Here is a 230,686-nt window from a genome sequence, read left to right on the forward strand (position 1 = left end):
TCACAAAAGAGTCTAGGGTGCGGGTGCTCCCGGCGCCTCCTGGCCGGGTAACAAAGGCGGCCACGGTATCGCCACTATGCTTACGACTATGTCAACCAGCCTCCACCACCGTGCCGTCGAGCATCTGGGCTCCCGGATCGTCGGCGGAGCCCTTCCCACCGGACACGTCATGCTGGCGGAACAGCTCGAGTCCGAACTCCGGGTATCCCGTTCCGTGGTCCGCGAAGCCGTCCGCGTCCTTCAATCATTGGGACTGGTGGAGACCATCAAGCGGGTCGGCATCAGGGTGCTTCCGGCACACCGCTGGAACCCTTACGATCCCCTCGTCATCAGGTGGCGGCTCGCCGGCGAAGGCCGCGGCGCCCAGCTGCGATCGCTCGCCGAACTGCGCTCCGCCGTCGAACCCGCAGCCGCCGAGCTGGCCGCGCTCAACGCGCCGCAGGAACTCAGGGAAGAACTCGTACGGATCTCCCTGGCGATGCGCGATGCCGGGCGCGCCGGCGAAATGCCGCTCTTCCTGGAGCTGGACATCCGCTTCCACGCGCTGCTGCTCTCGGGGTCGGGCAACGAAATGTTCGCGAACCTGATCGGCCAGGTGGCCGAGACGCTCACCGGCCGCACCGTCCACGGACTCATGCCGGACCACCCCAAGGAAGCGGCGTTGCAGTGGCACATCGATGTTGCCCGGGCGATCGCGGACGGCGACGGCGAAAAGGCCCGCGAAGCGTCCTCGAACATCATGCGCGAGGCGATCGCGGACCTCTCGCCGAGCTGGGAAGACCAGCCGCGGGTTTTTGTCCCGGTGGAGCGGAAGCAGTCCTAGCGGAGCATTAGGCCTGCCCCGCCGGTGTGAAGTTCAGGAGTACTTTGCCGGATTGGGCGGAGTTCTTTGCGACGTCGAAGGCTTCGAGGGCGTGGTCCAGGGGGTATTCGTGGGTCACGACCGCATCGGCCTGTAGTGAGCCGTCGGCCAGCGCCGCGATGACGTCGTCGATTTCGTCGTTGAAGCGGAAGGAGCCCAGCAGTTCCAGTTCCCGGGTGATGGCCAGGGAGATGAGCACCGGTTGGGGTCCGCTGGGCAGCAGCCCGACCATGACGACCTTGCCGCCGCGCACCGCGCCCTTGATGGCCGAGGCCAGGCCGAAGTGGCTGCCGGAGGATTCGATGACGACGTCGGCTTCGACGGCGGCGATCGCCTCGGCGTCGTCTCCCTTGAGGACCTCGTCCGCACCGACCGCGCGGGCGATCTGCAGTGGTTTGTCGTGCATGTCCACGGCGGTGATTTTCGCCGCGCCGGCGCGTTTGAGGACGGCGACGACGAGGGCACCGATCGGGCCGCTGCCGATGACCATCGCCGTCTTGCCGGCAACCTCCCCGGCCCGGGCCACGGCGTGCCAGGCCACGCTGGCCGGTTCCACCAGCGCCGCAGTACGCAGCGGCAGCCCGGCCGGCAGTTCCCGCAGCATACGCGCCGGAAGGGTGGCGTAGCGGCTGAAGGCACCGTCGGTGTGCGGGTGGCGGGCGGCGCTGCCCAGATACGTGCACCCCGGGGACAGGTTGGGCCGGTCTTCCGGATACCTCGCCGCGCCGGGCCCGGGGGTCGCGGGATGCACGGCCACCGGGATCCCGGCCGCCGGTCCGCTGCCGTCCGCGGCCGCCCGCACCACGGTGCCGACGATTTCGTGGCCGAGGACCATCGGATCCTTCAGGATCGATTCACCCGCAGCCCCATGCATCCAGTAATGCAGGTCCGAACCGCAGATCCCGCCGTAGGCGATCTCGACAACGGCCTCATCCGCCGCCGGTGCCTTCAACGGCACCTCCTCGATCCGGAGGTCACCGGCAGCGTGCGCGACAACAGCCGGACCGGAAACAGGCAACCCATCCAGGGCCGATTCACTGCCGGAGAGTTCAGTCTGCGAGAGTTCAGCCTGTGTCTGTTCGACGGATGTCATCAGACCACCACCGTCATTCCGCCGTCAACGAAGATCGTCTGGCCGTTGACGAAATTGGAGGCATCCGAGGCCAGCCACACCACCGGGCCCGCAAGGTCCTCCACCGTGCCCCAGCGGTGCGCCGGGGTCCGGCCCAGGATCCAGGAATTGAACCCCGGATCGTCCACCAGCTTCTGGGTCATCTCCGTGTGGATGTAACCCGGGGCGATGCCGTTGATCTGCAACCCGGACCCGGCCCACTCCGCCGTCATCGCACGCGTCAGGTTCCGCAGCCCGCCCTTGGCCGCAACATACGGGGCGATCGTAGGCCTAGCCAGCTCCGTCTGCACCGAGCAGATGTTGATGATCTTGCCCCGTCCGCGGGGAACCATGTGCCGGGCGGCTTCCCGGCCCACCAGGAAAGCGCTGGTCAGGTCCGTGGTCAGGACGCGTTCCCAGTCCTTGACGTCCAGTTCCAGCATCGGCACCCGGTGCTGGATACCGGCGTTGTTCACCAGGATCTCCAAGGGCCCGACGTTCTCCTCCACCCAGGCCACACCGCGCGCCGCCTCGACATCGCTGGTGACATCGAACGCGCAGCTATGGACCCGGCCCGGGGCGAAATCCGCCGCCAGTACGGCCTCGGCCGCCTTCAACCGCTCAGCGTTAATGCCGTTAAGCACCACCGTCGCACCGACCTCCGCCAGCCCGCGCGCCAGCGCATTACCAATGCCCCGGCTGGAACCCGTCACCAAAGCCACCCGCCCGGTGAGATCGAAAAGTCCACTCATCACTGTCCTTCTTTTGCCTTGTTGCCCATGTGGGAGTTGGTGCCTGCGGGGGAATCACTGAGGTTCGAGATCACCTGCCGCACGACGGCAAGGTCCTGCTCGCCGAGGCCCTGCTCGATCAGTTCGCGGTAGAGCCCGACGCCGGCCGTCGCCATCGGGACGGCTGCACCTGCCGATTTGGCGCTGGCGAGCACGAAGTTGAGGTCCTTGTGCATGAACTTGGCCGGGCCCGTCGGGGCGTAATCCTTGGCAGCCAGCCGCGGCCCGACGATATCCAGGACCCGGCTTCCCGCCAGCCCGCCGGCGAGCACTTCAAACAGCGCTGCCGTATCCATGCCGGAACGTTCGGCGAGCTCAGCTGCTTCGGCGAGGGCCGCCGTCGTGGTTCCGACAATCAGCTGGTTGCAGGCCTTGGCGAGCGAACCGGAACCCAGTCCGCCCATACGCCGGACCGTGGTGCCCATGGCGGAGAAGAGCGGGAGGAGGCGTTCGAAGTCTGCTTCCTCGGCGCCGGCCATGATCGCCAGGGTACCGTCGCGGGCACCCGTGGTACCCCCGCTGACCGGCGCGTCCACCAGCACGGCATTGCCGCCACTCGCTTCGCGCACCTGCCGGCCAAAGTCCCGCACCGCCGTCGGAGACACACTGCTCATCACGACGACGGCGGTCCCGGGCGCCGGGGGCGACGCCCGCCAGGCCTCGAGCAAGGGAGCCGCAGCGGCCTCGATGTGCGGCAGGTCCGGAAGCATGAAGACGAGGACGGGAAGGTCGTGCAAATCGAGCACTGAGCCCGCGCGGAGCCCGCCGAGGGCCTCGAAGTCGTCGACGGCGGCCGTCGAGCGGTTCCAGGCCGTCACCTCCCAGCCGGCGGACAGGAGATTCGCAGCCATGGGAAAACCCATGAGCCCCAGGCCGATGAAGCCCGCTTTACCCGCAGCCATATAGCGTTTACCTCACTTCTTTGTGCGTCTTCCTCCACGAAATCTGTTCAGTATCCTAGCCTCAATTCAGTATGATGAACAGCATGACGACTGATGAACTCACCATCGCGATCGCCGTCCCGCTCGAAGCTGAGTATGTGGAACAGATCCGCGCCATCGATCCGGCCATCACCGTGCTCTACGAACCGGAGCTCCTGCCACCGGAACGCTTCCCGGCAGACCACTCCGGAGACCCCGCCTTCAAACGGACCCCGGAACAGGAAGAGCGCTACTGGGACATGCTCAACAAGGCCCAGGTCCTCTACGGCTTCCCCAACGAGAACCCGGCAGGCCTTGCCCGCATCGCGAAGAGCAACCCGCGGCTGCAGTGGATCCACGCCATGGCCGCCGGCGCCGGCGGAGCCGTCAAGGCCTCCGGACTGGACAGCGCCACCCTGGAAAAGTTCAAAGTGACCACCTCCGCCGGCGTCCACGCCCTGCCGCTGGCGGAGTTTGCCGCGCTCGGCATCCTCAACGGTTTCAAACGCAGCGCCGAGCTCGCCCAGGACCAGGCCGCAAAGGTCTGGCCCGAGCTGCGGACGCCCACGAAGCTCGTCAACGGTTCCTCCCTCGTCATCACCGGCCTCGGCGAGATCGGCCTTGAGACGGCACGCATCGCGCGTGCGCTCGGCATGCGGGTCAGCGGCACCAAGCGCACCGTTGAAGCGATCGACGGCATCGAGGAAGTCGCCACCAATGACGGCCTCGCCGGGCTGCTCGGCACGGCGGACGCCGTCGTCAATACGCTGCCGGGCACGCCGTACACCGAAAAGCTCTTCAACCGCGAGGTGTTCGCGGCCATGAAGCCGGGAACGGTGTTCGTCAACGTCGGCCGCGGAACCGTAGTGGATGAGGATGCCCTCCTGGAGGCCCTGGACAACGGCCAGGTCTCCTACGCGTGCCTGGACGTCTTCGCCGTGGAACCCCTCCCCCAGGACAGCCCGCTCTGGAACCACCCGAAGGTGATGGTCTCCCCGCACACCTCGGCCCTGAGTGCCGCCGAGAACCGGCTCATCGCCGAACGCTTCTGCAGCAACCTGCGGATCTTCCTCGATGGCGGCGAGATGCCGCACCTCGTGGACACGGTGCACTTCTACTAAACCGGTCTGGCGTACTAACCGGCTTGACGCAAAGCGGCCCCGGCGGATGATTCCACCGGGGCCGCTTTGCTGCCGGCTCCCACACAACTTCCCACACAGCGAAGCGGCGGCTCCCACGCAGGGAGCCGCCGCTTCGGCGTCGTGGATCCGCTTTAGCGGGCATCCTCCAGGGCGAGCAGGTCGCGGCCCGCCGTCTCGGGAGTGAAGAAGGTGGCGATGAAGGAAATCAGCGCCAGCACCAGCGAATAGACGGCGAGGACCAGCCAGGAGAAACCCGTCGCGGCCAGCAGGGAGGCGCCGATCAGGGGAACGAGCCCGCCGGCGATCACCGCGGAGATCTCACGGCTCAAGGCAACACCGGTGAAGCGGTACCGTGCGCCGAAGAGTTCAGGCAGCAGCGGGCACTGCGGGCCGAGCATGGACTGCACGCCGAGGGCGATGCCCACCACCATGACCACCCACACCAGGGTCGGGTTGCCAAGGGTCACCAGGTAGAAGGCCGGAAGCGCGATCACTGCCTGGAACAGAGCGCCGTAGCGGTAGACGGGCACACGGCCGTAGCGGTCGGAGAGGGCGCCGAAGGTGACCACCATGACGGCGGCGAAACCGGAAGCGATCAGCAGGCCGACCGGCCCGATGAACTTGTCACCGGGGAAGATGCCCTCTTTGGCGGACAGAAAGGCGATCAGCAGGGCGGAGTAGATCGAGGAGTTGCCGTTTTCGCCCATGCGTAGGCCAATGCCCACCAGCACGTTCTTCTTCGAGTGCTTCCACAGTTCCCCGACGGGGTTCTTCACCACATTCTTGTGCGCTTCGAGCTCCTGGAAGACGGGAGTCTCCTTGAGCTTCAAGCGGATGAAGACAGCCACCAGGATCAGGACGAAGCTGGCGAGGAACGGCACACGCCACAACCAGCCTTCCAGTACGGATTTGTCCGCCAGGGCGATCAGGGCGAAAGTTCCGGCGCCAAGCAAGGTCCCCAGCTGGATGCCGACGAACGGCAGGGCTGCGAAGAAACCGCGACGGCGGCGCGGGGCCACCTCGGAGATCAGCGTGGTTGCGCCGGCCTGCTCCGCTCCGGCACCGAGGCCCTGGACGATACGGAGGGTGACCAGGAGGATCGCGCCCAGCATGCCGGCCTGTTCGAAGGTCGGCAGGAGGCCGATGGCGAAGCTGGCCAGGCCCATCATGCCGATGGTCAGCAGGAGAACCATCTTCCGGCCAAAGCGGTCACCGATGTAGCCGAAGATGATGCCGCCGAACGGCCGGGCCGCGAAGCCGACGCCGTAGGTGGCGAAGGATGCGATCAGGGCGCCCGTATCACCCAATGGCTTGAAGAACAGGGGCCCGAAAATCAGGGCCGAGGCCAGTCCGTAGATGTAGAAGTCGTAGTACTCCAGGGCGGAGCCAACGGAACTGGCAAGCGTGGCTTTCCGAAGCTGGCCGGGATCGACGACTGCGTCTTCCGGACCCGCAAGTACTGCCTTAGTACGAGTTGTCACAAGCACTCCCTCAGGAACATCCAGGCCCCCGTTGGCCTGGGCATAGCATCAGCCACCATGGCGTGAATCACTATACCGAACAGCGTACAGCATGCTGAACGATGTTCAAGAGTGTAATCAGATTTATTTAGCGGCTAGCCCATGGGGTTGCCCAGCGAATGGGCCAGCTCCTTGAGCTCTTTGACCATTTGGGCGCCTTGCTCGTCCGAATAGGTGGCCTTGAGGGAAGTCACGGACAGGCCCAGGCTCGGTCCGTGCGCGCCATGCGTCGGCACGGGAACCGCGAGGCAGACCACTCCGATAGTCGATTCCTCGTCCTCGAACGCGAAGCCCTGGCGGCGGATCTCGGCGATTTGGGCCTTGAGTTCCGCCGCGGAGCGCAGGGACTTGGGGGTCATCACGGGAAGCTCACGGGCGTCCGGGAACATCTCTTCGATGTCATGGTCATGCAGCTGGGCGAGAAGGGCCTTGCCTACGGCGCACAGTGAAAGCGGCATCTTGTCGCCGATATTGGAGGTGAGCCGGACTGCAGGGTGCCCCTCATACCGGGCGAGGTAAATCACGTGGTCGCCATCGCGCATGGCGACGCGGACGGTTTCCTTCGACAGGGTGGGCGCCTGCTCGCAGTACTTGTAGAACTCCTGGACCTCGTCAAGCCGGCTCAGGTACGCGGCGCCCAGCTCGACGAGCTTGCGTCCGAGCGAAAAATCGGCGCCCTCGCGGGTAATCAGGCGCGCCTCTTCGAGCGCCAACAACAGATTGGAAGTGGACGACTTCGGGATGCCGAGCTCGCGCGAAAGATCGCTGAGCGTCAGCCGGCCCGACGGCGCCGCAGCCAAAGCGTCCAGCACAGCCGCCGCCCTGGTCACCGCCGGTGCCGGCGAAGAGCCGCCCGGGCTGTCGGCGGAACGTGACGTGCGGGAATCGGCCATGACTCTCCTCGGCGGGTAACTGGGCCGGACTGAACCAGCCCCAGCGGCCCGTTCAGTCCAGTGAACACTTCCCATCATAGTGTCAGGCCGTCGGCTCGAGCCCGCAGCTTTGGTATACAAAAAATCTTCCCAAGCCGGGGAATTCACTGTATATTCATCTTGAGCTCTCCACCGCGGCATCCCCCAATAGTCGCGGTGGAGAGCTCTTCCACTATCCGGGCCGTCGCCTCGTGCCACGGTTTCCCGGGTATGAAAAAACCCGCCCTTCCTGCCGGATCGGCGGAAGAACGGGCTTTCCTGGTGGGTCCTACCGGGATCGAACCGATGACATCCACGGTGTAAACGTGGCGCTCTACCAGCTGAGCTAAAGACCCAAAAACGTGTTCCGGGCAGGCTTGCCGCCCGAACCAACGAACATAGACTCTACCCGATCAGGCCCTGTGAAAGCGAATCGCCGGGCCATTCTTCACCTCAGGTCCGGCAGTTCCGCGGCCAGCCACGCCAACGCGGCGCTGACACCGGTGTCGACCTTGAGGCCGGCGAGATGATCGCCACGGGTCTCTCCCCTGTTGAGGATCACTACCGGCTTGCCTGCCTTTGCAGCGTGGCGCACGAAACGCAGGCCGCTCATCACAGTCAGCGAGGAACCTGCGACAAGAAGGGCGCCGGCGTCGTCGACCATGGCATATGCCCGCACCACCCTTTCCTTCGGGACGTTCTCCCCGAAGTACACGAAGTCCGGCTTGAGCATGCCGCCACACACAGGGCACACAGCCACGACGAAGCTGCGGATCAGTTCCGGATCCTCGACCACCGCGTCGGCGTCCGGCGCCGTTTCGACCAGACCCGTGGATTCGGCCTCCTCGAGGAAACCGGGGTTGAGCTCCTCAAGGATCGCCGCCAGCAAGGTACGGCTGAAACCGTGGCCGCCATCCAGGCAGACCACCCGGTCGTAGCGGCCGTGGAGATCCACCACGTCCCGGCTTCCCGCGTCCTCGTGGAGGCGGTCCACGTTCTGCGTGATCAGGCCGGACAACAGGCCGCGCTCTTCCATCCTGGCGACCGCGAAGTGTCCGGCGTTCGGATCAGCATGCCGCAGGCGCGACCAGCCGATGTGGTTCCGGGCCCAATAACGCCGGCGGTTATCCGCACTCCCGGTGAATTCCTGGTACGTCATCGGCTTCCGCGGAGCTGCTCCCGGTCCACGGTAGTCAGGAATACCGGAATCCGTGCTGAGTCCCGCACCCGTGAGCACGGCCAGGCGATGACCGGCCAGCATCGTCAGGGCCTTGGTCATGGCCGGCAGGTCTTCGGCCGGCAAGGGCGCAACTCCGGCCGGGGCCAGGCTGGCCAGTCCGGTGGTGCCCATTCCGGGACGGCGTGCGTCCATGCGCCGCGCTTGTCCGGGCCTCAGGCCTCGCCGAGTGCGGCGAGGGCCTCCCGGTACTCCGCGAGGTTCCGCGCCTGCCCCCGCGGGTTCACGACGACATAGCGGATGATCCCCGCGGCGTCGATGATGAAGGTGCCGCGCAAGGCCATGCCCGTTCCGGCGTCGAACACGCCGTACTGCCGGGCAACCTCGCCGTGCGGCCAGAAGTCGGCAAGGAGGTCGAAGCTGTAGCCTTCCTTGTCCGCGTAGGCACGCTGCGCGAACTTGCTGTCCACCGAAATGCCCAGGACCGTGGCGTTGCCGCCCTCGAACAGGGCCAGGTTGTCGCGGATCTCGCACAGCTCGCCGGTGCAGATCCCGGAGAATGCGAACGGGAAGAAGACGACGACGACGTTGCGTCCCCTGAGCGCCGAAAGGCGGACGGGTTCACCGTACTGATTGACCAGCTCGAAATCGGGTGCTTCCTCACCTACCGCCGGAACGCTGCTGACAAGTTCCGCGTGCGCGGCGTGGGAGACCGTCATTTGTTCTTCTTTCGTGCGACAAGGCGGGTGGCGCTCCAGACCTTGGACACGCCGGCGGAGGTGGTGCAGTGAAGGCCCGCAGTCGCGGCGGCGTCCTGGATGTCGGAAGGGGAAACGTGGTCCGGGTGGCCGGACTTCGGGGTCAGGACCCACACGACGCCGCCTTCGCCCAGGGTGGTCTGCGAGTCAACCAGGGCGTCCACGAGGTCGCCGTCGCCGTCACGCCACCAGAAAATGACGGCGTCCACCACTTCATGGTCATCCTCATCGAGGAGTTCGGAGCCGGTCAGCTCCTCAATATCGTCACGCAAGTCGAAGTCGACGTCGTCGTCATAACCGAACTCTTGAATCAGATCCCCATCCTTGAAACCCAATCTTTCCGCCACATTTACCGATGTGGCGGCGTCGGCCTCGCTCACGTTTTCCTCCTCTGAAGTGATTTCGATTACTACCAGCCAACACCCTTTGGATGCCCGCTTCAAGCCATTATCGCCCGATGAACCCGATTCGCCGTCACCGCCACCACGGCAAAAGCGGGGTGAAAGCTCGGTCACATCACGCTAAAAGGCCATACGCGGCTACGCATCCCAGCAGTGACAAAGCTACAGTGGCCAGTGAGCACATCGGCTGCAGGGCAACCGCCCCGTGATTGCGCAGCCGTGGCTTTGAGAACCTGCCCGGCATACCTGACCGGGCTGTTGTAACCGAGATGTCGCACACGACGCGTTCATTCCGGGCAGTTACCCTGCCGGACTTGAGGCGCCGCTGCTTGCGCCAAAAGAGAGGTTGGACGTGGCTGCAGGAGAAGAGACCTCACACATCCTCAGCGGGTTGACTGCCCAGCTGCCTGATCGTGATCCGGAAGAGACCGCGGAATGGATTGAGTCCCTGGACACCTTGATCAAGGAGCAGGGCACCGAACGTGCGCAGTACATCATGCGCAGCCTGTTGCAGCGCGCCGGCGCACAGTCCGTCGGCGTCCCCATGGTCACCACGACGGACTACGTGAACACGATCCCGGCGGACCAGGAAGCCCAGTTCCCGGGCAACGAAGAATTCGAACGCCGCTACCGGGCGTACATGCGCTGGAACGCAGCAGTGATGGTGCACCGCGCACAGCGCTCCGACATCGGCGTGGGCGGACACATTTCCACCTATGCGGGTGCCGCAACCCTGTACGAAGTCGGCTTCAACCACTTCTTCCGCGGCAAGGACCACCCGTCCGGCGGCGACCAGGTGTTCTTCCAGGGCCACGCTTCCCCGGGCATGTACGCCCGCGCCTTCATGGAAGGCCGCCTGAGCGAAGAAGACCTCGACGGCTTCCGCCAGGAGAAGTCCAAGGAAGGCCACGCGCTGTCTTCCTACCCGCACCCGCGCCTGATGCCGGCCTTCTGGGAATTCCCCACGGTCTCCATGGGCATCGGCCCCATGAACGCCATCTACCAGGCCCAGGCCAACCGCTACCTCACCGGCCGCGGCATCAAGGACACCTCGGACCAGCAGGTCTGGGCGTTCCTCGGCGACGGCGAAATGGACGAGCCCGAATCGCGCGGCCTGCTCCAGCTCGCAGCGAACGAGAACCTGGACAACCTGAACTTCGTCATCAACTGCAACCTGCAGCGCCTGGACGGTCCCGTCCGCGGCAACGGCAAGATCATGCAGGAGCTTGAGGCATTCTTCCGCGGCGCCGGCTGGAATGTCATCAAGGTCGTTTGGGGACGCGAGTGGGACGAGCTGCTGGCCAAGGACTCCGACGGCTCGCTCGTGAACATCATGAACGAGACCCTCGACGGTGACTACCAGACCTACAAGGCCGAGTCCGGCGGATTCGTGCGCGAGCACTTCTTCGGCAAGACTCCGGCCACGAAGGACATGGTGGCCGACTACTCCGACGAGCAGATCTGGCAGCTCAAGCGCGGCGGCCACGACTACCGCAAGGTCTACGCCGCATACAAGGCCGCCACCGAGTTCAAGGGCAAGCCGACCGTCATCCTGGCCAAGACCGTCAAGGGCTACGGCCTGGGTCCGCACTTCGAGGGCCGCAACGCGACCCACCAGATGAAGAAGCTGACGCTCGAAGACCTGAAGGCCTTCCGCGACTACCTGCGCATCCCTATCACGGACGAGCAGCTTGAAGCAGATCCGTACCGCCCGCCGTACTACCACCCGGGCATGGATGCTCCGGAGATCAAGTACCTCATGGAACGCCGCGCCGAGCTGGGCGGCTTCCTTCCGGAGCGCCGCACGAAGCACAGCGAAGTGACCCTGCCGGACGCCAAGTCCTACGAAGTCGCCAAGCGCGGTTCCGGCAAGCAGCAGGCCGCCACCACCATGGCGTTCGTCCGCCTGCTCAAGGACCTCATGCGGGACAAGAACTTCGGCGCCCGCTTCGTCCCGGTGGTCCCGGACGAGTCCCGCACCTTCGGCATGGATGCGTTCTTCCCGACGGCGAAGATCTACAACCCCAAGGGCCAGAACTACCTGTCTGTGGACCGCGACCTCGTACTGGCGTACAAGGAGTCCCCGGCCGGCCAGCTGATCCACCCCGGCATCAACGAAGCCGGTGCCGTTGCTGCGTTCACCGCTGCGGGTACTTCCTATGCCACCCACGGCGAACCCCTGGTTCCGATCTACGTGTTCTACTCGATGTTCGGCTTCCAGCGCACCGGCGACTCCTTCTGGGCCGCCGCCGACCAGATGACCCGTGGTTTCATCATCGGCGCCACCGCAGGCCGCACCACCCTCACCGGTGAAGGCCTGCAGCACGCCGACGGCCACTCGCCGATCCTGGCCGGCACCAACCCGGCCGTAGTCACCTACGATCCGGCGTACGGCTACGAAATCGGCCACATCATCCGTGACGGCCTGGAGCGCATGTACGGCCCGGACTCGGCCGACCGCAACCTCATGTACTACCTGACCGTGTACAACGAGCCGATCGTCCAGCCTGCCGAGCCCGAGAACCTCGACGTCAACGGCCTGCTCAAGGGCATCTACCGCCTCGCTCCTGCTGCCAACGGCAACGGCGACCGTCCGAAGGCACAGATCCTCGCCTCCGGTGTTTCGGTGCCGTGGGCACTGGAAGCCCAGCGCATCCTGGACGAGGAATGGAACGTGGCAGCCGACGTCTGGTCCGTCACGTCCTGGAACGAACTCCGCCGCGACGGCCTGGCTGCCGAGGAGCACGCCTTCCTCAACCCGGGCGAAGCCGCCAAGGTTCCGTTCGTCGCGCAGCAGCTCGCGGGTGCGGAAGGCCCCGTGGTTGCCGTGTCCGACTACATGAAGGCTGTTCCGGACCAGATCCGCCAGTTCATCCCGAACGACTTCGCGGCACTGGGCACCGACGGCTTCGGTTTCTCCGACACCCGCGCTGCGGCACGTCGCTTCTTCAAGAACGACACCCACTCGATCGTCACCAAGACGCTCCAGTTGCTCGCGCAGCAGGGCAAGGTCGATGCTTCGGCTCCCGGCCTGGCCATCGAGAAGTACCGTCTGCTCGACGTCAATGCAGGAACCACCGGCGGCGCCGGCGGCGACAGCTAAGCCACTAAGTCACGCAGCACCCAGGCGGCGGCCCCCGGAAGGAGGGGGCCGCCGTCGGGCGTTTAAGCGCCGTTTGGCGCGGACGGCACCCACGCGGCCCCCTGTAGCGGGCGGCACAGGCTTGTAGCCTTCGCACAAATGGAGCTTGTGCGGCGTGCATCGTATGCTCAAAGAATGGCAGAGCCCGTCCACACCACCACGAAGCGCAAAGGATCATCGCGCGCGGTGTCCCCCGAGAAAGCCGAAACCCTCAAGCGCTTGCGGGCAAATGTCGGCCAGCTGTCCACCACCACCATGCGGCAACTGGAAAAATCCCTCCCCTGGTACACCCGTTTGAGCGCCGATGAACGCTCTGCCCTGGGCCTGGTGGCGCAGAACGGCATCGCCGCATTCGTTACTTGGTACGAGCGGCCCAGTTCCCCGTCCTGGATCCTCACCGATGTCTTCGGAAACGCCCCCACCGAGCTCACCCGCTCCATCAGCCTGCAGAAGGCCCTGCAGTTGATCCGTATCGTGGTGGAGGTCGTGGAAAACCAGGTGCCCGTCATCGCACCCGAACCGGACCAGCCCTCCCTCCGCGAGGCAGTGCTCCGTTACTCGCGCGAGGTCGCCTTCGCCGCGGCGGACGTCTACGCCCGCGCCGCCGAATCCCGCGGGTCCTGGGACACGCGGCTCGAGGCCCTGATTGTCGACGCCATCCTGCGCGGCGAAAACACGGACGCCCTTCGCTCCCGCATCGCCGCGCTCGGCTGGAAGGCCCAGGAGCGCTTCACCGTGATGGTGGGCAACTCCCCCTCCGAACCGAGCGCCAGCTATGTCAGCGAACTGCGCCGCACGGCCGGCCGCTTTGCCGAGGACGCACTGGTGGGCATCCAAGGCGACCGGCTGATCCTGATCCTCGGCGGCGTGCAGGACCGGGACTCCGCCTGCGCCAAGCTCAGCGAGCTTTTCGCCCCCGGCCCCGTGGTCTACGGGCCGGAAGCCGGTTCCCTGCTCGAGGCGAGCAGCTCGGCCCAGGCGGCTTTCGCGGGCCTCACGGCGGCGAAGGCCTGGCCCTCGGCGCCGCGCCCGGTGTCAGCTGACGATCTCCTTCCGGAGCGGGTGGTATCGGGCGACGACGCCGCGCGCCGCTCCCTCGTCAAGAGCATCTACCGGCCCCTGATCGCCGCGTCCAACGGACTGGTCGAAACGCTGGGAACCTACCTCGAGCTGGGCCATTCCCTTGAAGCGACGGCGCGGGAACTGTTCGTCCATGCCAACACGGTGCGGTACCGGCTCAAGCGCGTCTGCGATGTGACCGGCTGGGATCCGCTCCTCCCCCGGGAGGCATTCGTGCTCCAGACCGCGCTGGTGGTGGGCCGTCTGTCGGCCCCGCCGAAGGCGTCGCAGGAGCGTCATGGTTCCCGGAACGGCAACTGAACCGTTGTAGACTTCCTACAAACCGTCCCAGTGAGCTTGGTGTACGAAAACACCGTTGGATCACGCGGCAATTTGGAAAGCTGGTTACGTGCTTGCAATCGTCTGCCCTGGACAGGGCTCGCAAACCCCTGGATTCCTGGCCCCGTGGCTGGAGCTGCCCGCCGTCGAGGGCCATCTTGCCGCGCTGAGCGAGATTGCCGGAATCGACCTCAAGGCCCACGGCACCACCTCCGACGAGGAGACCATCAAGGACACTGCCGTGGCGCAGCCCCTGATCGTCGCCGCCGGCCTGGTCGCCGCGAAGTCCCTGTTCGACGTCGAACTCAGCACCTTGCCGGTGGTCCTGGCCGGCCACTCGGTCGGTGAAATCACGGCCTCCGCCCTGGCAGGTGTCCTCAGCGAAGAGGACGCCATGACCTTCGTGCGCGAACGTGCCAACAACATGGCTGCCGCTGCCGCCGTCACCCCCACCGGCATGAGCGCCGTCGTGGGCGGCGATCCTGCTGAAGTGCTGGCCGCCATTGAGGCCTCCGGTGCCGCACCCGCCAACGTGAACGGCGCAGGCCAGACCGTGGCAGCCGGCACCTTCGAACAGCTCCAGGCCCTCGCCGACAACCCGCCGGCCAAGGCGCGGGTCATCCCGCTCAAGGTGGCCGGCGCGTTCCACACGGCGCACATGGCGCCCGCGGTCAGCGCGCTTGAGGCGCTGCGCCCCTCCCTGAAGCCGCAGGCTCCGTCCGTTCCGTTGCTGTCCAACTACGACGGCGGCGAAGTCACCGACGGCGATGCCGCCGTCGCGAGCCTGATCGCCCAGGTATCCCGCCCGGTCCGCTGGGACCTCTGCATGGAGAACCTGGTGCAGCGCGGCGTCACCGGCCTGATCGAACTGGCACCTGCCGGTACCCTGGCAGGCCTCGCCAAGCGCGGCATGCCCGGCGTGAAGACCGTTGCCGTCAAGACCCCGGAGGACCTCTCCGCAGCACTGGCACTCTTCGCCGAGCTCGAGGCCAACGCATGAGCACCCCGGCACTGAAGCAGGCCCCGGTCAACGAGTTCTCCCGGATCCTCGGCATCGGCGCATACCGCCCCGAGGTCATCGTCACCAATGACGATGTCTGCCAGTGGATCGATTCTTCCGACGAGTGGATCCGCCAGCGCACGGGCATCGTCACCCGGCACCGGGCACCAGCCGACGTCAGCGTCATCGACATGGCCGAAGGCGCTGCCCGCCAGGCCCTCGAACAGGCCGGCATCGACGCTTCGCAGCTGGGCGCCGTCATTGTTTCCACCGTCACCCACCCGTATGCCACGCCGTCGGCTGCCGCGGCGCTCACGGACCGGCTCGGCGCGACGCCGGCCGCGGCCTTCGACATCTCCGCCGCCTGCGCCGGTTACTGCTATGGCGTGGCCCAGGGCGATGCGCTGGTCCGTTCCGGTGCGGCTCAGTACGTGCTGGTGGTCGGTGCCGAGAAGCTCTCCGATGTCATCGACAACCACGAGCGCACCATTTCCTTCCTGCTGGGCGACGGTGCCGGCGCCGTCGTCGTCGGGCCTTCCGAGACCCCGGGCATCGGCCAGTCCGTGTGGGGTTCCGACGGCAGCAAGTGGAACGCGATCGGCATGACACACTCCCTGGACGAGGTCCGCAAGCTGGGCGAGTCCGCCCGGCACTCCGATGAGACGGACGACCTCGCGCTGATCTCGGCCACACAGGACATCTGGCCCACCCTGCGCCAGGACGGCCAGACCGTCTTCCGCTGGGCCGTCTGGGAGATGGCCAAGGTTGCGCAGCAGGCGTTGGACGCAGCCGGCATTGAAGCCTCGGACCTCGCGGCATTCGTCCCGCACCAGGCGAACATGCGGATCATCGACGAGATGGTCAAGAAGCTCAAGCTCCCCGAGAGCGTGGTTGTCGCCCGCGACATCGCCGACTCGGGCAACACCTCCGCAGCGTCGATTCCGCTGGCGACCCACCGCCTCCTGCAGGAAAACCCGCAGCTCAGCGGTGGGCTCTCCCTGCAGATCGGGTTCGGTGCCGGCCTCGTCTTCGGCGCCCAGGTGGTGGTCCTGCCGTAACCTATTCTGCGGCAGGCATGCTACGCACATGACCTTGACAACCAAGCCGTATCCGCGGTTTGCCCCGTTTCCGGCATAGCCGGCACAACAAGAAAAGGAGCCAACAATGGCTAGCAACGAAGAAATCCTGGCCGGCCTGGCTGAAATCGTCAACGAAGAGACCGGCCTGGCTGCTGACGCCGTCGAGCTGGACAAGTCCTTCACCGAGGACCTGGACATCGACTCCATCTCCATGATGACCATCGTCGTCAACGCCGAAGAGAAGTTCGGCGTCCGCATCCCCGACGAAGAGGTCAAGAACCTGAAGACCGTCGGCGACGCCGTCAACTTCATCGCAAACGCCCAGGCCTAGTCCTGGCTCCAGCTGTGCCGGGCCTGGGTGTCTGCAATCCCGGCCCGGCACAGCCGCATTACCGCCTAAGTTTTCCCGCCTGCCCTGCGAGGAACCGCAGTCCCGCAGGCTGATATCCGACAGAGAGTGATCGCATGGCACGCAAAGTAGTCATTACCGGTCTGGGGGCCACCACTCCCATCGGTGGCGACGTTCCCACGATGTGGAAGAACGCGCTTAAAGGGGTCTCCGGGGCCCGCACGCTCGAGGACGAGTGGGTGGCCAAGTACGACCTCCCCGTCCACTTTGCTGCCCGGTGCTCCACACCGGCTTCCGATGTGCTCACCCGCGTCGAGGCCAAGCGCATGGACCCCTCCACCCAGTTCGGCGTCATCGCCGCCCGTGAGGCCTGGGCCGATGCCGGCATCACCGATATCGACCACGACCGCCTCGCCGTTGCCTTCGCCACCGGCATCGGCGGCGTGTGGACCCTGCTCGACGCCTGGGACACCCTGAAGGAAAAGGGCCCCCGCCGCGTCCTGCCCATGACCGTCCCGATGCTCATGCCGAACGGCGTTGCAGCAGCCGTCAGCCTGGACCTCGGCGCCCGCGCCGGCGCCCACACCCCGGTGTCCGCGTGCGCGTCCGGCACAGAGGCAATGCACCTCGGCCTGGACCTCATCCGTTCCGGCAAGGCGGACGTCGTCATGTGTGGTGGTGCTGAGGCAGCAATCCACCCGATGCCCCTCGCTGCGTTCTCCTCGATGCAGGCGCTGTCCCGCCGCAATGACGATCCCGAGCACGCCTCGCGCCCCTACGACCTGGACCGTGACGGCTTCGTCATGGGCGAAGGTGCAGGCGCACTGGTGCTTGAGGCCGAGGAACACGCCCTCGCCCGTGGCGCGCGCATCTACGGCGAACTGGCCGGCACCTCGGTCACGGCCGACGCCTACCACATCACGGCTCCGGATCCCGAGGGCCTCGGCGCCACCCGCGCGCTGAAGGCCGCCATGTTCGACGGCCGCATCCAGGCCGCAGACGTGGTGCACGTGAACGCCCATGCCACGTCCACCCCGGTGGGCGACAAGCCCGAATACACGGCGCTCCGTGCCGCCCTCGGTGCGCAGGTGGACAATGTGGCCGTGTCCGCAACGAAGTCCCAGATGGGCCACCTCCTGGGTGCCTCCGGCGCGGTCGAAGCAGTGCTGACGGTCCTTGCCGTGTACGAACGCCAGGCGCCGCTGACCATCAACCTCGAGAACCAGGATCCGGAGATCCCGCTCGACGTCGTCACCTCCGCGCGCAGCCTGCCCGCCGGTGACATCGTGGCGCTCAGCAACTCCTTCGGCTTCGGCGGCCACAACGCCGTCATCGCCATCCGCAGCGTCTGACCGTCCCGGACTCCGGCATAGCGCCGGGTCTCCGGACAACGGAAGAGGGCCCCACCAATGGTGGGGCCCTCTTCCGTTGCTATGGAGTGTGTTTCCGTGCCTGCCGGTCAGCCGACCTGGTGGAGCCAGCGCACGGGTGCGCCTTCGGCTGCGTGGCGGAACGGTTCAAGTTCCTCGTCCCACGCTTCGCCGAGGGCGAGCGACAGCTCGTGGTACACCGCCGCGGGATCTCCCGCACCGGATTCGTAGGCGTAACGGATGCGGTCCTCACTGACCATGATGTTGCCGTGGACATCGGTTACGGCGTGGAAGATCCCGAGTTCAGGGGTATGGGACCAGCGGCCGCCGTCGACTCCCTGGCTGGGTTCTTCAGTGACCTCGTAGCGAAGGTGGGCCCAGCCGCGAAGGGTGGACGCCAGCTGGGCACCGGTACCGGGAGCTCCGACCCACGACAATTCGGCCCGGAACATTCCGGGCGCGGCAGGCTGAGGGGTCCAATCGAGGTCGGTGCGCTTATCCACGACCGAGCCGACGGCCCACTCAACGTGCGGGCACAGTGCCGTCGGGGCCGAGTGCACAAACAAGACACCACGGGTCATTGCAACAAACATTCCATCCTCCATAGCTGTAGGTACGTCTTCCCCAACGACCTCTGCTGGATGGTTTGCCGTGCCGGCGACCGGGTATTTGCTGACTCCCGCCGGACTGTATCTGGCTATGAAACTGTAAGTGGCAATCGGAACGACCGCCGCCCGGGTCTCCAAGCTTCAAGCAGTGCTTGAAAGTTCCGGGACATTGCTTTCATTTTGCCGTACGGGCCGCGTTTGCGCCAGCGCGGCTTTCAGCGGTTCTTCCCGGACATTGCGGGGAGACCTACCGTTCAGGCCCGTGGATGGGCCTGGCGATAGCTTGCTCGGAGCCTGTCCACCGATACGTGGGTGTAGATCTGCGTGGTGGCCAGGCTGCTGTGGCCCAGGATTTCCTGGACCGCGCGTAGGTCGGCGCCGCCGTCGAGCAGGTGGGTTGCAGCGGAATGGCGCAGGGCGTGCGGCCCGGTGGCCGAGGTGTCCCCCAGCCCCTCCATCAACGCCTTCACCACGCTCCGGACCTGCCGCTGGTCAATTCGCTTTCCGCGGGCCCCCAGGAAGAGTGCCGGTCCGCTGTCGGCCGTAGCAAGACGCGGCCGCCCGCGCCGGAGCCAGTCGTCGACGGCGAGCGCCGCCGGAAGCCCGTACGGCACCGTCCTTTCCTTGTTGCCTTTGCCGAGGACACGCAGGGTGCGCCGGTCGGCGTCGAGATCGTCAATATCAAGTCCGGCGAGTTCGCCGACACGGATCCCGGTGGCATAAAGCAGTTCCACGAGGGCACGGTCCCGCAGCGGGAGCGGTGCGCCTTCCTCGGCTGCCTCTGCCAGTCCGTTGAAGATCCGGTCCAGCTGGTGACGCTGGAGCACACCAGGAAGCGATTGTTCACGCTTGGGGGCCTGCAGCCGGACCGCGGGGTCGGCGGCTATCAGCTCCTCGCGCAAAGCCCAGGACGTGAAGCTGCGCACCGCAGCGGCGTGGCGTGCCAGGGTGGCGCGGGAGCGTCCCGATTCGCTCTGTGTGCCGAGCCAGCGCCGGAACGTCCCCAGTTCAAGCTGCGCGGGTGTTTCCACGCCATGACCGGCTGCGAAGGCGAAAAGGCTTTGCAGGTCTCCGAGGTAGGCACGGACAGTGTGGGCGGAGCGGGCCCGTTCGCCGTCGAGGTATCGGCGAAAGCCGTCCAGGGCCTCGGCAAGCGCCCGCGGCAGTTGCTCATTCTTTCCACTTTCCACCCTCCAACTCTGCCAGCATTCAGCTGTGCCGGGCGGCAGCGCCACGTGGTGCGCTAGCCTTCCTTCCGGGTCCGTTTCCACCCGCCACGCTCGGAGACGGCCAGGCCCAGCAAACCCAGCCGTCCGAGCCCGGCGCGGACGGCGTCAGGCGCGAGCCCGGCCACCGCACAGAGTTTCTCGACGGAGGTCGTCGACCGCAACGGGAGGGCGTCCAGCAGGACAAGGTCTTCGAGCGTCAACCCGTCATGCTCCGCAGGCAGCGCCTGCCGCTCCCCTATCAGCTCTTCGCCACTGCCTCCGGCAAGTTCAGCGATCTCTCCGACGTCGGTGACACATACGGCTCCCCCTTCACGCAGGAGCCGATGGCACCCGGCAGAGTTGGCGCTATGGATCGATCCGGGCACCGCAGCCACGATCCGGCCGATGGACTCCGCGTGGTGCGCCGTGTTCAACGCCCCCGAGCGCCAGCGGGCCTCCACCACCACGGTGACGGCCGACAGCGCGGCGATCAGGCGGTTCCTTTGGAGGAAGCGATAACGGGTGGGTGCCGAGCCCGGCGGGACTTCGGCTATGACCGCGCCTTGGTTGGCGACAGCCCGCAGGAGTTCTTCGTTGCCGGAAGGGTAGTAACGGTCCACTCCCCCCGCCATGACGGCGATGGTCGGCAGTTCACTGCTGCCCCCGGCCAGGGCGCCGCGGTGCGCGTGGGCATCGATTCCATAGGCGCCGCCGGATACCACCGTGTAGCCACGCTGGCCGAGTCCGTAGGCGAATTCCCCGGCGATCGCTCCACCGTAGCCTGTGCTGTCCCGGGAGCCCACCAAGGCTACGGTACGCCGCGCATGCGGAAACGCGATTTCGTGCCCGCGCCACCAGAGGCACAATGGCTCGTGGAGACCGAGATCGGAGAGCTGTTCCGGCCACAAGGGGTCTCCGGGAATGGTGAGCCGTCCGCCGAGGCGCTGCATGGTGGCCAGGTCCCGTTCCGGCGCAAGGTCGGGCACCCGGGGAATCCATCGCTTTAGTGACGCGGCCAGGCCCGGCCAGGTCCCCACACCGGCCTCCTGCAAGAACACAGTCATTTCCTGCTCGAGCCCCGGTCCGGCTTTGAGTTCCCCTGTTCCGATCCTGAGGGCATCCACCGCGCCGACAGCCTGGACCAGGGCAAGCCCCGCGGCATCCTGGGGTTCCATCAGCCGGGACAGCGCCGCCCGTGCGAGGCGTTCCGGCGCTGCGACCGGCCCTGGACCGGTGGTTGCGGCGGCAGGTGGGTTCTGTGTCATGGAGAGTCCTTTCATGCGGCTGCCACCGCCTGTCGCAGGCCCAGAGCCTGGCCGATGTCATCGATGTCCGGGCGGTCCCGGTGGCCAAGGTCGGCGAGGGTCCATGCCAGCCTCAGTACGCGGTCGTAGCCTCTGGCGGTGAGCATCCCGCGTTCGAGCGAGCTGTCCAGGATCCGTGTGGTCGCAGGAGGAAGCTTGAGCGCACCGCGTAGCAGCCGGCCCGGGACTTGGGAATTGGTCTCCAGTCCGAAGCCCTCCAGGCGTTCCTTCTGGCGGAGCCGGGCCGCCGCAACGCGCCGGGCCACCGTTTCGGTGTCTTCTTCCCCGCCGCCGGCCTGGCCGAAATCAGCCAAGGAGACCCGTTCCACCTGGAGTTGGATGTCCACCCGGTCCAGGAGCGGACCGGACATCCTGCCGAAGTAGCGCCGCCGCATGACGGCCGTGCACGTGCAGTCCACACCCTTGCCGCTGGCTTTGCCGCACGGGCAGGGATTGGCCGCGAGGACGAGTTGGAACCGTGCAGGGTAGGCGGCGGTGCCGGCAGAACGGTGGATGACCAGTTCCCCGCTTTCCAGAGGTTGCCGCAGCGCGTCCAGGACGCGGCGTTCGTACTCCGGGGCTTCGTCCAGGAAAAGCACGCCCCGGTGGGCCCGTGACGCGGCTCCAGGACGCGGCAGCCCGGAACCGCCGCCGATGATCGCCGCGGCCGTGGCGCTGTGATGCGGGTTCTCGAACGGCGGCCTGCGCAGCAGGGAGACCTTTTCGATGTGCACCGCGGACAAGGAGTGGATGGCCGTGACTTCCATCGACTCCTTGTCGCCGAGGTCCGGCAGGAGCCCAGGCAGCCTCTCGGGCAGCATCGTTTTCCCCGCCCCGGGAGGCCCGCACAGCAGGACATGGTGCGCACCGGCTGCGGCGACCTCCAGCGCGCGGCGGGCATCGCCCTGCCCGGACACATCGCATAGGTCCGGCACGGCAGGCGCCGGCGCCCCGGCGTCGTCCGGGTCTTCTTCGTCCGCCGGTTCAAAGTCCAGTGCGAGGTCCTGCGGGTCGGCACCGAAATCAAAGGCAAGCCGGGCAAGGGTCTTATATCCACGCACCCTCGCCCCCGGAACGAGCATGGCCTCGGCAGCGTTCGCCTGCGCCACCACGACGTCCCGGTGCCCCGCCTGCACCGCCGCCATCACGGCAGGCAGGATCCCGCGCACGGGGCGCAGCCGCCCGTCCAGGCCCAGCTCCGCGATGAAGACAGTGTCCCCCGTGGAGCGGATGTCGCCTGCCGCGCCGAGGACAGCCATGCAAATGGCCAGGTCGAAGCCGGAGCCCCGCTTGGGCAGGGACGCCGGGATGAGGTTGGCCGTGATCTTGCGCCGGCTCAGCGGGATTCCCGAGTTCTGCGCGGCCGAGCGGATCCGTTCCCGGGCCTCATTCAGGGCGGCGTCCGGCAGGCCCAGGATCAGGAAGTTCGGGAGTGTTTGGCCGATGTCCGCTTCCACCTCGACGATGTAGCCGTTCAGGCCCACCAATGCCACGCAGTAGCTCCGTGCCACACCCATCTCAGCCCACGCCCTTCAGGTGCTCCACGCTGGGAGCCCCGATGCCGTCGTGGATGACCGCGACGACATCCACGCGCCTGCTGGCTGCCCGCAATTCGTGGGCAGTGCACCACGACGACGCCAAACGGTGCAGCCGGGCCAGCTTGGCCGCGCCCACCGCTTCGAAGGGATGCCCGTAATCCAGGCTCCTGCGGGTCTTCACCTCGGCAATCACCAGGGTGTCGCCGTCGAGCGCCACAATGTCGATTTCACCCGTGGGGCACCGCCAGTTGCGGTCGATGACCTGCATGCCCAGGGCTTCCAGGAACCCGGCGGCGAGCGTTTCGCCGTGCCGGCCGAGTACGTCCTTCTCTTTCATGTCCACCTCCACTTCCAGCCTGCGGACGCAGGCACGGAAGGGACAGCAGAAAGAACGGCTATGTGGGTAAGTCAGCCAAAAGGCGGCTGTGGAGGAAAAGAGGCCCTACGGGCACGCCGCTAGTTGCCGAGGTCGCCCAGTTCACCGTCCTTCGGCACGGAAAGTTCATTGCGCGGAAGTTCCTCGACGTTGACGTCCTTGAAAGTGATGACGCGGACGTTCTTCACGAAACGGGCGGAACGGTAGACATCCCAGACCCACGCATCCTGGAGGGTGAGGTCGAAATAAACTTCGCCATCGGCACTGCGGGCCTGCAGGTCCACATGGTTGGCCAGGTAGAAACGCCGCTCGGTCTCGACAACGTAGCTGAACAGCCCGACGACGTCGCGGTACTCGCGGTAGAGCTGCAGCTCCATGTCGGTTTCATAGTTCTCAAGGTCTTCGGCACTCATAGTTCAATCTTGCACCATCGCGGGAGCACCGACAGCCAGCCAGGGCCCGGTCAACGCCGGAACAAGGCATCGAAGTGGGAAGGGACGGCTAAATCAGGTTCCAGCTGCTGCGGTGGTGGCTGCTCGGGCCGGCTGCGCGCAGGGCCTCCCGGTGGGCGGCCGTGCCGTAGCCCTTGTTCTCGTTCCAGCCGAACGCCGGGAATTCACTGTGCAGTTCGAGCATCATCCGGTCCCGCGCCACCTTCGCGAGCACGCTCGCCGCCGCAACGCTCAGGCAGGACATGTCCGCCTTGACGCGCGTATGGACCGGCGCGTCACAGGCGGGGAGCTCCGGTTCGCCGGTAACGGGCGCTTCCCCGGCAGCCAACAGGCCCGCATCATCGAAGAGGGACACCTGTGCGGGCAGCGTCAGCCAGTCATGGCTGCCGTCCAGCAGGACGATGTCGGGGCGCGTTCCGCCGGCCAGGATGTCGCCCCAGGCACGGTTCCCGGCGAGGCGGAGCGCTGCGATGATGCCAAGCGCGTCGATTTCGGCGGCGCTGGCATGGCCGACGGCGGAGGCAACTGCCCAGCCGCGCACCAGCGGTTCAAGGCGCTCCCGGTCCTCGGGCTTGAGGAGCTTGGAGTCCCTGACGCCGTCGAGCAGCGACTGCTCCTGGAGGTCGACGACGGCGATGCCCACCGAGACCGGACCCGCGAAGGCACCGCGGCCCACTTCGTCCACGCCTGCCAGGTACCGCACGCCGGGGCCGAGGAAAGTCCTCTCGACGTCGAGGGTCGGGGCGGAGGGTGCAGATGAGGCGGGCTTTTTGAGCGGCTTTTTGGCTGTGCCCTTGGCTGCCTTCCTGGTGGCAGCCTTCGCGCCGGCGCCGGCCGGCGCGCTCATTGTCCTGCGGGCGCGGTGCTGGAGGTGCTGTCTTCGGGCGAGGGCGCCGGAACGTTCCGGAAGACATCGGAGTGGTTGTTGAGGATCTGCCAACGGCCGACGGGCCAGGCGATGACGGTCGCGTTTCCTTCGACGTCGGCAATGTTGATGAAGCCGCCGTTGACTTCGCGGTGTTCACGGGAGTCCGCCGAGTTGTTGCGGTTGTCGCCCATAACCCAGATTTTGCCAGCCGGAACCACCACATCAAAGGGCCGTGCGACGGGCTGCTCCGCGGGGTTGATGTAGTCCTCGTCCAGGACGGTGCCATTGATGCTGACCCGCGCCTGGGAGTCGCAGCAGACCACATGGTCGCCGGGCAGGCCGATGACGCGCTTGACCAGGTGCTGTTCGGTTTCGTCAGGCAGCAGACCCACGAAGGCAAGCGTGTTCTGCAGCCATTTGAAAGGGCCGGGCTCTTCCTTTTGCGTGGGCGGAAGCCAGCCCTGGGTGTCCTTGAAGACCACGATGTCCCCGCGCTGCAATGCGAAGGGTTCGGGGACGAGGAGGTTCACGAAGATGCGGTCGTCTTTCTCCAAGGTGGCCACCATGGATTCGGACGGGATGAAGAATGCCTTGAACAGGAACGTCTTGATGAGGAAGGACAGGACGACGGCGATGCCCACCACCGTGCCGATCTCCTTGAGCCAGAGCAGGAACTGATTGCCCTTGGTGCCGTCTTCTTCCGGCGTCGTGGCTTCCTGTTCGGGATTCTCCGGCATCTACAGTCCGTTCTTCGAGGTCGTTGCGGCCGCAGCGGGCCTTGGCAGTTCTGCAAATCTATCAAGCGGCCAGATGATCCTGACGGGACGTCCGATCACGCGTTCCACAGGGACCAGGCCGCCGCCGGGCGCGCCCAGCAGGCTACGGGAATCCGCGGAGCGTGAACGGTGGTCGCCCATGAGCCACAGGCGTCCTTCCGGGACCACGACGTCGAAGCGTTGTTCGCTGGGTGCGTCGCCGGGATAGACGTAGGATTCCTCAATTGCCTGACCGTTGACTGTGAGCCTGCCGTCGGCGCCGCAGCAGCGGACGTGGTCCCCTGGGACGCCGATGACCCGCTTCACATAGCTGGTATCGCTCCCGGTGAGGCCCAGCCAATGGCCCGCGGCAGCTGCGGCGTCGGCGACGGGGCCTTTTCCGCTGTTCAACGGAGCAAAAGTGCCCCGGCCGTCGAAGACCACGAGGTCTCCCCGGCGGATCGGCTCGGCGCCGAAATCGGTGCGGGAGACGAGGATGCGGTCCCCGACGCCCAGGAGCGGCTCCATTGACTCCGAGGGGATGAAGTAGACATCGATCCACAGGGAACGGATAAGGCCGCTGATGGCAACGGCCATGGCGACCGCGAGCAAAACAAAACGCCAGCCCTGTTTCCGGGGCTGGCGTTTTGTGTGGTCCATGAATCGTATCCCTGCGTTGCGGATTTCTCCGGCGCAGCCGGGACGGATCGTGGACCCGCTGCGTAAAGTCGGAAGACTTACTTGGCGGCGGTGAAGTCGCGCTTTTCCTTGATCTTCGCAGCCTTACCGCGCAGTTCGCGCATGTAGTAGAGCTTGGCGCGGCGGACGTCACCCTTGGTGACGACCTCGATCTTTTCGATGATCGGGGAGTGCACCGGGAAGGTACGCTCAACGCCGACACCGAAGGAAACCTTGCGGACCGTGAAGGTTTCGCGCACGCCGTCACCCTGGCGGCCCAGGACGAAGCCCTGGAAGACCTGGACGCGGGAGTTCTTGCCTTCGATGATGTTCACGTGAACCTTGAGGGTGTCACCGGCGCGGAACTCGGGAACATCGTTGCGCAGCGAAGCTGCATCTACGCTATCGAGGATATGCATTGATCCACTCCTGGTGGACGCCACAGGTCATCCACTTTGGGTCACGGCGGCCAAGCCCGGAGCTGCCCGGAAATTGCCGCCGAAGTTCAAAAGAGCGGCTCCACCACTGATCGGCGGTGCCGCGTGTCCGGCTGTTGGTTGCGCTCCCCCTGTGGCAGGTGCGGACCCAGCAGACACAAGGACTAATTTTGCCACAACACCGCGCACCCGGCCAATTCCGCCGGCTGAAGCGAGGTGTCAGTTCCCCTCGCGGCGGCGCAGGCGGCCGTCGACGACGTCGTACCCGAGTTCCGCGAAGGCGGTGCGGTCCGCGCGGTCCAGGCTGCCGGCGTCGAACGCGTCCAGGAGGTCCGGGCGGCGCTCGGCGGTGCGGCGGAATTGCTCGTGGCGCCGCCAGCGGGCGATCTTCCCGTGGTTCCCGCTAAGCAGGACCTCGGGCACCTCGCGTTCCCGCCAGGAGGACGGCTTGGTGTACACCGGATACTCGAGGAGCCCGTCGGAGTGCGACTCTTCGACGAGGGATTCGGGGTTCCCGACGACGCCAGGCAGCAGCCGCCCGATGGCCTCCACCATGGCGAGCACAGCCACTTCGCCGCCGTTGAGGACGTAGTCACCCAGACTCATCGGCCGCACAGTGAAGTGCTCGGAGGCCCACTCAATGACGCGTTCATCGATGCCTTCGTAGCGTCCGCAGGCGAAGACGAGCTGTTCTTCCTCGGCGAGCTCGTAGGCGGTGGCCTGCGTGAACCGCTCCCCTGCGGGCGACGGAACCACCAGCACAGGGCGCCGCTCCCCTGCGGCTCCGGCCGCCACGGATTCCAGCGCCTGGGCCCAGGGCTCGGGCTTCATGACCATGCCGGCGCCACCGCCGTATGGAGTGTCGTCCACCGTGCGGTGCTTGTCCGTGGTGAAGTTCCGGAGATCGTGGACGTTGAGTTCCAGGATGCCGTCCTGGCGCGCCTTGCCGATGAGCGAGAGCTCCAGCGGGGCAAGATAGTCCGGGAAGATGCTGACGACGTCGATCCTCACGCGCCGGCTCCGTTACCTTCAGGCCCGTCCGCTTCGCCTTCGTCCGCGCTGTTGAGCTCGAAGAGGCCCGGCGGCGGGGTGAGCAGGACGTATCCGTCCTCCGGGTTGACCTCGGGGACGATCTCTTCGACGAACGGCACCAGGATTTCCTTGCCGTCCGCGCCTTCGATGACGAGCAGGTCCTGGGCGGGCATGGTGTTCAGGGCGGTGACCTTGCCGACCACCTGGCCGCCCACACGCGCCTCAAGGCCCACCAGTTCGTGCTCGTACCAGCCCTCTTCGCCGTCGTCGTCGAGCTCTTCGGTTTCGACGAACAGCTTGGCGCCGCGGATTTCCTCGGCCCGGTTGCGGTCGGCCACCTGTTCGAAGCCGAGCAGCAGGATGTCCTTGTTCCAGCGGGCGCTGCTGACGGTCAGCGGGCCGAACTTGGCGGGCTCCACATGGAATTCGGCTCCGGGTACGAAGCGGGCCTCCGGCGCGTCGGTGAGCACCTGGACTGTCACCTCGCCACGGATTCCGTGGGGTTTGCCGATCCTGGCCACCTGAAGCTGCATGGTTTCCTCTGTTTTCCTACGCTGTGCCGGCGCCGCCGTGACGGCGGACTGCCCGGAAATCCGATATGGGGGCGAAAAAAGAATCCGGCCCCTCCACCATTATCTGGTGGCGGGACCGGATCCAAAGTCCAGCTATTGCTGAGCGCGTTACCGGCGGCGGTCGGTGTCGACGACGTCGACGCGGACCTGCTCGCCACCTGCCAGGGCTGCAATGACCGTGCGCAGTGCGCGTGCGGTGCGTCCCTGGCGGCCGATCACCCGTCCGAGGTCGTCCTGGTGGACACGGACCTCGAGGGATTCTCCGCGGCGGTTGTTCCGGGCACTGACTTTGACATCCTCAGGGCTGTCGACGATGCCGCGGACCAGGTGTTCGAGCGCTTCTGCCAGCAATTTACTCGGCCTCGGTGGCTTCTGCCTCGGGAGCCTCGGCTTCCTCAGCGGCCTCTTCCTTCTTGGCCTTCTTGGTGATGGCTTCGGGGATGATCACGGAACCCTTTTCCGGAGCAACGAAGGCTTCCTTCGGAGCCTTGGTCTTCAGGGTGCCTTCCTGGCCCGGGAGGCCCTTGAACTTCTGCCAGTCACCGGTGATCTTGAGGATCGCGGCAACCTGCTCGGTCGGCTGGGCGCCGACGGACAGCCAGTACTGGGCACGCTCGGAAACAACCTCGATGTACGAGGGCTCCTCGGTGGGGTGGTACTTGCCGATCTCTTCGATGGCACGGCCATCGCGCTTGGCGCGGGAGTCCATGACGACGATGCGGTAGTACGGTGCGCGCATCTTACCGAAGCGCTTGAGACGAATCTTAACGGCCACTTTTGTGGTCACTCCTGTTTCTGAAACGGGGGTGAACCCGACGTTCTGCACCCGTGGGGCGGGCCATACTTGAGGGTTCCAAGGACAGGATGCACGCACGGAGAGAGGGGCCGCACGGATCGAGTACCTGTCCATTGTGCCAGATGGCGGACGGGATTTCGAACCGGACGGTCCGGGGTGTCGCGTGGCAGGTTTTGTCAGGCGGACCAGACGTACAAACCGGCCCGCTCGGCCTTTTCGACGTCGGCAGCCAGGGCTGCGAGCTGCTGGACATAGCCACGGGCTTCGTCCGCGCCGAAAGGCATGTCATCCTGCGCGGCCCACCGCTCCGCGACATCGTCCAGCACGTTGCCGTCGCCTTCGCTTTCGTAGCTGAGCAGTTCCGAAAGCGCCCGGACCATGGCGGCCGGAACCCCGAGCAGCGCGTCGGTGGTGACGTCCACCATGGCCAGTTCATAGTCTGCGCCGGCAGCGTGGACGGCCGTTCCGGCCAGGTCACCCAGCTGCTCGACTTCGAAGTCGCTGATGCCGGGGATGCGCACGGCGAAACCGGCCACATCGGCACCGCTTTCCAAGGCGGCTGCCCGCTTGAGCGCTTCATCGTGGGTGGCAACAAAAATTTCGGCAAAACCCATGGAAACCACTCTCATTCATCCGTTCCAACGCAGGCGGGCGGAGTCCGGTCCATCCCGGAAGTGCTGCCGCCCCGAATCAGCTTAACGGACGGCGTCAGCTTAACGGACGGCCACCCGGAGGCGGTTGCGCCACGGGTCTTCGAAGCGCAGCTCCAGGCCCGTGTGGTGCGATTCGATTCCGGCGACCTTGAGCCGGTCAGCCAGCGCACCGACGTCCTCCCCGGAAGGCACTTCGATGACCACTTCACCGAGCCCAAGGGTGTCCTTGCGCGGGCCGGCGCCGCGGCTGTTCCACACGTTCATTGCCATGTGGTGGTGGTAGCCGCCGGCGGAAACGAACAAAGCCTGCCCATGCCAGCCGGCCGTGCGCTCGAAGCCGAGGGTGTCCACGTAGAAGTCCTGCGCGGTCTGCACGTCGCCGACCTGCAGGTGGACGTGCCCGACGCCGGCCGCGGCCTGCCGCTGCCCGGTGACCGCTTCTTCACTCAGGTTCTCTTCGAGGTAGCGCTGCGGCGCCAGGGGAAGGCTGTCCATGACGACGGTGCTGCCGTTCCACGACCAGCCCTCGCGGGGCTTGTCGTAGTAGAGCTCGATGCCGTTGCCTTCGGGGTCGGTGAAGTAGAACGCCTCGCTGACGAGGTGGTCGGCACTGCCGGCGAAGGCGCGCGGCTCGTACTGGGCGGCGGAGGCAATGGTGGCGGCGAGCGCCGCCCGGTCCTCGAACAGCAAGGCGGTATGGAAGAGCCCGGCTTCGCCACGGCCCGGGACCTGCAGGCCGGCGGCCGGGGCGAGGTGCACGAGCGGCTTGCCGAGGCGGCCGTAATACAGGCCGCCGTCCTGCTCCGCCACGACATCGAGGCCGAGGGCCTTTCCGTAGTAGTCGCCCATCACCTTCATGTCACCGACTTTGAGCATCACGGTGCCCATGGTGAGTTCGGCAGGAAGCAGGTCCTGGCTGGAGGGTGCGGTCATTGAAACTCCTGGAAGTGTTCGGCGCCGCCTCTCGGCGCTTCTACCCTTCTTAAATTACTTGAAGCTTCAATTTATTCCAAGGGTCATCTGATGATGGCGCCGCCCAGCACGATGTGGCGCAGCGCCGCAGCCGTTTCAGGACGCTGCCGCGGATCCTCCGCACACACTACGACGTCGGCGGGCGCGCCTTCGCTGATGCCTTCGGCTCCCAGCCACTCACGGGCAGACCAGCAAGCGGCGTCGAGGGCCGCCGGCGCAGGCAATCCCGCCTGGCACAGTTCGAGGATTTCGTCCGCGATGCGCCCGTGCTTGATGACGCTTCCGGCGTCGGTACCTGCGTAGATGCGCACCCCGGCCTCGAAGGCTTCGCCGATCCGTTCGTGGCGGCGTTCCCACAGCCGCAGCATGTGCGCTGCATAGCGGGGGAACTTGGCTTCGGCCTGGCGGGCGATGTCGGGGAACGTGGCAATGTTCACGAGGGTGGGAACAATGGGCACGCCCTGTTCCACGAGCCGCGGAATGTGCCTGGGCAGCAGTCCGGTGGCATGTTCGATGCAGTCGATGCCGGCGTCCAGCATGTCGTCGATCGTGTCCTCGGCGAAGCAGTGGGCCGTGACCCGGGCGCCCTCGTCATGCGCGGCGGCAACGGCGTCCTTCACCACAGCCGCCGGGAAAGACGGTCCCAGGTCGCCGGCACTCCGGTCGATCCAGTCCCCCACCAGCTTGACCCAGCCGTCGCCCGCGCGGGCCTGCTTCCGCACTTCCTCCACCAGCCGCTCCGGCTCGATCTCCTCCGCCAGGCCCCTGAGGTAGCGGCGGCTGCGGGCGATGTGCCTGCCGGAGCGGATGATGCGAGGCAGCTCCGGACTGGCCCCAAGCCAGCGGGTATCGGCCGGGACGCCGGCGTCCCGGACCAGGAGGGTGCCGGCGTCGCGGTCCGCTTCGGCCTGCGCCCGGGCGACGGCTTCCTCCACGGCGCCGCCAGGACCCAGCCCGATATGGCAGTGGGCGTCAACGAAGCCGGGGAGGACCCAGCCATCCAAAACGGCGCCGGGCTGACGCCCAGGCCGCGTGAAGGTGAGGCGGCCGTCCACCGCCCACAGTCCCTCGCGCTCCTCCGCGGGCCCGCACAGCACGGTGCCGCTGAATTCGATGATGCCGTTTCCTTCAATGGTCATGGTCACAGTTCCTTTGCCATGCAGATCCGTGGGCCAAGCAGATCCAAGCCGATGCCTTGTTCGTGGCGGCGCAGCGCCGCCAGTTCCGGGCCCGGTTCGGCCAGCGGCACGAAGCCGCAGCGCGCGTAGAACGGCGCGTTGAAGGGGACGTCCCGGTAGGTGGAAAGAGTCATTCGGCCGTAGCCGCGCTCCCGGGCCCACCCGAGGGCGGCCTCCACCAAAGCCCGGCCCAGGCCCTGCCGGACATGGGCCGGATGGACCGAAAGCTGTTCGAGGTGGACCTGCCCGTCGACCTCCTCCAGACGGGCGAATGCGTGCGGCGGGTTCCCGGCAACGAGGACGCACAGCGACGCGGTGCTGTGCGGCACGCCGGTGACGGCAGGCAGCGAGGGTACGGGGCCGCCGTCGGGCCCTGCGAGCGCGGCTGCCAGAAGCGTGTCCGAGGCGTCCTCGATGGCGGGCAGGCAGGCGAAGTCGGACGGTCCGGCGGCTCTGATCTGGTGCACGCCGAAACAGTAACATCCGCGCTTTCCGGCGGCCCGTCCGTCCGGCTGTGGTAGCTTCGTCTACGACCACACGGGGGCCCATGCATGGGCTGAGATCAGGCTGACGCAGCCTGCGACCGTCGAACCTGTCCGGGTAATGCCGGCGAAGGAAGTGAGTAACCCTTTGAGTACCTCAAATGCCCAGCGAAGCTCTGCCCAAAACGCCTCCGCGGAGGTAACGCAGTCGCTGAAATCCCATTCCCTGGCCTACGTGGAGGACCCCGAAAGCGGCATCCGCGTACCGGTCACGGAGATCGCCCTGGAGCCCTCGCCCAACGGCGAAGCCAACGCCTCGTTGCGGGTCTACCGCACCGCCGGGCCGGGAAGCGATCCGGTGGTCGGCCTGGAACCGTTCCGGGCGGCCTGGATCGAGGAACGCGGCGACACCGAAACGTACAGCGGCCGCGAGCGGAACCTGCTCGACGACGGCAAGTCGGCCGTGCGCCGCGGCGCCGCCTCCGCTGAGTGGAAGGGCGCGCAGCCGGTGCCCCGCCGCGCCGTCGAAGGCCGCACGGTGACCCAGATGCACTACGCCAAGCAGGGCATCGTCACCCCCGAGATGCGCTTCGTGGCGCTGCGCGAAAACTGCGACGTGGAACTTGTCCGCAGCGAAGTGGCCGCCGGCCGGGCCATCATCCCGAACAACATCAACCACCCGGAATCCGAACCGATGATCATCGGCAAGGCCTTCCTGGTGAAGATCAACGCCAACATCGGCAACTCCGCGGTGACCAGCTCGATCGCCGAGGAAGTGGACAAACTGCAGTGGGCCACCCAGTGGGGCGCTGACACCGTCATGGACCTCTCCACCGGTGACGACATCCACACCACCCGCGAGTGGATCATCCGCAACTCCCCCGTTCCGATCGGCACCGTGCCCATCTACCAGGCTTTGGAAAAGGTCAACGGCGAAGCCAACAAACTGACGTGGGAGATCTTCCGCGACACCGTGATCGAACAGTGCGAGCAGGGCGTGGACTACATGACCATCCACGCCGGCGTGCTCCTGCGCTACGTGCCGCTCACTGCCAAGCGCGTTACGGGCATCGTCTCGCGCGGCGGTTCCATCATGGCCGGCTGGTGCCTGGCCCATCACGAGGAAAACTTCCTCTACACGCACTTCGACGAGCTGTGCGAAATCTTCGCCAAGTACGATGTCGCGTTCTCCCTGGGTGACGGCCTGCGCCCCGGCTCGATCGCCGACGCGAACGACGCCGCCCAGTTCGCCGAACTGGACACCCTGGCCGAGCTGACCCAGCGGGCCTGGGAGTACGACGTGCAGGTGATGGTCGAAGGCCCCGGGCACGTGCCGTTCCACCTGGTGCGGGAGAACGTGGAGCGCCAGCAGGAACTCTGCAAGGGCGCACCGTTCTACACCCTGGGCCCGCTGGTCACGGACGTTGCCCCCGGCTACGACCACATCACCTCGGCCATCGGCGCCACGGAAATCGCCCGCTACGGCACGGCCATGCTCTGCTACGTCACGCCCAAGGAACACCTGGGCCTGCCGAACAAGGACGACGTGAAGACCGGCGTGATCACCTACAAGATCGCCGCCCACGCCGCGGACCTCGCCAAGGGCCATCCGGGAGCGAACGAACGCGACGACGCCCTGTCCAAGGCGCGCTTCGAATTCCGCTGGCGTGACCAGTTCGCGCTCTCGCTCGACCCGGTCACGGCGGAGTCCTTCCACGACGAGACCCTGCCCGCCGAGCCGGCCAAGACCGCGCACTTCTGCTCGATGTGCGGGCCGAAGTTCTGCTCCATGCGCATCAGCCAGGACATCCGCAACGAATACGGTTCCGCGAATTCACAGGCAGCGATCGCCGAAGCCTACGCGGGCATGCGGGAGAAGAGCGAGGAGTTCCTGGCGGCCGGCGGCAAGGTGTACCTGCCGGAACTGAAGCTGCCGGAGACGGCCGCCAACTGACGCGTCCCTGCCTGCGTGCCGCTGCCTGGGCGCAGCCGTCCGGTCAGCCGGGCAGCGGCAGGCGGGCGGTCAGCCGGGCAGCGGCAGGCGGGCGGTCAGCCGGGCAGCGGCAGGCGGGCGGTCAGCCGGGCAGCGGCAGGCGGGCGGTTTCGGCGATGAAGGAACGGATGATCCGGTCGCCTTCGGCCGAGTCCTGGGGCCGGTGCCCTCCCGCCGCGGTGCGGTGGAGGGCCCCGGTCTCCTGCAGGTAGCCGGCGATTTCTTCATAGAGGGGTTCCCAGCCTCCGGTGAGGACCAGCGTGGGGACCCCTGGGACGATGTGCAGCGGCGCGTCCCACGGCGGCGGCTGCATGCGGAGGCGCCGAGCCACCCGGAGCGGGTCCTCGCCCGACGGCGGTTCAACGGTTGCCGAGGCCGTGCGCCGTTGGAACTCGCGGAGGTAGTCTGTGTCACCCATGCTGTGCCTGGCCGCGAACAGCGGTTCCATGAGGCTCCGGTAGGCGGCGGTAGCCGGCAGCTCCGCCGTCAGGGAGAGGCAGGCCGGTTCCACCAGGACAAGAGAGCGCACCAGCTCCGGATGCGCGACGGCCGCCAGCATGGCCGGGATCGCACCCAGGGAATGCGCCACGAGGTGGCCGCCGGGCGCTGCATCTCCATGGGCGGCCGTGCCACCGAGTGCCGCCAGGATGATCCCGACATCGGCACTGACATCCTGTTCCACGGGATCCGCCACCGGGTCGAAGCCGTGGCGTCGCAGGAACAAGGCGTCATAGGCGAGGGCCATGCCATGCTGCCTCGGCCAGGCGGCGGCTCCGAACGAACCGCCGCCATGGACGAAGACGACGCGTTGCTTTTCCATGGCTCCAGAGTAGGCGTGCCCCCTGACAGGGAACGCCGCTCCTTGCGTCTGCCTATTTACCCAGGAACTTGTCGAAGCCCTTGGGCAGGTTCAGCTGGGAGGGATCGAAATCCGCTGCGCCCTGGCCGAAGGCCGAACCGGCGGGTGCCGAAGCCGCCGCATTGCGCTTCGCCTCAGCCTCGCGCAGCTGCTGGGCTGCCTTGGCCGGGTTGCCGGAACGTGCCTTCTTCTTGGGCGCGTTCTTGGCGTTCTTCCGGGCGCCGCCGCCCATGCCGGGCATCCCGGGCATGCCCGGCATACCGCCGCCCTGGGCAAGCTTCTTCATCATCTTCTGGGCCTGGGCGAAGCGCTCCAGCAGGCCGTTGACTTCGGACACGTGCACGCCGGAACCGCGGGCGATACGGGCACGGCGTGAACCGTTGATGATCTTCGGCGCCACGCGCTCGTGCGGGGTCATGGAACGCACAATGGCTTCGACGCGGTCGATCTCGCGCTCATCGAACTGCTCAAGCTGCTGGCGGATGTTCTGGGCACCCGGCATCATCATGAGCATCTTCTTCATGGAGCCCATCTTGCGGATCTGCTGCATCTGGGCGAGGAAGTCGTCCAGGGTGAAGTCTTCCTGGTCGGCGAACTTCTTCGCCATCCGGGCGGCTTCGTCCTTATCCCAGTTCTTCTCGGCCTGCTCGATGAGGGACAGGACGTCGCCCATGTCCAGGATGCGCGAGGCCATGCGGTCCGGGTGGAACAGTTCGAAGTCGTCCAGGTTTTCGCCCGTGGACGCGAACATGACGGGCTTGCCGGTCACGGAAGAGACGGACAGTGCGGCACCGCCGCGGGCGTCGCCGTCGAGCTTGGACAGCACGATGCCGGTGAAGTTGACGCCTTCGTCGAAGGCGAGCGCGGTGTTGACTGCGTCCTGGCCGATCATCGAGTCAATGACGAAGAGCACTTCGTTGGGGATGATCGCCTGGCGGATGCGGCGTGCCTGGTCCATCATTTCGGCGTCGACGCCGAGGCGGCCGGCGGTGTCCACGATCACGACGTCGTGCAGCTTTTGGCGCGCTTCGTCGACGCCGGCCTTCGCGACGACGACGGGATCGCCGGTGGGGGTCTCAAGGTCGGAGGTGGTGCCCGGGTGGGGCGCGAACACCGGAACGCCGGCGCGGCCGCCCACCACCTGGAGCTGGGTCACCGCGTTGGGGCGCTGGAGGTCGCAGGCCACCAGCATGGGGCTGTGGCCCTGGGACTTCATCCACTTGGCCAGCTTGCCCGCGAGGGTGGTCTTACCTGCACCCTGGAGACCGGCGAGCATGATGATGGTGGGCCCGGTCTTGGCCAGGCGGATGCGGCGGGTTTCGCCGCCGAGGATCTCCACGAGCTCCTCGTTGACGATCTTCACGATCTGCTGGCTCGGGTTCAGTGCGGCCGAAACCTCGGCGCCGAGGGCACGTTCGCGGATACGGGCGGCGAATTCACGCACCACGGGTACGGCAACGTCCGCGTCCAACAGGGCGCGGCGGATCTCCCGGACTGTGGCATCGACGTCGGCCTCGGAGAGGCGGCCCTTGCCACGGAGATTCTTGAAGGTTGCTGTCAACCGGTCAGAGAGTGAATTGAACACGAGACGTGCACTTCTTTCAATGGTCTACGGATGGCGGCCGAAGCGGCGCGCCTGCATCATTGCCGATCATCGCCCCGCACAGGCTGCTTCACGCTGCTGCGGGACTCGACTATCTAGGGTACCAAGTTGGACCTTCAAGATGGCATGCTGGCACAGTGACCAGCAAAAACACTGCGCCTGCCGGCGAAAACACCGTGAAAACACTGCTCATCCTCGGCGCCTCCGGAGACCTGACCGGACGGCTGCTGTTGCCGGGGCTCGCCCGGCTGCTCGCGTCCGGCCGCGCCAAGGGCCTGAAGCTCGTTGGAGCCGGATCCACCGACTGGACCGCCACGCAATGGTCCGAGCGCGTGCACGGAGCTTTCGCCGAGGCCGCCAAAGGCGCGGACGCAGAGGGCAAGGCCGCGCTGGCCGCCATGGAAAAGGACACCGCGTACCACGGCCTGGACGTCACGGCCGACGGAGCGCTGGCTGAACTGCTTGCCGGCCTCGAGGCTCCTGTTGCCGTGTACTTCGCCCTGCCTCCCCACGTCAGCCAGAAAGCCTGCGAGGCACTGGACCGTGAGCAGCTTCCCGCCGGAACCCGGCTGGTGCTGGAAAAGCCTTTCGCTTCCGGAACCGACTCGGCACGGGACCTGAACAAGACCCTCCTCGGCTTGGTTCCCGAGGACCACATCCACCGCGTGGACCACTTCCTGGGCAAAGCCACCGTACTGAACATCCTCGGCCTGCGCTTCGCCAACCGCTTCCTGGAACCGGTATGGAACCGGGAACATATCGAGAAAGTGGAGATCATCTTCGACGAGGACCTCGCCCTGGAAGGCCGCGCCGGCTACTACGACGGCGCGGGAGCCCTACGGGACATGATCCAAAGCCACCTTCTGCACATCATGGCCCTGCTCGCCATCGATGCGCCGGCCACCATCGGCGAACGGGACCTGCGTGATGCGATTTCCACGGTCCTGCGCGCCAGCAGCATCCCGGCCCCGTTCAAGACGTCCACCCGGCGCGCCCGCTACAGCGCAGGAAGCATCGGCGGCCGGGAAATCCCGGACTACACGGCCGAAGAAGGCGTGGACCCGGAGCGCAACACGGAGACGCTGGCAGAGGTCCAGGTGGCCATCAACACGTGGCGCTGGAAGGGCGTGCCGTTCATCCTGCGCTCGGGCAAGGCCCTCGGCGTGAAGCGAAAAGAAGCGCTTGTCACCTTCCGTCCCGTTCCCCACCTGCCGGAAGGCTTCCGCGGCGTGGATTCCCCCAACCAGCTGCGGATCGGCTTCGGGCCCGACACGCTGCAGTTCGACGTCGACGTCAACGGACCGGGTGACATCTTCACCCTTGACCGCGCCACGCTGCAGGCCGAACTGAACGCCTCGGAACTCCTGCCCTACGGCGAAGTGCTGGAAGGTGTCATCAGCGGCGATCCGCTGCTGTCCGTCCGTGGCGACACCGCCGAGGAATGCTGGCGGATCGTGGAGCCGGTCCTTGCCGCCTGGGCGAAAGGTTCCGTTCCGCTCGGGAAGTACGACGCCGGCAGCACCGGCCCGGACGACTGGCCCACCGCCGTCGGGCACTAAGTCAGCCTTTAAACGGTAAACGGGCCGGGTACCTTTCCAGGTACCCGGCCCGTTCCCTTGCCTCCGGGGGGATAAAGCAAGATCAGATGGCGGCTGCGCTGTTCACTTAGATAGCGGCAGCGCCGCGCTCCCCGGTGCGGACGCGGACGGCCTCGTGGACATCCACCGTCCAGACTTTTCCGTCGCCGGCACGGCCGGTGTTGGAGGAGGCGATCAGCACATCCAGGATGTCGTCCGCCTGCTCGTCGGTGGCCAGGACTTCGATGCGGATCTTCGGGAGGAGGTCCACGTTGTATTCGGCGCCCCGGTACACCTCTGTATATCCGCGCTGGCGGCCGTATCCGCTGGCCGCGCTGACCGTCAGCCCCTGGACCCCGTAGGCCTCCAGGCCTTCGCGGACCGCCTCAAGCTTCTCCGGACGGACAATCGCGGTGATGAGTTTCATGCCTGGACACTCTCCTTGCTTTCAGTGGCTTCGGTGGCTTCTGCGGCATCAGCCGGAACTGCGGACTTCTTGCCGGTGATCAGCTCGTGGAGCGGCTGGAAGCTGCCACCGTGTCCCCCGACTCCGAACTCGTAGGCGGTCTCAGCGTGCAGGCTGAGGTCGGCACCGGCGATCTCCTGGCGCTCGGAGATACGGAAGCCCATGAACTTGTGGATGGGGTACGCGATGACGAAGGTCATGACGCCGGTGAACACCATCGCCATCAGCGCGGCCAGGACCTGTGCGACAAGCTGTTCCGGGCCGCCGCCGTAGAAGAGGCCGGCCGTGCCCTGGGTGGGGGTGGCGAGGAAGCCGATGGCCACGGTACCGATGAGGCCGGACACCAGGTGGACACCCACGACATCCAGGGAATCGTCGTAGCCGAGCTTGAACTTCAGGCCGACGGCGAGCGCGGAGGCCACGCCGGCTGCGACACCGAGCGCGATGGCGCCCAGCGGTGAGACGTTGGCGCAGGCCGGGGTGATGGCCACGAGGCCTGCAACCACGCCGGAGGCAGCACCGAGGGAGGTGGGGTGGCCGTCACGGATGCGTTCCACTACGAGCCAGCCGAGCATGGCCGCGGCCGGTGCCACCAGGGTGTTGATCCAGATAAGGCCTGCCTGCTCCACCGTGGCGGCGGCACCGGCGTTGAATCCGAACCAGCCGAACCAGAGGATGGCTGCGCCGAGCATGATGAGCGGAACGTTGTGCGGACGGTGGTTCGGATCCTTGCCGAAGCCCTTGCGGTTGCCGATGATCAGCACCAAGATCAGGCCGGCCACACCGGCGTTAATGTGAACTACGGTGCCGCCGGCGAAGTCGATGACCGGTGCGAAGGTCTGGCCGAACCAGCCGTCAGCGGAGAACAGGCCGCCGCCCCACACCATGAACGCCAGGGGTGCGTATACCAGGGTGACCCAGATGGGGGTGAAGAGGGTCCAGGCGGAGAACTTGGCGCGGTCGGCAATGGCGCCGGAGATCAGGGCTACCGTGATGATGGCGAAGGTCAGGGCGTATCCGGTCTTCAGCAGGTCCGGCGCTTCAGTGAAGTTGTGCAGGCCGAAGTGGCTGAAGGGGTTTGCGAAGAGCTGGAAGAAGTTGTCGTCGTTCGCGGTGGCCATCGAGGCGCCCCACAGGACCCAGACAATCGTTACCGTGCCGATGGCGATGAAGCTCATCATCATCATGTTCAGGGCGGCCTTGGCACGGGTCATGCCGCCGTAGAAGAATGCCAGGCCCGGGGTCATGAACAGCACGAGCGCTGCTGCGACCAGGAGCCAAACGAGACCGGCGGTGAATTCCATGGTCTGCGTCCTCTCTGCTTATGCGGACGATGCCGCCTGTACCAACGCCTTTCGCGTTCTACAGAAAAGTTTTGACCCGCAGTGTTTCGCCCGCTCGGAATTTAGATTGCGCGGCTGTTACAAGAACTTCCCCAAGGTAAATGGTGCATATCCCGGGCGTTACAGGGATGTTTCGTGGATCACAACCAGGCCCGGAATGCCCGGCGTGCGCACTTTGTTACCTTGGAGTCACCGCCCTGAACCCCCTGCCAACGTGAGGTCAGCCACCGCATGCGCGAAACCACCCGGGAACCGTCGGGCCAGCCGCTCCCATCCGCCGCTGTACCGGCCAAGCGTCCGGCCCTCCCCCGCGACATCAAGGTGATGCTGCTCGCGGCGTTCCTGATCGCTTTGGGCTTCGGCCTGGTGGCTCCCGTGCTGCCCCAGTTCGCCACCACCTTCGACGTCGGTGCCACCGCTGCTGCCGTGATCGTGAGCATCTTCGCGTTCATGCGCCTCGTGTTCGCCCCCGCGGGCGGGGCACTGATCGGCCGCTTGGGTGAGCGCACCGTCTACGTATCCGGCCTGCTGATTGTTGCTGTCTCGACGGCGGCCTGCGCCTTCGCCCAGGACTACTGGCAACTGCTCATCTTCCGCGGGCTCGGCGGCGCCGGCTCGGTGATGTTCACCGTTGCCGCGATGGGCCTGCTGATTCGGCTTGCTCCGCCGGAAGCCCGCGGCCGGGTGTCCGGCGCATACTCCTCGGCCTTCCTGCTGGGCAGCGTGCTGGGGCCGGTGGTCGGCGGCCTGTTGGCCGGCTTCGGCCTGCGGGTGCCCTTCCTTGCCTACGCTGCCGCGTTGGTTCTTGCGGCGCTGCTGGTTCGCTTCCAGCTCGGTTCCGGGCCGGCTTCCGCATCCGCCCAGGCCGCCGCGGCTCCGGCCATGACCTTGCGCGAAGCCTTCGGCGATCCCGCGTACCGGGCGTCCCTGTTCTCCGGGTTCAGCAACGGCTGGGCGGTCTTCGGGGTGCGGATGGCCACGGTGCCGCTGTTCGCCGTCGCGGTCCTCGCCGCCGGCACGGCCTCCGCAGGCTGGGCGCTGGCGGTCTTCGCCGCCGGCAACGCCGTGGCGTTGAGTTTCTCCGGCCGGCTGGCGGACCGCCTGGGCCGCAAGCCGCTCATCACCGCCGGGCTCGCCGTCACGGGAATCGCGACGGCGGCGATCGGCCTCACGGACAACCTCACCGCGTTCCTGGTGGTCTCCGCTGTGGCCGGTTTCGGTTCCGGCGTGCTGAGCCCGGCTCAGCAGGCCGCCGTCGGCGACATCCTCGGACAGGGCCGCTCCGGCGGCAAGGTGCTGGCCACCTTCCAGATGGCCGCGGACGCCGGTGCGATTGTGGGCCCGGTGCTGGCCGGCGTCGTCGCTGACGCGTTCGGATACGGCTGGGCGTTCGCCGCCACCGGCGGCCTGCTGCTGCTCTCCGCTGCGTGGTGGCTCACGGCTCCGGAGACCCTGCCGGGGCGCCGCCCGGAATAAGGGCGCGGCGTGATCGTCTAGGCTGGCGGAAGGACCAATCCACCCACTCTTGGAGGTACTTCACCGTGGCCAGCCCTGACCACATGCCGGGCAGCGGGCAATCCGCCGGCAGCCGCCGACCACGACGCAGGAAGGCAGGCAAAGCCAAGGTCGTCTCCCTGGTGGCCGCAGGCGCCTTGGCGGCCGGAGCGGCAATCACCGTCCCGCTTGCCCTGAATGCCGGGCAGCCCGAACCCCGCAGCACGCCAACGTCCTCTGCGTCCGCCGCGCCGGCCCCCTCGCCGAAGCCGGTCAAAAAGGCAGGGGTTGCGTATTACAAACAAGCCGGCCCCCAGGCCACGGCCACCACAGCGGTTCCCCCAATGACCGTCAACGTTTCCGCCGCCGAACTCGGCACCTCGCTCGACCCGGGTGCCGTCGGCCTCTCCCTGGAAGCCACGGACCTCGCAGACCCCGCCATGAGCTCTGCCAACGCCGATCTGGTGGCCACGCTGAAAGGCCTGGGCAAGCCGCTGCTGCGCTTCGGCGGCAACGCCGTGGACCGCCGCTTCTTCTGGACCTCCACCGGCGAAGCGATGCCCGGTGATCGCCGCGGAGACAAGGCCCACCCCGTACGTACCGCCACGCCGAAGGACCTGGAGCGGGTAAAGACCCTGCTGGATGCCATCGACGGAACCATCAACATCACCGTCGACCTCGGCCACTACGATCCCGCCCGGGCAGCGGACATGAGCAAGCACGCTGCAAGGATCTTCGGCAAGCGGCTCGTCGGCATCACCATCGGCAATGAACCCAACGGGTACCCGGACAACGGCCTCCGCCCCGGAAGCTGGGGCATTCCCGACTACCTCAACGAGCTCAAGAGCTACGCCGAAGCCATCAATTCCGCGGCGCCCGGCGTGCCCATCATCGGACCGGGCACCTATTCCGAGGCTTGGTGGAAGGCCTTCGCGAAAACGGAACTGCCCCAGCAGCGCATTGTCTCCTTCCATTACTACCCACTGTCCAGTTGCTCCGGCAGCGAACCGGGGGACGAACCGACCCTCGCAAACCTGATGAGCGACTACATGCACCCGCGGGTGCGCGACTACGACCGCAGGGCGATGGCGCCCGCCGCCGCAGCAGGCCTGCAGACCTGGCTGACCGAAACCGGCCCGTCAGCCTGCCCTGGCTCCAACCCGACCACCAAGAACCACGCCTCGGCCTTGTGGTACAGCGAATTCGCGCTCAACGGCCTGCAGCAGGGCATCAAGCGGCTCGGCTTCCACAGCTCCCTGATCACCTGCGTCGGCGGTCCGCCGCTGTCGCCCATCTGCTCCGGCGGCAAGTACCTGCAGCCGGACGGTGCCATCCGGGAAAATCCGAGCTATTTCGGCCTCGCCATGGTGTCTGACCTCGGCACCGGGAAGTTCCTCAAGCTTGAACAGTCCGGCGGCGGGCTCAGTTACGCCTACGCGGTGAAGCATCGTGACGGAAGCACCAACGTGTACATCGCCAACAAGAACGACCCGCAGAAGGATGCCCAGGCAAGCGTCACCTTGAGCCTGCCCGGCAAGCCCAAGACCGGAACCATGACCCAGATGGCCGGCCCCGGATATACCGCGGAGGGCTCCACCACGATCGACGGCAGGAAGGCCCTTCCCGTCGCGAACAACAAGCGGCCCATGGTGATGAACTTCGTGGAAGGCTCCAGCGTGCAGAAGTTCCCGCTGACCTCCGGCACCGTAACCGTTCTGCATTTCACGTACTGACCTTCCACCCGGCACAGGCACGTAAAAGCCCGGCGGCCGCAGGATGATCCTGCGGCCGCCGGGCTTTTACGTTGCGGCCGGGAAGCTGACTAGTTCAGCAGTGCGTCCACGAAAGCTTCCGGCTCGAACGGGGCAAGGTCGTCCGGGCCTTCGCCCAGGCCCACCAGTTTGACCGGAACGCCGAGCGCCTTCTGGATGGCGACGACGATGCCGCCCTTGGCCGTGCCGTCCAGCTTGGTCAGGACGATGCCGGTGATGTTCACGACCTCCGAGAACACCTTGGCCTGGTTGAGCCCGTTCTGGCCCGTGGTGGCGTCCAGGACCAGCAGGACCTCGTCCACCTCGGCGAGCTTTTCGATGACCCGCTTGACCTTGCCGAGCTCGTCCATCAGGCCCACCTTGTTCTGCAGGCGGCCCGCCGTGTCCACCATGACCACGTCGACTTCCTGTTCGATGCCGGCCTTCACCGACTCGAAGGCGACGGAGGCGGGGTCGGCACCGTCGATGTCGGACTTCACCGTGGGCACGCCGACGCGCTGGCCCCAGGTGGCGAGTTGCTCGGCCGCAGCGGCACGGAAGGTGTCTGCCGCACCCAAGATAACGTCCTTGTCTTCGGCAACCAGCACACGGGCCAGCTTGCCCACGGTGGTGGTCTTGCCGACGCCGTTGACACCCACCACCATCATGACGGCGGGGTGGCCGTTCTTGCGGGAGACGTTGAGGCTGCGGTCCATGGCAGGGTCCACGAGCTTGATGAGTTCTTCACGCAGCAGCGCCTTGACGGCTTCCGGGGTGCGGGTGCCCTGGACTTTGACCCGCTCGCGGAGGGCGTCCACGAGTTCCAGGGTCGGTTCGGTGCCGAGGTCCGCCAGCAGCAGGGTTTCTTCGACTTCGTCCCAGACGTTCTCGTCGATCTTGTCGCTGGACAGCAGTGCCAGCAGGCCCTTGCCCAGGATGTTGTTGGACTTGACCAAGCGGGCACGCAGCCGCTGCAGGCGGCCTTCCACCGGCGCCGGCGTTTCCACCTGGACGGTTTCGAGCCCGGCGGGCTCTTCCTCAAGGTCAGCTTCGGGTGCTTCGGCGGAACCGTCGACGCCGGCCGGTGCCGTGCGTTCGCCGGCGGCGGGGCCGCCCGCCTGTGCCCGGTCATCCACCAGCGTTCCGCCGGCGGCCGGGGTTGCCGGGTCGTTGGCGTCACGGGTTCCGGGGTACTTGGCGGCGGATTTCCGCGCCTTCAGGAGCACCGGAACCAGCCCGCCGATGACCACCAGGGCAGCGGCTATGGACAGAATAATTGGGAGGAGATCGTTCACTCCCCTAGCTTCTCACAGCCTTGCCTGCACGCCGGCGTCGGCTGCACGTCGGCTACACTCCGGCGTCGAGGCGCTGGCTGATGACGGTGGAGACGCCGTCGCCGCGCATGGTCACGCCGTACAGCGCGTCTGCCACTTCCATGGTGCGCTTCTGGTGCGTGATGACGATCAGCTGGCTGGATTCCCGGAGCTCTTCGAAGATCGTGATGAGGCGCCCCAGGTTGGTGTCATCCAACGCGGCTTCCACCTCGTCCATCACGTAGAACGGCGACGGCCTGGCCTTGAAGATGGCCACGAGCAGCGCCACCGCGGTCAACGAACGTTCTCCACCGGAAAGCAGGGAGAGGCGCTTGATCTTCTTGCCTGCAGGCCGTGCTTCCACCTCGATGCCCGTGGTGAGCATGTCGTCCGGGTCGGTGAGCACCAGGCGTCCTTCGCCGCCGGGAAACAGGCGCGCGAAGACGTGGTCGAACTGCTTGGAAGTGTCCGCGAAGGCTTCGGAGAACACCTGCTGGACCCGCTTGTCCACCTCCTTGATGATGTCCAGGAGGTCCTTGCGGCTGGATTTGAGGTCTTCGAGCTGGGTGCTGAGGAACTGGTGGCGTTCCTCCAGCGCGGCGAATTCCTCCAGGGCAAGCGGGTTGACCTTGCCCAGTGCGGCGAGGTCGCGTTCGGCCTTGCGGAGCCGCTTTTCCTGCTCCTCCCGGACGAAGGGCTTTCCCGCCGGAACGGGGTTGCCGTCCTCGTCCACCTCGGCCCTCAGCTCAGCCCATTTGTCCTTGCTGTCCGCAGGCAGCGGGACAGGCTGGTGGGGCCCGAAGTCGGCCACGAGCTGCTCCGGGGAGAGCCCGAGTTCCTCGATCGATCGTGCTTCCAGGGCCTCGATGCGCAGCCGCTGCTGCGCACGGGCGAGTTCGTCGCGGTGGACGGAGTCCGTCAGCCCGGCCAGCTCGCGGGCCAGTGCGTCGTTGCTGCTGCGCAGTTCGGCCAGTTCCTTGTCGCGCTGTTCCTTGACGGCTTCGGCGTGGTCCCGCGCGTGTGCGGCCAGCTCCACCGAGACGTCCACGAAACGGACGGTCTGTTCCACGGCGCGTGCCACGGCTGCGGCGCGGGCAGCCTGGGCTTTGCGGCGTTCGGCGCGGCGGGCTGCTTCCTCGCGGGCGCGCCGTTCGGTAGCGGCGGCACGCTCGAGGGATGCCGCACGGTTGCTGGTGGCGTTGAGCTGTTCCTCGGCGCTGCGCAGGCCGAGCCGCACTTCCATTTCGCGGGCGCGCGCCTGGCTGGCCGCCGCGGCCAGGGCGTCCCGCTGTTCGGTGGACGGTTCGTCTTCCTCGGGTGCTTCCTGGGCGGCTGCCAGGCGCTCGGCCGCGGCTTCCAGGGCTTCCTCGGCGACCGCGATGTTGAGCTCGGCCTTCGACAGCGACTCCGCAAGGCGTTCGCTTTCGGCCACGGCACTGCGCAGCTGCGAGTTCAGGTGCCCCAGCCGTTCGGCGACGGCGGCAAGCCGCGCGTCCGAGTCGTGCAGCTTCTCCAGCGCGGTATCCGCGCGCTCCTGCGCCTCGGCACGGCGGGCCTCAGCGGCGGCCAGCGAGAAGCGGCCGCGCTCGAGTTCCGCGGTGAGCCCGGCCAGGCGGTGTTCGGCGTCGTCGACGGCGGCCTGCACCTCAAGGAGGGACGGCGCATCGGCTGAACCGCCCGTGGCGGTCAGGGCGGTGAAGACGTCGCCGGCGCGGGTCACGGCGGTCAGCTCCGGGTGCCGGGAGATCAGCTCCGCGGCGGCGTCCAGATCCCCGACGACGGCGGTGCGCGCCAGCAGGGCGCGCGCGGCGGAGAGGTGGCTCCCCTTCCCTGTGCCCGGGGTGGCGCGGAGCAGCTCCGCCGCCCAGCGGGCGTCCGCCGGCAAGTCAGCCGGCGGCACTGCTTCCGGGGACTCTGCTGCGTCCATGGCGCCGGCCAGCAGCAGCGAGACCCGGCCGCCGTCGTCGTCCTTCAACAAACGGACCGCGGCTTTGGCGGCGTCCACGTCCGCCACCACCACGGCTTCGGAATGGGCGCCGAGCGCCGCGGCCACAGCAGTTTCGTAGCCGGGCTCGACCGACAGCATGCCGGAGAGCGCCCCGAGCACCCCCGGAACACCTGAGTCGAGGATCCGGCCGGATCCGTCCTTGCGGTTCAGGCCGAGCTGCAGGGCATCGCGGCGCGCCACGAGGGCGTCCCGTTCCCGGAGCTGCTCCCGTTCGGCGTTCTTCAGCGCCTCGATCTCGGCCTCGATGGCGTCCAAGGCGGCGGTGGCTTCTTCGTACTCGGCGTCGAGGCTTTCCTCGCCGTCTTCAACACCGGCCACCTGGGATTCGAGGGCGGTGAATTCCTGCTGGGCCAGGCGCCGGCGTTCTTCGCCCGCGGCCATGGATTCGCGCAGGCGTCCGCGTTCGGCGTCGGCAGCCTCCGCCTTCGAGCGCGCCGCCGCCAGCTGGCCCACAAGGCGGGCGATGCCTTCGCGGCGGTCCGCCGCGGCCCGCAGCACGGCAGTGAGGCGCCGGTCCTCCGCAGCAGCCAGCTCTTCGGCTTCCTGCCGCGCCAGCCCGGCCTGTTCCAAAGCTTCCTTGCGGGCCACAATATCCTGCTCCAAGGCGGCTTGTTCCTGGCGGACCCGGGCGGCCTGGCGCTCCAGCTGTTCCGGATCCCGCCCGGAATCCGGGGCGGCGTCGGACGCTCCGAGGAGCCGCCGGCGTTCGGCGGCAAGGGCTCCGAGCGCCCGGAGCCGCTCACGGGCGGCCGACAGCTGGTACCAGGAATCCCGGGCGGCGTTCAACCGCGGAGTGGCCTCGGCGGCGAGCCGTTCCACCTCGGCCTGGCGCTGCCGGCCCGCAGCCAGTTCCTGCTCCACCACTTCGCGGCGTTCCTTGAGCGCGGCTTCGGTGGCCACGTCCTCTTCCAAGGCCTCGTTCAGGCGGACCAGTTCATCAGCCAGGAGCCGGGACTTGGCGTCACGCACTTCGAACTGCACGGTCTGGGCGCGGCGGGCCACTTCTGCCTGTTTGCCGAGCGGGGTGAGCTGCCGGCGGATTTCGGCGGTGAGGTCTCCCAGGCGCTGCAGGTTGGCCTGCATGGCTTCGAGCTTCCGCACCGTCTTTTCCTTGCGGCGGCGGTGCTTGAGGATTCCGGCGGCTTCTTCGATGAAGCCGCGGCGGTCCTCCGGAGTGGCGTGCAGGACCCGGTCCAGCTGGCCTTGGCCGACAATGACGTGCATTTCGCGGCCGAGCCCGGAATCAGAGAGAAGTTCCTGGATGTCCAGCAGGCGGCAGGGCGAACCGTTGATGGCGTATTCGGAGCCGCCGGCCCGGAAGAGGGTGCGCGAGATGGTGACTTCGCTGTATTCGATCGGCAGGGCGCCGTCGGCATTGTCGATGGTGAGCGAGACATGGGCGCGGCCGAGCGGCGGCCGCCCGGCGGTTCCGGCGAAGATGACGTCTTCCATCTTGCCGCCACGCAGGGTCTTGGCGCCCTGTTCGCCCATCACCCAGGCGAGGGCGTCAACAACATTGGACTTGCCGGAGCCGTTGGGTCCCACCACCGCAGTGACGCCGGGTTCGAAGTCGAACGTCGTGGCCGACGCGAACGACTTGAATCCCCGGACAGTCAGACTTTTCAAATGCAAGGTGGTTCGGAACTCCTCCAGTGGCAGCGTGTGCTTCCAAATCTACTGCCCGACGGCGACAATCACCGGATTTGGGCCCCTTCCGGGCCGCCCGGGAGCCGCCTCAGCCGGGCAGGCGGGTACCCGCGTCCGGCCCGGCAAGCAGTTGCTGGGCCTTGTGTTCGAGGCCGTCGTCAACCGTTTCGAAAATGATGGAGGCGAGCCAGACCACGATCGTGGCAAAGACCCAGCCTACGGGCCAGCTGAGGGCTAGGCCTCCGGCCAATGAGGTGGTGAGCCATAGTGCACCCACGCTCAAGGCGACTCCGGCGCCCGCCGCCAACGCCAACCGGGCTGCCTTCGGGCGGCTTGTGTACCGGCGGGGGGCCGCTTCGCCGTCGAGGTTCCTGAAAACCGCGGCGGCAAGGGCCCGCAGCAGGAGGTTTGCTGCCGTGAAGGCCAGGGCCACCCAGAGGAAACCGTCGCCCACCCTGACCCCGGGCAGGATGGCCATGGCCCACAAGGTGATGGCATTGAACACGAACGCGATCACCGTGCGGATCGCCCAGGCTTTCATGCCCACCAGTTTCCCACCGGAGCGCGGCCCCGAAAACAGCTTCTTACCAGCGGCCGTTGCGCGGGCGGGGCTGGCACACCGGGCAGGTGTGTGAGGAGCGGTTCATGAACTGTTCGCGCTTGATCACGCCGGCCAGGCCCGCCTCGGCGCAACGCCGGCACGGCTGGCCGGTGCGGCCGTAGGCGTCCAGGGAGCGGGCGAAGTAGCCGGAATCACCGTTCACGTTCACGTAGAGGGAATCGAAGCTGGTGCCACCGGCGGCCAAGGCATCGTTCATGACATCGCGGGCCGCCTCCACCACACGCAGTGCGTCGGCCCGGCGCAGGGTGTCCGTGGCTCGGGCGTAGTGCAGCCGGGCGCGCCAGAGAGCTTCGTCGGCGTAGATGTTGCCGATGCCGGAAATGATGCCCTGGTCCAGCAGCGCCCGCTTCAGCCCGGTCTTGCAGGACTTGAGCTTGCGGTAGAAATCCTCGAAGGAGAAGTGCGGGTCCAGCGGGTCCCTCGCAATATGCGCGGCTTCGCCTGCAATCTCTGGAAGGGGCGATTCCCCCAGTCCTCCGGGGCCGCCGTCGTCCGTGGGTACCAGGGAGGTGACGAACAAACCGCCGAAGATCCGCTGGTCCACGAAGCGCAGTTGCTCCGGCATGCCGTCCGAGGGGCTCAGCCGCAGGCGGACCTTCAGGTGCTTTTCGTCGGGAACATGGGGGTCCTGCATGAGCAGCTGCCCGCTCATGCCAAGGTGCGCCATGAGCGCGACGCCGGCTCCGGTTTCGCGCGGGTGCGTGCCCGCCATGGCGAGCGGCATCCAGAGGAACTTTCCGCGGCGGACGACGTCCAGCACGGTGGCTTCTTCGAGGTTGCCGATGAAGTCTTCCGTGCCGAGGGTGTGGCGGCGGATGGAACGCGGGTCCAGGACATCCACCGAGGTGATGGTGCGGCCGCACACCCAGCGGGCCAGGCCGCGGCGGACCACCTCGACTTCGGGCAGCTCAGGCATCGATCAGTTCAGGCATGGATCAGTTCAGGCATGGGTGGGCCGGGTCCGGATCAACCGACGGCGGGGGCGTCGTCGGTGGCGGCCGTGTCCGCAGCGCTCAGGGTCCGCCAGGCATCGGCGGCCGATTCCTGCTCGGCTTCCTTCTTGGAGTGGCCGGTGCCCCGTCCGTAGGTGATGCCGTTGATCTGAAGTTCAGCGGTGAAGACGCGTGCGTGGTCCGGGCCGGTGCCTTCGACAGCGTAGAAGACGGTGCCCAGCTGCCGGCTCGCGGCGAGTTCCTGGATGCTGGTCTTCCAGTCGGTTCCGGCGCCGAGCGCCGCGGCATCGGCGAGGAGCGGGCCCACCAGGCGCATGACGAGCTGGCGGGCGGTCTCGATGTCGTTGGACAGGTACGTGGCTCCGATGAGCGCTTCCATGGTGTCCGCGAGGATCGAGGATTTGTTCTTCCCGTTGGTCAGTTTTTCGCCCTGGCCCAGGTAGATGTAGTCGCCGATGCCCAGTTCGCGGCCGATCACCGCGAGGGCACGGGTGCTCACGACGGCGGAGCGCCGCTTGGCGAGTTCACCTTCGGGAAGGTCCGGGTTTTCCCGGAAGAGGAAGTCGGTGACGGAGTATCCCAGGATAGAGTCGCCGAGGAACTCAAGGCGCTCGTTGGTGGGGATTCCGCCGTTCTCGTACGCGTACGAGCGATGTGTCAGAGCAAGACGAAGCGTCTCGGCGTCAATGGTGACGCCGAGACGCTTCAGAAGCTCTTCAGTTGAAGACATCCTTAATCAGCCTGTGGGGCGGACTTAGGCGTCAGCGACCTTGCGGCCCTTGTACTCAAGGAACAGCGCGGTGCCAGCAGAGTCGGTAACGACCTTTGCCTGGTGCGGCAGGCTGTAGACAACCTGGCCGTTCTCGATGGTCTTTACCAGGTTGGGGGCAGAAGCCTTCCACTGGGCACGGCGGGCGCGGGTGTTTGCGCGAGACATTTTCCGCTTGGGAACAGCCACGGCTATCTCATTTCTCTCTTAGACGAACACTTACTAATCAGTTTGCCGGTCAGTCTTAGCCAGTTCAGCTAGGGCAGCCCAGCGAGGATCCAGGACCTCGTGGTGGTGCCCCGGCTCGTCTTCCAGGCGTATTCCGCATTCGGAACAAAGGCCCTGGCAGTCTTCCCGGCACACCGGCTGGAACGGCAGCATGGTCACCACTGCGTCCCGCAACACCGGCTCAAGATCGATCAGATCGTGCTCGACTCGACGTTGCTCTTCATCGTCTTCCCCGTCCGAAAGCTCAGCGCCTTCGTACAGGAAAAGTTCTTGCACATTGACCTCAAGGTCATACGCAAGGGGATCCAGGCATCGACCGCATTCGCCCTTTACTTCGACGAGCACGGTTCCGGATACCAGAATTCCTTCGTGTACGGCCTCAAGCCTCAGGTCCAGCTCCATGTCGGAGCCTTCCTGAACGCCAATGAGCGCCACACCAAGGTCACTTGGTGCGGGTACATGTTCCTTGAGTGTCCGCATGGTTCCCGGGCTGCGCCCGAGGTCCTTGACAAGCAGCATCAGGGGCGAACCTGCATCTCGCTTAATGAGAACTCCTGTAGAACATATGACCGACGTACCATCTTAGCCTGAACGTCCGAATGGACTCAAACCGGGGCCGCCGCATCCGCAGCGGCCGTTGGCACCGATCCAGCTTACCCGTTCCTGCGCTGATCCGCGCCCGACTCGCCAGCGAGGATCCGCTTCAACACGGACTTGGGCACGAACTCGGAAATATCGCCGCCCAGTTGCGCCACTTCCTTGATGAGGGTGGACGAGAGGTGGATGTAGTGTGCCTCCGCGGGCAGGAAGACGGTCTCGACGCCGGTGAGCTGCCGGTTCATGGTGGCCATGGGCAGTTCGTAGTCGAAGTCCGAGGACGAGCGCAGGCCCTTGACGATCGCCGAGGCCCCGCGCTGCCGGCAGTATTCGGCGAGCAGCCCCTCGCCCATCGGTTCGACGATGATGCCGCGCAGGGAGGCCAGGGTTTCCCGCGCCATATCCATCCGCTCTTCGAGGGTGAAGCGGTACTTCTTGGCGTAGTTGGTGGAGACGGCCACGATCACCTCGTCGAAGAGGCCGGCTGCACGTGCAATGACCTCGAGGTGTCCGTTGTGGATGGGATCAAAGGAACCGGGGCACACAGCGCGTCTCATGCCTCGAAGCTATCGCATCCCCCGGCGGGATACCATGGCACACACCGGCCGCTTGCCGCCGGATTTCAGCCGTCCCCCACCCAGGAAAGCAGGCAGCAGTGACGAGCCCGGCCGCCAAGAGCCAGCACCTTCCGGCAGGAGACGCCGCGCCCTGGCAGCGGGCGGCGACCGGCGCCAACCTGTTGTCCCCGGATGGCACCCTGGGCGTGACCATCTTCGAGGAAATGACCACCCTCGCCGTGTCAACGGGCGCCATCAACCTCGGCCAGGGCTTCCCCGACGAGGATGGACCCGCTGAGATGAAGGCCGCGGCCCAGGCAGCCATCACGGCCGGCGCCAACCAGTACGCACCCGGCAAAGGCATCCCCGAGCTACGGGAAGCCGTCAGTGCCCACCAACAGCGCTTCTACCGGCTGGCCCCGGACCCGCACAGCGAAGTGGTGATCACCACCGGCGCCACCGAGGCCATTGCCGCATCCCTGCTGGCCTTCATCCAGCCCGGCGACGAAGTCCTCACCTTCGAACCGTTCTACGACTCCTACGGCGCGATCATCGGCCTGGCCGGCGGCGTCCATGTCACCGCTCCCCTGCTGGCCCCGGATTTCATGCCGGACATGGACCGGCTGGAAGCGGCTTTCAGTTCCCGGACCAGAGTGGTGATGCTGAACAATCCGCACAACCCCACCGGCGCGGTCTTCCCCCGCGAAGTCCTGAGCCGGATAGTGGAGCTCGCGGACAAGCACGACGCGCTGATCGTCAGCGACGAAGTGTATGAGCACCTCACCTTCGGCGTGCGGCACATCCCGATAGCCACCTTGCCCGGCGCCGCCGAACGCACCATCACCATTTCCTCGGCCGGCAAGACCTTCTCCTTCACAGGGTGGAAGATCGGCTGGCTCAGCGGGCCGGAGCGGCTGGTCGCAGCGATCCGCACCGTCAAGCAGTTTCTGAGCTACAGTTCGGGAACGCCGTTCCAGGGTGCGGTGGCCCTGGGCCTCGGCCTGCCGGACAGCTTCTACGAAGAAACCGCCGCCACGCTCCAGCACAAGCGGGACATCCTCGCCGCCGGCCTCCGGGAAGCCGGCCTCGGCGTCTACCTGCCGCAGGGAACCTACTTCATCAACGTGGACACGGCGCCCCTGGGAATCAGCGACGCCGTCGAACTCGCCCGGAAGCTGCCGCACCTTGTGGGGGTGGCCGCCATCCCGGTTCCCGTGTTCTGCCATGCCGAAGGCGCCGAACGCACCCGCAGCCTGCTGCGTTTCGCCTTCTGCAAGCAGCAGGGAGTGCTGGAAGAAGCCGCCTCCCGCCTGGCCGGCCTGCGGGACAAGCTCTAGTGGCGGACGTCGACGGGCACGAGGGCCGGCGTTTCCTCCGTTCCGGCGGACAGCACGCAAGCATCGAGCAGGACGGGCTAGTGGACGGCGCCTATGTGCTGAGCATCGGCGGCGCCGAGCAATCGCATGTCAACCTCGCCCACCCGCAGGAAGTCTTTTACGAATACCTGCGCCGGATCGCCAACGTGGTGGACCTGCTGCCTCCGGCTGGCGCGCCGATCTCGGCGCTGCACCTCGGCGCCGGGGCCCTCACCCTGGCCCGCTACCTCCAGGCCACCCGCCCCGGTTCGCTGCAGTACGCCGTCGAACTTGAACGCGAACTCCTGGACTTCGTCCTGCAGAAGCTGCCCATGCCGGAGGGGACCCGGCTGGAGACCCGGATCGGCGATGCCCGCGGCGAACTGGCGGCGCTGCCGCCGGAGCTGCTGTTCGACGTCGTGATCCTGGACATCTTCTCCGGCCCGGAGGCCCCGGAACACATCGCTTGCCGGGAGTTCTACGAAGAAGCCGCGGCACGGCTGGGCCCGGGCGGGCTGCTCATCATCAACGTCGGCGACGAAGCGGCGCTGACGCTGGTGCGCAGCCAGGTCGCGGCGATGCGCGGGGCGGTCGCCTCCGGCGCCCTGGCCGAGCTGGTGGCCTTCGCCGAGACCGGAATGTTCGCGGGCCGTTACCCCGGGAACATCATCCTGGTGGGCAGCAAAGAGCCGTGGCCCGAGGCATGGACGCAGGAACTGCTGGCCCGGGGCCCGCACCCGGCGGGCCTGCTGCGCGGCGTGGAGCTGGACCGGATTTCGGACTAGCCCGGTTCGCCGAAGCGGCCGGCTCAGGCCAGACCCAGACTCAGGCCGGTTCGGCGAACCAGAGCATCGTTTCGCCGTACTTCTTTCCGGCGAAACGTTCCAGGGTTTCCGGCCAGTCGGGCTCGGGTGAGCGGGACGAGCGTTCGACGACGACCACCGCGCCGTCGTCTAGGTGGCCTGCGAGCTTGGCCAGGACGGCCTGCAGCGCCGGTTCGTCCAGCGGATACGGCGGGTCCAGGAACACGAGGTCCCACAGGGTGCCTTCCGTGGCGCGTTCGAGGAACGACTCCACCTTGGAACGATGGACCGTCACTGTCTTGCGGCCCAGGGCTTGGTTCACTGTGTCCGCGTTGCGCTGGCATATGGCCGAGGCGCGGGCGTCGAACTCCACCAGCTCGGCTGCGGCGGCGCCCCTGCTCGCGGCCTCGACGCCGAGCGCTCCCGAGCCCGCGTAGAGGTCCAGGGCCCGGGCGTCATCGATCACGCCCAACGCTTCAAGCCGGGAAAACAACGCCTCCTTCACCCGGTCCGTGGTGGGGCGGGTGGCGCTTCCGGGGACGCTTTGCAGTGGGTTCCCGCCGGCGGCGCCTGCGATGATGCGGCTCACCGGGCCACGCTCCTGCCTGCCACGTGCGTGCTGCGGCTATCCACGTTCAAGGAAGGCCTCCTTCTCGGGGTTGAGGTAGTCGTCGATCGCCGCGGCGAGGGGTTCGTAACGGTGCAGGCCCGGATCCTCGGCCACCAGCCGCTGGGCATCGCCGCGGGCCCGCTCAATGACGTCCTCGTGTTCCAGGACCCTGAGCAGCCTGAGCGTGGAGCGGCCGCCGGACTGCGAAGCGCCCAGGATGTCGCCTTCGCGGCGCAGCTTGAGGTCCTCCTGGGAGAGCAGGAAGCCGTCCGTGGTGGAGGCAACGGCCTCGAGCCGCCGCCGGCTGGGATGTCCGGGCTCCAGCGTCGTGACCAGCAGGCAGGTTCCGGGCAGGCCGCCACGGCCCACGCGGCCGCGCAGCTGGTGCAGCTGGGAGATGCCGAAGCGGTCGGCGTCGAGGATCACCATGAGGGTGGCGTTGTGCACGTCCACACCCACCTCGATCACGGTGGTGGAGACGAGGACCTTGGTCTCGTTTGCCACAAAGGAGGCCATGGTTTCCGACTTCAGCACCGGGTCCTGCCGGCCGTGCAGCGGTTCGATCCGCACGCCGCGGAGGGCGTCCTCCTGGCGCAGCGCTTCGACGACGGCGGTCACGGACGCCAGTTCGCGCGCCGCGCCCTCTTCCGCGAGCGGATCGGGCTCGTCTTCGCCGCGTTCGGCCTCACCGGGGGTGAAGTCGCCGTCGTCGTCCGTGCCGATCTTGGGGCAGACCACGTACACCTGGTGGCCGGCGTCGATCTCCTCCCGCGCGCGGGCCCAGATGCGGGTGGCCCAGGCGGGATTCTCGGCCAGGCCCACAAGGTGCGTGCTGATCGGAGCGCGGCCGGCAGGAAGCTCGTCCAGCACGGAGGTTTCGAGGTCTCCGAACACGGTCATGGCCACGGTGCGCGGGATGGGGGTGGCGGTCATGACCAGCAGGTGCGGAGGGCGGCTGGCCTTGGCACGGAGGGCGTCGCGCTGTTCCACGCCGAAGCGGTGCTGTTCGTCCACCACGATCAGGCCGAGGTCCAGGAAGCTGGTCTTGTCGCTGAGCAGGGCGTGGGTGCCGATCACGATGCCGGCGTTGCCGGAGGCGGCATCCAGCATGGCCTGCTTGCGTGCGGCCGTGGGCATGGACCCGGTCAGGAGCACCACCTGCACGGAGCCACCGGCGTTGTCCTGGCCCAGCATTCCCGCCCCGCCGAACATGCCGTCCCTGGCCAGCGGCCCGAGCGTGCGGCGGATCGATTCGTAGTGCTGTGCGGCGAGCACTTCGGTGGGGGCCAGCAGCGCGGCCTGCCCGCCGGCGTCGACCACCTGCAGCATGGCGCGCAGGGCCACGATCGTCTTGCCGGAGCCCACCTCGCCCTGCAGCAGCCGGTTCATCGGAGAGTTCTGTGCCAGCTCCTGGGAGAGCGTCTTCCCGACGGCGGACTGGCCGGCCGTGAGAGTGAACGGCAGCTGCCGGTCAAAGGCGGACAGCAAGCCATCCGGGACCGGGCGGCGCGCGGTCGCTTCCTCCGCGGCGAGCTGTGCGCGGCGGCGGGCGAGGGCGGTCTGCAGGACCAGGGCCTCCTGGTAACGGAAGCGTTCCCTCGCGTGCTTCCAGTCGATCGCCGTTTCCGGGGAGTGGATGAGCTGGTAGCACCTGCCGATGTCAGCGAACCCTTCCCGGTCGCTGACCGCCACTGGAAGCGGATCTTCGATCCGGTCGAGATCAATGGTGTCCAGCAGGGTGGTGATGACTTTGTGGATCGACCAGCTGGTGAGTTTCGCCGTTGCCGGATAGACCGGAATGGGCATGGCCGCGAGCTTTTCCGGATCGGCGGTTTTCGCTCCGGACCCGATTTCCGGGTTTTCGTCGAGCAGCATGAAGTCCGGGTTGGTCATGGTGAGCCCACCGCCGTAGCGGCTGACTTTCCCGGAGAACATGGCACGGCGGCCCGGCTGCAATTCGCTCCGCGCGCGGAAGCCGTTAAAGAAGCTGATCTTCAACGTCCCAGGAACGCCTGTGCGCTGGAGGGCGGAGTCGTTCCCGCCGGTGTCGTCGGTGATGACGACGTCCGTCAGGGAACCTCGGCGGGCACGCATCTGCCGCGTGGTGTTGGAGATGACCCGCGCCACCAACGTGGCTTCCTCGTCAAGCGGCAGCTGCGCGATGGGCGTGAGCTCGCCGCGGGTGAGGTAGCGGCGGGGGAAGTAGTTCAGCAGCTCGCCGACGGTTTCCAGGCCCAGGTGCTTGGTGACGACCGAGGCCGAGCGCTTGCCGATCCTGCGGTCCAGCGGCAGGGCCAGCTCCGGGTTGACCAGCTCAGGAGTCATGCGCCTGCAGGCTTTCGGGGCTGGGATGGTGCGGAATACCCTGCCCTCCCGGGCCGGCGGGGTCGCGCGGCAGGGCCAGCTGGCTGACCGAAATGTCGCTCGGTTCGCCGAGGGCGCGGATGGCTTCCACGGCCGGGCCGGCATCCGGAACGTGGACGTGGACCCGCCAGCGGTAGCTGGCCTCGGCGGCGGCGTCATCGTCGTCGTCATCGCCGGAGTGCTCCCCCGGCGCAACGCTCCCTACCTGGCTCATGATGACGGAATCGCCGAGTTCATCCAGTTTCTGCCGCAGGGTGGCCGCAGCCAACGGGGACAGTTCGATGGTGCACATGACTTCCACGCCATCGTCGTCGGGCAGGCCGGTGTGGATATGCGGGTCCTGGACGTCGTAGCCGTGCAGGCCGTCCAGGAGGGCGTCCTGCAGTTCCTCGCCGAGCACGGCCGAGCGGAGGCAGTCCAGGACCAGGAGCATGCCCACGCCGCCGGCATCCACCACATGGGCCTCGTGCAGGGGCGCCAGCTGCTCTTCCGTGCGGATCACGGCCTGCATGGCGGCGTCCACGGCCGCGTCGAGTGCCAGGCCAAGGGCGTGGTTGCTGTCATCGCCGTTCTGGGCGGCGTCGGCCTCGCCGGCGGCCTGGGCGGCGGCTTCGAGGACGGAGAGCATGGTTCCGGGCACCGGTTCGCTGAGCGCCGACCATGCGCGGATCTGGGCACGGTGGAGGGCCGCGGCCAGCAGCGGGGCGCTGAGCCTGGAATGACCGGACAGGGGTTCGGCCATGGCGCACAGGAACACGGCGAACAAAGTTCCGGAATTGCCCCGGGCCTGCTCCATGGCGGCACGGCCGGCCGACGCCAGCACTGCCCCGACATCATTGCCCGGTTCCGCTGCGGCGTCGTTCCCGGCGTCGTTGAGGCTTGCCGCCGCGGCACGCACGGTGAGGTACAGGTTGGTGCCGGTGTCGCCGTCGGCTACCGGGAAGATATTGATGGCGTTGAGGCGGTCGCTGTGGTTGCCGAGGGTGGTCTCTGCCTTGCCCAGCCAGCGCTTCATCGCGTGTACATTGGCGGCGATTTTAGTCTGCAAAGTGATCCCATCCCACGGTATCGGCGGACTCTCCGGCTATCCGGACGCCGCATTCTCCCCCATCGACGGCCCGCACTGAGCCTATCGCAGTGAACGCCTCCGGGAGCTGAACCCCGGGTGGAAATGCTGCCAGCAGCCCGTGGTCCTCTCCCCCGCCAAGCACCCACTGCATGGGATCCGCACCCAGCAAGGCCGCTGCCGGCTCGAGTGCCTGCGCCTGCATCTTCAAGGCCACGGGATCCAGGTCCAGCAGGACTCCGCTCGCCTGGGCGAGGCGTCCGCCGTCGCGCATCAAGCCGTCCGAGACGTCCATCATGGCGGTGGCGCCGGCTGCCGCGGCGAGCGGACCAGCCGCGAGTGGAGGCGTGGGACGGCACTGGCTGTCCAGCAGCTCCCGTTGCTCCGGCGTCAGGGCTTCCAGCGGCACGGAGCTTTCGAGCAGGGCCAGGCCCGCGGCCGCGCGCCCCAAGGTGCCGGCGAGCGCGAGGATGTCTCCTGCCCGGGCCCCTGAACGCAGCACCGGCGCCAGGCCGTTGAGCGTCCCGACGACGGCGACCGTCACCGCGATCTCCCGCCCCCGGCCGAGGTCCCCGCCTGCCACCGAACAGCCGGCAGCGCCAAGGCCGGCGATCCCGGCAGTCAGGCCGTCGGCGAAGTCTTCGACCCAGGACACCGGCGTCTGCGGAGGCATGGTGAGGCTGACGACGAGCGAGGAGGCGGTTCCGCCCATCGCGTTGATGTCGCTGAGGTTCTGGGCGACGGACTTCCAGCCGACGTCATAGCCGGTGGTGCGGTAGCCGTTGTTCCACTGCAGCCGGAAATCCTGGTCCTGGGTCTGGGTGTCGATCGACATGACCACCCGGCCGTCCGGAACCGCGACGACCGCGGCGTCGTCACCGGGCCCCAGCAGCACATCCGCGCCCGATGCCAGGCGCGGGAAGATCCGGGCGAGGAGCCCGCCCTCCGAAAGATCGGCAACAGTCAGTTCATTTTCCGGCACGCTTCTACGCTAGTCGCTCCGGCCGACATTCAGGGATCGGCCGTCATCCGGAAAGCGGCAAGGACCCTAGACTTGCAAGGTGCAAGGAAAGAACAGGAGGGCGCTGCGGTATCTGACCGCGTCGGCGTCCGGGCTCTTCCTCCTGTGGTTCGCGGCTTCCTTGTGGTTCTTCTGCCTGATGCCGACGCCGGCGCCCCCGGCGGTGGACGCCGTCGTGGTCCTGGGCGGGGCCAGCGACGAACGCCTCCCGGTGGCGCAGGAACTTGCAGCGGCACAACTTGCCGGACACTCCGCGGCGGGACCGGGCAAGCCACCGGTTCTGGTCCTCTCCTGGACCGATACCCCCGGAAACTCGGCCACCGATTCGCTCTGCAACGCGACGCCATTTCCGCAGCAGTCCCTGATCTGTTTCCGCCCGAAGGGGATGGACACGCGCAGCGAGGCGGCCGCCGTCGGGAAACTCGCGGAAGCGAACGGCTGGCGCTCGGTGGCGGTCGTTACGTCCTCCTACCATGTACCGCGCGCCGGCAAGCTCATGCGGCAGTGCACCGCCGCCGAAGTGTCCATGGTGGCGTCCGAGCCATCGATGGATTCCCTGCGTTGGCTCCGGCGCTTCGTGATCGAAGGTGCCGGCCTGATCGACGTGAGCCTCCGGCCGGAGTGCGTTTAGGAGTCCCCGTACACTCGTGTGCGGGGCAGCCGGAGACCGCAAGCGGGAGGCATCCGGCTAGAATCGTCGGGGACGTTTACGGATGGGGTAAGGAAAGGAGCTGCCATGGCAGCCTCGGGCGAGCAGCCTGCCGCACCCGGTCCGACCCCTCCGGGCGCCCCGCTTCACGCGCCGCGCCACCTGACCCGCAAGCCGTTCCGCGCAGGCATTCCGGACCCGATGTTCGTCCGGACAGTACCCGGTGTCTCTGCTCCACCAGCGGCGCCGCCGCGCATTCAGCGGCGGGAAAGAGCGCCGGTAACCAAACGGGACCGGAAGGCCACCGAACCCCGGCACAAGCGGATGATTGCCTTGGCCTTGGTCCTGGCCGCCGTAATTACTGTGCCGCTGCTGATAGCGGCACTGATTCTGTTTTCCTAAGTTTTACCTGGCTGCAGGCCACTCACTTCGGCGGAGCGAAACCAGTCGAGTAAAATTCGAAACGTTGTCCTTATTCCAAGATTCCTGTCGGGGGAAATAATGCCTGTTGTCATGCCCATCTTCGGGACACGGCCGGAAGCCATCAAAATGGCTCCGATTGTGACCGCCCTTGAGGAATCTCCTCTCCTTGACTGCGTCGTGGCCGTGACCGGCCAGCACCGGGAAATGCTGGACCAGGTCAACGACCTGTTCGGCATTTCGCCTGACCATGATTTGAACATCCTCCAGCAAGGCCAGAGCCTATCCGACATCATGACGCGGACGGTTGACGGCCTTAACCGCATCTTCCAGGACTCCAAGCCGGATGCCGTGATCGTCCAGGGCGACACCACCACCTCCACGGCAGCCGCCATTGCTGCCTTCTACCACGGCATCCCGGTGGTCCATGCCGAGGCCGGCCTGCGCAGCGGTGACCTGTTCTCCCCGTTCCCGGAGGAAGCAAACCGCAAGATCACCTCGCAAATCACCAGCCTCCACCTGGCGCCTACAAGTACCAGCAAGGCGAACCTGCTTGCCGAAGGAATTTCGGAAGCGGACATTGTGGTCACCGGCAATACCGTCATCGACGCCCTGCTGACGACTGTCGGCAAGGAAATCCCCTTCAGCGATCCCGCCCTCGAGGAACTGGCCAGCTCAGGCAGGAAAGTCCTTTTGGTCACAACGCACCGGCGCGAGAACCAAGGAGGCGCCATGCAGGACATCGGCCGCGCGCTGGCCCGTATTGCGGACGCCGAGCCGGAGCTGACCATCGTGCTCCCGGCCCACAAGAACCCGGTGGTCCGCGAAGCGGTGCTTCCTTCCATCGAAGGCAAGGCCAACGTCATCGTCACAGAACCGCTTGCCTACGGCGAGTTCACCCGGATGCTCTCCCTGGCGCACATTGTGTTGACCGACTCGGGCGGTGTCCAGGAGGAAGCTCCCAGCCTCGGCAAGCCGGTTCTCGTCATGCGCGAGAACACCGAGCGGCCCGAAGCCGTGGTAGCCGGCACGGTGCGCCTCATCGGGACGGATGAGGACCGCATCGTGAGTGAGGTCGCCGAGCTCCTGCACAGCCAGGCCGCGTTCGACGCCATGGCGAACGCCGTCAACCCGTACGGCGACGGAAAAGCCGCTGAACGCACCGTGGCCGCCGTCGCGCAACTGCTCGGCGTCGGGCAGCGCACTGCAGAGTTCGGACTCTGACCCAGCCGGTGCAAGCCGCAACAGAACGAAAATGCCCTGGTTCCCGATCCATTGGATCGGGAACCAGGGCATTTCCTATGCAGCGTCAGGTGCCAAAGGCGGCGACCCTAGCTCCGTACGCCGGCCGTCGAGAAACCGATCTGGATCTTCGAACCAGTGGGCAGCGTACCGATCGCCTGGCCCAGGACAATCTCGATCATGGTGACCGCGATTGACGTGGTGGACTTGGTGACCTTGTGCAGCGTGACCTGGCCAAGGCCGGGCACCTGCAGCACCGTGTTCGGCGCAACGCTTGCGTTGATCGCCGGGAGCCCGGCAATCCGCAGGTTGACGAACGACGAGGCGTCGGTCCGGGTGACCGGACCACCCGCAACAGCACGGCTGACCTTGGTTTCGGCCTTGATGGCGTCCGCCTGGATCAGTCCGTTCAGCACGTTCACGCCGGCGAGCGAGTTCGTGACGGTACCCTCTGCAGCGGGAACCAAAGCTCCGACCGTCTTCGTCGAGGAGGCCCCGACCGTCACAAGCCCCTGGAGGTTGACGCCGGCCGAGGTGTTGGATGCCGTTCCGCCGTCGCACTTGAGCGGAGCAAGTGCAGTTGCACCCGATCCGACCAGGCCGGACAGAAGCGACGCCTTGGTGGTGAAACCGGATCCCGTGAGGTAGCCGGCCCGCGGCGGGGTCAGCTTGACGGTGCTGACACCCAGGCGGACGTCGGTCCCGACCTTCAGTCCGGCGAGGCCGTCCTTCAGGATCTGGACCCGCAGTGCGGTCGTGGACACCACGTAGGTGCCGTTGACCAGCCTCTTCTCCTGACCGTTCAACGTGACCTTGCCGAGCGAGCCCAAAAGGGGCACGTTCAAGTCGATGACCGTGTTGGCCGGCGGATTCACATCAACCGGCAGTCCGAGGACCTTGAGGCTGGTGATGGTGGTGCGGTTCGTGCCGGAGAATTCCCCCGAGGTGCTCTTTTCAGCAAAACTCTCCGACGTGATGGCGCCGGCCGTAATAAGTCCGCCCAGCAGGTTGGCGCTTGCAACGGTGGAGCGTCCCTCAATGCGCTTCCCCGTCGTGGAAAGCAGCGTCTTGACGCTCGTCGTTGCCGCGCCCACGGTACCAACTGCAGGGATGTCCAAACCTGCGAGGTTATTGCTGGACGAACGCCCCGTCAGGGACGTGCAGCCAACCGATGAATTCGCCGTGGGCCCCGACGTCAACGTCCTATCTGAATTAAATGCGTAAGAACCATACGCGACACCCGAGAAACCTGTCGTGACCTCGGCAGGCGTAACACTCGGGACTGCAGCTGAAGCCGAGGCAAGAGGCCCGGCAACCACAAGCGTCAGGGCGCTGACCAGCGCGCCCAGAGTTCGTTTCATGTATTTCTCCCCATAGATAGCGCGAGACCAAACTCTCGCGGTGCCACCAATTATGCCCTGTCGCAACTCAACACATGCACGGTGGAGAGGGGGAATTTGCAGGTTTCTTCTCCCGCTTCACACGAAACACCGGCCCCAGGGCATTACTGCCCCGGAACCGGTGTTATCGGTGGCGGGCGGCTAGCGCGGGAATTCGCTGTTAATTCCGCGCACCACCTTGTGAACGCCTTCATACGCTTCAAGCCGGACCGCCTTCAAGGCGTCATCGGCAATAGGCATCCGGGCGAGCCTGATTTTATCCATGAGATGCTCGTCCGTGGCACTGGACAGCAACGGGGTCCGGCCCAAGCGCTTGTAAATGTTCCTCGACTTTGAGGTGGACGACAACACCACGGAGGAAACCCCATAGCTTGTCGCAACCACAGTTCCGTGGAACTTATTCGAGATGAGCAGGCTCAGGCCGCCAATGGCGGAACTGATGTCGTCAATGTCTTCGCTTTCGAAAATCTGCTGCCCTTCCAAGGGAAATGCCTTGGCTACTTCCAGGTCCGCTGCCCGGGTCCGTCCCGTGCCCATGACGATATTCAGGATGTCAAAACCCTCCTGCTGCAGCGTCCGGCATGCTTCAAGCAGGATCGTTGGATCTGAATCGGCACGGTGCGTCCGCAGCGAGATCCCCACGGTCGGCTTCTCGAACACCCTCGCCGGCGGATACATGCTTCCGAAGGCGAGGTCTGCGTGCTGCTCCACGACGACCTTTGGCTGCAGCTTGCGGCGGATCCATTCCGCACTCTCGGCGTCCCGGGCCGAAACGTACCGTACGTTCGGATGCTGGAAGAAGGCACGGAGGCGTTCCATGACGTCCGGAGCCTCATGCTTGATCCAGGTGGGAACGCCCACGCCGGAGATGTAAACGGGTTTGGCGAGCCAGGCCCGGTTCCAGTACAGGGGCGAAATCTTGTTGGGGATCACCAGGTCTCCGCCGCCAATGACGATGGCATCGACTTCGGACGCCACTTCGGTTGCAGGCCGCAGGAAGTAGGGGGCTTCGAGCTTCTCGTGCAGCAGCCGGGTTTCGTGGAACTGGCCAAGTGACTGTTCCCATATGCGGTGGAACAGCTCGTCGCCATAGTTTCCCCAGCCGAAAAACCCTACCAGGCCGATCTTTGCCATTTAACTTTCCTTTGCCTCTCCATCGCGCGACCCGGAATCGCTGTCCGCGATGACCGTCCGCAAAATTTCACGAAGATAGACCTCGCCAAATTCCTTGTTCATATGATAAAAATCGCCCCGCGCGTAGAAGGAACCTTCCGCGGCGTCTTCGGGCCGTCCCAGGCAATATTCGGAAGGCGTCCACATCCCGCCCCGTGTCAATGACTGCGGCTGCCTGATGGGCTTGATCCTCCGGCCGGGAAGCCTCCGCAACTGGCTGTCGAATGCAGCCACGGCCCGCCGTTCGTCGCCGGCTTCCCGGAGTTTCCTGTAAGAGCTGAACGCGTCCCCTTCACGCACAGCCGCCCATTCAGCCGGCAAAGGGGCCGGCACCAGGTAAATCGGCTTTGCGGTCATTTCCCGCAAGCGGCGAAGCAGCCGCACGGCCTGCGAGGAATCGATGCACTCGTTGTCGTTGCCGTCGGAAAATTCGGGCACCAGGTAATGCCCGCCCAGGTCGGCGTTCAGGGAATCCGGTTGGAATTGTCCCCAACGTTCAACGAGCCGGATCAGGGAGAATCCGAAACCCACAACGACAATAGCGTCCCAGTCGTCGAGGGACAGGATGGATCCTGCGCCCGACTTCCCGTCTATTTTGACGAAGGGAAAGACCTCGGCATCGCTTTCCGAAATGACCTTAAGGGGCACCGTGCCGTAGGTCCGGGAAATGTAGTTCGCCACTTCGGTATCCGGCAGCGACGACGCAACGGCGCCCGAGACGGCCGCCATCGGTCCGAGATGGGAATTCCCAATGAAGCAGATCCTCATTCGGAGAACACCTCCAAGAGGGCGTCATCGCAAAAGACTTCCTCGGCGCTCTGCTTCGCGTCCTGCACTGCCGCCCGCCGCTTGCCCGGAGGATGCTGGGAGAAGAAGTACGCCATCACCCGCTCCACGGCCTCTGGCTTGACGTCCCTGCCGCTGGGGCCGAACGCGTCGTTGCCGAGAAAATTCGACGTGACGATCTCGTAGGAAGGGAAATAGTCGACGTCGGAGTAGCGGCGTTCGATCTCCCCGGCGGCAGCCCGCAGAACCGCTTTCGAATGCGTCGTTGCGGTCAGCACATGGTTGCCTGTGGCAGTTGCAGCCAAAGGAACGGGCGAGACCGTCAGGATGAACTTCATGGTGGGCCGTACTCTCTTCACCAAGGTCCTGAACGCCAGGAAGTCGCTGACGATCTCCTGGTAACTGAAATTCCTGAACTGGTACTTTTCGGGGTCGTAGTCCCCCGCAATGGTTCCCGGGGCAGTCGGAAACACGGTTCCGTCCACGGTCGACTCCCAGGCCTCGGTGAGGCCCATGGTGAACACAAAGACATCGGTGCTTTCAAAGAGCTTGCGTACGGAACGCAGGTGCGCCTTCCGATGCGCTGCCACCTGTCCGGCCGTTGCGTATCCGCCGGGCGAAACGGCCGGCCTCAACGCGTCGTAGTACCTGCCTTCGCGTTCCCAGACGGTTTCAGCCGGCTCGTGGCCTTCCAGGGCTTCCCGGGCGAGCTGCAGAAGTTGCCGGACGTAATAGATGTTGCCGAACCGTGCGGAGTAGATGCCGTAGTGGGCGGCTTTGGCAGCGGCGACGTCGGCACCCGGAGGAGCTGGTTCGACGTCGAGGACGGAATAGCCGTTCGCCCGCAGGTGCACGGCGATGTGCTGCGCGAAGCAGCTTCCCGCCGTCGCGACGTTGTGGCGGGGCGCAAGCTCGAACTTCTTGGTGTAGAGCCCGGGGAGGCTCCCCATCTCCTGGCCGGTGACAGCGCTCTTCCAGTAGGTCCGGGCAGGGTTGCCCTGGTAGGGAGACCGCCTCTCCCACAACGGTTCGCCGCTTTCTTCGCTTTTCACCGCTGCCTCCTTGGTGTTTTCAGGTTCCGCAAGCATCCGCATCAGGGAAGGTCCCAGGCCGGAATCTGTGTTGCCCGGCGCCCGAGCCACAGCTTCACATAGTTGCCGGCGTCCCGTCCTTGGGAGGCAGCAGCCTCAAGATCCGTGACAATGGCTTGTTCGCCGGACGCGGATTTCCCGACCGTCCACGCAACCTTGTTCCGTGCGACGGCGAATGCGATTGCCGGATAGTCCGGGCAGGCCGGATCCGCTCCGCTGATGGCCAAGGGCGTGATCAACGCCCCGGCACGGGCGAGCAGCCATTGCACAATAGCCGGTGGAATCCGCCGTGGCTCCACCTTCCGGGTGAGGGCCGCTACCGCCAAGGTACCGCCTGCCTGGCCGATCCCGACGGCGGTCGGGTGCAGCCGGCAGGCCGCAGCCGCAATCCTGGAAGCGGAAATGTTCTTCTCCAAGGCAATGTAACCGTCGACTTCGGCCGGGACCAGGCAACCCAATGGAATCGGAAAGGGGCCTTCCCGCCAAAGTACCGGCTTGTCCGCGAGCGTCTCATTGAGGTGCGGTTCGAAGTCACCCGGCTCGCGGCCGCCGTGCAGGTCCGGCGGATACGTCCCGGTAGCGATGCTGTAGACATTCCACCGGGCGATCTGCCCGTTCACCGAACGGTTGATGTCCTTGCCGGTGAGCGTCGCCATACCGACGATCCTGCTGGATTCCCTTATGTAAGGAATCACCGGGAAGTGCCGCGCGACGCTGTGATAGACGGGATCGAGCAGACGCAGCGCGGGGTGGTTGATGCCGTCGCCGTATCCCTCATCGGTGCACGGCGCCCAGTCCAGGCCAAGTTCGTTCTGCAAATAGAACAGGATCGAAAGGGTCGCATGCAACGCCTTCCTGTCCGTGGCGTCCCGGACATCGGAATCGTAGAGGTACGCGGCGGCGGTCGGAGTGTCATTGCGGTAATTCAGGTTGGTCCGGGTTACGGCAGTCCAGTCGGAGCCCACCCAGTAGCCGGCTGAGGAGAAGTCCGGTGCCGCCCGGTAGCCGGCGAAACCGTTCGGACCGGCCTTCCGCAACCTGGGATCGGTGACGCCATCCGGAGGGAAATGCTCACGAAGGTCTTCGAGGACGTCTTCGTATCCGGGCGGCGGTGTCGTGACCCTCAACTCACCGGGGATGCCTTCGGGATACCGGCGGATCGTGCACGTATATGTGATGTCCTGGATCCGGCTGTTGACGTCCGGGCGGTCCGTGCCTTTCACCAACGCGTTGCCGATGTAGCGGTCGACGCCGGCCATCCCGGCCAGCGCGCCCAGTTCCGTTCCGTCCATCAGCAGTGTTGTCGTGATTGTGCCGGCGCTTGTCTCTACACTTTGCACGCGGCCATTGGTGACGTTGACCGACGTCACATCGGTATTGCGGAGTACCTCAACGCCCGCTTCCTCCAGCATCAAGGACAGAACCCGTTCGACGATGACCACATTGGGCGTAATCGAAACATCGTTATAGTGCCCTGCATTTACCGGGCGCTTCAGTTCGTCCCGGTAAACGGCCATGATGCGGGCGACGATTTCGCCCCAGACTCCATGGCCGTTGATGGCTTCGTCGTAGCGGAACGTGATGTCGAAGGCGGATACCCCAGCGGATGTCGACTGCCCGCCGACCATGTGGCCTGCTTCGACCAGTGCCACCGAAAACCCGGCCCGGGCGATCGTCAACGCGGCGGCGCAGGCCGAGATGCCCGCCCCGACGACCAGTGCGTCGCAGCGGCGTTCCCGCGTCTCCGGAATGCTCTTCCAAGCTCTCAGCTGCTCAGGAGTCCTCGGGTCGCCCGCTACGGGCTGCATGGGTTCCAGACACCATGCAAGCCTTTCCGGAAACCTAGCCACTCAAACCAACCCCCATACTCTTAGCCAACAGCCCTTTCACTTTGTCCAACTCCGCCGCCGCAGCGCGGCGGAATCCGTCGATGCGCGCACGTTCCGATTCGGAAAGTCCGGCACGGGACAGGATTTCATGCCGAAGCCCGGCCGGGTCCAGCGGCTCCTGCTGACGACCCAGCGCCATCATCAAAGCCCGGGCCTTCGAGGTGTCCTTCAAGCTCCAGCACGGTTTCCCGTTCGCAAAACCAGCCACCAGGCCATGGAACTTCGAAGAAATGACGATGTCGCAGGCGGCCACCGCGGCCGCCATCGCCGGCACGGAGTCAAACGTCTCGGTCACGGATGCCGGAATGCCCGCGGCGGCCAGTTGCTCCACTTCCTGCCGGCGCTGCGTTCCTGTGGCCAGGACCAGGTGCCGGAGCCGTATGGCACCGTTCTGTTCCAGGTCAAGCAGCATGCTGCGCACCTCCAGGTCCCGTGCGGTGACGCCCTTGTTGAGCACGAGCCCCACCACCGGCGCGCCGTCCGAAGGCTCCGGAGTCCCGGCGTCGTGCAGGGACGCAAAGCCGAGGTCCGGTACGACGTCCACCTCAAAGCCCGGGCGCACATGTTTTTCGATCCAGTCCCTGCTCCCGGCATCCCGGACGGAGAAGGACAACACAGAGGACTCCGCGAGGAACGAGCGCAGCCGTCCGGCCACATCCGGCCTATTGCGGCCGGACTCGGTGGCTACTCCGATGCCGGATACCAGCAGCGGCTTCGATTTCCAGGCCCGGTTCCAATAGAGCTGCGAAATGCTCTCTGTCCGGATCAGGTCTCCCCCGCCGATCACCAGGGCGTCGAAACCGGCCAGTACGGAATCGATCGGCCTTGAGAAGTAGGGCTTTGCCAACAGGTCGTGAACAGGCTTCGCCCGGTCCTCTCCCAGAAGCGCTTTCCATTGGGCAGCGAAGAGCTCATCGCCAAAGTTTCCCCAGCCGAAAAACCCGACCAGGCCGACGGACAATCCGGTCATGCGCCGGACGGCTCTGGCGCAACCGCCTCGTCAGCAATGAGGTGTTCACAGCCCGGCAACTGCGCAGCCTCTTCCAAGGAAAGGACCCGGCGTGCCGAAGCAAACATTCCTTCCGGACTGGACGGCGGGACCTGGACAGCATGGGAGATCCTGGCCGTGACGTTGGTGAACCGCTTCCAGCCTTCGGCCTTCGGGCAATTCTCCAAGACCACCACACGCAGTGAGAAGGGCACGTGTGCTTCTCCCGCGGTCGTGTACCGGAGGTGGAGGATGTCACTCGATTCAGTGAGGTCTTCAATGAGGACCTGGTCCCCCACCCGCACCACGTACTGGATCTTGCCGCGGTTTCGGACGTTCTTGTAGCGGTTGGTGACGGTCAAGGCGATTTCGACGGGGCCGTTGCCCTGGACCCGGATCGAACCGTGTTGTTCCATTCCCTGGCCCCGCCAGGGCGTCGCGGTCTGCAGCGAGGTCTGGACAGCACGCGGCGAATCGAATCGGACGTTGAGCCGCCGTTCGGGTACTACCCGCAGCTTGGTCACCCGGGTCTGCATGGCCGTAAAGGCCGCCTTCACGACCGGGGCCTTGGCGGCACCGTCCTTGCCTGCGTTGAACACCGGCCGTTCACGCGGGATCCGGTAGACGTCCGGGTTTTCCGGCTCGGAGGCAATAAGCCGCGCGGTTCCTTGGAGAGCGGCAACAGCTTCCTGCTCCAGCCCGCGCACGAAGGCCGCGGTACTTTCCCGGATCCGGCCCTCCAGTTTCAGGACGGAGGACAGCACACCGGTGACGTCTGCGGCCGGATCGTCAATGTCTACGCAGAACTCTTCGGCGCCCACCTCTTCAAAGTGCCGGCGTACCTTCGGATCGTAAGAAAGTCCCATCACCGGCTTGCCGAGCCGGTGCGCGATAAGGGCCGCATGCAGGCGCATGGAGACGAGGAAGTCCACGGCAGACAGCGCCCCGACATACTCGCGGAGGCCGAAATCGCCTCCGAGGACAAGTGACGGAACGGACTTCGGCAATCCTTCGCAGAACTCCAGGATGCTGCTCTCGTCGTGGGATGCGCCAAGCTGCATCGGCATCCCGACTACCGCGATCTTGTGGGTCAAGGCAGCCTGTTCGAAGGCTTCAAGCAAGCGGGCCTGCCACGCGTCAGCGTCAGAGGCCTTCCAGTGCCGCAGGTTCAGGCCGACCAGGGTGTAGCCCTGTTCCTTGAGGGCGGCCAGCGCCTCAGGGACTTCCGCGGAGGCAGCGGGACCTTCAAGGTCGACGGCGTAGACAGTGTCCGGACTGACGGAAACCAGATCGTCGCGTACACCCAGGGAAGTCAGCAACTGCTTTGATTCGGCGTCACGGACGTTGATTGCCGATGCCTTGCCGGCCAGGTCCTTGACGAGCAGGCGTGCATCGGGATCCTCAAGCGGACCAACGCCGAGTCCCACCGTGTAGAAAGGCACGCCAAGGAGCTTGCCGACCGAGGGCAGGATGCCGAATCCGGCGATGGACATCGGAGCGCCCAGGTAAAAACTGGCGATGCCGCCGGCGCGCTGGATGGTGTGGTCGTGCCACAGTCCGCCGCCGCCCACGATGATGGCCGAAGCGGTCCTGGCGACTTCAGATGCGGCATGGTGGTCCGTTCGCTTGAACGCCTGCAGGCCGTGGTTCTTCTCGACCTGCAGGGCGTTTTCGGCTCCGACGAAGACCTGCACCGAGGGATCCGCTTCAACCAGCCGCTCACTGATGGAGCGAAGGATCATTTCATCACCCAGGTTGTTCGCGCCGTAGAACCCGGAAAGGATCACCTTGCGGGCACGGGGAAGCGAGCGCTCGAGGGTTTCCCGGATTTCCCGGGCGCGGGCCTCCCCCAGCCAGGGATTGTCCACCGTGTTGGAATTGCGGATGGCTGCAAAGAGATCCATCCAGCGGTGCTCGTACAGGTGCGAAGTGATGAGCCGCTTGAATCCGGCAACCCGCATCTCGCCGTAGCGGACCGGATCGGCCAGGAGCGCGCTCAGCTTCTTTTCGAGGTCGAATTCATCGTCGTAACCAAGGATTTCGTCCCCGTAGCTGAAGAAGCGCTGCATCTCCTCGAAGTTCTGGGTGGCGACGACGCCGCCGGCGCCGATCGATTCGAACACGCCGCACTTGATATTGATGTAACCGGCACGCGTGAGCGGGAAGTTGACGTGGATGCGACCCATCTTGAGTGCTTGGAGGGCCCGGTCGCCGGCGACGACGTCACTTCCTTCAAGTTCCCAACCCCGGCCGTAGGTTCGGACGTCGAGGGACTTGGCCAGGTGCACCATGGTCTGGTTGCGGTCCGGGCGGTTGTTGGCGTGCCCGAGGCAGATGACATCGGCGGCGAACTCCGGTGCGGCAGTCACTTCCTGCGTGACGAAACCGCGGTCGATCCCGAACGGGAAGTAGACGGTGTTGTTAACCCCGTGTTCCCGGTACATGCCCAGCGAAAGTTCGGCGTTGGTGGTGTGGTAATCGAAGACGTGCGCGTGCCCGACGATGGTGGGGAAAACGTCCGGATCGCTCAGGGTGATGCCCAGGAGCACGATGCCGCGCGCCTTGAGGGCCGCGGCATCCTCATCCGTAAAGGTAAGCCCGCCGGCGCAGCACACGATGATCTGCGGCTGGAAATTCTCGACGAAGGGCAGGATCTTTTCGTAGTCGACAAAGATCGGGCCGTTGCCACCGGTGGCCCGCTGCGGATTGTTGGTCAGCTTGTGCTTGGCAGTGTCGAGGTCCAGGACATGGTGGCCAAGGTTCCGGAGGCTGCGCGACATCGAGGAAACGATGTCGGTGGTTCCATTGATGGACCGGCCAAGGAAGAGGACTTTCCAATGGAAGCCCTGGTCGAAAACCTTCGTATCCAGTTCCTTGCGAAGCTGTCTGATCTGTTCTTCTACGCTGTGGTCGGTCTCAAAGGAAGTCATCAAAATAGCCTTAGGTCGGGTGCGGAGTGATCGGTTTACGCAGATTGTTCAGGTATGGAGTCTAGGAGGACAGTCCGGCACTTTCGTGTTCGGAGGACGTGCCCGTCGGCGGAGACGGAGGCTCGAGCAACCGTTCACGCAATGACCGGGCGAACGCCGTACTGACGCTGGCCGGTGCCAGTCCTTCGGCAAAACCACGGGCCGCCGCGGAGGCGGCGGGCGTGAGGAGCCGTTGGGCGAGGGCCAAGGATCCTGCTATCTCTCCCGGTGACTCGCCGGGAAGGAACTCGGCGAAGGAAGGATCGAGGACCTCGGGCAGGGATCCCTGGCGGCTGGAGATTACCGGAAGGCCGAAGGTGGTTCCCAAAAGAGCGGCCCCGCTGTTCAACGAGCGCAGGTACGGCACAACGGCAAAATCGGCGGCCCTCATGTAGTACTGGACCAGTCCGGGCGGAATCTTCCGGTCGTCCAGGAGCACCTGGGGGTGCCGCCGGCAATCGTCGACAAGCTCGGCCACGTACGCGGACCCGTCCGGCTCACCGGCAATGATCAGCTTGTGGCGGGGGCCGGCGTCGGCGATGAACTCATTGAATCCCGCAAGGAATTCGCGCAGGCCCTTGTACGGTTTCAGCGCGCCGAGGGTGACATAGACGACGTCGTCGGAATGCAGGCCGAGCGTGGTGCGGGCTTCGTGCCGGCCGATGTAATCCTCGTAGGCTCCGAGGTAGCTGGGGTGCGGCGCCACCAGCACGCGTCCGGGGTCAAGGGCGACGACGCTGCTGACTGCCTCGATCGTCCGGTGCGACATGGTGTGAATGACGTCGCTGGATTCTGCGATGGCGTTCTGGAGTTCGATTTCCTCATCAATGAACAGGGCATCATGCGGAAGCACGTTGTGAACGGTCCACACCAGCTTTCCGCCGTTGTCCTTGAACGTCCCGAGCTGCTCCTTGAATCCTGCCAGCCGGGTGCGGGCCTCCCGCTTGTCGGCGGCGCCCGCCAGCACCGTCGAATGCCAATGCAGATGGACCGCGACGGCGGCCGCCGAGTCCTTGAGCGCAATGAGCTTGTCGAAATCGAGTGTCCTGGTAATGGGCGAAGGCGCGAAGCCTTCCTCCCAGAAGGAGGTGTAGAGCAAACCCTGGTAGGGATTCATCCGCGCGACGGGTGTGTACCCGAACAGGATGGGTTCCGGACCTCCAAGCGAGGCTGCGTAGCGCAGCGCAGCGATTCCTTCGTTGAGTGGAGATCCTTCCTCAGGCTTGAATCCTGAAAAATGGAGCTTCATTTCATACCCGCTTCCTGGAGTTCTGCTGCCCTCCGGACGTTGGCAAAGACGTCGGCATACACAGCACCGTTCATGGCCCACTGCCTGTTGCTGACAAGCCAGTTCCATCCGGCAACGCCAAGGCGTTCCCGCTCCCCGGGGTCGTCCGCCAGCTCCTCGATCCTGTCACAGAGCCCGGAGACATCTCCCGGCTCGAAGACCAGGCCGCGCAAAGGCGGTTCCAGGATTTCGCGCAGCGCGGGGAGATCGCTTCCGATCACGGGCTTCTTCATGGCCATTGCCTCGTAAGGCTTGAGGGGCGTGACATAGGTCGATGCCCTTTCCCTGATCCGGGGAACGACGAAGGCATCGATCATGGCGTAGTAGTTCGACACGAGGGAATGATCGACCGAGCCGGTGAAAACCACCATGTCGTCGACCCCGCGCCGGCGTGCATACTCTTCCAGATAGTCGCGGCGGGCGCCCGAGCCCACCAGCACGCAGGTGAAATCCCGGCCCCGCGCCTTCAATTCGTGTGCGGCATCGATAAGGGTTTCCTGGGATTCCCGCGGATGGTCCATGTTTGAGACGTAACCGAAGGTGAAGCCGCCGATTCCATGTGCCTCCCGAAGATCGCGGGGGTCCGCAGCCGGGTCGAATTTCGCCAGGTCAACGCCGTTGGGGACCACGGAGATCTTTTCCTCCGGAATTCCCCGCCCGATCAGCTCGGCTTTCATCGCTTCGCCGATCGTCAGGACGTGGTCGGCGGCCTGCATGCACATAAGCTCCACCGCCATGCGCCGGGCAAAAATCTCGCTCTTTTCCTCCATGGCCGTTTCGCCCGTCCAGGTGCCTTCGAAGAAGGACCTGACTTCGTAAACGAGGGGAAGACCGGTTTTCTCCTTCAGGGCCAGGCCAACCAGGGCCGTTTCATAGCCCCGGCGTCCCGAACTCGCATGGATCACGGCGGGGCGGATCTCGATGGCTTTGCGGAATGCCAGCCAGGCGAAATCTTCCAGCAATTGGTCGAGGGCGGCAGGCTTGTAGTCGGCTCCGAAGTCGAGGCGGTGGTGTTCGATGCCGTCCACCGTCTCCACGGACGGAAAGTCCGTGACTCCGTCGTTGCGGGGAAACCCGGGTTCGGTCACCACAACCGGCGTCAGGCCGGCGTCGGCTTCTGCCAGGAAGTTGTTATGGCTCCGCGAGGTAAAGCCGTTCGAATGGTAAGGCCGGCTTTCCTTGACCAAGTGCAGGATCACCCCGGGTGCAGCCGGCTCAATCGTGACCCTTGGCCCGGGGATGCGGGGCACCCATCCGGAAATTTCCCGCAGGCGTCCCTCGACCTGACGGATCGCTTTGGGGTTCTTGGTCTTCTGCAGCCTGTCGATCTTGTAGGTGTATGCCAGGACCTCCGAAATGTTGCCGCGGCTGACGGCAAGGCGCCGGCACAGCTCCAGGAATTTCCGGTCCTGCCCGCGCATCGGCTCCAGCGCCTGTGCCCAAACGGTCGCCCGAAGGTAGCCCGCATCCGTCGCTTTCAAGCCGAGCGGTTTGTCGCCAAGGAATTCCGAGCGGACCGGTTCCGCCCGGAAGTCCGCGAACGTGCCCTTCCGGATGGCTTCGGCGTCTGCTCTCCGGCCTTTGACTGCGATCCACAGCCGTACCCTCAGGTAGGCGGTGAGTCCCAGTTTGCCTTCCAGGCGGCGCTTCCTGGCGCCGGCAATCCGTTGGCGGTGCGCTTCGGCCCGGGCGGAGCGGATTTCCTCAGGAGTCCTGGCAACAGCTTCAACCCGCTTCGCCAGGTCCTCATAATCCTTTGAGACACGCGCGAGCTCGGCCTGGACCGCGGTAAGTTCGGCCAGGGCGGCGGCCAGGAGTTCCTTGTCGGAGTAATCCTGCCAGCGCCTAACCGGGCCGGCTGCTGAATGAGGGGCCGGGGTCATTTGGAAAGCACTCCGCGAAGATCGATGACCTCTTTGCCCGCGAGCGCAACACCCAGTTCCAGGAACTCGTTGTGGTCCACCAGGAAGACGACGATGTCGGACGCCGGGAGCGCGTCGTCGACGTCGGCAAGGCGGAGGTTCGGAAAGTCCGCAAGCGCGGCAGGAAGCTTCTCGATGTGCGGTTCGACGGCCAGGAGGCTGGCTTGCGGCAGCCGCTCGGCGAGGGAGCGCGCGATATCGACCGACGGAGACTCGCGCAAGTCGTCGATGTTGGCTTTGAATGCAAGGCCCAGGACCGAAATCACGGGGCTCAAGGCGCCGGAGTCCTTCACAGCCTGGATGACCTTGTCCACCACCCATGCGGGCTTGGAGTCGTTGACCTCCCGGGCAGCCCGGATCAGCTTTGCGTTGGCGGGGTCCGCATCCACAATGAACCACGGATCCACTGCAATGCAGTGGCCGCCGACGCCGGGGCCCGGCTGGAGGATGTTGACGCGCGGGTGGTGGTTGGCGAGCTTGATGAGCTCCCACACGTCAATTCCGAGATTGTCGCTGATCATCGAGAGCTCATTCGCGAAGGCGATGTTGACATCCCGGTAGGAGTTTTCGACAAGCTTCGCCATCTCAGCCGTGACATCGTCGGTCAGGTGGATCTCGCCTTGGCAGAACACCGAATACAAAGCCTTCGCCCGCTCCGCAGCTTCGAGCGTCATCCCGCCGACGATCCGGTCGTTGGTGACGAGCTCGATCATGACCCGGCCGGGCAGGACGCGTTCAGGGCAATGCGCCACGTGGATCGTGGCCCTGCCATTGCTGCCGTCCAGGGAGAGGTCCGCGCGGCGCGCCAGGATGAAATCCGCGAGGCGGCGGGTGGCACCGGGCGGTGAGGTCGACTCAAGGATGATGAGTTCGCCGCCGCGCAATTGGGGCGCAATGCCTTCGGCGGCTGCTTCAATGTAGCTGAGGTCTGCGGAGCGGTCTTCCTTGAAGGGAGTGGGCACGGCCACGATATAGGCATCGGCTTCCGGTGTCCGGTCTGAGGCCTTGAGGCGTCCTTGGCTGACAGCACCGCTCACGTGGATGCTCAGGTCCGGCTCAACGAACGGGACTTCGCCCCGGTTCACGGCCGAGATGGTGCGTTCGTTGACGTCGACGCCGATCACATCGACGCCGTTGCTGGCGAGGATTGCCGCCGTGGGCAGGCCGATGTATCCGAGGCCGATGACCGCGACTGTACGGATGTTCTCCATGTTCAAAATCCCCTAGACCGTGATGTGTTCAATCGGATTACCGAAAAGCGTGATAGTGCCTGATGCCATGAGCTCCTCCTCGGAGGCTGTCCAGGTATGGCCGTCCCCGGAACGGATCTGGCAGAAGTTGAAGCGGTCCGCCGAGTAGATGCCTCCGCCGGCCGCGGCAACATCCTGCAGGAAGGCGGTGTCTTCCCCCCGGCCAAGGTCCCGGAAGGGGGTCGTCTCGAAGACCGCCCTGGCCGCGGTGATGGTCGGGCCCGCAACCAGGTGGCTGAAGGTATGCTCCGCATGCGGTGCCCGCACCAAGGTGGCGTTCCGCTCCACGAAGTGCATGTAGTGGGCTTGCTTCCCTGCCACAGCCGCCCCGGAATAGTCCAGTGCGAGTACCAGGTCAAGCATGTAGTGGGGTGCGTAGTAGTCGTCGTCGTCCATTTTGCTGAGAACCTCTCCCCCGGACGCGGCGACGCACCGGTTCAGGCACTCGCCAAGGCTCACTCCGGACGGCGCCTCGAGATAACGGATGTTCTCCACGCCATGGTCCTTCGCGAGGCCTTTCAGGCGCCCGGCGTCCATATGGAAGCCGTGGGCCAGAAGCACCAGTTCCATGTCGACGCCGGACTGGCTGCCCACGGCGCTCAGGATGTGTTCCAGCCGGGCCGGGCGCATGGTGCTCACCAGGGCGCTGACCGACGGGGTCGCCACGGGAGCCGATTTCGACGGCAAGGCGCCGGCAACCACTTGTTCCGCCCGGTGGGAGTATGTATGTTCCCGCCAGATCCGCCGCTGCGCGCGGTGCACCACGCGGTCGCGCATCTCCGGGCTTCTGACCAGCATGCGCAGCTGGGCGGCCGCTTGGTCACGGGTTTCGGCCGAGAACACTTCGTCCGGGGGGAAGAAGCGGTGTACTGCCTGCGAGGGAGTGCTGACCACAGGTGTGCCAGAGGCCGTGATTTCAAAGATCCTGCGCGCGCACATGCTTGGTGAATCGACCACGGAGTTCACGTTGAGGAAGACTTTGTACGCCTTGTAGGCCGTGAGCATCTGCTCATAGCTGAGGCTCCCCACGACGTTCTCCGCAAACTCCCCGGGGAACTGGTAGTTCGGATCTCCGCCAAGCTGTCGGGAGAATATTTCAAGGGCCGCATCGCGGTCCTTCCGGGACGCATCGAGGGCTGCACCAAGCAACAGGTCCATCTGTTCCCGCCGCTCCGGGTACTTGTGCGCGAAGTACATGCCCGCAAAGGCCACACCGCGTTCCTGGTGCCCATGGCGTGGCCGGATGGGAGCATGGATGCGCGGCTGGGCCGCGAACGGCAGGACGCCGATCCGCTCATGCCCCAGCCGGCGGCGGTACTCGTCGACCTTGTTGCTGTCGCTGGTGAAGACGACGTCGAAAAGCCGTGCAGCAGGTAAGAAGTCCTCGAAGTGGGGCGGATCTTCCTTGTTCCAGAAGACTGTGGGGATGCCATTGGCCCGGCAGTGCTCGAGCAGCTCCACAAAGTCCTGTTTCACTCCGCTTGCGCCCGCCAGCTGGTACTTCCACTCACCGCCGTTGCCGTTCCAAGCGGACTCCACAAACAGGAAATCAAGGGGAGCCTGCGCAAGTTCGGCACGCCAGCCGCGGCGTGAGAGCCGCACGGTGGTCCACTCGTAGCCGAAGGCAAGGTCGGAGAACTCGTCGAGGATAACCGCGACACGCAGGTCAGCGCGCCGGGGCGGGACAGCCGGAAACCCGGGCGTGTTGAAGGCGAGGCGGCGCTTCCGCCCGCGGCCCGTCCACGCGCCCTCGGCGCCCTGAATGTTGCGGATCGAATAGCGGACCGCCTGGGCCTGTCGGCGCGACTGCCATTGGCGGACCTGCCGCAGGCCTCCTTTGCGGAGGTGCCACAGCATCTTCCGAAACTCTGCGGACCGGCTCATGCTTCGCCGAGCTTTCGTCTGCCGCTGATTCTGGGCTTGACCTGTGCCGCCACAAGTTTCCTTCTCGACGCATCCCTCAGCTGGAATGCGGGCTTCTCGTGTCCGTTGGCCAGACGACTGATAAACCGCTTATACGCCGTGGTGGTGGTCTTGGGGTCGCCGTCCATGATCAGGTCACCGTGGTCCAGCCACAACACCCGCGAGCACATATCCTCGATGGTGCTCAGGCTGTGGCTGACCAGGAAGACGCTGCCGGCGTTGTTGCGCAGTTCAGCCATCCTTTGGCGGCTGCGGTCCACGAACTGCGCGTCGCCGGTGTTCAGGGCCTCGTCCACCAGCAGGATTTCCGGGTCAACCGCCGCCGCAATGGCGAAGCGCAGTCGCGAACCCATGCCCGAGGAATAGGACTTCATGGGCAGATGGATGGAGGAGGCCAGGCCGGACAGTTCCACGATGCTGTCGAACTTCTCGTCGATCGTTTTCCGGTCCATGCCCATGGCCAGGCAGCCAAGGACGATGTTCTGGTCGCCCGAAAGGTCCGGGACCAGGGCCGCATTGACGCCGAGCAAGATCGGGGTGCTCGAGGCGTACACAGCGCCCGTGGTGGCCTTCTCCTGGCCGCAGATCAACTTCATCAGCGTGCTCTTGCCCGAGCCGTTACGACCGATGATGCCCACGGATTCGCCGCGCTCCACCACCAGGGAGAGCTCGTTCAGGGCGTTCACCCGAACCTTGGCTTGTTTTCCGCTGATCTTCCGAAGGGCACGGCCGATGCGGCTTTCGGGCACATCTCCCTCGCTGGCCGTCGTCGGAACACGGTAGGACATGGAGACCGAATCGAGGACAACACAAGGGCTGCCTTCGACGAAAACTGTTTCCTCAGCTGCGACCATAGCTCTCTTCCCCCTGCCAGAAGAAGAACATTCCAACGCACAGGGCGCTGAGCGCAAAAACGATGAGCATGGCCCAGGATTCCCATTCCGGAAGCCGGTTGTACAACAGGCAGTCCCTCACAATATTGATGACGTTGAAAAGCGGATTCATCTTCATGATCCGCAGGATCTCCGGATGGTCGATGAACCTTTCGTAGGAGTAGAACACCGCCGAGCCATACATCCACGCACGCATGAGGAATGGCAACAGATGCGCGAAATCGTTCACCTTGGAAATAAGGCGGGCCAGGATCAGGCCCACACCGAGGTTGAAGATGAACTGCAGGAGAATTGCCGGCAGGATCAATAACCACAGGGGGCTGATCGTTTCGGCCGGCGGCAAGAGCACCACGATCAGCAGCATCGCCAGGACCAGCGGAACCGCGGCAATCAATTCACGGATGTTCGCGCCGATCGGAAGGGCCGCGCGGGGGAAGTTGAACGCCTGCACCACGGACTTGTTGTTGCTGATGGACCGGGCCCCGGAGGTGATGGATCCGGCGCTGAACTGGAAAAGAAAGATGCCGATCACCAAATAGCCGACGTAATTTTCGATGCCCCGGCTGGTATTCAGCAGCATCCCGAAGATGATGTAGAAGGTGAGCCCGTTGAACACCGGGTTCAGGAGCAGCCACGCACTGCCCAAGCGGTCGCGCCTGGTTCCGCTCTGCACCCGGGCCCGGGCATCGTAGAAGATGAACTGCCGGAAATCCCATAGCTGTACGAGGTAGTCAAGGAATCCCGGCCGTGCACCCACCCTGGTGAGGGCCCGCATGTCGACAGACAACGGCTGGACGGCAGCGGGCGCGGCCAGTTTCTGCTTGTTCGGACTCAATCCACCTTCTCCATCAATGTCGCATAGGCCAAGGTCATGGCTTCGGCATTCGCCCGCCACGTCCTTGTCTCCAGTACGGCCGTGCGCCCGGCACCGCCCAGCTTCTTCCGAAGCTGTGCAGAGCCCAGCAGCCGGCCGATCGCGGAGGCCAAATCCTGCGGATTCCCGGCCTCCGCCAGCAGCCCGGTGACCCCGTCCTGGACGATTTCAGCAAGCGCGGGAAGCCTGCTGGCGACCACCGGACGGGCGCACGCCATGGCTTCCACCGGTTTCAATGGTGTCACGTCCCGCGTCACGGACAGATCTTTTCGTGAAACAACGAAGACATCCAAAGCCCGGTGATAGAGGTGTGCCTGCTCCCGCGGCACCCTTCCGGTGAACACCACGCGCTGCCCCAGCCCGGCGGAACGCACCTGTTCGCGCAGTGCCGGCAGCGCCACGCCGTCGCCCACTATCAGCAGCTTCAAGCGCGGGTGGCGCGGCGCGAGCAGCCCGAAAGCGGACACCAGGTCATCGATTCCTTCGTAGGCCACCAGGCTGCTGACGGTACCGATGTACTGCGCGTCCGGATCCAGGCCGAGTTCCGCCCGCGCGGCTTCCGCCGGAGCCGGGGCCGCAAGGAATTCGCCGCCCACGGAATTGGGCGTGACCAGCACTTTTTCTTCCGGGACGCCGGCGGAAACAATGTTGGCTTTCATCGCCGCGCCGAGGGTCGCCACGAGGTCCGCGCTCCGCATGGCCTCAGCTTCGCGGGCCTGGAACAGGGTATAGCGCTGGCTGCTCCTTGCCTGGGGTCCACGCGTGGCCGCCCAGGTGTCGGCCAGCTGTCCGCGGACCTCATAGACCCACGGAATGCCGAGCGCCCCGGCCACTGCTCGCGTCACGAGGGCGTTCACGTAGTGCGTTGTGGTGTGCAGCACCGCGGGCCTGAACTCCAGCGCAATGTCCAGCAGGGCTTCGGCCTGCTGCTGCAGCCGGTCGGTGATCGTGGGTGCAAGCCGCGGTGGCAGGATCCTCTGGTACCGGATCCCGTCCACGACATCCTGGTGCCGCGCAGCGAGTTTCCCTACCTGCACGGGGTAGCCGATACGGGTCACCGCCATGGTTTCCCAGCCGGCCTCCTGCTGGGCCAGGAGGATTGAATGCGAACGCTGTGCATAACCGCTTGCGGTGTGCGGGAGCGAATTCGTCAGAAGGTGGAGCACGCGCCGCGGAAGCGGTTCATAGGTGACGGCCGGGAGCACCGGAGCCCACCCTTCCAGCAGCTCCAGCTCGGCGGCGAGGCGCCTGCCTTGCCGGCGTTCAGCTCCGCCGTCGGCGTCGTCGAGGATCCCGACGGCGGCAGCCGGCTCGCCGTCGTACCAGTATTTGCGTGCCTGCGCGGCACGGAAGCGGCGGGCACCCGCGGCCCGCCGCAGCAAGGATTCCGCGAGGTCCGGGCGGTTGGCAACGAGCGCGACATCGGCCATCGCCCGGGCCTGTTCCGCTCCGAAAGCGCCACGGGACAGAGCCGTTTCCAGCCGGCGGACAACCTCCCGGTCTTCGCCGCCCATGAGCCCCGCAAGAAGTACCGCCGACGCTGCGGATTCCGGGCCGGCGGCTTTCGTGACGGCTTTGGCCAGCGGCCGCACAAGCCGTGACGGCAGGCGCCGGGAAACCTGGAGGGCCAGCAGCGCAGGATCGTCGCTGAGGTGTTCGCGCACGGTGCTTGCGGCCATCCGGAAGTTATCCAGGATCTCCTTCATCGCCGCTTCTCCCCCGCATCGGCCAGCACGGAGCGGATCAGTTCCATGTAGCGCGCGGCAAGGTACGGGTAATCGGCGTGCTCCTTGACCCATTGCCGACCGTCCCCGTTGCGGATCAGCCGGCCCCGGTCTGCGGCCAGTTCCTTCCACAGCGCTGCCAGGGCCTCCGGCGAGCTTTCGACGATATCCCCCGCGCCTGCGTCCTCGATGATGCGGGCGGCCTCTCCACGGACTACGGCGGTGATGTGGCGCCCGATGGCCAGGACTTCATAGGTCTTGGAAGGCACCGTGGTCTCGAAGGATTTCCAGTCGTCCCTCAGGGACACCAGGCAGGTGTCGGCCGATGCGTAGCGTTCCATGACCTCTTTGCCGTGCATCGGATCGTGGAAAGTCACGGGCGCACCGAGCCGACGGGCGAGGTGCTCAAGCCCGCGCCGCTCCACCCCGCTGCCCACCATGTGGAGGTGCATTGAATCCCCCACCAAGGCGCTGGCGCGGATCGCAACATCGAGCTTCTGGCTCTTGCCGTGGTTGCCGAGGTACAGGACTTCGAAGGTGTCACGCTCCAGCGCGGGCGGTTCCAGCACCGGGATCTTTTCCAGGCGCACCCCGTTGCTGACCGTGGCCACCTTGGCCATGCCGCGCGCCCGGAGAGTCGCGGCAAAACCTTCGGTGACGGTGACCACCAGGTCGGCGCGCCGCTGCACGAACTCCACCACGTGTTCGGCCAGGCTCTTGACCCGGCCCTGGACCAAGCGGGCGTCGCGGGCAAGGTCCGGCCACGCGTCACGCATTTCGACGATAAGGGGGACGCGGCGCAGTCGTGCCAGCAGGTAACCGGCCCCAAGGGTGGGCAGGCTCGGCGCAGTGACGATGACGACGTCGGGCCTGCGGGTGAACAGCCCCAAGGGCACCGAAAGCATGGCAGAGAAACACTGGTCAATGAAGCGGGCCAGGTGGGAGCTGCCGTGGCGCAGGTACGGCACCCGCCGGATGCGTTCCGACGACGGGCCCTCCTGGGAGCGCATTGCCCGGCCGGCGAGCTCCCGGGGAAGCTCCCTGCGGCCATGCGGCGTGTGGGCTACCGGCGTCACCACGTCGATCTGCCAACCGGATGCGGAGAATTCCTTGGCCAGCGCAGTCCAGCGGCGCTGGGGTGGGCTGCTCTCCGGCCAATAGGAATGGGTAAGAAGGGTCAGGCGCGGTGCGGTGTCCGCGGGGGTGGGCGCGGAAGGAGGTGCGATCTGCATGGGCTACTTGTGGCTCCGGACCGGGGTGCGTTGGGTCTTGGCCCCCATGTACCGGAAGTACAGCACTCCTGCCCCCACCAAAGCAAGCACCGTGAGGATCTGAACGTAAAGCGGACTACCCGTGGCGGCCGTGACCACCGAATCGACAGTGCGCGCCACCGGCTCCGGGAAGGGCAAGGGCGCAGCAGTCCGGGTGCCCTCAGGCGTCTTCGTGCCCGCGGCCGTAGTCGCGGTCGGGCTTGGCGTCGCCGTCGGAACCGTTTCTTCAAGGGGCGGCGCCAGGACTTCGGCGGCCGGCGAAGGCCCGGTCACGGGGACCGGCACCGACGGCACGGATGGCGCAGCCGGAACAGACGATCCGACCGGGGCCGGAGCCGGCGCGGGCTGTATTGGCGCAGGCTGCTGGACGGTCCCCGAGCCGCCACCGGCGGGAGGCTGCAAGACGAGCGGGGGCTCCTCAACCACCGGAATGTCCGGGATGAACGGCGGACGATCCACCGGGGATTCCTCGGGCGCCGGTTCTTCCGGCGCCGACGGCTCAGTGGCCGGCTGCTCCGGTGACGGTTGTTCGGAAGGAGGCGGCGTGGGAATTTCTTCGGCGGCGGCCGCGCCAACGGGCGCGCCCAGCAGGAGCGCGAGCACCACTGCTCCGGCTAATCTACGCACGGTACCGCCAAACTTCATCACTGTTGCCCCCACGGCGATCGCGGCGATGGTCGCCAGCCTCCCGGCAAGGGAAGGACGAACCGAGCCAGATACCCAAAGAAAAATTGAAAGTCCAGTCAATGGACCCGTGACCAGCATAATTCATCCGGTCGACGCAGCCCGCATTCTTACTTTTTTCCCGGGCTAGTTCGCGATGCCCTGCGCCGCAAGGTATTCGCCGACTTTGTCCTCTTTGAGGGCTTTCTTGAGGGCGTCAATTGCTGCCTGGTCAGGTACAACGATCGACTGCCCGTCCTCGGACCATCCCGTTCCGCTGTTCGGCAGGGTGAAACTTTCCACGTCACCGGCCCGGACGTTACGCAACTCCACCGCGAGCTTGCCGACTGCCATGGCGTCAAGAGTCTGGTCAACGGACACATACGGCGATACCTGGTCCACCACCGAGCTGATCTTGGCCGGATTGGTGAGGGTTTCAGTTGTCAGGAATTTACCCATAAGGGCCTTGAGGAAAAGCTGCTGGTTCTTGACGCGCTGGTAGTCTCCGTCGGCAAAGGCATAGCGTTCCCTCACGAACGCCAAAGCGTGATCGCCGTCAAGTGTCTGCTTTCCCTTGGCGAAATCGAAATGCTTGGTGCTGAAGGCAAGGGGAACATTCACTTCGACTCCGCCCAAGGCATCCGTCATGGACTTGAAGCCTTCGAAATCGATCACAGCGACGTGGTCGATCCTCGCATCGAGGATGCCCTCCACCGTCTGGACAACCAACGGAATGCCGCCGAACGCCATGGCCGCATTGATCTTGGCGCTGCCATGCCCCGGGATCTCCACCCAGGTATCCCGCATGATCGAGGTGATGAAGATGTTCTTCCGGTCGGCGGGAATATGCAGGAGCATCATGGAGTCGGAGCGCTGGTCTGAAGGAGCGCCCTTCTCCGCGGTATTCACAGGCGCCGAACGGGAGTCGCTGCCGAGGACCAGGATGTTCATTGCATCCCCGCCGTTCGGCAGCTCCGGCTTGGTAGGCCGGGTGGATTCCTCGGGGAAGGCGTTTTCAATCTTCTGGGTCTTGGTATTGAAGCTGTTGGCGAGGTTGTACACATAGAACCCGCTGACTACACCGGCGATCAGCACCACCGCCAGGAAGCCCAGCAGGACGTTGCGTGCGGTGCGCTTCTTCCTTTGCGGGGCAGTTTCCTCTGGCGCGCTTTCAGGCAGCAAATCGTCGTTGTGCATCCTCAATCCTTCATCCCCATGGCAAAACTATTCACGCCATCATCCCATGCCGCCGCGCCGGGACCTCCCAGTTTCCGCTCAGGTTCGCCGCCCCGTCACGGGGCACGTAGGCTGGAATGGTGATTTTCCGGCCCGCTCCCCGAACCCGAACCGCGACGGCGGCACTCGCCGTTTCCGCTACCCTGCTGGTGCTGACCGCCTGCACTCCCGCGGTAGACGTGAAAGCAGCGGCCGACGCCGCCAACCCCGCCTGCGCGCCGATGATGGTCGCGCTTCCGGACGCGATCGGGGACGCCAAGCTTCGCAAGACGAACAGCCAGGCCACCGCGGCGTGGGGCGAGCCGTCCCAGGTGATCCTGCGCTGCGGCGTGAACGTCCCGCCGCCCACCACGGACCGCTGCGTCAGCGTCAACGACATCGACTGGGTCATCAAGGAAGGGAATCCGGTGTGGACCCTGACCACCTATGGCCGGGAACCCGCCACCGAGATCCTCATGGACCCCAACGTCATCAGCTCCGCCACCGTCCTCGCCGACCTCGCGCAGGCGGCAGGCAAGATCAAGGCCGTGCGCCACTGCGTGGGCCAGGAAGAACTGCAGAACCTCCCGAAGAGCAAATAGCCGGTGGGGCTTAGCGCAGGCCTGTCTTGCGGTGCAGGGCCAGGTGGATCAGTTCGTCGATCAACTCCGCGTACGGCAGGCCGGAGGCCGCCCACATCTGCGGATACATGCTCTTGGGCGTGAATCCGGGCATGGTGTTGATCTCGTTGATGATGAGTTCGCCGTCCGGGGTGTAGAAGAAGTCCACCCGGCTCAGGCCCTCGGCGCCGACGGCGTCAAAGGCTGCCGCCGCGAGCTCCCGCACGCGGGCAATCGCTTCGTCGGGCATGTCCGCGGGGCAGCTCAGCGCCGCGGCGCCGTCCTCGACATATTTGGCAGCGAAGTCGTAGAACTCATGTCCGCCGGACGTGACGGCGATCTCCCCTGGCATGGAAGTGCGCGGGGCGTCACTCCCGCGGCCTTCGAGCACCGCGCACTCGATTTCGCGGCCCGTGATGCCTGCCTCGATCACCAGTTTGAGGTCGTGCCGGCGGGCTTCTTCGATCGCGGCATCCAGGCCCTCAAGGGAATCAACCTTGGAGATGCCCATGGACGATCCCGCCCGCGCGGGCTTCACGAACACCGGGTAGCCAAGCAGGTCCACCTTCTTGCGGACAGCTTCGGGATCGTTGCACCATTCCCGGTCGGTGACGGCAACATAAGGCCCCACCTTGAGCCCGGCGGCTTCGAAGACGACCTTCATGAAGTGCTTGTCCATGCCGACGGCGGACGCCAGCACCCCGGCGCCGACGTAGCGGGTATCGGAAAGCTCCAGCAAGCCCTGGATGGTGCCGTCCTCGCCCCACGGCCCGTGCAGCAACGGGAATACCACGTCCACGGAACCGAGTTCCTGCGGAACCGCGTTGGGTTCGGTGACGACGAGCTGATGGGTGCCGCCGACTTCCGAAAGGGTTACGGTCTTGCCTGAGGGGGCCACCTCCGGCAGCTCGGCCGAGCTGAGCGACCACTGGCTGAGGTCCGCGGCCGGGAGGACCCACTGGCCGCTTTTCGCGATGCCGATTGGGATCACGTCGTACTTGCTCTTGTCGATCGCGCCCATCACGCCGGCCGCCGTCACGCAGCTGACGGCGTGCTCGCTGGAGCGGCCGCCGAACAGCACGGCGACGCGGGGCCGCCGGCCGCCGTCGGGAGTTCCGGTGGTCTGGATCTTTTCGGTCACAGTCAGTAATCGCCTTCGGACTTCAGGGAGCGGGCAAGGAGCCGGGGCCCGAGTTCATCAACGGAAAGCTTGCCTTCCAGGACGGCCACCACGGCCGCGGTGATCGGCATGTCGACGCCAAGGCTGGCGGCCAGCTCGTTGACAGCGTACCCGGATTTGATGCCCTCCGCCGTCTGGGTCATCTTCTCCGTCACCTCGTCCAGGGACAGGCCCTGGCCAAGCAGCCGGCCCGCAGTGTGGTTGCGGGACAACGGGGAGGAGCAGGTGGCCACAAGGTCGCCGAGCCCGGCGAGCCCGGCCATGGTATGCGCTTCGCCGCCCAGGGCCAGGGCCAGCCGGGACGTCTCCGCGAGCCCGCGGGTGATGACCGATGCCTTGGTGTTGTCGCCCATCTGCTTGCCTTCACAGATACCGACGGCGAGGGCAATGATGTTCTTGACGATGCCGCCGATTTCGACGCCGACCACATCGGTGCTCGTGTACGGGCGGAAGTATGGTGCGGTGCAGCAGTGGGCGATCGCGGCGGCGGTGTTCTCGTCGGAACAGGCCACCACGGATGCCGTGGGTTCCTCGCGGGCGATTTCCATCGCCAGGTTGGGGCCGGACACCACGGCAACCCGGTTCTCCGGGATGTCCAGTTCCTCGGCTATCACCTGGCTCATGCGCGAATCAGTGCGGAGCTCCAGGCCCTTCATGAGCGAAACAACGACGGCGCCCGGCGCCACCAGATCCTTCCAGTCCTTGAGCTGGGGGCGCAGGGACTGGGCGGGAACCGCGAGGATCACCAGGGCGGCGCCGTCGAGCACTTCTTCGACATCGGTGGACGCGGAGATCGACGCCGGCAGTAGCGTGTCCTTCAGGTACTGCTCGTTGAGGTGCTCACCGTTGATCTGGGCCACCACTTCGGAGCGGCGTCCCCAGATCCGGATACTGCGCTCCTTGCCCGCCGCGGTGGCGGCGTCGGCCAGGACCTTGGCGAAGGTGGTGCCCCAGGAACCGGCGCCGAGGACGGCGACGACGTCCGGTTCGAACGCGGCTGCTGCGCTCATTTGCCCTCCCCCTTGGCCGCAGCCTTGCCCGGTTTGTCCGTGCCCGGCTTATCGGTGCCGGGTTTATCCGTGCCGCGGGCCTGGAAGCGGCCCTGCTTGGACTGGTTGTGTGCCGCGGGGTCCCAGCGCTCGGCGGGCGGTTCTTCACCGCGGAGCTCGGCGAGGAGCTTGGTGATGGCGTCCATGATGAGGTCCGTGGCCTCGTTGAGCGTGCTGCGGTCCAGCGGCCGGTCCGCGAACCTGCTCAGGTCCAGTGGCTCGCCGACCAGGATGCGCGAGGTCTTCCGGGGGAAGATGTGGAACCGCTTCGCATAGCGCGGGAAGACTTCATGGGCACCCCAATGGGCCATCGGCACCACGGGGGCTCCGGTCTGGATGGCAAGGCGGGCAGCGCCGGTGTGGCCCTTCATCGGCCACAGCGCCGGATCCCGGGTGAGGGTACCTTCCGGGTAGATGATGATGGCGCCTCCGGCGTCCACCACCTCCTGGGCCGCCTGCAGCGAACGGTTAGCACCCGCCGTCGAGCGTTCCACCGGAATCTGGCGGGTGGCGCGCAGCAGGGAACCGATCACGGGCACCTTGAACAGCCCCGCCTTCGCGAGGAAATGCGGCGGACGCTTCTGGTTGTAGAGCATGTGCCCGATCACGATGGGGTCGATCTCAGTGCAGTGGTTCGGCGCGGCGATGAAGCCGCCCCGGGGAAGCTTTTCGGTGCCTTCCCATTTCTTGGCCATCAGGATGTTCATCAACGGCCGTGCGATCCCCGCGAGGAGCACGAATGTGGCGCGGCTCTTGGCCGGTTCCTTCAAAGGGGTCCCCCGCTTACTTGGAGTCGGTGATGTCGAAATCTGCGCCGAGGCCTGCGAGCTTCTCGGTGAAACGCTCGTAGCCGCGGTTGATGATGTCAATGCCGGTGACGCGGGAGGTTCCGGTGGCGGCGAGGGCCGCGATGAGATGGCTGAAGCCGCCGCGGAGGTCCGGGATGTCGATGTCCGTCCCCTTCAGCGGCGTGGGGCCGGAGATGACGGCCGAGTGCAGGAAGTTGCGCTGGCCGAAGCGGCACGGCACGCTGCCCAGGCATTCACGGTGCACCTGGATGGTGGCACCCATGCGGCTTAGGGCCTCGGTGAAACCGAAGCGGTTTTCGTAGACGGTCTCGTGGACGATGGAGACGCCCTCGGCCTGGGTGAGTGCCACAACCAGGGGCTGCTGCCAGTCGGTCATGAAGCCGGGGTGCACGTCGGTTTCCAGGACCAGCGGGCTGAGCTTGCCGCCCGGGTGGTAGAAGCGGATGCCGTCTTCGCGGATGTCCATGCCGCCGCCCACCTTGCGGTAGGTGTTCAGGAAGGTCATCATGTCCCGCTGCGATGCGCCCTCGACGAAGATGTCGCCGCGGGTCACGAGGGCCGCGGAAGCCCAGGATGCGGCCTCGTTCCGGTCCGGCAGCGCGCGGTGGTCGTAGCCACGGAGATCCTTGACGCCTTCGATCCGGATGGTGCGGTCCGTCTGGACGCTGATGATGGCGCCCATCTTCTGGAGCACGGCGATGAGGTCGATGACCTCCGGTTCGGTGGCGGCACCACTGAGCTCGGTGATGCCTTCGGCCCGGGTGGCGCTGAGCAGGACCTGCTCGGTGGCGCCGACGGAGGGGTACGGCAGGGAGATCTTGGCTCCGTGCAGGCCTTTCGGCGCGGAAATGTGGATGCCGCCGGGCCGCTTCTCAACGACGGCGCCGAACTGGCGCAGTACGTTCAGGTGGAAATCGATGGGGCGGTCGCCGATCTTGCAGCCACCAAGGTCGGGGATGAAGGCCTCGCCGATCGCGTGGATCAGCGGGCCGCAGAACAGGATCGGGATCCGGGAGTCGCCGGCATGGGCATCGATCGCAGTGCTTGACGCGGTCTTCGCGTCCTTGGGATCCAGGGTGAGATCGCCCGTTGCAGGGTCCTTCTCCACGGTGACGCCGTGCAGTTTCAGCAGGCTGGTGACAACCTCGACGTCCTTGATTTCCGGAACGTTCCGGAGCACCGACGGTTCGCTCCCGAGCAAGGACGCGACCATGGCCTTGGGTACAAGGTTCTTCGCGCCGCGAACGGTGACGCGGCCGGTCAGGGGTACGCCGCCGCGGATTGTCAGGACACTGCTCATCTATACCGGTTTCCTCACGAGTTGATGCCCCCATACTGCCGAAGGCCCAAGCTAAGCATAGAAGCTGGCGTTACTGATTCGAAATGCTGGGACGCGGTGCCGGCGCCGCGCCCGTTTCCGACCGGAGCACCCTTATTGAGGCGGGCGCCTGGGCACGCAACGGCCGCCCCGGAAAAAGCCACACGCACGGAAAAAGCGCCCGCTCCCCAACCGAGGCGCCCGCAGGAACGGGTACCGGAGTGGGGAACGGGCGCGGAACCGAAGCTAGCTCTTCGCCGGCAGCGTCTTCGGCTTGAAGGACGGGCGCGTGGCCTCGTAGGCCGTGATGTCCGCCTCGTGCTGCAGGGTCAGGCCGATGTCGTCCAGGCCTTCGAGCAGGCGCCAGCGGGTGTAGTCGTCAATGTCGAACGGTGCCACGACGTTGCCGCATTCCACAGTCTTGGAGACCAGGTCCACCTTGACCTCGGTGCCGGGGTTGTTTTCCAGCACCTTCCAGATGAGCTCGATATCGTCCTGTGCCACCTGTGCGGCCAGGAGTCCCTGCTTGCCCGAGTTGCCGCGGAAGATGTCGGCGAAACGGGAGGAGAGGACGGCCTTGAAGCCATAGTCCTTCAGGGCCCAGACCGCGTGCTCGCGGGAGGAACCGGTGCCGAAATCGGGTCCGGCGACCAGCACGGAGCCGGCCTTGAACGGCTCCTGGTTCAGGATGAAGGACTCGTCCTTGCGCCAGCCGGCGAAGAGCGCGTCTTCGAAGCCGGTGCGGGTGATGCGCTTGAGGTAGACGGCGGGGATGATCTGGTCCGTGTCCACGTTGCTCTGGCGCAGGGGGACACCGATGCCGGTGTGGGTGGTGAACTTTTCCAAGGGGGTCCTCCTAGGCGGCGTCGCCGGCGGCGACGGGGACGGATTCCAGGTCGGAAGGCGAGCTGAGCGTGCCGCGGACGGCGGTCGCCGCCGCCACGACGGGCGAGACCAGGTGGGTGCGGCCACCCTTGCCCTGGCGGCCTTCGAAGTTGCGGTTCGAGGTGGACGCGCAGCGCTCCCCCGGCGCCAGCTGGTCCGGGTTCATGCCGAGGCACATCGAGCAGCCCGCAAAGCGCCACTCAGCGCCGAATTCCTTGAACACCTTGTCCAGGCCTTCGGCTTCGGCTTCGAGTCGGACGCGGGCCGAACCGGGCACCACCAGCATGCGGACGTTGGGGTCCTTGGCGCGACCACGGATCACGTCGGCAGCGGCACGCAGGTCCTCGATGCGCGAGTTGGTGCAGGAGCCCAGGAAGACAGTGTCCACGCGGATGTCCTTCATCGGCGTTCCGGCTTCCAGGCCCATGTACTGCAGTGCACGCTCGGCAGCGAGCTTGGCGTTCTCGTCGCCGAAGTCCTCGGGCGAGGGCACGGCGTCGTTGAGGGAGACGCCCTGGCCGGGGTTGGTTCCCCAGGTGACGAACGGTTCCAGCGTGTCGGCGTCGAGGTCCACTTCGACGTCGAAGCTGGCGTCGGCGTCGGTGTGCAGGGTGTTCCAGCACTCGACGGCGGCATCCCAGTCGGCGCCTTCCGGAGCGTGCGGCCGGCCCTTCATGTACGCGTAGGTGGTCTCGTCCGGAGCCACCATGCCGGCGCGGGCACCGGCTTCGATGGACATATTGCAGATGGTCATGCGGGCTTCCATGGAGAGAGCCCGGATGGCGGAGCCGCGGTATTCCAGGACGTAGCCCTGCCCGCCGCCGGTACCGATCTTCGCGATCACGGCCAAGATGATGTCCTTGGCGCTGACGCCGGGGCGCAGGGTGCCTTCGACGTTGATGGCCATGGTCTTGAAGGGCTTGAGGGACAGCGTCTGGGTGGCCATGACGTGCTCAACCTCTGAGGTGCCGATGCCCATTGCCAGCGCACCGAACGCACCGTGGGTGGAGGTGTGGGAGTCGCCGCACACAATGGTCATGCCCGGCTGGGTGAGGCCGAGCTGCGGACCGACGACGTGGACGATGCCCTGTTCCTTGTCGCCCAGCGAGTGCAGGCGGACGCCGAATTCCTTGCAGTTGGCGCGCAGGGTGTCGATCTGGGTGCGGCTGGTGAGGTCCGCGATCGGCTTGTCGATCTCCAGCGTGGGGGTGTTGTGGTCCTCGGTGGCAATGGTGAGGTCCGGGCGGCGCAGCTGGCGGCCGGCCAGGCGCAGGCCCTCGAAGGCCTGCGGGGATGTCACTTCATGGACGAGGTGCAGATCGATGAACAGAAGGTCCGGCTGGGCGTTGGCTCCTTCGCCGTCGCCCTTGCGCACCACGTGCGCATCCCAAACTTTCTCGGCCAGTGTTTTCCCCACGGCCTGCTCCCTTCAACTGCGGTTGTCTTGTGTGATTCCACTGAACATGAGCGCCGCGTCAGCGCGCCAGCGAAACAACTTGCATCTCAGATATTGAGACGGCAATATCATTACATGGACAATTCTAGTGGAGTCGGTGTCATTGATAAAGCGGCCCAGGTGCTGGACGCGCTTGAGGCCGGGCCCACCACGCTCGCGCAGCTGGTGGCCGCCACGGGCCTTGCCCGGCCCACCGTGCACCGCCTTGCGCTGGCGCTTGTCCATCACCGCCTGGTCAGCCGCGACATCCAAGGCCGTTTCGTCCTGGGTAGCCGCCTTGTGGAACTCGCGTCGGCCGCCGGCGAAGACCGCCTGATCGCCTCCGCCGGCCCCGTGCTGATCCAGTTGCGCGACGCTACCGGCGAGAGCGCCCAGATCTTCCGCCGCCAAGGCGATTGGCGCGTCTGCGTCGCGTCAGCCGAACGACCTATCGGCCTGCGCGACACGATCCCCGTGGGAACACAGCTGTCCATGAAGGCCGGCTCCGCGGCCCAGGTACTGCTCGCATGGGAAGACCACGACCGCCTGCTGGACGGACTGCAGAACGCCCGCTTTACGCCGACCGTCCTGGCAGGAGTACGACGCCGGGGCTGGGCCCAGAGCCTCGGCGAACGCGAGCCGGGGGTCGCCTCCGTTTCGGCGCCGGTGCGCGGACCGTCCGGCCGCGTGATTGCCGCCGTCTCGATCTCCGGCCCGATCGAACGCCTCACCCGGCAGCCGGGCCGCCTGCACGCAGAGGTCGTCTGCAATGCGGCACGCGTCCTCACCGAAGCCCTGCGCAAAGGCAACGACTAGGCCCCGGCGCCAAGCCACGTCAGTGTCGTCCGTCCGCAGTAGGGTGGGCCCATGAACAGCTTTGCGGTATTCCTGCGCGGCATCAATGTGGGCGGAATCAACATCAAAATGGCGGAACTGAAGGCTGCCCTGGCGGAGCTTCCGTTCGAGGGCGTAAAAACGCTCCTCGCCAGCGGCAACGTGGTGCTCGGCAGCGCGCTTGACGCCGCGGCCGTCAAGCAGCGCTTCGAGAAGTGCCTGCGTGATTCCTTCGGCTACGACGCCTGGGTAGTGGTCCTGGACGGCCCCCGCGTCGCCGAGCTTGTCGCTTCCTGCCCCTATCCCCCGGACGACAAAACCACGCATAGCTACATCACGCTGTCCTCGGACACTGCCGTCCTGGACGAACTGTTCGACGCCGGTTCGGCCCTCGGCAGCGCGGCCGACGGCGGCGTGGACCTGGTCCGCCTCGGCCCGGAAGCCATCGCCTGGCTCGCACCGGCCGGCGGCACCATCGACAGCCCCTTCAGCAAGATCACCGCGAAGTCCCGCTACAAGGCGGCCACCACCACGCGCAACCTGCGCACCATGATCAAGGTGCGGGACGCCGTCGCGGCGTTGTGAGCGGAGCACGCGCAGGAACGCCTGACGCCGGGGAACCGCGGCGTACTTCCTTCAGGGCCGCGTTGAAACCGGCAAGGCGGGCCAGCTCCCGCTCCACCGGTTCCACGATGCGCTCCCCCGCCACTGCAGCCACCGCGGCTTTCAGGCGTTTTCGCGCACCGGCGCTCCTCGCCCGTGATGCAGCGCCCGCAAGCACCCGCCCGGCAAGGGCAAGGACAATGCCGAGCAGGACAGCTCCGGCAAGCATCAGCGTGGGTAGCGGCCAGCCCTCCACACGGGGAACGTCCGGCACCGGCATCTGCAGGTAGCCCAGCACAGCGAGGGTTCCAAGCCAGCCCGCGCCGCCCAGGGCCACCAGCAAGGACAGCCACTGGAGCACGTTGAACGGGAACCACCACCAGGAGCGCCGCTGTGCCTTGAGGTCGGTGCCCGCGATCGCCTGGTCCAAGGCGTCGGGAAGTTGCTTGCGGCCATTCAGCGCAGCATCGCGGATGACCGTCCGCCACGGCTGCGGCGCGCCGGCCGACGCGGCGTCGGCGAACTCCCGGATGGCGGCGTCATAACGCGCGCGTTCCGGGGCACCGGCAGCAGGAAGGGAAGTCCTGTTGAGCGAAGCATCCGTGTCCGTCCGGCCGAGGTTCAGCCGCCTGAGCGGATCGGGCGTGAACCTCAGCAGCCAGCGGGTCAGCGGCCAGCCGGTACGCCGCACGGCCTCGCGTTTGTAGGAACGCGCGACGGCGTCCGCCACCAAGGGGACGTGGGCCGCCGTCGCGAGTTCTTCCGACAACCGGGCACGGCTGCCGCCGCTGACTCCGGCGGCCTCGCCCTCGCCGGAGGCCACCGCCAGGTGTCCGGCCGCCGTCGCGACGTCCGCGGCGAGGCGCAGGGTGGCGGCTTCACGGCGCTCGACCACCTGCCGGATGGCAGATCGGAGCTCGGCGACGCCCGTGCCCTGCGCGGCAGAGGCCGGCAGGACGCGGACCTGGCCCATTCCGTCCCGGGCGAGCAGTCCACGCAGGGAGTCCAGCACCGGTTCAACGTCGGACGCCGGAAGGGTGTCCACCTGGTTCAGGACCACCAAGGTGACTGCACCATGGGAGGAAAGGGGCGCAAGGAAATCGTTGTGGACGGCGGCGTCGGCGTATTTCTGCGGGTCGAGGACCCAGACGAGCACGTCCACCATTCCGCTCAGGCGGTGCACAATCTCACGGTTGGCGAGCCGGGTGGAGTCGAAATCCGGGAGGTCCAGGAGGATCAGGCCGCTGTCGTCGCTTGCGAGCCCCGGGACGTTCTCCATGGGATGGCGGTCTGTGACCTCAAGCCAGTCGAGCAAGGGCCCGCTGCCTTCGCTGCCCCAGATCCCCGCCAACGGCTGTGAGGTAGTGGGCCTGCGCGCAGCTGCGGTGGCCACGGTGGTGCCGCTGACGGCATTGAACAGTGAAGACTTTCCGCTGCCGGTCGCTCCGAAAAAGCCCACCACAGTGTGTCCGGCGGACAACGAGCGCCGGGAACTCGCCCGTTCCAGCACCTCATATGCATCTCCCAGGACGTCGCCGGGCAGGACTCCCTCGCCGAGTTCGCGCGCCTGGTTGAGGAGTTCGAGCTGGCGTTGGAGCCGCGACGCCTCGCGGACCAGTCCGTGGCGGCTCATTCGGCCCCCGCCAGCGTGCGGAGTTCAACTGCCAGCCCGGAAAGTTTGCCGGCATGTTGCCGCCCGCCCATGGCGAGCCGGCCCTGGAAGCGTTCCTTCTCTGCGGCGAGCAGGGCGTCGCACCGTTCGTGCAGTTCCTCGCGTGCCCGTTTCGCCAGCCGTCGCACGGCGTCCTCGCCGAAGACAGCTTCCAGGAGTTTCTGGCCGACGACGGCGGTGCCGCCGGCCACGCCGATCTCCAGCCCGCTGAGCCCGGCCGTCATCGAAAACACCACGATCATCAATGCGGCTCCGAGTCCGTTCACGCCGAAGGAAAGCCAGCGGGCCTTGCTCCGCTTGTCCTGTCCTTCGGTGCGGATAAGTTCCATGAGGCTCCCTTGCCAGGCACGGATCTCGGCGGCCGCTTGCCCGGCAAAGCCCGGGCTGGCTGCCGCGAGGCCTTCACCCAGGAGTTCCCGGCCGCCGGGTTCGGAACGCCAGCGCCGTTCAGTGTGCTCTGCGGCGTTGTTCGCTTCGTCGACGATCACGGCGTGGAGGCCCGTTTCGATGGCAGTCTCCACCCGCACTGCGGGGGCAGGTTCACCCCGGAAGAACGCGCCGACCCTGTCCCGCAGCCGGCCCACGTTCTGTTCGAGGCTCCGGAAGAATTCGCCCGTCCCTACGAAGTCCTGCCAGCGTGCGAGGACTTCGCCGCGCAGGAGCGCACCATCCTTACTCGCGTCCAGGATCGCCTGCAATGCGCGCGCATACTCTTCGTCGGCCACGGACCCAAGAATGCGGGCGGCTTCATCCTGCTCCGCGGCGGCGCGGTCGAGCTCCTCCAAGCGTCCGGCGAGGGACCTTACCGCGCCGTGCAGGGTCCGGCGCGCCACGGAGGAACGGGCAGCGGAGTCTGCGGCAAGTTCCTTGAGCCAAGCGGCCAGGGGTTCCACCGCTTCGCGTGGCAGCATGCCGTTGCCGTCGAGCGCCGATTCCCGGACGGTGAAAAGCTTCGCGCTGCCCAATCCATGCCTGCGGAGCATCGTCTCGAGGTCGCTCCGCACTTCATCCTCGGCGGCCTGCGGCACGCGGTCCAGCACCACGGCAACGGTGATGTCCCGGGAAGCAGCATCCAGGAGCAGCTTCCACGGTACGGCGTCGGCGTAGCGGTTGGCGGTGGTCACGAAAATCCACAGGTCGGCAGCCGCAAGCAACTGACCGGCCAAGCGGCGGTTGTGGTCCGATACGGAGTCGACGTCGGGGGCGTCCAGGAGCGCAAGTCCCTGCGGAACGGCGTTGTCCCCCACAAGGACAAGGGAGGTCACCTGTTCGTCGGGACCGGCCCCGGGCACCGGCGCCTGCAATGCCCCGCCCGTGTTCAGAGTGCCGGCGATCCGGCTCAGGCCCGGAAGCACGCGCTGCTCGCGGAACCAGTTTCCTTCGGCCGGATGGTGGATGAGGATCGGCTGCCTGGTGGTTGGCCGGATGGCCCCGGAACGGGTCACCGGGTGGCCCACCAGCGCGTTGACCAGGGTGGACTTTCCGGCACCGGTGGATCCGCCGACGACGGCGAGCAGCGGGGCGTCCAGGCTGCGGTACCGCGGGATGATGTAGTCGTCGAGCTGCGCCGCCGCTTCGCGGGCAGCCCCGCGGGACCCTTCGACGCCCGCAAGCTCCAGTGGCCAGTGTGCAGTGTCCAGCGCCCGGCGCACTTCCTCCAGGAGGACGACGGCGGAATGTGTGTCCGCCCCGTTCGCAGAATCATTGCCCGGCCCGGGCTGTTGTTGTGCACTCACAACATTCATCATGCCAGCCGGCATATGGGAATATCTCCAGCCGGGGACCATTGGCCCGAAGCCACCCGGAAGTCGGCCGTCATTGGTGGACCGGATTTCATTAAGGCATCGCGTTCAAATGACGGCCGGAGCGACCGCGCAAAGATCAGCCGCGGGTACAATCCAGACAGCTTGTGTGAATAGGCCAACTGGGGGTGTCGGTCGGGTTGCAGCTTCCTGCAACGGAGATCGGGAATGCGTATTCAAGTAGTCGAGCGCCTCCAACTACGCGGAAAGTGGAGCATGTCGAACTACCTGATCGTGATCGCGGATGAGCGCAGATCCAAAGAAATCCAAGAATGGGCGGAAGTGCTGCTCACGAAGAAGGAAGAACACAAAACAGTCCGCCTTCGTGCCGGCGTCCATATGCACTATTTCGCCCGGGATGCCCACTCTGACGTCCAAGAGACCGAAGGCATCCTGTTCAAAGGATTCGCCGTTGATTACGAGAACCGGGCCGTCGTGTTCGGCGCCAGCGGGATGCGCGACTTTTCGAATGCCCACCCCAATGCATCACGATTGGATTCGATCGAAGGTTGTCACATCACGGCATCCTGGGCGGGACCGGAAATCACAGTCAGGAACGACTTGTTCTCAGTGTGCTCGCTTCTGTATACGGCCGAAAACGACTTTGTAGCCATATCGGACTCCGCCTACATACTTGCCGCGCTCCGAAAGCGGTTTGGTTATGCCAACTTGATCAATTCCGAGGCAGCGCTGGCAAGGTCCTGGGGAAATTCCATGGGCGGTCAACTGCTCAGTCCGGACACCATTGTGGAAGCAATCAAATATGCGCCGGTCGGAACAACGCTCCGGATCAATTTTGAGCGACTTATCAACCTCAGCGTGGTCAGGCAGTCTGCAGCAAGCGTGTTCGAACTCCGCGCTGATTCCTATGCCGAAAGCATGCGCCTGGCGGGCCAGAGAATGGCTTCTTTGATGCAGACTCTCTCCGGGGTTTCCGTCAATGCGGTGAGGCTGGCGCTTTCCGGGGGCATGGATTCAAGAGTGCTCCTCGCGGCGGCGCTGTTGTCGTCGAGCGGTAGGGCCCACACAGCGTTCAACTGCACGAACAGCAATCCCTCCCACGCGACTGATTACGCAGTTGTCTCGGAAATGTCCGAAGCACTGGGATTCCCGTTGGGGCTGCGATCCACGGACACCGAACCTGCCGCACCCACTACCCGCCGCGTGAACGAGACATTGGGCCTCTGGAAGCTTGCAAACGCGGGCATCTACGACTTTCTTGTTCTGCCAAATTATGTCCTCAACAGCGTAGGCGCTTTCAGCGTCTCAGGTCATGGGGCAGAACTCCACAAGGGAAACTACGGCTGGCGTGCCGTCCAAGCCATCGCCGCCAACATCGTCGATCCTTCTGTCAGCGCGGCTTTTCTTTCACAAACAGAAAAGGCACTATCCAGCTTGGGCGTCAACGTCGACTCACCAATCGGCTCCGAGTGGCACTATCTGGCCTACCGCAACGCACTTCATTCCGGCCAGGTCTCCACAACTTCCATGGTGGGAATCCGCCCGCTCATGATGAGGGACCTCGTTGCGCTCAACCGCTCGGACGTCAATCAGCATCCGAACCCTCGAAAGGGTCAACCAAGCATGGTCAACGATCTGCTGATCATGCTCTCCCCTGAAGCAGCAGCGTTTCGGTTCGACGTTGCCCGCAAGAACATGCCGGCGGAGTATGTCGAAAGCCGGGCGCAGGAACTAGGTGGCCGCCTGTCAGAAGATGGGCTGGACATGTATGGCATTTATGGCGATTTCAAGACCGTATCGCACGGGTTCCCCGGCGTCTTCCAAACGATTGTGCAAAACGATGGACGGTGGGTCAAAGGCACTCGCCAGGCCATAGCCGACGCCATGCTGGACGGATACGACAGAATCGATAACCAAGCGGTCCGAGCGGCCTATCATCCCGTACTCAAGGAGGCCACGATGAAACTCCTGGACGAAAGCCTGGCGTATCAGCAGATGCGAGGATCGGCAGGCAAACTGATGAGCTTCAACATGCTCAGCTAGATTCCCGGCGGCGACCGTCCAGAATCTGTGGGCGGTCACTGCCCGGTCATCGAGCCGCCATCACTGGCCATGGGCTTCACAGCCAACGGAAAAAAGAAAGGCCGGGAACTATTGTTCCCGGCCTTTCATTTGTGACCCCAGCGGGATTCGAACCCGCGTTACCGCCGTGAGAGGGCGGCGTACTAGGCCGCTATACGATGGGGCCAAGCACTTTATTGATTGCGATTTCCCGCGATCAAGCTGAATTATTATTTCATACATTCAGCGTCGTTCCAAATCGATGAACCGTTTGGAACTTCCCGGATCAGCCCCGTTTTACCGGGGAATTTCCAGAGCTGGGATACCAGGACTCGAACCTAGAATGACGGTACCAGAAACCGTAGTGTTGCCAATTACACCATATCCCATTGGCTTTCAGGCCGGTCCCGAAGGCTTCATCCCTCGTTCCCGCGCCCCTCAGCACGAGTAATTACTTTACCCGAGACTCCCTGCGCGCACAAATCGGCTCCGCGGGGGCCCTTCGCACCCCCCGCCCGGCCGACCATCCTTCCCCAAAAAGACCCTTGATGGCGCGGGTCCATTAAGTTTACTCTCGGTAGGTTACCGAACGGTAACGTGCGTCGGCGGCCTCCTCCAGCGGAGTCCGGCCAGCCGCCATCCATGCCATATGGGGGTCTTGCCTGCAGCGTCGCAGGCAAGGGAGACATCGAGAGGAAAGCCCTTGACCAGTCGCCTCAGTCACGCCATGCCACGGAGCCGTGGCCGCAGCATCGCCATTTGCCTTCTTGTCCTGATTCTCATCGCCTTGATCGCCTTCTATGCAATGGTGACCGGGACGATCACGTCCGGAGCGGAGCGCCTCAACGCCGGAGCCGGGCAGGCCTCGGCCGGGGCCGGGCAGCTCAAGGACGGGGCAGCCCGGCTCGCGGAGGGCGCCGGCGAGGCAGAAGCCGGCGCCGGAAAGTTGGCGGCGGGCGCGTCGAAGATCCAGTCAGGGATTGAGGACAGGCTCGCCCCCGGCGCCGCGAAATTGCACGAAGGCGCCGGGAAACTGGCGAACGGAGCCCTCAAGATCCAGAACGATGTCAGGGCGAAGCTCGCCCCCGGCGTCTACAAGGTGGACGACGGCGCCCAACGGCTGGCGGCCGCAGCCCGCCAACTCTCCGCAGCGCTCACCCCGAGCGGCACCGGCACCGCCGAAAACAACCTGGCCGACGGCGCCCAACGGCTTAGCGACGGAGCCGGCCGCATCGAAGAAGGCGCAGCCCGCGTGGACGACGGTGCCCGGCAGCTCAACGACGGCGCGCACCGACTCGCCGCCGGCACGGTCCAGCTCAAGGGCTACCCCGGCGCCAACAACGATCCTGCGCAGGGAACTGGAACCGCCGCCCTGGCCCAGGGCCTCCAAAAGCTGGCGGACGCGGCCAACGGCCCCCAGGGCCTCGTCCCCCTCGGCTTGTTGAAGGAACAGATCAACGCGCTGAGCGCCGGCGCGCAGCGCCTGGACGACGGCGCCGCACAGTTGCAGGCCGGAGCCGCGAAGCTCGACGCCGGAGCTTCCCGGCTGCACGACGGAACCTTACGTTTGTCCGAAGGAAGCGCCGCCCTGTCGGCCGGATCGAAGAAACTCACCGCCGGCTTCGCAACCCTGGCCGGCAAACTCAACAGCGAAGACCCGGCGGCGCCCGGACTGGTGCTCGGCACACGGAACCTGGCCGAAGGAACCGCCAAGATCAGGACCGGAATGGACGGGGTCCCTGGCAACCCTGAACGTCCGGGACTGCTGAAGGCCACGGCCGGCATGTCGGAGGGAACCTCACGCCTCGCCGAAGGAAGCAAATCCCTGCTCACAGGCATCATGGGCAACCCGGCAGATCCGGCGGCCCCGGGCCTGCTGGACGGTTCCAGCGCGCTGGCCGCCGGTGCGGCAAAGCTGTCCGAGGGCAACACGCGGCTCGCCGCGGGTTCGGAGAAGCTCTCCACGGGCGCAGCCAAGCTCGCGGACGGCAACACCAAGATTGCCGCCGGAACGTCCGAACTGCACCGCGGCGCCGCGGCGGTGTCGCCGTCGTCGTTCATGGATGGTTCCCGCACGGCAGCGGCACTGGGCGTCGTCGGCACCCTCGGCGCGGGATCCCTGGGCGCCTTCGTGCTGCTGCGGAAGCGGCGGAGCGCCGGCCAGGAAACTCCGTGAACAACGGAGGGGCGCCCGGACCACATGGTCCGGGCACCCCTCCCTGCTGCAGTGAACCGCTAGTCCAGCAGCCGCGCCAGAGAATCGATCTCGTGGCCGACGAATCCTTCGGCAGTGTCTCCCACCCTGTTGAGCCAGACCCCGCGCAGGCCGGCCGCCGTGGAGCCTTCGGCGTCCAGCAGGCGGTTGTCGCCCACGTAGAGGGTCTCCTCAGGCCGCGTGCCCAGGAGCCTGACGCCCTCAAGGTAAATAGCAGGATCCGGCTTCGGCACCCCCACGGTATCGGTGCCCACCAGCACGGCAATCCTCGCCAGGCCCGCGCTGTCCAGCTTCACCCGCTGGTAGTCGTGCACGTTGTTGCTCACGGCGCCATAGGGGATTCCCGCGGCGTCGAGGGCATCCAGGACAGGTGCCACGTCCTCGAAGGCGCGCACGTAGCTCGGCTGCAGCCGGGCGTATTCGCTGAGCCAGGCGTGCGATTCCTCGCCTTCTTCGAGTTCGACGCCGAAGTGCCCCAGCGCCGCCCGGCCGCGCAGCAGGCGCTGCTCATTGAACGTGAGCTCGCCGGCGAGGTACTGGTCGTAGTAATGCGTGGTCTCGTGCGTGAAGATCCGCCCGAACTTCTCCCACCCGGCCGCGTCGAGGCCGGGCAGGAGGTGCTCGCTGACCTCGCGCAGCGCGGTGGTCAGCGCGTACTCGAGGTCCACCAGGGTGTCATCGATGTCGAACAGGACGCCCCGGACCGTGCCGAAGGTTCCGGAGCCGAAAATCCCCGTGGTGGCGGGACGTGCCGCCGCGCTGCCCATGCCGCTTCCCATGCGCCTAGCCGCGGAAAGTGCGGAGGCGGGCCAGGGAGGATTCCTTGCCCAGGATGACCATGGATTCGAACAGCGGCGGGGACACGCGGCGTCCGGAGATGCCGGTGCGGACCGGGCCGAAAGCAAGGCGCGGCTTGATGCCGAGGTCCTCCACCAGGGCCTGCTTCAGTGCGGTCTGGATGTTCTCCGCGGTCCAGTCAGCGATCGGCTCAAGCGCGGCCAGGGCGGCGTCGAGGACTTCGCCGAGGTTTTCCGGCAGCCCCTTGCGGGCGTCGTCCGCGACGTCGATCGCATCGTCGGCCTTGAAGAGGAAGGCAAGCATTTCCGGGGCTTCGCCCAACAGGGTGATGCGTTCCTGGACCAGCGGCGCGGCCTCGGTGAGGATCTCTTCCTGGCGGTCGGTGAGGATCTCCCCCACCAGTCCGGCGTCGCGCAGGTACGGGACCAGGCGCTCACGGAAGTCTTCGGGCGAGAGCATGCGCACGTGCGTGCCGTTGATGGCCTCGGCCTTCTTGAGGTCGAAGCGGGCCGGGTTGCCCAGGACGTCGTGGATGTCGAAGTTCTCCACGAGCTGCTCCACGGTGAAGATGTCCTCATCGGCGGACAGCGACCAGCCCAGCAGGGACAGGTAGTTCAGCAGGCCTTCGCGGATGAAGCCACGCTCGCGGTGCAGGAACAGGCTGGATTCGGGATCGCGCTTGGAGAGCTTCTTGTTGCCCTGGCCCATGACGTAGGGCAGGTGGCCGAACTCCGGCATGTACTCGGCGACGCCGATCGCGTGCAGGGCCCGGTAGAGCGCGATCTGGCGCGGCGTGGAGCTGAGGAGGTCCTCGCCGCGGAGCACGTGGGTGATGCCCATGAGGGCGTCGTCCACCGGGTTGACCAGGGTGTAGAGCGGGGCGCCGTTGGCGCGGACCACGGCGAAGTCCGGTACGGAACCGGCCTTGAAGGTGATCTCGCCGCGCACCAGGTCGGTGAAGGTGATGTCCTCGTCCGGCATGTGCAGGCGCAGCACGGGTTCGCGGCCCTCGGCCTTGTACTGGGCGAGCTGCTCCTCGGTGATGTGGCGGTCGAAGCCGTCGTAGCCCAGCTTCGGGTCGCGGCCGGCGGCGCGGTGGCGGGCCTCGATTTCCTCTGGAGTGGAGTACGACTCGTAGATGTGGCCGCCGGCCTTCAGCTTGGCGATGACGTCCTGGTAGATGTCGCTGCGCTGGGACTGCCGGTAGGGTTCGTGCGGTCCGCCGACCTCAACGCCCTCGTCCCAGGTGATGCCGAGCCACTTCAGGGCGTCCAGCAGCTGGTGGTAGCTCTCTTCGCTGTCGCGGGCGGCGTCCGTGTCTTCGATGCGGAAGACCAGGGTGCCCTTGGTGTGCCGCGCGTACGCCCAGTTGAACAGGGCGGTGCGGATCAGGCCGACGTGCGGGGTTCCGGTGGGCGACGGGCAGAAGCGCACGCGGACCGGGGTCTCGGCGGTGACGGCAGGAATGGCGGCGGAGTTGGCGGCAGAATTCGACGCGGGAGCAGTAGTCATAGTGCCTCCAACTTTACCGCCTGTGCGCGCGACGCCGGACGGATCCGGGACGTCGCGCGCTTCACAGTCAGCGGCGGACGACCGGGTTGGACAAGCGTCCGATGCCTTCGATCTCGATCTCGTAGCGGTCGCCTTCGTTCAGCAGCCCGACGCCGGCCGGCGTGCCGGTCATGATGACGTCGCCCGGAAGCAGCGTGAAGGCCTGCGAGACGATCGAGACGAGTTCGCGGACGCTGCGGACCATGTCCTTGGTGTTGCCCTCCTGGCGGAGGTCTCCGTTGAGCCGGCCCGTGATCTCCAGGTCCTCGGGATCGAGCTCGGTCTCGATCCACGGACCCAGGGGTGCCGAGGTGTCGAATCCCTTGGCGCGTGCCCACTGGAGGTCGGTCTTCTGGACGTCGCGGGCGGTGAGGTCGTTGCCGCAGGTGTAACCGAAGACGACGTCGTCAACGCGCTCTTCCGGCACGTCCTTGCAGATGCGGCCGATCACTACGCAGAGTTCGGCTTCGAAGGACACCTGTTCGGAGAACTCGGGAAGCACGATGGGGTCGCCGGGACCGATCACGGCGGTGTTGGGCTTGAGGAAGAGCAGCGGCTGGGCCGGGACTTCGTTGCCCAGTTCGGCGGCATGCTCGGCGTAGTTGCGGCCGACGCCGATCACCTTGCTGCGCGGAATGATGGGGGCCAGCAGGCGGACGTCCTCCAGCTTGTGCTTGACGGAGGTGCGCTCGACGCCGTTGAAGAAGGGGTCGCCGTTGATGACAGTGACGGTTTCACTGCCGGGCTCCCCCTCCACGACGCCGTACATGGGATCAGAATCAACAACAAACCGGGCGATACGCATGGGTCCAAGCCTACCGTCGCAAGTAGTCCAGCTGCGCCGCCACGGAGTTCTCGGCCGCGCGGCGGACGGAGGGGTCGACGTCGGGATACACCGCGTCGGTGACCGCGGCGACGCCGGCGTCCGGGCCGAGTTCCGCCAGGGCGGAGCGGATCTGTTCGAGCCGCATCAACCGGTGGGCGCGGTACTCGCGGCAGATGATGTCCGTGGCGGGCAGCACGGGGCCGTGGGCGGGCAGGAGCGTCGCGGCGCCGAGGGATTCGAGCAGGTCGAGGCTGGTGAGGTAGTCCCCCAGCCGCCCGTCCGGGTAGTCCAGCACGGTGGTTCCACGGCCCAGGATGGTGTCGCCGCTCAGCACCGAACCGTGCGGCCCGTCGCCGGGCAGGTGGAAGCACACGGAATCGGAGGTGTGGCCGGGGGTGGCGAGGACGCGGATTTCGACACCCGCCGCGGTGAGGATTTCTCCACCGCGCAACGGTTCTCCTCCGTGGCAATGCGCCGGGTCGGCCGCGCGGACGGGCGCGCCGGTGAGCTCATGGAAACGGGCCGCCGCTTCGGTGTGGTCCGGGTGCCGGTGCGTGATGAGGACCAGTTCCACGGGGCCGGCCGCGGCCAGCACTGCCAGGTGCCCTTCGTCCAGCGGACCGGGGTCGACCACCACGGTGCTTCCGGCCTCGGGAGCGGAGATCACGTATGAGTTGGTTCCGTCCAGGCTCATCGGCCCCGGATTGGGCGCGAGACGGTAGCGGGTCAGGCTGCTGCTGAACAGGAGGGAAGAGTCATTGGCCGCGGTCATGGTCCCATCTTGGCATCCCCGCCGCGGGCGCGCTGCTACAAGAGCAGGAGAACCGCAATGACCAGGGGCAGGAGCGCCTGGCCGACGGCACTGACCCAAAGCCGGCGCTCGGAGAACAGCAGGACCATGCCCAGGATGACGTGCGCCACGCAGGCAAACAGCAGAATGGCGTGGCCCGCCGCATGGTTTGGCCCGCCCAGAAGCAGTGCGCCGGTGATTGCACCGACGCCCCACACCATGTTGTAGAAGCCCAGGTTGACGGTCCACAGGCGCACCGCGGCGGTGTCCTTGGGGTCAATCAGGAAAATTGGATGGAAGCGCTGGTCGCGGAAGAAAAAGGACTCCAGCACACCGACAACAATCAGCACCACGCCTAGAACCACGCCCAATACCTGGATTGCCCCGGTCATGCACATATTGTGCGCGCCGCCGCGGCGCTTGGACAGAGCCTGGGCCGCAGCGGTGATTAGACAGCGGTGATTAAACCGCGACGGCGGCCTGCCCACCTGGGTGGGAAGCCGCCGTCGGGCATTGAAGCGGGTTAAGCGAGGCGGGTCAGCCAGCCGTGCTTGTCCTCGATGGTGCCGGTCTGGATGCCGAGGATCTGCTCGCGGATGGCCATGGTGACCTCGCCGGCCACGGCGTCTTCGGAACCGATGAACTCGGTCTCGTCCTTCAGCACGCCGATCGGGGTGATGACGGCGGCGGTGCCGCAGGCGAAGACCTCGGCGATCTCGCCGGACGCCACGCCGTCGCGCCATTCGGCGAGGGTGATCTTGCGTTCGGCGACCTCGCGGCCCATGTCCTTGGCGACCTGGATGATCGAGGAGCGGGTAACGCCTTCGAGGATGGTTCCGGTCAGCGCGGGCGTGGCCAGCGAGCCGTCCTTCATGACGAAGAAGACGTTCATGCCGCCGAGTTCCTCGATGGCGTCGTCATTGAAGTGGTCCAGGAAGAGCACCTGCTTGCAGCCGTGGGCCTCGGCCTCCTGCTGTGCGATCAGGGAAGCGGCGTAGTTGCCGCCGCACTTGGCAGCACCGGTGCCGCCGCGGCCGGCGCGGGCATAATCGCGGGAGATCCAGATGGAGACCGGCTTGAGTTCGCCGCCGAAGTAGTTGCCGGCCGGGGAAGCGATCACACGGAAGGAGACCTCGCGTGCGGCGCGGACACCCAGGAAGGCCTCGGTGGCGATCATGAAGGGCCGCAGGTAGAGGGACTCGCCCTCGCCGGACGGAACCCAGTCCTTGTCGGCCTGCACGAGCTCGCGGATGGCGCCCAGGAAGTACTCTTCCGGCAGCTCCGGCAGGGCCAGGCGGTGGGCCGACTGGTTCAGGCGGGCCGCGTTGCGCTCCGGGCGGAAGGTCCAGACGGAGCCGTCGGCGTGGCGGTAGGCCTTCAGGCCCTCGAAGATCTCCTGGCCGTAGTGCAGCACCGCGGCGGAGGGGTCGAGGGAGATGGGGCCGTACGGTTCGAGACGCGCGTTGTGCCAGCCGCCCTTGCCTTCGGCGTCGACCTTGTAGTCGACGACGGCGGTGTGGTCGGTGAAGTGGTCGCCAAAGCCTGGGTTCGCCAGGATGGCCGCACGCTCTTCAGCAGATTTCGGGTTCGCCGAAAACTGCTGGCTGAATTCGACGCCATGGGCAGTCTGAGTCATGGTTCCTCCACATCGGCTACCGGCCGGCGAGAACCCTGTTCCGGGGACAACCGTCCTCTGGAAAGCATGGTTCAACGGCGGACCACGGCAGCAAGTAAGTAATTCAAGTCAAGCTTACGCCCCGCTGCGGGGCGCAAGGCCCGGCCTCAGAGCGCAGCCAGGATGGCGTCCCCGATGGCCGAGGTGGTGCGGGGTTCACCGGTGCGGGACTCGACGTCGGAGACCACTGCGGCCTCGATCCGGCGGGCGGCATCGGCGTACCCAAGGTGGTCCAGCAGCAGTGCCGCGGAGAGGATGGCCGCGGTGGGGTCTGCCTTTTGCTGGCCGGCGATGTCCGGTGCGGATCCGTGCACCGGTTCGAACATGGACGGGGCGGTGCGGTCCATGTTGATGTTGCCGGAGGCGGCCAGGCCGATGCCGCCGGTGACGGCTGCGGCGAGGTCGGTGATGATGTCGCCGAACAGGTTGTCGGTGACGATGACATCGAAGCGCGCAGGGTCGGTGACCAGGAAGATCATGGCTGCGTCGATGTGCAGGTAGTCGTGGGTGACCTCCGGGAAGTCCTTGGCCACGGCTTCGACAGTGCGCTTCCACAAGTGGCCGGCGTAGACCAGGACGTTGTGCTTGTGGACGAGGGTGACGTGCTTGCGCGGACGGGCGCTGGCACGGCGGAAGGCGTCGCGGACAACGCGCTCCACGCCATGGGCGGTGTTGAGGGAGACCTCGGTGGCGACCTCGTGCGGGGTTCCGCCGCGCAGGGTGCCGCCGTTGCCGACATAGGGCCCTTCGGTGCCTTCACGGACCACGATGAAGTCGATGTTCCCCGGGTTCGCCAGGGGGCTGCCCACCGTGCCGTAAAGGCGGGAGGGGCGCAGGTTCACGTAGTGGTCCAGGCTGAAGCGCAGCTTGAGGAGCATTTCGCGTTCGATGATGCCGGAAGGGATGCGGGTGTCCCCCGGCGCGGCACCGACGGCGCCGAACAGGATGGCGTCGTGCCCGCGGAGCTTTTCAAGGGTCTCATCCGGCAGGGTTTCGCCGGTCTCCAGCCAGTGCTGCGCACCGAGCTTGTACTCAGTACGCTCAAGGGTGATGCCTTCGCCGGCAACAACCTTTTCCAGGACCTTGACGGCCTCGGCGATCACTTCGGGGCCGATGCCGTCGCCGGGGATGACTGCGAGATTAATGGACCGTGCGTTCATTCCATCAGGTTGCCAAGGCATCCATATGCTGGGCAAAAGCGTCTCAGTATTCGAACATCGTGTGGACTCCGGGGCCGCCCGGGTTCAGACCACGGCATGATGTGGCCCCCTTCCGGCGCCGGATAGAGTTCTCGGGTGGACAGACGGCATGCAATCTACAACTGGTTCCGGAACAACCCCTTCAAAGTGGATTTCGCGGCAGCCGCCCTCCTTGTCCTTTTATTCGGCCCCATCTACGGATACGCCAGCCGGCCCCTCGAAGGCCTCTTCTCTTGTGCCCTGCTGGCGCCCCTCGCGTGGCGGCGCACCCGCCCGGTGGCGGCGGCCGCCGTCGTCGTGTTTGTCTGCCTGGTCCAGTGGACCCTGGGCGTCCAGCCGGTGGCGGGACAGGTCGCGGTACCGCTGATCGTCTACGCCGTGGCGGCCTATGGCCCGGTCTGGGCGAGCCGCTCCGTGCTGGTGCTCGGGCTGGTGGGAGCGGTGATGCTGACCTCCCGCTACTTTGCCAGCAGCGGGGAGTCCGGCATCCAGGACCTCAGCATCGGCGCCCTCTACACCGTGATGATCTGGATGCTGGTGCTGGTCAGCTGGACCTTGGGCGACCTCACCAGGGTGCGCCGGCTTCAGCTGCAGGCGCTCGAAGACCGCAACCGGCGGCTGGAGATCGAACAACAGCAGGAACGCCAGCTGGCCGCAGCAGATGAACGCTCCCATATCGCCCGAGAAATGCACGACATCGTGGCCCACTCGCTGGCGGTGATCATCACCCAGGCCGACGGCGCCCGCTACGCTGCCGCGGCGAAACCCGAACTTGCCACCGAAACCCTGGCCACCATTGCGGCAACGGGCCGGAACTCCCTCGCCGAAATGCGCCGCCTGTTGGGCGTGCTGCGCTCCGACGGCGATTCCGGCACCCGCCCCCAGCCGGGGCTGGCGGAGCTGGACGAGCTCTTCCTCGGCTTCCGCGCCGCGGGGCTGACGCTCTCCTTCGAACAGGGTGGCAACCCCAGGCGGCAACTGCCCGCGGGCGCCGAACTCACCGCCTACCGCGTGGTCCAGGAGGCCCTGACGAACGTCATCAAACATGCCGGCCCCAAGGCCCGCGCCTCCGTGAACCTGCAGTGGCTGGCGCGCGGCCTCCGGATCGAGGTGCGCGACGACGGCCGCGGAGCAGCCGCCGACTCCAGCCTTGGCGGGGACAACAGCCAGCGCGGCGGCAACGGGTTGCGCGGCATGGCGGAGCGGATCGCCCTCTACGATGGAACACTGGACGCCGGCCCGGCCAGCGGCGGCGGTTTCCGGGTGTCCGCCTTCATCCCTTATTCGGAGTCCTGAACCATGACTGACACGCCCGCAACCATCCGCGTGGCCCTTGTTGACGACCAGCAGCTGGTGCGCTCGGGATTCGGCATGCTGATCAACTCGCAGCCGGACCTGGAGGTCGTGGCCGAGGCCGGCAACGGCTTCGACGCCGTGCAGGCGCTGGCGGCCACCCGGGCGGATGTGGTCCTCATGGATGTCCGCATGCCCGGCATGGACGGCATCGAGGCCACGCGCAGGATCCTGGAGATGTCCGCCACGCAGGCATCAGCACTGAAGATCGTGGTGCTGACCACCTTCGACCTGGACGAGTACGCGCTGGCGGCCATCGAGGCCGGGGCCAGCGGCTTCCTGCTCAAGGACGCGCCGCCGGAGGAACTGCTCGACGCAATCCGCACGGTGCACCGCGGCGACGCCGTGATCGCCCCGTCCACCACGCGCCGGCTCCTGGACCATGTGGCTCCCCTGCTGCGTGCCCGGACGCCGGAGCAGAACGGCCACGCGGCCGCCGTCGAACGCTTGACCGCCCGCGAGCGCGAGGTGTTCGAGCTGATCGCGCAGGGCCGCTCCAATCCGGAGATCGCCGCCGAACTCTACCTCTCCGAGGCCACGGTCAAAACCCATGTGGGGCACATCCTGGCCAAGCTCGAGGCCCGGGACCGCGTGCAGATCGTGGTCATCGCCTACGAAACCGGCGTGGTCTCCCCCGGCAACTGAGGCGCCGGCTCCCGAACCCGGGCCCAGACCGCAGGTGCAGGCAGGCGCACGCGCGGCTCAGACCACGGTATGAGCCGCTGCCGGCAACAATGGCCCCACGGCCCGATCCGGCGGGGCCGCCACCGGAAATAGCGTGAAAGCATGACAACTTTCGCGCCTCTCCCCCGCCCTTCGGGTCCATCCGCCAGCCCTGCCGCACCCGCGGTGGAAGCCTTCGAACTGCGCAAGCACTACGGCAAAGCCGACGCCCAGGTCAAAGCGCTCGACGGCGTCAGCGTCTCCTTCGAAGCCGGCCGCTTCACGGCCATCATGGGCCCCTCCGGCTCCGGCAAGTCCACGCTGATGCACTGCCTCGCCGGCCTCGACACCGCGGATTCCGGACGGATCCTGCTGGGCGGCACGGAGATCTCCGCCCTCAACGACCGCCAGCTCACGGCCCTGCGCCGGGAACGGATCGGCTTCGTGTTCCAGGCCTTCAACCTGGTCCCCACGCTCACCGCGGAGCAGAACATCACGCTGCCGTTGGCTTTGGCCGGCAGCACCGCGGATCCGGCCTGGTTCGACTACGTGGTGGGCACCCTGGGCCTGAAGGAACGGCTCAGCCACCGTCCGCACGAGCTCTCCGGCGGGCAGCAGCAGCGCGTGGCCGTGGCCCGGGCCCTGCTCACCCGGCCGGACGTGGTCTTCGGCGATGAGCCCACCGGCAACCTCGATTCCAAGGCCGGCGGCGAGGTCCTGGCGATGCTGCGCCGCAGCAGCCAGGAACTCGGCCAGACCATCATCATGGTCACCCACGATCCCGTGGCCGCCAGCTACGCCGACCGTGTGGTCCTGATGAGCGACGGCCACCTTGTGGGTGAGATCGACGACCCCACCGCGGACTCGGTCCTCGCCGCCCTGGGCAAGCTGGGGGCGTAGACATGCTGCGCGTTTCCCTTTCACAACTCACTACGCAGTTCAGGAGGTTCCTGGCGATCGGGCTGGCCGTGATGCTCGCCGTCGCCTTCCTCTCCGCCACGCTGATGGTCAGTGCCAGCACCCAGGCGTCCCTGGGCGCCAGCGTCGGCGAGGCGTACCGCAAGGCCCAACTGGTGGTGACCCCTGCTGTAGGCAAGGAACTCTCCCGCAAGGCGGTCGATGCCGCAGCCTCGGCGCCCGCCGTCAAGGACAGCTACGCCGAACGCTACGCCACAGTGACGATCGACGACGGCGGCGAACAGATCGCGCGCGTCCGGAACCTGGCGCCCGCGGCCATGGAGCCTTCGGTCCTGTCGTCCGGACGCTACCCTTCCGCCGCGGACGAAATCGCGGTCGATTCAAAGACCGCCGAGCGCCTCAAACTCAGCCCGGGCAGCGAATTGGCGGTGGACAACGCCAGCACCGCGGACGGCGCCGGCAAACCCGCCGGCCGCAGCTTCACGGTCACCGGCCTGCTGCAGCCGAGCAACGATCCTTTCGCTGCACCGTTCCCGCAGCTGCTCGCCATGGATGCCACCGTCGGAGCCCTGGCATCAGCCAGCGAAGGCCAGGACAGCGAAGGCTTCACCACCCTGCAGCTCCGGCTCAAGGACGGCCAGGACCAGTCCGCGGCCAAGGACTACCTCGCCCAACGGCTCCAGGCCTCCGGAGCCGGGGACGCGGCGGTCCAGACCGCCGGGGAAAAGGTGACGGCCGCCGTCGCGCAGATGAGCGGCGGGCAGGACCAGCTCACCATCATCCTGCTGGCGTTCGCCGGCGTGGCAATCGTGGTCTCCACCCTGGTGGTTGCGAACACCTTCTCAGTCCTGGTGGCCCAGCGGACGCGGGAACTGGCGCTGCTGCGCTGCCTCGGCGCCGGCAAGTCGCAGATCCGTTCCTCCGTGCTTTTCGAGGCCGCAGTCCTTGGCTTCGTGTCCTCCATCCTCGGCGTGCTGGCGGGCGTAGGCCTGATGTCCGCGCTGATCGCCTGGGCCCGCACCACACCGGAACAGGCGTTCGCCACCCTGGCCGTGCCGCCGTCGGCAATCATCGCCGGGCTCGTGGCCGGAACGCTGCTCACCGTGGTTGCCGCGCTCCTTCCGGCGAAGGCCGCGACGGCGGTCGCTCCCCTGGCAGCGCTGCGCCCCGCGGACGATGCGAGCCTGCGCAACAAGCGCGGCCGGCTGCGGCTGTGGCTGGGCCTGGCCATCCTGGTGGTCAGCGTTCCGCTGCTGGTCCTCGGCGCCATGTTCAACCTGCTGATGGTGGCCATGCCGGCCGGCGCCCTGTCCTTCGTGGGCGTGCTGCTCTGCGCCAGCCTGTTCATTCCGCCCGCCGTCGCTGCCGCGGGCAAGCTGGCTGCACCGGCAGGGGTTCCGGGGCGGCTCGCGGCCGTCAACGCCGTGCGCAACCCGGCACGGACCTCGGCCACCGCCTCGGCGCTGCTGATCGGCGTCACCCTGGTGACGATGATGATGACCGGCGCCGCCACCTCCCGGCAGGCCTTCGACGCCATGCTCGCCGAGAACTACCCGGTGGACCTGGCCGTGCGGATCGACGGCCTGCCCGCCGATAACGCCTCGGCGTTGCGGAAGGTCGAAGGGCTCGACGGCGTGGATGCCGCGGTACTGCTGCAGGCGGCAGGCACCATCACGGCACCGGGCACCGCGGCCGATGGCTGGCCCGTGTTCGCGATCAGCTCCGCCGATGCCGCTGCCGTCCTGCGCGACCCCGCGTTGCGCCCGCAGGAAGGCACCGTGTACCTGCCCGAGCTGCTGAAAGCTCCGGAGCTCACTGTCACGGGCCCCGGTGGCAAGGCCGGTTTCAAGGGCACCACCCTCCGCACCGGCAACATCGATCCCCTGATGAACAGCGCCTCGGCTGCGCCCCTGCTGGGAAACGGTACCAGTGCCGCAGGCGATCCGCTGCCCGGTGCGGCCTGGCTCAAGCTGGATACGGCGCTGTCCGCCGAACAGATCCAGGCCATCCAGCGGGAAGCGGCCGCCGCCTTCGGCGTGCCCGTGCACAACGTCAGCGGTGCCGCCGTGGAACGCGTGGTCTTCAACAGCATCATTGACGTCCTCCTGCTGGTGGTGACCGCCCTGCTGGGCATCGCCGTCGTGATCGCCTTGATCGGTGTGGCGAACACCCTGTCTCTCTCCGTGCTGGAGCGGACCCGGGAGAACTCGCTGCTGCGGGCACTTGGCCTCACCCGCGGCCAGCTGCGCGGAATGCTTGCCCTCGAAGCGGTCCTGGTGGCCGGCGTGGCGGCCGTGCTGGGTTCAGCGCTCGGCGTCGCCTACGGCTGGCTCGGCGCGAAGTCCGCGCTGGGACCGGTGGCGAATGTCGTTCCGGTAGTACCGTGGGCGCAGCTGCTGGGCGTGTTCGCCGTGGCGGTCGTGGCAGGCCTGCTTGCCTCGGTGCTGCCGGCACGCCGGGCGGCGCGGCTCTCGCCGGTGCAGGGCCTGGCGACCACTTGAGCCAGCAACGAGAGAACCCCTCTTCCCGGATGCCCGGGAAGAGGGGTTCTCTGTGTTCTGCTGTGCTGCGGCGCCTTAGGCGTCCGCCGGTTCCTCGTAGCGCGGGAACACCGGCGTGGGGGCGGGCAGGTCCGTACCGGCGACGATCGGTGTGGCGATTGCCGCGAACTGGCGGGCCTCGCCTTCAGGCTGGCCGAGCACCTCGAGCAGCTTGGCGCACGACGACGGCATGACCGGCTGGGCGAGGATCGCCACGATGCGGACCACTTCGAGGGTGACGTAGAGGACCGTGTTCATGCGTTCGAGGTCGGTCTTGCGCAGCTGCCACGGAGCCTGCTCGGCGAAATACGCGTTGCTGTCGCCCAGCACGCCCCAGATCGCTTCGAGGGCACGCGAGAACTCCTGCTTCGCGAAGGCGGCGCGGGCAGTCTCCAAGAGTCCGTTTGCCTTCTCCAGCAGCGCGGTGTCCTCGGCGGTGAACGCGCCCGGAACCGGAACCTTGCCTTCGCAGTTCTTGGCCACCATGGACAGGGAGCGCTGGGCCAGGTTGCCGAAGTTGTTGGCGAGGTCGGCGTTCATGCGGCCCACGATCGCCTCGTGGTTGTAACTGCCGTCGGCGCCGAAGGGCACTTCACGCAGGAAGAAGAAACGCACCTGGTCCACGCCGTACTGGCCGATGAAGTCGGCCGGAGCCACCACGTTACCCAGGGACTTGGACATTTTCACGCCGTTGTTGTGCAGGAAGCCGTGGATCATGACGCGCTTGGGCAGTTCCAGGCCCGCGCTCATGAGGAAGGCCGGCCAGTAGATGGCGTGGAAACGGGAAATGTCCTTGCCGATCACATGGACGTCGGCCGGCCAGAACTTCTTGAACGACTCCGATTCGACGTCCGGGTAGCCGGCACCCGTCAGGTAGTTGGTGAGCGCGTCCACCCAGACGTACATGACGTGCTTGGGGTCGCCCGGAACCGGCACGCCCCAGTCGAAAGTGGTGCGGCTGATGGACAGGTCCTCGAGGCCGCGCTTGACGAAGCTGATCACTTCATTGAAACGGTAGCCGGGGGCGCCGAACTCGGGCTGGGCTTCGTAGAGCGCCAGCAGCTTGTCCTGGTAGGCGGAGAGCCGGAAGAAGTAGCTTTCCTCGGCCGTCCAGGTGACCTCGGTGTCCGTCTCCTTGGAGTAGCGGACGCCGTCTTCCTTGACGATGGTCTCATCCTCGCCGTAATAGGCTTCGTCGCGGACCGAGTACCAGCCTTCGTACTTGGACAGGTAGATGTCGCCGTTGGCTTCCATCTTCTTCCAGATGGCCTGGCTCGCCGCGTAATGGTCGGCGTCCGTGGTGCGGATGAAGCGGTCATAGGAGCTGCCCACGAGGTCGTGGACCTCGCGGAAGGCCGCCGAGTTGCGGTCCACGAGCTGCTTGGCCGTGATCCCTTCCTTGTCCGCCGTCTGCTGGACCTTGAGCCCGTGCTCGTCCGTGCCGGACATGTAGAAGACCTCGTAGCCGTCCAGGCGCTTGAAGCGCGCCATCGCATCCGCCGCCACGAACTCGTAGGCGTGCCCGATGTGCGGGGCGCCGTTGGGGTAGCTGATGGCGGTGGTGATGTAGAACGGGGGCTTTTCTGCGGGGCTCACTCTAGAAAGGTACCTTTTTTCGGCGGTGGCGGGGTGGGGTGGTCAGTTCAGCTCGGTCAAGGTGTCGCTCAGGCGCACGAGTTCGTGGTCGTGCGAGGCCACCAGGACGGCGATGCCGTCGGTGCTGGTGTCCTTGAGGATGCCGATGATCTTGTTCGCGGAGGCGCGGTCCAGGCTCGCGGTGGGCTCATCGACCACCAAGACGCGGGTGCCCAGGATGAGGGCACGGGCGATGGCCACGCGCTGGCGCTCACCGCCGGACAGCTGCGCCGGGCGGTGCCGCATGCGCCGGCCAAGGCCCACCAGGTCCAGCAGGTCCTTGGCCATTTCCGTGCGCTGTTCCACTTCGCCGTCGGGCACGGCCGGAAGCAGCACGTTCTCCAAGGCGCTCATGCCGTCGATCAGGGCTCCGCCCTGGTCCACGTAACCGATCAGGGCGCGGCGGCGGTCGGCGATCTCGTCGTCGCCCATCGTCTCAAGGGACTGGCCCTCCCAGAGCACCCGGCCTGCGGTCGGCAGGGTCAGGCCTGCGCCGACGGTCAGGATGCTGGTCTTGCCGGAGCCGCTTCGGCCCGCCACGCAGTGCATCTCGCCGGCGTGCAGGGTGAGGTTGAAGTCCTCGACGACGGTCACGGGCTCGGCGCCGCCCTTGTCGCCGCCGTAGCGGATGGTGATCCGGCTCAGCTCGAGGGGCGTGGCATGGTCGGCGGCCTTCACGATGGTGTTGGCTCGCGTCTGCAGGGACTCCCCGGCGGATTCCTTCACGGTTTCCTGCCCCGCGTGCGGATCGTTGTGGAGGTTCTCAGTCATTTGACCACTTTCGTTGCAATGGGAATCCAGCAGATGACGGCCAGCAGGCCGGCCAGGGCCGCCCACAGGGCGGCATAGGGGGCGAGGATGAGGCCCAGGGCCAGGGCGCCCAGGACGCCGAGGATCACGGCGACGGTTCCGACGAGCGCGTTCTCGAAGAAACGCACCTGGCCCAGCATGTCCGGGTTCCATCCCATGGCCTGCAGGATGGAGAGGTACTGGCGCTTGGCCTGCAGCTCGAAACGGGCCGTGACCAGCGTGAGGAGCAGGCCCACCAGGACGCCGGTGACGGCGAGGATCACGCTCGGCAGGGCCACGCTCGCGGCGGCCAGGCCGCTGAGGGCACTGGCGCCTGCCGCGCGCGGGATGTCGATCAGCAGGGCGATCAATGCGCCGACGGCGGCACCGAAAACACCCACGGCGACGGCGAGGGCCGCGGAGTTGAAGCGGTTGGTCACTACCTGCCGATAAGCGAACGTCAGTGCCGAATCGACCGGCAGCAGGCGTTCGTCGTGCTGCGGCTCCTGGTCCACTTCGTGGCGGTGCCGCAGCATGAGCGCTGCGACGTAGGCGGCGGTGCAGTAGATCGCCAGCACGGCCACGGACACGATCACGGTGGCGAGGTTCCAGCTGAGGAGGCTCAACAGCAGCCCTGCTGCGGCGAGGATTGCCGCGCCGATGCCGAATTCCTCCAGCACCCAGCGGCGGATCCTGGCCTGGGTCCAGCCCATGGCCCGCAGGATGCCGGCCTCGCTGCGACGCTGCCGGATGTAGCTGACCGTGGAGGCCGCCGTCAGGAGCGTGGCACCGCACAGGGCCAGGAACAGCAGCGTGATGTTGGTTCCGGTCAGGGAGCCGGACACGGCATCCGCCGCGTCCTGGCGGACCCACGACTGGGCGACCGTTCCGAGCGCCGATTCCTTGCCGGCGTCGTCCTTGGAGTAACCCGGGACAAAAATGCTCACGTCTTCGCGTGCGGAACCGGCCACCACAGTGGCTTCCAGCCCCATGGCACGGATCTCGTCGGCCAGCTTCTCAACCTCAGGCTGGGCCTGCTTCCAGGTGCCGGAGGCCCCGGCGCGGACGCGGACGGCGTCGATCACGTCGGCATTGCTGTCGTAGCCGCGGGCGGCGGCCAGGCCGTAGTAGTCGGTGATGGCGCCGGCGGACTGGCTGACCAGGCCGGTGGCGCTCAGGGACGGCTTGAGCCCCTTGTCGGCGTCCTTGCCCTCGGCGTCCTTTTCGAGCGTCATGGGCGCGGGGTCGTAGCCGCCCAACGGGAGGCGGTTGATATCACCAGCTGCAGCCTGGACTTCGGCGGGGTCGAAGGTGCCGTAGACCATCGGGAGCGGAGTGGCCGGAGTGTTTCCGGTAGCCAGGCTTTCCCGGTAGGAACGTTCGTCGGCGGGTTCGCGCTGGGTCTGGTCGACCGGCTCGCCGCGCAGCGACTTTTCCGGAAGGCGGTTCACCGTGACCCAGTCCCCCGGTGTGGCGGACTTGTTGAGCGAGCCGTTGGCGGCCGTCTCGCCGTCCTTGTACTTGGGCGCCGCCGCGAAGTCCGTGCTCCACTGTGCCGGCTGGTACAGGCCCTGGCTGAAGTTGCCGGTGTTGCCCAGGAGCTGGCTGTGGTCGGTGGAACCGGGCCACTGCAGGGTGAACGGCGAGCGGGAGACGAACGGCAAGTAGTCCTTATCCAGCGACCGCGACACGGTGCCGACATCCTTGACCACGTTGCCGGCGTCGTCGATTTCCTCGATCTTCACCGAGTACGTCAGGTCCAGGGAGGTTCCCTTGCGCACGATCAGCGGGATCGCCTGCGAATCGTCGGTGAGCTGCCCGGCGATCTTCGCCTGCTGGTATTGGGTCATCAGCGGGGCCCAGTACTTGAGCTTGACGCCGAGGAAGTCCGGGCCTTCCTCGAGTTCCTGCTGCGTGGGGCTGGTGGTGAAGAGTTCTTCGAAGTACCGGCCGATGGCACCGGCGTTGCGGGCGTCCGCCGGCGGGGCCTTCTCCAGCGGCGCCAGGAAGTCGCCTGCCGAGCCCAGGAGGGCGCGTTCCGCGGCGGGGTCGACGGCGACGACGGACTCGGTCACCTCCGGCGCCATGGGCAGGGAGACGGAGAGGTTGAAGAGGTTGTGGTCCGATCCGCCGGCCGGCGACGGGAACTTGATGCCCGTCTCGCCCTCGGGGCCGGTGATCCGGATGCTCTTGCCGCCGGAGGTCTTTTCCTCGACGATCCGGGCCTTGCCCAGGGTGCCTTCGGCGCTTGTCTTGAAGAGCGTTTGTTCGGAGACGCCGTCAGAGCTCACGGCGGTGGCGGTGAGGCGGTACTTGGTGGCCTTCTCCGGCAGTACGGATTCCGGCGCGGGCCACTTCTTCGCCTCGGTACCGGTCGGATCGCCGGCGGTGGCTCCGCCGGCCAGGCCGGAGTTGTAGCCGAGGTAGTCCATGGCGTTCAGCCGCGGGGCTTCCAGGTTCTGGATGACGCGTGACACCAGGCTGATGGGAGCGGCAACCGCGGTGCCGGAGAGGGCACGGATCTTCTCCAGCTGTTCAAAGCTGATGCCGCCCTGGCCGGTGGCGATTTCCGGTTGGATCATCGCCTTTCCGTCCTTGCTGCCCTTGGCCTGGACGAGGATGTCGTACAGGCCCCGGGAGTTCTCGTCCACCGTGCGGTTCAGGGCCGCCTGCGACTGGCTCTGGATGAAGACGGACAAGCACATGGCAACGATCAAGATGGCCGAGGTCAGCAGCAGCACACGGCTTCTGATGAACCTCTGGACGGCGTTCATTCGGCTCTCTCCCTGAGACCTGGATTGCGGGCGCACACGTGCAGGAACGGTGTGCCGCAGGGCAGTGTTGACCTGCGTAAGCTGTGCGGAAAGTAGTGACCGGCCTGCCGCCGGATCCGAAAACCGGACTTAGCCATTGTAGGCAGACCGGAGACGGCTACGCGCCGAAGCCCAAGGCTCCGGCGCGTAGCCGTGTGATGGAGACGGGGAAACCTCGTGGAGTTAACGACCAAGCCGCTCCCAATTCTCGCTCCGCTCGATTCGGGGCCCTCGCGGCTTAGTCTTCGAGGTCCACTTCGCGGACCATGTCGGCGCCGATGCCGGCCTTGATGGCATCGAGGACCTGCTGCGGCACCGAGCTGTCGATGGTCAGCAGGGCAAGCACCTGGCCGCCTTCGGTCTGGCGTGCCACCTGCATGCCGCCGATGTTGATGTTGTTCATGCCCAGGATGTGGCCGATGGTGCCGATGACGCCCGGGCGGTCCTGGTAGGCAACCACCACGAGGTGCTCGGTGATCGGGATTTCGACGTCGTAGCCATTAACGCCCACCAGCTTCTCGACCTGCTTCGGACCGGTCAGGGTACCGGCCACCGAGATCTGGGAACCGTCGCTCAAAGCACCGCGCAAGGTCAGGACGTTGCGGTAGTCCTCGGCGTCCGGCGTCGTGATCAGGCGGGTGTTGATGCCGCGCTGATCCGCGATCACCGGAGCGTTGACGTAGGAGACCTGTTCGGTGACGACGTCCGCGAAGACGCCCTTCAGGGCGGCGAGCTCCAGGACCTTGACGTCCAGGCCTGCGATCTCGCCGGCTACCTCGACATCGATCTGGGTCAGGGAGTCGTGGGTCAGTGCGGTGAAGATGCGGCCGAGCTTTTCGATCAGCGGGATGCCCGGGCGCACGTCCGGGGCGATGACGCCGCCGGCAACGTTCACGGCGTCCGGCACCAGCTCACCGGCGAGAGCGAGGCGCACGGACTTGGCCACGGACACGCCGGCCTTCTCCTGGGCTTCGTCGGTGGAGGCACCCAGGTGCGGGGTGACCACGACGTTGTCCAGTTCGAAGAACGGAAGGTCGGTGCTGGGTTCCTTGTTGAAGACGTCGACGCCGGCACCGGCGATCTGGCCTTCCTTCAGGGCCACGTACAGTGCGTCCTCGTCCACCAGGCCGCCGCGGGCAACGTTCACGACGTAGGCGGATTCCTTCATCTTGCGGAAGGCGTCTGCGCCGAGCATGCCCACGGTCTCGGGAGTCTTCGGCATGTGGATGGTGATGAAGTCCGCGTTCTCGAGCAGTTCGTCCAGGGTGACGAGCTTGACGCCCAGCTGGGCGGCGCGGGCCGAGGTGATGTAGGGGTCGTAAGCCAGGATCTCGGTGTCGAAGCCCTGCAGCCGGGCGGCAACGAGGGCACCGATGCGGCCGAGGCCGATGATGCCGATCTTCTTCTCGAAGAGTTCGATGCCGGTGTACTTGGAACGCTTCCACTCGCCGCCCTTGAGCGCGGCGCTTGCCTGGGGGATGTGGCGGGCCAGGCTGAGGATGTGGCCCACGGTGAGTTCAGCCGCGGAGACGATGTTCGACGTCGGGGCGTTGACGACCATGACGCCGGCCTGGGTGGCGGCCTTGATGTCGACGTTGTCGAGGCCGACGCCCGCGCGGGCGATGACCTTGAGGTTCTTGGCGGCAGCGATTGCCTCAGCATCCACCTGGGTTGCCGAACGGACCAGGATGGCGTCGACGTCGGCGATGGCCGGGAGCAGCGCGGACCTGTCAGAACCGTCGGCCTGGCGGATTTCGAAGTCGGGGCCCAGGGCCTCGATCGTTGCGGGCGAAAGTTCCTCGGCAATGAGGACGACGGGTTTCGTGTCTGACACGGGGTGGCACCTTACTTTGCAGGACTGTGGACAAGGAGCGGATGCGTGACCCGGAACTGGGAACCGGGTCCCGCCCAGAATATCGCTCCGCGGCGGCGTTTCCGGCGCCCGCAGTCGATGTTACGCGCGGGTTCGGTCCTTGTGAACAATTTCACATGCTCCCGGCGCGCGGTACATGGCAAAAGCGTCCGCCCGGCCTGATGGCCGGACGGACGCTTCATGGAGCCTTGGCTTCACAGGCCTCAGCGGGCTGCGGTGCCTTCGACGTAGTCGGCATCCTGCTGCTGCCAGGAGAAGAGCGAACGCAGCTCGCGGCCGACGGCCTCGATCGGGTGAGCTTCAGCCTTGGCACGCAGTTCCTTGAACTCGGCGCCGCCGTTGTCCTGGTCGTCGATGAAGCGCTTGGCGAACGCGCCGGACTGGATGTCGGCGAGGACGGCCTTCATGTTTTCCTTCACCTCGGGGGTGATGACGCGCGGGCCGGAGACGTAGTCGCCGTACTCAGCGGTGTCGGAAACGCTCCAGCGCTGCTTGGCGATGCCGCCTTCCCACATGAGGTCCACGATGAGCTTGAGCTCGTGGAGCACCTCGAAGTAGGCGATCTGCGGCTGGTAGCCGGCTTCGGTCAGGGTCTCGAAGCCGTACTGGATCAGCTGGGACACGCCGCCGCAGAGAACGGACTGCTCGCCGAACAGGTCGGTTTCGGTCTCTTCGGTGAAGGTGGTCTTGATGACGCCGGCGCGGGTGCCGCCGATGGCCTTGGCGTAGGACTTGGCCAGTTCCCAAGCGGAGCCGGAAGCATCGCGCTCGACGGCGATGATGTCCGGGATGCCGCGGCCGGCTTCGAATTCGCGGCGCACGGTGTGGCCCGGGGCCTTCGGAGCGACCAGGATGACGTCGACGCCTTCAGGAGCGTCGATGTAGCCGAAGCGGATGTTGAAGCCGTGGGCGAAGGCAAGGGCCTTGCCCGGGGTCAGCTTGTCCTTGATGGAGTCGTTGTAGATCGAGCGCTGGTGCTGGTCCGGAGCGAGGATCATGATGACGTCGGCCCATTCGGCGGCGTCGGCGACGTTCTTGACCGTGAAGCCTGCTTCCTCGGCCTTGGCGGTCGACTTGGAGCCGTCCTTAAGGGCGATGACGACCTCGACGCCGGAGTCGCGCAGGTTCAGCGCGTGGGCGTGGCCCTGGGAACCGTAGCCGACAATGGCAACCTTGCGGCCCTGGATGATCGACAGGTCTGCGTCGTCGTCGTAGAACATTTCAGTCACTTGCGTAACTCCTCTTGAGTGGTTTCTTGGAGATGTAATTCTGTGGTGCTGCGGTTGGGCAGCTGCTTCCGGCCAGGCGGACGCCTGGCTTGATTCCTAAGCGGAACGCAGCGCCCTGTCACTCATGGAGCGGGATCCCCGTCCAACGGCCAACGTGCCGGACTGCACAATTTCACGGATGCCGAACGGCTCCAGCACTGACAGTAGTGCCGTGAGCTTCTCGGGGTGACCGGTTGCCTCGATGACCAACGAGTCTGTGGACACGTCGACCACGGAGGCACGGAACAGGTCTGCAGCCTGGGTGACCTGCAGACGTGTCGCGGCATCCGCACGTACCTTGACCAGGATGTGGTCGCGCTGTACGGAAGATTCGGAAGTCAGCTCGACAATCTTGATCACGTTGACCAGTTTGTTCAGCTGCTTGGTGACCTGCTCGATGAGGTCGCCGTCGGCGTCGACGACGACAGTCATCCGGGAGATGCCGCTGACCTCGGTGGGGCCTACGGCGAGCGAGTTGATGTTAAAGGCGCGCCGGGCGAAGAGGCTGGCCACGCGGGTCAGCACGCCGGGCTTGTCTTCGACCAGAACGGACAGTGTGTGGCGGCTCATGCTTAGTCCTCCTCTTCCCATTCCGGGGTCATGTTGCGGGCTACCTGGATCTGGTCGTTCGACACACCGGCGGGGACCATCGGCCACACCATGGAGTTCGGGCTGACCACGAAGTCGATGACCACGGGGCGGTCATTGATCTCCAGGGCTTTCTGGATGGTGGCGTCGATGTCCTCGTCGCGCTCGCAGCGCAGGGCCGCACAGCCGTAGGCATCGGCGAGCTTGACGAAGTCCGGGATGCGGATGGTGTCGTGGCCGGTGTTCAGGTCGGTGTTCGAGTAGCGGCCGTCGTAGAAGAGGGTCTGCCACTGGCGCACCATGCCCAGCGAGGAGTTGTTGATGATCGCGACCTTGATCGGGATCTTGTTGATGGCGCAGGTGGCCAGCTCCTGGTTGGTCATCTGGAAGCAGCCGTCGCCGTCGATCGCCCAGACAACACGGTCCGGTTCGCCTACCTTGGCGCCCATGGCGGCCGGGACGGCATAGCCCATGGTTCCGGCGCCGCCGGAGTTCAGCCAGGCGTGCGGGCGTTCGTACTTGATGAACTGGGCTGCCCACATCTGGTGCTGGCCCACGCCCGCCACGTAGATGCCCTCGGGCCCGGTCAGGGCACCGATGCGCTCGATGACGCGTTGCGGGGCGCTGAGTCCGTCTTCCGGTTCGGTCCAGCCGAGCGGGTAGGTCTCGCGCAGGTTGTTCAGGAACGACCACCAGGCCTCGAGGTCCGGAGTGCCGGACTGCGAGAACTGGGTGCGGACAGCTTCGCTCAGTTCCGGAATGATCTCCTTGACCGAACCCACGATCGGCACATCGGCCAGGCGGTTCTTGGAGATTTCCGCAGGGTCGATGTCCGCGTGGATGACCTTGGCGTTCGGAGCGAAGGTGCTCAGAACGCCGGTGACGCGGTCATCGAAGCGCGCACCGAGGGTGATCAGCAGGTCCGCCTGCTGCAGCGCGGTCACGGCGGAAACCGATCCGTGCATGCCGGGCATGCCCACGTGCTGCTTGTGCGAATCCGGGAACGCGCCCTTGGCCATCAGGGTGGTGACGACGGGAGCGCCGGTCAGCTCGGCCAGTTCCAGCAGTTCAGCCGAGGCGTGGCCCTTGACCACGCCGCCGCCCACGTACAGGACGGGCTTCTTGGACTCGGCGATGAGCCGGGCGGCTTCACGGACCTGCTTGTTGTGGCCACGGACCACCGGACGGTAGCCGGGCAGGTCCACCTTCGGCGGCCAGGAGAAGGTCATGTTGCTGACCTGGGCGTTCTTGGCGATGTCCACCAGCACCGGGCCGGGGCGGCCGGTGGATGCGAGGTGGAAGGCTTCGGCCATCACGTGCGGGATGTCTTCGGCGTCGGTCACCAGGAAGGAGTGCTTGGTGATCGGCATGGTGATGCCCACGATGTCCGCCTCCTGGAAGGCGTCGGTGCCGATGACGGCAGCCGAGACCTGGCCGGTGATGGCCACGAGGGGCACGGAGTCCATGTGGGCATCCATGATGGCGGTTACGAGGTTAGTGGCACCTGGGCCGGAGGTGGCGATGCAGACGCCAACCCGTCCGGTAACCATGGCGTAGCCTTGGGCTGCGTGGCCGGCTCCCTGTTCGTGACGGACCAGGACGTGATTCATCTTGGAGGCCATCAAGGGGTCGTAGGTGGGGAGGATCGCGCCACCGGGCAAACCAAAAATATCGTCCACGCCGAGTTCTTCGAGCGAGCGGACAATAGCTTCCGAGCCGGTCATCACCGTTGGGGGTACAACGTTGTTCGGCCCGAGTACAGGAGAGAGAGTTGCAGCATTGTCGACGACGGCGTCAGCGGCACGGTCGACCTTTTCCGAAGCCTTCGCGGCTCCAGCGGACTTTGCAGCCATCAGCGAGGGGCTGATCGGCGATCCTTTGCTCATCGGACTCTTCCTTTGGGGATCTTCAGTTAGTGAAAGGTACTGCTGGGTACTGCGTGCGATCACATTTCGCTCTGCCATCGGCAATAAAAAAACCCCTCAGCCTTGCGGCTCTTCGAGGGGTTGCGCGTGACAGATCGTTGCCGGCCGGCTTAGTAAGCCACGCGCTTGCTAAGTACGACGACGATGCCGGTGACAGTTGCGATCATGCGTTCAGTTTTCCCTCTTTGTGAGAGACGTGTCAAACGGCGGACACCTCGTCTCACTATTTGGACATGATAGTCCACGTGCTGGTCTCCCGGCGGTTTCGACAGGCTCAACCACCGGTGGTTGAGCCTGTCGAAACCGCCGGGGGTGAGCGTCGAATCCAGGCGCTACCCGCAGTAGGCGCCCGTAGAGGCGCTGTGTACCAGCTTGGCATATTTCGCCAGCACACCCTTTGTGTAACGGGCCGGCAGAGGCGACCATCCCGCCTTGCGGGCTTCCAGTTCCGCTTCGTCCACCAGCAGGTCGAAGGTGCGCGCTGCGATGTCCACCCTGATCCGGTCCCCGTCCTTCACGAAAGCAATGGGACCGCCGTCGACGGCTTCCGGCGCGACGTGGCCGATGCACAGGCCGGTGGTCCCGCCGGAGAAGCGGCCGTCGGTCAGCAGAAGCACGTCCTTGCCGAGGCCCGCGCCCTTGATGGCCCCGGTGATGGCCAGCATTTCACGCATGCCGGGGCCGCCCTTGGGGCCTTCGTAGCGGATGACCACGACGTCGCCCTTTTTGATCAGGCCGTTGTCGAGGGCTGCCAGCGCGCCCTGTTCCCGCTCGAAGACGCGTGCAGTGCCCTCGAAGACGTCGGCATCGAAGCCGGCGCTCTTGACGACGGCCCCCTCCGGGGCGAGCGATCCGTGCAGGATGGTGATGCCGCCGGTCTTGTGGATCGGGTTGTCGAGGGCGCGCAGGATCTTTCCATCGACGTCCGGCGGGTTGATCGCGGCGAGGTTTTCGGCGACCGTCTTCCCCGTGACGGTAAGGCAATCGCCGTGCAGCAGTCCGGCGTCGAGCAGTGCCTTCATGATGACCGGAACGCCGCCGATCCGGTCGACATCGGTCATGACATAGCGGCCGAAGGGCTTGAGGTCGCCGAGGTGCGGCACGCGGTCGCCGATGCGGTTGAAGTCATCCAGTGTCAGTTCGACCTCCGCCTCGCGCGCGATCGCCAGGAGATGCAGCACGGCATTGGTGGACCCGCCGAATGCCATGGTGACGGCAATGGCGTTTTCGAACGCTTCCCGGGTCATGATGTCCCGAGCCGTGATGCCGAGGCGCAGCAGGTTGACCACGGCCTCCCCGGAGCGCCGGGCGAAATCATCCCGACGGCGGTCTGCCGAAGGAGGAGCAGCCGAGCCCGGCAGCGACATGCCCAGCGCCTCTCCGATGCAGGCCATCGTGTTGGCCGTGTACATGCCGCCGCAGGCGCCCTCGCCCGGACAGATCGCCTTTTCGATGCGGTCCAGGTCTTCGCGGCTCATCTTTCCGGCGGCGCACGCTCCGACCGCCTCGAAGGCATCGATCAGGGTGACTTCTTTTTCGGAGCCGTCCTCGAGCTTCACCCAGCCCGGCATGATCGAGCCCGCGTACAGGAACACGCTGGAAAGGTTCAACCGCGCCGCAGCCATAAGCATGCCCGGGAGGGACTTGTCGCAGCCGGCCAGGAGCACGGAACCGTCGATGCGCTCGGCCTGCATGACGGTTTCCACGGAGTCCGCGATGACTTCGCGGGACACCAGCGAGAAGTGCATGCCTTCGTGGCCCATGGAGATGCCGTCGGACACGGAGATGGTGCCGAACTGCATGGGGAAACCGCCGCCGGCGTGGACGCCTTCCTTGGCGCCCTGGGCGAGCCGGTTCAGCGAAAGATTGCAGGGAGTGATTTCGTTCCAGGAGCTTGCAACGCCGATCTGCGGCTTGGCGAAGTCGTCATCGCCCATGCCCACGGCCCGGAACATGCCGCGTGCCGGGGCAGCATGGATACCGTCGGTGACCGCCCGGCTGCGGGGTTTGATATCGGGCCCACCGCCCGCCGCGACTGTGCCGGTTCCGCCCTGATCCATCCCGCTCTGCTCGCTCATGGCCGAAAGTCTAGGGCCCGCGCAGCACGGCGACCAGCCTTGCTTCCTCCCGCAGCAGTCCGAGCGTGCGGCGGACCGTGGTCCGCGCGGCGACCTCGGGACGGGCGAGGGCAACGATACTGCGGCCGGCGCGGACGCCGTCGAGCGGTCGAAGGACCAGTCCGTGGTCGCCGCCGCTGCGGGCCGTGTACCTGGGCAGGAGGCAGATGCCGTGGCCGCCCTTGACCAATGCCTCGAGGACCCGCAGGTCAGGGAAGCGCTGGATCTGCGCCGCCGTTGTTCCGGCCTGGAGCTCAATCTGGCGCAGGATCGCGTCGAAGGGGAACCCGGGCGGGACCCCGATCCACGGGTATCCGGCCACATCGTGCGCAGTGAGGCGCTGCTTGGCGGCCAGCTCATGCCCGGCAGGCATGGCAATGTCAACGGGTTCCTCCAGCAAGGGCAGCACCTCAAGTCCGTGGCGGGCGAACACGTCCGCGCCGTCCACGCTGTGCGCCAGGACGATGTCGTAGTCGGCGGCGAGCCCGGCGAAGCCTTCCGCTCCCGGATCCTCGAAGTGGGCTTCCAGGCGAAGCCCGGCAATGTCCTTCAAACGGTGCAACAGCCCGGGCAACAACATTTCGGCGGCGCTGGGAAAGAACGCCGCCCGGATGCGGGACTGCCAGCCCTGCCGGTAGGCGTCCATGGTGGATTCGGCGCGGGCCATGGCGGTGGCGACCTCGGCGGCGGCTTCCGCCATGGCACGGCCGGCCTCGGTGAGCCGCACTCCCCTGCCGTCCTTTTCCACCAGGACCACGCCCAGTTCGTCCTGCAGCGCCTTGAGCTGCTGGGATACGGCGGACGCCGTGACGTTCATGGCCTCCGCCGTGGCGCCGACGGTCCGCCGGTCCGCCAGCTCGCGGAGGATCCGCAACCTCTTGAAATCCATGTGGCCACCCTAGGGGATGGTTGCTGGACACCCTCCGGAGCCCGCCGTAACGTCAAAGCTGACAAGTGAATCACCCAAACAGAAGGGCTCCTTCCATGGATGTGTTGATCTGGGTCATCGTCATCGTTGTGGTCGCCGCAATCGCGTGGTGGCTGTTGAGCCGAAGGGGCTCTTCCTCCGCGCCGACGGACACCGCCTCTTCCGCGGGCCTTGCCGCTCCGGCGCCCTCGGCGTCGTCCCCGCACCTGGACGCGGATCCTTCAGCCGCGATGGCCGGCACTCCGCCGGTAGCGCCGGTGCCCGTCCCCGCCGAAGTTGCCCCAGCCGAAGCTGCCCCCGCGCACGAGGCGGACTCAGGGGCAGCTGCGGAATCCGCCGGCGGCGACGTTGACGACTGGGAAGATTCCGGCTCCGCCCCCGGGGAGCCGGCGGCCGTGCAGGCTGAACGTGAGCCTGTGGCTGAAGCGCTCGTGGAGCCTGTCGACGAACCCGAGCTTGCCGAGCCCGTAACCTCCGAACCGGTCCTCAGCGAAGAGGTGCCGCAGGAGCCGTCCACGGCGGAAGAACCCGCCGTCGAAGGTGTGACGGCCGACGACGTCGCACCCGCCGACGCCGGGCCCCTCGCCGAGGAGCCCTCCGACGCAGCCCCTGCCGCGGCGGGCGGGGCTGCCGCAGCTGCGGAACCGGAGTCCGCCACCGGGACTGCCCCGGACTCCGCCGAGTTTGCGGCGGACGATACTGCAGCAGACGAAACTTCCGCAGACAAGGAAGAGTGGGAGGCCACGTGGAGCGAGGCTCCGCCGAGGCAGGCTCCCGCGCACAACCCCGAATACACCGCTCCACACGCCCCCACCCTGCCCGGCGCGGAAACGGCGGCAGCGGAAGAAGGGCTGCCCGCAACTGACGCACAGGCTCCGGAACCTGCTGCCGAAGCCCCGGCAACCGCAGAGGACACCCCGGCCCTGGGTGGGCACCTGGCCGCCGGGCAGCCATACGGCGAAGGTTCGGCCGCGGCCGGGCCCGATGGGAGCGGCCCTGCCGACTTCCCCGTCAAGGCGGATGCCGGAACCATGACCTACTACGACGAAGACATGCCGGCCTACGGCGAAGCCCACGCATCGGTGTGGTTCCTCTCCGCGGCGCACGCCGAGGCTGCCGGATTCCGTCCGCCGCGCCGGACGCGTTACTGAGGCCACGGAAGCCGGGGGCCGGGATGGGGCGCATGGGCTGCGGATCATCTGGCAGGCGACGCGCTTCCCTGCCCTTCGCGCTGCTACGGCCGCTTGCTTTACTGCTGTCCGGCGGGCTGCTGCTCAGCGGCTGCACCGCCGGACCGCCGGCGCCCGGCAGCACCACCACGGCCAGGGGCGGGACCGAACCGTCCGCAACTGCCCCGGGCGGCAGTACCGCGCCCGTTGGACGGCCCGGCAAAGAACCCTCGGTTGAACAGAAGCTCGACCTTGGCCTCGACCTCCCGTGGTCGGTGGTCTTCCTGCCGGACCGCACGGCAGTCATCTCCGAACGGGACTCCAAGCTCCTTAAAGTCGTCCGAAACGGCGAGGCCACCGTCATCGGCGAGGTTCCCGGCGTCGTGCCCGGAGGCGAAGGCGGGCTGCTGGGACTGGCCCTGTCCCCTGGCTTTTCCACCGACCGCCTGCTGTATTTCTACTACACGGCCGAATCCGATAACCGTATTGCCCGCGCCCGCCTGGAGGCGGGGCCGGGCGGAAAGCTCACGCTGGGGAACTCCACAGTGGTTTTCTCCGGAATCCGCAAGGCGTCCACCCACAACGGCGGCAGGATCCGCTTCGGACCGGACGGCTTCCTCTATGTGGGCACAGGCGACGCCCAGCAGCGCGAACAAGCCCAGGACCGTAACGCGTTGGGTGGAAAAATCCTGCGCCTGACCCCTGACGGGCAGCCGGCGCCGGGCAACCCGTTTGGCGACAATCCCGTGTACAGCTACGGACACCGGAACGTGCAGGGACTCGCCTGGGACAAAGACGGAAGGCTCTGGGCCAGCGAGTTCGGGCCGGACGTCGACGACGAACTCAACCTCATCCGCCCCGGCGGCAACTACGGCTGGCCGGAGGTGACGGGCGCCCCGGGCCGCGGGGAGTTCATCGACGCAAAGGCGGTGTGGCCATCCACCTCGGACGCCTCCCCCAGCGGGCTCGAAATCACCGGTGGCGTGGCGTACACGGCGGCACTGCGCGGGCAGCGGCTCTGGACCGTGCCGTTGGACGGCGAACAGGCCGGTGATCCTGTGTCCTATTTCACGGGAGAATTCGGCCGGCTCAGGGACGTTTCGCTGGCCTCCGACGGCACGCTGTGGGTCTTGAGCAACAACGAATCCCCCGATTTCGCGCTGCGGCTGAGGCTCCCCGGATAGCCCGCGGCAAACCCGCCCTGCCGATTTCGCACTTTGCGCGTCTCTCGTGTAGAGTTACATGTCGTTGCGGAGATCAACGGAAAAGGAAATACTCCATTCCGAAGGTCGAAATCAACATGCACCTCTAGCTCAACTGGCAGAGCAATTGACTCTTAATCAATGGGTTCCGGGTTCGAGTCCCGGGGGGTGCACCAAGGGAAGAGCCCTTGAGCGGCAACAGCGTTCAAGGGTTATTTCTTTGGGTTGGACACCACAACTGAATGCACCTCTAGCTCAACTGGCAGAGCAATTGACTCTTAATCAATGGGTTCCGGGTTCGAGTCCCGGGGGGTGCACCAAGGGAAGAATCCCGGAGCGGCAGGCGCTGCTCCGGGATTCTTCGTTTAAGCTCTCGGGGACGCCGGTCAGGGCCGGCCCCGCCGAGACTCCGCCCAGGGTCGGCCCCGGGTCGACTGCAGCTAATCCATCCGCCGGCCTTCGGCACCGGTGAGGACACTGGTCCCTGAGGCTGCCACGATTTCATGCACTTCGGGGGAAGCCTGCTGCCCGGACAGGGCGCGGACCAGGATCTTGAGCTCGCCTCGCAGGGCATCCGCATCCACGGGGGAATCCCGCAGGACTTCACGTTCAAGCCGTTCGGCGGTTTCGAGGACCCGGCTGCCGGCGTCGCTGAGGCTGACAATCTGGCTGCGTCTGTCGCTCGAGCTGCGCGACCGCTCGATGTAGCCATGCGATTCGAGGCGGGCGAGGGTCTTGCCCATGGTCTGGGCCTGGACCCGGACGATCTGTGCCAGCAGGACCTGGCTTATGGGCCCCTTTACGGCAAGAACCTCCATGGCGATCACTCCGGCGTGCGTCAAGCCCAGGTTGTTCAACTTCTCGTTCCACGCGTGCTCCACGAGGCGGGCCGCTGTAGACAACAGCCTTCCGGTGGGCCAACGCTCAATGTCAGGCATAACAGCCAGTATATAAAAGCAACCGCCGCCAATTCGGTTCCCGCACGCAGAATTACTAAGCTGGGTGATCGCCGACGCACGCTAGGAGCACCCATGGCTGAACGACTTACCCCGGGCGACACCGCCCCCGCTTTCACCCTCAAGGACCAGGACGGCAACGACGTCAGCCTGGAATCCTTCCGCGGAAGCAACACGATCGTGTACTTCTACCCCGCCGCATCGACGCCCGCCTGCGCCAAACAGGCCTGCGATTTCAGGGATTCCCTGGCATCGCTGCAGGCTGCCGGCTACCAGGTGCTGGGCATCTCGCCGGATCCCGTGCCGGCCCTGGCGAAGTTCGTTGCCGAGGAATCGCTGACCTTTCCGCTCTTGTCCGATGAGGACCACAAGGTAGCTGACGCATATGCAGCCTGGGGCGAGAAGAAGAATTACGGGCGGACGTACCAGGGCCTGATCCGTTCCACGATCGTGGTGGATCCCGAAGGCAAGGTAGCGGTGGCGCAGTACAACGTGCGCGCCACCGGCCACGTCGCCAAGCTCCGGCGGGACCTCAAGCTCGACAAAGCCTGAGCAAAGCCTGCCAACATGCCCGCGGTGCCCTGGAATGGCACCGGCCGGGTGGCCGCATGGGTAGAATGGAGCCCGGCGCGGCAGCAGGATGTGATCGTCCCGGCGCCGGCACTTTGCGCGAGTGGTGAAATTGGCAGACACGCAGGATTTAGGTTCCTGTGCCTTCGGGCGTGGGGGTTCAAGTCCCCCCTTGCGCACCAAACTGGACGGCTGGACCCCTTTGCACGGGGTCCAGCCGCATTCCGTCCAACTGCCTTGAGGGGACAAGAGTGGCAAGCAGCACACGACGCCGGATGACGCTTCAGATCGGCGCAGGCCTTCTTGCCCTGGCCTTGAGCTCCTGCACCGCCGCCCCTGCCCCGTCACCGTCGAGCGGAACGCCGACGGCGAGTACTCCGGCCGCCGTGCCGGACAAGACCTTCAATTTCGGGACCCCGGCCATGCCGCTCGGCCTCGACCCCGCCCTCATCAACGATTCCGAGTCCTACCGGGTCACCCGCCAGGTCATGGAGGGCCTGGTGGGCATCGACCCTTCCACCGGGCAGCTTGCACCGCTGTTGGCGACCGAATGGAGCGAAGGCGAAGACGGGCTGAGCTACGCCTTCACGCTCCGTGAAAAGGTCACCTTCCACGACGGCACCGCATTCAACGCCGCGGCAGTGTGCAGCAACTTCAACCGCTGGTTCACCTTCAGCCCGGCAGTCCGCAAGCAGGCTCCCGGAATCATGTTCAAGAGCGTCTTCAAGTCGTTCTCCGACAACGCCTCGCTCTCCCTCTACAAGGGTTGCGCCGTGCAGGGCACCCACGGAGTGAAGATCAGCCTCACCAGGCCCTTCACCGGTTTCCTGCAGGCGCTGACCCTGCCGGCTTTCGCCATGTCCTCCCCCACGGCGCTGCAGAAGCAAAAGGCGAACGTCCTCGACCGCACGCTTGAAGGCCAGGCCGTGTCGGAGTACGCCACGCACCCGGTGGGTACCGGCCCCTTCGTCTTCGGCACCTGGGCGAAGGACCGGATCACCCTGAAGAGCTACGCCGGGTACTGGGGCGAGCGGGGCCAGATCGCCACCCTGAATTTCGTTCCGTTCGATCATCCGCAGACCAGGCTCGACGCTTTGCTGAACGGCCGGATCGACGGCTATGACCTGGTCACCGCCGGCACTTTCGATCCCCTCGTCAAGCACGGCATGCAGATCGTGCAGCGGGACCCGTTCTCGGTGATGTACCTGGGCATCAACCAGGCCGCGGCGCCGCTGCAGAAGCTTGAGGTCCGCCAGGCGATCGAGCTCGCCATCGACAAGGAAAGCCTGATCCGGAAGTTCTTCATGGACAACACGGCGCAGGCTTCGCAGTTCGTTCCCCCCAAGCTGAGCGGCTTCAACAACAACGCACCATCCCTGGGCTACAACCCAGACAAGGCGAAGCAGCTGCTGGCGAAGGCCGGCTACAAGGGCGAGCCGCTGAAGTTCTACTACCCGCTCAACGTGACCCGCAGCTACCTTCCCACCCCCGAGAAGATCTACGCGGAAATCAGCAGGCAGCTCACCGCCGTCGGCTTCAACATCCGCCCGGTCCCCGTGGACTGGGAGGACGGCTACCTGCAGAAGGTGCAGTCGCCCGGGGACCATGCCCTCCACCTGCTCGGCTGGAACGGCGTGTACTCGGACCCGGACAACTTCGTAGGCACCCTGTTCGGCGAACGCCGGGGTGAGTTTGCTTACAACGATGCCCAGGTGTTCTCGAAGATCGACCGCGCCCGCGGCCTGCCTGAGGGCCCGGAACGGAACGCCCAGTACGAAACCATCAACGCCCAGATCGCGGCAACCGTACCGGCGGTGCCTATTGCCTTCCCGATCTCCGCACTGGCCCTGTCCGACCGGGTGGAAAAATACCCCGCTTCGCCGGTCTTGAACGAAGTTTTCACGAACGTCCGCCTAAAGTCTTGACTGTCTGCCGCAATTTCAGTTATGGGGCGGCCCGGGGATATTCTGTGACAGCCAATGCCGCTGCTATCGGAGATTGACTGTGACCTTCATTTCCAAGACCAAACACGCCGACGTCGTCCTCATTGGCGGCGGAATCATGAGCGCAACGCTCGGGGCGTTCATCAAGCAGCTCGAACCGGATTGGAGCATCGCACTTTTCGAGCGCCTCGATGAGGCGGGCCTTGAAAGCTCCGGCCCGTGGAACAACGCAGGAACCGGCCACGCGGCGCTCTGCGAACTGAACTACTCCCCCGCAGCCAAAGACGGCTCGGTGGATCCCTCCAAGGCCCTGCACATCAACGAACAATTCCAGCTGTCCCGCCAGTTCTGGTCCCACCTGGTCGACGAAAAACTGATCGGCTCCCCCAAAGGCTTCATCAACACCGTTCCGCACATGAGCTTCGTCATCGGCGACAAGCACGCGGACTTCCTCAAGACCCGCTACGAGGCACTCAAGCCCAACACGCTGTTCCGCAGCATGGAGTACACGGAAGACCAGGCGCAGATCGCCAAGTGGGCTCCCCTGATCGTCAAAGGCCGTGATCCCCAGCAGCGCGTCGCAGCCACCCGCGCGGCCGAAGGAACCGACGTCGATTTCGGCGCACTGACCCGTGAGCTGACCGGTTACCTGGCCAAGACCGGCGTCGAGGTCAACTACGGTCATGAGGTCACCAATGTGAGCCGGGCGTCCGACGGCGGCTGGGACCTGTCGCTCAAGTACCCGGCTTCCGGGGAACGCAGCCGGATCCACGCCAAGTTCGTGTTCGTCGGTGCCGGCGGCGGTGCGCTGCACCTGCTGCAAGCCTCCGGCATCCCCGAGAGCAAGGGCTACGGCGGTTTCCCCGTGTCCGGCCAGTTCTTCCGCTGCACCGATGAGGAAACCGCGGCCCAGCACAGCGCCAAGGTCTACGGCCAGGCTTCGGTCGGCGCGCCGCCGATGTCCGTTCCGCATCTGGACACCCGCTACGTCGATGGCAAACGTTCGCTGCTCTTCGGACCGTACGCCGGATTCTCCACCAACTTCCTCAAGACCAGCAGCTACCTGGACCTGCCGCTGTCCATCCGCCCGGGAAACATCATTCCGATGCTCGCCGTGGCCAAGGACAACATGGACCTGACGGCCTACCTGATCAAGGAGGTCGCCAAGCGCCACGACGCGAAGGTCGAATCCCTGCGCGAGTACTACCCCGAAGCCGACGGCGGCAAGTGGGAACTCATTACGGCCGGCCAGCGGGTGCAGATCATCAAGAAGCATCCGCAGAAGGGTGGCGTCCTGCAGTTCGGCACCGAAGTCATCGCGGCGCGCGACGGCTCGATCGGTGCCCTGCTGGGTGCCTCGCCGGGAGCCTCCACCGCGGTGCCGATCATGATCGAGCTGCTGCAGAAGACCTTCCCGAAGAACTTCAAGGGCTGGCAGTCCAAGCTCAAGGAAATGATGCCCGGCTACGGCGTCAAGCTGAACGACAACCCGGAACTCGCCGCGGAAATCGAGGCGGGCACCGCCAAGTCGCTGCAGCTCGAAAACGCGGACGCCACGCAGCACTGACCGCCGCAGTTCCCAGGAGACCACGCAGACCCCAGGAGACAATGCAATGTTCGCTCTGGCACGGCTTTCACTGGCGAACAGGGCATTGATTGCGCTGATCACCGTCTTCGCGGCGGTGTTCGGCGTGATCACGATGTCCTCCCTGAAGCAGGAGCTCATCCCGTCGATCGAGTTCCCGCAGGTGACGGTGGTCACCTCGATGCCGGGGGCATCCCCGGAGGTGGTGGACAAGCAGCTGAGCCGCCCCCTGGAAACCGCGCTCAACAGCGTGGAGGGGCTCGAGTCCAGCACCTCCACCTCGCAAAGCGGGGTTTCCCGGATCACCTTGGTGTTCAGCTACGGTTCCAACCTGGACCGTGCCCGCAACCAGATCGACCGGGCCATCTCCAACGCCAGGCGGTCGCTTCCGGATGACGTGGAGCCGCGCTCCTTCGCGGGCAGCGTGAGTGACTTCCCGATCATTTTCCTCGCGGTTTCCTCGGACAAGCCGCTCAGCGGACTCAACGCCGATCTCCTGCGGCTCACCGTGCCACGGCTGCAGAAGATCGACGGCGTCCGCGGCGCCGAAGTCAGCGGCGGCGCCACCCAGCACATCCTGATCGCGCCGCGGCCGGCCGCCATGGCCGCCGCAGGAGCGAGCGTCCGCTCGTTGTCCGAGGCCCTGGAGAACAACGGCGCGCTGGTTCCGGCGGGAACCGTCGAGGAGCAGGGCAAGTCCCTCTCGCTGCAGATCGGCAGTCCGGTGGATTCACTCGAGGCCATCAAGGGCCTTCCCGTTGCCGGCGCCAAAGCCGGGACCACCATCGCTTCCGTGGCCGACGTCTCCATCAAGGACGATGCCGCCACCTCGATCACGCGGACCAACGGCGTGCCGACGCTTGCCCTCACCGTCACCAAGAAGCCCGACGCCGACACCGTGGCGATCTCGCACGCGGTCAAGGATTCGCTGGGGCAGATGAGCGCGGAGCTTGGCTCCAACGCACGCTTCACGCCGGTTTTCGACCAGGCGCCCTACATCGAGAAGTCGATCAAGGACCTCACCACCGAAGGCTTGCTGGGGCTCGGTTTTGCGGTGCTGGTGATCCTGCTCTTCCTGCTGTCGGTGCGCTCCACCCTGGTCACGGCGGTGTCCATCCCGCTGTCGCTGCTGATCACGTTCATCGGCATTTCCGCCACCCGCTATTCGCTGAACATCCTGACCTTGGGTGCGCTCACCATCGCGATCGGCCGCGTGGTGGATGACTCGATCGTGGTCATCGAGAACATCAAGCGCCACCTGAGCTACGGCGAACCCAAGCTCACGGCCATCCTGAACTCCATCCGCGAGGTAGCCGGCGCCATCACCGCATCAACGCTGACCACAGTGGCGGTCTTCCTTCCCATTGCCTTTGTGGGCGACCTCGCCGGGGAACTTTTCCGGCCGTTCGCCCTTACAGTGACCATCGCGCTGCTCGCGTCCTTGCTGGTGGCCCTGACGATCGTTCCCGTGCTGGCCTACTGGTTCCTGAAATCGCCGGACGCAGCCGCGGACCCGGCGGAGGCGAAAGAGACCGCTGCGAAAGCCCATGAGGCCGAGCAACGCACGCGCCTGCAACGCGGCTACCTGCCGGTCCTTGCCACCACCCAGAAGCACCCTGTGTGGACCATCATCGCGGCCGTCCTGGTCCTCGGCGGCACCGCCGCCATGACACCGCTCCTGGCAACCGACCTCCTGGGCCGCTCCGGCGAGAACAGCATGACGGTCCGCCAAGTCCTCCCGCCCGGGACCAGCCTGGCCGATACAGCCAAGGCGGCCACCGTCGTCGAGGATGTCCTGGCGGGCATCGACGGGATCAAGGACGTCCAGGTCACCTCCGGCACAGCCCAAAACGGATTGGCCGCGCTCAGCTCCGGCGGCGCCTCGTCGTCGACCTTCACCGTGGTCACGGAAGAGAACGCGGCGCAGGACAAACTGCAGGACACGGTCCGTCGGCGCCTGGCCGAAGCCGGCGCGGCGGGCAAACTGACCGTCGGTGCCCGGCAGGGCGGCTTCGGCACTTCGTCCACGGTCGACGTCACCATCAACGCCGCCACCGCAGCGGACCTCCAGACGGCGAGTGACGCCGTCGTCAAGGCGCTCGACGGCGTGCCCGGGAGCTCGGAGACCGCCACCAACCTGTCCGCGGCCCAGCCGGTGGTCCAGGTGAAGGTGGACCGCGCCAAAGCCGTCGCCGCGGGCCTCAGTGAAGAACAGGTGGCCGGCGTGCTTGCAGCCACCGTCTCCCCGGTTCCAGCCGGCACGGTGCGCATCGATGCCAACGACTTCCCGGTCCGGATCGGCGAAGGCACCCGCTTCACCAGCGTTGCGGCGGTGCGGGACATGGCGGTCCCCACGCCGCGCGGCCCCGTGAAGCTTGAAGACATCGCTTCCGTGGAGCAGGTGGAAGTGCCGCTCTCGGTGACCAGCAGCAACGGCCAGCGGACCGCCCGGGTGACCGTGACGCCGTCGGGCTCCAACCTCGGCGCGCTCAGCAGCGCGGTGCAGGAGCGGCTCGCCGCGGTCGAACTGCCCCCGGGCATCACCGCCGAAATCGGCGGCGCCACCACCCAGCAGGCCGAGTCCTTCCGCCAGCTGGGCCTGGCGCTGCTGGCAGCGATCGCGATCGTCTACGTGATCATGGTGGCTGCCTTCAAATCTCTGGTCCAGCCGCTCATCCTGCTGGTCTCCGTACCGTTCGCCGCGACCGGCGCGGTCGGCCTGCTCCTGTTGACCGGCGTCCCGCTGGGCCTTCCTGCGCTGATCGGCCTGCTCATGCTCGTGGGCATCGTGGTCACCAACGCGATCGTGCTGATCGACCTCATCAACCAATACCGCGCCCCGCGGGACGGCCGCCCAGGCATGAGCGTCGACGACGCCATCACCCACGGCGCCCGGCAGCGCCTGCGGCCGATCCTCATGACCGCCCTCGCCACTGTGTTCGCCCTGACGCCGATGGCCCTGGGTTTCACCGGCGGTGGCGGCTTCATCTCACGGCCGCTGGCCATCGTGGTGATCGGCGGCCTGGTGTCCTCCACCCTGCTGACCCTCATCCTGGTTCCGGTCCTCTACAAGCTGGTCGAGGGACGGCGGGAAAAGAAGGCCCTGCTCAAGGCTCTCAAGGAACGTCCCGCCGTCGTGCCCGGAAACGAGGGCGAATTCCTCGACTGGACCACGGGGATGGTCCCGAAGGTATCCGGCCGCAGGGCTGCGCAGGGATCGTCCAAGTAGTCCCGGGAATAATCCACGCGCCCGGGCGTTACACAGGTCGATAGATGCAAATGCATCTAGTTTTGGATACACTGTTGGTAACGCCCGCGCACCCGCGGACAGGACGAAAGGCACATCATGGAGATCGGCGTATTCAGCGTCAGCGACATCACCACTGACCCCACCACGGGCCGCACCCCCACCGAAAACGAGCGCATCAAGGCATCGGTGGCCATCGCTAAGAAGGCCGAAGAAATCGGCATGGACGTGTACGCGATCGGCGAGCACCACAACCGGCCGTTCTTCTCTTCTTCGCCCACCACCACGCTGGCCTACATCGCCGCGCAGACCGAGCGCATCACGCTCTCGACGTCCACCACGCTGATCACCACGAACGACCCCGTAAAGATCGCCGAAGACTTCGCCATGCTGCAGCACCTGGCCGACGGCCGCGTGGACCTCATCATGGGCCGCGGCAACACGGCCCCGGTGTACCCGTGGTTCGGCAAGAACATCCAGGACGGCATCGAGCTGGCCATCGAGAACTACGCCCTGCTGCGCCGCCTCTGGGACGAGGACACGGTGAACTGGAACGGAAAGTTCCGCACCCCGCTGCAGAACTTCACCTCCACCCCGCGCCCGCTCGACGACGTCCCGCCCTTCGTGTGGCACGGCTCCATCCGCAGCCCGCAGATCGCCGAACTGGCCGCCTACTACGGCGACGGTTTCTTCGCGAACAACATCTTCTGGCCCAAGGAGCACTACCAGCAGCTGATCGGCCTCTACCGCGAGCGCTACGAGCACTACGGCCACGGCAAGGCGGACCAGGCGATCGTGGGCCTCGGCGGCCAGTTCTTCATGCGCAAGAACTCCCAGGACGCCGTGAAGGAATTCCGCCCGTACTTCGACAACGCCCCCGTATACGGCCACGGCCCGTCCCTGGAGGACTTCACGGCGCAGACCCCGCTGACGGTGGGCAGCCCGCAGGAAGTCATCGAAAAGACGCTGACCTTCCGTGAGTTCTTCGGCGACTACCAGCGCCAGCTCTTCCTGGTGGACCACGCCGGCCTGCCGCTCAAGACCGTGCTGGAGCAGCTGGACCTGTTCGGCGAAGAGGTCCTTCCGGTCCTGCGCAAGGAGTACGCGGCCCGCAAGCCCGCACACGTGCCGGACGCTCCCACGCACGCCTCGCGCGTCGCCACCAAGCTGGCCGCAGCCGCCGCGGAGAAGGCGGATGCCGCCGTCGGAAACTCCTCCGGGAGCGAGCGGTGAGCAGCAAGCCCGCCGGAAAAACACTCGGCAAGGACGTCCGCCTCGCCGCCGAAACCTGGGAGTCGCTCTTCCGCTCCCAGGTGGCGGTGATGCGCCGGCTGCAGTCGGGTCCGGCGTTCAAGAAGCTGCCGGTCAAGGAATACGACGTCCTATTCACGCTCTCCCGCTGCCCCACCGGCAAGCTGCGGCTGAACGAGATCAACGACCATGTGCTGCTCAGCCAGTCGAGCCTCAGCCGCTTGGTGGACCGGCTGGAAAAGCGCGGCCTGGTGGAACGGAGCACCGCGCCGGAGGACGGACGCGGAATCCTGCTCGGACTGACCGAGGCAGGGCGCGAACTCCAAAAGGAGATCGGCCGCGAGCACGTGCGTGACATCGCCGAACTGCTGCTGCCGGCCCTGACGGCGGCGGAACAGCAGGAATTGATGCGGTTGACCGAGAAGCTGCGGGCGGGCCTGCCGGGCTAGGCCGTTGCGGCGCCGGGGCGCCGGCGCCCGTTGTCAGCCGAGGACGACGGCGGCCGCCGGGTCCTCGGCCGGCAGCTCGCCGGCGATGTCCGCGGAGACCTTGAGGCTCTTCAAGGAGAGGCTGCCGCCGACCGTGGAAAGGAAGGCCGTATCCGAGGAGTCCCGCCCGGCGGTGATCCGCAGCATGGCTTCGCGCGGGGCCAGCCCGGTGGAATCGATGACGTACCAGGCGCCGTCGATATGCGCCTCGGCCACGGCATGGAAATCCATCGGGCTCAGCCCCGGGGCGTACACCGCCGTCAACCGCGCGGGAATGTCCTTCGAGCGCAGCAGCGCGATGGCGAGGTGCGCGAAGTCCCTGCAGACGCCCCGGCGGTGCAGCAGGGTTTCCACCGCACCGTCGGTTCCGCGGGAGGAGCCGCTCACGTACCGGAGTTCGCCGTTCACCCAGTCCCGGACGGTCTGCAGCAGTTCGCGGCCGTGCAGCCCGCCGAATTCGGCGTAGGAGGTGGGCAGCAGTCGGTCGGATTCGGCGTAGCGGCTGGGCCGTACGTAGCGGATGAGTTCCATCCGCGGCGACTCGTCCGGCACGCCGCGGCCGGTGACGGTGGCCTGGTATTCGACCTCCACCTCGGACGGTTCAGCGAACTCCATGTAGTGGAAGCGCCCGCCGTGGTGGTCCTCAAGCTCGGTAAACGGAACGGCCTCGCCATCCGAGGTGATGCTGAGGCTTTCGGTCAAGGATTCGAAGCCGGGGTTGCGTGCCACCGCGATGGCCATGGCCACCTTGGTGTTGGCGACGGTCTTGAAAACGAGCCGGGCGGCGACGTTGCGTTCCATGGATCTCCGGAAGGTCGTGCGGCGGTACAGCCCCCAGTGTCGCCGATGGTCGTGGAAGGCCGCCCGTGATCTACGGAGTGACCCTCAGAGACAGTAGCATCCGTTGGACGTTTGCGAAGTCCGTGCCTTGCTCCACGTATTTGGCGGCCTGGTCCAGGGTGTCGAAGGACTTGGCGGGGGCCACTTTTTCGTCGGTGGCGTAGGCCCGGACCGCGGGGACGTCGCCGAAGCGGATGTCGCCCTTGCCGGCCGGTCCCTGCACGAGGTTCCGCAGTTCGCAGGCCTTGCCGTCCGTTCCGGCCACCAGGTTGGTGATGCCGTAGGAACCGAAGTACTTGTAGCCCTGGATCACCCGGAACACCACGCGGGGCGAAATGGTGGCATCCGTGTCCGCGTGCGGAACGTCCACCGGGACGCTGCTGAGGACAACGTAGTTCCGCTTTGCCTTCGCGCTGCAGGCAGGCGCTTTGGCGGGCCGCAGTCCGGTGTGCAGGGTAGCGATGTACTCCCCCTGCCCGTCCTTGACCTCGACCTTCAGCGCACCGGGGAAGGAACCGGCGTCAGGAGCCACCGACTGCGCGATCCATTCTTCGGGAAGCTCGAAGCTGACCTTCTGCCCGGCATCGCTGTACTTCTTCCAGCGCTCCGCGGTGGGGACCGCCGTGGCGGTACCGCCCGAACTGCCCGACGGCGTCGGGCTGCCTGACGGGGTCCCTCCGGATGGCGCGGCGGACTCAGTTCCGGACGCTCCGGCGCTTGCCGAGTCTGCCGTCCAGACCGGCCCGCCCTTCCCTTCATCACTGCATGCAACCAGGCCTGCCGACAGCAGGATGGCTGCGAGGACCGGAATTCCGTTCGCTGCGCGGTTCCTGTTCATAGCGGCCAGCCTAGTATGGGTGGCATGGATGAGGACCTGCATGACGGCGGGGACGGCAGCGTGGCGGGCATGTCCGCGGCGGACATCGCGGACTGGAGGCTACGGACTTTCGCCCTCTACGACGAGGTCCGCCGGCTGGCCCGGGACGATCCCTTCCAAGCCCATGTGCACTGGCGCCGGATCCGCGACCATATGTTCGGCACCCACCCTGCCTCCGCGCTCGGCCCGTCGGCGAAACGGACATTCACCGGCCTGCCCACCGCCCCGTACGATCCCGCGTTCCGCTTCCACGCGCAGCTCTCGGCAGAAGGCGCCGGGCAAGAGATGACCGTCCGCACCGGGACCGACGGCGACGTGCCGTTCCGCAGGCTGGGAACCTTCGAACTGCCGGGGCTGGGCTCCCTCGCCGCGTGGCGGCTCTGCAGCTACGGCGGTGGGATCTTCGTGCCGTTCCGCGATGCCACCTCGGGCCGGGACGGCGGAAGCTATGGCGCCGGCCGCTACCTGCTGGACACCATCAAGGGCGCCTTCCACGGCATGGCCGGCGACGGCTTCGTGCTGGATTTCAATTTTGCCTACAACCCCTCCTGCGCCTACAACGAGGCCTGGGCCTGCCCGCTCCCCGGCCCGGCCAACCGCCTGGCCGCAGAGGTACCCGTGGGCGAGCTCTACCTTCCGCTGCCTGATGAGGACGTCCCTTAAGCGAACGGTAAGGTTTGCGCCGGGACGGGCCCTCGGTGCGCGGCCTAGCCTTGAAACATGAAGATCACGGATTCCCTGCGCCGCCATAAAGTGCTGACCGTTGTGGCGTCTGCGGCGGTCGTTGCCGCCGTAGTGGTGGCCGCGGTCCTCTTCCAACCGTGGCGGCTTTTCACCAGCAGCACCGTGGACGAGGCGTTGCCAGGGACGGAACAGACGACGGCGCCCGCCGCCACCGGCTCCGGTCCGCCTTCTGCCGCCAAGCCGTCCACCCCGGCAATGAGCGATCCCGGACAGGCAGGCCCCGCGCCTTCCGCCACCCCCGCCGCGCCGCGGATCCTCAGCAAAGGCACCTTTGTTTCCCAGGAACACCCCACCACGGGCACCGCGAGCCTGGTGAAGCTCCCCGACGGCGGCCTGGTCCTGCGCCTGGAGAAGCTGGCCAGCAGCGACGGCCCCGACGTCAAGGTCTGGCTCAGCAACCAGGAAGCGGGCGGCGACTGGTTCAAGTACCGCTCCGGCAAGTGGCTGGACCTCGGGCCGGTCAAGGCCACGCACGGCAACCAGAACTACGCGATCCCGGCCGGCTCGGACATCTCCGGGCTCACCACCGTGGTGCTCTGGTGCGACCGCTTCAGCGTCGCCTTCGGTTCGGCGGCTCTGGCGTAAGGCTTCCCCGGAGTAAGGCGTCCCGGGCGTTTCGCGCCGCACCCGCTTCCTGTGCAAGGCTTGGTCCATGGACCCTGCCGCACCGTCACGGGAACCGCTGCGGCAATCCCCTCCGGACTCCCGCCCGAGCCACCGCTACAAAGGCCTCCTCCGCTATCCGGTGCTGAGGCAGCTGCTCCGCTTCACCGGCGTCGGAATCATCTGCACCGCCAGTTCCCTGGTCCTCTACGCACTGCTCCGGCCGGTCCTCGGGCCACAGCTCGCCAACGCCGCCGCGCTGATCATCACCTCGGTCATGAACACCGCCCTCAACCGCCGTCTTACCTTCAAGATCGCCGGCAGCCGCAAACGCCTCCAGGACCATCTCAACGGCCTGATCGTCATCGCCGTCGCGCTCCTCATCACCGGCGGAAGCCTGGGCGTGCTGCACGCCTTCCGGCCGGACGCCACTGTCACCGAGGAGCTATGGACCACCACGCTGTCCGGCTTCCTTGCCACTGCCGTGCGTTTCACGCTGCTGCGGCATTGGATCTTCCGGCGGGCCCGGCACGTCTGAGCGGATCCGGCTGGTTCAGGCAGCGGCTTAGCGGCGCCCGATCCCGAGGACGCTTCCGACGGCGGCGCCCACGGCTTCCGCTGCTTCGGCGAGTTCCGCTTCGCCCACCGCAGAGGTGAAGCTGAAGCGCACCGCTGTCTGGGCCACCTCGGACTCGATGCCGAGGGCCAGCAGCACGGGCGACGGCGCATCCGACCCCGCGGCGCAGGCCGATCCGCTGGAGCACACCACGCCGCGGCGCTCCAATTCCAGCAGAACGGATTCGCCGCTGGTCCCCGGAAAGCAGAACGACGCCACAGAGGGCAGCCGCTGTTCCGGATGGCCGGTCAGCAGGGCTCCCGGCACGGCCTTCAGCACGGCATCGATGAAGCCGTCCCGGAGCGCGGAAACCCGTTGTGCCTGTGCCGCCTGCTCTTCAGCGGCCAGGCCAAGCGCGGTTGCCAAGGCCACGGCGCCCGCCACGTTTTCGGTGCCCGAGCGGCGGCCGCGTTCCTGCCCGCCGCCGTGCACCAGCGGCTCGATGCGCAGGCGGCCCTTCGCGAAGAGCACACCGGAACCCTTCGGCGCGCCGAGTTTGTGCCCGGACAAGCTGAGGGCATCCACGCCGAGGTCCTTGACGTTCAGCGGCAGCCAACCAGCTGCCTGCACGGCGTCCGTATGGAAGGGGATGCCCCGCGCGGCGGCGAGCGCGGCCAGTTCCCGGACCGGCTGGACCGTGCCGACCTCGTTGTTCGCATACATGATGCTCACCACCGCGGTTTCCGGACGCAGTACGGCGGCGAGGGCTCCCGCCGTCACCAGTCCGTGCCCGTCCACCGGAACCACATCCACGGTGAAGCCGTGGACGCGTCGCAGGTAGTCGGCGGATTCCTCGATGGCCGGGTGTTCGATCGCACTGATGGCAACCCGGTCCAAAGCCGGATCGGCCGTCCTGCGGGCGAGGGCAATCCCCTTGAGCGCCAGGTTGTCCGCTTCGGTGCCGCCCGAAGTGAAGGTGACTTCCCCGGGCCGGCAGCCCAGCACCCGCGCGACGGCGGCACGGGCGTCCGCGAGCGCCGTCGCCGCTGCTTCGCCCAGGCTGTGATGGCTGGACGGGTTGCCGAATTCGCCGCTGAGGTACGGCCACATGGCTTCCAGCACTTCCCTGCGCACGGGAGTGGTGGCGGCGGCATCGAGGAAGATCATGGCAGTCCTACGCGGTGCCCGCCGGAACAGCGCCGGCGGGAACATCCAGGGTGACGTCCAAGCCAAGGTCCAGGGCTGCGACGCTGTGGGTCAGCCCGCCGATCGAGATCACGTCCACCCCGGCGGCGGCGATGTCAGCCACGGTGGCGAGGTTGACGTTGCCGCTGGCTTCGACAATGGCGCGGCCGGCCACCTGCCGCACGCCGGCACGGAGTTCCTCGAGGCTGAAGTTGTCGAGCATGATGGTGTCCACTCCCGCGGCTAGCACGGGTTCGATCTGCTCGGCGCTGTCCACCTCGACCTCGAAGTGCGTGGTGTGTCCCAGCTGGGCCTTCGCCGCGGCGAGGAGGGCGGTGAGTTTGCCGGAGTCGCCGCCGGTCATGACGGCCAGGTGGTTGTCCTTGGCAAGCACGGCGTCGGACAGGCTGTAACGGTGGTTCGCTCCCCCGCCGCAGCGCACGGCGTAGCGTTCCAGGACCCGCAGGCCCGGGGTGGTCTTGCGGGTGTCGGTGATGCGGGCCTTGGTGCCGTCAACCAGGCGGACGAACTCCGCGGTCTTCGTGGCAATGGCGCTCATCCGCTGCACCAGGTTCAGCCCCACGCGTTCGGCGAGCAGCACCGAGCGGGCGCGGCCGCTGACCCGGGCGAGGTGCGTTCCGGCGTCGAACACTGCTCCGTCTTCCAGCAGCAGCTCGACCTCGGTCTCCGGATCGATCAGCAGCATCGCGTCCCGGAAGACGGTACCGCCGCTGAAGACGCCGGGCACCCTGGCGTTCAGCACCGCGGTGGCGCGCGCCTCCGCCGGGATGAGCAGTTGTGAGGTGATGTCGCCGCTGGGCGCGTCCTCGGCGAATGCCCGCTGGAGGATTTCGCGCACCGGCGCGGCGGGGAGGGACAGGCTAGTCAAGGATCAGGCTCGCTTTCCGGCTCAAGGTGTAACGCTTGTCAGTGTCTTCTGCAACAGGATCGTCTTCTGCAGCAGGATCGCCGACGGCGGCGTCGTCCTCCCGCGAATCGCTGCGGTAATGCGCGCCGAGGGAGGTGCGGCGCTCCCGTGCGGCATGCACCAGGAGCTGCGCGGCGAGCAGGAGGTTGGCATCCTCGTGGTCGCGCGGATCAAGGGATTCGGGGACAGTCTCCGGGTCCAGGACATCTGCCCAGGTGGCAAGGGCAACTGCCGCCGCATTCAGCTCGGTGCCGTTCCGGATCACTCCGGCTTTTGCCGTCATAAGCCGTCGCAGGGCGTCCCGGCTGAATGGCACCGGGACTCCGGACGGTTCGGGGGATCCCGAAAGCGCCGTTGTTGCGTGACGGTCCGCGTCGGCCGCCGAGCTTGCGAGGCGTTCGCCGGCGCGAGGCCGGAGCGCAGGCGCCGAGGGATCCGGCGAACCGTCACCCAGGAATGCCTGCACGGCGCGCCGCCCGAAGACGAGCCCCTCGAGCAGCGAATTGCTGGCAAGCCTGTTGGCGCCCTGCACGCCGGTGCAGGCGACCTCGCCCGCGGCCAGCAGGCCGGGCACCGAAGTGCGGCCGTGCAGGTCAGTGACCACGCCGCCCATCCAGTAGTGCGCCGCCGGAGCCACGGGAACCAGCTCCCGCGTCCAGTCGACGCCGGCCTCGCGAGTCCGGGCGGTAATGGTCGGGAAGCGCTTGGCAAGGAAGCCCTTGCCGTGCCGTTCTTCGATCACCCGGGCATCCAGGAAAACGTGGCCGTTGGGTTCCCCGAGCGCGGCCAGGTGCAGGGCAATGCTGCGGGAAACGACGTCGCGCGGGGCCAGTTCGGCGTCCGGATGGTAGGCGGGCATGAAGCGTTCGCCGTGCGCATCCACCAGGACGGCCCCTTCGCCGCGGACGGCCTCTGAAATCAGGAGCGGTTCGCTGCCTGCGGTTTCCCGGGCGTCTTCGGGCAGGACCATGCATGTGGGGTGGAACTGGAAGAACTCAAGATCGGCCACCGCGGCGCCGGCGCGCCAAGCCAGGGCCAGGCCGTCCGCGGTGGCAACCGCCGGGTTGCTGGTCTTGGCAAACAGGCGGCCGGCTCCCCCGGTAGCGAGCAGCACGGCGTCGGCGTGGACACCGAGTTCCCGGCCGTCGTGGATGAAGTTCACGCCGGAGACCCGGCCGAAGCTTTGGAGCAGGGCCGTGACATGGGCATGGCCGATCACCTGGATCCTGCCGGCGGCCTGGGTGTCCAACACAGCACGGATCAGTGCGCGTGCCACTCCGGCACCGGTGGCGTCGCCGCCGGCGTGCAGGATGCGCGGCGCCGAGTGGGCGGCCTCGATCCCCAGGGCGGGATCGCCGTCGTCGTCGAGGTCGAAGCGGACGCCGAAGCGCTGCAGCCCCGCGATGTCCCGCCGCGCTTCGGTGCACAGCACCCGTACGGCGTCCTCGTCACAGTGCCCGCCTCCGGCCTTGAGGGTATCGGCGATGTGCGCGGCCACCGTGTCACCGGGAGCCGGTTCGTCCAGGACGGCGGAAATGCCGCCCTGGGCGAAATAGGTGTTGCTGTCCGCGAGCGCGCCCTTGCTCAGGAGCACGACGTCGGCGCCGCCTTCCGCTGCGAGGAGCGCGGAGTACAGCCCGGCAATGCCGCTTCCGACGACGATCAGCCGCTTGCGCTGCTGCGTCGCGGCCGGCGCGTTCGGCGCCGTCGCACTCGGTGCTGTTGCAGTCATGTCAGCCTCATTCCGGCAGTTGTTGTCAGCGTCCGTCCGGATCAGGGGCGGGCGGCCAGCATGCGCTCAAGCGCGATCTTGGCGTTGGCCTGCACGGCGTCGTCCACGGTGATGCGGTTGACGATGCGTCCTTCGACAAGCTCCTCAAGCACCCAGGCCAGGTAGCCGGGGTGGATGCGGTACATCGTGGAGCAGGGGCAGATGACGGGGTCCAGGCAGAAGATGGTGTGCTGCGGGTTCTCCGCGGCCAGCCGGTTGACCATGTTGATCTCGGTGCCGATCGCGAAAGTGGTGGGTTCGGTGGCTGCCGCGATGGCCTTCTTGATGTAGTCGGTGGACCCAGCGCCGTCCGCCGCGTCCACGACCTCCATGGGGCACTCCGGGTGCACGATCACGTTGACGCCCGGGTAGTCGGCGCGGGCCTTCTCGATCTGGGCGACGTTGAAGCGCTTGTGCACGGAGCAGAAACCGTGCCACAGGATCACGCGGGAATCGAGCAGGGTCTGTTCGTCGTTGCCGCCCAGTTCTTTGCGCGGGTTCCACATGGGCATCTGCTCCAGCGGCACACCCAGTGCCTTGGCGGTGTTGCGGCCCAGGTGCTGGTCCGGGAAGAACAACACCCGCCGGCCGCGCTCGAAGGCCCACTCAAGCACGGTCCTGGCGTTTGAGGAGGTGCAGACGATGCCGCCGTTGCGGCCGCAGAAAGCCTTCAGGGCTGCGGAGGAATTCATGTAGGTGACGGGGATGACCGGGACGCGGCCGGCGTCGTCGGCTTCGGTGCCGAAGATCTCCTCCAGTTGTTCCCAGCATTCCTCCACGGAATCCTCGTCTGCCATGTCCGCCATGGAGCAGCCGGCGGCGAGGTTCGGCAGGATCACGGCCTGTTCCGGTGCGGAGAGGATGTCCGCGGTCTCGGCCATGAAGTGCACGCCGCAGAAGATGATGGCTTCGGCGTTAGGACGGGTGAGCGCGGCGTTGGCGAGCTGGAAGGAATCGCCCACGAAGTCCGCGTACTGCACCACCTCATCGCGCTGATAGAAGTGGCCCAGGATCACGGCCTTGCTGCCAAGCTTCTCCTTGGCGGCGCGGATGCGGGCGTCCAGTTCGGCGTCGCTGGCGAGTTTGTATTCCTCCGGCAACTGGCCCTGGCGCGGGGTGCTGCGCGGAGCGGGGTCGGAACTGGAGGCGCCGGGACCGTAGGCGGGTACGCCTGCGAGCGACTCGGCGAGGTCGTACTCCCACGGCCCCTTGGCGAGCGCGGGGCTGCAGGTGGCGCCCGCTGCGGAACGGCCCTTCTCCGCTTCCTCGCGGGTGATCAGCTGGATGGCCGTATTGACGCTGCTCATGGTGTGCTCCTGTTGTCTGGCCCGAGGCCGGGCGTGCCCGTAAAGCGGTAGAGGCGGGGCGGGCGGTGTTTTCCGCCCTGGAGGAATTCGCCGGTTTCCTCGATTTCCGGTGCCGACTTGAGTTGGCGGCGGAAGTTCGCGGGGTCCAGCGGGCGGTCCAGGACGGCTTCATAGACCTCCCGGAGCTGGGCGAGGGTGAAGTACTCGCCCAGGAAGTGATAGGCGATGGACCCGTAGGCCATCTTGTTGCGCAGCCGCCAGAGCGCGTAGTCCACGATCTCGTTGTGGTCGAAGGCGAGCTTTTCCAGCTTGTCCGCCCGGAACCAGCTGACATTTTCCGATTCGGCGGCGAGCACGGCTTCCGTGGGCTGGACCAGTGCCCAGTAGACGATCGACACCACGCGCTGGCTGGGTGACCGATGCAGGCCGCCGAAGGCATAGAGCTGTTCGAGGTATTCAGGGGCGAGGCCCGTGGTCTCCAGCAGGTTCCGGGAAGCCGCGTCCTGCAGCGATTCATCGTGCGTGAGGGGGCCGCCGGGGAGCGCCCACATGTCCTTGTACGGCTCGCGGATCCGGCGCACGAGCGGCAGCCACAGCGTTGGGCGGCCTGAGCTTTCGCTCGGCCGCAGGGCGAAAATCACCGTGGAAATAGCCAGCGACGGCGGAGCGAGCCGCCGCTCGGAGACGTTGGCGGAGGTCGTGAACACCGTTCACCTGCTTCCTGATGATGGCCCGTGCGGGTCCGTAGTTGCGGGCTGGCCGACCCGTCGATTAGTTAGGGTCAATTTGACTTTAACTAATGGTAGGGCCGAGCCGGGCGCTTGCCAAATGTGAGCTACGCTGCATAACGCTGTAAAATTCGATGGGTCCCACGAGGGCCAGCACACAATCCGAGGAAACTAAGGCGACCACGAATGACAACGAAGTCCACCGGCGTTGTTCCATCTACTCATTCGACGGGCCTCGGCCATGCGATGAAGCCCCGGCAGCTCACCATGATGGGACTCGGCAGCGCGATCGGCGCGGGCCTTTTCCTTGGCTCCGGTGCCGGGGTCCAGGCCGCGGGCCCCGCCGTCCTGATCTCCTACCTGGTGGCCGGCACCCTGATCATCCTGGTCATGTGGGCCCTCGGCGAGATGGCAGCCGCCAACCCGAACAGCGGCGCTTTCTCCGTGTATGCCGAAAAGGCGATGGGCAAGACCGCCGGTTCCACGGTGGGCTGGTTGTGGTGGCTGCAGTTGGTGGTCGTGATCGCGGCCGAGGCGCTCGGCGCGGCCGGCCTGCTGTTCTCTGTCTGGCCTGTGATCCCTGTCTGGGTGCTCGCGCTCGTCTTCATGACCGTCTTCACCGCCATCAACCTGGTGGGCGTCCGCAGCTTCGGTGAATTCGAATTCTGGTTCGCCATCCTGAAAATCGCGGCGATCGTCGTCTTCCTGCTGGTCGGTGCGGCACTGCTCTTCGGCTGGCTGCCCGGCGTCACCTCCCCCGGCCTGGCGAACATCACCGGCGATTTCGCACCCGCCGGCTGGGGCGGCATCGCCGCAGCCCTTTTCGTGGTGATCTTCGCCTTCGGTGGAACGGAAATCGTCAGCGTCGCGGCCGCGGAAACCGAAGACCCGGTACGCAGCGTCGGCCAAGCGATCCGCACCGTGCTCTGGCGCATCCTCGTCTTCTACATCGGCTCCGTCTTCGTCATCGCCGCCGTGCTTCCCGCCGGCTCCGAAGGCCTGAAGTCGCCGTTCGCCGGCGTCCTGGACCTGGCCGGCATCCCCGGCGCCGGTACCGCGATCACGCTGGTCGCCGTCGTCGCACTGCTCTCGGCGCTGAACGCGAACCTCTACGGCGCGTCCCGCATGGTGTTCTCGCTCTCCGAGCGCGGCGAGGCTCCCGCATTCCTCTCGGGCCTGCGCGGCAAGCAGGTGCCCATGGCCGCCGTCGGGGTCTCCGTCGCTTTCGGCTTCATCGCCACGGTCCTGGAACTGCTCTTCCCGGACAAGGTACTGCCGGCGCTGCTCAACCTGGTGGGCTCCACCTGCCTGGTGGTCTGGGGCAGCGCGCTCGTCTCGCAGCTCATCCTGCGCCGCCGGGCCGACCGCGAAGGCGCCGAACTGCCGCTGCGCATGAAGGGCTTCCCGGCGCTGACACTCTTCGGCCTGGCACTCCTGGCGGTCGTTTTCGTCGTCGGCTTCTCCAACCCGGAGAGCGCCGGGCAGCTGGTGGCAACGTTCCTGCTGATCGCGGGAATCGCGGTGGCCTGCTGGGTGGCGTCCCGGCTCAAGGCAGCACGGGCAAGCACCCCCGCAAACTGACGCCACGTCTCCGGCTTCGGAGGTATGGTGGGCACAGATCCAGCAGACGACGCAGCGAAGCGAGGGGCTGAAGCCATGACAGGCAGGCACACAGGAGAACTCCACCACACCGTCGAGGGCACCGATCCCGGCTTGTTCGTCGAGATCCATGAAGCTGCCGAGGATAAGGATGCCGGACTCCGTCCCGTGCTGCTGATCCACGGTTTCTCCTCCTCCGGCAAGCTCAACTGGTCGGATACCGGCTGGGTGGCCGCGCTGCAGGGCGCCGGACGCCGGGTGATCGTGGTGGACCTGCCCGGCCACGGCCGCAGCGGCTCGCCCGAGGACCTGGACTCGTACTCCCCCAGCCGGATCCGCGCGGACCTTCTGCAGATCGTGTCCGACGCCGGGGCGCGGCCCCTGCGCGACGGCGATCCTTCCAGCGGGCTGGACCTGATCGGCTACTCGCTGGGTTCCCGGCTCGCCTGGGAGTTCGCGGCAACGCAGCCGGAGCTGGTCCACCGCCTGGTACTGGGCGGGCCGAACAAGGAAGATCCCCTGGCCGCGTTCGATCTTGCCGCCGCGCAACGGCATCTGGCCGACGGGACACCGATCGCCGACGAGTCCACGGCGGGGCTGCTCAAGATGGCGCAGCTGCTGCCCAGCAACGACCTCTTCGCCCTGCTGACCCTCATCGAAGCAGTCAAAGCCGAGCCCTTCGACCCTGCCGAGGCCGTTCCGCACATGCCCATGCTGCTGGTCGCCGGGGACAAGGATGAGCGGGCGGCCACCATGCCAGAACTCGCCGCACTGGCCATTGGCGCCGGCGGGATGGCCGAGCAGCTGCTCATCCCAGGACGGAACCATGCCAACGCCGTCACCAGCCGGGTGTTCAAGGACGCCGCGATCGACTTCCTGGGCGTCTAGGGCCTTTCGTCCGCCGGGCTTTTCACACCAGGCGCTCGGCGTTGGCGCACATCCGCTCCAATACGCCCAGCGCTATGGCGTACTCGTCGTGGCCGATTCCGGCGGTCAGGTCCCGCCGCGCTTCCTCGACTATCCGGAGTGCCTCCTGCCGCTTCCGGTGGCCGTCTTCGCTCAGGAGGATGTTGCCGTCGAGCATGCCGACGAGGCCGTGCCTGATCAGCGCCGCGAGCTCGCGCTCGCGCAGTTGCACGTCCCCGCCCCAGAACGGCCTCAGCCGCTCGTCCAGCGCGTCCGGGCGGAGCGGACCGTCCGCGAGCGTGTTGAGGGTCTGCCATTGGCGGCGGCTGAGTCCGGCCACCGCCAGGGTCCGGTCGAGGTGGACTTCCAGGGCGGCGTCGAGGCGTTTGAGCCAGTATCCGATGGGCTTTTTCACGGTGCCCATGCTTGCAGTGCCGTCCACGCCGGACAAGAGTTGAAGGGTAGGCTTGCTGCAGCGCCGGACAATGTGGAAGTGGGATGAATGGGCATGCGCTTCAAGGACCGTACGGACGCCGGGGAACGCCTGGCTGCCGCACTTCCGCAACTCCGGGAGCGTCCGGACACTATCCTGCTGGGCCTGGCCCGCGGCGGAATTCCGGTGGCAGCGTCCGCGGCCGCCGGCCTTTACCAGCCCTACGGCGCCGTGCTGGTCCGCAAGCTCGGCATTCCCGGCCGCGATGAAACGGCCTTCGGCGCCCTTGCCTGGTCCAACGGCAGGATCGTCCGCCTGCTCAACCGCCCGCTCCTGGAGCGGATGTTCCGGCACGGGATCAGCAGGGAGTCCCTCGACGCCGTCGAGGACCGCGAGCGCGGCGAGCTGCTCCGCCGGGCGGACAGCTATCCGCGGGTGGGGTTCGACGTCGTGGGCAAAACGGTGGTGCTGGTCGACGACGGCCTGGCGACGGGAGCCACCATGCGCGCGGCCATCGAGGCGGTCAAGGCCGGGGAACCGGCGTCCGTCATCACGGCGGTGCCGGTGGCATCCCTCGAAGCGCAGGCGTCGATCGCCCGGGCCTGCGACTTCGCCTTCGCACTGTACACGCCCGGCAAGTTCCGCGCCGTGGGCTCGTTCTACGAGCACTTCGAGCAGTTAAGCGATGACGACGCCGTGAAGCTGCTCCAGGAAGCGGGCTAGCCTTCGCGCGTTAACGGAAGAGGGGTACGGACCCGCAGGTCCGTACCCCTCTTCGGTTTTTTGCCGCCCTCTAGTGCGCGCTGTAGCCCAGGGGGCGGCCCCGGGTTTCCTTGGCGAGCACGACGCCCACCGCGGAGATCACGCAGAGCACCATGATGTACACGCCCACGGATCCGGACCACTTGGTGTTGTCCAGCAGGGCCTGGGCAATGGTCGGCGCGAAGGCACCACCGAGGACGGCGCCGAGCGCGTAGCCGATCGAGATGCCTGAGTAGCGCACCTGGGCCGGGAACATTTCGGCGTACATGGCGGACATCGGACCGTAGGACAGGCCCAGGCCGACGGTGAGGACGAAAAGCGCGATGCCGTAGAGAACGATGTCCTTGGTATCGATCAGGGCGAACAGCGGGACCATCCAGACGAAGACCAGGGCGTAACCGATCAGGAAGGTCTTCACGCGGCCGATCTTGTCCGAGAGCCAGCCACCGAACATGGTGAAGATGAGCCATCCGAAGGACGCGATCGTGGTGGCGAGCAGGATCTGGGGCTGCGGCATCTTGAGCGCCTTGGTGGCGTAGGAAATGAAGAACGCGATCAGCAGGTAGCCGGCGGCATTGTTCGCAATGAAGATCAGGGCGGCCAGGACGACTTCCTTGGAGTTCTTCCGGAACAGCTCACCCAGCGGTGCACGGCTTTCGGCCTTGCGCTGGGCAATTTCCTTGAAGACCGGGCTCTCGCCCACCGCACGGCGGATCAGGTATCCGACCACGATCAGCACCACGGAGAGCAGGAACGGCACCCGCCAACCCCAGGCAGTGAAATCTTCCTTGGACATGGAAGCCGTGAGCATTGTGAGGAGGCCGGTGGCCAGGATCATGCCGATGGGTACGCCGATCTGCGGGTAGGCACCGAAGAGGCCGCGCTTGGAGATCGGCGCGTGCTCGACGGCCATCAGTGCCGCGCCGCCCCATTCGCCGCCGGCCGAGAAGCCCTGCATGATCCTCAGCAGGATCAGCAGGACCGGGGCCCAGGCGCCGATTACGGCGTAGCTGGGCAGCAGGCCGATCAGGGCCGTTGCCGCACCCATCATGACCAGGGTCATGACCAGGACCGCCTTGCGGCCGACGCGGTCGCCGAGGTGGCCCGCCACGAAGGCGCCGAGCGGGCGGAACAGGAAGCTGATGCCGATGGTGGCGAAGGAGAGGATCTGTGCCAGGCCCGGGTTGGACTCGTTCAACGGGGTCAGGAACAGCGGGCTAAGGAGCGTTGCCGTGAGCTGGGCGAAGATGAAGAAGTCGTACCACTCGATGGTGGTGCCAACCAGGGTTCCGGCGAGCACCCTGCGTTCTTCGCGCTTGCTGCTGGGACCTGTTGGGGCATCGACAGGGGAAGTTGCAGTCATTGAAACTCCGATGATGGGGATGCGGGGAGGCCGGACCCTCGGCTTTGAATTACCGACAGAACGGTCAGTTGGAATAGCGTACTACACGTTCTGTGAGTTGCAACACATCCGAGGAGTGATTGTCCCGGGCGGTTCCGTCGACGCCGGACTGCCGGCCGCCGTCGACGGTTCACCTTCAGCTACGGCGGGCGCCGCCGCCATAGGATGGAGCCCATGATGTCTCCCCGCGCCGCGAGCACTCCGAAGGAACCGGGCGCCACGGCTTCGCCGTCGCAGACCCTCTCCCGAGGCATCCAGGCACTTGAGATCCTGGCAGCCGAAGAACGCCCGCTGACCATTGCCGAACTCGCCGCCGCGCTCGGCGTGCACCGCTCCGTGGCCTACCGAATCCTGCGCACCCTGGAGGACCACTCCCTGCTGGTCCGCGACGACGCCGGAAGGGTGCAGCCCGGACCCGGACTGGCCGTGCTGGCACGCGGAGTGTCCCGCACCCTGCAGACGGCGGCGCTGCCGGAACTGACCCAGCTGGCCAACAGCTACTCCATGACGGCTTTCATCACCGTCTGGGACCACCAGGACTGCGTCACCCTCGTCACCGTGGAGCCCCGCCACTCGGCGGCGACACTCGTCCAGCACCCGGGAACCCGCCACCCGGCCAACGTCGGCGCGCCCGGCATCGCCATCCAGTCCACCATGAGCCCGGAACAATGGGCGGCGCTGGCGCCCGGACTCCCCTACCGGCCCGAAGCGGACGACGCCCGGCGGCTCGGCTACGCGGCAAGCCACGACGAGGTCATCGCAGGCCTCTCCTCCCTGGCCGCCCCCATCCATGTCCCGGGAGGCCGCCCGGCCGCGATCGCCGTCGTCTACATCCGCCGCGAACAGGACGAAGCCGCCGTCGGGAAGGCCCTTGCGGACAGCGCGGCGCGGATCGAAAGCCAGCTTTCCTGAATCCGTCGGACGCGCTTCCGGAACCGCGCGTGCGTCCAGCCCCGACAGGCTGCGCAGACCCGGAAGTGTAGAATTGCGGTCTGGGTCACAGCCGCAGCGTCCCGTTTCCGGGACGGCTGCATCAAACGGGGCCGTTTCAGAAGGAGTTCCATGACTGCCGTGGCCGAAACCGGCGCCTCCGCAGTGCACACCATCGTGGCAGACAGCTTCCAGGACTGGAGCCGTGCCATCTCAAAGTCCTTCGTACCGCTCATGGTGCGCGACAACGGGGCCACGGCGTTCCACGGGACCATGCGGTCCCGTGTCCTGGGCACCATTTCCGTGGTGGAGGTGACGGCGGGGCGCCATACGGTGGTACGGACGCCGGCGCTGATCGCCAAGTCCACCACCCGGTATTTCAAGCTCAGCATCCAGCTCAGCGGCACGGGGACGCTCATCCAGGACGACCGGGAAGCCGTGCTCGAAGCCGGCGACCTCGCCATCTACGACACGTCCCGCCCCTACGAACTGCGCTTCGACGGCGACTTCCGGAGCCTGGTGCTGATGTTCCCGCATGAGCAGCTCGACCTGCCCGCCGGGGCCATGGAACACGTCACGGCCCTGCGGATGCCCGGCAACGACGGCCTGGGCGAACTCATCAGCCCGTTCCTCGTCCGGCTCGCCGACAACCTCGAAGCCCTGTCCGGAACCAACGGGCTGCGGCTGGCCCACAACGCACTGGACCTGGTCACCACGTTGTTCAACGGGGAACTGGACCAACTGGTCGATACGGGCCGGGATCCGCACCTGCTGCTGCTCAGCCGCATCCACGACTACATCGAGGCCAACCTCGGCGACCCCACCCTTGGACCGGGGTCGATTGCGGCAGCCCACTACATTTCCACGCGCCACCTGCACGATCTGTTCCAGGAAATCGGCACCACAGTGGCGGCCTCCATCCGCCAGCGCCGGCTGGAACGCTGCAGGCGCGACCTCCGCGATCCCGTCCTGGCAAACCGCCCGGTCACGGCGATCGCGGCGCGCTGGGGTTTCACAGACGCAGCCCATTTCAGCAGGATCTTCCGGGCCGCGTTCGGCAACTCACCCACCGGATACCGGAACGGCGGCTAGGCCTTCCGCGTGCGCAGCAGCAGTGCGGCCACCAGGCCAAGCACCGCAAGGAAGACCGCCGCCCCCAGGGACACCAGGAATGCCGCCGAGTAGCCGTGGACTTCGGCCATCTGCCCGGCCAGGAAGGCGCCCAATGCCGTCCCCGCGACGATACCGCTGGCAAGGGCCGTCATGACGGTACCCACCCGGCCGGCGGGTGCCACGAGCCCGCCGATGCTGAACACCGTGACCATCACCGGCCCCACCGGAATGCCCAGCACCAGCAACACTGCGAGCATCGGCCAGATCCCGGCCGGCAGGAACAACATCACACTCAACGCAGCCATCAGGGCCGCGGCCGCCACCCACCGCGCCGGGAGGCCGAAGCGCTGCGGCCAGTAGGCAACCGACAGCGCGGCAACCGCTGAGCTCAGGCCCATGGCGGCATACATCAGGCCGGCGATTTCCGCCGTCGCGTACTCAGCGGAGAAGGCGCTCAGCGCATTCTGGACTGAACCGAAGAAGGTACCCATGCAGACCATCGCGAGGACCGCGACGAGCACCTTGAGCCAGGCCAGCGCCCCCGCGGCCGGACGGCGTGCCGCTTGCCCGACGGCGGCTGGCGGCTGGTGTTTGGCCGGTACCACGGCACGGACCGAGGAATGCACGGCGAAGGCTGGAACGAGGGTCGCCGTAAGGATGGCGGCCAAGGCGAGCGGCAGCCATGGGACGAAGACGCTCGCCAGCAGGCCGACGAGTGCGGGGCCGAGGACGAAGGTGAATTCGTCGGCGGTTCCTTCGTAGGACAGCGCCGTGTCGAGCTCGGCGCGCCGGCTGGCCACGCTGCCGTGCTGCCGCGCCGTTGCGGGTTCCTCACCGCCGGGACCGGCTTCACTGCCGGCCGGGGCCGGTACGAGATCCCGGGTGGTGAGCGCCATCCACCGTACACGGGCCATCGGTCCGACCTGGGGCGAACTGGCGCCGGCGAGGAATGCGGTGATGGTCAGCGCGGCTGCATCGGCAGGGGCAGCGAAACCCGGCGTCAGGTAAGCCGCAAGGATGAGGGCAAGCACGGCGACGGTATTGACTGCTGCTGCTGTCAGCAGGACCGGCCGCTGCCCGGCGCGGTCAGCCAGGGCGCCAAGGACCGGGGCGCCCACTGCGGAGCCGATGCCGACCGCACCTGCAGCGAGGCCACCGATCGCGTAGGAGTGGCTCACCGCAGTGGCAAGGGTCAGTGCACCGACGGTCAGCATCGCAAGGGGCAGACGGGCAAAGAGCGCCACCGGCAGGAATCCCGGGCCGGCGAGTTCCGGAAGGCGTGCGAAGCGGCCGGGCAGCCGCGAACGGCGGCGCAGGGTGGCGGGCGCGTCGGCAGTGGTACGGGCCGGCTGGAATGGGGAATTCTGGGAAGGAAGTTGCTTCATGTCTCCGGGTTCGCAAAAGGTGTGCGCATCGTCCCTCCTCCCGATGCGCGCGACCCGGTGTAACAAGGAAATTCTACCGGATATCAGCCTCGACGATCCTGACGGTTGATCCGTTCCGGCCCTTTTCAACCTGCAACTGGCTGGCGATGCGCAGCTTCATCTCAGCCACATGGCTGACGAGGCCCACCACCCGGCCGCCGTCGCGCAGGCCTTCCAAGGCGTCCATGACCTGTTCCAAGGCCTGCTCGTCAAGGCTGCCGAAGCCTTCATCGACGAAAAGGGTTTCGATGTCCACGCCGCCGGCTTCCTGTTGCACGACATCAGCGAGCCCCAGTGCCAGGGACAACGACGCCATGAAGGATTCGCCCCCGGACAAGGTGGCTGTGTCACGATGCTGGCCGGTCCAACCGTCCACCACCTCGAGGCCCAGCCCCGACTTCTGGCCCCGCGCGGCACGTGCATCGCTGTGGCGGAGCGTGTAGCGTCCGTCGCTCATCGCCACCAGCCGCTCGGAAGCGGCATCCGCCACCTGCTCGAGCCGGGCGGCAAGCACATAGCTGTTGAGGCTCATCTTGTAGCTGTTGTCCCCGGCCCCGCGCGCCGTCTCGGCCAAGGCAGTGAGCATCCTCGCCCGTTCCCGCGGTTCCCGGATTGCCGCGGCAGCATCACGGTACGCCGAGTGAAGGGAAACGATGGAGTCGAGGGTACGCTCGGCCAGGCGCGCGGCGAGGTCCAGGCTGCGCGCAGACTCCGCGCCGTGGCGCGCCTGCTGCTCCAGGTCCGCCAACTCCACAGCGCCAAGCGGCAGCTCTCCGACCCGGGCTTCCTTGGCCGCCAGCACGAGGTCTTCCGATTCGAACAGCTCGGCGACGCGTGCGCTTTCCTCATCGGCCGCCCGCAGCTGTTCCTCAATCCGGGCTGCTGCGGCGGCGTCAAGCAGTTGGTTGCGGGCTTCCCCGGCGCTGGCGAACCCGGAGTCCGGCAGAGCCCGTTCGAGCGCATCCCGTGCTTCAACGAGCGATTCCTCTGCCCGTTCCACCTGCTGTCCGGCGGACACGAGGCCTTGGAGGAGCGTACGTTCCGTGACGACGGCAGAAATCCGGGCGTCCAAAGTGTCAAAGCCGCCCCGAAGGCCCGCGAGCAAGGCCTCCAGTTCCGCATGCTGCTCAAGAAGGAGGGCTTCGGTGGCCTCGGCCTGTGCGGCTTCGGCGGCGTGGCCGGCAAGATCCTGTTCGGCCTCGGCGATAGCGCGCGCAAGCCGGTCCAGCCAGGTCCGGATCCCGACGAGTTCCTTGGCGGCAGCGCGTGCGACCTCCAGGGCCTCCCTGGCGTTCTCCAGCTTGAGCCCTACCTCGGCCGGATCGCTGTCACCACCTTGCGCGGCCAGGACGGCCACCGCCTGCTGCGCAGCGGCCAGCTCTGCTGCCAGTTTCCGGACGGCCTCGTCCGCGGCGTCGTAGCGTTGCTGCGCCGCTTTTTCCTCGTCGGCCATCGCCAGGCCGGACAGTGCTGCCTCTGCGGGCCGGGGGTGTTCCGGGCTGCCGCAGACCGGGCAGGCTTCGCCATTTTCGAGCTGCGCGGCAAGTTCGGCCGCGGCGTTCCGCAACCGCAATTCCCGCAGATCGAGCCAACGCTGCTGAAGCCCCAGGGCTTCTTCCCGCGCAGCGCTGTGCCGTTCCGCTGCGGACGATGCTTCCTGCACGGCCAGGCCATGGCGTTCCACGATGTCCGCCAGGGTTTCCGCAGCCGCCACCTCCTGCTCACGGGCTTCCAGTTTGGCGGCTTTTTCTTCAAGCGGGCCAAGCTCAGATCCGAGTCGTTCGGCGTCTTTCCGCAGGGAGTCCAGCTCGGCGGTCCGGCGTTCGACGGCGGCCGCCCGACGCTCCTTTGCGATGGCGGATGCTGCGAGGCGAGACGCAATGCCCTGCAGGCGTTCCTCATCCGGGAGCCTGGCCTGCAACACCGCAAGCTCTTCTTGTGCCCGTCCCAAGGCCGACGCGGGATCGCCAGGTTCGAAACCTGCCTCCGTGACGCGGTACCTGGCCGCGTCGAGGTCTTCGGCAGCCGCCGCATGGACGGCTTCGGCCCTGCTGAGGCCGTCCAGGTGTCCGCGCAACACGGTGGCCTTCATGTGTCGGCCCAGTCGCTCCCTTGCCTCCTGGATGGTGCCGGCCTGGGCGGCCAGGGCATCACGGCGACGCGCCGCGGCTTGCAGCTTGGCATGCCGCTGGCTGCGTTCCTGTTCCGACTGGAGCCTGTCGGCAAGCTGCAGCCTGTGGCCTTCCGCGGCATCGGCGGCGCGACGGCGCGCGGCCAGTTCCGTTCGTGCCGCGTTTTCCATACAGGTGAACATCCCGGCGGCAGTTCCGGCCTCGCCCGCACCGGCCAAGGGGGCGTCCGCTGTGCCGTTGTCAGCTGTGTCTCCTGCCGCGCCCGTTCCGAGTTCGGCGAATTCCGCTTCGGCCCGCTGCAGCAGCAGCGCCAAGCCGTTCTCTTCCGTTTCGACCACGGCCCGGGCGTCCTGGGCCTGCCGGGCGAGCTGTTGCTCAAGTGCTTCGAAACGCGCGGTTCCAAAGAGCTTCTGCAACAAGGCCAGCCTGTCCCCCGCTTTTGAGCGAAGGAAAGCCGCGAAGTCTCCTTGGGGAAGCATGACCACGCGGGTGAACTGTTCGCGGTCCATGCCGAGCAGCTCGGCGATTTCGGCCCCGGCCTCATCATTGCGCGAGGACTTTTCCTCCCACGTGCCGTCCACCAGCTCGCGCAGCAGGGTCTTGGCCTGCTGGGTGGTGAAACCCTTCCGTCCGCGGGCGCTGGGACGGTCCCACGCCGGGGAACGGGTGACTTCGAAGCGCCGGCCGCGGGCCGAGAATTCGCAGGTGACCCGTGGTTCCGCTCCGGGCGCGGCATGGTCGCTGCGCAGCCGCTTTCCTTCCTGGCGGGCGCCCGGCACTGAGCCGTAGAGGGCAAAGCAGACCGCGTCCAGGACGCTGGTTTTGCCCGCGCCCGTGGCTCCGTTCAGCAGGAACAACCCCTGCCCGCTGAGCTGGTCGAAGTCGATGAGCTGCGGCCCGGCGAAGGGCCCGAAGGCCTCGATTTCGAGGCGGTGGATCCTCACAGTTCCGCTCCTTCCAGGCGCACGGCCTCGAGGGCCTCACGGAGTGCGGCGTCCTCAGGGCCGTCGGCGGAACGTCTGCGGACGTGCTCCAGGAAACCGCAGCACACCCCGAGGTCGTCCACGGCCTCGGCCATCCGGCTGCTATAGCTCGCGCGGTTCTTTTCCGCACTGCCTTCGGGTTCGAACGTGAGGACCAGGGTGTCCGGGAACCTGCTGCGCAGTTGTTCCATCGCCTGCGCCGGGCGCACAGGATCGGTGAGCGTGACCTGGCAATAGGCGGTTTCGGCCCACGAATGTTCCGGCGCTTCGAGGAGTTCGGACAAACGGCCGCGCAGCACGGCGAGCTCCCGCGGAGCCTGCCACAGCACCTCGGCGACATCGGTGACTCCGTCCGGGCCGACGTCGAGCAGCCAGGCCCCCTTGTGGTGCTTGGCTTCGGAGAACGAGTACGCGAGCGGTGAACCGGAATAGCGCACGTTGGATGCCAGTTCCTGGCGGCCATGCAGGTGGCCGAGCGCGGTGTAAGCGAAACCGTCGAACAAATCCAAGGGAACCGCGCCGAGCCCACCGATGCTCAGTTCGCGTTCACTGTCCGAAGTGATTCCCCCGCTCGCGAAGGTGTGGGCCAACACCACGGCGTGCACCGGAGCTTCACCGCGCCGGGAAGCGAGGTCATCCTGGATCCGCCGCACCGCGGCCTGGGTGACATCGAAATGGTTCGCGTCCGTTCCCAGCTTCCCGGCGACGAGCCGGGGCTCCAGGTAGGGAATTCCGTAGACCGCGAGCACCGGACCTGCCTCGTCACCGCCGAGGGGAAAGAGGACAGGGGAATCGAGGTCCTCGATCCGGGTCCGCAGGTGGACTCCCCCGCGTTCAAGCAGGCGCGATGCGAATCCGAGGCGGATGGCCGAATCATGGTTGCCGCTGGTGAGGACCACTTTCGCCCCGGCTTCGGTGATGGCAACCAAAGCCTCGTCCAGCAGCTTCACGACGTCCAGGCCGGGCAGGGCACGGTCGTAGACGTCTCCGGCGATCAGCACCACGTCAACGGATTGTGCCCGGACGACGTCAACCAGCTGGGCGATGAAGTCCCGCTGGGCGTCGAGCATGCCTACGCCATGGAACGAGCGGCCCAGATGCCAGTCCGATGTATGAAGAAGCCTCATGTTTCCACGCTAGGGGGCGGCACTGACATTATCCGCCAGCCGCCCGCCGACACGGCGTGGCCGGTGGCTCGGCGGCCGCGCGCGCCCCTGAAAAGTCCTGTTCAGTCGCGTTTGCCGTCGAAGAAGTCCCGGGCGTCATCCCGCTCAGCGGGGGCGGACGGCGCCGGCCCGCCGGCGAAGAAGTCCCGGGCGTCATCCCGCTCAGCGGGGGCGGACGGCGCCGGCCCGCCGGCGAAGGTGCCGCCGGCAGCTGGGGCGGTTCCGGCGTCGGGCACGTCCTCGGAGGAGCCGGCGCCTGGCTCGGCCGGGGTCGCCGGAGCCGTGGCGGCGTCTTCGGACGACAACAGCCCGAATCCGCGGAAAACGAGGCCCGCGATCGCGGCGCCGAGCAGCGGCGCCACCCAGAAGAGCCACAGCTGCCCCGCCGCCCAGCCCGAAGAGAAGAGGGCTGCGCCGGTGGCGCGGGCCGGGTTGAACGCGAGGTTGCCCACGGCCTGTCCCAGCTGGAGCAGCACTGCGACGGTCAGCCCGACGGCGATCGGTGCCGCCAGCGAAACCGCCTTCCGCTGCGCCCCGGCGGTCCCGGACGAACCGTTCCCCGCCATCGCACCGAGGTAGACGGCTACGAGCAGTGCCGCCCCGATCACCTCAAGCAGCAAAGCGCCGGCCAGGTCCACCTGGATGACCGAGTGCTCGCCGAAGCCGGAGGCGACGGTGTCAAAGGCGGCCCGGCTGTCGCTGATCCTGCCCACGGTCCGGAGCACCGCAAACAGCAGGAAGGCACCCGCCAGTGCCCCGATCAGCTGCGCCACGAGATATGCCAGGCCGTCCACGAGCCGGGTCCGGCCGGCGATGAGGTTGCCCACGGTGATGGCCGGGTTGAAGTGTCCGCCGGAGACCGCACCGAACGCGACCATTGCCGCGACGACGGCCAGGCCGCCGGCGAGCGGCGCCGGCAGCGGGTTCGCGTCGGGCAGGGTGAAGACGGGGACGCCGAGCGCGATCATCACGATGAACAGGGTTCCCAGTGCCTCTGCGGCGGCCCGTGGGAGCAGCCGCACGCTGCCGGGGCTGGTGGCGGACACGGTTGCGCTCATCGGGGAAATCCTTCGCATCGGGGTGGTATCTGGCCGTCTAAGAGCCTACCCGAGCCTCCTGGGCGATCAGTCCGGCGATCAGCGTCCGTCAGTCAGCGGCCGTCAGTCAGCGCCCCAGGGCAACCGCCGCAAGCGCGGCCGCGCCCAGAAGCAGCACGGATACCGTGCTCACCCGAATCAGTCGGGTTGAAGGTGCCACGGGTCCCGCCTGAAGTTCCCGTGAGCGGAACCAGACCACGCAGCCGAGGACGACCGTAGCGGCCGCGGCAACGGCAGCGCAGATGCCCTGGAACACCATGCCAGCGGGGCCGCCGTCGGCCGCTGCCTCGGCCAGCCAGCTCCGCCAGACGAACAGATCCACCACCAGCAGGGTCAGCAGGGTCCGCCGCCAGGCCAGGACAGTGCGTTCGGCCTGCAGCCCGGGATCGCGGCCTGCCAGGCTCACAGCCCCACCAGTTTCACCGGGCCACCAGGATCAGCACCGCGAAGACGAACGCCGCTACGGCCACCACAATGGTCATGAACAGCAGCAAGCGGGAGAACGGCAGCGCCTGGTCCTGGCGCATGGCCGCTTCCATGAGGCCCCAGCGGCGGTAGGCCATGAAGGCAAGCCCGGCCCCCACCAGGGCGAGCACCACGCACAGGATGATCCGCACGGTCTGCGGCGCGATATCCGGTGCCAACTGGTCGATTGCCACCGCTCCGGCGAGCAAAGCCAGCGAAGTCCTGATCCAGGCGAGGAAGGTCCGTTCGTTCGCCAGGGAAAAGCGGTAGTCCGGTGTCTTGCCGGTCTTGCGCCATTCGGGCTCGCGCATGGGTATCCTCCACTTCCCGGGCCGCCCTGGTTTCCGGCCCCACCGTATTTCCCAGCGCCACCGTACCAGTGCGGCCCGGTGCCTTCGCGGCCACGGTAGATTACAGGGCATGAGCGTTTCCCCTGCGACTTCTTCCGTGCCCACGCCGCAATCCCGGATCCTGGGCTGCCTGCTGGGCGGTGCCCTGGGCGACTCCCTCGGCTACGCCGTCGAATTCGATTCCATCGACAGCATCCGCGCCCGCTTCGGTCCGGAGGGACTTACCTCCTTCGGACAGCTCGACGGCGGCAGCCACTTCTCGGACGACACCCAGATGACGCTGTACACCGTGGACGGGCTGCTGGAAGCGCTCGAATGGGCCAACGACGGCGTAGCCGCCGACGAGACCGCGTGCCTCTGGCTCGCCTACCTCCGCTGGCTCGCCACCCAGGGCGTGGAGACCCCGTCCTCGGCACCGGTCCCCCAGCCACGCTGGATCGACGGCCACGACGTGCTGCGGCACCGGCGTGCGCCGGGCAACGCCTGCCTGAGCGGCCTGGCCGGTGGCGAGATGGGAACCGCTGCACGGCCCGTCAACCCCGATTCGAAGGGCTGCGGAACCGTCATGCGCTCGGCCCCCTTCGGCCTGGTCCCGCACATCAGCGAGGCAGCCGTCTACAAGCTCAGCTGCGACGGCGCGTCCCTCACGCACGGCCATCCGGCGGCCCGGCAGGCCTCCGGTGCCTTCAGCGTGCTGATCCACCGGATCATGGCCGGCGCGGAGGTACGGGACGCCGCACAGCACGCTCTCGAACTCATCGAAAACCTGCCCGACGCCGATCCCGAACTCGTCAAGCGGCTGCAGGCCGCGCTGGACCTCAGCGGTACCGGAAGCGCACCGGGCCGCATGCTCAGCCCCGAGGAACTGGTGGCGCAACTGGGCGAGGGCTGGGTCGCCGAGGAGGCACTCGCCGTCGGGCTCTATGCGGTCCTCGCCACGGAAGGCGAGCAGAATCCTGTGGAACACTTCCGCCAGGCCGTGGCCCTGTCACTGAACCACAGCGGTGACAGCGATTCGACGGCGTCGATCGCGGGAAACATCCTGGGCGCACGGTACGGCGAAGAAGCGCTCCCCACGGACTGGCTCGAAGCTTTGGAGGCGCCGGAACTGATCCGCGGCATGGGCGAACGGCTGATCGCCGTCACCTTGGGCTAGGGGCCCGGTCCGGGCCGCTTAGCTTGACGGCTTAGACCTGGCGCAGTGCGATGTTATTGCAGGCTTCGCAGACGTCGTCCGGGATCAGGCCCCGGCGTTGCAGGAAAGCAAAAATGGTGCAGCCCAGGCAGAAGCCGAGGAAAGCCTCCAGCGACGCCGCAACGATCAGCACTCCAAGCAGGATCCACGCGGCCGGAACGAAGCCGAGGTAGAACAGCACCGCCGCAACGGTGGTGAGGCCGGCGCCGATGCCCTGGGCGAAGCGCTTCGGCGGTCCCGGCACCAGCTTGGCCCGTCCGATCCGCGGCGCGAGGACTTTGACGGACAGCAGCGCCAGGGGCGAGATCCGCGGCCCGAACAGCACACGCAGCCAGAATCCGACGGCGATCAGCACCAGCCCGGGGCCGAAACCGGTGGCGAGGGTTGCCACGGCAGCGAGCACCACGAGGCCTGCCGTGATCCTGGCGGCGTATTCGTTGACCGGGTTGGGGAACTCGAAGATCCGGCGCACGCTACTTCCGGTGCTTGCCGTGGCCTGCGGGGTGGCGGTTGTCTGCTCGGGCATGCCTCAAGGCTAAGGACGGGTGGCCCGCCACAGGAAGCATTGTTGCGCCGTATGAAAGCGGCTTGCGCTCAGGCCGGCGGAACTCAGGCGCCGGTCAAGCTCAGGCGTTTGTGAGGCTCAGGCGCCGCCGACCATCTGCAGGAACTCCCCTTCGGACAGCACTTCGATCTGCTGGCCCTTGCCGTGCAGTTCCAGTACCCGTTTCGCCTTGCCGGTGAGCCTGCCGCTGCGCAGGTCGCTTGCCACGAATCCGTCGCCGACCACCAGGACGGTGGTCCGCCCGGTCACCCGGCTCTCCGGCTGCGCGCCCAGGTCAGCGGCGCGCTGCTTGGCTTCGGGCCGGGCAATGGCCAATTCCCCGGTGAACACCACAGTCTGCCCGAACAGGGGATGTCCGGGTTCGGCGGCGGGATTGGGCAGCGGGTTGGGTCCCTCTTCCGGCCAAAAGCCCCGGCGTCCGGGAACGGGCCCGACGGCGGAGCCTCCTGCCGCCGTCGAGACGCCCTGCGTGCGGCCCGCCGGGCCGGCCTCCAGTGCGGCAAGAGCTGCAAGGGTCTGCTTGGAGACCGCATCTCCCGGGCGGATGGCCTGTTGCGTGGGGATGGCAAGGCCCAAGGACAGGTACAGTTCGGCGATGCTGTTTGCCTGGTTCCGGCGGGCGATGTCCACCAGGATTCCGGCGCACGCACGGGCATCTTCCGCGGCGTCGTGGTGGTTGACCAACGGCACGCCGGCTTCCTCGGCCGCATAGGGCAGGGAGTTGGAAACCAGCGAATAGCAACGGCGGGACAGCATCACCGTGCAGACATAGTCGTAGGCCGGTCCGGTCAGGCCCGAGACCTCCAGGGCGGAACGGATGACGCCAAGGTCGAACGCCGCGTTGTGGGCGGCCAGGATGTCGTCACCGATGAAGCCGGCGATCTCCGGGAAGATTTCACCGAACCGCGGGGCTCCGGCCACATCCTCAGCGCGGATGCCATGGATGCGGGTGTTGTGGAAGTCGAAATGGTCATGGTTCTCCGGCGGGCGCATCAGCCAGGAGGCCTCTTCGACCACCACGCCGCCACGGACCTTGGTCAACCCGACCGAACACGGTGATCCCCGGAAGCCGTTGGCCGTTTCGAAGTCGATCGCCGTAAAGTCCAATGCCACCCATCAAGGGTACAGGCCGGCGGCACGGCATCCGTGCCCCGGGCGCGCTACTTGATCAACGTCATGGTGGCGTTCGCGTCCGACAGCCCGGCACCGCATCCTTGGCTGCAACCGGCCGGCATCGGGCGGGTTCCCTGCTTGAGGTAGGACTCCACCTGCGCCGGAGTGAGCGCCGGCTTGTAGGCCTTCATCAGCGCGGCCAGCCCCGAGACGTGCGGCGCCGCCATGGACGTTCCCTGGTTGAAGGCGTAGGCCGGCTCCCCCGGCACAGTGGTCCCGTTGTTGAAGGTGGAGAGGATTCCGCCGCCGCTCGTACGCATATCCCCTCCCGGGGCCGTGAGGTCGACGGCCGTGCCGTAGTTCGAGTAGTACGCCAGGCTGCCGTCCCTGCCGCTGGAGGCAACCGTGACCACGTTGGCACAGTTGGCAGGCTGCGAATTGGAGGCGTTCACGGCGCTGTTGCCGGCGGCGACCACCACGGTGGCTCCGCGGCCAACGGCGCTGTTGATGGCGTTCTGGTACGTGGCCGAGCACGCTCCCGAAGCGCCGAGGCTCAGGTTGATCACCGAGGCGGGATTCGGGTTGGCCGGAATCCCGGTCACGGTGCCGCCGGCCGCCCAGATAATGGCCTCGGCAATGTCAGAAAGCGCGCCACCGCATTTGCCCAGGACCCGCACCGGAACCACCTTGGCCGAAGGCGCCACGGAGGCGACGCCGGTGCTGTTGGCGGTCACTGCAGCCACAGTTCCCGTGACGTGGGTTCCGTGCCAGGAGGAGTTCGAGGCGGAGCTGGAGCCGCACTCTCCGGCCGCGTGCCAGTCCCCCTGGTCCTGCGGATTCGAATCGCGGCCATTGCCATCACGGGCGGTCGTGGCGCTGGTGATGAAGTCGTAGCCGGGGAGGATGTTCGCGTTGAGGTCCGGGTGCGAGGTGATTCCGGTGTCCAGGACGGCCACCTTGGCCCCGGAGCCCGTCGACACGTTCCAGGCTCCGGGAATCCGCATGCCGTTGGCTTCGGTGAACTCCCACTGCTGGGGGTAGCCGGGGTCGTTGGGGGTCAGGGCGCGCTGGATCCGGATGTCCGCATCCAAGTAGTCGGCGGTCCGGGTGCCGAGCGCTTCGGCCCGGAAGCTGCCAAACCCGGCCTTGTCCATGGGTTTGGAGAAGGCCACAAGGGTCGCTCCGGTTGCCAGGATCCGGACCTTGCGCAGGGACACCCCGTACCGTGCCGCAACCCGGTTCATGGCATCGTAGCCGCCAGCACCGGCTGTCCCCGGCTTGAAGCCGACAATCATCTGCGGGATCCGGTCGCCCGCGTCCGATCCGGTGGACACCGAAATTGTGTTGCTGCCTACCGGCAAGGGAAGCAGAGAGAAAACCCCGGACAGCAGCGAAAAAGCAATGACGACAATGACGTCCACACCCATGAAACGGCGCGGCTTGCCAAGAAACTTCTCCACGTGACAATTCCTCCAAGGCAGCAAATACGAGCGAGAATTACCGGGGTGAAACAGGCGTTCGGGGAAACCGCCACGGCCAAATGTATGGAGACTGTTATTTTCTGTAAAGAAGCTGATTGATTCCTGTGAAGTATGACGGCAGACCCCACCACGGGACGGTCATCCGGCCAGCCCGCCCCTCGACGCCGGTGCCTCCCGGTACCCTTGATGGGTGACCCTTTCTGCCGTAAGCGACTTTGCCGTATCCACCTTGGGAGGCGCCGGGCCTGTGCAGCCGCACATGGCATCGTTCCTCCCCGACTGGCTGAACCCCCAGGTCTTCCTGGCCGATCCTGCCCTGGCCCCATGGGTGGTGCTGCTGGTCTGCGGCATCGTGTTCGCCGAAACCGGCCTGCTGGTGGGCTTCTTCCTGCCTGGCGATTCCATGCTCTTCACTGCGGGCCTGCTGGTCGCCACGGACACCATCAAGTTCAACATCTGGGCGCTTGCCGGCCTGATCATCGTCGCCGCGATCATCGGCAACCAGACGGGCTATTTCATCGGATCCAAGGCCGGCCCCGCCATCTTCAACAAGCCGGATTCGCGGCTGTTCAAGCGCGAGAATGTGGAAAGCGCCCACGCTTTCTTCGAAAAGCACGGCGGCAAGGCCCTCATCCTGGCCCGCTTCGTCCCGATCATCCGCACCTTCGTCCCGGTGATCGTGGGCGTCGCGCAGATGGATAAGCGCAAGTTCTTCCTCTACAACGTGATCGGCGCGCTTCTCTGGGGCGGCGGCGTCACTTTGCTCGGCTATCTGCTCGGCGACCGCATTCCGTGGGTCCGGGACAACCTGGACATCATCTTCATCGTGATCGTCTTGATTTCGGTCATCCCGGTGGGCATCGAGGTCCTTCGTGGCGTCATCGCCAAGCGCAAGGCCGCGGCCGAAGGCACCGATCCGGTGGAAGAGTTCATCGAGGAGCACGACGGCGGCCACCACCGCGAGCACTAAACCCGCCTCAAATACCAACGCGGGGTCACTTACGGCCCATGTTTGCTGTAAACATGGGCCGTAAGTGACCCCGCGTTCCTGTTTGTGGACTAGCTCAGGGCGTCGATGATCGCCGGCAGCAAAGCACGGAATGCGTGCCCGCGGTGGCTGATGGCGTTCTTTTCCTCGGAGCTCAATTCCGCGCAGCTGCGGTCCATTCCCTTCGGCTGCAGGATCGGGTCGTAGCCGAATCCGCCGGCACCGCGGGGTTCGCGGAGCAGCGTGCCTTCAAGCTGGCCGTATTCGACGACTTCACGGGTGCCGTCGCCGTCGCCGGGAACGGCAAGGGCGGCGGCACAGATGAAGGCGGCGCCGCGGTGGGCGTCGGGGACGTCGGAAAGCTGCGCGAGCAGCAGCTGCAGGTTCGCGGCGTCGTCGCCATGCCGCCCGGACCAGCGCGCCGAAAAGATGCCCGGCGCACCGCCCAGCACGTCGACGGCGAGACCGGAGTCATCGGCGATGGCCACCAGGCCGGTGGCCTCGGCCACCGCCCGGGCCTTCAGCAGCGAATTCTCGGCGAACGTCACGCCGTTCTCGACGACGTCCGGCGCACCCGCCGCAGCGGCGTCCACCACCTGGGTGTCGACGTCGAGCCCGGGAACCTGGCCGCGCAGCAGTTCACGCAATTCGCGCAGCTTGCCCTGGTTATGGGTGGCAAGGACGAGGCGGGGCGTGCCGCTCACGGGGCCTCCGCCAGGGTTTCGCGCTGGATCGCGGCCAGCTGCTCGGTGCCGATCAGGGCGAGGTCGAGAAGGGCATTGAGCTCATCGCGGTCGAAGGGCGCACCCTCGGCAGTGCCCTGCACCTCCACGAACTTGCCGGAGCCGGTGACCACCACGTTCATGTCGGTCTCGGCCCGGACGTCCTCCACATACGGCAGGTCCAGCATCGGCACGCCGTCGATGATTCCCACGGAAACGGCAGCGATGGTGTCGGTCAGCGGCTGGGACGACGCCGGGATGATCTTTTTCTCGCGGGCAAAGCGGATGGCTTCGGCGAGGGCCACGTAAGCGCCGGTGATCGCGGCCGTACGGGTGCCGCCGTCGGCCTGCAGCACATCGCAGTCCAAAACGATGGTGTTCTCGCCCAGCGCCTTGGTGTCGATGATGGAGCGCAGCGAGCGGCCGATCAGCCGGGAAATCTCGTGCGTGCGGCCGCCGATCTTGCCCTTGACGGATTCGCGGTCGGAGCGGGTGTTGGTGGCACGCGGCAGCATCGCATATTCGGCGGTGACCCAGCCGCGGCCTTCGCCCTTGAGCCAGCGCGGCACGCCCTCGGTCAGCGAAGCCGTGCACAGGACCCGGGTGTTGCCGAACTCGATCAGCGCCGAGCCTTCGGCCTGCTTGGACCATCCGCGGGTGATGCTGATGGGCCGGAGCTGGTCGGGAGTGCGCCCGTCGGCACGGATCACAGGGGCAGTGGTGGCTTCTGAAGTCATGCTTCCAGCTTAGCCTTCACGCCGCTTCCGGCCGGACCTCCGGCTATGCCCGGCGGTCTCAGACGGTGTAGTGCACGCCTGCGACGGCGACCGCGACGTCCCCGGCGAATTCCGGCTTCGCCTCGGCCAGCACGGTGGTCTGGGAAGTCCAGACCGGGATGTGCGTCAGCAGCAGGCGGCGGGCTCCCGCTGCCGTCGCGGCCTGGGCCGCGCGCTTGCCCGTCAGGTGCACATCCTTGATGCCGTCGTCCCGCCCCTCTTCGAAGGCGGCTTCGCACAGGAAGAGGTCCGCGTCCCGCGCGGCGTCCTCCAGGCCCTGGCAGCTGTCGGTGTCGCCGGAGTAGCTGAGCACCCGGCTGACCGGCTCGCCGTCCTTGCCGGGTTCGGTGACCTCGACCCGCAAGGCGTAGGCCTCCTCGATGGGGTGGTTCACGGCGAACGGCGTCACGGTGAACGGGCCCACCTCAACGGGCTTGCGCTCGGACCAGTTGGTGAAGTCGAATTCCTCGTGCATGCCCGGGTCCAGCGGCAGGCCGTAGGCGGTGGCCATGCGGTCCGCAGTGGCGGCCGGACCCCAGACGGGAATGCGGTCCCGTCCCCAGCCGCCCGGCTTCCAGCGCACGGCCACGTGCAGCCCGCACAGGTCCATGCAGTGGTCCGGGTGCAGGTGGGTCAGGAAAATGGCGTCGATGTCTTCGAGGTCCGTGTATCGCTGGATCGCGCCCAGCGCCCCGCTGCCCAGGTCCATGACGATCTTCCACTGCCGCTCGCCGTCGTGCGCCGTCAGCAGATAGCACGACGCCGGCGAGCCCGGGCCGGGAAAGGAACCGGTACAGCCAACAATGGTGAGTTTCACCGGGAACCTCCCAAGGGGCCAGCGGGCGAGTCGACGAAGTTGGACGTACGGGTCCGGGGCGCGCCGGCGCGGGCGGCCTCCAGCATTTCCGGCGTGATCCGGGCCAGGCTGCCCGTGGGGTACTGGGCGGCCACATGGTCCACGTGCCGGACGGACAGGACTTCCGGGCCGAGGAAGCGGCGTGCCAGCGTTTCGAACTGGGCTGCGTCACCGGTGGCCATGAAGTCATGCTTGGGTGCTTCGCCGCCGCTGCGCTGGATGCCGTGGGTGGCCAGCGCGCGGTAGACGTCCTTGGCAGTCTCTTCGGCACTCGAGACCAGGGTGACGGCGTCGCCCATCACATAGGAGATGACGCCGGTGAGCAACGGGTAGTGGGTGCAGCCCAGCACCACCGTGTCCACACCGGCGTCCTTGAGCGGTTCCAGGTAGGTGTCCGCGGCGGCCAGCAATTCGGGCCCGGTGGTGATGCCTGCTTCGACGAAGCTGACGAACTCGGGGCAGGCCGCGGAGGTGATTTCCAGGTCCGGAGCCGCGGCGAAAGTGTCTTCATAGGCCCGTGAGCCCACGGTGGCGGAGGTTCCGATCACGCCGATCCTGCCGTTCCGCGTGGCGGCCACGGCACGGCGCACAGCGGGCTGGATCACCTCGATGACGGGGATGCCGTAGCGGGCCGTGTAGCGTTCGCGGGCGTCCCGGAGCACAGCGGCCGACGCCGAGTTGCAGGCGATGGTGAGGAGCTTGACGCCGGAGTCCACCAGTTCGTCCATCACGCCGAGCGCATTCGCGCGGACTTCCGCGATGGGAAGCGGCCCATAGGGACCGTTGGCGGTATCCCCTACGTACAGGATGGACTCGTTGGGCAGCTGGTCGATGATGGACCGGGCCACGGTGAGCCCGCCGACCCCGGAATCGAAAACACCGATAGGCCGCGATGCCAGGGCTTCATTGCCTGCGGCGTTATCTGCGGTGCGCTGCTGGGGAACCCCTGCCGGGGCGTCACCCGTGCCGGATGCTGAATTCATAATTCTCTGAGAATAAAGCACGTCCGGCGGGTGCAGCCATGCGTTGCGATCAGCGACTCATGTCTGCTTCGTCACACAAAACCGCGGCTGCGCCTGCCCGGCGCATGCCCTAGTCCTTCCGTTCCAAGGCCGCCATCATCGACTGCACCAGCGATTCCTGCAGCCAGGTGGTGAAGTTATAGACAAGGGCCAGGTAGCTTTCGACGTCCTCGGCCTGGGACCAGTCCTGCATCGCGTGGACGTGGTCGGCGTCGGCTTCGTCCCGGATATCCAGCCGTTCTGCCAGCACCAGACGGATGTCGTTCAAGGCCATGGACCAGAGCCGGGCTTCCTCCGGGGTGAGGCTGAGCTCGTTCCGATCCAGGCCCATGGAGGCGGCGCGCAAGGCGCCGATCTTGCTCTCCCGCAGTGAGCGCTCGGTGAGCTGGCGGAACTCCAGCGAACCGGCGTCGTCGTCCTTCATGACGTTCGGCAACAGGCGCAGCAGGGCGCGGTCGCTGGGCTGGCGGACATCCATATCCAGCCCCACCAAGGCAGCGAGCGGATCCTGCCCGGCCTGCTCCTCCGGCTCCAGCATCGAGATGACATCGTCAATCAGTCCGCGCAGCAGCTCCCGCTCCGCGGGTTCGAGGTATCCGGTGATGCCCTTGAGCCCGTACTTGAACGCCTTAGCCACGCGGGCCGTCCTTGCCGGCTCCGGCGCTGCTTGCCTTCTCGACGGTGGCCCACAACCCGTAGCCGTGCATGGCGACGGCGTGCTGTTCCACCTGTTCCTTCGCGCCGTGCGCAACGATCGAGCGGCCCTTGCGGTGCACTTCCAGCATCAGCTTGTTGGCTTTGGCCTCGGAGTAGCCGAAGTAGCTCTGGAACACGAAGCTGACGTAGCTCATCAGGTTGACGGGATCGTTCCAGACCACCAGGTTCCAGGGGACGTCGGATGCCGTCAGGTGGGCGGTGGACGTTTGCTCCGCCGTGTCCGTCCGCTCCTCGACATCGACGGCCGCGAATGAGCCAGTGGCAACGGTTGTGGTCATCTGTCCATTCTAAGCGGAGGGCCCACACCGGCGAGGGCCCCGCGTCGAAGCGGAGCGAGACGTGGGAGCCGGTGGATGGGCCCACGCCGGCGAGGGCCCCGCGTCGAAGCGGAGCGAGACGTGGGAGCCGGTGGGGACGTAGAGTGAATCCGTGAGTAGAACCACTGCCTGGGACCACCCCTGCACATCACTTTTCACCGACCACTACGAACTGACGATGCTCCAGGCAGCCCTCCATTCGGGCGCCGCGCACCGCCGTTCGGTCTTCGAAGCGTTCGCCCGGCGGCTGCCGGACGGGCGCCGTTACGGCATCGTGGCCGGCACCGGCCGATTGCTCGAAGGCATCATGAACTTCCGCTTCGGCGACGAGGAACTGGCCTTCCTGGAGCAGAACAAGGTAGTCAACAGGGAAACCCTGGACTTCCTGGCCAACTACCGCTTCAGCGGCGATGTGTGGGGCTACGCCGAAGGCGACGCCTACTTCCCCAACTCCCCCGTGCTGATCGTCGAATCGACGTTCGCCGAGGCCTGCATCCTCGAAACGTACATCCTTTCCGTGCTGAACCACGACACCGCGATCGCCTCCGCGGCGTCCCGCATGACCAGCGCGGCCGGCGGCCGCCCGTGCATCGAGATGGGCTCCCGGCGCACCCAGGAGGAATCGGCGACGGCGGCGGCCCGGGCCGCGGTGATCGCCGGCTTCGGCAGTACCTCCAACCTCGAGGCCGGCCGCCGCTACGGCCTGAAGACCGTCGGCACCGCCGCGCACTCCTTCACGCTCCTGCACGACAGCGAGCGCGACGCCTTCAAGGCCCAGATCGAAGCGTTCGGCCCAGAGACGACGCTGCTCGTGGACACCTACGACGTCGAAACCGCGGTGCGGACCGCCGTCGAGCTGGCCGGTCCCAAACTCGGGGCAGTCCGGCTGGACTCCGGCGACCTCGTCACCCAGGCGCAATGGGTGCGCGAGCTGCTGGACGGCCTGGGCAACGTGGACACCCGGATCGTGGTCACCTCAGACCTGGACGAATACGCCATCGCGGCACTGCAGTCGGCACCGGTGGATGCGTACGGCGTGGGCACCTCGCTGGTGACCGGTTCCGGCGCTCCCACCGCCAGCATGGTCTACAAGCTCGTAAGCCGCAGCAACGACGCCGGGGACTTCATTTCCGTGGCGAAGGCGGCCAAGAACAAAGCGAGCGTAGGCGGGCGCAAGTACGCCCTGCGCAAGCTCAACGAGCGCGGCATCGCCACGCAGGAAATCGTGGGCATCGGGCACCACCCGGAAGACGACGGCAACGACCGCCAGCTCCTGCAGCAGTTCATCAAGAACGGGGAACTCCTCCCCGGCTGGACCGGCCACGAAGGCGTTGTCCGCGCGCGGGAGCGCCATGACGCGGCAATGGCCGAACTTCCCTCGGTGGTCCGCCGGCTCCAGCGCGGTGAACCGGCGATCCCCACGGTCTACGAGGAGGACTGACCATGGCCAGGGCCCTGATCATCGTTGATGTACAGAACGACTTCTGCGAGGGCGGGTCCCTGGCCGTGAGCGGCGGCGCGGCGGTTGCCGGCGCCATCAGCGAGTACCTGGACGCGGAACACCGGCATTTCGACCATGTGGTGGCCACCCAGGACTGGCACATCGATCCCGGCAGCCACTTCTCCGACGATCCGGACATGGTGGACAGCTGGCCGCCGCACTGCGTGGCCGGAAGCCGCGGAGCAGAACTGCACCCGGACCTGGACACGGACTACATCCAGGCCTATTTCCGCAAGGGCCAGTACGCCGCCGCCTATTCCGGCTTCGAGGGTGTCCTCGCGCCCGAGGACGAAATCCCCACCGGTGAACGGCCGCCCGGACTGTCCGCGGAGCCGGCCGGCACGGCGCCCGAGGACGCCATCGGCCTGGACGACTGGCTGCAAAGCCACGACGTCGAGGAAGTCGTGGTGGTCGGCATCGCCACCGACTATTGCGTCAGGGCCACGGCGCTCGACGCCGTCCAGGCAGGCTATGAGGTCACGGTGATCGGCGGGCTGACGGCAGGCATCGCCGACGACCTCAGTGACACCTATGCCGAGCTGGAAGAAAACGGCGTCGAACTCGACGGTCAGTAGCCCCCGGCCCTGTTTGCGGACCGCCTGCTATCTCCGCCCGGCGGCTACTTCCGGCCGATGAACCAGTCCTGCAGCTTGCGCAGGCGCGCCTGCAACTGCGCTTCGTTGGCCTGGGCCACGGCCGGGCCGCCGCAGAGTTCCCGCAGCTTGTTATGGATGACGCCGTGCGGAGTTCCGGTGCGCGCGGACCAGGCTGCCACGTTCTTGGCCAGCTCGTTGCGCAGGTCCATCAGCATGCGGTGGTCCGGAACCGAGCCCGTCGCCGCGGCTGCGAGCGGGGAGTCGCGCTTTTTCCGCGACTGCTGGGCATGCTGGCGCTGGCGCAGCAAGGTCCCCACCTGTTCGGCGTCGAGCAGGCCGGGAATGCCGAGGAAGTCGAGCTCATCCTCGGAACCGATGTCGGCGCCGGTACCGAACTCGCCGCCGTCGAACAGGACGCGGTCGAAGGAGGCTTGCGAGTCCAGGGCCTCGAACTTGCCCTTTTCGAGGGTGTCGGATGCCTTCTCCTCGCGGTTGGCCTCGGCCATCAGCGATTCTTCGGGGTTGAACAGGCCGTCCGGGTCTTCCGCCTGCGGGCGGTCCAGGGCGTGGTCGCGCTCGGCTTCCATGGAGTTCGCCAGCGCCATGAGGGGCGGGACGGAGGGCAGGAACACCGACGCCGTTTCGCCCCGCTTCCGGGCACGCACGAAGCGGCCGACGGCCTGGGCGAAGAACAGCGGGGTTGAGGTCGACGTCGCGTAGACGCCCACCGAAAGCCGCGGCACGTCCACGCCTTCGGACACCATGCGGACCGCGACCATCCAGCGCTTGTCCCCCGCCGAGAACTCTTCGATCTTGCTGGAAGCCTTGGAGTCGTCCGAGAGGATCACCGTGGGCGACTGGCCCGTGATCTTCTTCAACTGTCCGGCGTAGGCACGCGCATCCTCGTGGTCGGTGGCGATCACCAGGCCACCGGCATCCGGCACCGTGCGGCGGACTTCGCTCAGGCGCTTGTCCGCGGCGGCCAACACGGCGGGGATCCATTCGCCGGCAGGGTTCAGTGCCGTGCGCCATGCCTGTGAGGTGATGTCCTTGGTCACCGCGGCTTCGCCGAGGGACGCGGCCATTTCATCGCCGGCGCTGGTCCGCCAGCGCATCTGGCCGGAGTAGGCCATGAACAGCACGGGGCGGACCACGTGGTCGCGCAGGGCATTGCCATACCCGTAGGTGTAGTCCGCCTTCGAGCGGCGGATGCCGTCCCGGTCCTCCGCATATTCGACGAACGGGATCGGGGAGGTATCGGAGCGGAAGGGCGTACCGGTCAGCGCCAGGCGCCGGGTGGCGGGGTCGAAGGCCTCGCGCAGGCCGTCACCCCAGGACAGGGACTCGCCGCCGTGGTGGATTTCGTCCAGGATCACCAGGGTGCGGGCTGCTTCGGTCTTCGCCCGGTGCAGCATGGGCTTGCTTGCCACCTGGGCGTAAGTGACTGCGACGCCGATGAAGCCGCGGCCGTGCTGGCCGTCGGAGTTCTTGAAGTTGGGATCGATCGCAATGCCGACGCGCGCGGCGGCATCCGCCCACTGGCGCTTGAGGTGGTCGGTCGGGGCAACAATCGTTACCCGGTTCACCACGCCTGCGTCGATCAGCGTCGTGGCGATCCGGAGGGCGAAGGTGGTCTTTCCTGCGCCCGGTGTTGCCACCGCCATGAAGTCGCGCGGGTTGTTCCGCATGTAGAGGTCAAGGGCTTCCTGCTGCCACGCACGAAGCTTCGGAGCAGTGCCCCAGGCCGCGCGCTCAGGATAGGCCGGAGGGAGTGACGGGCCACCGAACAGGGTCTCCGTCATGCGCCTGCCCCCTGCGCGACCGGCTTGCCCGGCACGGGCAGCATGGGCCGCGGCACGGCGGCAGTTGTTCGGTTCGGGTCGACGCTGTTCAGCACACGCCAGCTAAGCACAAAAACACCAATCTGTTCCGGGTGGATTCCGGGCGTGCCATCGCCGCAGGCCGCCGTTCAGGCGGTCCGGGCCACGGCAAGGAAAGGGGCCGGCGCACGGCGGCACCGGCCCTGGGACGCTTCAGGGAAGGCGACGGATCCGCTTAGCGGGAATCGCCGTCGTCGCCGGGGCGCAGGCCTTCGTAGATCTTCTTGCACTCGGGGCAGACCGGGAACTTCTGCGGGTCGCGGCCGGGCGTCCAGACTTTTCCGCACAGGGCGATCACGGGCTCGCCGGTCAAGGCCGACTCCATGATCTTTTCCTTGCGGACGTAGTGGGAGAAGCGCTCCCGGTCGCCGGGCTCCACTTCCTGGCGCGTTTCCTCGCGCTCAATGATGGCGGTGGAAGTGCCGGCTCCGGAGAGTTCGCGCATGGGATCGTTCTCGAAGGGGTCCGGAGGCAGGGTCGTCATGCCATCCATCTTAGCCCGCTACAGCCCCTGCCACTCCGGCTTGTTCCCGAAAGCGTGCCGGTAGTATGCGGCGAGCTTGAGGGAAGACGCCGCTGCCTCGTCAATGAGGATGCTCGCATGCGGGTGGAACTGCAGGACCGACGCCGCGCAGATCGCGGCCACCGGCCCCTCCACCAAATCGCGCACTGCCTGGGCTTTCTGCGCGCCGGTGGCGATCAGGACCACGTGCCTGGCATCCATGATCGTCCCAAGGCCCTGGGTCACCACATGGTGCGGCACGTCATCGACGCTGTCGAAGAAGCGGGCATTGTCCTTGCGGGTCTGTTCAATCAGGGTCTTGATCCGGGTGCGGGAGGCCAGGGAAGATCCCGGTTCATTGAAGCCGATATGACCGTCCGTACCCACGCCCAGAAGCTGCAGGTCCACCCCGCCACGCTCCCGGATGGCGTCTTCATAGGCCTGGCAGGCAGCCGGAATGTCTTCGGCTGCGCCGTCCGGGCTGTGGACGTTCGCGGGATCGATGTTCACACGGTCGGTGAACTCCCGCCGGATCACTTCGCGGTAGGACTCGGGATGGCCTGCTTCCAAGCCGACATATTCATCCAGGGCGAAGGCGTGGGCCTTGCTGAAGTCCAGGCCCTCATCCCGGTGCCGGCGTGCGAGTTCGTCGTACACGGGCAACGGCGACGATCCCGTAGCCAGGCCAAGGACCGCGTCCGGCTTCCGCCGCAACAGTTCCTCAATGGCATCTGCGGCAAGCCTGCCGATCTGCCTGATGCCCGGCAGGATGACAACTTCCATGGATCCCGGCCTTTCTGCGCATGGAGCCCCGAACCTGTTCCTCCGAGGCTATGCCATCAGGGCCGGCTTTCAACGGTTGTCCGCAAGCTGGGCAAACATTTCCGGGCCACGCCGGTCCAACCACGCCCCGCCCAGCCGGACGCCGGCGACGAACAGGGCGCCGCCAAGCAGCGGCCCCACGGCAAGTGCGGTCCAGCCGAACAGTTCCCGGCCGGTCACCGCCTGCGCCACCACGAGGGCGATTTCAGGAATCAGGAGCACCGCCATCGCCCCCATGCCGGCAAACTGCACCACCATGGTCTGGGCGGTGTTGCCCGGAGGCTTCTTGAACGGGCTCTCCCCCGGTGCCGGAACAGCACTGGTCCATCGCGCCGAGACTACCGATGCCAGTCCCAGGCCGGTGAACAGGGCGCCAAGGGAGCAACCGAGGATGTTCGGCAGCCAGTCCCACTTTCCGCTGACGGCCGCGGATCCGACGGTAAAGACAAACACCAGCGGCAGTGCGATGGTCAGGCAGGCAAGCGCACGGCCCAGGCGGTCGTCCTTGCCCTGCACACCCGCCGCCAAATGCAGGGCGAAGGCAGTGTTGTCATAGGAAACATCCGCCGATATGGACCAGGCCATCAGGAACGCAGTCACGGGTGCCACCGCGATCAGCAGCTCATAGCTGCCGCTCTGCGAGCCGGCGAAGAAGAACAGGATGGGCAGCAGCGGAACCACCACCAGCGAACCGGCGTACCGGGGATCGCGCAGCCAGTACGTGAGGCAACGGGCCGCCACGGCGCCCGCAGGCGTCCCGGGAAACACACCGAACAGCCCGGCCTTGCCCGCTTTCCGGCTGGTCCCGCCGGTGGAGGGCGGGGTCACCATGGCGCGCTTCAGGAGCAGATACCAGGCTCCGGCGAGCACGGCGAGGCTGGCGAAGGCAATCAGCAGTTTGGCCCCGGCGGCCGCAACGTGTCCGGCGTCGAGATCCCCGCCAAGTGACCACGCCGCGCCCAGCGGGGTCCAGGACATCGTGCGCGCCAGGCCGGGAAGGTAGTCCCTGCTGTCGTTCAGGCCTTGGATCAGCCCCGTCACGATCGGTCCGGCCAGGACCAGCGGGATGAAGAAGATGATGCTGCTGATGTCCTTGAAACGGCGCGAGGCAAGCAGCCCGGCCACCGCCGTCGTCACCAGCTTGGATGCGACGACGCACGTCAGGACCCCCAGCAGAGCGCCGATCAGCGCCCCCGCGAGCGGGACAACGCCGCGTGCCCACGTCACCACAGTGCCGAGGGATACCAGCAGCGTGGCGATCCCCGGGATGCCGAGCAGCCCGGCCAGGGCGAGGCCGGGAAGCAACTGCCGCAACGGAACGGCAAAGGTGGTGAACCGGCCCGGATCCAGCGTCAGGTCCGCGGACGACGTCACGAGCGGTACCAGCACCCAGCCCGCCACCAGCAATACGCCGCCCAGCACGACGGCGGTCTGCGCGATCTGCGGATCGGCCCACCGCAGTGCCACGAGGCCGGCCACGCCGGCCAGCGTCATGCCCGCGGCGTAGATCGCGCCGAGGGCCATGCCCACGATCTGCCACGGACTGCGGCGGAAGCCGTTGAGCAGCAAACGCCACTTGAGGCTTAGAAGGTGCGCAACCACTCGAGCCCCTCCGTACGGGTTCCGCCGCCCACCAGGGAGACGAAGCGTTCCTCGAGCGTGGCGCCGTCCCGCACCTCGTCGACGGTGCCTGCGGCCAGGACGCGCCCTGCGGCGACGACGGCGACATGGTCGCACATGCGCTGGACCAGGTCCATGACGTGGCTGGAGACGATCACGGTTCCGCCCGATGCGACGTACTGTTCCAGGATGCCGCGGATGTTCGACGCGGACACCGGGTCCACGGATTCGAAAGGTTCATCCAGCACCAACAAGCGGGGCGCATGGATGAGTGCCGAGGCCAGCGCGATCTTCTTCCGCATGCCGGCCGAGTAGTCCACCACCAGGGTTCCGGCGTCCCGGGCCAGGTCCAAGGCGCCCAGCAGCTCACGGACACGGGACTCCACGACAGCCCGGTCCATCCCACGCAGCAGGCCGGAGTAACTGACCAGCTGTTCGCCGCTGAGGCGGTCGAACAGGCGGACCCCGTCAGGGAGGATGCCCATGAGCTTCTTGGCTTCCAGCGGCTGCGCCCAGACGTCCACGCCATGGACGAAGGCCGTGCCGTGGTCCGGCCGCAGCAGCCCCGTCGCCATGGACAGCGTGGTGGTCTTGCCGGCGCCGTTGGGGCCGACGACGCCGTAGAAGGAGCCTGCGGGCACGTCCAGGCTGATGCCGTTGACGGCGATCTTCTGGCCGAAGCGCTTCGCGAGGCCGCGCAGGGCCAGCGCGGGTACGGTGGCGGCTGCGCTCGATGCGGCGGGTGCGGGAGTGGGCTCGGGGACGGGATGGTCCGGGTACGGGGCGCTCATTCCGCCAGCCTAGCCCCGCCTTGTTTCCGGAGGGATCATCCGGCAGGACGAACTACCGGCCACGCCGTTCGGTGCCGCTCATCCGCAAGGAGGACAGCCGGCGTCGGGAACTGCGCCTGAGGGATCTGCCGCCGGGCGGGCAGCCTAGAACAGCACCCGCGCGAGCCCCTGGCGCGCCTTCGCCACCCGCTCGTCGGCGACGCCGACGACGTCGAACAGCTCCAGCAGGCGGACGCGTGCGGTTTCGCGCTCCGGGCCGAAGTTGCGGCCGATGAACGTGATGATGCGGTTGAAACCGTCGTCGATGTGTCCGCCGGAAACGTCGAGGTCGGCGATGGCCAGCTGCGCGTCCAGGTTGTCCGGTTCCTGGGCAGCCTGCCGGCGCAGTTCCTCGGCCTGCGGCGCGGTAATCGACTCGAGCCGGCCCATCAGTTCCACCTGGGCCAGCCCGGCCTTGGCTTCACGGTCTGCCGGCTGTTCGGCCAGGGCCTGGCGGTAGGCCTGCGCGGCAGCGGCGTAGTCCCCGGCCTCGATGGCGTCGAAGGCCGCCTGGTGCAGCGGCGGAACCGGTGCTTCTTCCGGTACAGATGACTCGCTGCGGACGCTGCCCGTCACGCCGTTCTCGGCTGCGACTTTCAGGAGTTCGTCCAGCAGAGCCCGGATTTCCTGCTCAGCTGCGGGGCCTTGGAACAGCGGCAGCGGCCGGCCACCCAGGACGGCGACGGCGGTGGGAATGGCCTCGATGCGGAAGGCATCCGCCAATTGCGGGAACGCTTCGACGTCGGCTGCCGCCAGCACGATCCGGCCGTCGTAGCTCTCCACGACTTGTTCGAGGTTCTGCAGCAGGGTGGTGGATTCCGGCGAGTAGCGGGCCCACAGCAGGAAAAGCACCGGGATCCGCGCGGATAGCTCCACCAGGTCCTGGAAGTTCGCTTCATTCGCGTCGACGCGCAGGGGGCGCTTTGCGGCGCCAGCATCCTGTGTTCCGTCGCCTTGGCCGGACCCTGCCGACGCGCCGGGGCCTGCCGGAGCCGGAGCGGCGGGCGGCGGCGTGGCCGGGCGCCGGAGGGAAGAAAGATCGACGGCGCCGCGGAGGTTGAGCTGGCTGGCGGCGGCCGGGGAAACGGGTCGTGATCCTGGCGAACTCATAGTGTCCACTCTAGCCGTTTCCCCGGCCGTCCCGGCCTACTTGAAACTGGCGGCTACCAGTCCGCGGAAGGCAGCCACGAGCTTCATCGGCTCCGTGGAACCGGCCGGCGGCACGTAGATCGCCACGGACTCCGCGAAGGTTTGCGAAAGGCCCACCTTCGTCGACTCACCGCCGGCGAGAACGGCTGCGGCCTTGTCCGCGATCAGGGTGTCTCCTTCGGCCTTCGGCTTGGTGGAGAACACGAAGTCCAGCCGGCCGAGCACCAGCGCGCCGCCGTCGGAGGTACGGAAAACCGTGGTTTCGGCGGGCACCGGGGCGTGGGTGAACTTGAAGGTTCCGCTGCTGCCTGCCTTGACGGCGTCGGCCTGATAGTCGAGCACGTCGGAGATGTACGGCGAGCCGGTGCCTTCGACAAGCTTGGACTTGAAGGCGGAGTCCGGCTTGGTCAAGCGGTCGGCCAGCGCGGCCATGGCCTCGGTTCCGCTGTACAGGAGGCCGGTCTTGTTACCGGCAGCTGATTGCTGGGTGCCGCCCCGCGGGATGGCCGGGAAGGACGTGCCCGGCTGCAGGGGGGCCGTGGCCACGAGCTTGTAGTTCTCGCGCGGCGACGGCTGGCTGAGGGTGAGGACCTGCGGCACGACGTTTCCGTCGCCCTGGGTCACTGCGACGACGGTGCGGGGCCAACTGCGCTGGGTGGTCACCACGCTGCCGAGCAGCTTGCTTGCGCGTACGGGCATGCGGGCCTGGTGGCCGGAAACCTTGGCGCGGATCTTGTAGTTCTGGGTGCGGACAAGCAGCTCAGTGCCGGCGACCCGCGGCTTGAGCTTGGCGGCGTCGCGTGCGGCGTCGCCGGCCGAGACGGCGTTGGCGACCTGTTCCAGGATCCGGTTGAGCTGGGAGTCAACCACAACCGGCGAGCTCTCCGGCGCAGCTGCCGGCTGCGAAGCGGCGGGCGACGGCGTCTGCGTGGCGTGCGCGGCCCCCACCGAGGTGCCGGCCAGGGCGAGGGAGACTGCGCCGGCGGCGAGTACGCGCAAGGCGGTGGTGCCGCCCTTTTCCTTCGGCGCCTCTTCCTTGAGCGGGGTCGGGGTGGCGGTGGCAGGACCGGCGGCTTCCGCCGTCGTGCTGCCCGGACCGCCGGTGCCGGAACCGCCGCTGCCGCCCTTGCCGTTCTTCCGGGCGCCGAAAAGCTTGCCCAGCAGCGGCAGGGCCGCGCCGGCCGCGATCAGGACTGCGCCGAAGACGATCAGCGGGACAGCCCACGGCATGGCGGTGTCGTTGGGGTAGGTGACGGCGATTGACGCCGGTGCGGGCTTGGTACCGTCGCTCGCCAGGAGCAGCGACCATTCACCGTCCGCCGGTGGATTCCAGGAGTATTCGAGCTGACCGCTGGCGTTCTCGGTCTCGACCCAGAGGTCCGAGCCGGACGGCGCGGGCGCAGTGGCTTCGCCCGCGGTGTTGGCGATCTGGAGGGACTTGCCGTCCTCCGACACCCCGCTGACGGTGTTGTGGGCGGTCTTGCCCACCCAGGCCTCGACGTCGTCCGGGCGTCCGACGGCAAGCACGAAGTTGCCTTCGCCCTTGATGGTGATCCGGCTCGGACCGCCCTTGTGGTCCAGGAGGCCTTGTTCGATCACGGTCAACGGCGCGGCTTTCGTTTCGCCGGGGGCAGACGCGGTCACGGTGTCGGCAGGAGCCCAGAAGGTCAGCTGGCCGATACCGGCCAACAGCGCCAGCAGGCCCAGCAGCGCCAGGGAAGCTGCAGTCTTCAATCGCACAGGAATACCAATCATCAGCGGTCGTTGAGCTTTAAGGGTAACGGTTTTGTTACCCGGCGGTCAGTTCGGGGCCCCGCCACGCCGTCCCCGGATTCCGCTCCATGGCAGGCGAAAAGCGGAATTTACGGCGGCTGGTAGGGTGACGAACAACATTGGAATCGGCATGCCCGCGGGGCCGCACGGAATGCAAAGGCAGTAGAACCACGTGAATGAACAGAAGTCTCCGACACCCCCCGAGCCGGCTGCGGATGGGGCCGTGGAGGCGGCTGTCGTCCGGGAACCGAGGTCCGGCCTGTTCGCCGTAATCGCCCGCAGACTCAGGCAGCCCATTCCCGGCGCCCAGCCCCGGGTCCGCTTCGAAATGCCCCCTGAGCTGGACGGTACCGAAGAGGCCGACGACGGCGACGCACGCTTTGGATCGCCGGGTCCCCGGATGTCCGCGCAGCATCCGTTGTACCTCGGCTTCATGGGCACGGCCGGAGTCGGCGTCGCATTGCTGCTATTTTACATCGGAACCCACACGGCGCAGCTCCTGCTGTGGATCGTCACTGCCCTGTTCATTGCCCTGGGCCTGGACCCGGTGGTCCGCTGGCTCGAAAGCCGCAGGGTTCCGCGCCCGGCCGGCATCCTGCTGGCCGTCGGGGTGCTGGCCGCCGGCGTCGCGGGCTTCTTCGCCACATTGATTCCGACCATCGTGGAACAGGTCACGGAGATCGTCCGCCAGGCACCCACCTGGATCCGGGATTTCCTGGATTCGGAGTTCTTCCGCTCCCTGGACAGCCAGTTCGGCGTGCGGGACCGGATCAGCCAGGAGCTGGACAAGTTCGTCAAGAACCCGGACGCCGTGGGCGGCATTTTCGGCGGCGTGGTGGGCTTCGGCTCCACCGTGGCCAACAGCCTGTTCGGTGCCCTGATCGTCCTGGTGCTCAGCCTCTACTTCCTGGGCGCCCTGCCCGCCATGAAGAAGTGGGCCTACCGCCTGGCTCCGCGCTCCCGCCGCCCGCGCGTGGAAGCCCTGTCCGAGGAGATCACCCGCTCCGTAGGCAACTACGTGATCGGCCAGGCCTGCGTGGCCCTGCTCAATGCCCTGTTCGCCTTCATCGTGATGAACATCCTGGGCGTCCCGTTCAGCGTGCTGCTGGCCTTCGTGGTAGCCCTGCTGGCATTCATTCCCCTGGTCGGTGGCATGATCGCCGCCATCGTGGTGATCCTGGTGGCACTGACCGTGGGCTGGCAGACCGCGGTGATCTACGCGATCTGCTACTTCGCGTACCTGCAGTTCGAGGCGTACTTCATCTCGCCGCGCATCATGCAGCGCGCGGTGGCGGTGCCCGGCGCCGTCGCCGTCATTTCAGTGATCGCCGGCGGCAGCCTGCTGGGTGTCCTCGGCGCGCTCATCGCCATCCCGACCGCAGCGGCGATCATGCTCCTGATCAAGGAAGTCTTCATCGTCCGCCAGGACCGCCACTGATCCCCACCGGCCCCCTAGCCTCGCTCCGCTCGGCCAGGGAACCCGGCCGGCGTGGGCCCAACCGGGCCAACCGCGCCAGCTAGGCGGAGGCTGTCGCGAACGGCCCCGCCCACTCACGCGGCAATCCCTCGGCACCCGCGCCGGCGTCGGTGACGTCGTCGACGATCTCATCGAGCACCCGCGCGGCGTACTTCTCCCCCACCCAAAGGTGCTTGGCGCCGTCGACGCCCAGGAGGCGCGCCTGCGGCACCAGCCGGAAGCGTTCCGCCGCCTCGGCCGGCCGGAGGAAGTCGTCGTGCTCCGGAACCAGCACGGTCAGGGGCTTGCCGGAAGCCGCCCATTCCTTCAAGTGGACGTCCGTGGCGCGGTGCAGCGGCGGGGACAGCAGGATGGCGCCCTCCACCTGCGATGCGACGGGCTCCACCGCCCCGTACATGAGCGCCAGTTCGGTGCCGAAGGACCAGCCCACCAGCCAGCGGTTCGGCAAGCCGCGTTCGACGGCGAACCGCACCGCGGCTTCGACGTCGTACCGCTCGCCAATCCCCTCTTCGAAGGTGCCCTGGCTGGTGCCGCGCGGGGAGTGCGTGCCGCGCGTGTTGAAGCGGAGCACGGCGACGCCGGCCAGCGCCGGGAGGCGGTAGGACGCTTTGCGGTAAACGTGCGAATCCATGAACCCGCCGTGCGTGGGCAGGGGGTGGAGGGTGATCAGGGTTGCGGTGATCGCGCCGGACTCCGGGAGGGCGAGCTCGCCCACCAGGACCTTTCCGTCCTCGGTTTCGATTTCGATGTTTTCGCGCCGGGCCGGCAGCACCGTGGATGCGCGGATGGCCACGGGAGCCTCGGGCTGGGTGAAAACGAAGGAGGCAGGGTCGAAAGTCATGCTTCCAAGGGTAGGCGACCGGGAACCCACCGTGCGCGGCAAAAGCAAGCGCCCGGCTGTCCGGAAAGAAGTCAGCGGTAGCGGTACGTCCGCCCGGTCCAGCACTTGTTGTGCCAGTGGCGCCGCTCGGCAAGGCCCGCTTCATCGCCCAACAGGTGGCTTCCGGACCACACCACCAGATGGGCGGTTCCCGGAAGGATGGCCATGGAGCATCCCGGACAGACATAGTTCTTTTCCGCGTTCCGGGCAGTCATGGTGCGGACGATCCAGTCGCCGTCGGGAGCACTCTCCCGCCGGGCGATCCCGGCGCGAGCCCGTTCGAGGTCCAGCTCCGGCGCCTCGGCACCTCGGCTCCACTTCGAATTCGCGGAGCCGGTACGGCGGGGACGGTTGGAACGGGGCATGCATCCATTCTGCCCCAGCGGCGCGGATCGGGCGGCACGCGTTCACAGGCAGTAAAGTTGGGCGGGTGCGACTCGTCATAGCCCGCTGCTCAGTTGATTACGTCGGCCGACTCAAGGCCCACCTCCCCCTGGCCACGCGCCTCCTGCTGGTGAAGGCCGATGGTTCCGTGCTGGTCCATTCGGACGGCGGTTCCTACAAGCCCCTGAACTGGATGAGCCCGCCTGCGACCCTGCGCGTCACCACGCCCGAGGAGACCGAGGTCGAGGAAGGCGTGATCGAACAGTGGACCGTGCAGTCCGCCAAGACCGATGACCGCCTGATCATCAACATCTATGAGCACCTCCACGACAGCTCCCACGAACTCGGAGTCGACCCCGGGCTGATCAAGGACGGCGTGGAAGCCGACCTGCAGCGCCTGCTCGCCGAGCAGATCGAAACCCTGGGCCCCGGCTACTCCCTGATCCGGCGCGAATACTTCACTGCAATCGGTCCGGTGGACATCCTGGCCCGCGACGCCGACGGCGCCACGGTCGCCGTCGAACTCAAGCGCCGGGGCGACATCGACGGCGTCGAGCAGCTGACGCGCTACCTCGAGCTGTTGAACCGCGACCCCCTGCTGGCACCGGTGCGCGGCATTTTCGCCGCGCAGCAGATCAAGCCCCAGGCGAAGGTGCTCGCCAACGACCGCGGCATCGACTGCGTGACCCTCGACTACGACGCCATGCGCGGAGTGGACGACAGCGAGTCCCGGCTTTTCTGATTACGCCTGATTGAAATATTTTGTTTTCAATCAACAGCAATCATTCTCTTGGGCTCCTTCGAGCAATAGAATCGAGCCATGACAGACCCGAGCCTGCCTTCGGCCACGCCCATGCCCAGCCGCCATCTCCTCAGCGGAACCATCGTCAGCGACGGGACTGTCATCCAGGACGGCCTCGTCGCCGTGGACGGAGACCGCATCGCGTTCGCAGGACCGGCGAAGGATTTTGCCGGGAGCGGCTTGGAGGAGTTCGCGGAGCTCGCGCCGTCGCCGCTTCCGGAAGGAAGCTACCTGCTCCCGGGCTTTGTTGACGTGCATTGCCACGGCGGCAACGGCGGCGACTTCCCTGGCGGCGACGAGGACTCGGCCCGCAAGGCCATCGACTTCCTGCACCGCTCCGGCACCACCACGCTCCTGGCAAGCATGGTCACGGCCTCCCGCGAAGACCTGCTGCGCGGCATCGGGCTCTACGCCGGACTCACGGACGAGGGCCTGCTGGCCGGCATCCACCTCGAAGGGCCGTTCCTTTCCCACGCCCGCTGCGGCGCCCAGAATCCGGCGTACCTCCTCGACCCCGATCTTGAACTCATGGCCGAGCTGATCGAGGCCGCCGCCGGAAAGCTCGCCACCATGACCTACGCCCCCGAACTGCCGGGAGCCTCCGCGCTGGTGGACCTGATGACTTCCCACGGCATCACGCCGTCGCTCGGCCACACTGATTGCGACGACGCCACCGCCGCGGCGTCGCTCACGGCCGCCCGTGAGGGCTTGGAGTCTGCAGGGTTCGACGGCGTCAGCTCGCTCCCCACCGTCACGCACCTTTTCAACGGCATGCCGCCGCTTCACCACCGCTCCCCCGGGCCTGTCGCCGCCTGCCTGCGGGCGGCACAGGAAGGGAAGGCCGTGGTGGAGCTGATCGCGGACGGCACGCACCTGGATCCCGCCACCGTGGCCACGGTCTTCCAACTGGTCGGTGCGGCGAACATCCTCCTGGTCACCGACTCCATGGCCGCCGCAGGACTGTCCGATGGCAACTACATGCTCGGCCCGTCGCCGGTCACGGTGAGCGACGGCGTCGCCACCTTGGACGCCACGGGCTCCATCGCCGGCGGAACCGCCACCATGCTCGATGTTGTACGCAGCACCGTGGCGGCCGGCGTCGGGCTCAAGGACGCCGTCTTCTCGGCGACTGCGGTTCCTGCCGCGGTCCTGGGCCTTTCGGATGAGCTCGGCGGCCTCCGCCGCGGCCTCCGCGCCGACGTCGTCGTGGCCGGCCGTGACCTGGAGTTGCACGGGGTACTGAGGCAGGGCCGCTGGCTTTAGTCAGTCCCGCGCAATAGCGCGGTTTATTACCTGATTTTTCAACTAAATGCCGTTACCTTCTTTTTACTTAAATTTTGCTGGAATTCCGCGATAGACCGTTGACCTGCACTTATGGCCATGAAAGTGTTGTAGCAGTCTTTGTGTAGGTGTGATTCATGCTCGCAAGACGTGTTGCGAGCGTGAAGCTCCTGCAATACCGGCAGGCATTGCCATGGCGGAATTCAGGTCTTCTCGCGGAGTAACTCAAGCACGGCACATTGGGTGCCGGTCTTAAAGATGTAGTTCCACAATGAGGAGATACGAATAATGGCACTGGGCACTGTCAAGTGGTTCAACGCTGAAAAGGGCTTCGGCTTCATCACCCCGGACGACGCCGACGGCGACGTCTTCGTCCACTACTCGGAAATCCAGACCTCCGGTTTCCGCACGCTCGACGAGAACCAGCGTGTTCAGTTCGAAATCGGCCAGGGCGCCAAGGGCCCGCAGGCCACCGGCGTCACCGCTCTCTGAGCCACGCCACACACACAGAAATGCCCGGGCGGACCGCCCGGGCATTTCCGTTTAAATCTCTCCTGGAAGTCAGCGCCAGGTTCCGACGCCGATCACCGGCCCTGCCTCAAGCCACGAGGACAGGCCGGCATACGCCTCGAAGCGCATCGCCAGCATGAAGGACTCCCCTTCGTGCCGCAGTTCAACCACCACGACGTCGGGCTGCAGCTTGGTCAGTTCCGTCTCGCTGGGCTTCCGGCGGCCGAGCAGCTCCAAGGAACTGCGTTTGAAGCTGTGACGCGGCCTGAAGCTCAGCGACAGCAGGCTGAACCATTCCAGCTCGGAGTCCTGATAACGACAAACCCCCATCCGCCAGCTGTTGCCAGCCGTGCAGATGGAGGCGTCCACCGTGCCGAGGGCGCGCCGCAGATTGAAGCGGCGCACCCCCACGAGGCACAGTGTCAAAACAAGCAGGCCAAAGGCACTTGCCAGGATGATGAACGGAAAAACAGAATCGTCCATCAAGGTCGTGCTATCGGATCCCCGCAGTAGCTGCTTCACCCAGCTGGGCGTTGTCAGCAACAATGACCACCCGGTTGTTGTCGACGGAGAAGAATCCGCCGTCGACGGCTACCGAGATGCGGTCACCGGAAACCGGCTCGATTGCCAGCTCGCCCTCGGCCAGGATGGCGAGCAGCGGCGAGTGGCCCGGCAGGATCCCGATTTCACCATCGCTGGTGCGGGCCTTGACCATCTTGGCCGCACCGGACCACACGAAGTGGTCCGCCGCGACAATCTCAACCTCGAGCTCAGCCATGCTACTTGGTCTGTTCCTGGATCTTGGCCCACTGGCGCTCGACGTCATCCATGGCGCCGACGTTGAAGAACGCCTGCTCAGCGATGTGGTCGACGTCGCCGTCGCAGATGGCCTTGAAGCCCTCGATGGTGTCCTTGATGGACACGGTGGAGCCCTCGACACCGGTGAACTGCTTAGCAGTGTAGGTGTTCTGGGAGAGGAACTGCTGGATACGGCGGGCGCGGGCCACGACGATCTTGTCTTCTTCGGACAGTTCGTCGACACCGAGGATGGCGATGATGTCCTGGAGTTCCTTGTTCTTCTGCAGGATCTGCTTCACGCGCACTGCGGTGTCGTAGTGGTCCTTGCCGATGTACTGCGGGTCGAGGATTCGCGAGGTGGAGGTCAGCGGATCCACGGCCGGGTACAGGCCACGGGATGCGATTTCACGGGAGAGTTCCGTGGTGGCATCCAGGTGGGCGAAGGTGGTGGCCGGTGCCGGGTCGGTGTAGTCGTCAGCCGGGACGTAGATGGCCTGCATCGAGGTGATGGAGTGGCCCTTGGTCGAGGTGATGCGCTCCTGGAGGAGACCCATCTCATCGGCCAGGTTCGGCTGGTAACCCACGGCGGAAGGCATGCGGCCCAGCAGGGTCGACACCTCGGAACCGGCCTGGGTGAAGCGGAAGATGTTGTCGATGAAGAGCAGCACGTCCTGGTTCTGCACATCGCGGAAGTACTCCGCCATGGTCAGAGCGGACAGTGCCACGCGCAGACGCGTTCCCGGCGGCTCGTCCATCTGGCCGAACACAAGGGCGGTGTCCTTCAGAACGCCGGCCTCGTCCATTTCAACCCAGAGGTCGTTACCTTCACGGGTACGCTCGCCCACACCGGCGAACACGGAGGTACCACCGAAGTTACGGGCAACACGGGTGATCATTTCCTGGATCAGAACGGTCTTGCCGACGCCGGCGCCACCGAACAGACCGATCTTTCCACCCTTGATGTAAGGGGTCAGGAGGTCGATCACCTTGATGCCGGTCTCCAGCATCTCGGTGGAGCCTTCGAGCTGCGCGAAGGACGGAGCCTTGCGGTGGATCGGCCAGTGGTCATCGGCCTTGATCTCGGACTCGTCAACGTCCAGCGGCTTGCCGAGCACGTTGAAGATGTGGCCCTTGACGCCGTCGCCCACGGGCACGGAGATCGGAGCGCCGGTGTCCTGCACGGAGGTGCCGCGGACCAGGCCGTCGGTGGCCTGCAGGGAGATGGCACGAACGAGGTTGTCGCCCAGGTGCTGGGAGGTCTCGAAGGTGATGGTCTTGGTCTCACCGTTGAGGGTGACCTCGGTGGTGAGTGCGTTGTAGATCTCGGGGATTGCGTCAGCCGGGAATTCGACGTCGACAACCGGGCCAATGACACGGGCAATGCGGCCGGTGGCACCGGCCGTTGCGGCTACGTGCTCGGTAGCGGTGGCAGTCATCTCTCTCACTTCATTCGGTAGATGGCGTGGGGTTAAGTTTATCTGTTTGGTGCAGCTGCGGCTGGTGCCGGGCGATGCACCGGCGGTTACGCGCTGAGCGCGTCGGCGCCGGCCACGATCTCGGACAGTTCCTGCGTGATTTCGGCCTGGCGGGCCGTGTTGCGCAGTCGCGTGTACTTCTTGATCAGCTCGGTCGCGTTGTCACCGGCCGACTTCATCGCGCGCTGACGGGCTGCAAGCTCGGAGGCTGCGGCCTGCAGCATTGCTGCGAAGATGCGGGACTCGATGTAGCGCGGCAGAAGTGCGTCGAGGACCTGCTCGGCTTCGGGCTCGAACTCGTACAGCGGCAGCAGCTCCGATTCGGTAACTGCCTGCTCTTCGACTTCCAGCGGAAGGAGGCGGACCACGGTGGGCTCCTGCGTCACCATCGACTTGAAGCGGGTGTACACAACATGGATCTCGTCCACGCCGCCCTCCGCGTAATCGGTGGCAAACTCTTCGAGCAGTGCAGCGCCGATTTCCTGCGCCGTTTCGAACTCCGGTGCGTCGGTTCCGCCGGTCCACACACGGGTGTAGGGACGGTTGCGGAAGTCGAAGTACGCCTGGGCCTTGCGGCCGAAGATGTAGGTCTTGACTTCCTTGCCCTCGGCACGAAGAAGCTCGTTGAGTCCTTCAGCCTGCTTGAGCACGCTCGCGGAGTAGGAACCGGCCAGGCCGCGGTCGGAGGTGATGACCAGGACAGCGGCGCGACGGATCTTCTCCGGCTCGGTGACGAGCGGGTGATCGATTTCGTTCTGGCTTGCGACAGCAGAAACGGCACGGGTAATCGCATTGGCATACGGCAGCGAAGCTGCAACGCGGGCGCGGGCCTTACCGATGCGCGAGGTAGCGATCAGTTCCATCGCCTTGAAGATCTTGCGCATCGACGTCGTCGAGCTGATCTTCTGGCGGTAGACCCGGATCTGGGCTCCCATACTTATCCTTTCCTAAGATCCCGGTGCCCGGGCCGGCCGGAGCTTGCGGCTCCGGCCGGCCCGGTCATCGGAACTAGCGCTTCTGCTTGACGATCTTTTCCTGGTCGACTTCGCCGCCGGAGATCGCTTCGTGCTCTTCGTGGCCGGCGCCAACCAGACGGTTGTCGCCTTCCCCGAAGAAGCCCTTCTTGAAGTCAACGATCGCGGACTTCAGCGCTTCCACGGTGTCGTCATCCAGGACGTTGGTCTGAGCCAGCGTGGTCAGGATGGAGGACTTGTGCTTGAGGTGCTCCAGGAACTCGGCCTCGAAGCGGTTGATGTCCTCAACCGGGACATCGTCCAGGTAGCCGTTGGTACCGGCCCAGATGGAGACAACCTGGTCCTCGACCGGGAACGGCGAGTACTGGCCCTGCTTGAGCAGTTCCATCAGGCGTGCGCCACGGGTCAGCTGCTGGCGGGATGCGGCATCCAGGTCGGATGCGAACATCGCGAACGCCTGCATGTCGCGGTACTGGGCCAGGTCCAGCTTCAAGGTACCGGAGACCTTCTTCATGGACTTGACCTGTGCCGAACCACCCACGCGGGAGACGGACACACCAACGTCAACAGCAGGACGCTGGTTGGCGTTGAAGAGGTCCGACTGCAGGAAGATCTGGCCGTCGGTGATGGAGATGACGTTGGTGGGGATGTAGGCGGAAACGTCGTTCGCCTTGGTTTCCACGATCGGCAGGCCGGTCATGGAACCTGCACCCAGCTCGTCGGAGAGCTTTGCACAACGCTCCAGCAGGCGGGAGTGCAAGTAGAAGACGTCACCCGGGTAGGCTTCGCGTCCCGGCGGACGGCGAAGGAGCAGGGACACGGCGCGGTAGGCTTCGGCCTGCTTGGACAGGTCGTCGAAGATCACCAGGACGTGCTTGCCGCCGTACATCCAGTGCTGGCCGATGGCAGAACCTGCGTAGGGAGCCAGGTACTTGAAGCCGGCGGGGTCGGATGCCGGGGAGGCCACGATGGTGGTGTACTCCAGGGCGCCGTGGTCTTCCAGGGTCTGGCGGACTGCGGCGATGGTGGAAGCCTTCTGGCCGACACCGACGTAGATGCAGCGGACCTGCTTGTTGACATCGCCCGAAGCCCAGTTGGCCTTCTGGTTGATGATGGTGTCGACGGCGATTGCGGTCTTGCCGGTCTGGCGGTCACCGATGATCAGCTGGCGCTGGCCGCGGCCGATCGGGATCATCGCGTCGATGGCCTTGAGGCCGGTCTGCATCGGCTCGTGGACCGACTTGCGCTGGGTGACGCCCGGAGCCTGGAGTTCCAGTGCACGGGTGGTCTCAGCCTTGATCTCGCCGAGGTCGTCGATGGGCTGGCCCAGCGGGTCGACAACACGGCCGAGGAAGGCGTCGCCAACGGGAACGGACAGGATCTCACCGGTGCGGTGTACTTCCTGGCCTTCTTCAATACCGGTGAAGTCACCGAGGATGATGACACCGATTTCGCGCACGTCGAGGTTCTGGGCGAGGCCCAGGGTGCCGTCTTCGAAGCGAAGCAGCTCGTTCGCCATGACCGAGGGAAGACCCTCAACACGGGCGATGCCGTCACTTGCGGTGGTCACGCGACCAACCTCTACGCGCTCTGCGTTACCGGGTTCGTAGGACGCCGCGAACTCGTTCAACGCATTACGGACGTCGTCGGCGTTGATGGTCAATTCGGCCATCTGCAGTCCCTGCTCTCCTGTTTTCGTGATCATCGTTGCTCACGATGACCGGGTTTTGTATCAGTTAGTTGTTCTTGTCCGGCTAGCCGGCGAGTTGACGGCGGAGTTCGGACAGGCGGGCCACGACGGAAGCGTCGAGCACTTCGTCACCCACCTGGACCCGGATTCCACCGATCAACGCCGGGTCAACGTTGACGTTGACCTTCAGATCGCGGCCGTAGAGGGCGTCGAGCCCGGCCTGCAGGCGGCTGGCCTGCGTTTCCGTCAGCGGACGGGTGACGCTGACGGTCGCAATCCAGCGCTGCTGGCGCTTGGCGGCGAGTGCCGCGAAGCTGTCGATGAGCTTTACTGCCTTGACACCGCGCGGCTGGGACACCGCCTGGCCAATGAGGAGCTTGGCTTCCTCGCTGGCACCCGGCACCAGTTTTCCGGCAAGAGCAACCTTCGCTGCTGCGGAAGCCTGCGGCTCTGCCAGAGCAGCTTGTACATCGTGGCTGGATGCAACAACCTGCTTGAATGCAAACAGGTCATTCTCCAGCTCTTCCAGCCCCGTGATTCCGGAGGCAGAAACGGCCGACTTGTTTTCAGCCACGGCGATGACCACCGTGGCAGCAAGAGTCTCGAGTGCATCGCCGATGTCACGTGCGTCTGCCCAGCGCGAGCCGGCCAGTCCGGACATGATTTCCGCAGCATCAGCGGAGACTTTCCCGCCAAACAGCTGCTTGACCAGCGCCGACTTCTCTTCTCCGCTGCGGGAGGGGTCAGTCAGGGCGCGGCGCAAGCCAGCCGAGCTGTCTACCGTTCCCAGGATTCCGAAGAGTTCCCTAGCCAACTGCAGCGAGGCGAGCGGAAGCTTTGCTTCCAACTGCTCCAGCGCCGTGGTCAGCGATTCGCTCGATACACCTGCCATTACTTAGCTGCACCTGCGTTCTGGGACTCCAGATCTGCCAGGAAACGGTCCACCACGCGGGCGGAGCGCTCGTCATCGTTGAGCGATTCGCCCACGATGCGGCCTGCCAGGGTGGTTGCCAGGGTGCCCACCTCGGAACGCAGGGCAACAACGGCTGCCTGGCGCTCGGATTCGATCTGGGCGTGAGCCTGCTCGGTAATGCGGGCGGACTCGGCGGCGGCCTTGGCCTTCAGGTCGGCAAGGATCTGTGCACCTTCAGCGCGGGCTTCCTCGCGGATGCGGTTGGCTTCGGCACGGGCATCGGTGAGCTGCTGCTTGTACTCTTCGAGTGCTGCAGAAGCTTCAGCCTGGGCCTTTTCGGCCTTGGCAATGCCGCCTTCGATCGCTTCGGCGCGCTCTGCGAAGGTCTTCTCGAACATCGGGACAATGAACTTGACCACGATGAACAGGAGGACAGCAAAGCCGACGAGAACGACACCCATTTCCCAGGGGTTGGGCATCAGCGGGTTGGTCTCGGCACCTTCAGTGGCCGCTGAGACAATCAGCTGTTTCATGATTTACCCGTCCTTTCTACTCGTGTGCTGGTTCGCTGCGTTCCAGGGAACGACTAGAGAACGAAGGCGAAGACCAGACCGAGGATGGCGAGAGCTTCAGTCAGAGCCAGACCAAGGAATGCGATCGGCTGCAGCACGCGCTGGGCTTCCGGCTGACGAGCAACACCGTTGATGTAAGCCGCGAACACGAGACCAACACCGATACCACCGCCGATTGCGGACAGACCGTAACCTACGAGGTTGAGATTGCCTTCCATTTTTTTCCTTTCAAGATGCCATGTGAATGGCAGGTTGTTTGGTTTGCTTCATCCCCGCGAAGGGGAAGTCTGTGGGTGCCTTAGTGGCTGTCGGCGTGGAGTGCGCCTTCGATGTAGATCGCGGTCAGCAGGGTGAACACGTAGGCCTGCAGGGCCATGATCAGTGCTTCCAGCATGTACATGGCGATCGCGCCGACCAGGACCAGCAGCGAGGTGCCCTTCAGGAGGACGTTCTCCTGCATGACGAGGAACTCGATGCCGGAACCGGCGAGCATGACGATCAGGTGGCCGGCGAGCATGGTCGCGAAAAGACGGAGGCTGTGCGTGACCGGGCGGACCAGGAAGTTGGAGATGATTTCGATCGGAACAACGATCGGCAGGATGTACCACGGAACGCCCGACGGAACCGTGGCCAGCTTGAAGTACTTGATGCCGTTCTTCTTGATGCCGATGGCAATCCAGGTGAAGTACACGATGCCGGCCAGGACGTAAGCGCCACCGACATGCGAGAAGCTGGGGAGCTGGATCAGCGGGATGGCGCCATAGATGTTGTTCACCAGGATGAAGAAGAACAGGGAGAACAGCAGGGGCACGTACTTCATGAAGTCACGGCCACCGATGATGTCCTTGGCGATGCTGTTGCGGACGAAGCCGTAGGCCATCTCACCCGCGAACTGCAGCTTGCCGGGAACCAGCTGCTGCTTGCGTGCAGCGAGGAGGAAGAAGGTGGCGATAATGACGACCGAGAGGATCACCAGCAGCATCTGCTTGGAGAATCCTTCGTGCGCACCCCACGGCAAGATAGCCGGCAGGTGCATTTCTTCGATTCCGGGAGGGGTGAAGGTCCCTGAATCCTGGGCCGGGAGCGCAAGCGCGATCAACGCGTTTCCTCTCTGCAGTGTCCATCATTGGGCTTTGGTGAGAATCGGTCCGCGTTGCGTGCGGCCACTTCCCGTGTGAAATTTTTTGGCATTACTGTGCCCCGTCCTGGGACGGACCGCGTTCCGCTGCGTTCCCACCCGAAGGAGAGCCTTGACGGGTGAGTCCGTGCATATGGGAAAGGTAAAATCCCCCTGCAGCTCCGAGCAGAGCGCCCAGGAGCACGATCCAGCGGGTCCCCCACAGATAATCCAGACCCCACCCTATCAAACTCCAGACAATGATTCCGCCGATGATGTAGCTGAAAACGGCGATGCCGGCGTTGTATCCGGCGTCCTTTCCAGCGGTGGTGTCGTCGGCGGAATGCGCGGAAGCAGAGGAGCCGGAAACGGGCTTCGCGGGATCGCGATCAGGCTTTGCCATGCTGGCCTCCTTCGCCCGGCGAGGGGTCGTTGTAGATCTGCAGGCGGGCCTTGCTGAACCCACGGATTTCGGCGGCCTGCCAGACAACGACAGTCACGACGGCGGCAATCATGAACCAGCGGCCGTGCAGCCAATCCGGCGCACCCATCACGAACAGGACAACGGCAAAGCCGATGACCTTGATGAAGTAGGTGGCCACGAAGAGTCCCACCGCGCCCGAAGGATTGTTACGTCCCACGAAATGGCCGATCAGCAGGCTGATCGCGAAGAAGACCATGACGAGTGCGCCGCCGAAGGCAACGGACAAGGCGCCCTGGCCGCCGTTCAAGACCGCGGCAACAACCGCGGTGACGAGCAATGCCAGCCCGGCCGACGTCGTACTGAGAATCAGCAGCCTGAGCCACAGCGAGCTTCCGGAGACGGCAACGCCGGACTGCGTGGACTGATGTCCGTCGGCGTTGGTAGTCATGGGGATGCCAATCGTCGAGGCAGGGATGCCAGGTCTCAAAGAGGGTGGGTGCGCGTGCGAGTGACTGCCCGCAGCAAGAATTCTACATGAGATAGAACTGTGACGTTAAACCGCTGTTACCGCGCCGCTCCGTCGTCACGGCGGGCGTAGTACGGCCAAGCTGTCACGACCGCCATGACAAGGGCCGCAGCGATGTCCACGGTGAGGACGATCTGCCACGGATAGATCACGAAGGCCAGGCCGCCAAAGGCAAGGATCGCCGTCCAGACATACATCATCAGCACCGCCGTGCGGTGCGAATGGCCAAGCTCGATCAGCTTGTGGTGCAGGTGCCCGCGGTCTGCGGACCACGGCGATTGTCCGCGGGCGGTCCGGCGGACCACAGCAAGCCCGAGGTCCAGCAGCGGCAGGGACAGCACGGCGAACGGCAGCAGGATGGGGATGATCGTGGGAATACCGTTGATGCGGTCGTAGAGGCCCGAACCGATCTGACCTGTCGCCACCACGCCCGCCGAGGCCATCACCAGGCCGAGGAGCATGGCACCGGAATCGCCCATGAAGATCCGCGCCGGAAACCAGTTATGCGGCAGGAAGCCGATGCAGCAACCCACCATGATCGCCATCAGAAGCGCGGCCAGGTCCGAGCGGTCCAGCAGGATCGGGTTGCGGTGCACCCAGTAGGCGGTCAGGAAGAATGCCGCTCCCCCGATCGCCGCGACACCCGCGGCAAGACCGTCCAGGCCGTCGATGAAGTTCACCGCATTCATCGTCGTCACCACCAGGAAAGCGGTGATCGCAATCTGTGCCGGCTCGGATTCAATCGCGATCGGTTCGGGGATGAACGGGATGATCGTCATCCGCACGCCCCAGACCGCAACCACGATGCCGGCCAGGGCCTGCCCGATGAGCTTGATCCACCAGCGCAGGTCGAAGAGGTCGTCAGCGAGTCCGACCAGGACAATCACCAGGGCACCGGCGAGGACACCCCACGGGGCGGTGTTGCCCCGGAAAATGTCCTTGACGAAGAAGGAGTTGCTGGCCACCACCAGCGCGACGGTAAAACCTGCACAAAGGCCAAGGCCGCCCAAGCGGGAGATCGGCACGGAGTGCATGTCCCGGCTGCGGATCGGTCCGAACAGGCGCAGCTTCCGTCCGAGGAAACGGGCGCCCCAGGTGGTCACGTACGCCACAACGGCAGCGGTAAGCGCCATGAGCGAATACATGATCACGTGGCGGCTCCTGAAGACGGTGATGGTTTGCGCCCTTTGCGATGCGTTGGGGCAGGTGCCCTCAACGCCCTGCGCACCGCCGGATGTTGCTGTACTACAGTTGGACTCTGTCAAAAATACTAGCGGCAACACCCGCCGTGCTCCGGACGTCGCGCCCCATGGCGAGCCGGTTCAGCGCGCAGCGCCGCTCCGGAAGGATTCCTTCATGCCCGTGCCGGTTGCCGTAGCCGCCGTGACTTTCGACCGACCCGCCGAACTGGCAGTCCTGCTTGACGCCGTACAGGGCCAGACCATGCCCGTGCAGACCATCTGCCTGGTTGACAGTGGCGCCACCCCGGCCCGTGAAGTCGCTGAAAAACATCCTGCGGTCGACTACGTGCGCTCGGAGGCGAACCTGGGCGGCGCAGGCGGGTTCGCCCTGGCCATCCTGAAGGCGGTTGCCAGCGGAGCCGAATGGGTCTGGATCATGGACGACGACGCCGAGCCCACCGATCCGTCGTGCCTCGAGACGCTGCTCCGCGAGGCGGAGGCCCGCGGGCTGGATGCCGTGGTTCCGCTGGTGCTGGCTCCCGGCCAGCCGGACAAGCTGTCCTTCTTCTTCCGCATCGACGGCAAGGTGACCCATGACCGTGCCGAGGTGGAAAAGCAGGGGTTCCTGCCCGACGTCGGGCATTTCTTCAACGGCGCGCTGATCCGCTCAGACGTATTCTTCAAGGTGGGTGTGCCGGATATCCGGCTGTTCATCCGCGGCGACGAAGTGGACTTCATGATCCGGCTCCGCAAGGCGGGAATCCGCTTCGGCACGGTGGCGACGGCCTCCATCAGCCACCCGCACGCGTTCTCCGAAACGAAGCACGTGTTCGGCGCCCGCTGGCATGTGATCGTGCCCGAAGGCGCCTTCAAGCGCTATTTCTACTACCGCAACCGCGGCTACCTGATCCGCCGGTACCGCCGGGTGAGGTCCCTGGTGGCCGACGTCGGCGGCTACCTGGGCTACTTCCTTCCGCGGGGCGACTTCCGTGGCCTCGCCGAATGGTTCCGCGCGTTCTCCGCTGGCCTGCGCGGCAAGGGATTCGGGCCGCTGGACCAGCAGAAGTTCTAGCGGGCGCTTCCGCCCTCGACGGCGAAGCAGGCTTCAGAGCCGGGAGAACCGCTTCCTCAGCAGCAAGCCAAGCAGTACCCAAGGCTCGCCGAAGACGCGGTAGGCAACCTTGCCCGGATGCAGGAGAAGGCGCCAAGCCCACTCCAGTCCAAGCCGGCCAAGCCAGCGCGGGGCGAGCTTCTGCACTCCGCCGAGCTGCTCAATGGCACCGCCGACAGCTGCATAGACGGCCGGAGGCAACTGCGCGCGCCGGCGCCACAGCACCGATTCCTGCAGCGGCATGCCCAGGCCAAGCAGCACGAGTTGCGGCCTGAACTCCCCCAGCCACGCGACGGCGGCGTCTTCCTGGGCGGTGTCCCAGTCTTCGCCGGCGCGCCCGGCCACCTCTGCGCCGGGCACGATCGCCCGCAGCCGGTCCACGGCCTTGGCATTGGCCTCCGCACCCGCGCCGATGACGGCGATCCGTTCAAGCCCCGGCACGCGGCCAAGACCGGGGAGCCAGTCAGTGGAGCCCAGCCGGTAAGCCATCGCCTCGCGGCGGGTGGTGCGGCCATGGGCCCTGCCCCAGAGCATGGCGACGGGAGCGCCATCCGGAAGGATGACGTCGCTGCGCTCATAAAGGGCACGGAACTCCGGCCGTGAATGCAGCAGCGTGACGCTGTGCAGGTTGTGCCCGACAACCAGACGGGTGCCGCCGTCGGCCAGGAATCCGCCAAGCACCCCGAGGAGTTCTTCCACGCGCAGCGCGGTGACCTCGACGTCGAGGAAAGGGATCCGGTCCCTGTGGAGCTTCATCAGGGGTGCAGTCATCCAGCCGAAGGTCCGCCGGGTGCCCGCTGTTCGGATTCCCCGGCCTCATCCGTCGCGCTTCCAATTACTTCCGGAGCCCCCTCAGCGTCCTCAGCGGAAGCCTCCTCCAACTGTTCTTCGGCCTCCGGCGCCTCCAGCGGCGGCATCGGCACTTCTTCGGCCTCAGGCATGGGCTCGGGAGCGACTTCGCCGAGGGCAAGGACGCCGGGAACCAGCTGGCGGAGCTGCTCAAGGCTGATGGCACCTTCGCGGACCACGCGCAACGGCAACGAGGTGGCGTCCACGATCGTGGACGGCAGGGCGTCCTCGCTGCCGACGGGCCGCAGGCCGCCTTCGAGGTAGACCTCCACGGATTCAGCCAGCTGCTCGCGGGCTTCAGCGGCGGTCCGCGCGGCCGGCTGTCCGGTCCGGTTCGCGGAGGAGACAGCGAGCGGGCCGGTGCGGTTGAGGAGTTCGAGGGCGATCTCGTCGTCCGGCATGCGCAGGGCCACGGTGCCGCGCGTCTCGCCAAGGTCCCAGTCAAGCGACGGCTGGGCATGGAAGATCAGGGTCAGGCCGCCCGGCCAGAACGTTTCCGCCAGCTTGCGGGCCTCATCCGACACCTCGGTGGCCAGGCCGTCCAGCGCGCCGAGGCGCGGGATCAGGACGGGCGGGGGCATCTGCCGGCTGCGGCCCTTGGAGACGAGCAGCATGGTGACGGCCTGCGGCGAAAAAGCGTCCGCGGCGATCCCGTACACGGTGTCCGTGGGCATCACGATGCATTTCTTTTCGCTGATGGCGCGCTGGGCGTGCTCGATGCCGCCGGCGCGTTCTTCCTCTGACGTGCAGTCGTAGCTAGTGGTCACTGCGCTATTCTTTCATTCCCGCGGGCCGGCCGGTGACAGCACCGCGCTCGTTGCCCGTTCCTTGCCGTTGAGGTCCACATGCGAGGTGACGTCCGTCCAGCAGCCCTGCCGGCGGAGATGCTCCGCGATCCATTCGGACTGGACTTCGGCGTGTTCCATCACGAAGTAGCCGCCCGGTTTCAGGAGACGCGCCGCAGAGGCGGCCGCCGCCGTCGGGAGTTCCATGCCGTCCGCTCCCCCGCCGTACAACGCCTCCGGCGGGTCGTGGAGTGCCACCTCGGGTTCGTTCGGGATGGCCTCCGCCGGGATGTACGGCGGATTGGACACGACGACGTCGAAACTGCCGTTGTGTTCAGGCAGCGCATCACGCAGGTCCCCGTGGATCAGGTTGACGCCGAGCGGCTGCAGGTTCTTCGCCGCCCAGGCGTGTGCGAAGTCGCTGAACTCGACGGCAAACACCTCGGCGTCCGGAACCTCGTGCGCGATGGACGCGGCGATCGCGCCCGAACCCGTCCCCAGGTCCACGACCTTCGGCGCCACCGCCCCGGCGAGCCGGTCGATGACCAGCTGCACCACTGTTTCCGTCTCGGGACGCGGGATGAAGACGCCCGGCCCGACGGCGAGCGTCAGGTAGCGGAAATGCGCGACGCCGGTGATGTGCTGGAGCGGAACGCGGCGGGCGCGTTCGGCGACCAGTTCGCCGTAGCCTTCCGGCACCGGCGAGTCGCCCAGGAGCATCGCCCGCAGGCGGCCGAGGCCGACGCCGAGGAGGTGCTCGGCAAGGAGTTCGGCGTCCACGCGCGGCGTGGGAACCCCTGCTTCGTGCAAGATGGCTGTGGCCTCACGGACGGCATCCGCGAGGCGCTGCCCGCTTTCGAAAGGCATGGATGACCCGGCGTTACTCGCCGAGGGCGTCCAGGCGCGCCTGTTCGTCCATTTCGATGGCGGACTGAATGACCGGTTCCAGGTCACCGTTCATGACGGCGTCCAGGTTGTAGGCCTTGTAGCCGGTACGGTGGTCCGCAATGCGGTTTTCCGGGAAGTTGTAGGTGCGGATGCGCTCGGAGCGGTCCATGGTGCGGATCTGCGACTTGCGGTGCTCGGCGCTCTCGGCGTCCAGCTGTTCCTGCTGGTGCGCCAGCAAGCGGGCCCGGAGCACGCGCATGGCGGCTTCGCGGTTCTGCAGCTGCGACTTCTCGTTCTGCATGGCCACCACGATGCCCGTGGGCAGGTGGGTGATGCGCACGGCGGAGTCGGTGGTGTTCACCGACTGGCCGCCCGGGCCGGAGGAACGGTAGACGTCGATCTTGAGGTCGTTCTGGTTGATCTCGATCTCTTCGGGCTCGTCCACTTCCGGGAACACGAGGACGCCGGCAGCCGAGGTGTGGATGCGGCCCTGGGATTCCGTGGCGGGAACGCGCTGCACACGGTGCACGCCGCCTTCGAACTTCAGCCGCGCCCAAACGCCCTCAGCGGGATCGTTGGAGTTGCCCTTGATGGCCATCTGGGCATCCTTGTAGCCGCCCAGGTCCGATTCGGTGGAGGAGATGAGTTCGGTCTTCCAGCCACGCGCTTCGGCGTAGCGGGTGTACATGCGCAGCAGGTCCGCGGCGAAGAGTGCGGCTTCCTCGCCGCCTTCGCCGCCCTTGACCTCGATGATCACGTTGCGGGCGTCGTCCGGATCGCGAGGGATCAGCAGGCGGCGCAGCTTCTCCTGGGCCGCGGGGAGCTGCTCCTGGAGCTGCTCCACTTCGGCGGCGAAGTCGGGATCCTCGGCGGCCATTTCCTTGGCGGCGTCCAGGTCGTCAGTGAGCCCGCGCCACCGGTTGTACGCCTCGACAATGCCCTGGAGCTGCGCGGAGCGGCGCCCCAGCTTCCGGGCCAGGGACTGGTCGGCATAAACGGCAGGATCGCTCAGCTGCGCCTGGATGGCGGCATGCTCGTCAAGCAATCCCTGTACGGACTCAAACATCTTCAAACCTCTTTCGACTTCTAAAGTCTAATGACTGCAACGCGGGGTCACTTACGGCCCATGTTCCGGGCCCGGATGGGCCGTATCTGACCCCGCGTTGCCTCAGGCAACGCAAAGGGGCGGGGCCGGCAGACATGCCCGGCGGCCCCACCCCGTTTCGTGCTTACTTGTCGTTATCCGACTTCGCTCCGAGAGTCGTCTTCTGCACCTGCATGAGGAACTCGACGTTGCTTCCGGTTTCCCGGATCTTGTTGGTCAGCAGTTCAAGGCTCTGCTGCTGCTCCAGTCCGGAGAGGACCCGGCGCAGCTTCCACATGATCTTGACCTCTTCGGGCGAAAGCAGGTTCTCTTCGCGGCGGGTACCGGAGGCGTTGACGTCCACGGCCGGGAAGATGCGCTTGTCTGCCAGCTGGCGGGACAGACGCAGCTCCATGTTGCCGGTGCCCTTGAACTCTTCGAAGATGACCTCGTCCATCTTGGAACCGGTCTCCACGAGGGCGGTGGCCAGGATGGTCAGGGAGCCGCCGTTTTCGATGTTGCGGGCAGCACCGAAGAAGCGCTTGGGCGGGTACAGGGCTGCGGAGTCCACACCACCGGACAGGATGCGGCCGGAGGCCGGTGCTGCCAGGTTGTAGGCGCGGCCCAGTCGGGTCATGGAGTCCAGGAGGACCACCACGTCCATGCCCATTTCCACGAGGCGCTTGGCGCGTTCGATGGAAAGTTCGGCCACGGTGGTGTGGTCGTCGGCGGGACGGTCGAAGGTGGAGGCGATGACCTCGCCCTTGACCGTGCGCTGCATGTCCGTGACTTCTTCGGGACGTTCGTCAACGAGCACCATCATGAGGTGGACCTCAGGGTTGTTGGTGGTGATCGCGTTGGCGATGGACTGCAGGATAAGGGTCTTGCCGGCCTTCGGCGGGGAGACGATCAGGCCACGCTGGCCCTTGCCGATCGGGGCCACGAGGTCGATGACACGGGGGCCGATCTTCTTCGGGTCGGTCTCCAGGCGCAGGCGCTCGGAGGGGTACAGCGGCACGAGCTTGGCGAACTCGACGCGGTCCTTCAGTTCCTCAGGGGTCTTGCCGTTGACCGAGGTGACGCGGACAAGCGCGTTGAACTTCTGGCGTGCGGACTGCTGGTTGCGGTCTTCGCCTTCGCGCGGTGCACGGATGGCACCGACGACGGCGTCGCCCTTGCGCAGGTTGTACTTCTTGACCTGGGCCAGCGAGACGTAGACGTCGTTGGCGCCGGGCAGGTAACCGGAGGTGCGGATGAACGCGTAGTTCTCCAGGACATCGAGGATGCCCGCGACGGGCAGCAGGACGTCGTCTTCGGTGATCTCGACGTCGTCGACGTCCGGACCCTGGTTACGGCCGCGGCGGCGCTCATTGCGGTCGCGGAAACGGTCGCTGCGGCTGTTGCCGTCACGGCGGTCGTTCTGCTCGCCACGGTCATTGCGGTCGCGGCGGTTACGGCGGCTGCGGCGGCTGCCGCCTTCCTCGCCGTCGTTGTCGTCACGGCGGTTACGGGTGTTCTCGCGGCGTTCACGCTGTCCGCCTTCGCCGGCTTCCGCAGCCTGCTCCGTGCGGCCCTGTTCGCCGCGTGCCGGGCGTTCGGCTGCCGGACGCTCGCCCTGGGCCTGTTCGGCCGGAGCGGATTCGGTGGTTTCAGCGGCTTCTGCTGCGGCGGCGTTCTCGCCGCGGCGGCGGTTGCGGGTGCGCGGCTGGCGGCGTTCGCCTGCTTCTGCGCCTTCTGCCGGAGCGGCAGCCGGAGTGCTCTCGACGGCGGCGGCTTCGGTGCTTGCGGCGGTTTCAGCTGCCGGGGCGGCAACAACGCCGTCGCTGGTGGCGCGGCGGCTGCGGCCACGGCCGCGGGCACGGGTACCTTCCGGGGCGGCGCCTTCCTGGGCCGTGGTTTCAGCGGCTGCCGGCGCGGTTTCGGCCTTGGCAGGAGCCTCGGTCCTGGCTTCCTTGGCAGGCGCCTCAGCCTTGGCGGGAGCTTCGGTCTTTGCCGGCGCTTCGGTCTTTGCCGGGGCCTTGGCCGATCCGGCGCCTGCACCGGCCCGGTGGGCGGAAATTGCCGCTACGAGATCGCCCTTGCGCATCCGGGAGCCGCCGGAAATACCCAGCTGGCTGGCGAGGGCCTGCAGCTGCGCAAGCTTGAGTCCGGCAAGGCCGCTGCTCTTGGCAGGTGCGGCAGCGGAATTGGTGTCCACAGCTGGAGCCAGCTCAGTGGTTTCTGTCACGAAGGATCCTTCCCCCTCGACGTCGCCCGGACTGGAGCCGGGCGCGATGATGTGTTCTGGACTGCAGTTCAGATCTGCAGCCGGGATGTCGGCCGTGCCGTTTCATTGCGGCGGCAAAGCCCGATTGATTTACGTCTTCGACGCCCCGGGATACAGGGCACGGGCTGTTACGGAAGGAAACAGAGCAGATCTGCGATACCTGAAACAGGCCGGAAAGGAGACGACACCGGCAGGGACTTCGACACAGTAGACGACGGGAACAAACCTGTTGCCAGGGTCCGGTGTCAGGGAACTGCCCGCGGTTTTACCGCCGGTGCAATTCCACTCTAGCACCTTCAACGTCAACAGCCAGCGTCATCACGCGCCAGGAGACACCGGGTGTGTTGCCTTCGGCGAAGGCGGAAATCCGTGCTGCGACGAGCGCTGCCTCTTCTTCGCCGTTGGCCAGGGCGAGCACCGTGGGGCCCGCACCGGAGACGACGGCGGCATGGCCGTCCGCGCGCAGCGCCGCGATCAGTGCCGCACTGGGCTGCATGGCCTCGGCCCGGTAGCTCTGGTGCAGGTAGTCCTCGGTGCCTGGCAGCAGGAATTCCGGTGCCTTGGTCAGAGCGTGGATCAGCAGGGCCGCACGGCCGGAGTTCATGGCTGCGGCGTGGTGTCCCACCGAAGCGGGCAGCAGGCCGCGGGCAGTTTCCGTGGAAAGTTCGTAATCCGGAACCGCAACGACAGGCACAACGCGCGGATCGACGTCGGCCCTGGTGCTGCTGTACTGCTCGCTGTCCTGCCAGGACAGCGCCAGTCCGCCGAAAATCGCCGGAGCGACGTTGTCCGGGTGCCCCTCCATCTCGCTGGTGAGCTGAAGGATCCACTCGCGGCCCTGGCGCGCATCCTCCGGGACCAGGGCGTTGGCGGCAGTCACGGCGGCGACGACGGCGGAGGCCGAGGAGCCGAGTCCGCGTCCGTGCGGGTTGACATTGTCGGCCGTGATCTTCAGGCCGTTGTGCCGGAAGCCAAGCCGTTCCAAGGCAGCGTTGATGGCGCGCACCACGAGGTGGCTGGCATCCCGCGGCAGGGTTTCAGCGCCTTCGCCCGAAAGCTCGAATTCGAGTTCCCCGGTGTCCAGTGTTTCCACGGTCAGGGTGTCGTAGATGGACAGGGCCAGGCCGAGGCTGTCATAGCCGGGACCGAGGTTGGCGCTGGTGCCGGGAACCCGGACGGTCAGCTGCTGACCCGCCGCGAGCGTGGTAAATTCGCCCGCGGCGGGCTGCGTTGTTTCCACTCTTGGTTTCTTCCAGTCTTGTTGTGCGGCCTCTTGTGGAGCGGCCGGAGGCTAGTTGGCTTCCAGGCCCAGTTCCTTGGCCACGGTGACGACGTCGTTCGGCACCTTGACGGGCTGCACATCGCTGCCGTCTTCGGTCCGGAGGGCCCACTGCGGGTCCTTCAGGCCGTGGCCGGTGACCGTGATGACGATCGTCTTGCCGGACGGGACCTGGCCGGCGGCGTGCTTCTTGATCAGGCCTGCGACGCCGGCGGCGGAGCCGGGCTCGACGAAGACGCCTTCCTTGGAGGACAGCCAGCGGTGCGCGGCGAGGATTTCCTCGTCCGTCACGGCTTCGATGAGGCCGCCGGACTCGTCACGGGCGGCGACGGCGGTGTCCCAGGATGCCGGGTTGCCGATGCGGATGGCCGTGGCGATGGTGTCCGGTTCGGTGATCGGGTGGCCGGCAACGAACGGTGCGGCGCCGGCTGCCTGGAAGCCCCACATGGCCGGGGTCTTGGTGGAGACGGCCGGCAGGGTACCCGCGGTGCCGGACTCGAACGGTGCCGAGTACTCCTTGTAGCCCTTCCAGTAGGCGCTGATGTTGCCTGCGTTGCCGACGGGCAGCACGTGGATGTCCGGGGCGTCGCCCAGGGCGTCGACCACTTCGAAGGCACCGGTCTTCTGGCCCTGGATACGGGCAGGGTTGACCGAGTTCACCAGGAACACGGGGTAGGACTCGCCGAGCTTACGGGCAATGTCCAGGCAGTTGTCGAAGTTGCCGTCCACCTGCAGGAGCGTGGCGCCGTGGGCGATCGCCTGGCTGAGCTTGCCCATGGAGATCTTGCCTTCGGGAACCAGCACGGCACACTTGAGGCCGGCGGCGGTGGCGTAGGCCGCGGCAGATGCCGAGGTGTTGCCGGTGGAGGCGCACACGACGGCCTGGGCCCCGGCTTCGACGGCCGCAGTCATGGCCATGGTCATGCCGCGGTCCTTGAAGGAACCGGTGGGGTTCATGCCTTCGACCTTGAGGTACACCTGGGATCCGGTGAGCTCGGAGAGCTTCTGCGCGTGCACCAGCGGAGTGCCGCCCTCGCCGAGGGTAATGACCTTGGTGGCTTCCGTTACCGGCAGACGATCAGCGTATTCGCGGATTACCCCGCGCCATTGGTGAGCCACTTAGACCCCTTCTACCCGCAGTACGGATGTGACGGAATTGATGACGTCCAGGCCCTTGACGGCCTCGACGGTTGCCGCGAGTGCGGCTTCGGATGCACGGTGCGTGACGATCTTGAGTTCGGCCGATTCGACGTTCGAGGCGGCGTCCCGGTGGATGGTCTGGCGCATGATCTCGATGGACACGCCGTTCTCCGCGAAGATGTGGGCGATCCGGGCCAGCACGCCGGCCTGGTCGGCGACGTCGAGGCCGATGTAGTAACTGGTCTCGGAGGCTTCCACGGGCAGGGCCGGGACGTGGCCAGTGGTGGTTTCCGTGCGGCCGGGGCCGCCGAGGACCACGCGACGCGCGGCGGAGACGAGGTCGCCGAGGACCGCGGAGGCGGTCGGGGTACCGCCCGCGCCCTGGCCGTAGAACATCAGTTCGCCGGCGTTTTCGGCTTCGACGAACACGGCGTTGAAGGCGCCGCGGACGGCAGCCAGCGGGTGCTCGCGCGGCAGCAGGGTGGGGTGCACGCGCACCGAAACGCCCTCTCCGCCGTCGGGGTCGACGATCTTCTCGGCAATCGCGAGCAGCTTGATGACAAAGCCGGCTTCCTTCGCGGACGCGATGTCCGCAGCGGTGACCTTGGTGATGCCTTCGCAGTGCACGTCTTCCAGCGCGAAACGCGTGTGGAAGGACAGCGAGGCGAGGATGGCTGCCTTGGCGGCGGCGTCATGGCCTTCGACGTCGGCAGTGGGGTCCGCTTCGGCGTAGCCGAGGCGCTGCGCTTCGGCCAGGGCGTCGGCGAACTGGGCGCCGGTGGTGTCCATCTGGTCGAGGATGAAGTTGGTGGTGCCGTTGACGATGCCGAGCACGCGGGTGATGCGGTCGCCGGAGAGGCTGTCGCGGATGGGGCGCAGGATCGGGATGGCACCGGCGACGGCGGCCTCGTAGGAAAGCTGGACGCCGGCTTTGTCCGCTGCTTCGTAGAGGGCGGGGCCGTCCTGTGCCAGCAGCGCCTTGTTGCCGGTGACGACGCAGGCGCCGTTTTCGATGGCGGTGAGGATCAGGGAGCGCGCCGGTTCGATGCCGCCGAGCAGCTCGATGACGAGGTCGGCTTCCTTGACCAGGGTGTCGGCGTCGGTGGTGAAAAGTTCCCGGGGAAGCTCGACGTCGCGCTTGGCGTCAAGGTTGCGCACGGCGATCCCGGAGAGCTCCAGGCGGGCACCGCTGCGGGCGGCCAGGGCCTCGGCGTCGTCAATGAGAATCCGCGCCACCTGTGCCCCGACGTTGCCACAGCCCAGCAGGGCCACTTTCAAGGTGCGCACTTCAGACATTCGCCACTCCCATGTCACGGTTCAACAGGTCTTCTTCGGTTTCCCCGCGGACAATCCACCGGGCTGCTCCGCCGCGCACAGCGACGACGCCCGGCCGGGCCAGGTAGTTGTAATTGCTGGAAAGGGCCCAGCAGTAGGCGCCGGTACCCGGTACTGCGAGCAAATCACCGGCTGCCACATCCGCGGGCAGATATACATCTCTAACAACTATGTCGCCGCTCTCGCAATGTTTGCCCACTACTCGGGACAGCTGCGGTTCGGCAAGGGATGTCCGGGAGGCGAGCACGGCCGAATAATCCGCGTCGTAGAGCACCGGACGGGCGTTGTCGCTCATGCCGCCGTCGACCGACACATAGCGGCGCGGGAACGTAACGTTCTCTGCGCCTCCGGCACCGGCAAGCGCGCCCTCCGGGGCGTCGACGCGGACGGTCTTGAGGGTGCCCACCTCGTACAGGGTGAAGGTGCTGCTGCCGACGATCGCGCGGCCGGGTTCGATCGAGATACGCGGGGCCTTGATGCCCAGTTCCGCGCAGCTGGAACGCACGACGGCGGCCATCGCCTGCGCGATCTCGGCCGCGGGGCGGGGGGTGTCCACCGGGGTGTAGGCAATGCCGTAGCCACCGCCGAGGTCGAGCTCGGGCAGGGTGATCGAGTACTTCGCCTGCATGGCTGCAAGGAAGCCCAGCAGCTTTTCGGCGGCCAGGGCAAAGCCTTCGGGTTCGAAGATCTGCGAGCCGATGTGGCAGTGCAGGCCGAGCAGTTCCACGCTGTCGTAGGACGTGGCTGCGGCGACGGCTTCCTCCGCGGCGGAGAGGCCGGCCTGTTCGGTGGAGTCGCCGGCCATGGACAGGCCGAACTTCTGGTCTTCGTGCGCCGTGGCGATGAACTCGTGGGTGTGCGCGTGCACGCCGGGGGTCAGGCGCAGCATCACCTTGGCCACGTCGCCGCGGGCCGAGGCGATCTTGGCCACACGCTCGAGTTCGTCCAGGCTGTCCACGACGATCCGGCCGAGCTTCATGTCCAGGGCCCGGTTGATCTCGGCGTCGGACTTGTTGTTGCCGTGCAGGCCGAGGTTCGCGCCGTCGATCCCGGCGCGTGCGGCAACGGCGAGCTCGCCGCCGGAGCAGGTGTCCAGGCGCAGGCCCTCCTCGGCAACCCAGGACGCGACGGCGGTGCACAGGAAGGACTTGCCGGCGTAGTAGACATCCACTCCCCCGCAGATGTCCTCGAACGCGGCGTCGAAGGCGTCCTTGAAGGCGCGGGCGCGGGACCGGAAGTCGGTCTCGCTCATGACGAACAGCGGGCTGCCGAACTGTGCCTTGAGCTCGCTGACGGGGACGCCGTCAATGGCGAGCTCGCCGTCGTCGTTCCTCTCTACCCCGGCCGCCCACATGGGCGCGTGCAGGGCGTTGAGGTCCGCCGGAACGGCAAGCCATTCGGGGGCGAGGGGCGATGCTGCGGTCATGCGGTCACATCCGTTCCGGCGCGGACACGCCGAGCAGTTCGAGGCCGTTGGCAAGGACCTGGCTGGTGGCGTCGTTGAGCCACAGGCGGGTGCGGTTCACGTCGCGCACCGGGTCGTCGCCCTGCGGCGAGACACGGCAGGCGTCATACCAGCGGTGGTAGGCGCCGGCGATGACCTCCAGGTGGCGGGCCACCCGGTGCGGTTCGCGGAATTCCGCGGCCTTGGCAACGATCGACGGGTAGCTGCCCAGGTAGGACAGCAGCTCGTTTTCGGTGGCGTGGTCCAGCAGAGAGGCGTCGAAGGCGTCCTCGCCGTTGACCTGGCGTTCGACGCCGGCCTCCGCCGCATTGCGCGCGGTGCCGCGGGAGCGGGCGTGCGCGTACTGCACGTAGAACACCGGGTTCTCGTTGCTGTTCTTCTTCAGCAGCTCGGGGTCCAGGGTGAGCGGAGAATCAGCGGGGAAACGCGCCAGGGAGTAGCGCACGGCGTCCTTGCCGAGCCAGGAAATCAGGTCCTTGAGCTCGATGATGTTGCCGGCACGCTTGGAGAGCTTGGCACCGTTGACCGACACCAGCTGGCCGATGAGGACCTCGATGTTGGCTTCCGGATCGTCGCCCGCGCAGGCGGCAATGGCCTTGAGACGGTTGATGTAGCCGTGGTGGTCCGCACCCAGCAGGTAGATCTTCTCCGGGAAGCCGCGGTCCTTCTTGGACAGGTAATACGCGGCATCGGCGGCGAAGTAGGTGGGCTCGCCGTTGGCCCGGATCATCACCCGGTCCTTGTCGTCGCCGAAGTCGGTGGTGCGCAGCCACACGGCGCCGTCCTTGTCGAACACGTGGCCCTGTTCGCGCAGGCGCGCCACCGCGGATTCGATGGCGCCGTGGTCGTGCAGCTCCTTCTCGGAGAAGTACACGTCGAAGGACACACCGAAATCGGCGAGCGTGGTCTTGATGTCAGCCATCTGGGCCTCGTAGGCGGCCTGGCGGATGACCGGCAGCGCGGCTTCGTCCGTGAGTTCGCGGATGGCCGGGTGCGCCTTCAGGACCTCGTCGCCCAGTTCCACGATGTACTGGCCCGGGTAGCCGCCCTCCGGAACGTCGCGGCCGTGGAGCCGGGACAGCACGGAGTTGGCGAACACGTTCATCTGCGAGCCGGCGTCGTTGATGTAGTACTCGGCCGTGACGTCGGCACCGGAAGCGCGCAGCACACGGGCAATGGAATCACCCAGCGCGGCCCAGCGGGTGTGGCCGATGTGCAGCGGACCCGTCGGGTTGGCGGAAACGAATTCCATGTTGATGACGTGGCCTGCGAGCGCCTGGTTGCTTCCGTAGGAGCTGCCGGCTTCGACGATCACCTTGGCCAGGGCGCCGGCGGCGGCCGCGTCAACGGTGATGTTCAGGAAGCCGGGACCGGCGATGTCCACGGCGGTGACGCCGTCGATCTCCTTGAGCCGGGTGCTCAGGATTTCCGCGAAGGCCCGCGGGTTGGTGCCGGCCTTCTTGGCGAGCTGGAGGGCGATGTTCGTGGCCCAGTCACCGTGCTCCCGGTTCTTGGGTCGCTCCACGCGCACCTCATCCGGCAGATCGGATTCGGAAAGGGCAACGTCACCGGCGGCGACGGCATCTTTCAGGCAGGCGGATATGGCGGCGGAGAGTTCTTCGGGAGTCACCCGTCTAGCGTACCGTCGGGGCTTGCAAGTGGAGGAATTGCAACGGACCGGAACACAGCCTCCGCACAGCATTGCCTGCCGTTCGCGCACAGGGTGAACCAATACGCTGGTCTCAGCGTCAAAGGAATGAGTCCTTGGGACTGTCCTGTTTGCCGATTCCGCAGAACCGAAAAGAGCACACCATGACTTCGCCATTCCGCAAGACCCTCATCGCCGGCGTCGCCGGGCTGTCCCTCGCCGGAACCGTGGCGGCGTGCGCACCCGGCAGCCAAGCGCCGTCGGGTACCGCAGCGCCGTCGGGCACGTCCTCCGCCGCGGGCGGCAGTTCCAGCACCCCGGCCGCGCCGTCCTCCGCAGGCGGCGGAAGCTACAAAGACGGCAGTTACAGTGCGGACGGCACGTACACCTCACCCAACGGCACGGAAACCGTGGGCGTGCAGCTGACGCTGTCCGGCGGCACCGTGTCCGCCGTCGACATCACTGTGCATCCCTCGAACCCGAACACCCGCAAGTTCCAGGGCGAGTTCAAGGACGGCATCGCCGCGCAGGTCGTGGGCAAGAAGCTCGACGAGATCAACGTGTCCAAGGTGGCCGGCTCGTCGCTGACGAGCGGCGGCTTCAACCAGGCTGTGGAATCCATCAAGGCCCAGGCCAGGTAGCAGCCATGCCGCATCCGGGCTGGGACTCCTTCGCCTTCGAGGGCATCGGCACGGCCTGGGAGATTTCGACGCCGGAGCCGCTGGGGCCCGCTGTGCGCTCGCGTTTGCTGGATGTCGTGGCGGATTATGACGGCTGCTACTCGCGGTTCCGCACCGACTCGCTCGTGGCGCGGCTCGCGCGGGAAGCGGGGACCGTGGAGTTGCCGGCGGGCGCGGAGCAGTTGGAAGCCGTGTTCCGGACGCTGTACCGCCTGAGCGGCGGGACGATGAGCCCGCTCGTGGGCAGCAGCCTGGAGCAACTCGGCTACGGCGGGGACTACGCCCTGGTCCCCCGGGGCCCGGCTGCGGCGGCGCCCCGTTGGGAGGACGTGCTGGAATGGCGCGGCCGCACGCTGCGCACCGCCTCCCCCGTGGTGTTGGATATCGGCGCCGCCGGGAAAGGCCAGCTGGTGGACATGCTGGCCGGAGCCTTGCGGGCCGAAGGGGTCACGGAATACCTGGTGGACGGCAGCGGCGACATGCTGCATTCGGGCCCCGTCCCGCTGCGCGTCGGACTGGAGCACCCGTACGATCCCGCGCAGGCGATCGGCGTGGTCGGGCTCGGTTCACGGGCGCTGTGTGCTTCCGCTGCCAACCGGCGGTCCTGGGGCGACGGCCTGCACCATGTGCTGGATGCCGCCACCGGCCGGCCGGTGGACACGACCGTCGCCACCTGGACGATGGCGGATGACGCCCTCACGGCCGATGCCCTCGCCACGGCCCTGTTCCTCGTGGAGCCTGCCGTGCTGGAGGAAGAGTTCGACTTCGAGTGGCTCCGGGTGGCCTCGGACGGCAGGGCAAGCTTTTCGCAAGGCTTCGAAGGAACACTGTTCACATGACCGGGGTGCCACATGACCACAGTTGATCTCACCGCCAAGCAGAAGCTGGACACCTGGCTTGGCCGCTTCACCATGTACCGGCTGATCCTGTGGGTGCTGGCGGTGCTCGCTGCCTACAGCCTGGTGCTCGACGCCCTCGGCTGGCTGACCTTCGGGCCGGTGAACATGCTGGGCCATGCGGTGCTCTGCCTAGGCCTGGCGTACCTGTCCAACCGGCTGTTCGCGGCAGTGTTCCGGGTGCGCCCGCACTCGGAGTCCTCGCTGATCACCGGCCTGCTGCTGTTCTTCCTGTTCTGGCCCAGCGATCTGCTGCCCGCCGTCGCGTCGCCGGACCTCGCCGGGGTGGCGCTGGCCTGTGTCCTGGCGTCGGCGTCGAAGTACGTGCTGGCCGTCCGTGGCCGGCACATCTTCAATCCGGCCGCTGCCGGTGCCTTCATCGTCTCCTTCACGGGCCTGAACGTGGCCACATGGTGGGCCGCGACCCCGGCCATGCTGTGGCTGCTCGTGCCGGGCGTGCTGCTGGTCATGTACCGGACCCGGAAGGTGCTGATGGCAGGCGTTTTCCTCCTGGTTTCGGGCTCGATCGTGTTCGTCGAGCTCCTTCGCGCCGGGCTCCCTGCGGGTGCCGCCCTGTGGCAGCCGTTTGCGCAGCGGCCGTTGCTGTTCTTCGCGGGCTTCATGCTGACGGAGCCGCTCACGCTGCCACCCCGGCGCTGGCAGCAGCTGCTGCTCGCCGCCGTCGTCGGCGTGGTCTTCGCGGTGCCGTACAACCTGGGGTTCGTGGCGAATTCGCCCGAGCTGGCACTGCTGCTGGGCAACCTGCTGGCGTTCTTCGCCGGCCAGCGCGCCGGCATCCGGCTCGAGTTCACGGGCTCCCGTGCGCTGACGCCGAGCACCACTGAGCTCCGTTTCGCACCGCGCCGGCCTGTGCGGTTCCGGCCCGGGCAGTACATGGAGCTGGATCTGCCGCACTCCCCGTCCGACAGGAAGGGACGACGCCGGACCTTCAGCATGAGCAGCGCCCCGGGTTCGCAGGAGCTGACGTTCGGGGTGGGAACCGCGGCGCCGCTCTCCGCGGCCAAGACGGCGTTGCTGGCCTTGCGGCCGGGCGAACAATTGCGGGGAACCGCCGTGGGCGGAGACTTCGTGCTGCCGCGCGACGGCGGAACGCCGGTACTGCTGATCGCGGCCGGCATCGGGATCACGCCGTTCCTGTCGCAACTGGCGTCCGGCGCCGCCCGGGAGCGGGACATCGTGCTGCTGTACCTCGCCTCCGGGGCCGATGAGCTCGCGGGAGCCGATGTCCTGGAAGCGTCCGGCGCCCGGGTGATCGCCCGGCTCGCCGACGGTTCCGCTCCCCCGGACTTCATGCACGACGCCGGCCGGGTGCGGATCGACGGCGCCTCGCTGAAGGAGCTGGTTCCGGACATCGGCAGCCGCACGGTCTACGTTTCGGGTTCCCCCGCCCGGGTGGAATCCCTGCGGCGGGCGGCCCGCCAGGCGGGTGGACGGCGCGTACGGGTGGATGCCTTTGCCGGGTACTGATCCTGTCCTCCACCTGCGGCACACCGTGGTGGTCCCGGCATGCCGCGCCGGTTTTTCGTTGGGACGCGCTGACCTGCTAAGCTCATGGACGTCCCGGAAACGACCGGGAACCCCGGATGCCCTCGTAGCTCAGGGGATAGAGCGTCTGCCTCCGGAGCAGAAGGCCGTAGGTTCGAATCCTATCGAGGGCACCAGATCAAAAACCCCGCCGTTCCTTGGAACGGCGGGGTTTTTTGCTGCGCCGGAAGGCGGCCCGCCGGACATGCCGCGCCGCCCGGCCGCAAATTGTCCGAGCCCGCTCCTAAGCTGATTCGTACGTGCTCGATAGACGCAAAAGGGGTTTGCCATGATCTGCTCCATCGTTCCTCCGTACATGCTGCGCCGACTGGCCGCCCGGCCGGAGCCCCGGCTCCGGGCGATCGCCCGGGCTGCGAAGGAATCGTTGCTGCATATCAAGGGGCTGCAGGCGGCCCGCTCCCTTCCGGTGCCGGCCACCCCGCCCGGTGCGCGCCAGGTCAAGCCGGGGCCGCCCAAGCGCACCATTTTCGACGCCGGTTCCACCGAGACCCTGCCCGGCACCCAGGTCCGCAAGGAGGGCATGCCGCCCGTCGGGGACGCCGCGGCGGACGAAGCCTACGACGGCCTTGGCGATACGCACCGCTTGTACGCAGAGGTGTTCGAGCGGAATTCCATCGACGGCGCAGGCCTGAAGCTGGATGCCACGGTGCACTTCGGGCAGCTCTACGACAACGCTTTCTGGGACGGGCGCCAGATGGTGTTCGGCGATGGCGACGGCGAGATTTTCCAGCGCTTCACCAAATCGCTGAGCGTCATCGGGCATGAACTGGCCCACGGCGTCACCCAGTACACCGCAGGCTTCGCCTACCGGAACCAGGCCGGCGCGCTGAACGAATCCATGTCCGATGTGTTCGGCGCCTTGGTGGAGCAGTATGCGCGCCAACAGTCTGCCGCGGAAGCGAACTGGCTGATCGGCGAGGGCCTCTTCACCGACGCCGTGGAAGGCTCCGCCCTGCGCTCCCTGAAGGCACCAGGTACCGCCTACGACGACGACGTGCTGGGCAAGGATCCGCAGCCGGACTCCATGGACAGCTACGTCCGCACCACCGCGGACAACGGCGGCGTCCACATCAACTCCGGAATCCCCAACCGGGCCTTCTACGTGGTGGCCTCGGAACTGGGCGGCAACGCCTGGGAAGCGCCGGGGCAGATCTGGTACGGCGCACTGACCAGCGGCTCCCTCCCCGCCACCTGCACCTTCGGCAAATTCGCCCGGACCACCATCGCCACCGCGGAAGAGCTGTTCGGCAGCGGTTCCGCCGAGCATGACGCCGTCCTGAAGGCGTGGGAAACTGTGAAAGTCAAGGTCTGACCCTCAAGATCATCGGTGACGCATGAAAATCGGTGGGGCATGAAAATCACTGTCCGTCGCAGCGGAGGCATCGCCGCCATGACGCGCGTCTGGAGCGTCAACGCGGTATCCGACGACGAGAAGGAACGCTGGCTTCCCCTGGTGGAGGCCTGCCCGTGGGAGGAAGCCAAAGCCCTGTCCCGCAGCGCGAACCAGCCGGACCGTTTCATGTACTCCATCCGCGCAGGGCAGCACCGTGCCACCCTGCCGGACCGCGAGGTGACCGGCCCATGGGAAGAACTCGTGGAAAGCGCCAAGGCAGAAGGCGCCGAAAGCCGCGGCCGGCGCTGAGCCTGCTACCCCACTTCCGCCAGTTGGCCGCGGAACGCCCTCCGGTAGGACTGCGGGCTGGTGTCCAGGACCTTGGCGAAGTGGTGGCGCATGAGCACGGAATGGCCGAACCCGGCTTCCCGTGCCACTTCGTCAATGTTCAGGTCGCTGGTTTCCAGCAGTTCCTGTGCCCGCAGGACCCTTTGCGAATTGAGCCAGGCCGCCGGCGTCGCTCCCGTTTCGGCCCGGAAGCGCCGGGCAAAGGTCCGCGGCGACATGTGCAGCCGTTCGGCCAATTCGGCGACGCTGTGTTCCTGGTCCAGGTTCTCCACCATCCAGCGCAGCAGCGCTTCCATGGGTGCCGATCCACATTTCGGCATGGGCCGGTCGATGTACTGCGCTTGTCCGCCGTCGCGGTGCGGCGCCACCACCATGTCCCGTGCGATGGCGGCAGCGACCTTGGCGCCGAGTTCCACCCGGACCAGGTGCAGGCAGGCATCGATGCCGGACGCCGTGCCGGCGCTGGTGATGATGGCGCCGTCCTGCACGTAGAGGACATCCTCGTCCACCAGGACTGCGGGATAGCGGCTGGCGAGGTCCTGTGAGTAGTGCCAATGCGTAGTGCAACGCCGTCCGTCCAGGAGCCCTGCCCGGGCCAGGGCGTACGCGCCGGAGCAGATGGAGAGCACCCAGGCACCGCGGTCATGGGCGGCGCGGAGCGTCTCCAGGACCTCGTCAGGAACGTCGAGGTCGCGGCCATAGGGTGCCATGATCACCAGGTCGGCGTCGGCAGCGGCGTCCAGCCCCAGGGCTACGTGCATGGAGAGACCGGACTTCATGGGAACATCGCCGGGCACAGGGGTACACACCCGGAAGTCGAAGACCGGCACGCCGCTGCCGCGCTCCGAACGGTCGATGCCGAAGATCTCGAAGGCGGTCCCGAATTCGAAGATCGAGAAGCCCGGAACCACGATGATTGCCACTGATTTCAACATAGTTCCAGTGTGGCAGAAAATTATCTAAATGGGTCATTTCTGCCACTGTTTCTTGATAGGGCCCAGGCAGACGATGGAGGCATGGAAATCTTCGTAGCCTTCATCGTCATCATCGTCCTTCTGGCTGCCGCAGCCACCGTTTCCGCCGTCCTCAGCGACGGCCGGGGCCACCTTCCGCCGGTCCGTTCCGAGCGCGACTGGCGCGCCCTCGATCTTCCGAGCACCGCCTACTGGACGCTGCGCCTCCTCTGAAATCTAGCCTGCGCCGATAGGCTTTGCTCCATGATCCAAAGCTCCGCGCGCCTGCTGCAGTTGCTTTCCCTGCTGCAACTGCGGCGGGAATGGACCGGGCCGGCCCTGGCTGAACGCATGGGTGTCACGGAGCGGACCGTGCGGCGGGACATCGGAAAGCTCCGCACCCTCGGATATCCCATCCATGCCTCCCCCGGAATCGCCGGCGGCTACCAGCTCGGAGCCGGTGCGCAGCTGCCGCCCCTGCTGCTCGACGACAACGAAGCACTCGCGGTGGCCCTCGGCCTGAATTCCGTGGCGGCCGGGCCGGTGGCCGGCATCGGCGAGGCATCCGTCCGGGCCCTCGCCAAGCTGGAACAGGTGCTGCCCGCCAGGCTCCGCCCGCGTTTCGCCACCCTCAAGGCCGCCGTGACCACGTTGCCGAGCAACGCCGCCTCGGTGGATCCGCACCAGCTGACCGTTGTCTCTGCGGCCATTGCCGACCGGCGGCTGATCCGTTTCGACTACGCCAAGCCGGACGGCACCACCGACCGCCGCACGGCGGAGCCCTACCGCCTGGTGGACACAGGCCGGCGCTGGTACCTCGTGGCCTGGGACCTCGAACGCGGGGACTGGCGCACCTTCCGCGCGGACCGCATCGCCTCGCTTCCCTCCGCCACGAAGAAATTCGTTCCGCGCCCGCTCCCGGCGGAGGACCTCGCGGCGTACGTCCAGCGTTCGGTGACCCGTTCGCCCTACCGCTATGACGTCGTCGTGCGTTTGTTCGCGCCGATCGGCGAGGTGGCCGCCCTGGTCGGCCCGCAGCTGGCGACCTTGAGCGACGACGGCGGATCCGCCACGCTGCTGCACGCCGGCTGGGACAGCCTGGCCCAGCCTGCGGCGCACCTTGCGTCACTGGGCATGGAGTTCGAGATCATCTCGCCGCCGGAGTTCAAGGAGTACGCCGCAACGCTGGCGGAACGGCTGGCACGGTCCGCAGGAGTCCCCGCCGGGGCAGGGGCCACGCCGCAGTAGCTCCGGCACCGCAGTAGACTGGCTTGCAGCCATGACACTTCATATTTCCTATCCCGCCGAGCTGCCGGTTTCCGAGCGTCGCGAGGACATTATGGCGGCGATCGCCGCGAACCAGGTCACGATCATCGCGGGCGAGACCGGTTCGGGCAAGACCACCCAGATCCCCAAGATGTGCCTCGAACTGGGGCTCGGAGACAAGGGACTGATCGGCCATACCCAGCCGCGCCGCCTCGCCGCGCGCACGGTGGCCGAGCGCATCGCCCAGGAACTCGGCGTCGACATCGGCCAGGAGGTAGGCTTCCAGGTCCGCTTCACCGGCGAGGTCAGCAAGGACACCCGGATCAAACTGATGACGGACGGCATCCTGCTGGCCGAAATCCAGCGGGACAAGCTGCTGCGCAAATACAGCACGATCATCATCGACGAAGCCCATGAGCGCAGCCTCAACATCGACTTCATCCTGGGCTACCTCAAGCGGATCCTGCCGCAGCGTCCGGACCTGAAGGTGATCATCACCTCCGCCACGATCGACCCCGAGCGCTTCGCGAAGCATTTCGGCAGCGACGACGCCCCGGCTCCCATCATTGAAGTGTCCGGCCGCACCTACCCGGTGGAGATCCGGTACCGTCCGCTGTCCCAGCCCGCCGGCGGCCCGGCGGAGGGCGATGAGACGCCCGACGACGAACTCGAGGAAGACCGCGACCCGCTCGACGCGGTGTGCGACGCCGTCGACGAACTCGCGCTGGAGGCTCCCGGCGACATCCTCATCTTCTTCTCCGGCGAGCGCGAAATCCGCGACGCCGCCGAGGCGCTCAACGGCCGGATCCAGGCCAACCGCCGCCTGGCCGGCACCGAGGTCCTCCCCCTCTACGCGCGGCTGAGCCTGCAGGAGCAGCACCGCGTCTTCAACCCCGGCGGCAAGCGGCGGATCGTGCTGGCCACCAACGTTGCCGAAACCTCGCTCACCGTGCCCGGCATCAAGTACGTCATCGACACCGGCACGGCCCGTATCTCGCGCTATTCCCACCGGACCAAGGTGCAGCGGCTGCCGATCGAGCGCGTCTCGCAGGCATCAGCGAACCAGCGTTCGGGCCGTTGCGGCCGTGTCTCCGAAGGCATCGCGATCCGCCTGTACTCGGAAGAGGACTTCGAGTCGCGGCCGCAGTTCACCGATCCGGAGATCCTGCGCACCAACCTGGCCGCGGTCATCCTGCAGATGACCGCCATGGGTGTTGCCCGCGGGCCGAAGGATATCGAGGACTTCCCGTTCGTGGAGCCGCCGGAGTCGCGGGCCATCAACGACGGCGTCACCCTCCTGCGCGAGCTCGGCGCCTTGAAGTCTCCGCAGCAGGCGGCCCCACAGCATGGCGCCAAGCAGCGGGACGCGCGGGAACAGCGCGGCGGACTGACCGCCGTCGGGCATAAACTCGCCCAACTGCCGGTGGACCCGCGGCTGGGCCGCATGATCGTGGAAGCCGGCAAGCGCGGCTGCGTCAAGGAAGTCATGATCCTGGCGGCGGCACTGACCATCCAGGATCCCCGCGAGCGTCCCACGGACAAACAGCAGCAGGCTGCCGAGAAGCATGCCCGCTTCCGGGACGAGAACTCGGACTTCACCGGCTACCTGAACCTGTGGAACTACATCCAGGAGCAGCAGCGCGAGCTGTCCTCCACGCAGTTCCGCAGGCTCTGCCGGAACGACTTCATCAACTACCTGCGCGTGCGCGAATGGCAGGACCTGTTCCAGCAACTGCGGCAGCTGGCCAAGCCGCTGGGCATCACGATCGACAACAAGCGCGAGGCCGATCCCGTGGGCCTGCACGAGGGCATCCACATCAGCCTGCTCTCCGGCCTGCTGAGCCATATCGGCCTGCTGGACGAACGCAAGCGCGAGTACGCAGGTGCCCGGGGCAGCCGTTTCGCCATCTTCCCGGGATCGGCGCTGTTCAAGAAGTCCCCGGCCTTCGTGATGGCAGCCGAGCTGGTGGAAACCAGCCGGCTGTGGGCCCGGGTGGCCGCGAAGTTCGATCCGCTCTGGGTGGAGCAGGTGGCCCCGGACCTCGTGAAGCGTTCCTACAGCGAGCCGCACTGGTCCAGCCGCAACGGCGCCGTGATGGCACACGAAAAAGTCACCCTCTACGGCGTGCCGGTCATCCCCAACCGGCGGGTCAACTACGGTCGGATCGATCCGGAGCTGTCCCGCGAACTCTTCATCCGGCATGCCCTGGTGGAGGGTGAATGGCGCACCCACCACAAGTTCTTCCACCGCAACCGGGCGTTGCTGAACGAAGTCGAAGAGCTGGAAACCCGTATGCGCCGCCGGGACATCCTGGTGGATGACAACACCCTGTTCGATTTCTACGACGCCCGGATCGGCAAGGACGTGGTGTCCGAGCGGCACTTCGACAAGTGGTGGAAGGACGCCCGGCAGCAGGATCCCACGCTCTTGGACTTCGACCAGTCACTGCTGATCAGCGAAGACGCCGCGGAACTGGACGATTCGGCGTATCCGAAGACCTGGCTGCACAAGGGCTTCGAGCTGCCGCTGAGCTACGAATTCCATCCGGTGGCGCCGGGCTCGCCGCCCAATCCGTCCGACGGCGTCACCGCCGAGGTGCCGGTGCTGTTCCTCAACCAGCTCGACGACGGCGCGTTCCGCTGGCAGATTCCCGGCCAGCGCGTTGAGCTCATCACCGCCCTGATCAAGTCCCTGCCGAAGCAGATCCGGAAGAACTTCGTGCCCGCGCCCGATGTCGCGCGGCAGGCCGCCGCGGCGCTTGAGGCGGATTTCGACCCGGCCACGGACGAGCTGGAGCCTTCGCTGGAACTGGTGCTGCGCCGCCTGCGCGGGCACATCATCCCGCCGGGGTCCTGGAACTGGGAGGCCGTTCCCGCGCACCTGCGCGTCAGCTTCAAGGTGGTGGACAGCCGCGGCAAGGTCCTCGGCGAAGGCAAGGACCTCACGGCGCTGCAGGAGGAACTCGCCCCGGCCACGCGCCGGGCCATCGCCGAGTCCCTTGGCGCCACTCCGGCAACCACTGTGCGTGCAGGCAAGGGCAAGAAGGCGGCTGCCCCGGCCGGAGCCGCCGCCGGTGCTCCGTCGCCGGTGCCCACAAACGGTACCGGCCCGGCGTCGGGCATTGCGGAGAAGAGCGGCCTCAGCGAATGGAGCGTAGGCACCATCGAACGGCAGGTCAGCCGGACGGTGAACGGGCACCAGGTGACCGGCTTCCCTGCCCTGGTGGATGAAGGCAAGAGCGTGGCCCTGCGCGTCTTCCAGACCCGCGCCGAACAGGAATCCGCCATGCGCGGCGGCGTGATCCGGCTGCTGGCCCTGCGCGTCCCGCCACCGGACCGCTACGTCCTGGAGCACCTGAACAACACGGAGAAGCTCACCTTCAGCCAGAACCCGCACGGCTCGGTCAGCGCCTTGATCGCGGACTGCGCCCTTGCCGCCATCGACAAGCTGGTTCCCGCGGATCTGCCGTGGGACAAAGCCGCGTTCGATGCACTGTATGAGTCCGTGCGCGCCGAACTGATCGATACTGTGTTCACGGTGACGGCCATTGTCGAGCGGATCCTCGCCAGCAGCCGCCGGATCGAAAAGCAGCTCAAGGGAAGCACCAGCCTGAGCCTGATCACCGCGCTCAACGACATGAAGAGCCAGCTGGAACAACTCGTCTTCCCCGGTTTTGTAGCACAGACGGGCTACGCCCAGCTCAGCCAGCTGCCGCGCTACCTCGCGGCAATGGAGAAGCGCCTGGAAAAGCTGCCGAACAACGTGCAGCGGGATGCCCTGAACATGGCCACCGTCCAGGCATTGGAGGACGATTACGACGATGCCGTGGCGGCCCTCCTGCCCGGGCGCCGCGCCGGCACTGAATTAACCCGGGTGCGCTGGATGATCGAAGAGCTCCGGGTGAGCCTCTTCGCCGTCGAATTGGGCACGGCGTATTCCGTGTCGGAGAAGCGCATCCGTACGGCCCTGAGCCAGGCCCTCGCCCCGGCCTGAGCCGGCGCCAACCCCCAACACCCAGCGATACAGCCTGCCTGCGGGCTGCCCCTTGAAAGGACCAGGATGACCCTGCACCTTCCCGCACTGCCGAGCGGCCCGGCCGGTACCGAAATCCGCGGCCTCGGCCACGCCCAGCCGCTCCGGGTCATGGACAACTTCGAGCTTGAGAAGATCCTGGACACCAACGACGAATGGATCCGCCAGCGCACCGGCATCGTCACCCGCCACATCGCCGGCGAAGGCGAAACCGTGGCCACGCTCGCCACGGACGCGGCACGGATGGCACTGGCCGATTCAGGTGTGGCCGCGGAACAGATCGACCTGGTGGTAGTCGCCACCACCACCTCCCAGGAACGCTCCCCCAACACGGCGGGCCGGATCGCCCAGGCCCTGCAGCTTGGCGTGGACAGCCGCGGGCCGGGCGTCATCGAAATCAACACCGCCTGCTCGGGCTTCGAATACGCACTCGGCATCGCGGACCAGGCCATCCGGTCCGGCTCCGCCACGCACGCGATCGTGGCCGGGGCCGAAACGCTTTCCGCCGTCACGGACTGGACGGACCGCACCACGGCGGTGCTGGTCGCGGACGGCGCGGGTGCCGCCGTCGTCGGGCCTTCGGACGAACCGCGGATCGGACCGGTGGTGTGGGGATCCCGCACGGACATGGCCGATGCAGTGCTGATCGGCCCGCCGAACGGCAAGTTCGCCCAGAACGGCCGGGAGGTGCTGCGCTGGGGCCTGCTCGACGCCGTCGGCCACGCCCGCGACGCCGTGGAACGCGCCGGGCTCACGCTGGACGACATCGAGGTCCTGGTGGCGCACCAGGCGAACCTGCGCATCATCGAACCGCTCGCCAAGGGGCTTGGCCTCAGCGACAAGGTGGTGGTGACCGATGTGACCGAATCCGGCAACACCTCCGCGGCCAGCGTGCCTCTCGGCCTCAGCAAGTGGTGGCACTCCGGCCGCATCCCGTCCAACGTACCGGCGCTGCTGTTCGGCTTCGGCGGCGGCTTCACCTACGCCGGCATGGTGGCGATGACCCCCACACGCGGCTAGGCAGAGTCCTGTCAGGACGCCGGGACGAACTCCGCATGGCCGGCGTCACGCAGCGCCGTACGGATACGCTCGGCGTTGGCCTCAAGCTTCTCCGGGTCCGGATTCTGGTCCACAGCGCCGAAGTCGTAATCGGCCATCGAGTTGGAGGGCCAGACGTGGACGTGCAGGTGGTCCACTTCGTAGCCGGCCACGAGCAGTCCCGCCCGGGCGGACGCGAATTCATCAACCAGCGCCTTGCCGATGGTCTGGGCCACCGCGGTCACCTTGCCCATGACCTCGGCCGGCGCGTCGGTCCAGCGGTCCACTTCCAGGCGCGGAACCACCAGGGTGTGGCCATCGGCCAGCGGTGCGATGCTCAGGAATGCGACCACGTCCTCGTCCTTCCAGACGAAGCGGCCGGGGATGTCTCCGTTGATGATCTTGGTGAAGAGGGTGCTCATGCGTCTGCCTTTTCGGACGGGGTGTGCAGGGTCTTGGTGTCGAGGACAAAGCGGTATTTGACGTCGCCGGCGACCATCCGGTCGTAGGCTTCGTTGAGTTCTCCGGCGCCGACGGTTTCGATGTCGCAGGCCACGCCGTGTCCGGCGCAGAAATCCAGCATCTCCTGGGTTTCGGCAATGCCGCCGATCAGTGAGCCGGAATAGGCCAGACGGCGGCGGATCAGCAGGCCGGGATTGACCGGTGGCATTCCTTCCGGGGGCAGGCCGAGCTGGAACAGGGCTCCGCCCAGGCGGAGTGTCCGCAGGTACGGATTGAGGTCGTGGGAGGCGGCCACGGTATCGATGATGACGTCGATCGTCCCCTTGGCCCCGTCCATGGCCTCAGCGTCCCGTGACAGGACCACGCGGTCCGCCCCGAGCGAGCGGGCGGCGTCGGCCTTGCCTTCGGAGGTAGTGAAGACGACCACCTCCGCGCCCATCGCCTTCGCGATCTTGACCGCCATGTGGCCGAGTCCGCCGAGGCCCACGACGCCCACGACGTCCCCGGACTCCACGTCGAAGTACCGCAGGGGCGAAAACGTGGTGATTCCGGCACACAACAACGGCGCCGCGGCCGCAGGATCCAGGCCCTCGGGGATGCGCAGGACAAAGCGGCGGTCCACCACGATGCTCCCCGCGTAGCCGCCCTGGGTGACGGCCCCGCCGTTGCGCGGATCCTTCGCCCCGTACGTGCCCACGTTGCCGCGCTCGCAGTACTGTTCCAGGCCTTCGAGGCAGCTTTCGCACTCGCGGCAGGAATCCACCAGGCAGCCGACGCCCACCAGGTCACCGACGCTGAAGTCCGCCACCGCGGAGCCGAGCCGGCTCACCCGGCCCACGATCTCGTGCCCCGGCACCAGCGGGTATGGCCGGCTCCCCCACTCGCCGCGGGTGGCGTGCACATCCGAATGGCAGAGCCCGCAGAATTCAATGTCGATTTCGACGTCGTCCGCTTTCGGCGCGCGCCGCGCGATGGTCAGCGGGACCAGGCCGCTGTCCGCGGAGACGGCGCCCATGGCTGCGGTGAGCGTGCCGCCGGGTTCGGCGGCGGGGGTCAGAACCTTGCCGAGCGGCGGCGGTACGGGGCGTCCGGGCGTCATGCTCCGACGCTACCACCGGGTGCGGCACCGACGGCCACCTCGTTCGAGGCCTCCGAGGACCACTGCGAGAAGGACCCCGGATACAAGGCGGCCCGTATGCCCGCCACCTCCAGCGCCGCGATCTGGTGTGCTGCTGTCACGCCGGAGCCGCAATAGACCGCGACGGCGGTGCCGCCGTCGATTCCGAGCCCGGCGAAGCGGGCCCGCAGTTGCTCCGGGTCCAGGAAGCGGCCGTCCTGCGCCAGGTTCTCCCCGGTCGGCGCGCTGAGCGCACCGGGAATGTGGCCGGCGCGGGGGTCGATGGGCTCGATCTCGCCGCGGTACCGTTCACCGGCCCGGGCGTCGAGCAGGATGCCCTGCGCGGGCCAGGCAGCCGCTCCGGCCATGTCGATGCCGGGCATCCGGCCACGGGCCAAGGTGACGTTACCTTCGGAGACCGGCTGTTCCCCTTCCATGACGGAAAAGCCGGCTGCGCGCCAGGCTGCCAGGCCGCCGTCGAGCAGGTACACGGACTCCAGGCCGGCATCGCGAAGCAGCCACCAGGCACGGGCGGAAGCGGTGCTGCCGTTGTCGTCGTAGGCCACCACGGTGTCGCCGTCGTTGATGCCCCAGGCACGCGCGCTGCGCTGCAGGGCCTCCACGGAAGGCAAGGGATGGCGGCCTTCGCCTTCCACGGAGGGATCGGCCAGCTCATGGTGGAGGTCGACGTACACCGCGCCGGGAAGATGGCCGGCGAGGTAATGCTCATGCCCATGGGGATCGCCGAGGACCCAGCGGACGTCCAGCAGCACAGTGCGCGCACCGGAATCCATCCGTTCCTTGAGGGTGGCGACATCCATCAGCGTGCCCATTCACAACTCCTTCGTTCCCTGGCCAGTCAGACTGGTCCCAGCCTATAACCAGCGCCGGTAGGCTGGATCGGTGAAGACTGCAGGGAAGCAAAACAGGTCCTGGGCCAGCGAGGCCATCCGGCGCATCGAGGCGGAAAACAACCGTTCCGCGGACACCCATCTTTACTCCGTGCTGCTGCCGGAGCACTGGGGCGTCCAGCTGTACCTCAAGGATGAGTCCACGCACCGTTCGGGCAGCCTCAAGCACCGCCTGGCGCGCTCGCTGTTCCTGTACGGGCTGGTGAACGGTTGGATCAACGAGGGCACCACCATTGTGGAGGCTTCCAGCGGCAGCACCGCCGTTTCGGAGGCGTACTTCGCACGGCTCATCGGCCTGCCCTTCATCGCGGTCATGACCCGCACCACCAGCCCCGAGAAGATCGCCCTCATCGAGGAATTCGGCGGCAGCTGCCTGCTCGTGGACCACGCCTCCGAGGTGTACGCGGCGGCGCAGGAAGCAGCGCGGACGTGCGGCGGCCACTACATGGACCAGTTCACCTATGCGGAGCGGGCCACGGACTGGCGCGGCAACAACAACATCGCCGAATCGATCTTCGAACAGCTCGCCCTCGAAGAGCATCCGGTCCCGGAGTGGATCGTGGTGGGTGCCGGCACCGGCGGCACCAGCGCCACCATCGGCCGCTATCTCCGGTACCACTGCCACGGAACCCGGCTGGCCGTCGTCGACCCCGAAAACTCGGCGTTTTACCCCGGCTGGCGCGACGGAGCGGACGAGTTCAGCACCGGCATGCCGTCCCGGATCGAGGGCATCGGCCGGCCACGGATGGAACCGAGCTTCGTACCGGCCGTCATCGACACCATGATCCCTGTGCCGGATGCCGCCTCGGTCGCCGCGATGCGGCACCTCCGCAGCCTTGCCGGCCTGCAGGCCGGCCCGTCCACCGGCACCAACCTCTGGGGCGTGTGGCAGCTGGTGGCGGACATGGTGGCACAGGGCAAGCGCGGCAGCATCGTCTCGCTCATGTGCGACGGCGGCGAGCGCTACGCAGGCAGCTACTACAAGCAGGAATGGCTGGACGAAAAGGGCCTGGACCCGCGTCCGTACGAGGCGGTCCTGGCGGAGTTCTTCGAGACCGGGAAATGGCCCGAAGGCTTCCGGGGCTAGACCTCCACCGACTCCCGCGGCGCGAGGCTGGTGTACTTGGTGCCGTATTTGCCGCCGATCCGGCCTACATGCCCTTCCACCAGCCCCCTGCCAAGCTCATTGAGCAATGCGTCGTGGACCGGGTACGCCTGCGGGGCACGGACGGCCACCACGAAGTCCACCACCTCGCCCACCTTGGACCACGGCGCGTGCAGCGGCACCAGCAGGGTCTTCACGTCGATCCCGTCCGGCACCACGAAGGAATCGCCGGGATGGAAGACGTTCTCCTCCACCAGGTACCCGATGTTCGCCACCACCGGGATCAGCGGATGGATGAGGGCGTGCTGGCCGCCAAAGGCGCGCACCGCGAAGCCGCCCGCGGCGAAGGAAGTGCCGGGCTCGACGGCATGTACCCGGCCGCCGTCGTCGCCCGCCTTGTCGGCGAGATCAGCGGCGAGGCGGGCCGGGGCGTGCACCTCAAGATCCGGATTGCCGCGCAACGCTTCAAGGAGCGCCGGGGCATCCACGTGGTCCGGGTGCTCGTGGGTGATCAGCACGGCATGTGCGCCCTGCAGCGCTTCCTCGGCTTCGGAGAACGTTCCGGGGTCGATCACCAGCACCCGCCCTTCCTTCTGCAGGCGGACGCAGGAGTGGGTGTACTTGGTGAGCTTCATGCAGCAAGGCTAGCGTGCGGGCCCGCCGCTGAGACAGGCCCCGGCCCGCGCCCGGCTGGTAATCTTGGTGTCTGCACGACGCCGCCAGCGAAATGAGTCCACGCATGCCTTCCGGCCCCAAAGCCGCCGCCGCAAACCCCGGTCACGACGCCAAGCCCGGCCGGGAGCAGAGGGTCACCAAGCAACGCCTCGCGGTGAGCGCGGCGCTCGATGAACTCGACGACTTCGTCAGCACCCAGGAGCTCTACCGCCTCCTCCAGAACCAGGGCATTTCCGTATCCCTCGCCACCGCGTACAGGATCCTGCAGTCACTCGCGGACGAAGGCCTGGTGGACGTCCTGCGCAACGCCGACGGCGAGGCCGTGTACCGCCGTTGCGCGGTCACCGGGCACCACCACCACCTGCTTTGCCGCAACTGCGGCAAGGCCGTCGAGGTGGAGGCGCCCGCCGTCGAGACCTGGGCTGCGCGTACCGCCGCCGAGCACGGTTACACGGAGGTGGCGCACACTGTCGAAATCTTCGGGCTCTGCCCGGAGTGCACGGCGAAGAAGGCTGCGGGCGGGCTGTAGAGGCTGCTAGCTGACGGCTTCCGGCTGTGCCGCCGGCGCCGGAGCTTCCCGCACGATGCGTCCGTTGCGGCCGCTCCTGGCCCGTACCTCGCCGATGATCCGGCAGGCCACGTAGATCAGGAACGACAACGTGGTCACGTAGGGGCTGATCGGAATCCGGCTGCCCAGGGCCAGCAGGATGCCGCCCACGGTGGCAGTGGTCGCGAACAGCACGCTCAGCAACAGCACCACGCGCGGCGAGGTGCTCACCCGCAGGGCCGCCGCGGCGGGGGTGATCAGGAGCGCGAGCACCAGCAGCGCCCCCACGATCTGGATGGACAGCGCCACGCTGACGCCCAGCAGCACCATGAACCCGATCGCCAGCCCGCGCACCGGTACGCCGCGGGCTTCGGCCATGTCCGGGTCGACGCTTGCGAAGCTCAGCGGCCGCCAGATGAGGCCGAGGACGATCATCACCACGACGGCGGTCCCTGCCAAGGCCTGCAGCTGCACCGTGTCCACGGAGACGATCTGGCCCGTGAGCAGGCCGAACTTGTTCGCGGCGCGGCCTTCGTAGAGGGCCAGGAACAGGATGCCAAGGCCCAGGCCGAACGGCATGATGACACCGATGATCGAGTTCTT

206 protein-coding genes, 7 tRNA genes and 1 riboswitch (1 of these 214 running past the window's edge) are annotated in these 230,686 nt (G+C 66.6%); of the genes, 65 read left to right on the plus strand and 148 right to left on the minus strand.

Going from position 1 to position 230,686, the window contains the following annotated elements; genetic code table 11:
* Window positions 1-88: 88 nt before the first annotated feature.
* Complete coding sequence (locus BIU82_RS00590; RefSeq protein ID WP_070347524.1) at window positions 89-823, plus strand: FCD domain-containing protein; 735 nt, start codon at window positions 89-91, stop codon at window positions 821-823.
* A gap of 7 nt (window positions 824-830) precedes the next feature.
* On the opposite strand, the gene BIU82_RS00595 is transcribed toward BIU82_RS00590, so the two are convergent.
* The 3 genes from BIU82_RS00595 to BIU82_RS00605 are packed head-to-tail and all read right to left on the minus strand — an operon-like array spanning window position 831 to window position 3,666.
* Complete coding sequence (locus tag BIU82_RS00595; RefSeq protein WP_083292127.1) at window positions 831-1,955, minus strand: L-idonate 5-dehydrogenase; 1,125 nt, start codon at window positions 1,953-1,955, stop codon at window positions 831-833.
* Complete coding sequence (locus BIU82_RS00600) at window positions 1,955-2,725, minus strand: SDR family oxidoreductase (RefSeq protein ID WP_070347525.1); 771 nt, start codon at window positions 2,723-2,725, stop codon at window positions 1,955-1,957. Before BIU82_RS00600 ends, BIU82_RS00595 begins: the two co-directional genes overlap by 1 nt.
* Complete coding sequence (locus BIU82_RS00605) at window positions 2,725-3,666, minus strand: NAD(P)-dependent oxidoreductase (protein ID WP_070347526.1); 942 nt, start codon at window positions 3,664-3,666, stop codon at window positions 2,725-2,727. Before BIU82_RS00605 ends, BIU82_RS00600 begins: the two co-directional genes overlap by 1 nt.
* A gap of 71 nt (window positions 3,667-3,737) precedes the next feature.
* Here BIU82_RS00605 and BIU82_RS00610 point away from each other — a divergent pair, with 71 nt between their 5' ends.
* Entirely contained in the window at window positions 3,738-4,805 is a 1,068-nt protein-coding gene (locus BIU82_RS00610) for a D-2-hydroxyacid dehydrogenase (RefSeq protein ID WP_070347527.1), read from the plus strand.
* 152 nt (window positions 4,806-4,957) lie between these two features.
* Here BIU82_RS00610 and BIU82_RS00615 read toward each other — a convergent pair whose 3' ends face one another.
* The 6 genes from BIU82_RS00615 to BIU82_RS00640 form a co-directional block, all read right to left on the minus strand.
* A complete protein-coding gene (locus BIU82_RS00615; RefSeq protein ID WP_070347528.1) occupies window positions 4,958-6,313 on the minus strand; it encodes an MFS transporter in 1,356 nt (451 codons plus the stop codon).
* Between the two features lie 128 nt (window positions 6,314-6,441).
* Complete coding sequence (locus BIU82_RS00620) at window positions 6,442-7,239, minus strand: IclR family transcriptional regulator (protein WP_070347529.1); 798 nt, start codon at window positions 7,237-7,239, stop codon at window positions 6,442-6,444.
* Between the two features lie 298 nt (window positions 7,240-7,537).
* Window positions 7,538-7,613: transfer RNA gene (locus tag BIU82_RS00625), tRNA-Val, on the minus strand.
* A 92-nt stretch (window positions 7,614-7,705) separates the two neighbouring features.
* Window positions 7,706-8,629, minus strand: coding sequence for an NAD-dependent protein deacetylase (locus BIU82_RS00630; RefSeq protein ID WP_070347530.1), 924 nt, complete (start codon window positions 8,627-8,629; stop codon window positions 7,706-7,708).
* Between the two features lie 20 nt (window positions 8,630-8,649).
* Window positions 8,650-9,153 (minus strand): peroxiredoxin, encoded by a 504-nt coding sequence (locus BIU82_RS00635; protein WP_070347531.1) that lies wholly within the window; start codon window positions 9,151-9,153, stop codon window positions 8,650-8,652.
* Window positions 9,150-9,572, minus strand: a complete 423-nt coding sequence (locus tag BIU82_RS00640) for a DUF3052 domain-containing protein (RefSeq protein WP_070347532.1) — start codon at window positions 9,570-9,572, stop codon at window positions 9,150-9,152. Before BIU82_RS00640 ends, BIU82_RS00635 begins: the two co-directional genes overlap by 4 nt.
* A 373-nt stretch (window positions 9,573-9,945) precedes the next feature.
* Between BIU82_RS00640 and aceE the strand changes: the two genes are divergently transcribed.
* The 6 genes from aceE (at window position 9,946) to BIU82_RS00670 (ending at window position 17,913) form a co-directional block, all read left to right on the plus strand.
* Entirely contained in the window at window positions 9,946-12,696 is a 2,751-nt protein-coding gene (gene aceE, locus BIU82_RS00645; protein ID WP_070347962.1) for a pyruvate dehydrogenase (acetyl-transferring), homodimeric type, read from the plus strand.
* Window positions 12,697-12,870: 174 nt separating this feature from the next.
* Complete coding sequence (locus BIU82_RS00650; RefSeq protein WP_070347533.1) at window positions 12,871-14,115, plus strand: helix-turn-helix domain-containing protein; 1,245 nt, start codon at window positions 12,871-12,873, stop codon at window positions 14,113-14,115.
* An 88-nt stretch (window positions 14,116-14,203) separates the two neighbouring features.
* Window positions 14,204-15,133: an ACP S-malonyltransferase gene (locus BIU82_RS00655; RefSeq protein WP_171906460.1), complete on the plus strand. Its 930-nt coding sequence runs from the start codon at window positions 14,204-14,206 to the stop codon at window positions 15,131-15,133.
* Entirely contained in the window at window positions 15,130-16,191 is a 1,062-nt protein-coding gene (locus tag BIU82_RS00660; protein ID WP_070347535.1) for a beta-ketoacyl-ACP synthase III, read from the plus strand. The genes BIU82_RS00655 and BIU82_RS00660 overlap by 4 nt, the downstream gene beginning before the upstream one ends.
* Window positions 16,192-16,297: 106 nt before the next feature.
* Window positions 16,298-16,543, plus strand: a complete 246-nt coding sequence (locus tag BIU82_RS00665; RefSeq protein ID WP_070347536.1) for an acyl carrier protein — start codon at window positions 16,298-16,300, stop codon at window positions 16,541-16,543.
* A 134-nt stretch (window positions 16,544-16,677) separates the two neighbouring features.
* Window positions 16,678-17,913, plus strand: a complete 1,236-nt coding sequence (locus tag BIU82_RS00670) for a beta-ketoacyl-[acyl-carrier-protein] synthase II (RefSeq protein WP_070347537.1) — start codon at window positions 16,678-16,680, stop codon at window positions 17,911-17,913.
* 107 nt (window positions 17,914-18,020) lie between these two features.
* Here the strand turns inward: BIU82_RS00670 and BIU82_RS00675 are convergent, their stop codons facing one another.
* The 18 genes from BIU82_RS00675 to BIU82_RS00760 form a co-directional block, all read right to left on the minus strand.
* A complete protein-coding gene (locus tag BIU82_RS00675; protein ID WP_070347538.1) occupies window positions 18,021-18,524 on the minus strand; it encodes a DUF3145 domain-containing protein in 504 nt (167 codons plus the stop codon).
* A gap of 269 nt (window positions 18,525-18,793) precedes the next feature.
* Complete coding sequence (locus BIU82_RS00680) at window positions 18,794-19,729, minus strand: tyrosine recombinase XerC (RefSeq protein ID WP_139146449.1); 936 nt, start codon at window positions 19,727-19,729, stop codon at window positions 18,794-18,796.
* 53 nt (window positions 19,730-19,782) lie between these two features.
* Window positions 19,783-21,012 carry a DNA-processing protein DprA gene (gene dprA / locus BIU82_RS00685; RefSeq protein WP_070347539.1) on the minus strand — a complete coding sequence of 410 codons (1,230 nt, stop codon included), beginning with the start codon at window positions 21,010-21,012 and terminating at the stop codon, window positions 19,783-19,785.
* An 11-nt stretch (window positions 21,013-21,023) separates the two neighbouring features.
* On the minus strand, window positions 21,024-22,568 hold the full coding sequence (locus tag BIU82_RS00690; protein WP_070347540.1) for a YifB family Mg chelatase-like AAA ATPase: 1,545 nt from the start codon (window positions 22,566-22,568) through the stop codon (window positions 21,024-21,026).
* A 1-nt stretch (window position 22,569) separates the two neighbouring features.
* On the minus strand, window positions 22,570-22,926 hold the full coding sequence (locus tag BIU82_RS00695) for a YraN family protein (protein WP_070347964.1): 357 nt from the start codon (window positions 22,924-22,926) through the stop codon (window positions 22,570-22,572).
* A 119-nt stretch (window positions 22,927-23,045) separates the two neighbouring features.
* Window positions 23,046-23,378, minus strand: a complete 333-nt coding sequence (locus BIU82_RS00700; RefSeq protein ID WP_070347541.1) for a DUF2469 domain-containing protein — start codon at window positions 23,376-23,378, stop codon at window positions 23,046-23,048.
* An 88-nt stretch (window positions 23,379-23,466) separates the two neighbouring features.
* Window positions 23,467-24,264, minus strand: a complete 798-nt coding sequence (locus BIU82_RS00705) for a ribonuclease HII (RefSeq protein WP_070347542.1) — start codon at window positions 24,262-24,264, stop codon at window positions 23,467-23,469.
* Window positions 24,261-25,022: a signal peptidase I gene (gene lepB, locus BIU82_RS00710; RefSeq protein WP_083292128.1), complete on the minus strand. Its 762-nt coding sequence runs from the start codon at window positions 25,020-25,022 to the stop codon at window positions 24,261-24,263. Before lepB (BIU82_RS00710) ends, BIU82_RS00705 begins: the two co-directional genes overlap by 4 nt.
* Window positions 25,023-25,700 (minus strand): signal peptidase I, encoded by a 678-nt coding sequence (gene lepB, locus BIU82_RS00715; RefSeq protein WP_070347543.1) that lies wholly within the window; start codon window positions 25,698-25,700, stop codon window positions 25,023-25,025.
* Between the two features lie 77 nt (window positions 25,701-25,777).
* Window positions 25,778-26,137: a 50S ribosomal protein L19 gene (gene rplS / locus BIU82_RS00720; RefSeq protein ID WP_070347544.1), complete on the minus strand. Its 360-nt coding sequence runs from the start codon at window positions 26,135-26,137 to the stop codon at window positions 25,778-25,780.
* A 237-nt stretch (window positions 26,138-26,374) separates the two neighbouring features.
* Window positions 26,375-27,166 (minus strand): tRNA (guanosine(37)-N1)-methyltransferase TrmD, encoded by a 792-nt coding sequence (gene trmD / locus BIU82_RS00725; protein WP_070347545.1) that lies wholly within the window; start codon window positions 27,164-27,166, stop codon window positions 26,375-26,377.
* Window positions 27,163-27,720 carry a ribosome maturation factor RimM gene (gene rimM / locus BIU82_RS00730; RefSeq protein ID WP_070347546.1) on the minus strand — a complete coding sequence of 186 codons (558 nt, stop codon included), beginning with the start codon at window positions 27,718-27,720 and terminating at the stop codon, window positions 27,163-27,165. Before rimM ends, trmD begins: the two co-directional genes overlap by 4 nt.
* 147 nt (window positions 27,721-27,867) lie before the next feature.
* A complete protein-coding gene (locus BIU82_RS00735; protein ID WP_070347547.1) occupies window positions 27,868-28,110 on the minus strand; it encodes an RNA-binding protein in 243 nt (80 codons plus the stop codon).
* A 1-nt stretch (window position 28,111) separates the two neighbouring features.
* A complete protein-coding gene (gene rpsP / locus BIU82_RS00740) occupies window positions 28,112-28,534 on the minus strand; it encodes a 30S ribosomal protein S16 (RefSeq protein WP_070347548.1) in 423 nt (140 codons plus the stop codon).
* Between the two features lie 197 nt (window positions 28,535-28,731).
* Entirely contained in the window at window positions 28,732-29,169 is a 438-nt protein-coding gene (locus BIU82_RS00745) for a hypothetical protein (protein ID WP_171906461.1), read from the minus strand.
* Window positions 29,170-29,268: 99 nt separating this feature from the next.
* Window positions 29,269-30,141, minus strand: coding sequence for a VOC family protein (locus BIU82_RS00750; protein ID WP_070347550.1), 873 nt, complete (start codon window positions 30,139-30,141; stop codon window positions 29,269-29,271).
* Between the two features lie 83 nt (window positions 30,142-30,224).
* Window positions 30,225-31,319, minus strand: coding sequence for an amidohydrolase family protein (locus BIU82_RS00755; protein WP_070347551.1), 1,095 nt, complete (start codon window positions 31,317-31,319; stop codon window positions 30,225-30,227).
* Between the two features lie 2 nt (window positions 31,320-31,321).
* Window positions 31,322-31,825 (minus strand): GNAT family N-acetyltransferase, encoded by a 504-nt coding sequence (locus BIU82_RS00760; RefSeq protein WP_070347552.1) that lies wholly within the window; start codon window positions 31,823-31,825, stop codon window positions 31,322-31,324.
* A gap of 60 nt (window positions 31,826-31,885) precedes the next feature.
* Window positions 31,886-31,993, plus strand: a riboswitch (TPP riboswitch).
* Here BIU82_RS00760 and thiC point away from each other — a divergent pair.
* On the plus strand, window positions 31,989-33,794 hold the full coding sequence (gene thiC / locus BIU82_RS00765; RefSeq protein WP_070347553.1) for a phosphomethylpyrimidine synthase ThiC: 1,806 nt from the start codon (window positions 31,989-31,991) through the stop codon (window positions 33,792-33,794). Its footprint overlaps the riboswitch before it by 5 nt.
* A 121-nt stretch (window positions 33,795-33,915) precedes the next feature.
* On the opposite strand, the gene BIU82_RS00770 is transcribed toward thiC, so the two are convergent.
* Entirely contained in the window at window positions 33,916-34,653 is a 738-nt protein-coding gene (locus BIU82_RS00770) for an alpha/beta hydrolase (RefSeq protein WP_070347554.1), read from the minus strand.
* A gap of 52 nt (window positions 34,654-34,705) precedes the next feature.
* Entirely contained in the window at window positions 34,706-36,277 is a 1,572-nt protein-coding gene (ffh, locus tag BIU82_RS00775) for a signal recognition particle protein (RefSeq protein ID WP_070347555.1), read from the minus strand.
* A gap of 155 nt (window positions 36,278-36,432) precedes the next feature.
* Between ffh and BIU82_RS00780 the strand changes: the two genes are divergently transcribed.
* Window positions 36,433-37,854 carry a glucose-6-phosphate dehydrogenase gene (locus BIU82_RS00780; protein WP_253182628.1) on the plus strand — a complete coding sequence of 474 codons (1,422 nt, stop codon included), beginning with the start codon at window positions 36,433-36,435 and terminating at the stop codon, window positions 37,852-37,854.
* Between the two features lie 106 nt (window positions 37,855-37,960).
* On the opposite strand, the gene BIU82_RS00785 is transcribed toward BIU82_RS00780, so the two are convergent.
* Together BIU82_RS00785 and BIU82_RS00790 are read right to left on the minus strand one after the other, a co-directional pair.
* A complete protein-coding gene (locus BIU82_RS00785) occupies window positions 37,961-38,299 on the minus strand; it encodes a P-II family nitrogen regulator (RefSeq protein WP_070347556.1) in 339 nt (112 codons plus the stop codon).
* Window positions 38,296-39,642, minus strand: a complete 1,347-nt coding sequence (locus BIU82_RS00790) for an ammonium transporter (protein ID WP_070347557.1) — start codon at window positions 39,640-39,642, stop codon at window positions 38,296-38,298. Before BIU82_RS00790 ends, BIU82_RS00785 begins: the two co-directional genes overlap by 4 nt.
* A 363-nt stretch (window positions 39,643-40,005) precedes the next feature.
* Here BIU82_RS00790 and BIU82_RS00795 point away from each other — a divergent pair, with 363 nt between their 5' ends.
* On the plus strand, window positions 40,006-41,157 hold the full coding sequence (locus BIU82_RS00795; RefSeq protein WP_253182658.1) for an MFS transporter: 1,152 nt from the start codon (window positions 40,006-40,008) through the stop codon (window positions 41,155-41,157).
* A gap of 65 nt (window positions 41,158-41,222) precedes the next feature.
* Window positions 41,223-42,908 (plus strand): hypothetical protein, encoded by a 1,686-nt coding sequence (locus tag BIU82_RS00800; protein WP_253182629.1) that lies wholly within the window; start codon window positions 41,223-41,225, stop codon window positions 42,906-42,908.
* Between the two features lie 89 nt (window positions 42,909-42,997).
* Here BIU82_RS00800 and ftsY read toward each other — a convergent pair whose 3' ends face one another.
* The 8 genes from ftsY to coaD all read right to left on the minus strand — a co-directional run bounded on the left by ftsY (window position 42,998) and on the right by coaD (window position 51,620).
* Window positions 42,998-44,221, minus strand: a complete 1,224-nt coding sequence (ftsY, locus tag BIU82_RS00805) for a signal recognition particle-docking protein FtsY (protein WP_070347559.1) — start codon at window positions 44,219-44,221, stop codon at window positions 42,998-43,000.
* Between the two features lie 52 nt (window positions 44,222-44,273).
* Entirely contained in the window at window positions 44,274-47,879 is a 3,606-nt protein-coding gene (gene smc / locus BIU82_RS00810; protein ID WP_171906462.1) for a chromosome segregation protein SMC, read from the minus strand.
* A 103-nt stretch (window positions 47,880-47,982) separates the two neighbouring features.
* Window positions 47,983-48,435, minus strand: coding sequence for a hypothetical protein (locus BIU82_RS00815; protein ID WP_139146450.1), 453 nt, complete (start codon window positions 48,433-48,435; stop codon window positions 47,983-47,985).
* Window positions 48,436-48,478: 43 nt separating this feature from the next.
* Complete coding sequence (gene mutM / locus BIU82_RS00820) at window positions 48,479-49,432, minus strand: bifunctional DNA-formamidopyrimidine glycosylase/DNA-(apurinic or apyrimidinic site) lyase (protein WP_070347561.1); 954 nt, start codon at window positions 49,430-49,432, stop codon at window positions 48,479-48,481.
* Between the two features lie 50 nt (window positions 49,433-49,482).
* On the minus strand, window positions 49,483-50,199 hold the full coding sequence (gene rnc / locus BIU82_RS00825; protein WP_070347562.1) for a ribonuclease III: 717 nt from the start codon (window positions 50,197-50,199) through the stop codon (window positions 49,483-49,485).
* 24 nt (window positions 50,200-50,223) lie between these two features.
* Complete coding sequence (rpmF, locus tag BIU82_RS00830) at window positions 50,224-50,427, minus strand: 50S ribosomal protein L32 (protein ID WP_070347563.1); 204 nt, start codon at window positions 50,425-50,427, stop codon at window positions 50,224-50,226.
* A 33-nt stretch (window positions 50,428-50,460) separates the two neighbouring features.
* Window positions 50,461-50,988 carry a DUF177 domain-containing protein gene (locus BIU82_RS19220; RefSeq protein WP_139146451.1) on the minus strand — a complete coding sequence of 176 codons (528 nt, stop codon included), beginning with the start codon at window positions 50,986-50,988 and terminating at the stop codon, window positions 50,461-50,463.
* 131 nt (window positions 50,989-51,119) lie between these two features.
* Window positions 51,120-51,620, minus strand: a complete 501-nt coding sequence (coaD, locus tag BIU82_RS00845; protein WP_070347564.1) for a pantetheine-phosphate adenylyltransferase — start codon at window positions 51,618-51,620, stop codon at window positions 51,120-51,122.
* 98 nt (window positions 51,621-51,718) lie between these two features.
* Between coaD and BIU82_RS00850 the strand changes: the two genes are divergently transcribed.
* Together BIU82_RS00850 and BIU82_RS00855 are read left to right on the plus strand one after the other, a co-directional pair.
* On the plus strand, window positions 51,719-52,957 hold the full coding sequence (locus tag BIU82_RS00850; protein WP_070347565.1) for an aminotransferase class I/II-fold pyridoxal phosphate-dependent enzyme: 1,239 nt from the start codon (window positions 51,719-51,721) through the stop codon (window positions 52,955-52,957).
* Window positions 52,957-53,760, plus strand: coding sequence for a fused MFS/spermidine synthase (locus BIU82_RS00855; protein WP_171906463.1), 804 nt, complete (start codon window positions 52,957-52,959; stop codon window positions 53,758-53,760). The genes BIU82_RS00850 and BIU82_RS00855 overlap by 1 nt, the downstream gene beginning before the upstream one ends.
* 40 nt (window positions 53,761-53,800) lie before the next feature.
* On the opposite strand, the gene rsmD is transcribed toward BIU82_RS00855, so the two are convergent.
* The 4 genes from rsmD to BIU82_RS00875 are packed head-to-tail and all read right to left on the minus strand — an operon-like array spanning window position 53,801 to window position 58,800.
* Window positions 53,801-54,367, minus strand: coding sequence for a 16S rRNA (guanine(966)-N(2))-methyltransferase RsmD (gene rsmD / locus BIU82_RS00860; protein ID WP_070347566.1), 567 nt, complete (start codon window positions 54,365-54,367; stop codon window positions 53,801-53,803).
* A 36-nt stretch (window positions 54,368-54,403) separates the two neighbouring features.
* On the minus strand, window positions 54,404-56,713 hold the full coding sequence (locus BIU82_RS00865) for an ATP-dependent DNA helicase RecG (RefSeq protein ID WP_070347567.1): 2,310 nt from the start codon (window positions 56,711-56,713) through the stop codon (window positions 54,404-54,406).
* On the minus strand, window positions 56,703-57,767 hold the full coding sequence (locus tag BIU82_RS00870; protein WP_083292129.1) for a DAK2 domain-containing protein: 1,065 nt from the start codon (window positions 57,765-57,767) through the stop codon (window positions 56,703-56,705). The genes BIU82_RS00865 and BIU82_RS00870 overlap by 11 nt, the downstream gene beginning before the upstream one ends.
* Window positions 57,768-57,789: 22 nt before the next feature.
* Complete coding sequence (locus BIU82_RS00875) at window positions 57,790-58,800, minus strand: thiamine-phosphate kinase (RefSeq protein ID WP_070347568.1); 1,011 nt, start codon at window positions 58,798-58,800, stop codon at window positions 57,790-57,792.
* 79 nt (window positions 58,801-58,879) lie between these two features.
* On the opposite strand from BIU82_RS00875, the gene BIU82_RS00880 reads away from it, so the two are divergent.
* Window positions 58,880-59,470: a YdcF family protein gene (locus tag BIU82_RS00880; protein WP_070347569.1), complete on the plus strand. Its 591-nt coding sequence runs from the start codon at window positions 58,880-58,882 to the stop codon at window positions 59,468-59,470.
* Window positions 59,471-59,989: 519 nt separating this feature from the next.
* On the plus strand, window positions 59,990-61,132 hold the full coding sequence (wecB, locus tag BIU82_RS00885; RefSeq protein ID WP_070347570.1) for a UDP-N-acetylglucosamine 2-epimerase (non-hydrolyzing): 1,143 nt from the start codon (window positions 59,990-59,992) through the stop codon (window positions 61,130-61,132).
* Between the two features lie 107 nt (window positions 61,133-61,239).
* On the opposite strand, the gene BIU82_RS00890 is transcribed toward wecB, so the two are convergent.
* From BIU82_RS00890 to BIU82_RS00970, 17 genes are all read right to left on the minus strand, one after another.
* On the minus strand, window positions 61,240-62,511 hold the full coding sequence (locus tag BIU82_RS00890; protein ID WP_290439141.1) for a choice-of-anchor P family protein: 1,272 nt from the start codon (window positions 62,509-62,511) through the stop codon (window positions 61,240-61,242).
* A 180-nt stretch (window positions 62,512-62,691) separates the two neighbouring features.
* Window positions 62,692-63,684 (minus strand): polysaccharide pyruvyl transferase family protein, encoded by a 993-nt coding sequence (locus BIU82_RS00895; RefSeq protein WP_070347572.1) that lies wholly within the window; start codon window positions 63,682-63,684, stop codon window positions 62,692-62,694.
* Window positions 63,685-64,491 carry a hypothetical protein gene (locus BIU82_RS00900; RefSeq protein WP_139146454.1) on the minus strand — a complete coding sequence of 269 codons (807 nt, stop codon included), beginning with the start codon at window positions 64,489-64,491 and terminating at the stop codon, window positions 63,685-63,687.
* Window positions 64,488-65,561 (minus strand): GSCFA domain-containing protein, encoded by a 1,074-nt coding sequence (locus tag BIU82_RS00905; protein ID WP_171906464.1) that lies wholly within the window; start codon window positions 65,559-65,561, stop codon window positions 64,488-64,490. Before BIU82_RS00905 ends, BIU82_RS00900 begins: the two co-directional genes overlap by 4 nt.
* A 41-nt stretch (window positions 65,562-65,602) precedes the next feature.
* Window positions 65,603-67,408: an FAD-dependent oxidoreductase gene (locus BIU82_RS00910; protein WP_070347574.1), complete on the minus strand. Its 1,806-nt coding sequence runs from the start codon at window positions 67,406-67,408 to the stop codon at window positions 65,603-65,605.
* Between the two features lie 34 nt (window positions 67,409-67,442).
* Complete coding sequence (locus BIU82_RS00915; protein ID WP_070347575.1) at window positions 67,443-68,459, minus strand: polysaccharide pyruvyl transferase family protein; 1,017 nt, start codon at window positions 68,457-68,459, stop codon at window positions 67,443-67,445.
* Window positions 68,456-71,407 carry a polysaccharide pyruvyl transferase family protein gene (locus tag BIU82_RS00920; protein WP_070347576.1) on the minus strand — a complete coding sequence of 984 codons (2,952 nt, stop codon included), beginning with the start codon at window positions 71,405-71,407 and terminating at the stop codon, window positions 68,456-68,458. Before BIU82_RS00920 ends, BIU82_RS00915 begins: the two co-directional genes overlap by 4 nt.
* 61 nt (window positions 71,408-71,468) lie before the next feature.
* Complete coding sequence (locus BIU82_RS00925; protein ID WP_070347577.1) at window positions 71,469-72,695, minus strand: glycosyltransferase; 1,227 nt, start codon at window positions 72,693-72,695, stop codon at window positions 71,469-71,471.
* Window positions 72,692-74,617 (minus strand): glycosyltransferase family 4 protein, encoded by a 1,926-nt coding sequence (locus BIU82_RS00930; RefSeq protein WP_070347578.1) that lies wholly within the window; start codon window positions 74,615-74,617, stop codon window positions 72,692-72,694. The genes BIU82_RS00925 and BIU82_RS00930 overlap by 4 nt, the downstream gene beginning before the upstream one ends.
* A complete protein-coding gene (gene wecC / locus BIU82_RS00935; protein WP_070347579.1) occupies window positions 74,614-75,867 on the minus strand; it encodes a UDP-N-acetyl-D-mannosamine dehydrogenase in 1,254 nt (417 codons plus the stop codon). The genes BIU82_RS00930 and wecC overlap by 4 nt, the downstream gene beginning before the upstream one ends.
* Window positions 75,868-75,879: 12 nt before the next feature.
* Window positions 75,880-77,763 (minus strand): glycosyltransferase, encoded by a 1,884-nt coding sequence (locus tag BIU82_RS00940; RefSeq protein ID WP_253182630.1) that lies wholly within the window; start codon window positions 77,761-77,763, stop codon window positions 75,880-75,882.
* Window positions 77,764-77,786: 23 nt separating this feature from the next.
* A complete protein-coding gene (locus BIU82_RS00945; RefSeq protein WP_070347581.1) occupies window positions 77,787-78,683 on the minus strand; it encodes an ABC transporter ATP-binding protein in 897 nt (298 codons plus the stop codon).
* Entirely contained in the window at window positions 78,670-79,557 is an 888-nt protein-coding gene (locus BIU82_RS00950) for an ABC transporter permease (protein ID WP_253182631.1), read from the minus strand. The genes BIU82_RS00945 and BIU82_RS00950 overlap by 14 nt, the downstream gene beginning before the upstream one ends.
* On the minus strand, window positions 79,554-81,302 hold the full coding sequence (locus tag BIU82_RS00955) for a glycosyltransferase family 4 protein (protein ID WP_070347582.1): 1,749 nt from the start codon (window positions 81,300-81,302) through the stop codon (window positions 79,554-79,556). The genes BIU82_RS00950 and BIU82_RS00955 overlap by 4 nt, the downstream gene beginning before the upstream one ends.
* The gene (locus tag BIU82_RS00960) at window positions 81,299-82,552 is read right to left on the minus strand and encodes a glycosyltransferase family 4 protein (RefSeq protein ID WP_070347583.1); all 1,254 of its coding nucleotides are present in this window, start codon (window positions 82,550-82,552) and stop codon (window positions 81,299-81,301) included. Before BIU82_RS00960 ends, BIU82_RS00955 begins: the two co-directional genes overlap by 4 nt.
* Before the next feature lie 3 nt (window positions 82,553-82,555).
* Window positions 82,556-83,218, minus strand: a complete 663-nt coding sequence (locus BIU82_RS19795) for a hypothetical protein (protein ID WP_171906465.1) — start codon at window positions 83,216-83,218, stop codon at window positions 82,556-82,558.
* 183 nt (window positions 83,219-83,401) lie between these two features.
* Entirely contained in the window at window positions 83,402-84,451 is a 1,050-nt protein-coding gene (locus BIU82_RS00970; protein WP_070347585.1) for an LCP family protein, read from the minus strand.
* Window positions 84,452-84,633: 182 nt separating this feature from the next.
* Between BIU82_RS00970 and BIU82_RS00975 the strand changes: the two genes are divergently transcribed.
* Window positions 84,634-85,071 carry a DUF3515 family protein gene (locus tag BIU82_RS00975; protein ID WP_253182659.1) on the plus strand — a complete coding sequence of 146 codons (438 nt, stop codon included), beginning with the start codon at window positions 84,634-84,636 and terminating at the stop codon, window positions 85,069-85,071.
* 10 nt (window positions 85,072-85,081) lie between these two features.
* Here the strand turns inward: BIU82_RS00975 and BIU82_RS00980 are convergent, their stop codons facing one another.
* The 6 genes from BIU82_RS00980 to leuC all read right to left on the minus strand — a co-directional run bounded on the left by BIU82_RS00980 (window position 85,082) and on the right by leuC (window position 91,747).
* On the minus strand, window positions 85,082-86,230 hold the full coding sequence (locus BIU82_RS00980) for a D-alanine--D-alanine ligase family protein (RefSeq protein ID WP_070347587.1): 1,149 nt from the start codon (window positions 86,228-86,230) through the stop codon (window positions 85,082-85,084).
* Between the two features lie 2 nt (window positions 86,231-86,232).
* Complete coding sequence (locus tag BIU82_RS00985; RefSeq protein ID WP_070347588.1) at window positions 86,233-87,279, minus strand: NAD(P)H-dependent glycerol-3-phosphate dehydrogenase; 1,047 nt, start codon at window positions 87,277-87,279, stop codon at window positions 86,233-86,235.
* Window positions 87,276-88,088 (minus strand): lysophospholipid acyltransferase family protein, encoded by an 813-nt coding sequence (locus BIU82_RS00990; RefSeq protein ID WP_070347589.1) that lies wholly within the window; start codon window positions 88,086-88,088, stop codon window positions 87,276-87,278. The genes BIU82_RS00985 and BIU82_RS00990 overlap by 4 nt, the downstream gene beginning before the upstream one ends.
* Before the next feature lie 13 nt (window positions 88,089-88,101).
* Window positions 88,102-89,427 carry a UDP-N-acetylglucosamine 1-carboxyvinyltransferase gene (murA, locus tag BIU82_RS00995; protein WP_070347590.1) on the minus strand — a complete coding sequence of 442 codons (1,326 nt, stop codon included), beginning with the start codon at window positions 89,425-89,427 and terminating at the stop codon, window positions 88,102-88,104.
* Between the two features lie 264 nt (window positions 89,428-89,691).
* Window positions 89,692-90,291: a 3-isopropylmalate dehydratase small subunit gene (gene leuD / locus BIU82_RS01000; protein ID WP_070347591.1), complete on the minus strand. Its 600-nt coding sequence runs from the start codon at window positions 90,289-90,291 to the stop codon at window positions 89,692-89,694.
* 10 nt (window positions 90,292-90,301) lie between these two features.
* Window positions 90,302-91,747 (minus strand): 3-isopropylmalate dehydratase large subunit, encoded by a 1,446-nt coding sequence (leuC, locus tag BIU82_RS01005; RefSeq protein WP_070347592.1) that lies wholly within the window; start codon window positions 91,745-91,747, stop codon window positions 90,302-90,304.
* Window positions 91,748-91,861: 114 nt separating this feature from the next.
* Here leuC and BIU82_RS01010 point away from each other — a divergent pair, with 114 nt between their 5' ends.
* Complete coding sequence (locus BIU82_RS01010; protein ID WP_070347593.1) at window positions 91,862-92,581, plus strand: IclR family transcriptional regulator; 720 nt, start codon at window positions 91,862-91,864, stop codon at window positions 92,579-92,581.
* Between the two features lie 51 nt (window positions 92,582-92,632).
* Window positions 92,633-93,184, plus strand: coding sequence for a DUF1697 domain-containing protein (locus BIU82_RS01015; RefSeq protein ID WP_070347594.1), 552 nt, complete (start codon window positions 92,633-92,635; stop codon window positions 93,182-93,184).
* On the opposite strand, the gene BIU82_RS01020 is transcribed toward BIU82_RS01015, so the two are convergent.
* Together BIU82_RS01020 and BIU82_RS01025 are read right to left on the minus strand one after the other, a co-directional pair.
* The gene (locus BIU82_RS01020; protein ID WP_083292131.1) at window positions 93,153-94,835 is read right to left on the minus strand and encodes a GTPase; all 1,683 of its coding nucleotides are present in this window, start codon (window positions 94,833-94,835) and stop codon (window positions 93,153-93,155) included. The genes BIU82_RS01015 and BIU82_RS01020 overlap by 32 nt on opposite strands.
* Window positions 94,832-96,610 (minus strand): dynamin family protein, encoded by a 1,779-nt coding sequence (locus BIU82_RS01025; protein WP_253182632.1) that lies wholly within the window; start codon window positions 96,608-96,610, stop codon window positions 94,832-94,834. Before BIU82_RS01025 ends, BIU82_RS01020 begins: the two co-directional genes overlap by 4 nt.
* Window positions 96,611-96,892: 282 nt before the next feature.
* Here BIU82_RS01025 and BIU82_RS01030 point away from each other — a divergent pair, with 282 nt between their 5' ends.
* The gene (locus BIU82_RS01030; RefSeq protein ID WP_139146457.1) at window positions 96,893-98,680 is read left to right on the plus strand and encodes a hypothetical protein; all 1,788 of its coding nucleotides are present in this window, start codon (window positions 96,893-96,895) and stop codon (window positions 98,678-98,680) included.
* A 132-nt stretch (window positions 98,681-98,812) separates the two neighbouring features.
* On the opposite strand, the gene BIU82_RS01035 is transcribed toward BIU82_RS01030, so the two are convergent.
* Window positions 98,813-98,885: transfer RNA gene (locus BIU82_RS01035), tRNA-Glu, on the minus strand.
* Between the two features lie 130 nt (window positions 98,886-99,015).
* Window positions 99,016-99,087: transfer RNA gene (locus BIU82_RS01040), tRNA-Gln, on the minus strand.
* 338 nt (window positions 99,088-99,425) lie between these two features.
* Between BIU82_RS01040 and BIU82_RS01045 the strand changes: the two genes are divergently transcribed.
* Window positions 99,426-100,874 carry a hypothetical protein gene (locus BIU82_RS01045; protein WP_070347596.1) on the plus strand — a complete coding sequence of 483 codons (1,449 nt, stop codon included), beginning with the start codon at window positions 99,426-99,428 and terminating at the stop codon, window positions 100,872-100,874.
* Between the two features lie 59 nt (window positions 100,875-100,933).
* Here the strand turns inward: BIU82_RS01045 and BIU82_RS01050 are convergent, their stop codons facing one another.
* From BIU82_RS01050 to BIU82_RS01080, 7 genes are all read right to left on the minus strand, one after another.
* Window positions 100,934-101,680, minus strand: coding sequence for an HAD family hydrolase (locus tag BIU82_RS01050; RefSeq protein WP_070347597.1), 747 nt, complete (start codon window positions 101,678-101,680; stop codon window positions 100,934-100,936).
* Window positions 101,681-101,696: 16 nt separating this feature from the next.
* On the minus strand, window positions 101,697-103,223 hold the full coding sequence (gene gltX, locus BIU82_RS01055) for a glutamate--tRNA ligase (RefSeq protein ID WP_070347598.1): 1,527 nt from the start codon (window positions 103,221-103,223) through the stop codon (window positions 101,697-101,699).
* A 67-nt stretch (window positions 103,224-103,290) separates the two neighbouring features.
* Window positions 103,291-104,067 (minus strand): fumarylacetoacetate hydrolase family protein, encoded by a 777-nt coding sequence (locus BIU82_RS01060; RefSeq protein WP_070347599.1) that lies wholly within the window; start codon window positions 104,065-104,067, stop codon window positions 103,291-103,293.
* 10 nt (window positions 104,068-104,077) lie between these two features.
* Window positions 104,078-104,860, minus strand: coding sequence for an MBL fold metallo-hydrolase (locus BIU82_RS01065; protein ID WP_070347600.1), 783 nt, complete (start codon window positions 104,858-104,860; stop codon window positions 104,078-104,080).
* Window positions 104,861-104,895: 35 nt separating this feature from the next.
* Window positions 104,896-105,270 carry a DUF1304 family protein gene (locus tag BIU82_RS01070; RefSeq protein ID WP_070347974.1) on the minus strand — a complete coding sequence of 125 codons (375 nt, stop codon included), beginning with the start codon at window positions 105,268-105,270 and terminating at the stop codon, window positions 104,896-104,898.
* Between the two features lie 131 nt (window positions 105,271-105,401).
* Entirely contained in the window at window positions 105,402-106,514 is a 1,113-nt protein-coding gene (locus BIU82_RS01075) for a branched-chain amino acid aminotransferase (RefSeq protein ID WP_070347601.1), read from the minus strand.
* A 146-nt stretch (window positions 106,515-106,660) separates the two neighbouring features.
* Window positions 106,661-107,713: a 3-isopropylmalate dehydrogenase gene (locus BIU82_RS01080; RefSeq protein ID WP_070347602.1), complete on the minus strand. Its 1,053-nt coding sequence runs from the start codon at window positions 107,711-107,713 to the stop codon at window positions 106,661-106,663.
* A 135-nt stretch (window positions 107,714-107,848) separates the two neighbouring features.
* On the opposite strand from BIU82_RS01080, the gene BIU82_RS01085 reads away from it, so the two are divergent.
* The 4 genes from BIU82_RS01085 (at window position 107,849) to BIU82_RS01100 (ending at window position 113,187) form a co-directional block, all read left to right on the plus strand.
* Window positions 107,849-109,048, plus strand: coding sequence for a sensor histidine kinase (locus BIU82_RS01085; RefSeq protein ID WP_070347603.1), 1,200 nt, complete (start codon window positions 107,849-107,851; stop codon window positions 109,046-109,048).
* Window positions 109,049-109,051: 3 nt separating this feature from the next.
* On the plus strand, window positions 109,052-109,750 hold the full coding sequence (locus BIU82_RS01090; RefSeq protein WP_083292133.1) for a response regulator transcription factor: 699 nt from the start codon (window positions 109,052-109,054) through the stop codon (window positions 109,748-109,750).
* A 141-nt stretch (window positions 109,751-109,891) separates the two neighbouring features.
* Window positions 109,892-110,668, plus strand: a complete 777-nt coding sequence (locus BIU82_RS01095) for an ABC transporter ATP-binding protein (RefSeq protein WP_070347604.1) — start codon at window positions 109,892-109,894, stop codon at window positions 110,666-110,668.
* 2 nt (window positions 110,669-110,670) lie between these two features.
* The gene (locus BIU82_RS01100; protein ID WP_070347605.1) at window positions 110,671-113,187 is read left to right on the plus strand and encodes an ABC transporter permease; all 2,517 of its coding nucleotides are present in this window, start codon (window positions 110,671-110,673) and stop codon (window positions 113,185-113,187) included.
* Window positions 113,188-113,262: 75 nt separating this feature from the next.
* Here BIU82_RS01100 and metG read toward each other — a convergent pair whose 3' ends face one another.
* The 9 genes from metG to BIU82_RS01145 all read right to left on the minus strand — a co-directional run bounded on the left by metG (window position 113,263) and on the right by BIU82_RS01145 (window position 127,123).
* A complete protein-coding gene (gene metG / locus BIU82_RS01105) occupies window positions 113,263-114,822 on the minus strand; it encodes a methionine--tRNA ligase (RefSeq protein ID WP_070347606.1) in 1,560 nt (519 codons plus the stop codon).
* A 42-nt stretch (window positions 114,823-114,864) separates the two neighbouring features.
* Window positions 114,865-115,632, minus strand: a complete 768-nt coding sequence (locus BIU82_RS01110) for an ATP-binding cassette domain-containing protein (RefSeq protein ID WP_171906466.1) — start codon at window positions 115,630-115,632, stop codon at window positions 114,865-114,867.
* A complete protein-coding gene (locus BIU82_RS01115; protein ID WP_070347607.1) occupies window positions 115,629-118,424 on the minus strand; it encodes an FtsX-like permease family protein in 2,796 nt (931 codons plus the stop codon). The genes BIU82_RS01110 and BIU82_RS01115 overlap by 4 nt, the downstream gene beginning before the upstream one ends.
* A gap of 277 nt (window positions 118,425-118,701) precedes the next feature.
* Complete coding sequence (gene serA / locus BIU82_RS01120; RefSeq protein WP_070347608.1) at window positions 118,702-120,297, minus strand: phosphoglycerate dehydrogenase; 1,596 nt, start codon at window positions 120,295-120,297, stop codon at window positions 118,702-118,704.
* 242 nt (window positions 120,298-120,539) lie between these two features.
* Window positions 120,540-121,565, minus strand: a complete 1,026-nt coding sequence (gene ilvC / locus BIU82_RS01125; RefSeq protein WP_070347609.1) for a ketol-acid reductoisomerase — start codon at window positions 121,563-121,565, stop codon at window positions 120,540-120,542.
* Window positions 121,566-121,661: 96 nt separating this feature from the next.
* Window positions 121,662-122,174, minus strand: coding sequence for an acetolactate synthase small subunit (gene ilvN, locus BIU82_RS01130; RefSeq protein WP_070347610.1), 513 nt, complete (start codon window positions 122,172-122,174; stop codon window positions 121,662-121,664).
* Between the two features lie 2 nt (window positions 122,175-122,176).
* Complete coding sequence (locus tag BIU82_RS01135; protein ID WP_070347611.1) at window positions 122,177-124,078, minus strand: acetolactate synthase large subunit; 1,902 nt, start codon at window positions 124,076-124,078, stop codon at window positions 122,177-122,179.
* Between the two features lie 371 nt (window positions 124,079-124,449).
* Complete coding sequence (gene ilvD / locus BIU82_RS01140) at window positions 124,450-126,177, minus strand: dihydroxy-acid dehydratase (protein WP_070347612.1); 1,728 nt, start codon at window positions 126,175-126,177, stop codon at window positions 124,450-124,452.
* 28 nt (window positions 126,178-126,205) lie between these two features.
* Window positions 126,206-127,123 carry a LysR family transcriptional regulator gene (locus tag BIU82_RS01145; RefSeq protein ID WP_070347613.1) on the minus strand — a complete coding sequence of 306 codons (918 nt, stop codon included), beginning with the start codon at window positions 127,121-127,123 and terminating at the stop codon, window positions 126,206-126,208.
* 95 nt (window positions 127,124-127,218) lie between these two features.
* On the opposite strand from BIU82_RS01145, the gene BIU82_RS01150 reads away from it, so the two are divergent.
* The 4 genes from BIU82_RS01150 to BIU82_RS01165 all read left to right on the plus strand — a co-directional run bounded on the left by BIU82_RS01150 (window position 127,219) and on the right by BIU82_RS01165 (window position 129,853).
* On the plus strand, window positions 127,219-128,313 hold the full coding sequence (locus tag BIU82_RS01150; protein WP_070347614.1) for a hypothetical protein: 1,095 nt from the start codon (window positions 127,219-127,221) through the stop codon (window positions 128,311-128,313).
* Between the two features lie 32 nt (window positions 128,314-128,345).
* Window positions 128,346-129,515 carry a PQQ-dependent sugar dehydrogenase gene (locus BIU82_RS01155; RefSeq protein WP_070347615.1) on the plus strand — a complete coding sequence of 390 codons (1,170 nt, stop codon included), beginning with the start codon at window positions 128,346-128,348 and terminating at the stop codon, window positions 129,513-129,515.
* Window positions 129,516-129,633: 118 nt separating this feature from the next.
* Window positions 129,634-129,709, plus strand: a tRNA-Lys gene (locus BIU82_RS01160).
* A gap of 68 nt (window positions 129,710-129,777) precedes the next feature.
* Window positions 129,778-129,853 (plus strand) — tRNA-Lys (locus BIU82_RS01165).
* A gap of 120 nt (window positions 129,854-129,973) precedes the next feature.
* Here the strand turns inward: BIU82_RS01165 and BIU82_RS01170 are convergent.
* Complete coding sequence (locus BIU82_RS01170; RefSeq protein WP_070347616.1) at window positions 129,974-130,471, minus strand: MarR family winged helix-turn-helix transcriptional regulator; 498 nt, start codon at window positions 130,469-130,471, stop codon at window positions 129,974-129,976.
* Window positions 130,472-130,564: 93 nt separating this feature from the next.
* Between BIU82_RS01170 and bcp the strand changes: the two genes are divergently transcribed.
* The 7 genes from bcp to BIU82_RS01205 all read left to right on the plus strand — a co-directional run bounded on the left by bcp (window position 130,565) and on the right by BIU82_RS01205 (window position 139,534).
* Window positions 130,565-131,041, plus strand: coding sequence for a thioredoxin-dependent thiol peroxidase (gene bcp, locus BIU82_RS01175; RefSeq protein ID WP_070347617.1), 477 nt, complete (start codon window positions 130,565-130,567; stop codon window positions 131,039-131,041).
* 115 nt (window positions 131,042-131,156) lie between these two features.
* Window positions 131,157-131,241: transfer RNA gene (locus tag BIU82_RS01180), tRNA-Leu, on the plus strand.
* A gap of 93 nt (window positions 131,242-131,334) precedes the next feature.
* Window positions 131,335-132,984 carry an ABC transporter substrate-binding protein gene (locus BIU82_RS01185; protein ID WP_171906467.1) on the plus strand — a complete coding sequence of 550 codons (1,650 nt, stop codon included), beginning with the start codon at window positions 131,335-131,337 and terminating at the stop codon, window positions 132,982-132,984.
* Window positions 132,985-133,063: 79 nt separating this feature from the next.
* On the plus strand, window positions 133,064-134,569 hold the full coding sequence (locus BIU82_RS01190) for a malate:quinone oxidoreductase (RefSeq protein ID WP_070347618.1): 1,506 nt from the start codon (window positions 133,064-133,066) through the stop codon (window positions 134,567-134,569).
* Window positions 134,570-134,615: 46 nt separating this feature from the next.
* Window positions 134,616-137,816 carry an efflux RND transporter permease subunit gene (locus tag BIU82_RS01195; protein ID WP_070347619.1) on the plus strand — a complete coding sequence of 1,067 codons (3,201 nt, stop codon included), beginning with the start codon at window positions 134,616-134,618 and terminating at the stop codon, window positions 137,814-137,816.
* 117 nt (window positions 137,817-137,933) lie between these two features.
* Window positions 137,934-139,067, plus strand: coding sequence for an LLM class flavin-dependent oxidoreductase (locus BIU82_RS01200; protein WP_070347620.1), 1,134 nt, complete (start codon window positions 137,934-137,936; stop codon window positions 139,065-139,067).
* Window positions 139,064-139,534: a MarR family winged helix-turn-helix transcriptional regulator gene (locus tag BIU82_RS01205; protein ID WP_070347621.1), complete on the plus strand. Its 471-nt coding sequence runs from the start codon at window positions 139,064-139,066 to the stop codon at window positions 139,532-139,534. The genes BIU82_RS01200 and BIU82_RS01205 overlap by 4 nt, the downstream gene beginning before the upstream one ends.
* Before the next feature lie 33 nt (window positions 139,535-139,567).
* Here the strand turns inward: BIU82_RS01205 and BIU82_RS01210 are convergent, their stop codons facing one another.
* Window positions 139,568-140,374, minus strand: a complete 807-nt coding sequence (locus BIU82_RS01210) for a transglutaminase family protein (protein ID WP_070347622.1) — start codon at window positions 140,372-140,374, stop codon at window positions 139,568-139,570.
* A gap of 70 nt (window positions 140,375-140,444) precedes the next feature.
* The gene (locus BIU82_RS01215; protein WP_070347623.1) at window positions 140,445-141,251 is read right to left on the minus strand and encodes a hypothetical protein; all 807 of its coding nucleotides are present in this window, start codon (window positions 141,249-141,251) and stop codon (window positions 140,445-140,447) included.
* A gap of 24 nt (window positions 141,252-141,275) precedes the next feature.
* Here BIU82_RS01215 and BIU82_RS01220 point away from each other — a divergent pair, with 24 nt between their 5' ends.
* The 3 genes from BIU82_RS01220 to BIU82_RS01230 all read left to right on the plus strand — a co-directional run bounded on the left by BIU82_RS01220 (window position 141,276) and on the right by BIU82_RS01230 (window position 143,175).
* A complete protein-coding gene (locus tag BIU82_RS01220) occupies window positions 141,276-141,953 on the plus strand; it encodes a DUF1684 domain-containing protein (RefSeq protein WP_070347624.1) in 678 nt (225 codons plus the stop codon).
* A 57-nt stretch (window positions 141,954-142,010) separates the two neighbouring features.
* On the plus strand, window positions 142,011-142,619 hold the full coding sequence (locus BIU82_RS01225; RefSeq protein ID WP_070347625.1) for a DM13 domain-containing protein: 609 nt from the start codon (window positions 142,011-142,013) through the stop codon (window positions 142,617-142,619).
* 67 nt (window positions 142,620-142,686) lie between these two features.
* Window positions 142,687-143,175: a GtrA family protein gene (locus tag BIU82_RS01230; protein WP_070347626.1), complete on the plus strand. Its 489-nt coding sequence runs from the start codon at window positions 142,687-142,689 to the stop codon at window positions 143,173-143,175.
* A 27-nt stretch (window positions 143,176-143,202) separates the two neighbouring features.
* On the opposite strand, the gene BIU82_RS01235 is transcribed toward BIU82_RS01230, so the two are convergent.
* From BIU82_RS01235 to BIU82_RS01255, 5 genes are read right to left on the minus strand one after another with little or no spacing between them, the layout of a single operon-like run.
* On the minus strand, window positions 143,203-144,360 hold the full coding sequence (locus tag BIU82_RS01235; protein WP_070347627.1) for a cysteine desulfurase family protein: 1,158 nt from the start codon (window positions 144,358-144,360) through the stop codon (window positions 143,203-143,205).
* A 7-nt stretch (window positions 144,361-144,367) separates the two neighbouring features.
* Complete coding sequence (nadC, locus tag BIU82_RS01240) at window positions 144,368-145,267, minus strand: carboxylating nicotinate-nucleotide diphosphorylase (RefSeq protein WP_070347628.1); 900 nt, start codon at window positions 145,265-145,267, stop codon at window positions 144,368-144,370.
* The gene (gene nadB, locus BIU82_RS01245) at window positions 145,260-147,038 is read right to left on the minus strand and encodes an L-aspartate oxidase (protein ID WP_070347629.1); all 1,779 of its coding nucleotides are present in this window, start codon (window positions 147,036-147,038) and stop codon (window positions 145,260-145,262) included. The genes nadC and nadB overlap by 8 nt, the downstream gene beginning before the upstream one ends.
* Before the next feature lie 41 nt (window positions 147,039-147,079).
* Window positions 147,080-148,384, minus strand: coding sequence for a quinolinate synthase NadA (gene nadA / locus BIU82_RS01250; RefSeq protein ID WP_070347630.1), 1,305 nt, complete (start codon window positions 148,382-148,384; stop codon window positions 147,080-147,082).
* Window positions 148,381-149,091: an NUDIX domain-containing protein gene (locus BIU82_RS01255; protein ID WP_070347631.1), complete on the minus strand. Its 711-nt coding sequence runs from the start codon at window positions 149,089-149,091 to the stop codon at window positions 148,381-148,383. The genes nadA and BIU82_RS01255 overlap by 4 nt, the downstream gene beginning before the upstream one ends.
* Window positions 149,092-149,382: 291 nt before the next feature.
* Between BIU82_RS01255 and BIU82_RS01260 the strand changes: the two genes are divergently transcribed.
* Window positions 149,383-150,693 (plus strand): amino acid permease, encoded by a 1,311-nt coding sequence (locus BIU82_RS01260; RefSeq protein ID WP_171906475.1) that lies wholly within the window; start codon window positions 149,383-149,385, stop codon window positions 150,691-150,693.
* A 75-nt stretch (window positions 150,694-150,768) separates the two neighbouring features.
* Window positions 150,769-151,599 (plus strand): alpha/beta fold hydrolase, encoded by an 831-nt coding sequence (locus BIU82_RS01265; RefSeq protein ID WP_070347633.1) that lies wholly within the window; start codon window positions 150,769-150,771, stop codon window positions 151,597-151,599.
* 22 nt (window positions 151,600-151,621) lie between these two features.
* Here the strand turns inward: BIU82_RS01265 and BIU82_RS01270 are convergent, their stop codons facing one another.
* The gene (locus BIU82_RS01270; protein WP_083292154.1) at window positions 151,622-152,032 is read right to left on the minus strand and encodes a MarR family transcriptional regulator; all 411 of its coding nucleotides are present in this window, start codon (window positions 152,030-152,032) and stop codon (window positions 151,622-151,624) included.
* 93 nt (window positions 152,033-152,125) lie between these two features.
* On the opposite strand from BIU82_RS01270, the gene BIU82_RS01275 reads away from it, so the two are divergent.
* Entirely contained in the window at window positions 152,126-152,773 is a 648-nt protein-coding gene (locus BIU82_RS01275; RefSeq protein ID WP_253182633.1) for a phosphoribosyltransferase family protein, read from the plus strand.
* Window positions 152,774-152,843: 70 nt separating this feature from the next.
* Here the strand turns inward: BIU82_RS01275 and BIU82_RS01280 are convergent, their stop codons facing one another.
* Entirely contained in the window at window positions 152,844-154,175 is a 1,332-nt protein-coding gene (locus tag BIU82_RS01280) for an MFS transporter (RefSeq protein ID WP_070347636.1), read from the minus strand.
* Window positions 154,176-154,391: 216 nt separating this feature from the next.
* Here BIU82_RS01280 and BIU82_RS01285 point away from each other — a divergent pair, with 216 nt between their 5' ends.
* Window positions 154,392-155,126: an IclR family transcriptional regulator gene (locus BIU82_RS01285; protein ID WP_070347978.1), complete on the plus strand. Its 735-nt coding sequence runs from the start codon at window positions 154,392-154,394 to the stop codon at window positions 155,124-155,126.
* A gap of 150 nt (window positions 155,127-155,276) precedes the next feature.
* The gene (locus tag BIU82_RS01290; protein WP_070347637.1) at window positions 155,277-156,236 is read left to right on the plus strand and encodes a helix-turn-helix domain-containing protein; all 960 of its coding nucleotides are present in this window, start codon (window positions 155,277-155,279) and stop codon (window positions 156,234-156,236) included.
* Here BIU82_RS01290 and BIU82_RS01295 read toward each other — a convergent pair.
* The 6 genes from BIU82_RS01295 to BIU82_RS01320 form a co-directional block, all read right to left on the minus strand.
* Window positions 156,233-157,642, minus strand: a complete 1,410-nt coding sequence (locus BIU82_RS01295; RefSeq protein ID WP_253182634.1) for an MFS transporter — start codon at window positions 157,640-157,642, stop codon at window positions 156,233-156,235. The genes BIU82_RS01290 and BIU82_RS01295 overlap by 4 nt on opposite strands.
* Before the next feature lie 73 nt (window positions 157,643-157,715).
* Window positions 157,716-160,757 (minus strand): SMC family ATPase, encoded by a 3,042-nt coding sequence (locus BIU82_RS01300; protein WP_070347638.1) that lies wholly within the window; start codon window positions 160,755-160,757, stop codon window positions 157,716-157,718.
* The gene (locus tag BIU82_RS01305) at window positions 160,754-161,923 is read right to left on the minus strand and encodes an exonuclease SbcCD subunit D (RefSeq protein WP_070347639.1); all 1,170 of its coding nucleotides are present in this window, start codon (window positions 161,921-161,923) and stop codon (window positions 160,754-160,756) included. The genes BIU82_RS01300 and BIU82_RS01305 overlap by 4 nt, the downstream gene beginning before the upstream one ends.
* Before the next feature lie 101 nt (window positions 161,924-162,024).
* Complete coding sequence (locus tag BIU82_RS01310) at window positions 162,025-163,020, minus strand: aquaporin (protein WP_070347640.1); 996 nt, start codon at window positions 163,018-163,020, stop codon at window positions 162,025-162,027.
* Between the two features lie 106 nt (window positions 163,021-163,126).
* Window positions 163,127-163,465, minus strand: coding sequence for a DUF202 domain-containing protein (locus BIU82_RS01315; protein ID WP_253182635.1), 339 nt, complete (start codon window positions 163,463-163,465; stop codon window positions 163,127-163,129).
* A gap of 13 nt (window positions 163,466-163,478) precedes the next feature.
* Window positions 163,479-163,835, minus strand: coding sequence for a DUF202 domain-containing protein (locus BIU82_RS01320; RefSeq protein WP_070347641.1), 357 nt, complete (start codon window positions 163,833-163,835; stop codon window positions 163,479-163,481).
* A 109-nt stretch (window positions 163,836-163,944) separates the two neighbouring features.
* Between BIU82_RS01320 and BIU82_RS01325 the strand changes: the two genes are divergently transcribed.
* A complete protein-coding gene (locus tag BIU82_RS01325; protein ID WP_070347642.1) occupies window positions 163,945-165,030 on the plus strand; it encodes an ADP-ribosylglycohydrolase family protein in 1,086 nt (361 codons plus the stop codon).
* Window positions 165,031-165,061: 31 nt separating this feature from the next.
* On the opposite strand, the gene BIU82_RS01330 is transcribed toward BIU82_RS01325, so the two are convergent.
* The 3 genes from BIU82_RS01330 to BIU82_RS01340 all read right to left on the minus strand — a co-directional run bounded on the left by BIU82_RS01330 (window position 165,062) and on the right by BIU82_RS01340 (window position 168,207).
* The gene (locus BIU82_RS01330; RefSeq protein WP_070347643.1) at window positions 165,062-165,595 is read right to left on the minus strand and encodes a DUF4395 domain-containing protein; all 534 of its coding nucleotides are present in this window, start codon (window positions 165,593-165,595) and stop codon (window positions 165,062-165,064) included.
* 117 nt (window positions 165,596-165,712) lie between these two features.
* Window positions 165,713-166,747 (minus strand): exonuclease domain-containing protein, encoded by a 1,035-nt coding sequence (locus BIU82_RS01335; RefSeq protein WP_070347644.1) that lies wholly within the window; start codon window positions 166,745-166,747, stop codon window positions 165,713-165,715.
* 47 nt (window positions 166,748-166,794) lie between these two features.
* The gene (locus BIU82_RS01340; protein WP_070347645.1) at window positions 166,795-168,207 is read right to left on the minus strand and encodes a S8 family peptidase; all 1,413 of its coding nucleotides are present in this window, start codon (window positions 168,205-168,207) and stop codon (window positions 166,795-166,797) included.
* Window positions 168,208-168,487: 280 nt separating this feature from the next.
* On the opposite strand from BIU82_RS01340, the gene BIU82_RS01345 reads away from it, so the two are divergent.
* Window positions 168,488-169,198: a VTT domain-containing protein gene (locus BIU82_RS01345; protein WP_070347981.1), complete on the plus strand. Its 711-nt coding sequence runs from the start codon at window positions 168,488-168,490 to the stop codon at window positions 169,196-169,198.
* Between the two features lie 89 nt (window positions 169,199-169,287).
* On the opposite strand, the gene rdgB is transcribed toward BIU82_RS01345, so the two are convergent.
* The 6 genes from rdgB to clpS form a co-directional block, all read right to left on the minus strand.
* Window positions 169,288-169,920 carry an RdgB/HAM1 family non-canonical purine NTP pyrophosphatase gene (gene rdgB, locus BIU82_RS01350; RefSeq protein WP_070347646.1) on the minus strand — a complete coding sequence of 211 codons (633 nt, stop codon included), beginning with the start codon at window positions 169,918-169,920 and terminating at the stop codon, window positions 169,288-169,290.
* Window positions 169,917-170,675, minus strand: a complete 759-nt coding sequence (gene rph, locus BIU82_RS01355; RefSeq protein WP_070347647.1) for a ribonuclease PH — start codon at window positions 170,673-170,675, stop codon at window positions 169,917-169,919. The genes rdgB and rph overlap by 4 nt, the downstream gene beginning before the upstream one ends.
* 58 nt (window positions 170,676-170,733) lie before the next feature.
* Window positions 170,734-171,531, minus strand: a complete 798-nt coding sequence (locus tag BIU82_RS01360; RefSeq protein WP_070347648.1) for an MBL fold metallo-hydrolase — start codon at window positions 171,529-171,531, stop codon at window positions 170,734-170,736.
* On the minus strand, window positions 171,528-172,553 hold the full coding sequence (gene murI, locus BIU82_RS01365) for a glutamate racemase (protein WP_074466391.1): 1,026 nt from the start codon (window positions 172,551-172,553) through the stop codon (window positions 171,528-171,530). Before murI ends, BIU82_RS01360 begins: the two co-directional genes overlap by 4 nt.
* A gap of 109 nt (window positions 172,554-172,662) precedes the next feature.
* Window positions 172,663-173,229 (minus strand): DUF2017 domain-containing protein, encoded by a 567-nt coding sequence (locus BIU82_RS01370; protein WP_070347649.1) that lies wholly within the window; start codon window positions 173,227-173,229, stop codon window positions 172,663-172,665.
* On the minus strand, window positions 173,222-173,587 hold the full coding sequence (gene clpS / locus BIU82_RS01375; protein ID WP_070347650.1) for an ATP-dependent Clp protease adapter ClpS: 366 nt from the start codon (window positions 173,585-173,587) through the stop codon (window positions 173,222-173,224). Before clpS ends, BIU82_RS01370 begins: the two co-directional genes overlap by 8 nt.
* A gap of 151 nt (window positions 173,588-173,738) precedes the next feature.
* Between clpS and BIU82_RS01380 the strand changes: the two genes are divergently transcribed.
* Together BIU82_RS01380 and BIU82_RS01385 are read left to right on the plus strand one after the other, a co-directional pair.
* On the plus strand, window positions 173,739-175,067 hold the full coding sequence (locus BIU82_RS01380; RefSeq protein WP_070347651.1) for a nicotinate phosphoribosyltransferase: 1,329 nt from the start codon (window positions 173,739-173,741) through the stop codon (window positions 175,065-175,067).
* A 2-nt stretch (window positions 175,068-175,069) separates the two neighbouring features.
* The gene (locus BIU82_RS01385; RefSeq protein ID WP_070347652.1) at window positions 175,070-175,702 is read left to right on the plus strand and encodes an isochorismatase family protein; all 633 of its coding nucleotides are present in this window, start codon (window positions 175,070-175,072) and stop codon (window positions 175,700-175,702) included.
* A 44-nt stretch (window positions 175,703-175,746) separates the two neighbouring features.
* Here BIU82_RS01385 and BIU82_RS01390 read toward each other — a convergent pair whose 3' ends face one another.
* The 7 genes from BIU82_RS01390 to BIU82_RS01420 form a co-directional block, all read right to left on the minus strand.
* Window positions 175,747-177,525, minus strand: a complete 1,779-nt coding sequence (locus BIU82_RS01390; RefSeq protein WP_070347653.1) for a DEAD/DEAH box helicase — start codon at window positions 177,523-177,525, stop codon at window positions 175,747-175,749.
* Between the two features lie 253 nt (window positions 177,526-177,778).
* Window positions 177,779-178,096, minus strand: a complete 318-nt coding sequence (locus BIU82_RS01395; RefSeq protein ID WP_070347654.1) for a DUF3039 domain-containing protein — start codon at window positions 178,094-178,096, stop codon at window positions 177,779-177,781.
* A gap of 9 nt (window positions 178,097-178,105) precedes the next feature.
* Window positions 178,106-178,888 (minus strand): glucosamine-6-phosphate deaminase, encoded by a 783-nt coding sequence (nagB, locus tag BIU82_RS01400; RefSeq protein WP_070347655.1) that lies wholly within the window; start codon window positions 178,886-178,888, stop codon window positions 178,106-178,108.
* Between the two features lie 69 nt (window positions 178,889-178,957).
* Complete coding sequence (locus BIU82_RS01405; RefSeq protein WP_070347656.1) at window positions 178,958-180,529, minus strand: transporter; 1,572 nt, start codon at window positions 180,527-180,529, stop codon at window positions 178,958-178,960.
* Window positions 180,511-181,338 carry an ABC transporter ATP-binding protein gene (locus BIU82_RS01410; RefSeq protein ID WP_070347657.1) on the minus strand — a complete coding sequence of 276 codons (828 nt, stop codon included), beginning with the start codon at window positions 181,336-181,338 and terminating at the stop codon, window positions 180,511-180,513. Before BIU82_RS01410 ends, BIU82_RS01405 begins: the two co-directional genes overlap by 19 nt.
* Before the next feature lie 144 nt (window positions 181,339-181,482).
* On the minus strand, window positions 181,483-182,487 hold the full coding sequence (locus BIU82_RS01415) for a tetratricopeptide repeat protein (RefSeq protein ID WP_070347658.1): 1,005 nt from the start codon (window positions 182,485-182,487) through the stop codon (window positions 181,483-181,485).
* Between the two features lie 36 nt (window positions 182,488-182,523).
* Complete coding sequence (locus tag BIU82_RS01420; protein WP_070347659.1) at window positions 182,524-184,281, minus strand: hypothetical protein; 1,758 nt, start codon at window positions 184,279-184,281, stop codon at window positions 182,524-182,526.
* Between the two features lie 241 nt (window positions 184,282-184,522).
* On the opposite strand from BIU82_RS01420, the gene BIU82_RS01425 reads away from it, so the two are divergent.
* The gene (locus tag BIU82_RS01425) at window positions 184,523-185,737 is read left to right on the plus strand and encodes an AI-2E family transporter (RefSeq protein ID WP_070347660.1); all 1,215 of its coding nucleotides are present in this window, start codon (window positions 184,523-184,525) and stop codon (window positions 185,735-185,737) included.
* A gap of 79 nt (window positions 185,738-185,816) precedes the next feature.
* On the opposite strand, the gene BIU82_RS01430 is transcribed toward BIU82_RS01425, so the two are convergent.
* Entirely contained in the window at window positions 185,817-186,617 is an 801-nt protein-coding gene (locus BIU82_RS01430; RefSeq protein ID WP_070347661.1) for an alpha/beta fold hydrolase, read from the minus strand.
* A 71-nt stretch (window positions 186,618-186,688) separates the two neighbouring features.
* Window positions 186,689-187,021 (minus strand): ATP/GTP-binding protein, encoded by a 333-nt coding sequence (locus BIU82_RS01435; protein ID WP_070347662.1) that lies wholly within the window; start codon window positions 187,019-187,021, stop codon window positions 186,689-186,691.
* A 65-nt stretch (window positions 187,022-187,086) separates the two neighbouring features.
* Here BIU82_RS01435 and nucS point away from each other — a divergent pair, with 65 nt between their 5' ends.
* From nucS to BIU82_RS01450, 3 genes are all read left to right on the plus strand, one after another.
* The gene (gene nucS, locus BIU82_RS01440; protein WP_070347663.1) at window positions 187,087-187,782 is read left to right on the plus strand and encodes an endonuclease NucS; all 696 of its coding nucleotides are present in this window, start codon (window positions 187,087-187,089) and stop codon (window positions 187,780-187,782) included.
* Between the two features lie 78 nt (window positions 187,783-187,860).
* A complete protein-coding gene (locus tag BIU82_RS01445) occupies window positions 187,861-189,105 on the plus strand; it encodes an amidohydrolase family protein (protein ID WP_070347664.1) in 1,245 nt (414 codons plus the stop codon).
* A 306-nt stretch (window positions 189,106-189,411) separates the two neighbouring features.
* Entirely contained in the window at window positions 189,412-189,615 is a 204-nt protein-coding gene (locus BIU82_RS01450; RefSeq protein ID WP_070347665.1) for a cold-shock protein, read from the plus strand.
* Between the two features lie 69 nt (window positions 189,616-189,684).
* On the opposite strand, the gene BIU82_RS01455 is transcribed toward BIU82_RS01450, so the two are convergent.
* The 12 genes from BIU82_RS01455 to BIU82_RS01510 form a co-directional block, all read right to left on the minus strand.
* Window positions 189,685-190,116, minus strand: a complete 432-nt coding sequence (locus BIU82_RS01455; protein ID WP_070347666.1) for a DUF2550 domain-containing protein — start codon at window positions 190,114-190,116, stop codon at window positions 189,685-189,687.
* A 10-nt stretch (window positions 190,117-190,126) separates the two neighbouring features.
* Entirely contained in the window at window positions 190,127-190,411 is a 285-nt protein-coding gene (locus BIU82_RS01460; RefSeq protein ID WP_070347667.1) for a F0F1 ATP synthase subunit epsilon, read from the minus strand.
* 1 nt (window position 190,412) lies between these two features.
* Window positions 190,413-191,867, minus strand: coding sequence for a F0F1 ATP synthase subunit beta (gene atpD, locus BIU82_RS01465; protein WP_070347668.1), 1,455 nt, complete (start codon window positions 191,865-191,867; stop codon window positions 190,413-190,415).
* Between the two features lie 86 nt (window positions 191,868-191,953).
* Window positions 191,954-192,841, minus strand: coding sequence for a F0F1 ATP synthase subunit gamma (locus BIU82_RS01470; RefSeq protein WP_070347669.1), 888 nt, complete (start codon window positions 192,839-192,841; stop codon window positions 191,954-191,956).
* A gap of 73 nt (window positions 192,842-192,914) precedes the next feature.
* Complete coding sequence (atpA, locus tag BIU82_RS01475; RefSeq protein WP_070347670.1) at window positions 192,915-194,552, minus strand: F0F1 ATP synthase subunit alpha; 1,638 nt, start codon at window positions 194,550-194,552, stop codon at window positions 192,915-192,917.
* Between the two features lie 82 nt (window positions 194,553-194,634).
* The gene (locus tag BIU82_RS01480) at window positions 194,635-195,462 is read right to left on the minus strand and encodes a F0F1 ATP synthase subunit delta (protein ID WP_070347671.1); all 828 of its coding nucleotides are present in this window, start codon (window positions 195,460-195,462) and stop codon (window positions 194,635-194,637) included.
* Window positions 195,462-196,016, minus strand: coding sequence for a F0F1 ATP synthase subunit B (locus tag BIU82_RS01485; RefSeq protein ID WP_070347672.1), 555 nt, complete (start codon window positions 196,014-196,016; stop codon window positions 195,462-195,464). Before BIU82_RS01485 ends, BIU82_RS01480 begins: the two co-directional genes overlap by 1 nt.
* A gap of 53 nt (window positions 196,017-196,069) precedes the next feature.
* The gene (gene atpE, locus BIU82_RS01490; RefSeq protein WP_009356484.1) at window positions 196,070-196,273 is read right to left on the minus strand and encodes an ATP synthase F0 subunit C; all 204 of its coding nucleotides are present in this window, start codon (window positions 196,271-196,273) and stop codon (window positions 196,070-196,072) included.
* Between the two features lie 80 nt (window positions 196,274-196,353).
* A complete protein-coding gene (gene atpB / locus BIU82_RS01495) occupies window positions 196,354-197,154 on the minus strand; it encodes a F0F1 ATP synthase subunit A (RefSeq protein WP_070347673.1) in 801 nt (266 codons plus the stop codon).
* Between the two features lie 91 nt (window positions 197,155-197,245).
* On the minus strand, window positions 197,246-197,575 hold the full coding sequence (locus BIU82_RS01500) for a hypothetical protein (RefSeq protein WP_070347674.1): 330 nt from the start codon (window positions 197,573-197,575) through the stop codon (window positions 197,246-197,248).
* Entirely contained in the window at window positions 197,562-198,044 is a 483-nt protein-coding gene (locus tag BIU82_RS01505) for a hypothetical protein (protein ID WP_070347675.1), read from the minus strand. The genes BIU82_RS01500 and BIU82_RS01505 overlap by 14 nt, the downstream gene beginning before the upstream one ends.
* A gap of 116 nt (window positions 198,045-198,160) precedes the next feature.
* Window positions 198,161-199,273, minus strand: coding sequence for an MraY family glycosyltransferase (locus tag BIU82_RS01510; protein WP_070347676.1), 1,113 nt, complete (start codon window positions 199,271-199,273; stop codon window positions 198,161-198,163).
* A 205-nt stretch (window positions 199,274-199,478) separates the two neighbouring features.
* Between BIU82_RS01510 and BIU82_RS01515 the strand changes: the two genes are divergently transcribed.
* A complete protein-coding gene (locus BIU82_RS01515; protein ID WP_070347677.1) occupies window positions 199,479-200,375 on the plus strand; it encodes a glycosyltransferase in 897 nt (298 codons plus the stop codon).
* A gap of 33 nt (window positions 200,376-200,408) precedes the next feature.
* Here BIU82_RS01515 and BIU82_RS01520 read toward each other — a convergent pair whose 3' ends face one another.
* The 10 genes from BIU82_RS01520 to argS form a co-directional block, all read right to left on the minus strand.
* Window positions 200,409-201,170, minus strand: coding sequence for a WecB/TagA/CpsF family glycosyltransferase (locus BIU82_RS01520; RefSeq protein WP_070347678.1), 762 nt, complete (start codon window positions 201,168-201,170; stop codon window positions 200,409-200,411).
* An 11-nt stretch (window positions 201,171-201,181) separates the two neighbouring features.
* A complete protein-coding gene (locus BIU82_RS01525; protein WP_070347679.1) occupies window positions 201,182-202,030 on the minus strand; it encodes an L-threonylcarbamoyladenylate synthase in 849 nt (282 codons plus the stop codon).
* Between the two features lie 12 nt (window positions 202,031-202,042).
* Complete coding sequence (prmC, locus tag BIU82_RS01530) at window positions 202,043-202,915, minus strand: peptide chain release factor N(5)-glutamine methyltransferase (RefSeq protein WP_070347680.1); 873 nt, start codon at window positions 202,913-202,915, stop codon at window positions 202,043-202,045.
* A 13-nt stretch (window positions 202,916-202,928) separates the two neighbouring features.
* Window positions 202,929-204,002 (minus strand): peptide chain release factor 1, encoded by a 1,074-nt coding sequence (gene prfA / locus BIU82_RS01535; protein WP_070347681.1) that lies wholly within the window; start codon window positions 204,000-204,002, stop codon window positions 202,929-202,931.
* Window positions 204,003-204,165: 163 nt separating this feature from the next.
* Window positions 204,166-206,247, minus strand: coding sequence for a transcription termination factor Rho (gene rho / locus BIU82_RS01540; protein ID WP_070347682.1), 2,082 nt, complete (start codon window positions 206,245-206,247; stop codon window positions 204,166-204,168).
* A 304-nt stretch (window positions 206,248-206,551) separates the two neighbouring features.
* Window positions 206,552-207,526 carry a homoserine kinase gene (gene thrB / locus BIU82_RS01545; RefSeq protein ID WP_070347683.1) on the minus strand — a complete coding sequence of 325 codons (975 nt, stop codon included), beginning with the start codon at window positions 207,524-207,526 and terminating at the stop codon, window positions 206,552-206,554.
* Between the two features lie 51 nt (window positions 207,527-207,577).
* Window positions 207,578-208,684: a threonine synthase gene (thrC, locus tag BIU82_RS01550; protein ID WP_070347684.1), complete on the minus strand. Its 1,107-nt coding sequence runs from the start codon at window positions 208,682-208,684 to the stop codon at window positions 207,578-207,580.
* Window positions 208,685-210,001, minus strand: a complete 1,317-nt coding sequence (locus BIU82_RS01555; protein ID WP_070347685.1) for a homoserine dehydrogenase — start codon at window positions 209,999-210,001, stop codon at window positions 208,685-208,687.
* Window positions 209,994-211,466 (minus strand): diaminopimelate decarboxylase, encoded by a 1,473-nt coding sequence (gene lysA, locus BIU82_RS01560; RefSeq protein ID WP_070347686.1) that lies wholly within the window; start codon window positions 211,464-211,466, stop codon window positions 209,994-209,996. The genes BIU82_RS01555 and lysA overlap by 8 nt, the downstream gene beginning before the upstream one ends.
* A gap of 4 nt (window positions 211,467-211,470) precedes the next feature.
* Window positions 211,471-213,135: an arginine--tRNA ligase gene (argS, locus tag BIU82_RS01565; RefSeq protein WP_070347687.1), complete on the minus strand. Its 1,665-nt coding sequence runs from the start codon at window positions 213,133-213,135 to the stop codon at window positions 211,471-211,473.
* A 182-nt stretch (window positions 213,136-213,317) separates the two neighbouring features.
* On the opposite strand from argS, the gene BIU82_RS01570 reads away from it, so the two are divergent.
* The 6 genes from BIU82_RS01570 to BIU82_RS01595 all read left to right on the plus strand — a co-directional run bounded on the left by BIU82_RS01570 (window position 213,318) and on the right by BIU82_RS01595 (window position 217,937).
* Window positions 213,318-213,794, plus strand: a complete 477-nt coding sequence (locus BIU82_RS01570; protein WP_070347688.1) for a hypothetical protein — start codon at window positions 213,318-213,320, stop codon at window positions 213,792-213,794.
* 5 nt (window positions 213,795-213,799) lie between these two features.
* Window positions 213,800-214,672, plus strand: a complete 873-nt coding sequence (locus BIU82_RS01575) for an FAD:protein FMN transferase (RefSeq protein ID WP_070347689.1) — start codon at window positions 213,800-213,802, stop codon at window positions 214,670-214,672.
* Between the two features lie 12 nt (window positions 214,673-214,684).
* Window positions 214,685-216,217, plus strand: a complete 1,533-nt coding sequence (locus BIU82_RS01580) for an oxidoreductase (RefSeq protein WP_070347690.1) — start codon at window positions 214,685-214,687, stop codon at window positions 216,215-216,217.
* A gap of 118 nt (window positions 216,218-216,335) precedes the next feature.
* Window positions 216,336-216,411 (plus strand) — tRNA-Arg (locus tag BIU82_RS01585).
* 152 nt (window positions 216,412-216,563) lie between these two features.
* Window positions 216,564-217,607: a M4 family metallopeptidase gene (locus tag BIU82_RS01590; RefSeq protein ID WP_253182636.1), complete on the plus strand. Its 1,044-nt coding sequence runs from the start codon at window positions 216,564-216,566 to the stop codon at window positions 217,605-217,607.
* Between the two features lie 39 nt (window positions 217,608-217,646).
* Window positions 217,647-217,937 (plus strand): protealysin inhibitor emfourin, encoded by a 291-nt coding sequence (locus BIU82_RS01595; protein WP_070347691.1) that lies wholly within the window; start codon window positions 217,647-217,649, stop codon window positions 217,935-217,937.
* Window positions 217,938-217,942: 5 nt separating this feature from the next.
* On the opposite strand, the gene BIU82_RS01600 is transcribed toward BIU82_RS01595, so the two are convergent.
* Window positions 217,943-218,911 (minus strand): helix-turn-helix domain-containing protein, encoded by a 969-nt coding sequence (locus tag BIU82_RS01600; protein WP_070347692.1) that lies wholly within the window; start codon window positions 218,909-218,911, stop codon window positions 217,943-217,945.
* Between the two features lie 81 nt (window positions 218,912-218,992).
* Between BIU82_RS01600 and BIU82_RS19800 the strand changes: the two genes are divergently transcribed.
* The 4 genes from BIU82_RS19800 to BIU82_RS01615 all read left to right on the plus strand — a co-directional run bounded on the left by BIU82_RS19800 (window position 218,993) and on the right by BIU82_RS01615 (window position 225,248).
* Window positions 218,993-219,163 (plus strand): hypothetical protein, encoded by a 171-nt coding sequence (locus tag BIU82_RS19800; RefSeq protein ID WP_171906468.1) that lies wholly within the window; start codon window positions 218,993-218,995, stop codon window positions 219,161-219,163.
* Window positions 219,164-219,193: 30 nt separating this feature from the next.
* Window positions 219,194-220,177: a YafY family protein gene (locus BIU82_RS01605; protein WP_070347693.1), complete on the plus strand. Its 984-nt coding sequence runs from the start codon at window positions 219,194-219,196 to the stop codon at window positions 220,175-220,177.
* A 31-nt stretch (window positions 220,178-220,208) separates the two neighbouring features.
* Window positions 220,209-224,189, plus strand: a complete 3,981-nt coding sequence (hrpA, locus tag BIU82_RS01610) for an ATP-dependent RNA helicase HrpA (RefSeq protein ID WP_070347694.1) — start codon at window positions 220,209-220,211, stop codon at window positions 224,187-224,189.
* Window positions 224,190-224,255: 66 nt separating this feature from the next.
* Entirely contained in the window at window positions 224,256-225,248 is a 993-nt protein-coding gene (locus BIU82_RS01615; RefSeq protein WP_070347695.1) for a beta-ketoacyl-ACP synthase III, read from the plus strand.
* Between the two features lie 11 nt (window positions 225,249-225,259).
* Here BIU82_RS01615 and BIU82_RS01620 read toward each other — a convergent pair whose 3' ends face one another.
* The 3 genes from BIU82_RS01620 to BIU82_RS01630 are packed head-to-tail and all read right to left on the minus strand — an operon-like array spanning window position 225,260 to window position 227,678.
* The gene (locus BIU82_RS01620; RefSeq protein ID WP_070347696.1) at window positions 225,260-225,688 is read right to left on the minus strand and encodes an HIT family protein; all 429 of its coding nucleotides are present in this window, start codon (window positions 225,686-225,688) and stop codon (window positions 225,260-225,262) included.
* Window positions 225,685-226,827, minus strand: a complete 1,143-nt coding sequence (locus BIU82_RS01625) for an NAD(P)-dependent alcohol dehydrogenase (RefSeq protein WP_070347697.1) — start codon at window positions 226,825-226,827, stop codon at window positions 225,685-225,687. Before BIU82_RS01625 ends, BIU82_RS01620 begins: the two co-directional genes overlap by 4 nt.
* Window positions 226,824-227,678: a sulfurtransferase gene (locus BIU82_RS01630; protein WP_070347698.1), complete on the minus strand. Its 855-nt coding sequence runs from the start codon at window positions 227,676-227,678 to the stop codon at window positions 226,824-226,826. Before BIU82_RS01630 ends, BIU82_RS01625 begins: the two co-directional genes overlap by 4 nt.
* A 70-nt stretch (window positions 227,679-227,748) precedes the next feature.
* Between BIU82_RS01630 and BIU82_RS01635 the strand changes: the two genes are divergently transcribed.
* Window positions 227,749-228,843, plus strand: coding sequence for a PLP-dependent cysteine synthase family protein (locus BIU82_RS01635; RefSeq protein WP_070347699.1), 1,095 nt, complete (start codon window positions 227,749-227,751; stop codon window positions 228,841-228,843).
* Here BIU82_RS01635 and BIU82_RS01640 read toward each other — a convergent pair.
* Entirely contained in the window at window positions 228,840-229,496 is a 657-nt protein-coding gene (locus tag BIU82_RS01640; protein ID WP_070347700.1) for an MBL fold metallo-hydrolase, read from the minus strand. The genes BIU82_RS01635 and BIU82_RS01640 overlap by 4 nt on opposite strands.
* Window positions 229,497-229,600: 104 nt before the next feature.
* Between BIU82_RS01640 and BIU82_RS01645 the strand changes: the two genes are divergently transcribed.
* Complete coding sequence (locus BIU82_RS01645; protein WP_070347701.1) at window positions 229,601-230,065, plus strand: Fur family transcriptional regulator; 465 nt, start codon at window positions 229,601-229,603, stop codon at window positions 230,063-230,065.
* A gap of 6 nt (window positions 230,066-230,071) precedes the next feature.
* Here BIU82_RS01645 and BIU82_RS01650 read toward each other — a convergent pair whose 3' ends face one another.
* Window positions 230,072-230,686, minus strand: the 3' portion of a protein-coding gene (locus BIU82_RS01650) for a metal ABC transporter permease (protein ID WP_070347702.1). It continues 294 nt past the right edge of the window; the window shows 615 of its 909 coding nt (coding positions 295-909); its start codon lies off the right edge, out of view — the gene reads right to left on this strand; its stop codon occupies window positions 230,072-230,074.

It is taken from the genome of Arthrobacter sp. SW1 (assembly GCF_001766675.1).
Taxonomy (GTDB): domain Bacteria; phylum Actinomycetota; class Actinomycetes; order Actinomycetales; family Micrococcaceae; genus Arthrobacter.

Coding starts and splice junctions, on each gene's coding strand:
- BIU82_RS00590 (WP_070347524.1), top strand. CDS start 89: ATGTCAACCAGCCTCCACCACCGTGCCGTCGAGCATCTGGGCTCCCGG.
- BIU82_RS00595 (WP_083292127.1), bottom strand. CDS start 1,955: ATGACATCCGTCGAACAGACACAGGCTGAACTCTCGCAGACTGAACTC.
- BIU82_RS00600 (WP_070347525.1), bottom strand. CDS start 2,725: ATGAGTGGACTTTTCGATCTCACCGGGCGGGTGGCTTTGGTGACGGGT.
- BIU82_RS00605 (WP_070347526.1), bottom strand. CDS start 3,666: ATGGCTGCGGGTAAAGCGGGCTTCATCGGCCTGGGGCTCATGGGTTTT.
- BIU82_RS00610 (WP_070347527.1), top strand. CDS start 3,738: ATGATGAACAGCATGACGACTGATGAACTCACCATCGCGATCGCCGTC.
- BIU82_RS00620 (WP_070347529.1), bottom strand. CDS start 7,239: ATGGCCGATTCCCGCACGTCACGTTCCGCCGACAGCCCGGGCGGCTCT.
- BIU82_RS00630 (WP_070347530.1), bottom strand. CDS start 8,629: ATGGACGCACGCCGTCCCGGAATGGGCACCACCGGACTGGCCAGCCTG.
- BIU82_RS00635 (WP_070347531.1), bottom strand. CDS start 9,153: ATGACGGTCTCCCACGCCGCGCACGCGGAACTTGTCAGCAGCGTTCCG.
- BIU82_RS00650 (WP_070347533.1), top strand. CDS start 12,871: ATGGCAGAGCCCGTCCACACCACCACGAAGCGCAAAGGATCATCGCGC.
- BIU82_RS00660 (WP_070347535.1), top strand. CDS start 15,130: ATGAGCACCCCGGCACTGAAGCAGGCCCCGGTCAACGAGTTCTCCCGG.
- BIU82_RS00665 (WP_070347536.1), top strand. CDS start 16,298: ATGGCTAGCAACGAAGAAATCCTGGCCGGCCTGGCTGAAATCGTCAAC.
- BIU82_RS00670 (WP_070347537.1), top strand. CDS start 16,678: ATGGCACGCAAAGTAGTCATTACCGGTCTGGGGGCCACCACTCCCATC.
- BIU82_RS00675 (WP_070347538.1), bottom strand. CDS start 18,524: ATGTTTGTTGCAATGACCCGTGGTGTCTTGTTTGTGCACTCGGCCCCG.
- dprA (WP_070347539.1), bottom strand. CDS start 21,012: ATGACACAGAACCCACCTGCCGCCGCAACCACCGGTCCAGGGCCGGTC.
- BIU82_RS00690 (WP_070347540.1), bottom strand. CDS start 22,568: ATGGGTGTGGCACGGAGCTACTGCGTGGCATTGGTGGGCCTGAACGGC.
- BIU82_RS00695 (WP_070347964.1), bottom strand. CDS start 22,926: ATGAAAGAGAAGGACGTACTCGGCCGGCACGGCGAAACGCTCGCCGCC.
- BIU82_RS00700 (WP_070347541.1), bottom strand. CDS start 23,378: ATGAGTGCCGAAGACCTTGAGAACTATGAAACCGACATGGAGCTGCAG.
- BIU82_RS00705 (WP_070347542.1), bottom strand. CDS start 24,264: ATGAGCGCGCCGGCCGGCGCCGGCGCGAAGGCTGCCACCAGGAAGGCA.
- lepB (WP_083292128.1), bottom strand. CDS start 25,022: ATGCCGGAGAATCCCGAACAGGAAGCCACGACGCCGGAAGAAGACGGC.
- lepB (WP_070347543.1), bottom strand. CDS start 25,700: ATGGACCACACAAAACGCCAGCCCCGGAAACAGGGCTGGCGTTTTGTT.
- rplS (WP_070347544.1), bottom strand. CDS start 26,137: ATGCATATCCTCGATAGCGTAGATGCAGCTTCGCTGCGCAACGATGTT.
- rimM (WP_070347546.1), bottom strand. CDS start 27,720: ATGCAGCTTCAGGTGGCCAGGATCGGCAAACCCCACGGAATCCGTGGC.
- BIU82_RS00745 (WP_171906461.1), bottom strand. CDS start 29,169: ATGGGTTTTGCCGAAATTTTTGTTGCCACCCACGATGAAGCGCTCAAG.
- BIU82_RS00750 (WP_070347550.1), bottom strand. CDS start 30,141: ATGACCGCACCCTCCAGCCAGGACCTGCTTCCTGCCGAACTCACCATG.
- BIU82_RS00755 (WP_070347551.1), bottom strand. CDS start 31,319: ATGACCATTGAAGGAAACGGCATCATCGAATTCAGCGGCACCGTGCTG.
- BIU82_RS00770 (WP_070347554.1), bottom strand. CDS start 34,653: ATGGAAAAGCAACGCGTCGTCTTCGTCCATGGCGGCGGTTCGTTCGGA.
- BIU82_RS00785 (WP_070347556.1), bottom strand. CDS start 38,299: ATGAAACTCATCACCGCGATTGTCCGTCCGGAGAAGCTTGAGGCGGTC.
- BIU82_RS00790 (WP_070347557.1), bottom strand. CDS start 39,642: ATGGAATTCACCGCCGGTCTCGTTTGGCTCCTGGTCGCAGCAGCGCTC.
- BIU82_RS00795 (WP_253182658.1), top strand. CDS start 40,006: ATGCTGCTCGCGGCGTTCCTGATCGCTTTGGGCTTCGGCCTGGTGGCT.
- BIU82_RS00815 (WP_139146450.1), bottom strand. CDS start 48,435: ATGAAAGCCTGGGCGATCCGCACGGTGATCGCGTTCGTGTTCAATGCC.
- mutM (WP_070347561.1), bottom strand. CDS start 49,432: ATGCCTGAGCTGCCCGAAGTCGAGGTGGTCCGCCGCGGCCTGGCCCGC.
- rnc (WP_070347562.1), bottom strand. CDS start 50,199: ATGTCTTCAACTGAAGAGCTTCTGAAGCGTCTCGGCGTCACCATTGAC.
- coaD (WP_070347564.1), bottom strand. CDS start 51,620: ATGAGACGCGCTGTGTGCCCCGGTTCCTTTGATCCCATCCACAACGGA.
- BIU82_RS00865 (WP_070347567.1), bottom strand. CDS start 56,713: ATGACTCCTGAGCTGGTCAACCCGGAGCTGGCCCTGCCGCTGGACCGC.
- BIU82_RS00870 (WP_083292129.1), bottom strand. CDS start 57,767: ATGAAGCGCTGGCTGGGCAAGGCAGAGACCACCCTCGGCAACCACAGC.
- wecB (WP_070347570.1), top strand. CDS start 59,990: ATGCCTGTTGTCATGCCCATCTTCGGGACACGGCCGGAAGCCATCAAA.
- BIU82_RS00890 (WP_290439141.1), bottom strand. CDS start 62,511: ATGAAACGAACTCTGGGCGCGCTGGTCAGCGCCCTGACGCTTGTGGTT.
- BIU82_RS00895 (WP_070347572.1), bottom strand. CDS start 63,684: ATGGCAAAGATCGGCCTGGTAGGGTTTTTCGGCTGGGGAAACTATGGC.
- BIU82_RS00900 (WP_139146454.1), bottom strand. CDS start 64,491: ATGAGGATCTGCTTCATTGGGAATTCCCATCTCGGACCGATGGCGGCC.
- BIU82_RS00910 (WP_070347574.1), bottom strand. CDS start 67,408: ATGCAGCCCGTAGCGGGCGACCCGAGGACTCCTGAGCAGCTGAGAGCT.
- BIU82_RS00915 (WP_070347575.1), bottom strand. CDS start 68,459: ATGACCGGATTGTCCGTCGGCCTGGTCGGGTTTTTCGGCTGGGGAAAC.
- BIU82_RS00920 (WP_070347576.1), bottom strand. CDS start 71,407: ATGACTTCCTTTGAGACCGACCACAGCGTAGAAGAACAGATCAGACAG.
- BIU82_RS00925 (WP_070347577.1), bottom strand. CDS start 72,695: ATGAAGCTCCATTTTTCAGGATTCAAGCCTGAGGAAGGATCTCCACTC.
- BIU82_RS00930 (WP_070347578.1), bottom strand. CDS start 74,617: ATGACCCCGGCCCCTCATTCAGCAGCCGGCCCGGTTAGGCGCTGGCAG.
- wecC (WP_070347579.1), bottom strand. CDS start 75,867: ATGGAGAACATCCGTACAGTCGCGGTCATCGGCCTCGGATACATCGGC.
- BIU82_RS00940 (WP_253182630.1), bottom strand. CDS start 77,763: ATGCTGTGGCACCTCCGCAAAGGAGGCCTGCGGCAGGTCCGCCAATGG.
- BIU82_RS00945 (WP_070347581.1), bottom strand. CDS start 78,683: ATGGTCGCAGCTGAGGAAACAGTTTTCGTCGAAGGCAGCCCTTGTGTT.
- BIU82_RS00955 (WP_070347582.1), bottom strand. CDS start 81,302: ATGAAGGAGATCCTGGATAACTTCCGGATGGCCGCAAGCACCGTGCGC.
- BIU82_RS00960 (WP_070347583.1), bottom strand. CDS start 82,552: ATGCAGATCGCACCTCCTTCCGCGCCCACCCCCGCGGACACCGCACCG.
- BIU82_RS00970 (WP_070347585.1), bottom strand. CDS start 84,451: ATGCACAACGACGATTTGCTGCCTGAAAGCGCGCCAGAGGAAACTGCC.
- BIU82_RS00985 (WP_070347588.1), bottom strand. CDS start 87,279: ATGAGCGCAGCAGCCGCGTTCGAACCGGACGTCGTCGCCGTCCTCGGC.
- murA (WP_070347590.1), bottom strand. CDS start 89,427: ATGAGCAGTGTCCTGACAATCCGCGGCGGCGTACCCCTGACCGGCCGC.
- BIU82_RS01010 (WP_070347593.1), top strand. CDS start 91,862: ATGGACAATTCTAGTGGAGTCGGTGTCATTGATAAAGCGGCCCAGGTG.
- BIU82_RS01015 (WP_070347594.1), top strand. CDS start 92,633: ATGAACAGCTTTGCGGTATTCCTGCGCGGCATCAATGTGGGCGGAATC.
- BIU82_RS01020 (WP_083292131.1), bottom strand. CDS start 94,835: ATGAGCCGCCACGGACTGGTCCGCGAGGCGTCGCGGCTCCAACGCCAG.
- BIU82_RS01030 (WP_139146457.1), top strand. CDS start 96,893: ATGTCGAACTACCTGATCGTGATCGCGGATGAGCGCAGATCCAAAGAA.
- BIU82_RS01045 (WP_070347596.1), top strand. CDS start 99,426: ATGCCACGGAGCCGTGGCCGCAGCATCGCCATTTGCCTTCTTGTCCTG.
- BIU82_RS01050 (WP_070347597.1), bottom strand. CDS start 101,680: ATGGGCAGCGCGGCGGCACGTCCCGCCACCACGGGGATTTTCGGCTCC.
- gltX (WP_070347598.1), bottom strand. CDS start 103,223: ATGACTACTGCTCCCGCGTCGAATTCTGCCGCCAACTCCGCCGCCATT.
- BIU82_RS01060 (WP_070347599.1), bottom strand. CDS start 104,067: ATGCGTATCGCCCGGTTTGTTGTTGATTCTGATCCCATGTACGGCGTC.
- BIU82_RS01065 (WP_070347600.1), bottom strand. CDS start 104,860: ATGACCGCGGCCAATGACTCTTCCCTCCTGTTCAGCAGCAGCCTGACC.
- BIU82_RS01070 (WP_070347974.1), bottom strand. CDS start 105,270: ATGACCGGGGCAATCCAGGTATTGGGCGTGGTTCTAGGCGTGGTGCTG.
- BIU82_RS01075 (WP_070347601.1), bottom strand. CDS start 106,514: ATGACTCAGACTGCCCATGGCGTCGAATTCAGCCAGCAGTTTTCGGCG.
- BIU82_RS01080 (WP_070347602.1), bottom strand. CDS start 107,713: ATGAACGCACGGTCCATTAATCTCGCAGTCATCCCCGGCGACGGCATC.
- BIU82_RS01090 (WP_083292133.1), top strand. CDS start 109,052: ATGACTGACACGCCCGCAACCATCCGCGTGGCCCTTGTTGACGACCAG.
- BIU82_RS01095 (WP_070347604.1), top strand. CDS start 109,892: ATGACAACTTTCGCGCCTCTCCCCCGCCCTTCGGGTCCATCCGCCAGC.
- BIU82_RS01100 (WP_070347605.1), top strand. CDS start 110,671: ATGCTGCGCGTTTCCCTTTCACAACTCACTACGCAGTTCAGGAGGTTC.
- BIU82_RS01110 (WP_171906466.1), bottom strand. CDS start 115,632: ATGACTGAGAACCTCCACAACGATCCGCACGCGGGGCAGGAAACCGTG.
- BIU82_RS01115 (WP_070347607.1), bottom strand. CDS start 118,424: ATGAACGCCGTCCAGAGGTTCATCAGAAGCCGTGTGCTGCTGCTGACC.
- ilvN (WP_070347610.1), bottom strand. CDS start 122,174: ATGAGCCGCCACACACTGTCCGTTCTGGTCGAAGACAAGCCCGGCGTG.
- BIU82_RS01135 (WP_070347611.1), bottom strand. CDS start 124,078: ATGAGCAAAGGATCGCCGATCAGCCCCTCGCTGATGGCTGCAAAGTCC.
- ilvD (WP_070347612.1), bottom strand. CDS start 126,177: ATGGATCAGGGCGGAACCGGCACAGTCGCGGCGGGCGGTGGGCCCGAT.
- BIU82_RS01145 (WP_070347613.1), bottom strand. CDS start 127,123: ATGGATTTCAAGAGGTTGCGGATCCTCCGCGAGCTGGCGGACCGGCGG.
- BIU82_RS01150 (WP_070347614.1), top strand. CDS start 127,219: ATGGATGTGTTGATCTGGGTCATCGTCATCGTTGTGGTCGCCGCAATC.
- BIU82_RS01155 (WP_070347615.1), top strand. CDS start 128,346: ATGGGCTGCGGATCATCTGGCAGGCGACGCGCTTCCCTGCCCTTCGCG.
- BIU82_RS01170 (WP_070347616.1), bottom strand. CDS start 130,471: ATGCCTGACATTGAGCGTTGGCCCACCGGAAGGCTGTTGTCTACAGCG.
- bcp (WP_070347617.1), top strand. CDS start 130,565: ATGGCTGAACGACTTACCCCGGGCGACACCGCCCCCGCTTTCACCCTC.
- BIU82_RS01185 (WP_171906467.1), top strand. CDS start 131,335: ATGACGCTTCAGATCGGCGCAGGCCTTCTTGCCCTGGCCTTGAGCTCC.
- BIU82_RS01195 (WP_070347619.1), top strand. CDS start 134,616: ATGTTCGCTCTGGCACGGCTTTCACTGGCGAACAGGGCATTGATTGCG.
- BIU82_RS01200 (WP_070347620.1), top strand. CDS start 137,934: ATGGAGATCGGCGTATTCAGCGTCAGCGACATCACCACTGACCCCACC.
- BIU82_RS01210 (WP_070347622.1), bottom strand. CDS start 140,374: ATGGAACGCAACGTCGCCGCCCGGCTCGTTTTCAAGACCGTCGCCAAC.
- BIU82_RS01215 (WP_070347623.1), bottom strand. CDS start 141,251: ATGAACAGGAACCGCGCAGCGAACGGAATTCCGGTCCTCGCAGCCATC.
- BIU82_RS01220 (WP_070347624.1), top strand. CDS start 141,276: ATGGATGAGGACCTGCATGACGGCGGGGACGGCAGCGTGGCGGGCATG.
- BIU82_RS01225 (WP_070347625.1), top strand. CDS start 142,011: ATGAAGATCACGGATTCCCTGCGCCGCCATAAAGTGCTGACCGTTGTG.
- BIU82_RS01230 (WP_070347626.1), top strand. CDS start 142,687: ATGGACCCTGCCGCACCGTCACGGGAACCGCTGCGGCAATCCCCTCCG.
- BIU82_RS01235 (WP_070347627.1), bottom strand. CDS start 144,360: ATGATCTTCCTCGATGCCGCCGCCACCACTCCCGTGCGCAGGGAAGTG.
- nadB (WP_070347629.1), bottom strand. CDS start 147,038: ATGACTGCAACAGCACCGAGTGCGACGGCGCCGAACGCGCCGGCCGCG.
- nadA (WP_070347630.1), bottom strand. CDS start 148,384: ATGAGCAGCGTCAATACGGCCATCCAGCTGATCACCCGCGAGGAAGCG.
- BIU82_RS01260 (WP_171906475.1), top strand. CDS start 149,383: ATGGGACTCGGCAGCGCGATCGGCGCGGGCCTTTTCCTTGGCTCCGGT.
- BIU82_RS01265 (WP_070347633.1), top strand. CDS start 150,769: ATGACAGGCAGGCACACAGGAGAACTCCACCACACCGTCGAGGGCACC.
- BIU82_RS01275 (WP_253182633.1), top strand. CDS start 152,126: ATGCGCTTCAAGGACCGTACGGACGCCGGGGAACGCCTGGCTGCCGCA.
- BIU82_RS01280 (WP_070347636.1), bottom strand. CDS start 154,175: ATGACTGCAACTTCCCCTGTCGATGCCCCAACAGGTCCCAGCAGCAAG.
- BIU82_RS01285 (WP_070347978.1), top strand. CDS start 154,392: ATGTCTCCCCGCGCCGCGAGCACTCCGAAGGAACCGGGCGCCACGGCT.
- BIU82_RS01290 (WP_070347637.1), top strand. CDS start 155,277: ATGACTGCCGTGGCCGAAACCGGCGCCTCCGCAGTGCACACCATCGTG.
- BIU82_RS01295 (WP_253182634.1), bottom strand. CDS start 157,642: ATGAAGCAACTTCCTTCCCAGAATTCCCCATTCCAGCCGGCCCGTACC.
- BIU82_RS01305 (WP_070347639.1), bottom strand. CDS start 161,923: ATGAGGCTTCTTCATACATCGGACTGGCATCTGGGCCGCTCGTTCCAT.
- BIU82_RS01310 (WP_070347640.1), bottom strand. CDS start 163,020: ATGAGCGCAACCGTGTCCGCCACCAGCCCCGGCAGCGTGCGGCTGCTC.
- BIU82_RS01320 (WP_070347641.1), bottom strand. CDS start 163,835: ATGCGCGAGCCCGAATGGCGCAAGACCGGCAAGACACCGGACTACCGC.
- BIU82_RS01325 (WP_070347642.1), top strand. CDS start 163,945: ATGAGCGTTTCCCCTGCGACTTCTTCCGTGCCCACGCCGCAATCCCGG.
- BIU82_RS01330 (WP_070347643.1), bottom strand. CDS start 165,595: ATGCCCGAGCAGACAACCGCCACCCCGCAGGCCACGGCAAGCACCGGA.
- BIU82_RS01345 (WP_070347981.1), top strand. CDS start 168,488: ATGGCATCGTTCCTCCCCGACTGGCTGAACCCCCAGGTCTTCCTGGCC.
- rph (WP_070347647.1), bottom strand. CDS start 170,675: ATGACTTCAGAAGCCACCACTGCCCCTGTGATCCGTGCCGACGGGCGC.
- murI (WP_074466391.1), bottom strand. CDS start 172,553: ATGAATTCAGCATCCGGCACGGGTGACGCCCCGGCAGGGGTTCCCCAG.
- clpS (WP_070347650.1), bottom strand. CDS start 173,587: ATGACCACAACCGTTGCCACTGGCTCATTCGCGGCCGTCGATGTCGAG.
- BIU82_RS01385 (WP_070347652.1), top strand. CDS start 175,070: ATGGCCAGGGCCCTGATCATCGTTGATGTACAGAACGACTTCTGCGAG.
- BIU82_RS01390 (WP_070347653.1), bottom strand. CDS start 177,525: ATGACGGAGACCCTGTTCGGTGGCCCGTCACTCCCTCCGGCCTATCCT.
- BIU82_RS01395 (WP_070347654.1), bottom strand. CDS start 178,096: ATGGATGGCATGACGACCCTGCCTCCGGACCCCTTCGAGAACGATCCC.
- nagB (WP_070347655.1), bottom strand. CDS start 178,888: ATGGAAGTTGTCATCCTGCCGGGCATCAGGCAGATCGGCAGGCTTGCC.
- BIU82_RS01410 (WP_070347657.1), bottom strand. CDS start 181,338: ATGAGCGCCCCGTACCCGGACCATCCCGTCCCCGAGCCCACTCCCGCA.
- BIU82_RS01415 (WP_070347658.1), bottom strand. CDS start 182,487: ATGAGTTCGCCAGGATCACGACCCGTTTCCCCGGCCGCCGCCAGCCAG.
- BIU82_RS01420 (WP_070347659.1), bottom strand. CDS start 184,281: ATGATTGGTATTCCTGTGCGATTGAAGACTGCAGCTTCCCTGGCGCTG.
- BIU82_RS01430 (WP_070347661.1), bottom strand. CDS start 186,617: ATGACTTTCGACCCTGCCTCCTTCGTTTTCACCCAGCCCGAGGCTCCC.
- BIU82_RS01435 (WP_070347662.1), bottom strand. CDS start 187,021: ATGCCCCGTTCCAACCGTCCCCGCCGTACCGGCTCCGCGAATTCGAAG.
- BIU82_RS01445 (WP_070347664.1), top strand. CDS start 187,861: ATGACAGACCCGAGCCTGCCTTCGGCCACGCCCATGCCCAGCCGCCAT.
- BIU82_RS01450 (WP_070347665.1), top strand. CDS start 189,412: ATGGCACTGGGCACTGTCAAGTGGTTCAACGCTGAAAAGGGCTTCGGC.
- BIU82_RS01455 (WP_070347666.1), bottom strand. CDS start 190,116: ATGGACGATTCTGTTTTTCCGTTCATCATCCTGGCAAGTGCCTTTGGC.
- BIU82_RS01460 (WP_070347667.1), bottom strand. CDS start 190,411: ATGGCTGAGCTCGAGGTTGAGATTGTCGCGGCGGACCACTTCGTGTGG.
- atpD (WP_070347668.1), bottom strand. CDS start 191,867: ATGACTGCCACCGCTACCGAGCACGTAGCCGCAACGGCCGGTGCCACC.
- BIU82_RS01470 (WP_070347669.1), bottom strand. CDS start 192,841: ATGGGAGCCCAGATCCGGGTCTACCGCCAGAAGATCAGCTCGACGACG.
- atpA (WP_070347670.1), bottom strand. CDS start 194,552: ATGGCCGAATTGACCATCAACGCCGACGACGTCCGTAATGCGTTGAAC.
- BIU82_RS01480 (WP_070347671.1), bottom strand. CDS start 195,462: ATGGCAGGTGTATCGAGCGAATCGCTGACCACGGCGCTGGAGCAGTTG.
- BIU82_RS01485 (WP_070347672.1), bottom strand. CDS start 196,016: ATGAAACAGCTGATTGTCTCAGCGGCCACTGAAGGTGCCGAGACCAAC.
- atpE (WP_009356484.1), bottom strand. CDS start 196,273: ATGGAAGGCAATCTCAACCTCGTAGGTTACGGTCTGTCCGCAATCGGC.
- BIU82_RS01500 (WP_070347674.1), bottom strand. CDS start 197,575: ATGGCAAAGCCTGATCGCGATCCCGCGAAGCCCGTTTCCGGCTCCTCT.
- BIU82_RS01505 (WP_070347675.1), bottom strand. CDS start 198,044: ATGACTACCAACGCCGACGGACATCAGTCCACGCAGTCCGGCGTTGCC.
- BIU82_RS01515 (WP_070347677.1), top strand. CDS start 199,479: ATGCCCGTGCCGGTTGCCGTAGCCGCCGTGACTTTCGACCGACCCGCC.
- BIU82_RS01520 (WP_070347678.1), bottom strand. CDS start 201,170: ATGAAGCTCCACAGGGACCGGATCCCTTTCCTCGACGTCGAGGTCACC.
- prmC (WP_070347680.1), bottom strand. CDS start 202,915: ATGCCTTTCGAAAGCGGGCAGCGCCTCGCGGATGCCGTCCGTGAGGCC.
- prfA (WP_070347681.1), bottom strand. CDS start 204,002: ATGTTTGAGTCCGTACAGGGATTGCTTGACGAGCATGCCGCCATCCAG.
- BIU82_RS01555 (WP_070347685.1), bottom strand. CDS start 210,001: ATGTCTGAAGTGCGCACCTTGAAAGTGGCCCTGCTGGGCTGTGGCAAC.
- lysA (WP_070347686.1), bottom strand. CDS start 211,466: ATGACCGCAGCATCGCCCCTCGCCCCCGAATGGCTTGCCGTTCCGGCG.
- BIU82_RS01570 (WP_070347688.1), top strand. CDS start 213,318: ATGACTTCGCCATTCCGCAAGACCCTCATCGCCGGCGTCGCCGGGCTG.
- BIU82_RS01575 (WP_070347689.1), top strand. CDS start 213,800: ATGCCGCATCCGGGCTGGGACTCCTTCGCCTTCGAGGGCATCGGCACG.
- BIU82_RS01580 (WP_070347690.1), top strand. CDS start 214,685: ATGACCACAGTTGATCTCACCGCCAAGCAGAAGCTGGACACCTGGCTT.
- BIU82_RS01590 (WP_253182636.1), top strand. CDS start 216,564: ATGATCTGCTCCATCGTTCCTCCGTACATGCTGCGCCGACTGGCCGCC.
- BIU82_RS01595 (WP_070347691.1), top strand. CDS start 217,647: ATGAAAATCACTGTCCGTCGCAGCGGAGGCATCGCCGCCATGACGCGC.
- BIU82_RS01600 (WP_070347692.1), bottom strand. CDS start 218,911: ATGTTGAAATCAGTGGCAATCATCGTGGTTCCGGGCTTCTCGATCTTC.
- BIU82_RS19800 (WP_171906468.1), top strand. CDS start 218,993: ATGGAAATCTTCGTAGCCTTCATCGTCATCATCGTCCTTCTGGCTGCC.
- BIU82_RS01605 (WP_070347693.1), top strand. CDS start 219,194: ATGATCCAAAGCTCCGCGCGCCTGCTGCAGTTGCTTTCCCTGCTGCAA.
- hrpA (WP_070347694.1), top strand. CDS start 220,209: ATGACACTTCATATTTCCTATCCCGCCGAGCTGCCGGTTTCCGAGCGT.
- BIU82_RS01615 (WP_070347695.1), top strand. CDS start 224,256: ATGACCCTGCACCTTCCCGCACTGCCGAGCGGCCCGGCCGGTACCGAA.
- BIU82_RS01620 (WP_070347696.1), bottom strand. CDS start 225,688: ATGAGCACCCTCTTCACCAAGATCATCAACGGAGACATCCCCGGCCGC.
- BIU82_RS01625 (WP_070347697.1), bottom strand. CDS start 226,827: ATGACGCCCGGACGCCCCGTACCGCCGCCGCTCGGCAAGGTTCTGACC.
- BIU82_RS01630 (WP_070347698.1), bottom strand. CDS start 227,678: ATGGGCACGCTGATGGATGTCGCCACCCTCAAGGAACGGATGGATTCC.
- BIU82_RS01640 (WP_070347700.1), bottom strand. CDS start 229,496: ATGAAGCTCACCAAGTACACCCACTCCTGCGTCCGCCTGCAGAAGGAA.
- BIU82_RS01645 (WP_070347701.1), top strand. CDS start 229,601: ATGCCTTCCGGCCCCAAAGCCGCCGCCGCAAACCCCGGTCACGACGCC.